The 167,862-nt window shown below is 53.1% G+C and carries 158 protein-coding genes, 12 tRNA genes, 1 other RNA gene and 3 pseudogenes (1 of these 174 cut by a window edge); 98 read left to right on the top strand and 76 right to left on the bottom strand.

Annotation, left to right across the window (positions count from 1 at the left end; all coding sequences use genetic code 11):
- From ABVN36_RS15830 to ABVN36_RS15790, 9 genes and pseudogenes are all read left to right on the top strand, one after another.
- On the top strand, positions 1–324 hold a 324-nt coding region (locus ABVN36_RS15830), incomplete at its 5' end, for a hypothetical protein (protein WP_187791546.1).
- Positions 325–989: 665 nt separating this feature from the next.
- Positions 990–1,445, top strand: a pseudogene (locus ABVN36_RS15825) (DUF551 domain-containing protein); the annotation flags it as partial.
- Between the two features lie 315 nt (positions 1,446–1,760).
- Complete coding sequence (locus ABVN36_RS15820) at positions 1,761–2,027, top strand: hypothetical protein (protein ID WP_023138681.1); 267 nt, start codon at positions 1,761–1,763, stop codon at positions 2,025–2,027.
- A 131-nt stretch (positions 2,028–2,158) separates the two neighbouring features.
- The gene (locus ABVN36_RS15815) at positions 2,159–2,284 is read left to right on the top strand and encodes a hypothetical protein (protein WP_023138682.1); all 126 of its coding nucleotides are present in this window, start codon (positions 2,159–2,161) and stop codon (positions 2,282–2,284) included.
- Entirely contained in the window at positions 2,268–2,645 is a 378-nt protein-coding gene (locus tag ABVN36_RS15810) for a hypothetical protein (protein ID WP_223163363.1), read from the top strand. Before ABVN36_RS15815 ends, ABVN36_RS15810 begins: the two co-directional genes overlap by 17 nt.
- A gap of 2 nt (positions 2,646–2,647) precedes the next feature.
- A pseudogene (locus ABVN36_RS15805) lies at positions 2,648–2,734 on the top strand (DNA-binding protein); the annotation flags it as partial.
- A gap of 20 nt (positions 2,735–2,754) precedes the next feature.
- Positions 2,755–2,973 (top strand): excisionase, encoded by a 219-nt coding sequence (locus tag ABVN36_RS15800; protein ID WP_001556007.1) that lies wholly within the window; start codon positions 2,755–2,757, stop codon positions 2,971–2,973.
- Positions 2,951–4,021: a tyrosine-type recombinase/integrase gene (locus ABVN36_RS15795; RefSeq protein WP_000533679.1), complete on the top strand. Its 1,071-nt coding sequence runs from the start codon at positions 2,951–2,953 to the stop codon at positions 4,019–4,021. The genes ABVN36_RS15800 and ABVN36_RS15795 overlap by 23 nt, the downstream gene beginning before the upstream one ends.
- Positions 4,022–4,155: 134 nt before the next feature.
- Positions 4,156–5,439 carry a putative acyl-CoA thioester hydrolase gene (locus ABVN36_RS15790; RefSeq protein WP_023138897.1) on the top strand — a complete coding sequence of 428 codons (1,284 nt, stop codon included), beginning with the start codon at positions 4,156–4,158 and terminating at the stop codon, positions 5,437–5,439.
- Between the two features lie 143 nt (positions 5,440–5,582).
- On the opposite strand, the gene pgl is transcribed toward ABVN36_RS15790, so the two are convergent.
- Positions 5,583–6,578, bottom strand: a complete 996-nt coding sequence (gene pgl / locus ABVN36_RS15785) for a 6-phosphogluconolactonase (RefSeq protein ID WP_023138898.1) — start codon at positions 6,576–6,578, stop codon at positions 5,583–5,585.
- A gap of 163 nt (positions 6,579–6,741) precedes the next feature.
- On the opposite strand from pgl, the gene ABVN36_RS15780 reads away from it, so the two are divergent.
- The gene (locus tag ABVN36_RS15780; protein WP_001682285.1) at positions 6,742–7,560 is read left to right on the top strand and encodes a pyridoxal phosphatase; all 819 of its coding nucleotides are present in this window, start codon (positions 6,742–6,744) and stop codon (positions 7,558–7,560) included.
- Here the strand turns inward: ABVN36_RS15780 and modC are convergent, their stop codons facing one another.
- From modC to ABVN36_RS15760, 4 genes are all read right to left on the bottom strand, one after another.
- Positions 7,561–8,619, bottom strand: a complete 1,059-nt coding sequence (gene modC, locus ABVN36_RS15775) for a molybdenum ABC transporter ATP-binding protein ModC (protein WP_000891711.1) — start codon at positions 8,617–8,619, stop codon at positions 7,561–7,563.
- A 2-nt stretch (positions 8,620–8,621) separates the two neighbouring features.
- On the bottom strand, positions 8,622–9,311 hold the full coding sequence (gene modB, locus ABVN36_RS15770) for a molybdate ABC transporter permease subunit (RefSeq protein WP_023138899.1): 690 nt from the start codon (positions 9,309–9,311) through the stop codon (positions 8,622–8,624).
- Positions 9,311–10,084 (bottom strand): molybdate ABC transporter substrate-binding protein, encoded by a 774-nt coding sequence (gene modA / locus ABVN36_RS15765; RefSeq protein WP_023138900.1) that lies wholly within the window; start codon positions 10,082–10,084, stop codon positions 9,311–9,313. The genes modB and modA overlap by 1 nt, the downstream gene beginning before the upstream one ends.
- A gap of 166 nt (positions 10,085–10,250) precedes the next feature.
- The gene (locus ABVN36_RS15760; RefSeq protein ID WP_000891513.1) at positions 10,251–10,400 is read right to left on the bottom strand and encodes an AcrZ family multidrug efflux pump-associated protein; all 150 of its coding nucleotides are present in this window, start codon (positions 10,398–10,400) and stop codon (positions 10,251–10,253) included.
- A gap of 128 nt (positions 10,401–10,528) precedes the next feature.
- Between ABVN36_RS15760 and modE the strand changes: the two genes are divergently transcribed.
- The 8 genes from modE to gpmA all read left to right on the top strand — a co-directional run bounded on the left by modE (position 10,529) and on the right by gpmA (position 19,396).
- Positions 10,529–11,317, top strand: a complete 789-nt coding sequence (gene modE, locus ABVN36_RS15755; protein WP_001147416.1) for a molybdenum-dependent transcriptional regulator — start codon at positions 10,529–10,531, stop codon at positions 11,315–11,317.
- A 67-nt stretch (positions 11,318–11,384) separates the two neighbouring features.
- Complete coding sequence (gene modF, locus ABVN36_RS15750; protein WP_023138901.1) at positions 11,385–12,860, top strand: molybdate ABC transporter ATP-binding protein ModF; 1,476 nt, start codon at positions 11,385–11,387, stop codon at positions 12,858–12,860.
- A gap of 170 nt (positions 12,861–13,030) precedes the next feature.
- Positions 13,031–13,939, top strand: coding sequence for a DUF2167 domain-containing protein (locus ABVN36_RS15745; RefSeq protein ID WP_000885515.1), 909 nt, complete (start codon positions 13,031–13,033; stop codon positions 13,937–13,939).
- Positions 13,940–14,161: 222 nt separating this feature from the next.
- Positions 14,162–15,178, top strand: a complete 1,017-nt coding sequence (gene galE / locus ABVN36_RS15740; RefSeq protein ID WP_001265465.1) for a UDP-glucose 4-epimerase GalE — start codon at positions 14,162–14,164, stop codon at positions 15,176–15,178.
- Between the two features lie 10 nt (positions 15,179–15,188).
- Entirely contained in the window at positions 15,189–16,235 is a 1,047-nt protein-coding gene (galT, locus tag ABVN36_RS15735) for a galactose-1-phosphate uridylyltransferase (RefSeq protein ID WP_000187473.1), read from the top strand.
- Positions 16,236–16,237: 2 nt separating this feature from the next.
- On the top strand, positions 16,238–17,386 hold the full coding sequence (gene galK / locus ABVN36_RS15730; RefSeq protein WP_001049365.1) for a galactokinase: 1,149 nt from the start codon (positions 16,238–16,240) through the stop codon (positions 17,384–17,386).
- Positions 17,380–18,420: a galactose-1-epimerase gene (galM, locus tag ABVN36_RS15725; RefSeq protein WP_000931428.1), complete on the top strand. Its 1,041-nt coding sequence runs from the start codon at positions 17,380–17,382 to the stop codon at positions 18,418–18,420. The genes galK and galM overlap by 7 nt, the downstream gene beginning before the upstream one ends.
- A gap of 223 nt (positions 18,421–18,643) precedes the next feature.
- Positions 18,644–19,396, top strand: a complete 753-nt coding sequence (gene gpmA / locus ABVN36_RS15720; protein WP_000301554.1) for a 2,3-diphosphoglycerate-dependent phosphoglycerate mutase — start codon at positions 18,644–18,646, stop codon at positions 19,394–19,396.
- A 90-nt stretch (positions 19,397–19,486) separates the two neighbouring features.
- On the opposite strand, the gene ABVN36_RS15715 is transcribed toward gpmA, so the two are convergent.
- From ABVN36_RS15715 to ABVN36_RS15685, 7 genes are all read right to left on the bottom strand, one after another.
- Positions 19,487–20,263 (bottom strand): ABC transporter ATP-binding protein, encoded by a 777-nt coding sequence (locus ABVN36_RS15715; protein ID WP_023138902.1) that lies wholly within the window; start codon positions 20,261–20,263, stop codon positions 19,487–19,489.
- Complete coding sequence (locus ABVN36_RS15710; protein ID WP_000128329.1) at positions 20,263–21,342, bottom strand: iron ABC transporter permease; 1,080 nt, start codon at positions 21,340–21,342, stop codon at positions 20,263–20,265. Before ABVN36_RS15710 ends, ABVN36_RS15715 begins: the two co-directional genes overlap by 1 nt.
- 379 nt (positions 21,343–21,721) lie before the next feature.
- The gene (locus ABVN36_RS15705) at positions 21,722–22,420 is read right to left on the bottom strand and encodes a triphosphoribosyl-dephospho-CoA synthase (RefSeq protein ID WP_017441912.1); all 699 of its coding nucleotides are present in this window, start codon (positions 22,418–22,420) and stop codon (positions 21,722–21,724) included.
- A gap of 118 nt (positions 22,421–22,538) precedes the next feature.
- A complete protein-coding gene (locus tag ABVN36_RS15700; protein ID WP_023165833.1) occupies positions 22,539–23,840 on the bottom strand; it encodes an oxalacetate decarboxylase subunit beta in 1,302 nt (433 codons plus the stop codon).
- A 15-nt stretch (positions 23,841–23,855) separates the two neighbouring features.
- Entirely contained in the window at positions 23,856–25,631 is a 1,776-nt protein-coding gene (gene oadA / locus ABVN36_RS15695) for a sodium-extruding oxaloacetate decarboxylase subunit alpha (RefSeq protein WP_023138710.1), read from the bottom strand.
- Between the two features lie 15 nt (positions 25,632–25,646).
- Complete coding sequence (locus tag ABVN36_RS15690; RefSeq protein ID WP_033903642.1) at positions 25,647–25,895, bottom strand: oxaloacetate decarboxylase subunit gamma; 249 nt, start codon at positions 25,893–25,895, stop codon at positions 25,647–25,649.
- 49 nt (positions 25,896–25,944) lie between these two features.
- Positions 25,945–27,213 carry an SLC13 family permease gene (locus ABVN36_RS15685; protein WP_000074128.1) on the bottom strand — a complete coding sequence of 423 codons (1,269 nt, stop codon included), beginning with the start codon at positions 27,211–27,213 and terminating at the stop codon, positions 25,945–25,947.
- A gap of 222 nt (positions 27,214–27,435) precedes the next feature.
- On the opposite strand from ABVN36_RS15685, the gene ABVN36_RS15680 reads away from it, so the two are divergent.
- Positions 27,436–28,419, top strand: a complete 984-nt coding sequence (locus ABVN36_RS15680; protein WP_000282119.1) for a LysR family transcriptional regulator — start codon at positions 27,436–27,438, stop codon at positions 28,417–28,419.
- On the opposite strand, the gene ABVN36_RS15675 is transcribed toward ABVN36_RS15680, so the two are convergent.
- Complete coding sequence (locus tag ABVN36_RS15675) at positions 28,420–29,310, bottom strand: LysR family transcriptional regulator (RefSeq protein WP_000405924.1); 891 nt, start codon at positions 29,308–29,310, stop codon at positions 28,420–28,422.
- A 129-nt stretch (positions 29,311–29,439) separates the two neighbouring features.
- Between ABVN36_RS15675 and ABVN36_RS15670 the strand changes: the two genes are divergently transcribed.
- Together ABVN36_RS15670 and ABVN36_RS15665 are read left to right on the top strand one after the other, a co-directional pair.
- Positions 29,440–30,285: a fumarate hydratase gene (locus ABVN36_RS15670; RefSeq protein ID WP_000086831.1), complete on the top strand. Its 846-nt coding sequence runs from the start codon at positions 29,440–29,442 to the stop codon at positions 30,283–30,285.
- A 14-nt stretch (positions 30,286–30,299) separates the two neighbouring features.
- Positions 30,300–30,848: a FumA C-terminus/TtdB family hydratase beta subunit gene (locus ABVN36_RS15665; protein ID WP_000970375.1), complete on the top strand. Its 549-nt coding sequence runs from the start codon at positions 30,300–30,302 to the stop codon at positions 30,846–30,848.
- Positions 30,849–30,938: 90 nt separating this feature from the next.
- Here the strand turns inward: ABVN36_RS15665 and aroG are convergent, their stop codons facing one another.
- Positions 30,939–31,991, bottom strand: a complete 1,053-nt coding sequence (gene aroG / locus ABVN36_RS15660; RefSeq protein ID WP_001109233.1) for a 3-deoxy-7-phosphoheptulonate synthase AroG — start codon at positions 31,989–31,991, stop codon at positions 30,939–30,941.
- A 319-nt stretch (positions 31,992–32,310) separates the two neighbouring features.
- Here aroG and ABVN36_RS15655 point away from each other — a divergent pair, with 319 nt between their 5' ends.
- Together ABVN36_RS15655 and zitB are read left to right on the top strand one after the other, a co-directional pair.
- Positions 32,311–32,697: a YbgS-like family protein gene (locus ABVN36_RS15655; RefSeq protein ID WP_000784380.1), complete on the top strand. Its 387-nt coding sequence runs from the start codon at positions 32,311–32,313 to the stop codon at positions 32,695–32,697.
- Positions 32,698–32,807: 110 nt separating this feature from the next.
- The gene (zitB, locus tag ABVN36_RS15650; RefSeq protein ID WP_023138712.1) at positions 32,808–33,746 is read left to right on the top strand and encodes a CDF family zinc transporter ZitB; all 939 of its coding nucleotides are present in this window, start codon (positions 32,808–32,810) and stop codon (positions 33,744–33,746) included.
- Here the strand turns inward: zitB and pnuC are convergent.
- From pnuC to ABVN36_RS15510, 28 genes are all read right to left on the bottom strand, one after another.
- Entirely contained in the window at positions 33,743–34,462 is a 720-nt protein-coding gene (gene pnuC / locus ABVN36_RS15645) for a nicotinamide riboside transporter PnuC (RefSeq protein WP_000345373.1), read from the bottom strand. The two genes, zitB and pnuC, sit on opposite strands and share 4 nt — an antisense overlap.
- Positions 34,463–34,486: 24 nt before the next feature.
- Positions 34,487–35,530, bottom strand: coding sequence for a quinolinate synthase NadA (gene nadA / locus ABVN36_RS15640; RefSeq protein ID WP_023138713.1), 1,044 nt, complete (start codon positions 35,528–35,530; stop codon positions 34,487–34,489).
- Between the two features lie 294 nt (positions 35,531–35,824).
- Positions 35,825–35,950: non-coding RNA, RtT sRNA (locus ABVN36_RS15635), on the bottom strand.
- A gap of 29 nt (positions 35,951–35,979) precedes the next feature.
- Positions 35,980–36,055, bottom strand: a tRNA-Lys gene (locus tag ABVN36_RS15630).
- Positions 36,056–36,189: 134 nt separating this feature from the next.
- A tRNA-Lys gene (locus tag ABVN36_RS15625) sits at positions 36,190–36,265 on the bottom strand.
- Positions 36,266–36,407: 142 nt separating this feature from the next.
- Positions 36,408–36,483: transfer RNA gene (locus ABVN36_RS15620), tRNA-Lys, on the bottom strand.
- 3 nt (positions 36,484–36,486) lie between these two features.
- Positions 36,487–36,562, bottom strand: a tRNA-Val gene (locus ABVN36_RS15615).
- Between the two features lie 136 nt (positions 36,563–36,698).
- A tRNA-Lys gene (locus ABVN36_RS15610) sits at positions 36,699–36,774 on the bottom strand.
- A 164-nt stretch (positions 36,775–36,938) separates the two neighbouring features.
- Positions 36,939–37,727 (bottom strand): cell division protein CpoB, encoded by a 789-nt coding sequence (gene cpoB, locus ABVN36_RS15605; protein ID WP_000097553.1) that lies wholly within the window; start codon positions 37,725–37,727, stop codon positions 36,939–36,941.
- Between the two features lie 9 nt (positions 37,728–37,736).
- Positions 37,737–38,261 carry a peptidoglycan-associated lipoprotein Pal gene (gene pal, locus ABVN36_RS15600; RefSeq protein WP_001176623.1) on the bottom strand — a complete coding sequence of 175 codons (525 nt, stop codon included), beginning with the start codon at positions 38,259–38,261 and terminating at the stop codon, positions 37,737–37,739.
- Positions 38,262–38,295: 34 nt separating this feature from the next.
- Positions 38,296–39,588 (bottom strand): Tol-Pal system beta propeller repeat protein TolB, encoded by a 1,293-nt coding sequence (gene tolB, locus ABVN36_RS15595; RefSeq protein WP_001562341.1) that lies wholly within the window; start codon positions 39,586–39,588, stop codon positions 38,296–38,298.
- 123 nt (positions 39,589–39,711) lie between these two features.
- On the bottom strand, positions 39,712–40,890 hold the full coding sequence (gene tolA / locus ABVN36_RS15590) for a cell envelope integrity protein TolA (RefSeq protein ID WP_050901209.1): 1,179 nt from the start codon (positions 40,888–40,890) through the stop codon (positions 39,712–39,714).
- Positions 40,891–40,954: 64 nt separating this feature from the next.
- Positions 40,955–41,383 carry a colicin uptake protein TolR gene (gene tolR, locus ABVN36_RS15585; RefSeq protein WP_000124676.1) on the bottom strand — a complete coding sequence of 143 codons (429 nt, stop codon included), beginning with the start codon at positions 41,381–41,383 and terminating at the stop codon, positions 40,955–40,957.
- 3 nt (positions 41,384–41,386) lie between these two features.
- Entirely contained in the window at positions 41,387–42,079 is a 693-nt protein-coding gene (gene tolQ / locus ABVN36_RS15580; protein WP_000131318.1) for a Tol-Pal system protein TolQ, read from the bottom strand.
- Entirely contained in the window at positions 42,076–42,480 is a 405-nt protein-coding gene (gene ybgC / locus ABVN36_RS15575) for a tol-pal system-associated acyl-CoA thioesterase (RefSeq protein ID WP_001046240.1), read from the bottom strand. The genes tolQ and ybgC overlap by 4 nt, the downstream gene beginning before the upstream one ends.
- 228 nt (positions 42,481–42,708) lie before the next feature.
- Positions 42,709–42,990 carry a cyd operon protein YbgE gene (gene ybgE, locus ABVN36_RS15570; protein ID WP_000875305.1) on the bottom strand — a complete coding sequence of 94 codons (282 nt, stop codon included), beginning with the start codon at positions 42,988–42,990 and terminating at the stop codon, positions 42,709–42,711.
- A gap of 136 nt (positions 42,991–43,126) precedes the next feature.
- Complete coding sequence (gene cydX, locus ABVN36_RS15565) at positions 43,127–43,240, bottom strand: cytochrome bd-I oxidase subunit CydX (RefSeq protein WP_000270278.1); 114 nt, start codon at positions 43,238–43,240, stop codon at positions 43,127–43,129.
- 14 nt (positions 43,241–43,254) lie between these two features.
- Positions 43,255–44,394, bottom strand: a complete 1,140-nt coding sequence (gene cydB, locus ABVN36_RS15560; RefSeq protein ID WP_023138052.1) for a cytochrome d ubiquinol oxidase subunit II — start codon at positions 44,392–44,394, stop codon at positions 43,255–43,257.
- Positions 44,395–44,409: 15 nt separating this feature from the next.
- Positions 44,410–45,978 carry a cytochrome ubiquinol oxidase subunit I gene (gene cydA / locus ABVN36_RS15555; protein WP_000884369.1) on the bottom strand — a complete coding sequence of 523 codons (1,569 nt, stop codon included), beginning with the start codon at positions 45,976–45,978 and terminating at the stop codon, positions 44,410–44,412.
- Between the two features lie 1,586 nt (positions 45,979–47,564).
- The gene (gene sucD, locus ABVN36_RS15550; protein WP_000114631.1) at positions 47,565–48,434 is read right to left on the bottom strand and encodes a succinate--CoA ligase subunit alpha; all 870 of its coding nucleotides are present in this window, start codon (positions 48,432–48,434) and stop codon (positions 47,565–47,567) included.
- Positions 48,434–49,600: an ADP-forming succinate--CoA ligase subunit beta gene (sucC, locus tag ABVN36_RS15545; protein WP_001048590.1), complete on the bottom strand. Its 1,167-nt coding sequence runs from the start codon at positions 49,598–49,600 to the stop codon at positions 48,434–48,436. Before sucC ends, sucD begins: the two co-directional genes overlap by 1 nt.
- A 141-nt stretch (positions 49,601–49,741) precedes the next feature.
- A complete protein-coding gene (gene odhB / locus ABVN36_RS15540) occupies positions 49,742–50,950 on the bottom strand; it encodes a 2-oxoglutarate dehydrogenase complex dihydrolipoyllysine-residue succinyltransferase (RefSeq protein WP_000099858.1) in 1,209 nt (402 codons plus the stop codon).
- Between the two features lie 14 nt (positions 50,951–50,964).
- The gene (gene sucA, locus ABVN36_RS15535; RefSeq protein ID WP_241371388.1) at positions 50,965–53,766 is read right to left on the bottom strand and encodes a 2-oxoglutarate dehydrogenase E1 component; all 2,802 of its coding nucleotides are present in this window, start codon (positions 53,764–53,766) and stop codon (positions 50,965–50,967) included.
- Positions 53,767–54,291: 525 nt separating this feature from the next.
- A complete protein-coding gene (sdhB, locus tag ABVN36_RS15530; RefSeq protein ID WP_001537859.1) occupies positions 54,292–55,008 on the bottom strand; it encodes a succinate dehydrogenase iron-sulfur subunit SdhB in 717 nt (238 codons plus the stop codon).
- A gap of 16 nt (positions 55,009–55,024) precedes the next feature.
- A complete protein-coding gene (sdhA, locus tag ABVN36_RS15525) occupies positions 55,025–56,791 on the bottom strand; it encodes a succinate dehydrogenase flavoprotein subunit (RefSeq protein WP_000775561.1) in 1,767 nt (588 codons plus the stop codon).
- Positions 56,791–57,138: a succinate dehydrogenase membrane anchor subunit gene (sdhD, locus tag ABVN36_RS15520; protein ID WP_000254356.1), complete on the bottom strand. Its 348-nt coding sequence runs from the start codon at positions 57,136–57,138 to the stop codon at positions 56,791–56,793. The genes sdhA and sdhD overlap by 1 nt, the downstream gene beginning before the upstream one ends.
- Positions 57,132–57,536, bottom strand: coding sequence for a succinate dehydrogenase cytochrome b556 subunit (sdhC, locus tag ABVN36_RS15515; RefSeq protein ID WP_000263340.1), 405 nt, complete (start codon positions 57,534–57,536; stop codon positions 57,132–57,134). Before sdhC ends, sdhD begins: the two co-directional genes overlap by 7 nt.
- Positions 57,537–57,929: 393 nt before the next feature.
- Positions 57,930–58,175: a hypothetical protein gene (locus tag ABVN36_RS15510; RefSeq protein ID WP_001539488.1), complete on the bottom strand. Its 246-nt coding sequence runs from the start codon at positions 58,173–58,175 to the stop codon at positions 57,930–57,932.
- A gap of 100 nt (positions 58,176–58,275) precedes the next feature.
- Between ABVN36_RS15510 and ABVN36_RS15505 the strand changes: the two genes are divergently transcribed.
- Positions 58,276–59,559, top strand: coding sequence for a citrate synthase (locus ABVN36_RS15505; protein WP_000785811.1), 1,284 nt, complete (start codon positions 58,276–58,278; stop codon positions 59,557–59,559).
- Between the two features lie 136 nt (positions 59,560–59,695).
- Positions 59,696–60,742, top strand: coding sequence for an AbrB family transcriptional regulator (locus tag ABVN36_RS15500; RefSeq protein ID WP_023138051.1), 1,047 nt, complete (start codon positions 59,696–59,698; stop codon positions 60,740–60,742).
- 54 nt (positions 60,743–60,796) lie between these two features.
- Here the strand turns inward: ABVN36_RS15500 and nei are convergent, their stop codons facing one another.
- The 5 genes from nei to ybgI form a co-directional block, all read right to left on the bottom strand.
- The gene (gene nei, locus ABVN36_RS15495; protein ID WP_001727712.1) at positions 60,797–61,588 is read right to left on the bottom strand and encodes an endonuclease VIII; all 792 of its coding nucleotides are present in this window, start codon (positions 61,586–61,588) and stop codon (positions 60,797–60,799) included.
- 121 nt (positions 61,589–61,709) lie between these two features.
- A complete protein-coding gene (pxpA, locus tag ABVN36_RS15490) occupies positions 61,710–62,444 on the bottom strand; it encodes a 5-oxoprolinase subunit PxpA (RefSeq protein ID WP_023138050.1) in 735 nt (244 codons plus the stop codon).
- A complete protein-coding gene (gene pxpC / locus ABVN36_RS15485; RefSeq protein ID WP_000932043.1) occupies positions 62,434–63,366 on the bottom strand; it encodes a 5-oxoprolinase subunit PxpC in 933 nt (310 codons plus the stop codon). The genes pxpA and pxpC overlap by 11 nt, the downstream gene beginning before the upstream one ends.
- On the bottom strand, positions 63,360–64,016 hold the full coding sequence (gene pxpB, locus ABVN36_RS15480; RefSeq protein WP_001188371.1) for a 5-oxoprolinase subunit PxpB: 657 nt from the start codon (positions 64,014–64,016) through the stop codon (positions 63,360–63,362). Before pxpB ends, pxpC begins: the two co-directional genes overlap by 7 nt.
- Before the next feature lie 15 nt (positions 64,017–64,031).
- Positions 64,032–64,775 carry a radiation resistance protein YbgI gene (gene ybgI, locus ABVN36_RS15475; protein ID WP_000798844.1) on the bottom strand — a complete coding sequence of 248 codons (744 nt, stop codon included), beginning with the start codon at positions 64,773–64,775 and terminating at the stop codon, positions 64,032–64,034.
- Positions 64,776–65,103: 328 nt separating this feature from the next.
- On the opposite strand from ybgI, the gene ABVN36_RS15470 reads away from it, so the two are divergent.
- A complete protein-coding gene (locus ABVN36_RS15470; RefSeq protein WP_001041123.1) occupies positions 65,104–66,585 on the top strand; it encodes an MFS transporter in 1,482 nt (493 codons plus the stop codon).
- A gap of 38 nt (positions 66,586–66,623) precedes the next feature.
- Here the strand turns inward: ABVN36_RS15470 and phrB are convergent, their stop codons facing one another.
- The gene (phrB, locus tag ABVN36_RS15465) at positions 66,624–68,045 is read right to left on the bottom strand and encodes a deoxyribodipyrimidine photo-lyase (protein WP_023138049.1); all 1,422 of its coding nucleotides are present in this window, start codon (positions 68,043–68,045) and stop codon (positions 66,624–66,626) included.
- A 111-nt stretch (positions 68,046–68,156) separates the two neighbouring features.
- The gene (locus ABVN36_RS15460) at positions 68,157–68,363 is read right to left on the bottom strand and encodes a YbfA family protein (protein WP_000401433.1); all 207 of its coding nucleotides are present in this window, start codon (positions 68,361–68,363) and stop codon (positions 68,157–68,159) included.
- Positions 68,364–68,699: 336 nt separating this feature from the next.
- On the opposite strand from ABVN36_RS15460, the gene kdpF reads away from it, so the two are divergent.
- The 10 genes from kdpF (at position 68,700) to ABVN36_RS15410 (ending at position 81,311) form a co-directional block, all read left to right on the top strand.
- The gene (gene kdpF, locus ABVN36_RS15455; RefSeq protein WP_001670793.1) at positions 68,700–68,789 is read left to right on the top strand and encodes a K(+)-transporting ATPase subunit F; all 90 of its coding nucleotides are present in this window, start codon (positions 68,700–68,702) and stop codon (positions 68,787–68,789) included.
- Positions 68,789–70,468, top strand: a complete 1,680-nt coding sequence (kdpA, locus tag ABVN36_RS15450; protein ID WP_000730078.1) for a potassium-transporting ATPase subunit KdpA — start codon at positions 68,789–68,791, stop codon at positions 70,466–70,468. Before kdpF ends, kdpA begins: the two co-directional genes overlap by 1 nt.
- Before the next feature lie 20 nt (positions 70,469–70,488).
- Positions 70,489–72,537 carry a potassium-transporting ATPase subunit KdpB gene (gene kdpB, locus ABVN36_RS15445; protein WP_000088034.1) on the top strand — a complete coding sequence of 683 codons (2,049 nt, stop codon included), beginning with the start codon at positions 70,489–70,491 and terminating at the stop codon, positions 72,535–72,537.
- Positions 72,538–72,545: 8 nt separating this feature from the next.
- Positions 72,546–73,130, top strand: a complete 585-nt coding sequence (gene kdpC / locus ABVN36_RS15440; RefSeq protein WP_000579804.1) for a potassium-transporting ATPase subunit KdpC — start codon at positions 72,546–72,548, stop codon at positions 73,128–73,130.
- Positions 73,127–75,811, top strand: coding sequence for a two-component system sensor histidine kinase KdpD (gene kdpD / locus ABVN36_RS15435; RefSeq protein ID WP_023138048.1), 2,685 nt, complete (start codon positions 73,127–73,129; stop codon positions 75,809–75,811). The genes kdpC and kdpD overlap by 4 nt, the downstream gene beginning before the upstream one ends.
- Complete coding sequence (gene kdpE / locus ABVN36_RS15430) at positions 75,808–76,485, top strand: two-component system response regulator KdpE (protein ID WP_000186054.1); 678 nt, start codon at positions 75,808–75,810, stop codon at positions 76,483–76,485. The genes kdpD and kdpE overlap by 4 nt, the downstream gene beginning before the upstream one ends.
- Positions 76,486–76,762: 277 nt before the next feature.
- On the top strand, positions 76,763–76,867 hold the full coding sequence (speFL, locus tag ABVN36_RS15425) for a leader peptide SpeFL (protein ID WP_015632840.1): 105 nt from the start codon (positions 76,763–76,765) through the stop codon (positions 76,865–76,867).
- 379 nt (positions 76,868–77,246) lie between these two features.
- Positions 77,247–79,445: an ornithine decarboxylase SpeF gene (gene speF / locus ABVN36_RS15420; RefSeq protein ID WP_001292402.1), complete on the top strand. Its 2,199-nt coding sequence runs from the start codon at positions 77,247–77,249 to the stop codon at positions 79,443–79,445.
- Positions 79,442–80,761 (top strand): putrescine-ornithine antiporter, encoded by a 1,320-nt coding sequence (gene potE / locus ABVN36_RS15415; protein WP_000042658.1) that lies wholly within the window; start codon positions 79,442–79,444, stop codon positions 80,759–80,761. The genes speF and potE overlap by 4 nt, the downstream gene beginning before the upstream one ends.
- Positions 80,762–80,825: 64 nt before the next feature.
- Positions 80,826–81,311, top strand: a complete 486-nt coding sequence (locus ABVN36_RS15410; protein ID WP_020898552.1) for a pyridoxamine 5'-phosphate oxidase family protein — start codon at positions 80,826–80,828, stop codon at positions 81,309–81,311.
- Positions 81,312–81,425: 114 nt separating this feature from the next.
- Here the strand turns inward: ABVN36_RS15410 and pgm are convergent, their stop codons facing one another.
- Both pgm and seqA read right to left on the bottom strand, forming a co-directional pair.
- Positions 81,426–83,066 (bottom strand): phosphoglucomutase (alpha-D-glucose-1,6-bisphosphate-dependent), encoded by a 1,641-nt coding sequence (gene pgm / locus ABVN36_RS15405; RefSeq protein WP_000974375.1) that lies wholly within the window; start codon positions 83,064–83,066, stop codon positions 81,426–81,428.
- Positions 83,067–83,090: 24 nt separating this feature from the next.
- Positions 83,091–83,633 carry a replication initiation negative regulator SeqA gene (seqA, locus tag ABVN36_RS15400; RefSeq protein WP_000848395.1) on the bottom strand — a complete coding sequence of 181 codons (543 nt, stop codon included), beginning with the start codon at positions 83,631–83,633 and terminating at the stop codon, positions 83,091–83,093.
- A gap of 184 nt (positions 83,634–83,817) precedes the next feature.
- On the opposite strand from seqA, the gene ybfF reads away from it, so the two are divergent.
- The 9 genes and pseudogenes from ybfF to tcuC all read left to right on the top strand — a co-directional run bounded on the left by ybfF (position 83,818) and on the right by tcuC (position 91,453).
- Complete coding sequence (ybfF, locus tag ABVN36_RS15395) at positions 83,818–84,588, top strand: esterase (protein ID WP_000773249.1); 771 nt, start codon at positions 83,818–83,820, stop codon at positions 84,586–84,588.
- A gap of 133 nt (positions 84,589–84,721) precedes the next feature.
- Positions 84,722–85,015: a LexA regulated protein gene (gene ybfE / locus ABVN36_RS15390; protein WP_001040939.1), complete on the top strand. Its 294-nt coding sequence runs from the start codon at positions 84,722–84,724 to the stop codon at positions 85,013–85,015.
- A 150-nt stretch (positions 85,016–85,165) separates the two neighbouring features.
- On the top strand, positions 85,166–85,696 hold the full coding sequence (gene fldA / locus ABVN36_RS15385; RefSeq protein WP_001018621.1) for a flavodoxin FldA: 531 nt from the start codon (positions 85,166–85,168) through the stop codon (positions 85,694–85,696).
- 203 nt (positions 85,697–85,899) lie between these two features.
- Positions 85,900–85,985, top strand: a pseudogene (locus tag ABVN36_RS15380) (ryhB-regulated fur leader peptide).
- Positions 85,978–86,430 carry a ferric iron uptake transcriptional regulator gene (fur, locus tag ABVN36_RS15375; RefSeq protein ID WP_000131699.1) on the top strand — a complete coding sequence of 151 codons (453 nt, stop codon included), beginning with the start codon at positions 85,978–85,980 and terminating at the stop codon, positions 86,428–86,430. The pseudogene ABVN36_RS15380 and the gene fur overlap by 8 nt, the downstream one beginning before the upstream one ends.
- 114 nt (positions 86,431–86,544) lie before the next feature.
- On the top strand, positions 86,545–87,471 hold the full coding sequence (gene tcuR / locus ABVN36_RS15370) for a tricarballylate utilization LysR family transcriptional regulator TcuR (RefSeq protein ID WP_000423365.1): 927 nt from the start codon (positions 86,545–86,547) through the stop codon (positions 87,469–87,471).
- Positions 87,472–87,568: 97 nt separating this feature from the next.
- Positions 87,569–88,972, top strand: a complete 1,404-nt coding sequence (gene tcuA, locus ABVN36_RS15365; RefSeq protein ID WP_023138589.1) for an FAD-dependent tricarballylate dehydrogenase TcuA — start codon at positions 87,569–87,571, stop codon at positions 88,970–88,972.
- Positions 88,959–90,098, top strand: a complete 1,140-nt coding sequence (gene tcuB, locus ABVN36_RS15360) for a tricarballylate utilization protein TcuB (RefSeq protein WP_000811134.1) — start codon at positions 88,959–88,961, stop codon at positions 90,096–90,098. Before tcuA ends, tcuB begins: the two co-directional genes overlap by 14 nt.
- 50 nt (positions 90,099–90,148) lie before the next feature.
- Positions 90,149–91,453, top strand: a complete 1,305-nt coding sequence (gene tcuC, locus ABVN36_RS15355) for a tricarballylate/proton symporter TcuC (protein WP_023138590.1) — start codon at positions 90,149–90,151, stop codon at positions 91,451–91,453.
- Between the two features lie 48 nt (positions 91,454–91,501).
- On the opposite strand, the gene chiQ is transcribed toward tcuC, so the two are convergent.
- The 4 genes from chiQ to nagE all read right to left on the bottom strand — a co-directional run bounded on the left by chiQ (position 91,502) and on the right by nagE (position 97,781).
- Positions 91,502–91,834 carry a ChiQ/YbfN family lipoprotein gene (gene chiQ, locus ABVN36_RS15350; RefSeq protein WP_000722260.1) on the bottom strand — a complete coding sequence of 111 codons (333 nt, stop codon included), beginning with the start codon at positions 91,832–91,834 and terminating at the stop codon, positions 91,502–91,504.
- A gap of 49 nt (positions 91,835–91,883) precedes the next feature.
- Positions 91,884–93,290 (bottom strand): chitoporin, encoded by a 1,407-nt coding sequence (gene chiP, locus ABVN36_RS15345; protein WP_001258803.1) that lies wholly within the window; start codon positions 93,288–93,290, stop codon positions 91,884–91,886.
- A 660-nt stretch (positions 93,291–93,950) separates the two neighbouring features.
- On the bottom strand, positions 93,951–95,618 hold the full coding sequence (gene glnS / locus ABVN36_RS15340; RefSeq protein ID WP_001749115.1) for a glutamine--tRNA ligase: 1,668 nt from the start codon (positions 95,616–95,618) through the stop codon (positions 93,951–93,953).
- Between the two features lie 210 nt (positions 95,619–95,828).
- On the bottom strand, positions 95,829–97,781 hold the full coding sequence (nagE, locus tag ABVN36_RS15335; protein WP_001023069.1) for a PTS N-acetyl glucosamine transporter subunit IIABC: 1,953 nt from the start codon (positions 97,779–97,781) through the stop codon (positions 95,829–95,831).
- 326 nt (positions 97,782–98,107) lie between these two features.
- On the opposite strand from nagE, the gene nagB reads away from it, so the two are divergent.
- From nagB to ABVN36_RS15270, 13 genes are all read left to right on the top strand, one after another.
- On the top strand, positions 98,108–98,908 hold the full coding sequence (gene nagB / locus ABVN36_RS15330; RefSeq protein ID WP_001237059.1) for a glucosamine-6-phosphate deaminase: 801 nt from the start codon (positions 98,108–98,110) through the stop codon (positions 98,906–98,908).
- 59 nt (positions 98,909–98,967) lie between these two features.
- Entirely contained in the window at positions 98,968–100,122 is a 1,155-nt protein-coding gene (nagA, locus tag ABVN36_RS15325) for an N-acetylglucosamine-6-phosphate deacetylase (RefSeq protein WP_000271186.1), read from the top strand.
- A gap of 4 nt (positions 100,123–100,126) precedes the next feature.
- Positions 100,127–101,347, top strand: a complete 1,221-nt coding sequence (nagC, locus tag ABVN36_RS15320) for a DNA-binding transcriptional regulator NagC (RefSeq protein ID WP_000187578.1) — start codon at positions 100,127–100,129, stop codon at positions 101,345–101,347.
- Positions 101,348–101,393: 46 nt separating this feature from the next.
- Entirely contained in the window at positions 101,394–102,146 is a 753-nt protein-coding gene (gene nagD / locus ABVN36_RS15315; RefSeq protein WP_000153143.1) for a ribonucleotide monophosphatase NagD, read from the top strand.
- Between the two features lie 289 nt (positions 102,147–102,435).
- Entirely contained in the window at positions 102,436–104,100 is a 1,665-nt protein-coding gene (asnB, locus tag ABVN36_RS15310) for an asparagine synthase B (protein ID WP_000337041.1), read from the top strand.
- Positions 104,101–104,321: 221 nt separating this feature from the next.
- A tRNA-Met gene (locus ABVN36_RS15305) sits at positions 104,322–104,398 on the top strand.
- Positions 104,399–104,406: 8 nt separating this feature from the next.
- Positions 104,407–104,491, top strand: a tRNA-Leu gene (locus tag ABVN36_RS15300).
- A 23-nt stretch (positions 104,492–104,514) separates the two neighbouring features.
- Positions 104,515–104,589 (top strand) — tRNA-Gln (locus ABVN36_RS15295).
- Between the two features lie 35 nt (positions 104,590–104,624).
- Positions 104,625–104,699, top strand: a tRNA-Gln gene (locus ABVN36_RS15290).
- 15 nt (positions 104,700–104,714) lie between these two features.
- A tRNA-Met gene (locus ABVN36_RS15285) sits at positions 104,715–104,791 on the top strand.
- Positions 104,792–104,837: 46 nt separating this feature from the next.
- Positions 104,838–104,912, top strand: a tRNA-Gln gene (locus ABVN36_RS15280).
- A gap of 43 nt (positions 104,913–104,955) precedes the next feature.
- Positions 104,956–105,030 (top strand) — tRNA-Gln (locus ABVN36_RS15275).
- A gap of 135 nt (positions 105,031–105,165) precedes the next feature.
- Complete coding sequence (locus ABVN36_RS15270; RefSeq protein ID WP_023137861.1) at positions 105,166–105,741, top strand: hypothetical protein; 576 nt, start codon at positions 105,166–105,168, stop codon at positions 105,739–105,741.
- A gap of 66 nt (positions 105,742–105,807) precedes the next feature.
- Here ABVN36_RS15270 and ubiF read toward each other — a convergent pair whose 3' ends face one another.
- Positions 105,808–106,983, bottom strand: coding sequence for a 3-demethoxyubiquinol 3-hydroxylase (ubiF, locus tag ABVN36_RS15265; protein ID WP_023137862.1), 1,176 nt, complete (start codon positions 106,981–106,983; stop codon positions 105,808–105,810).
- 143 nt (positions 106,984–107,126) lie between these two features.
- Here ubiF and miaB point away from each other — a divergent pair, with 143 nt between their 5' ends.
- The 12 genes from miaB (at position 107,127) to ABVN36_RS15205 (ending at position 120,507) form a co-directional block, all read left to right on the top strand.
- Positions 107,127–108,551, top strand: coding sequence for a tRNA (N6-isopentenyl adenosine(37)-C2)-methylthiotransferase MiaB (gene miaB / locus ABVN36_RS15260; RefSeq protein WP_001519200.1), 1,425 nt, complete (start codon positions 107,127–107,129; stop codon positions 108,549–108,551).
- A 206-nt stretch (positions 108,552–108,757) separates the two neighbouring features.
- Positions 108,758–109,804 carry a PhoH family protein gene (locus ABVN36_RS15255; RefSeq protein WP_001018045.1) on the top strand — a complete coding sequence of 349 codons (1,047 nt, stop codon included), beginning with the start codon at positions 108,758–108,760 and terminating at the stop codon, positions 109,802–109,804.
- A complete protein-coding gene (ybeY, locus tag ABVN36_RS15250; RefSeq protein WP_000084477.1) occupies positions 109,801–110,274 on the top strand; it encodes an rRNA maturation RNase YbeY in 474 nt (157 codons plus the stop codon). The genes ABVN36_RS15255 and ybeY overlap by 4 nt, the downstream gene beginning before the upstream one ends.
- 157 nt (positions 110,275–110,431) lie before the next feature.
- Entirely contained in the window at positions 110,432–111,310 is an 879-nt protein-coding gene (gene corC, locus ABVN36_RS15245) for a CNNM family magnesium/cobalt transport protein CorC (protein ID WP_001278615.1), read from the top strand.
- Positions 111,311–111,329: 19 nt separating this feature from the next.
- The gene (gene lnt, locus ABVN36_RS15240; protein WP_001749116.1) at positions 111,330–112,868 is read left to right on the top strand and encodes an apolipoprotein N-acyltransferase; all 1,539 of its coding nucleotides are present in this window, start codon (positions 111,330–111,332) and stop codon (positions 112,866–112,868) included.
- A 354-nt stretch (positions 112,869–113,222) separates the two neighbouring features.
- Positions 113,223–114,131, top strand: a complete 909-nt coding sequence (locus ABVN36_RS15235) for an amino acid ABC transporter substrate-binding protein (RefSeq protein ID WP_001518176.1) — start codon at positions 113,223–113,225, stop codon at positions 114,129–114,131.
- A gap of 159 nt (positions 114,132–114,290) precedes the next feature.
- A complete protein-coding gene (gene gltJ, locus ABVN36_RS15230; RefSeq protein ID WP_000020930.1) occupies positions 114,291–115,031 on the top strand; it encodes a glutamate/aspartate ABC transporter permease GltJ in 741 nt (246 codons plus the stop codon).
- A complete protein-coding gene (gene gltK / locus ABVN36_RS15225) occupies positions 115,031–115,705 on the top strand; it encodes a glutamate/aspartate ABC transporter permease GltK (protein ID WP_000272799.1) in 675 nt (224 codons plus the stop codon). The genes gltJ and gltK overlap by 1 nt, the downstream gene beginning before the upstream one ends.
- Positions 115,705–116,430 (top strand): glutamate/aspartate ABC transporter ATP-binding protein GltL, encoded by a 726-nt coding sequence (gene gltL / locus ABVN36_RS15220; protein WP_000631369.1) that lies wholly within the window; start codon positions 115,705–115,707, stop codon positions 116,428–116,430. The genes gltK and gltL overlap by 1 nt, the downstream gene beginning before the upstream one ends.
- 116 nt (positions 116,431–116,546) lie before the next feature.
- Positions 116,547–117,482 (top strand): pyrimidine-specific ribonucleoside hydrolase RihA, encoded by a 936-nt coding sequence (gene rihA, locus ABVN36_RS15215; RefSeq protein WP_001207434.1) that lies wholly within the window; start codon positions 116,547–116,549, stop codon positions 117,480–117,482.
- 31 nt (positions 117,483–117,513) lie between these two features.
- On the top strand, positions 117,514–118,752 hold the full coding sequence (locus tag ABVN36_RS15210) for a hypothetical protein (protein WP_023137863.1): 1,239 nt from the start codon (positions 117,514–117,516) through the stop codon (positions 118,750–118,752).
- Positions 118,753–118,827: 75 nt separating this feature from the next.
- Positions 118,828–120,507 carry a molecular chaperone HscC gene (locus ABVN36_RS15205; protein ID WP_000368029.1) on the top strand — a complete coding sequence of 560 codons (1,680 nt, stop codon included), beginning with the start codon at positions 118,828–118,830 and terminating at the stop codon, positions 120,505–120,507.
- A gap of 21 nt (positions 120,508–120,528) precedes the next feature.
- Here ABVN36_RS15205 and ABVN36_RS15200 read toward each other — a convergent pair whose 3' ends face one another.
- Genes ABVN36_RS15200 through ABVN36_RS15185 form a run of 4 tightly spaced genes read right to left on the bottom strand, consistent with a single transcriptional unit; the run spans position 120,529 to position 124,842 of the window.
- On the bottom strand, positions 120,529–121,992 hold the full coding sequence (locus ABVN36_RS15200; RefSeq protein ID WP_023137864.1) for a J domain-containing protein: 1,464 nt from the start codon (positions 121,990–121,992) through the stop codon (positions 120,529–120,531).
- Positions 121,989–122,693 carry a DUF1266 domain-containing protein gene (locus ABVN36_RS15195; RefSeq protein ID WP_023137865.1) on the bottom strand — a complete coding sequence of 235 codons (705 nt, stop codon included), beginning with the start codon at positions 122,691–122,693 and terminating at the stop codon, positions 121,989–121,991. Before ABVN36_RS15195 ends, ABVN36_RS15200 begins: the two co-directional genes overlap by 4 nt.
- 11 nt (positions 122,694–122,704) lie before the next feature.
- Positions 122,705–124,138 (bottom strand): J domain-containing protein, encoded by a 1,434-nt coding sequence (locus tag ABVN36_RS15190; RefSeq protein WP_023137866.1) that lies wholly within the window; start codon positions 124,136–124,138, stop codon positions 122,705–122,707.
- Complete coding sequence (locus ABVN36_RS15185; protein WP_023137867.1) at positions 124,135–124,842, bottom strand: DUF1266 domain-containing protein; 708 nt, start codon at positions 124,840–124,842, stop codon at positions 124,135–124,137. The genes ABVN36_RS15190 and ABVN36_RS15185 overlap by 4 nt, the downstream gene beginning before the upstream one ends.
- Positions 124,843–124,966: 124 nt before the next feature.
- On the opposite strand from ABVN36_RS15185, the gene ABVN36_RS15180 reads away from it, so the two are divergent.
- Positions 124,967–125,962 carry a tetratricopeptide repeat protein gene (locus ABVN36_RS15180; RefSeq protein ID WP_023137868.1) on the top strand — a complete coding sequence of 332 codons (996 nt, stop codon included), beginning with the start codon at positions 124,967–124,969 and terminating at the stop codon, positions 125,960–125,962.
- A gap of 38 nt (positions 125,963–126,000) precedes the next feature.
- Here the strand turns inward: ABVN36_RS15180 and ABVN36_RS15175 are convergent, their stop codons facing one another.
- From ABVN36_RS15175 to ABVN36_RS15155, 5 genes are all read right to left on the bottom strand, one after another.
- Positions 126,001–126,474: a zinc ribbon-containing protein gene (locus ABVN36_RS15175; protein ID WP_001044885.1), complete on the bottom strand. Its 474-nt coding sequence runs from the start codon at positions 126,472–126,474 to the stop codon at positions 126,001–126,003.
- A 92-nt stretch (positions 126,475–126,566) separates the two neighbouring features.
- Complete coding sequence (locus tag ABVN36_RS15170) at positions 126,567–128,495, bottom strand: sigma-54-dependent Fis family transcriptional regulator (protein ID WP_001044181.1); 1,929 nt, start codon at positions 128,493–128,495, stop codon at positions 126,567–126,569.
- Positions 128,496–128,562: 67 nt separating this feature from the next.
- The gene (locus tag ABVN36_RS15165) at positions 128,563–129,516 is read right to left on the bottom strand and encodes a 2-keto-3-deoxygluconate permease (RefSeq protein ID WP_000694480.1); all 954 of its coding nucleotides are present in this window, start codon (positions 129,514–129,516) and stop codon (positions 128,563–128,565) included.
- A gap of 49 nt (positions 129,517–129,565) precedes the next feature.
- Positions 129,566–130,738 (bottom strand): UxaA family hydrolase, encoded by a 1,173-nt coding sequence (locus ABVN36_RS15160; protein ID WP_001670689.1) that lies wholly within the window; start codon positions 130,736–130,738, stop codon positions 129,566–129,568.
- Positions 130,739–130,754: 16 nt separating this feature from the next.
- Positions 130,755–131,096: a UxaA family hydrolase gene (locus ABVN36_RS15155; protein ID WP_001574029.1), complete on the bottom strand. Its 342-nt coding sequence runs from the start codon at positions 131,094–131,096 to the stop codon at positions 130,755–130,757.
- A 236-nt stretch (positions 131,097–131,332) separates the two neighbouring features.
- Here ABVN36_RS15155 and leuS point away from each other — a divergent pair, with 236 nt between their 5' ends.
- The 4 genes from leuS to nadD are packed head-to-tail and all read left to right on the top strand — an operon-like array spanning position 131,333 to position 136,194.
- Entirely contained in the window at positions 131,333–133,915 is a 2,583-nt protein-coding gene (gene leuS / locus ABVN36_RS15150; RefSeq protein WP_001157916.1) for a leucine--tRNA ligase, read from the top strand.
- 14 nt (positions 133,916–133,929) lie between these two features.
- Positions 133,930–134,520 carry an LPS assembly lipoprotein LptE gene (lptE, locus tag ABVN36_RS15145; protein WP_001269950.1) on the top strand — a complete coding sequence of 197 codons (591 nt, stop codon included), beginning with the start codon at positions 133,930–133,932 and terminating at the stop codon, positions 134,518–134,520.
- Complete coding sequence (gene holA, locus ABVN36_RS15140; RefSeq protein WP_023137869.1) at positions 134,520–135,551, top strand: DNA polymerase III subunit delta; 1,032 nt, start codon at positions 134,520–134,522, stop codon at positions 135,549–135,551. The genes lptE and holA overlap by 1 nt, the downstream gene beginning before the upstream one ends.
- A 1-nt stretch (position 135,552) precedes the next feature.
- The gene (gene nadD / locus ABVN36_RS15135; RefSeq protein WP_001518902.1) at positions 135,553–136,194 is read left to right on the top strand and encodes a nicotinate-nucleotide adenylyltransferase; all 642 of its coding nucleotides are present in this window, start codon (positions 135,553–135,555) and stop codon (positions 136,192–136,194) included.
- On the opposite strand, the gene cobD is transcribed toward nadD, so the two are convergent.
- Positions 136,169–137,263, bottom strand: a complete 1,095-nt coding sequence (gene cobD, locus ABVN36_RS15130) for a threonine-phosphate decarboxylase CobD (protein WP_023137870.1) — start codon at positions 137,261–137,263, stop codon at positions 136,169–136,171. The genes nadD and cobD overlap by 26 nt on opposite strands.
- Before the next feature lie 95 nt (positions 137,264–137,358).
- On the opposite strand from cobD, the gene ABVN36_RS15125 reads away from it, so the two are divergent.
- From ABVN36_RS15125 to lipA, 11 genes are all read left to right on the top strand, one after another.
- Positions 137,359–137,967, top strand: coding sequence for an adenosylcobalamin/alpha-ribazole phosphatase (locus ABVN36_RS15125; protein ID WP_001241922.1), 609 nt, complete (start codon positions 137,359–137,361; stop codon positions 137,965–137,967).
- Positions 137,968–138,294: 327 nt separating this feature from the next.
- A complete protein-coding gene (rsfS, locus tag ABVN36_RS15120; protein ID WP_001161670.1) occupies positions 138,295–138,612 on the top strand; it encodes a ribosome silencing factor in 318 nt (105 codons plus the stop codon).
- Between the two features lie 3 nt (positions 138,613–138,615).
- The gene (gene rlmH, locus ABVN36_RS15115; protein ID WP_000776107.1) at positions 138,616–139,083 is read left to right on the top strand and encodes a 23S rRNA (pseudouridine(1915)-N(3))-methyltransferase RlmH; all 468 of its coding nucleotides are present in this window, start codon (positions 138,616–138,618) and stop codon (positions 139,081–139,083) included.
- 30 nt (positions 139,084–139,113) lie between these two features.
- Positions 139,114–141,015 (top strand): peptidoglycan DD-transpeptidase MrdA, encoded by a 1,902-nt coding sequence (gene mrdA, locus ABVN36_RS15110; protein ID WP_000828700.1) that lies wholly within the window; start codon positions 139,114–139,116, stop codon positions 141,013–141,015.
- A 2-nt stretch (positions 141,016–141,017) separates the two neighbouring features.
- Positions 141,018–142,130 carry a peptidoglycan glycosyltransferase MrdB gene (gene mrdB, locus ABVN36_RS15105; RefSeq protein ID WP_000131713.1) on the top strand — a complete coding sequence of 371 codons (1,113 nt, stop codon included), beginning with the start codon at positions 141,018–141,020 and terminating at the stop codon, positions 142,128–142,130.
- A 10-nt stretch (positions 142,131–142,140) separates the two neighbouring features.
- Complete coding sequence (gene rlpA, locus ABVN36_RS15100) at positions 142,141–143,274, top strand: endolytic peptidoglycan transglycosylase RlpA (RefSeq protein WP_023137871.1); 1,134 nt, start codon at positions 142,141–142,143, stop codon at positions 143,272–143,274.
- 139 nt (positions 143,275–143,413) lie between these two features.
- A complete protein-coding gene (gene dacA, locus ABVN36_RS15095; RefSeq protein ID WP_000858711.1) occupies positions 143,414–144,625 on the top strand; it encodes a D-alanyl-D-alanine carboxypeptidase DacA in 1,212 nt (403 codons plus the stop codon).
- Positions 144,626–144,733: 108 nt separating this feature from the next.
- Positions 144,734–144,997 carry a DUF493 family protein YbeD gene (gene ybeD, locus ABVN36_RS15090; protein WP_023137872.1) on the top strand — a complete coding sequence of 88 codons (264 nt, stop codon included), beginning with the start codon at positions 144,734–144,736 and terminating at the stop codon, positions 144,995–144,997.
- A gap of 99 nt (positions 144,998–145,096) precedes the next feature.
- Positions 145,097–145,738, top strand: a complete 642-nt coding sequence (gene lipB, locus ABVN36_RS15085) for a lipoyl(octanoyl) transferase LipB (RefSeq protein ID WP_000284009.1) — start codon at positions 145,097–145,099, stop codon at positions 145,736–145,738.
- 300 nt (positions 145,739–146,038) lie between these two features.
- On the top strand, positions 146,039–146,992 hold the full coding sequence (locus ABVN36_RS15080; protein WP_001282817.1) for a YbeF family transcriptional regulator: 954 nt from the start codon (positions 146,039–146,041) through the stop codon (positions 146,990–146,992).
- Positions 146,993–147,197: 205 nt separating this feature from the next.
- Positions 147,198–148,163 carry a lipoyl synthase gene (lipA, locus tag ABVN36_RS15075; protein ID WP_023137873.1) on the top strand — a complete coding sequence of 322 codons (966 nt, stop codon included), beginning with the start codon at positions 147,198–147,200 and terminating at the stop codon, positions 148,161–148,163.
- An 85-nt stretch (positions 148,164–148,248) separates the two neighbouring features.
- Here lipA and tatE read toward each other — a convergent pair whose 3' ends face one another.
- Together tatE and ABVN36_RS15065 are read right to left on the bottom strand one after the other, a co-directional pair.
- Positions 148,249–148,452, bottom strand: a complete 204-nt coding sequence (gene tatE / locus ABVN36_RS15070) for a twin-arginine translocase subunit TatE (RefSeq protein ID WP_000503938.1) — start codon at positions 148,450–148,452, stop codon at positions 148,249–148,251.
- Between the two features lie 128 nt (positions 148,453–148,580).
- Positions 148,581–149,369 carry a deaminated glutathione amidase gene (locus ABVN36_RS15065; protein WP_000495779.1) on the bottom strand — a complete coding sequence of 263 codons (789 nt, stop codon included), beginning with the start codon at positions 149,367–149,369 and terminating at the stop codon, positions 148,581–148,583.
- 90 nt (positions 149,370–149,459) lie between these two features.
- Between ABVN36_RS15065 and crcB the strand changes: the two genes are divergently transcribed.
- The gene (gene crcB, locus ABVN36_RS15060; protein ID WP_000939753.1) at positions 149,460–149,843 is read left to right on the top strand and encodes a fluoride efflux transporter CrcB; all 384 of its coding nucleotides are present in this window, start codon (positions 149,460–149,462) and stop codon (positions 149,841–149,843) included.
- Positions 149,844–149,900: 57 nt separating this feature from the next.
- Here crcB and cspE read toward each other — a convergent pair whose 3' ends face one another.
- Both cspE and pagP read right to left on the bottom strand, forming a co-directional pair.
- Positions 149,901–150,110: a transcription antiterminator/RNA stability regulator CspE gene (gene cspE, locus ABVN36_RS15055; protein ID WP_000034826.1), complete on the bottom strand. Its 210-nt coding sequence runs from the start codon at positions 150,108–150,110 to the stop codon at positions 149,901–149,903.
- A gap of 187 nt (positions 150,111–150,297) precedes the next feature.
- Entirely contained in the window at positions 150,298–150,870 is a 573-nt protein-coding gene (gene pagP, locus ABVN36_RS15050) for a lipid IV(A) palmitoyltransferase PagP (protein ID WP_001623090.1), read from the bottom strand.
- A gap of 376 nt (positions 150,871–151,246) precedes the next feature.
- Here pagP and dcuC point away from each other — a divergent pair, with 376 nt between their 5' ends.
- Positions 151,247–152,632 (top strand): anaerobic C4-dicarboxylate transporter DcuC, encoded by a 1,386-nt coding sequence (dcuC, locus tag ABVN36_RS15045; RefSeq protein WP_000958619.1) that lies wholly within the window; start codon positions 151,247–151,249, stop codon positions 152,630–152,632.
- A gap of 53 nt (positions 152,633–152,685) precedes the next feature.
- On the opposite strand, the gene dpiA is transcribed toward dcuC, so the two are convergent.
- Positions 152,686–153,366 carry a two-component response regulator DpiA gene (gene dpiA / locus ABVN36_RS15040; RefSeq protein ID WP_000138784.1) on the bottom strand — a complete coding sequence of 227 codons (681 nt, stop codon included), beginning with the start codon at positions 153,364–153,366 and terminating at the stop codon, positions 152,686–152,688.
- Positions 153,335–154,996 carry a sensor histidine kinase DpiB gene (dpiB, locus tag ABVN36_RS15035; RefSeq protein ID WP_023205726.1) on the bottom strand — a complete coding sequence of 554 codons (1,662 nt, stop codon included), beginning with the start codon at positions 154,994–154,996 and terminating at the stop codon, positions 153,335–153,337. The genes dpiA and dpiB overlap by 32 nt, the downstream gene beginning before the upstream one ends.
- 385 nt (positions 154,997–155,381) lie before the next feature.
- Here dpiB and citC point away from each other — a divergent pair, with 385 nt between their 5' ends.
- From citC to rnk, 9 genes are all read left to right on the top strand, one after another.
- Entirely contained in the window at positions 155,382–156,458 is a 1,077-nt protein-coding gene (gene citC, locus ABVN36_RS15030; protein ID WP_112324599.1) for a [citrate (pro-3S)-lyase] ligase, read from the top strand.
- Entirely contained in the window at positions 156,455–156,751 is a 297-nt protein-coding gene (gene citD / locus ABVN36_RS15025) for a citrate lyase acyl carrier protein (RefSeq protein WP_000700679.1), read from the top strand. Before citC ends, citD begins: the two co-directional genes overlap by 4 nt.
- A complete protein-coding gene (gene citE / locus ABVN36_RS15020; RefSeq protein ID WP_000622342.1) occupies positions 156,748–157,656 on the top strand; it encodes a citrate (pro-3S)-lyase subunit beta in 909 nt (302 codons plus the stop codon). The genes citD and citE overlap by 4 nt, the downstream gene beginning before the upstream one ends.
- A 9-nt stretch (positions 157,657–157,665) precedes the next feature.
- Positions 157,666–159,195 (top strand): citrate lyase subunit alpha, encoded by a 1,530-nt coding sequence (gene citF / locus ABVN36_RS15015; protein WP_023137874.1) that lies wholly within the window; start codon positions 157,666–157,668, stop codon positions 159,193–159,195.
- Positions 159,196–159,198: 3 nt separating this feature from the next.
- Positions 159,199–159,750: a citrate lyase holo-[acyl-carrier protein] synthase gene (gene citX / locus ABVN36_RS15010; protein WP_001236064.1), complete on the top strand. Its 552-nt coding sequence runs from the start codon at positions 159,199–159,201 to the stop codon at positions 159,748–159,750.
- Positions 159,722–160,618: a triphosphoribosyl-dephospho-CoA synthase CitG gene (gene citG, locus ABVN36_RS15005; protein WP_000982670.1), complete on the top strand. Its 897-nt coding sequence runs from the start codon at positions 159,722–159,724 to the stop codon at positions 160,616–160,618. Before citX ends, citG begins: the two co-directional genes overlap by 29 nt.
- A gap of 37 nt (positions 160,619–160,655) precedes the next feature.
- Positions 160,656–162,119, top strand: coding sequence for a citrate/succinate antiporter CitT (gene citT, locus ABVN36_RS15000; protein ID WP_000059029.1), 1,464 nt, complete (start codon positions 160,656–160,658; stop codon positions 162,117–162,119).
- A gap of 109 nt (positions 162,120–162,228) precedes the next feature.
- Entirely contained in the window at positions 162,229–163,035 is an 807-nt protein-coding gene (rna, locus tag ABVN36_RS14995) for a ribonuclease I (protein ID WP_001092585.1), read from the top strand.
- 234 nt (positions 163,036–163,269) lie between these two features.
- Complete coding sequence (rnk, locus tag ABVN36_RS14990; protein WP_000089748.1) at positions 163,270–163,680, top strand: nucleoside diphosphate kinase regulator; 411 nt, start codon at positions 163,270–163,272, stop codon at positions 163,678–163,680.
- 82 nt (positions 163,681–163,762) lie between these two features.
- Here rnk and ABVN36_RS14985 read toward each other — a convergent pair whose 3' ends face one another.
- Positions 163,763–165,001 carry a zinc-dependent alcohol dehydrogenase gene (locus ABVN36_RS14985; protein ID WP_023137875.1) on the bottom strand — a complete coding sequence of 413 codons (1,239 nt, stop codon included), beginning with the start codon at positions 164,999–165,001 and terminating at the stop codon, positions 163,763–163,765.
- A gap of 222 nt (positions 165,002–165,223) precedes the next feature.
- Here ABVN36_RS14985 and uspG point away from each other — a divergent pair, with 222 nt between their 5' ends.
- The gene (gene uspG / locus ABVN36_RS14980) at positions 165,224–165,652 is read left to right on the top strand and encodes a universal stress protein UspG (RefSeq protein ID WP_000278499.1); all 429 of its coding nucleotides are present in this window, start codon (positions 165,224–165,226) and stop codon (positions 165,650–165,652) included.
- Between the two features lie 67 nt (positions 165,653–165,719).
- On the opposite strand, the gene ABVN36_RS14975 is transcribed toward uspG, so the two are convergent.
- The 3 genes in view from ABVN36_RS14975 to ABVN36_RS14965 are tightly spaced (each overlapping or abutting the next) and all read right to left on the bottom strand, a layout consistent with a single transcriptional unit that may run on beyond the window.
- Positions 165,720–166,487 carry a dimethyl sulfoxide reductase anchor subunit family protein gene (locus ABVN36_RS14975; protein WP_023137876.1) on the bottom strand — a complete coding sequence of 256 codons (768 nt, stop codon included), beginning with the start codon at positions 166,485–166,487 and terminating at the stop codon, positions 165,720–165,722.
- On the bottom strand, positions 166,487–167,044 hold the full coding sequence (locus tag ABVN36_RS14970) for a 4Fe-4S dicluster domain-containing protein (protein WP_001250381.1): 558 nt from the start codon (positions 167,042–167,044) through the stop codon (positions 166,487–166,489). Before ABVN36_RS14970 ends, ABVN36_RS14975 begins: the two co-directional genes overlap by 1 nt.
- Positions 167,041–167,862: the 3' portion of a molybdopterin-dependent oxidoreductase gene (locus ABVN36_RS14965; protein ID WP_023137877.1), read on the bottom strand. It continues 1,458 nt past the right edge of the window; the window shows 822 of its 2,280 coding nt (coding positions 1,459–2,280); its start codon lies beyond the right edge, outside the window; its stop codon occupies positions 167,041–167,043. Before ABVN36_RS14965 ends, ABVN36_RS14970 begins: the two co-directional genes overlap by 4 nt.

Genomic DNA, 167,862 nt, shown 5'->3' with positions numbered 1-167,862 from the left:
ATCCCTGAAGGTTTAAATATTCGCGCTATCGCCGCGCTTCGTGCCGCCGTACGTAATCAGTGGCTGAAGTCTGATAATTTTGCAGACAAGGTTTACTGGAAGAGCATGCACTCTATTGCCAATGAGATCGTCGAGGCAATGATGAAAAATGAGCCACATCAACCTACCGAAAACCATATCCCATCCCGCGAAGCCATTATTGCTGGTGGCGTTTTGGTCCAATGCCCTCGATGCTATAACGATTCTTACCGTTTGAATGTTAATGGTCTGACTCATTATTGGTGCGACAAGTGTGCAAACTCCATTACTTCGGAGAGCAAATGACACTAATCATCCAATCCGAGGCTTATATCATTGGTATTGAGAAGGCACTAGACGATTCAGAGCGCACCGTTGGGAGCATCATCGAACCGCAGAAAGACGGATCTCTACGTGTTGTGGCTACGTTCAATGAGGCAGTAGCTTCCGTCATAGAGCAGCTGGACAACAAGGTACGCGCCGCCGAACAGCGCGTAAAAGAGATGGAAGCGAAACAGCAGCATATCAGCCTGAAACCGCAGCCGCTAACACTGGCGAACGAGACGATGGACGTTGAGCGCCTGCGTGAAATCGCTGAAGAGGACAATGGTAGCGACGTTAAGTTTGAATGCTCAGTGATGGCGCGCATGCTGCTTTCTGTGGCCCTAAACAGCGATCCAGTGGCCTATACCGACGCGGAGGAGTTGGAGAGCCTGGAAGGAGTTGATGGGCACTCTTACGCGCACCTGTGGCCAAACTCCTACGGTTTCGGCAAAGACATTGCGCTCTATACCGTTCCGCAGATGATGCCGCTGCCGGTGAACATCCTGGACGATGAAACCAATCGGGACGTCTTTGAAGCCTGGGTGGCGGACTATACCGGCCATACCAAAGGCTTTGTGCGCCAGTTCCGAGTAGACGACAAATACCGTAGCGACTCGATGTGGAATAAATACTGGAACACCTGGAACGCCTGCCGCGCCGCCATGCTTCAGGGTAGCCAACCTGTAAGCCAAACTTACAACTTGCCAGAATTAATCGAAGGCATGGAAGTTTCCATTGATGTAAGCACTTGTGATGCTGATTTAGGTAATCGCTATTTCGGTACTGTCACCGAGGTATCAGAACTGGACACAGCCAAGAACGGTTACATCCTTCTGGTTCAGGACGCAAAGCCAAATTTCGATGTGAATGGCAACTCTCCGGTAACTCAGGATGGTTGGATAAGCTGTAGTGAGCGAATGCCGGATAGCAAAACTGGCGTTCTTGTTGCCAGAGAGTTTGGCAGGAAAGGTGACTGGCGAATGAAATGGGCGACTTACATCCCGTGGCATCCTGACACTAATGATGGGTGGCTAATTCCTGGGGCGTCGTGGAAACCATCACACTGGATGCCGCTACCAGAGCCGCCGCAGGAGGAAAAGTAATGCAACCATTTGGGAAATTCTATTCGGTTGATGGTTGTACCTGTTCGTTGTGTCGCTCACGAGGCTACAGAAAAGGAAACGGATATGATGCTGAATTGAGAACCTGTAAACATCGAGCTCGTCAGCAGAGTAAGCGACTGATTGATAAGGAGTTAAGACAGTTCGAAAGCATTCGCGATTATTGATCAAACTGAACTATAGCAGAAGCCGTAAACAATTTGTTTTCAGAGTTAAGTTATTATCTAACCCTTCAAAATTGACCAACATTTGCTTTAATTTATACTGTACAAAAACACAGTATATATGGTGGCTAAAATGGGTGGCAAAGTACCTAACTACCAAATCGTTTATAGAGACGAGACACTCAATTATTTCAAGCCTGGAGGATATGTTTTCTTTCAAAGGCTTAAGGAATATGGCGGTGGTTATTGGTTAGGCAAAATTTACGAGGATGGGTTCGAGTTTGTGCTTGAAAGGCCAACCTCATTAAGTGAGGGAATTAAGCATTTACTTGTTTTAAAATACGTTGAAGATGGGTATTTGGAATTTGTAGATGATATCGACGACTTCAAGCTCCAATGATGCGATAGCTTTTAACATACCTCATGTGAAGATTATACGTTCGCATGTCATTCAGCACGTAACTATCTTATGCTGAAAGATAAAACAAGCGCTCTTCGGGGTGCTTGTTTGCTTATCGGGAGAGTCCACAGATGCTGAAGCGCAGCAGCTCGGCTCTCAGCACCGCAAAAATAACAATCCTCGCACTCGCGGGGATTTTTTTATCTGAACTCGCTACGGCGGGTTTTTTATTGGAGATAGATGATGGCAATGAATAAACGAGAAAAAGAACAACTTGAAAACGCTGTTCGCCTTATGGATATAAACCGATCGCTTAGATGGTCTGACTATGGAGCAGATCGCGATGTAGGCGTACCAGATAGCATCACCCAGTATGTTAACGGTTGGTCTATCAACACATATTCCTGCCGTGTATATAAATCATGGTCATCCACTGTATCTCATGGTGACGGATGGGTTGAAAATGAAGAAAGACCCCGCTCCGCATCACAGAAAGGGATTGCGCAATACAGCACCAAAGAAAAGGCACTTAAAGCATTAAGGCATTGCATGGAAATGAAGTTTGCAGAAGCACTATACGAGATAGACCAGCAAATTCTCGCCACCGACGCGGAGTAACCATAGAATCACACAGCCTCACACTCGATGAGGCCTGTGCATTTCTCAAGATATCCAATAACCAGCCTTGCGCTGGTTTTTTCTTGCGTGAATTTGCAGAGGTAATGAGATGTACTTAACGCTTCCAGAGTGGAACCAGCGACAGCCAAGGCCAAGAAGCCTTGAGACAGTTCGACGCTGGGTTAGAGAGTGTCGGATCTCCCCTCCTCCGCTTAAGGATGGAAGGGAGTATCTGTTTCATGAGAACGCAGTAAAAATCGACGTTAAAAATAAGCCAACAGGCAGACTTTTGAAGAGGATTAGAGATGGGAAGAAGGCGAAGCCATGAACGCCGTGATTTGCCTCCAAACTTGTATATCAGGAACAACGGTTATTATTGCTATCGAGACCCAAGGACGGGTAAGGAGTTTGGGTTAGGTCGCGACCGGAGAATCGCAGTAACAGAAGCAGTTCAGGCGAACATTGAGTTATTTTCCAGCGCTGAACGAAAAAGTCTTACGTCGCGGATCAATAATGAAGATGCAATGACCATGCACGCATGGCTGGAAAAATATGACAGTATCATATCAGTCAGAGGACTCAGGCCTAAAACACTTGCTGATTACAGAAGCAAAATAAGAGCCATAAAGGAGCGGTTTCAGGACATTCCATTGTCAGATATAACAACCAGGGATATTGCCACCATACTCAATGATTATGTTTCAGAAGGAAAGTCGGCCACATCAAAGTTAATCAGATCGACGTTGAGTGACATTTTCAGAGAAGCTATAGCTGAAGGCTTCATACACTCAAACCCAGTCACTGCCACAAGGGCCGCTAAATCTGAAGTTAAAAGGGTCAGATTAACCACCGATGAATTCATGAAAATATATGATGCTGCCGGGAAGCAGCCGCCATGGGTGAAACTGTCTATGGAGATAGCATTACTTACCGGGCAGCGTGTTAGTGATATCTGTGCAATGAAATGGGTTGACATTTCAGAAGGATTTCTACACGTACAACAACAAAAGACAGGAGCAAAACTGGCGATACCGGTAACGATTAAGCTTGATGCAGCTAACCTTTCGCTTTCAGATACGCTGAAGAGATGTAAATCACTTTCGCAAGGAGAAACAATAATTTCCTCTACACGAAGCGAAGCGCTTTCATCAGGGACGGTATCAAGGTATTTTATGCGCGCACGCAAGGAATCTGGACTTTCTTTCAGCGGAGAACCGCCAACATTTCATGAGATACGCAGCCTGTCTGCAAGGCTCTATGAGAAACAGTATGGCGAAAGATTTGCGCAGCACCTTCTAGGACATAAGTCTGATAGCATGGCTGCGCAATATAGGAACGATCGCGGGAGAGAGTGGGAGAGAATAGAAATCAGCTAGTGATTTTATTTTGACTAATAGTGACCTTCGTTGCGTAACACTTTGAACGGAAATACTTTTTTATACGTTCAACTTAGTATAAAAAAGCAGGCTTCAATGGATGTCATTTAACTTTTTCAAGCCCGGAGCAACCTGTGAATACATTATCGGTTTCCCGTCTGGCGCTGGCACTGGCTTTTGGCGTGACGCTGAGCGCCTGTAGCTCTACGCCACCCGATCAGATCCCTTCCGATCAAACCGCGCCTGGCACCGCCTCGCGCCCCATTCTGTCGGCAAATGAAGCGAAAAACTTCGTTGCGGCGCGCTATTTTGCCTCCCTGACGCCGAATACCGCCCCGTGGTCGCCGTCGCCGATTACCCTGCCCGCACAGCCTGACTTTGTGGTGGGGCCGGCAGGTACGCCAGGCGTTACGCACACCTCGATTCAGGCCGCGGTCGATGCGGCAATGGTTAAACGCACGAACAAACGCCAGTACATTGCTATTATGCCGGGCGACTATCAGGGGACCGTGTATGTTCCCGCCGCGCCGGGAAGTCTGACCCTGTACGGGACCGGTGAAAAACCGATCGATGTGAAAATTGGGATGGCGATTGATGGTGAAATGAGCGTCGCTGACTGGCGCCGCGCGGTGAATCCCGGCGGGAAATATATGCCTGGTAAACCCGCCTGGTATATGTTCGATAACTGCCAAAGCAAACACGCCGCAACGATCGGTGTGATGTGTTCTGCCGCGTTCTGGTCGCAGAATAACGGTCTGCAGCTACAAAATCTGACCATCGAGAACACGCTGGGCGACAGTGTCGATGCCGGAAACCATCCGGCGGTGGCGTTGCGTACCGATGGCGACAAAGTCCAGATTAACAAGGTCAATATCCTTGGCCGCCAGAACACCTTCTTTGTGACCAACAGCGGCGTGCAGAACCGTCTGCAGACCGATCGTCAGCCGCGTACGCTGGTGACGAACAGCTATATTGAAGGCGATGTGGATATGGTTTCCGGACGCGGCGCCGTGGTGTTCGATAACACCAACTTCCAGGTCGTCAACTCCCGCACACAGCAGGAAGCCTACATCTTCGCCCCGGCGACGCTGTCCAATATTTACTATGGCTTTTTGGCGATCAACAGCCGCTTTAACGCCTCCGGCGATGGCGTTGCGCAGCTTGGCCGCTCGCTGGATGTCGACGCCAACACCAACGGTCAGGTCGTGATCCGCGACAGCGTGATTAACGAGGGCTTCAACGTTGCCAAACCGTGGGCCGACGCGGTCATCTCGAAACGTCCGTTTGCCGGAAATACGGGAACCGTGGATGACAAAGACGAGGTGCAGCGTAATCTGAACGACACTAACTACAACCGCATGTGGGAATACAACAACCGCGGTGTAGGCAGTAAAGTGGTGGCGGAACCTAAGCAGTAATCGCCGTTCCGGTTCAGGCTTATAAACGGGCCGCCGCAGCAGATGTGGCGGCCCGTGGTTTTACTGCAAGCGATGTTTATCGAAATTAATCAGGCATCCTGCCCTGGTGAGCTCCAGCCCGCCGCCCTCCGGCACACAGCGCTTTAGTACGCGTTCACCACAACCCACATTGGCCCCTGGCCGACGGCATAACGACCTTTTTCCGTCAGCAACCCCTGAGTGCCCGTAATTTCATAGACCGCGATATGATGTGATTTTTGACCCGCAGCAATCAGGTATTTTCCGCTATTGTCGATATTAAAGCCGCGCGGTTGGGCTTCCGTCGGCTGGAAGCCTTCAACGCTCAGTACGCTGCCGTCTTCGGAGACACTAAAGACGGTAATCAGACTGGCGGTGCGGTCACAGGCATACAGATGCCGTCCATCCGGCGTAATATGAATATCCGCCGCCCAACGGGTATCGGAAAAATCGGCGGGCATCATATCCAGGGTTTGTACGCACTCTATCTCGCCATGCGGATTTTTAAGCTGCCAGACATCCACCGAACTGTTCAGTTCATTGACGCAATACGCATATTGTCGATTCGGGTGGAAGACCATATGACGCGGGCCTGCCCCTTCGACTGTATTTACTTCCGCCGGCTCCTGGGCCACCAGATGGCCGTCATCGCTTAGCGTAAACAGACAAATGCGATCCTGTTTTAGCGCAGGCACCCACAGGGTACGGTTATCAGACGTAATATTTGCCGAGTGGCAGCCGTCCAGCCCTTCCACCACATCCACCAGCTCAACCGGCAGACCATCCTGTAAGCGCGTCACGCTGACATTACCGGCGTTATACGATCCGACAAAGACAAAACGACCATGATGATCGGTAGAAATATGGGTCGGGCTACCCGGCAGGGCGGATTCGGCGGCAAACGTCAGCGCGCCATCATCCGGCGCAATACGATACGCCAGGACACGAAACTCCGGGCGCACGCCGACATAGAGGTAGCGTTTATCCGGACTGACCACCATTGGCTGAACCTGACCGGGCACATCCACGACCTGCACCAGCGTCAGCGTCCCTTCGTGGTTCAGGCTCCAGACGTGAATTTGCTGACTCTCAGGGCTGGCGGTATAGACTGTTTGTTTCATGAATACTCCTTTGCATATGGCATGTAGCTGCAATAACAGGACACAGCTTAACGTAGTCGCTTTTGACGGCGAATGCTGAATTCAGACGCAGAATTTTGTCTGCTTACCGTCCCGGTGTACCATGCCGACAGACGGAATTATTACTCTTAATCTGGAAAAAATTATGACTGCACGCGTGATTGCCCTCGATTTAGACGGAACATTATTAACCCCGCATAAAACCTTACTCCCCTCCTCGCTTGAAGCGCTATCACGCGCCAAAGAGGCGGGCTTTCAACTTATCATTGTCACTGGTCGCCATCACGTTGCTATTCATCCTTTTTATCAGGCGCTGGCGCTGGAAACACCTGCTATTTGCTGCAACGGCACCTATTTGTATGATTATCAAGCTAAAACTGTCCTGGATGCCGATCCTATGCCCGTGGATAAGGCGTTGCAGTTGATTGATTTACTGGATGAGCATCAGATTCACGGCCTGATGTATGTTGATGACGCTATGCTTTACGAACACCCAACCGGTCACGTCGTGCGTACCTCCCGGTGGGCGCAGACCTTGCCGCCGGAGCAACGTCCGACCTTTACACAGGTCTCTTCGTTGGCGCAGGCGGCGCGCGACGTGAATGCCGTGTGGAAGTTTGCGCTTACCAATGAAGATATTCCCAGGCTACAGCGGTTCGGTCAGCATGTTGAACAGGCGCTTGGCCTGGAGTGCGAATGGTCATGGCACGATCAGGTGGATATCGCGCGCAAAGGCAACAGTAAAGGCAAGCGCCTTACCCAGTGGATAGAAGCGCAGGGAGGGTCAATGAAAAATGTGATCGCTTTCGGCGATAACTACAACGACATCAGTATGCTGGAGGCGGCAGGCACCGGCGTTGCGATGGGCAACGCCGATGAGGCGGTGAAAGCGCGCGCTGACGTCGTGATCGGCGATAACACTACCGATAGCATCGCCAAATTTATTTACACCCACCTGCTATAGTCAGGCGGTGATAGAAACGCTTTTCACCTGCGCGTAAAGCCACAGGCCAGGCTTGATACTCAGCTCATCCCTGGCCCACGGGCTGATTCGCGCCCACAGAGTTCTTCCGCCTATCTCAAGCTGGACTTCCACCTGCCCGTTATCGTCATAACAATTCGCCACTTTTGCCCGCAATACGTTGCGGATACTGGTCTGCTGCGGCGGCTGTAGTACCAGCGAGACATCCGACGCCTGTATACGAATACGCAGTGTGGATTGCAGCGGCTGATTGAGTTTATTTACCCACAGGTGCTGGTCGCCAAGCGCCAAAGCGGTCATGGCATAATGTGGGTGATGCTCCAGCACGCTAACTTTCAGAATACTGCTCTGTTGCTCTTTCGGCAGCCACGGGTGCATAACGCTGCTTCCCCAGACCTCCTCCAGCGGGCCAAACGCTTTAACCTGTCCATCCTCCAGCACCATGACTTTATCCGCCAGGTGGAGAATTTCATCGAGAGAATGGCTGACATACAGCATGGGAATATTGATTTCTCGCGCCAGCCGTTGCAGGTACGGCAGTAATTCGCGTTTACGCGGGATATCCAGCGAGGCCAACGGTTCGTCCAACAGCAGCAACTCCGGGGCGGTGAGCAATGCCCGGCCTATCGCTACGCGCTGTTTTTCTCCGCCGGACAGGCTCCCCGGCAGGCGATCAAGCAACGCTTCAATTCCCAGCAGCGACACCAGCTTATCAAACTGGCCGGTCATGCTTTTCGCCATGCCGTAGCGCAAATTGCCGCGTACTTTGTAATGGGGGAACAGGCGCGCATCCTGGAAAACATAACCGATGCGGCGCTTTTCCGGCGTTAAACAGATACCGTTTTCCGCGTCATGCAACACCCGGCCATTCAGCGCGATGCGTCCTTTTTGCGGGCGAGTCAAACCGCTGATGGCATTAATCAGCGAGGTTTTTCCCGCGCCGGAGACGCCAAAGATAGCCGTGATCCCACTGGCTGGCAGCGTTTCGTTGAGGGTTAAACAGTGCGTTCCCAGCGTCTGGGAAAAATTAAGCTCCAGCATGGTTAGCGCCCCGTCCGTTCACGGCTAATCCGCGCCAGCCATTCAGAAATTAATAGCGAAATCAGCGCTAATACAATCGAAATCACGCACAGCCTCGCCGCCGCGCTCTCCCCGCCCGGCGTCTGGATCAAGGTATACATGGCGGAAGGTATGGTGCGGGTTTCGCCCGGAATATTGGAAACAAAGGTAATGGTCGCGCCAAATTCGCCAAGCGAACGGGCAAACGCCAGCACCGTACCGACAATAATGCCCGGCAGGGTAAGCGGTAAGGTGATAGTCAGAAAAACGCGCCAGCGCCCGGCACCCAGCGTTCTGGCGGCCTGTTCAAGCTTGATATCCACCCCCTCCAGCGCCAGCCGAATGGCCCGCACCATCAGCGGGAAGGACATCACCGCCGACGCCAGCACGGCGCCGCGCCAGCTAAAGGCAAACGTGAGACCGAACCAGTCATACAGCCACTGGCCAATAAACCCGCGTCGCCCCATCGACACCAGCAGCAGATAGCCGACCACCACCGGCGGCAGCACCAGCGGCAGATGCAGGACGCTATCAAGTAAGGCTTTGCCCGGAAACCGGCATCGCACCAGTAACCAGGCAAAAAAGATCCCAAACGGCAGGCTAAACAGCACGGCCAGGGAAGACACTTTCAGGCTAAGAAGGACAGCCTGCCATTCTGGATCGGTCAGTATCATTACTTCGTCGTAAATCCATAACGTTTAAAGATTGCCGAGGCCTGCGGTCCTTTCAGGTAATCATAGAACGCGCTGACGGTCGCATTTTTATGCCCCTCCACGATAGCGATGGGGTATTCCACTTTTTTATGTGAATCTTCCGGGAACGTCGCCACCACGTTGACCCCCTTGCTGGCGACCGCATCAGAACCGTATACAATGCCCAAAGGCGCTTCGTTACGTTCGACCAGCGCCAACGCGCCGCGCACATCCTCGCCCGGCGCCAGTTTCGGTTCAAGCGTTTGCCATGCGCCCAACTTTTGCAGCGCTTCTTTGGCATAAATTCCCGCCGGTACGTGTTGCGGATCGCCCACCGCCAGACGCCCGCCGTACAGCAGACGAATCCAGTCCGTTTTGTTGTCGATGGTAAACGGTTTCTGCCCGCTGGCTTTCGGCGCTACCACCACCAGGCTATTGCCAAGCAATGTTTCGCGCGTCGTGGTATCCACCGCTTTTTTATCGGCTGCGTAATCCATCCATTTCTGGTCAGCAGAGATGAACAGATCCGCCGGCGCGCCCGCTTCTATCTGGCGCGCCAGCGTTGAAGAGGAGGCGAATGAGGAAACCACATCCACATTTTTCTCTTTTTTATATTCTGCCGCAATGTCTTGCATCGCGTTCGTTAGCGACGCGGCGGCGAATACGGTGATCTTGCCTTCATCCGCCAGCGCATGACCAGCGATGACGAAAGATAATGTCGCCCCTGCGACCAGGCGTAACCAGGAATGCGCCATCTGTAACTCCTTGTGCGTTTCGTTATGTAAACGATAATATAACGATAATCTCAGGGGTTTCCCAGCGGTTATTCATACCCATTAACGATTAAACACAGAAAATATCGGCAGGAAAAGCAGGATCTTGAGTAACAAAAACGCCCGACTGAGCGGGCGTTTGGGGAAATCAGCGGTTCTGTCTGGACTGGTCTTTCTGACCGATACCGGAAAAAATGTTGAACACCTCACCCAGACCGTAAATCAGACCGAGGATGATGGCCATCACTACCGGTACCATGATGACGGCGAATACCAGACTTTTTAATAACTCTAACATGGGCAACTCCAGATATAGTCCTTTTTGTATTTTAACCGCATCACACAGAAAAGCACTCCCCTTTTGTGCGGTCGGCTTTGCGCTGACGCGCTTTTCAGTCACAATAGTCTTTTTACCAGGAGCTGGTTATGCAGGCCGAAATCCTTCTTACCCTGAAACTTCAGCAAAAGCTTTTTGCCGATCCCCGACGTATCTCTCTGCTGAAACACATTGCGCTTTCCGGCTCGATTAGTCAGGGCGCGAAAGACGCGGGAATCAGCTATAAGAGCGCCTGGGATGCGATAAACGACATGAACCAGCTTAGCGAACATATGCTGGTTGAACGCGCAACGGGCGGCAAAGGCGGCGGCGGCGCGGTATTAACCCGCTATGGCCAGCGTCTGATCCAGCTTTACGATTTGCTGGGCCAAATTCAGCAAAAAGCGTTCGATGTGTTAAGCGACGATGACGCCCTGCCGCTTGACAGTCTGCTGGCCGCTATCTCCCGCTTTTCACTGCAAACCAGCGCCCGAAATCAGTGGTTCGGCACCATTACCGCCCGCGATCGCGATCAGGTGCAACAGCATGTCGACGTGCTGCTGGCCGACGGCAAAACGCGGCTCAAAGTCGCGCTGACGGCGCAAAGCGGCGAGCGTCTCGGCCTGGAGGAAGGTAAAGAAGTGCTGATCCTGCTAAAAGCGCCGTGGGTTGGCATTACCCGGGATGCAGCCGTTGCGCGCGCCGCTGACAATCAGTTGTCGGGAACGATCAGCCATATCGAGCGCGGCGCGGAACAGTGTGAAGTGTTGATGGCGCTGCCGGACGGCCAGACGCTGTGCGCCACGATACCGACTGCGGATGCCGCCACGTTAAAGGAAGGCGATGACGTGATTGCCTGGTTTAATGCGGACAGAGTGATTATTGCAACGTTGTGCTAAGCACATTGACATCCGTTGCCGAAAGACGTATCCCTGTCATTCATCGCTGCAAAAAATGGGATGCAAAATGTCATCGTTGCAAATTTCGCAAGGCACGTTTCGTCTGAGCGATACAAAAACACTTCATCTGGATTCGCTGACGCTCAATGCGGGCGATAGCTGGGCATTCGTTGGGGCTAACGGGAGCGGGAAGTCGGCGCTCGCCCGCGCGCTGGCGGGTGAACTGCCATTATTAACAGGCGAGCGCCAGTGTCGGTTTACCCGCATTACTCGTCTGTCCTTTGAACAATTGCAAAAGCTGGTCAGCGATGAGTGGCAACGTAATAACACCGATATGCTCAGTCCTGGCGAAGACGATACCGGGCGCACTACCGCGGAAATTATTCAGGATGATGTTCACCATCCTGCCCGCTGTGCGATGCTGGCGCAGCAGTTCGGCATTTTCGCTTTACTCGACAGGCGTTTTAAATACCTTTCTACCGGCGAGACGCGAAAAGCGCTGCTGTGTCAGGCGCTGATGTCTGAGCCGGAGTTATTAATCCTTGATGAACCGTTCGACGGACTTGACGTGACCGCCCGTCAACAACTGGCGCAACGCCTGACGGCGTTGAACCAGGCGGGTATGACCCTGGCGCTGGTACTCAACCGTTTTGATGAAATCCCGGACTTCGTGCAGTTTGCCGGCGTGCTTGCCGACTGTACGCTGGCGGAGACCGGAACGACGGCAGAGTTACTGCAACGGGCGTTGGTCGCTCAACTCGCGCACAGCGAGCGTCTGACCGACGTACAATTACCCGAACCGGACGAACCTTCCGCCCGCCATGCGTTACCCGATGGCGAACCACGGATCGTACTTAACGATGGCGTAGTCTCGTATAACGATCGCCCTATCCTCCACCACCTAAGCTGGCGAGTCAATCCGGGCGAACACTGGCAGATCGTCGGTCCTAACGGAGCGGGTAAGTCTACGCTGCTTAGCCTTATTACTGGCGATCATCCGCAAGGCTACAGCAACGATCTTACGCTGTTCGGGCGGCGGCGAGGAAGCGGCGAAACAATCTGGGATATCAAAAAACATATCGGCTACGTCAGCAGCAGTTTACATCTGGATTACCGCGTCAGTACCACGGTACGCAATGTCATTCTCTCCGGCTATTTCGATTCTATCGGCATTTACCAGGCTGTTTCAGACAGGCAACGAAAACTGGCGCAACAGTGGCTGGATATTCTGGGAATCGATAAGCGTACGGCGGATGCCCCCTTCCACAGTCTCTCCTGGGGACAGCAGCGGCTGGCGCTAATCGTGCGCGCGCTGGTTAAACATCCGACAGTGTTGATTCTGGATGAGCCGCTGCAAGGGTTGGATCCGCTGAACCGCCAACTGGTACGCCGTTTTGTAGATGTATTAATTCGCCAGGGAGAGACCCAACTGCTGTTCGTTTCCCATCATGCAGAGGATGCGCCTGCCTGTATTACCCACCGGCTGGAATTTGTACCAAATGGCGAACGTTATAAGTACGTTTCCGGACGATGCAATAATTAAATGTATTATCAGAATGGCGCCGCGCGCCATTCTGGAACCACTCTCCTTTTATTAAGAATAATAATAACGGTCGATAAGCTTACTATCTCTTGAATCGCTGACCGCCTCATTGTCATAATAATCCTGAAATTTTCGACAATGATGTCGTATGTGAATATAAGGGATTCATTATGGCTTTTCGTTTTCCACAAATAATACTATTTTTACTGGCAGCCATGTTATTTTGCCCCGGCAGTTATGCTGAGCAAAAGCCGACCGCTGCGCAGGAAGCGCGTAAAACCGCCGTTGAGGTCGCTGTTGAAGGCATGAGTCGCGCCGCCGTTGCGGGTCCGACAAAAATTAGTTTAGGTGATAAAGCCACGCTTAATCTACCGGAAGGATTTACCTGGATACCCGCAAAAGAAGCGGCGGTATTTATGCGTGAAATTGGTAACTATGTTGACGATGAATATTTTTACGGCCTCGTATTTAAAAAGGAAATGAATGGATTTATTTCTATCGAATATGATGATTCTGGTTATGTAAAAGATGATGATGCAAAAAATTGGGATGCCGATGAATTAATGGATAACCTGCGCAAAGGCACAAAAGAAGCGAATAAAGATCGTATTGCAAAAGGCATTGAGCCGATAGAAATTATTGGCTGGATCGAGAAGCCTACCTACGATGCAACCAATCATCGTCTGATCTGGTCCGCCGCCATCCATGATATCGGCACCAACGAACCACTGAATGAACAAGGCGTGAACTACAACACCTATCTGCTGGGACGTGAAGGCTATTTTTCTTTAAATCTGGTGACCGACAGAGGTTCTGTTGACCACGAAATCCCTCTGGCGAAAAGAATTCTCAGTTCCGTCAAGTTCAACGCTGGACAACGCTACGCTGACTTCAACGAATCAACGGACAAAATAGCGGAGTATGGGCTCGCCGCGCTGATTGGCGGTATCGCGGCCAAAAAAGTAGGTCTGCTTGCTATGCTCGGTATCGCGCTGCTTAAGTTCTGGAAAGTGACCGCCATCGGCGTCGTCGCTGTCGGGGCGCTCGCCAGGAAGCTACTCTCGCGTAAAAAAGACTGACAGCTCCTGCCCCGTCCGTTTCATTCCCAGGCGCGTAACGCGCCTTTTTTTCGGATAAAAAGCAGAAGCATTCTCAAGCCAGATGATTTGTAATCATTTAATTGATATAAATGCGTAAAATCACCAGTGTGTAAACGATTCCACTAATTTATTACATGTCACACTTTTCGCATCTTTGTTATGCTATGGTTATTCCATACCATAGGCTTAACGGAGCGAATTATGAGAGTATTGGTTACAGGTGGTAGCGGTTACATTGGAAGTCATACCTGCGTACAATTGCTGCAAAATGGTCATGACGTCGTCATCCTCGATAACCTCTGCAACAGCAAGCGCAGCGTGCTGCCCGTTATTGAACGTCTGGGCGGTAAGCACCCGACCTTTGTCGAAGGCGATATTCGCAACGAAGCGCTTATAACCGAAATTCTGCACGATCACGCGATTGATACCGTGATTCACTTTGCCGGCCTGAAAGCCGTCGGCGAATCGGTCGCCAGGCCGCTGGAGTACTATGACAACAACGTCAACGGTACGCTGCGGTTGGTCAGCGCCATGCGTGCGGCCAACGTTAAAAACCTTATTTTTAGCTCCTCCGCCACCGTTTATGGCGATCAGCCCAAAATTCCTTACGTCGAAAGTTTTCCTACCGGCACGCCGCAAAGCCCCTACGGCAAAAGTAAATTGATGGTAGAACAGATCCTCACCGATCTGCAAAAAGCCCAGCCGGAGTGGAGTATTGCGCTGCTGCGTTATTTCAACCCGGTCGGCGCGCACCCGTCGGGCGACATGGGAGAAGATCCGCAAGGTATTCCGAATAACCTGATGCCCTATATCGCCCAGGTCGCCGTGGGTCGTCGCGAATCGCTCGCCGTTTTCGGCAATGATTACCCGACCGAGGATGGCACCGGCGTACGCGATTACATTCACGTTATGGACTTAGCCGACGGGCACGTCGTGGCGATGGAAAAACTGGCGGACAAATCCGGCGTACATATTTATAACCTCGGCGCGGGTGTCGGCAGTAGCGTCCTGGATGTGGTCAACGCCTTTAGTAAAGCCTGCGGTAAACCCATTAATTACCACTTCGCGCCGCGTCGCGACGGCGATCTCCCGGCGTATTGGGCGGATGCCAGCAAAGCCGATCGCGAGCTGAACTGGCGCGTCACCCGCACGCTTGACGAAATGGCGCAGGACACCTGGCACTGGCAGTCACGCCATCCGCAGGGATACCCAGATTAAGGACGTTGTTATGACCCCATTTAATCCCATCGATCATCCGCATCGCCGTTATAACCCGCTTACCGGCCAGTGGGTTCTGGTTTCGCCGCATCGCGCAAAACGCCCCTGGCAGGGGGCGCAGGAAACGCCGTCTCAGCAAATGCTGCCGGCCCACGATCCGGACTGCTTCCTGTGTGCGGGCAATACGCGTGTCACCGGCGATAAAAATCCCGATTACAAAGGGACTTACGTCTTTACTAACGATTTCGCGGCGCTGATGGCCGATACGCCGGATGCGCCGGACAGCCACGATCCGCTGATGCGCTGTCAGAGCGCGCGCGGCACCAGCCGCGTGATCTGCTTTTCTCCCGATCACAGTAAAACGCTGCCGGAGTTGAGCCTGCCCGCGCTGACGGAAATCGTCAGAACCTGGCAAACGCAGACCGCCGAGTTAGGCAAAACCTATCCGTGGGTGCAGGTCTTTGAAAATAAAGGCGCGGCGATGGGCTGTTCGAACCCGCATCCGCATGGACAGGTCTGGGCCAACAGCTTCCTGCCGAATGAGGCCGAACGCGAAGATCGTTTACAAAAAGCCTATTTCGCCGAACAGCGTTCGCCAATGCTGGTGGATTATGTCCAGCGGGAACTGGCGGACGGCAGCCGCACCGTGGTCGAAACCGAACACTGGCTGGCGGTGGTGCCTTACTGGGCGGCGTGGCCGTTCGAAACGCTACTGTTACCCAAAACGCATGTCCTGCGCATTACCGATTTAAGCGACGAGCAGCGCGACTCTCTGGCGCTGGCGTTGAAAAAGCTGACCAGTCGTTATGACAACCTGTTTCAGTGTTCCTTCCCCTACTCAATGGGCTGGCACGGCGCGCCGTTTAACGGTGAAGAAAACGCACACTGGCAGTTGCACGCGCACTTTTATCCGCCGCTGCTGCGCTCTGCGACCGTCCGTAAATTTATGGTCGGCTATGAAATGCTGGCGGAAACCCAGCGTGATTTAACCGCAGAACAAGCGGCTGAACGCCTGCGCGCGGTCAGCGACATCCATTTTCGCGAATCCGGAGTATAAAAATGAATCTGAAAGAGAAAACGCGCGCGCTGTTTGCTGAAATTTTCGGCTACCCTGCCACCCACACGATTCAGGCGCCAGGCCGCGTCAACCTGATCGGCGAGCACACTGATTACAATGATGGTTTCGTTCTGCCCTGCGCTATCGATTACCAGACCGTAATTAGCTGTGCGCCGCGCGACGATCGTACCGTACGGGTGATTGCCGCCGATTACGACAATCAGGTGGACGAATTTTCACTGGATGCGCCGATCGTGACCCACGATAGCCAGCAGTGGTCTAACTATGTGCGCGGCGTAGTGAAACACCTGCAACAGCGTAACAACGCGTTTGGCGGCGTGGATATGGTCATCAGCGGCAATGTGCCGCAGGGCGCCGGGTTAAGCTCCTCCGCCTCGCTGGAAGTGGCGGTGGGCACCGTCTTCCAGCAGCTTTATCACCTGCCGCTGGACGGCGCGCAAATTGCGCTCAACGGACAAGAGGCCGAGAACCAGTTTGTCGGCTGTAACTGCGGCATTATGGATCAGCTCATCTCTGCGCTCGGCAAAAAAGATCATGCGTTGCTGATTGATTGCCGTACGCTCGGCGCCAAAGCGGTTTCCATGCCGAAAGGTGTCGCCGTGGTGATCATCAACAGTAACTTTAAGCGCACGCTGGTGGGCAGCGAGTATAATACCCGCCGTGAACAGTGCGAAACCGGCGCCCGTTTCTTCCAGCAGCCGGCCCTGCGCGATGTCAGCCTTGAGGCGTTCAATGCCGTTGCCAGCGAACTGGACCCGGTAGTCGCAAAACGCGTTCGCCATGTATTGAGCGAAAATGCGCGCACCGTTGAAGCGGCAAGCGCGCTGGAGAAAGGTGATTTGCAACGTATGGGCCAACTGATGGCGGAGTCCCATGCCTCAATGCGCGATGATTTCGAAATTACCGTCCCGCAGATAGACACGCTGGTAGACATTGTCAAAGCGACCATCGGCGATCAAGGCGGCGTGCGCATGACCGGCGGCGGCTTCGGCGGCTGTGTTGTCGCGCTGATCCCGGAAGATCTGGTTCCCGCTGTTCGGCAGGCCGTTGCGCAACAGTACGAAGCGAAAACCGGAATCAAAGAAACCTTTTATGTATGCAAACCGTCACAAGGAGCAGGACAGTGCTAAATGAAACGCCCGCACTGGCCCCCGATGGTCAACCGTACCGCCTGCTAACCCTGCGCAACAGCGCAGGGATGGTGGTAACGCTGATGGACTGGGGAGCCACTCTTCTTTCCGCCCGTATTCCGCTGTCTGACGGCAGCGTTCGGGAAGCATTGCTGGGCTGCGCCAGCCCGGAACACTACCCTGAACAGACGTCATTCCTCGGCGCCTCTATTGGCCGTTACGCGAACCGTATCGCCAATAGCCGCTATACGTTTGCCGGCGAAACCGTACAGTTAAGCCCAAGCCAGGGCGAGAACCAGCTACACGGCGGACCGGAAGGCTTTGACAAGCGCCGCTGGCAAATTGTGAACCAGAACGATCGCCAGGTATTATTCGCGCTCACCTCTGATGACGGCGACCAGGGTTTTCCCGGCCATCTTTGCGCCACGGCGCAATATCGTCTGACCGATGACAATAGAATCTCCATCACCTACCGGGCAACGGTCGATAAACCCTGTCCGGTGAATTTGACCAACCACGTCTATTTTAATCTGGACGGCGATCGGACCGACGTGCGCCAACATAAGCTGCAAATTCTGGCGGATGAGTATCTGCCGGTAGATGAATCCGGTATTCCACGCCAGGGGCTAAAATCGGTAGCCAATACCTCGTTTGACTTCCGGATGCCAAAAGTCATTGCCAGCGAGTTTCTCGCCGATGACGATCAGCGCAAGGTTAAAGGCTACGATCATGCTTTCCTGCTACAGACGCAGGGTGATGGCAAAAAGCCGGCGGCCCGTCTGTGGTCACAGGATGGAAAGCTACAAATGATGGTTTACACCACCGCCCCGGCGCTACAGTTTTATTCCGGCAATTATCTGGCGGGTACACCTTCCCGCGGACCGGAACCTTATGCCGACTGGCAAGGGCTGGCGCTGGAAAGCGAACTGCTGCCGGACAGCCCGAATCATCCTGAATGGCCGCAGCCTGACTGTATCCTTCGCCCTGGCGAGGAGTACGCCAGCCTGACCGAGTATCAGTTTATTCCGTTCTAACGATATGCCGCTACATGCCCGATGACGCAAGCTTATCGGGCCTACGCGCCATTGCCCTGCTCAAACCTCCACCACTTAAAGACAAAATCGCAACTCTGAGTTCACAAGAACCTTACACTGCGCCACTATTTTCGCTATGGTTATGCGTAAGCATTGCCGCCAACACCTCGCGGCAATATAATGAGAATTATTATCATTACATATGATTTATAGGAGTGAGAGTATGGCTGTAACTAAGCTGGTTCTGGTACGTCACGGTGAAAGTCAATGGAACAAAGAGAACCGTTTCACCGGCTGGTATGATGTTGACCTGTCTGAAAAAGGCGTAAGCGAAGCAAAAGCAGCGGGTAAACTGCTAAAAGAAGAAGGTTTCAGCTTTGATTTTGCCTACACTTCCGTACTGAAACGCGCTATCCATACGCTGTGGAACGTACTGGATGAACTGGATCAGGCGTGGCTGCCGGTGGAAAAATCCTGGAAACTCAATGAACGTCACTATGGCGCGTTGCAGGGGCTGAATAAAGCGGAAACGGCCGAAAAATATGGTGACGAGCAGGTTAAACAGTGGCGCCGCGGTTTTGCCGTGACGCCGCCGGAACTGACCAAAGATGATGAGCGTTATCCGGGTCACGATCCACGTTATGCCAAACTGAGCGAGAAAGAGCTGCCGTTGACCGAAAGTCTGGCGCTGACCATCGACCGCGTTATTCCTTACTGGAACGACACCATCCTGCCGCGTATGAAGAGCGGTGAGCGCGTGATCATCGCCGCTCACGGTAACTCATTGCGTGCGCTGGTGAAATACCTGGATAACATGAGTGAAGATGAGATTCTTGAGTTAAACATCCCGACCGGCGTGCCGCTGGTGTATGAGTTCGACGAAAACTTCAAGCCGATCAAACATTACTATCTGGGCAACGCTGACGAGATCGCTGCGAAAGCGGCTGCCGTGGCGAATCAGGGTAAAGCGAAGTAATCACCTTTGCCGGATGGCGGTATAACTGCCTTATCCGGCCTACGAGCAATGGGTAGGCCGGATAAGCGCAGCGCCATCAGGCAATACGTCTTAAACAGCGATCACGCCGTCCAGCACCACCTGCAATTTACCCTGCGAACAGCGCTCCACGCGTCCTCGTACCCGGTACACTTCAGCCAGACGCTCCGCAGTAATCACCGTCTCCGGCGCGCCGCTGGCGACCAGCCTGCCGTCTTTTAGCATCAGGACATGGTCACCATGACGCAGTGCAACATTAATGTCATGCGCCACGACTATCGTTACCCTATTTTGCGCCTGGGTATCCCGACGCACGAGATCCATTACGTGAAACTGATAGTTTAAATCCAGCGCGCTGAGCGGCTCATCCAGCAACAGAAGTTCAGGGCGACGAATCAGCGATTGCGCCAGACCCACTAACTGCCGCTGACCGCCGGAAAGCTGGTCGAGATACTGCAACGCCAGATGCGTTATGCCCAATTGCTCAAGGATAGCCAGTATCTGCGCTCTGCCCTGCGCATTGTCTCTGCCGCCTGATGCCCGCAGTACCACGATAATCGACTCCAGTACATGCAGATGTACGCCCTGCGGTAATGACTGCGGCAAAAACACAACTTTCTGCGCCCGCTCGGCAAACGATAACGACATGAGATCTTCGCCATCAAGCAGCGCCTCGCCGTCGGCGTTATTCAGCCCGGCCAGCGAACGTAGTAACGTCGATTTACCACAGCCGTTCGGCCCCAGCAAAATGGTAATTTTCCCGCGCGGCAGTAAGGGAACGTTGAGATCTGCAATAACCGGCTGAGTGGAATAGCCGGCGCTAAATGAGCGGAGCATTAACCCGCGCATCAGAGACTCCCCCGATGTCGCAATACAATGCTTAAAAAGAACGGAACCCCGACCAGCGAGGTGACAATCCCCACCGGCACCATGACGCCCGGAATACTATTTTTCGCCGCAATAGAGGCCAGCGATAACACCAGCCCGCCTATCAGCACGCTGCCCGGAAGGTAGAAACGGTGATCTTCCCCCAAAAGTATTCGCGCAATGTGCGGCGCAACGAGACCAATAAAACCAATCGGCCCGACGAAAGCTACCGCCAGCGCTGATAACAAGCTGATACGCAACAATGACAGCAGGCGTAAACGGCGGACATGAACCCCAAAGCTCATCGCCCTCTCTTCGCCCAGACGTAATGCCGTGAGTTGCCAGGCGCTTCGTAACGCGCAAAAAAGCACAGCAATAAACACCACGGCCAGTACGCCCAATTTTTCCCACGACGCACGGACCAGGCTCCCCATCGTCCAGAATACCAGCCCCTGCAGCGTATCTTCATCAGCCACAAACTGCATAATGGCGACCAACGCGTTAAAGGTGAATACCAGCGCAATACCGAACAACACCACTCCGGATGCGGCGACGCCTGTCCAACGGGTAATACCGTCCAGGAGTAACGCGGATAAAAGCGCAAAGATGAACGCATTGGCCGGGATAAACCAGGCGGCAGGAATACCGGGAATACCGATCCCCAACACAATCGCCAGCGCAGCGCCAAAAGCCGCCGCGGACGATACGCCGAGGGTAAACGGCGTCGCCAGCGGATTATTTAAAATGGTTTGCATTTCGGCGCCCGCTAACCCTAACGCCATGCCTACCAGCAGCGCCATCAGGGCATAGGGTAAACGAATATCCCAGACAATAACGTGTATGCCCGCATTCACCTTTTCCGGTTGAAAAAGCGCCTGCCATAGCGCACTGAGCGGTAAACCCGAAGACCCACAGGTTACATCCACCATCAGTGAAGCCATCATCGCCAACGCAATAGCTAACATGAGCACAGCCCGTTTGCGTATGATCTGGCGATAGCGCGGAATGACGGGCGTGGAAGCGAGAGCGGGGGCTAAAAGTGATTTGTCCTGACAGGTCATGGCTCGGGCTACGTTATTAATCAGAGGAGAATTATAGCGCCGAATTATTTCGTTATATATTTATTTATATTTCGATTGATGACACGGTGGCCCATCTCACCGGTTTCCAATAAACATCCTCCGGCATAGCCCTGTCTCTTGATCAGATCTCCTGATCAAGACACAGGGCCTGGCTGGGGGTTTTCCATAGACAAAAAAAGCGTGGAGCCATCCACGCTTGAGGCTGCTGACAACGTGTAACCAGGTGGCAATGTTCCAACCACGGACCTACAAAAAGTACGTAATCTGTTGATATTCTCGTTTCGTAAGTCAGGCAAAGCGCTAACTGCCTCTCGCAGAAATACCAACACAACAGATAATTGTCAGCAGTCCTCATTTTTCAGTCAGCAAATATCGGTCCGGCAGGGAATTTCGCCAGAAACCCGGTGACGGCCAGCAGCGACCACAGCCCGGGCCACTCAATCTGGCGCTCTCGCAGTTCATCATCCAGCGTCATAAGCGCAAACTCACCTTTATCGCCCAGCACGCCGCCCTGCCAGAGCAGCCGCTGCGCCTGCTGCCGCGCCCAGGGGGAATCGCTCTTCCAGGCCAGCAGGTGCAGCAGAGCCTGCTGCAGGCAGACACCGTGAGAATGTTGATCCCGCAACAGCCGCCGGTAAACCGGCAGCGATATGCTGCGCACGGTATAAAAACCGCTGCGGGTTTCGCTGTCAACATCTGCCATGCCAGCACAGAACTGACTGGCCAGGTCACATAAACGATTGTGCGTCAGCGGCTGGCGCAGGGCATCCAGACGACCTGCTGCGGCACACAGCAGCCCGCTCCTTTGCCGTTCTTGTGGCAGCGAATCAGGCAAAACCGCTACCGTTTCAGCCGCCCCGGCCTGCGCATGCTGTACGCCCGCGTCATAACAACGGACAAAGAAATCATGGCTGCCACGGACGATTGACGGGTGCGCCAGCAGATTCAGCGCCGGGTGCAGTTGTTCAAGCTCGTCCAGCGACGCCAGCGTGTAATTGACAACCACATCTTTTATCGATGCCCGGCCTTCAGGACGAAATGCTATGGTTTCATTCATCAAAGTCTCCTTATGGGACATTCCCGGAGGCGATGCTGCGCATCTGTCCGGGCTACAGATCCATACAATCCGGTAGCCCGGACAGGCGCAACGCGCCGCCTCCGGGAAAGGAACAGATTTACATCGCCAGCACGTACTTCAGCATCACCCCGGCGGCTATCGCCGAGCCAATCACCCCCGCCACGTTCGGGCCCATCGCGTGCATCAGCAGGAAGTTCTGTGCGTCCGACTCCAGCCCCACTTTGTTCGATACGCGTGCCGCCATCGGCACCGCCGACACCCCCGCCGAACCGATAAGCGGGTTGATTTTGTTTTTACTGCACAGGTTCAGCAGCTTCGCCATCAGCACCCCGGCCGCCGTCCCGATACCGAACGCAATCACACCCAGCAGCAGAATGCCCAGCGTCTGCGGCTGCAGGAACTTGTCCGCCACCAGCTTCGCGCCCACCGACAGCCCGAGGAAAATGGTCACGATATTAATCAGCCCGTTCTGCACCGTGTCGCTCAGACGCTCCACCACGCCGCTTTCGCGCATCAGATTGCCAAAGCAGAACATCCCCAGCAGCGGCGCGGCGTCCGGCAGCAGCAGCGCCACCAGCATGAGCAGCACCACCGGAAAGAGGATTTTTTCCCGCTTACTCACCGTGCGCAGCTGCACCATGCGGATTTTGCGCTCTTTCTCGCTGGTCAGCGCGCGCATAATCGGCGGCTGGATCAGCGGCACCAGCGCCATATACGAGTACGCCGCCACCGCGATGGCCCCCAGCAGCTCCGGTGCCAGCTTGCCCGACAGGTAAATCGCCGTCGGGCCGTCCGCGCCGCCGATAATGCCGATGGCCGCCGCCTGCGGCAGGGTGAAGGAAATCAGGCCGAAGTAGTTCAGCGTCAGCGCCCCCAGCACCGTGGCGAAGATGCCGAACTGCGCCGCCGCCCCCAGCAGCAGGGTGCGCGGGTTGGCCAGCAGCGGGCCGAAGTCGGTCATCGCGCCGACGCCCATGAAGATGACCAGCGGCGCGACACCGGAGCCAATCGCCACTTTATAGAACAGCGCCAGCACCCCCGGCGTGTAGCCCATGTCCACCGCCAGGTTCTCCATCTGGCTCTGCACCGACGGCAGCGCCAGCGCTAATGCCTCTTTAATGGCGTGCACGTCCGGCGCGCAGTTAAGCTTCGCGGCAATCACCGCCAGCTGCCCGGCGTCGTGATGCGCCAGCAGGCTTTCCAGCGCGGTCAGCGCCATGCCCGCTTCCGGGATGTTGGAGAGCAGACCGCCGAAGCCAATCGGCAGCAGCAGTAACGGCTCGAACTTCTTCGCTATCGCCAGCCACAGCAGCAGCAGGCTGACCAGCAGCATGATGGCCTGGCCTGCGCCAAGGTGCATCAGCCCCATGCCCTGAAGCAGGGCGTTCAGACTTTCCATTTCCGCTCCTCGTCCTTACGCCAGCGTCATCAGGGTGTCGCCGACGGAGACCGCGTCCCCGGACTTCACCGCGATACCGCGTACCGTCCCGGCCTGCGCGGCGCGGATTTCGGTTTCCATCTTCATGGCTTCCAGAATCAGCAGCACATCGCCTTCGGCCACGCTCTGGCCTTCAGTGGCAATCACCTTCCAGATGTTGCCCGCCAGCGGCGCGGTGACCGGGGTGCCGGCGCCTGCCGGAGCGGCAGCCTGAACCGGTGCGGAAGAGGCCGCCGGAACAGCCGTAGTAAGCTGGCTGATATCGCCGCCGTCGCTGACCTTCACCACAAAGGCTTTGCCTTCCACTTCCACGGTATAGACGCCGGAGGCGGCAGGCTTCTCTGCTTTTGCCACCGGCTGAGCGGCTTCCGCCTGCGGCAGTGGCTCAAACGCCGCCGGGTTGTGGCGGTTTTCGAGGAATTTGAGGCCGATTTGCGGGAACAGCGCCACGGTGAGCACGTCGTCGATGGCGTTTCCCGCCAGAGTGATGCCCTTCTCCTGCGCCTGGCGCCTGACGTCCGCTTCCAGTTCAGCCAGCTCCGGCTTCAGCAGGTCTGCCGGGCGGCAGGTCACCGGGGCAGCCCCTTCCAGCACGCGGGCCTGCAGTGCCGCGTTCACCGGCACCGGCGTGTGGCCGTACTCGCCCTTCAGTATCCCGGCGGTTTCCTTCGCGATGGTCTTGTAGCGCTCGCCGGTCAGGACGTTGAGCACCGCCTGGGTGCCGACAATCTGTGAGGTGGGGGTCACCAGCGGGATAAAGCCGAGGTCCTCGCGCACGCGGGGGATTTCCGCCAGCACCTGGTCCAGCCTGTCCGCCGCGTTCTGCTGCTTCAGCTGGCTTTCCAGGTTGGTGAGCATTCCGCCCGGCACCTGGGCCACCAGAATACGGCTGTCGTAGCCCTTCAGCTGGCCTTCAAAGGCATGGTATTTTTTGCGCACCTCGCGGAAGTACGCGGCGATATTTTCCAGCTTCAGGATATCCAGCCCGGTGTCATGCTCAGTACCTGCCAACGTCGCCACCAGCGCTTCGGTGGCCGGGTGGCCGTAGGTGGCGCTCATGGACGAAATCGCCGTGTCGACGCCGTCAACGCCCGCCTCGATGGCCTTCAGCAGGGCCATCTCCGCCATCCCGGTGGTGGCATGACAGTGCAGGTGCAGGCGCACCTCAAAACGTTTTTTGATTTCGCTGACCAGCTCATACGCCGCCATCGGTGTAAGAATGCCGGACATATCCTTGATGGCAATCGAGTCAACGCCGGTTTCCAGCAGTTGCTCCGTTAAATCCAGCCAGATCTGCAGCGTGTGCGCCGGGCTGGTGGTATAGCTCAGTGTGCCCTGGGCGTGCGCGCCGTGGCTGCGCACCGCCTGCAGTGCGGCTTTCATATTGCGCGGGTCGTTCATGGCGTCGAAGACGCGGAACACGTCCATGCCGTTTTTCACCGCGCGTTCGACGAAGCGCTCCACCACGTCATCGGCGTAGTGGCGGTAGCCGAGCAGGTTCTGGCCGCGCAGCAGCATCTGCAGCGGGGTCTTCGGCATGGCCTTTTTCAGCTCGCGCAGGCGGACCCACGGGTCTTCGCCGAGAAAGCGGATGCAGGCGTCAAAGGTGGCGCCGCCCCAGCACTCCAGCGAGCCGTAGCCCACGTCGTCGAGCTGAGCGGCAATCGGCAGCATATCGTCAAGACGCAGGCGGGTGGCGAACAGAGACTGGTGGGCGTCGCGCAGGACAACATCGGTAATGGCAATGGTCATGGATTCCTCCGTAAATTAAGGGTTAAGGCGGCGATGGTGGTGGATAGCGGCGGCAATCACCGGCTTGAGGCGGGCAAAGTCGTCAGCGGGCGCGGCGGCGGCAGGTGCCGCCTTCGGCACCGGAGCCGGTTCAGGGAAGAAACGGTTGACGGCGGCGGACATGCCGCGGATGGCGAAAATCAGCAGGAACAGAAACGCCAGCACGAACCCCATGCCGAGGAACATCAGAGTGAAGCCTTCACCTAATAGCACCGAACTATTCATAATAAAGTCTCAAATTTAATAATCTAAAATAGAAAAGTAATATCAGGCATTAATAGAAGGGATAAAATATCGGTAGTAAAATCATACTAACGATAAAACAAACCAAACTAATCGCCAGTCCGGGTTTTAAAAAATCTTTAAATTTAACATTCCCCGGGCCAATAATCATTGAGTTTGCTGGAATAGCCATTGGGGTACAAACAGCAACACTACTCGCAATAAAAACAGCAATAACAACTGCACGAGGGTCTGCGCCAATAGACTGTGCGATAGTCCATCCTACCGGGCATAACAACGTACATGCTGCAGTGTTACTCATAACTTGAGTCAAAGCCCATGTAAGTATCCACAATGATGCCATAATAATCATAACGCCAGAATCTCCGGTTACTGAAATAACGGCATTAGCAATCATTTCTCCAGCACCAGTAGAATTAAGCGCGGCTCCTAAAGGCATCATAAACGCAAGCATGAAAACAGTTAGTGTTTCAAAAGAATTAAAAGTTTCCTTTTGTGTCAAAACGCCAGCAAATACAAGAACAATAGCCGCACAACACGCAATAATATGCATTGGAGGCAGAAACTTAATATAATCAGTTGCCACCATCCCAGCGATAGACAGAATAAAAACGGCTAAAGTTAAATTTCTATGCCAGGCCGGAATTTGGCTATAATCCATTTGAGAATCAGATTGTGTATTTCCATCACGATCTGCGATGAGTTTTGAACCGAAGAAATAGAGAAATATAGAGCATGCAATCAGCAAAGGAATACCAATTTTAGCGTATTCGAAAAATGGCACCGACAGACTTCCCTTACTAAAAGTTTCAATAGTATTTTTAGCAATCAGATTTCCTGGCGAACCGATAATAGAAATATCAGCACCGATTGTTGCCCCAAAAACCAGAGGCATAAGAAGTTTAATAGGCTTAATCTGACTACTGGCGGCAATACCTAAAACAATAGGAATTAGCACAGCAACTGTTCCGCTATTAGAAACAAAGGCAGACATAACTCCACCAATAAGAAAAATCAATACACTAAGGCTTCTTTCTGTTTTAGCATATTTTAGTAAAATTTTACTTGATTGCCATGCCAAACCTGTTTTAAAAAATGCCGCACCGAGTACACACATGGCGACGATAAGAATAACATTCGCATTTACGATTGAAGCAAAAATATCCTTAGCATCGATAACACCGGTAAAATAAAGTGCCATTGGGACCATAAATGCAACTAATCCCATAGGAAGACGATCGCTAACAAAGATAATTATTGCAACCACTAAAACCAACAAAGTAATAATCGCTGGTGACATGTATACGTCCTTATATTATTAGGGTACAAAAACAACTCATTACAGTCATGAATACAACTGCAACAAGCATAAATCACATGTTATACTAAAATTACATCTAATTAATTTCTATTGAGAAAGAATACACTCACATAAATAACAACACTTACCCGACAAAGGCATAACATATTCTTACTGCTTTTGTTTCTGTTTAATCAAATAATTTCCTCTTAAAATCTGTCTGTGTATAATGCTACTTATATAAATGAAACTCATCCAATGCTAATAAGGTTGCAGCTTATGCAATATCGGCATCACCTCGAACTAACATGGCTCGAAGACTGTCTGGCTCTAAAAGAAACGTTGAATTTCTCAAAAGCGTCTGCCTCAAGATATGTGACTCAACCCGCATTTAGTCGTCGGATACAATCTCTCGAAGAATGGGTGGGTACGCCCCTTTTTGAAAGAAGTAAACGGGGAGTCACCCTTACCAAGGCCGGAGAAGTATTTACAGACCAGCTTCCCGAACTGATCCACTCCTTGTACACATTGAAAAGTGATACCCTTGAGGCCGCAGGTAATAAACAACCTAGTCTTGTTTTTTCAGCAACGCATGCTTTGTCTTTCTCTTTTGTACCGCATTTGTTAAAACAGAGTGATAAAATTGCAAAATTTGGTTCATTTCGTCTTTTATCTGACTCATTGAATGCGTGCGAAAAAATGATGCGGCAGGGAGATTCACAATTTTTGCTGTGTCACCATCACCCACATATGCATCTAAATTTAAATAAAAATAACTTTATGAGCATTCGTCTTGGGTTTGATACATTAATTCCATTCAGTAAACCAGACTCAGAAACGTTAAAACCGTTGTGGAATATAAATAATAAGATTCAATTCCCTTACCTTTCTTTTTCATCACAATCAGGTCTGGGAAGAATAATAGCAAATACAGCTTCTATTAACAGAATTACCCATAATATAAATGTTGCCTTTGTGGCCGATCTGGCAGCAACACTATTGGCAATGGTCAGATCTGGCGATGGTGTTGCCTGGATACCTCAAAGCCTTGCCAGGCAAGATATAGAGGCTAAAACTATTGTTACTGCAGCGGAAAAAGAAAGCAATTTATGGGTACCCATAGAAATAAGACTTTATAGACCAGCCAAGAGAATGCCTCCAGATGCCGAAGAGCTATGGGAAATTTTTGTTGAAGAACAAATATAATTATTTAATTGTAAAATGTTCTTTAATATAATCCTCAATGAATTTAATTAACGCTCTGGTTGCATATGATAAATATTTATCTTTCTTCCAGGCCAAACCAATCGTAACATAAGTCGGCTCAGTCATGGCCTTGGTTATTACTTTTTCGGCTTTAAGATCGACAGCGTCCAAAATGAAAGAAATTCCTTCATTTTTAGCAACCAGATCTATGTTGGTTTGAATCCTGTTTGATGATAGAAAAATATGTGTATGAATTCCTCGCTTTGTACATTCTTCAATAATCGTTTTTCTATGCCAGGAATCTTTTTTCATTAGTATCAATGGCTCATATTGTAGATCTTCCCAATCGATACTATCCTTTTTTGCCAGAGGATGTTTATCTGACATACATACCACGTGCTGCTGAGTCATTAATGGTACCGTAACTAATTCTTTTGGACAGTCATTAATAATAACAATAGCAAGATCCAGCTCTCCAGCAGAAAGTTTATCATGTAAACCAAAAGTCCCCTCTTCAACAAGAGAGAGTTCCATCTCTGGATAAATCTCTCGGAAATGCTTGAAGAGCGGTGAAAAAAGAAACAAACTTATCATCGGTGGGATCCCCAAAGTTACTATGCCACCATTTTCATTACGATAATCTTTCATTTCCGCTACGCTATTTTTTAACGCAATAAGGATAGGTTCAATTTTTTGTAAGAAAAACATGCCCTCCTCAGTAAGGACAAGTTTATTTTTCTTTCTATCAAATAATGTCACCCCTAATTCAGTCTCTAACTTCTTAATAGCAATAGTGATATTAGGTTGAGAAACAAAATGCCGCTCAGCAACTCTGGTTAAGTTACCTAACAAAGAAGCGCTTACAAAATATTCTAATTGTCTAATTTCCATCTATTTTCCACTACTATAAATAAAATTTATCATTTAATAAAAATAACATATTTCCTTCCTACAATGAATACGAATATCATGAAAATGTGATCAATGGATAAAACAATGCAACATAGCACTGGAGGGAGTATGAGTCGTATATTAAATACAGAAATTATCATTCCGGTTATCGAAAAACTTGTAAAAAAAGCTTGTTATGAACTGGATGATAATCTCATGTGTTCTTTTCGTAAAGCATATGATAAAGAAGAGTCAAAGATCGGCAAGGAAACCATTAAGATATTAATTGATAATGGAGAGTATGCAAAAAAAGAACAACTTGCATGCTGCCATGATACCGGTACTTGTATCGTTATAATGGAAATTGGACAACATGTATGCTGGGAAGGTAAGCCGCTTAAAGATCAGGTGAACCAGGGTGTTCGCCAGGGCTATGAAAATGGATACTTAAGAAAATCCATGGTTGCAGATCCATTAGAACGTATTAATACTAATGATAATACTCCTGCAATTTTACATACTGAAATTGTTGATGGTGACCGAGTGACAATTACCGTTATGCCAAAGGGCGGCGGTAGCGAAAATATGGGAACTTTTAAAACATTGCTTCCCGGCGATGGTATTGATGGTATAAAAGATTTTGTTCTGGAAACTGTCCGTCGTGTAGGAGGCAATCCATGCCCTCCTTATATTATTGGTATCGGCGTTGGCGGTACAATGGATCACTGTTCGTGGATGGCTAAGAAAGCATTATTACGCCCTCTTGGTGAGTTCAATGCTAAACCACTTTATGCCCAGCTCGAAGCTGAATTATTAGAGGCCGTGAATAATACAGGGATCGGCCCTTTAGGTATGGGCGGGCGTATTACGGCGTTAGGCGTGCATGTCGATTACTATCCTTGCCATATCACTGCACTGCCAGTCGCAATCAATTTCCAATGTAATGCAAGCCGCCACGCTAGTGAAATCATTTAATACCTGGAGAAGCTATGATGGAATTAACATTACCATTGACTAAAGAGAAAGCGAAAACTCTTAAGGTCGGCGATATATTATTTCTCACTGGATTTGCTTACACCTGCCGTGACGCCGCGCATAAAAAAATCGAAGTAGCGCTTAGTAACGGAGAAAAATCACCAGTCGATTTTCAAAACCAAACGATTTACTATGCTGGCCCCTGCCCTGCCAGACCTGGTTTACCTATTGGCTCCAACGGTCCTACAACGGCCGCGCGTATGGACCCATTTGTAGAAATGATGTTTCAACAAGGGGCAACTGCGTTTCTTGGCAAAGGCGATCGTGCTGATTATGTCGCTGAGCTTTGTAAAAAATACGGTGGGGTTTCGCTACTCGGGATTGGAGGAGCGTCTGCAATTAATACAAAACATGTTAAATCAGTAGAAATTGTTGCCTACGAAGAATTAGGAACAGAATCCATTAAGAAGTTATATTTTGACCGCTATAGAGTCATTGTAGGAATTGATTCGGAAGGAAATACTCTCCAGAAGCAGGAAGTACCTAAGTACGCCAAAGAATAATACATTAATATTGGCAATATCGGTCCGGTAGGCTGTTACCGGACCGATATGTTTTCTATCCTGCACTTCACCACAGGATAGAAACTAAACTTAGCCGCGACGGGCTTTTACCGCTGCCGACAACTGACGAAGCAGCGCATCGGTATCTTCCCAGCCAATACAGGCGTCAGTAATGCTTTTACCGTAGGTCAGCGGCTGACCGCTTTCCAGACTCTGGTTTCCTTCCACCAGATGACTCTCTACCATCACGCCAATAATCGCTTTTTCACCGCCTGCTATCTGCTGACAGACATCGGCGCAAACCTCCATCTGCTTTTGAAATTGCTTACAGGAGTTGGCATGGCTGAAATCGATCATGACCTGCGGCGTCAGTCCCGCTTTGATGAGGCCTTCTTTCACCTCAGCAACATGTTGCGCGCTATAGTTTGGCGCTTTACCGCCGCGCAGAATGATATGGCAGTCGCCGTTGCCGCTGGTATTCACAATCGCCGAATGACCCCATTTAGTGACGGAGAGGAAGCAATGCGGCGCGCCGGCGGCGTTGATGGCGTCAATGGCGACTTTAATCGTGCCATCAGTACCATTTTTAAAACCGACCGGACAAGAGAGGCCAGACGCCAGTTCGCGATGAACCTGGGATTCAGTAGTCCGCGCGCCAATGGCGCCCCAGCTCATCAGATCGGCCAGATATTGCGGCGTGATCATATCGAGGAATTCGCCGGCGGCAGGCAGGCCGCTGTCGTTAATATCCAGCAGCAGTTTGCGCGCAATACGCAGACCGTCGTTAATCTGGAAGCTGTTATCCATATGCGGATCGTTAATCAGCCCTTTCCAGCCGACGGTGGTACGCGGTTTCTCAAAATAGACACGCATGACAATTTCAAGCTCGCCTTGAAGCTCATCACGTAGCGCCAGCAAACGGGCGGCATACTCTTTCGCCGCTGCCGGATCATGAATTGAACAAGGACCGATCACCACCAGCAGACGATCGTCATTGCCTTTGAGAATTTTATGGATGGCTTTGCGCGCGTGAGCAACGGTATTCGCTGCATTTTCCGTAGCGGGAAACTTTTCCAGCAGCGCGACCGGAGGTAATAACTCGTTGATTTCTTTAATGCGTAAATCGTCGTTCTGATAATTCATGTTTATTCCAGTGTTGCCGTACTTATCCCAATGAATGCAATCCCTCCAATCTATCTCTTCAATTAAATAGTGTAAACGGGCTTTTACACTTTGAACGGAATAATCCTGGAATTCAGGAAAAAAACGCACAAATGTAGCGAAAAATGGGATCTAACCTACACTTTTTAACTGTAACCACTCTGTTTATGAATTATTGCAAGATTCTCTGCTGCGTTAACCCGCGGCGGCGAACGTTTTTTATCCCTTATTTGAGGATTTGACTGACACGTGCACTGTTGGAAGAGGTTATCCGACATATCCACCATAACAGGAGCATCTTATGAAAATGACAAAACTGACTACGCTTTTACTCACCGCTACCCTCGGCCTTGCCAGCGGCGCAGCGTTAGCTGCTGAATCTAACGCGCAATCCAGTAATGGCCAGGCGAACTCGGCGGCAAATGCCGGTCAGGTTGCCCCGGACGCCCGCCAGAATGTAGCGCCGAATGATGTGAATAACAACGACATCAATACCAACGGCAATACTAACAGCACGATGCAGCATCCAGACGGTTCAACCATGAATCATGACGGAATGACCAAGGATGAAGAGCATAAAAATACCATGTGTAAAGACGGTCGCTGCCCGGATATTAATAAAAAAGTGGAAACCGGTAATGGCGTCAATAATGACGTGAATACCAAAACCGACGGTACCACACAGTAATGCAGAAAAAAGTCTGATAACGGGAGAGCTTTCGCTCTCCTTTTTATTTTGTCAGCGAAAAATCAGTATGATGTCTACAGTATTGATGAGAATAACAAAGGAATGACGTTATGGCGCACTCACACTCTCATGCCGATTCACACCTGCCGAAAGATAATAATGCTCGTCGCCTGCTTTTCGCCTTTATCGTCACTGCCGGATTTATGCTCCTTGAGGTGGTGGGCGGGATACTCTCCGGCTCTCTGGCGTTGTTGGCGGATGCGGGACATATGCTCACCGACGCGGCGGCCCTTCTCTTTGCGCTGCTGGCGGTTCAATTTTCCCGTCGTCCCCCGACTGTTCGCCACACTTTTGGCTGGCTAAGACTCACCACACTGGCGGCTTTTGTGAATGCCATTGCGTTGGTGGTCATTACCCTTCTCATTGTCTGGGAAGCGATAGAGCGCTTTTACACGCCACGTCCGGTGGCGGGCAATCTGATGATGGTGATTGCGGTCGCGGGTCTGCTGGCGAACCTGTTTGCGTTCTGGATTCTCCATCGGGGAAGCGATGAAAAAAACCTGAACGTGCGCGCTGCCGCGCTACATGTGATGGGCGATTTGCTGGGTTCCGTCGGCGCAATAATCGCCGCGCTGATCATTATCTGGACGGGCTGGACGCCAGCGGACCCGATTCTCTCTATTCTGGTTTCGGTACTGGTGCTACGCAGCGCCTGGCGTTTGTTAAAAGATAGCGTCAACGAATTGCTGGAAGGCGCGCCGGTTTCGCTGGATATTAATGCCTTACAGCGCCATTTAAGCCGGGAAATCCCCGAAGTCCGCAACGTACACCATGTGCATGTCTGGATGGTCGGCGAAAAACCGATCATGACATTGCACGCTCAGGTCATTCCGCCACACGACCATGATGCGCTGCTGGAACGTATCCAGGATTTCCTGATGCACGAATACCATATTGCGCACGCCACGATTCAGATGGAATATCAAGTGTGTCACGGCCCGGACTGTCATCTGAATCAGACGCCATCCGGGCATGTTCATCACCATTAACGGGAAAGCGCGCGCGATCCTCGCTCCCGCGCGCTGTTTATCCACAGGCGGCTACCGTTCACGGCGATAAATGTCAGGATCAGATATTCCAGCGACATCGCATAGACGCCCTGCAAAGCAAAAATCACCACACTGATCACGTTGATTACCACCCACAGGAGCCAGTTTTCGACATATTTGCGTGTCATCAGAATCATCGCCGCGATAGACAGCACCATCATGCAAGAGTCCCAGAACGGGAAAGCGTCCGGTTGCAGTACAGGCATTGTCACCTGTAACCCCAGCATCTGCATAATGGCGACGGCCACGCGCGTCAGGACGGCGAATACGGGATCGATATATCGCGTCATCAAACCGATAACTATCACACATATCGCCAGCCATGCCATTGCTTTTGGCAACGGCAGCCAGCGGATTTTAAGCTCGGCTTGATTATCCTTTGTTTGCCGCGACCACGCATACCAGCCATAAATATTGGCGGCAAAGAAAAAGAGTTGCAGCAACAGGCTGGCATAAAGCTGGATCTGAAAGAAAATAATCGCAAACAGGGTGACGTTAACCAGTCCAAAAAAGTAGTTGCTGATCTTCTCCAGACTGGCAAGCCAAATACAGAGCAGGCCGGCGATGGTTCCTACCGCTTCGATCCACGAGAGATCGTACCCGCCAGCGCCAATCGGAATATGAATCAGTATATTGTGCGTACTAAAAAAATCCATTCTCTCCCCCAAAGATTTCCGTCTTTACGCCCGAAGTGTAGCCGCAAAATCCAGCATCCGGTTGAGCGGCAGTAATGCGCCTTCGCGTAGCGCCGCATCAACCTGTATTTCATGCGCCGCGCCTCCCTGCTCCAGCCCTTCAGCAATGGCTTTCAGGCCATTCATCGCCATCCACGGACAGTGCGCGCAGCTACGGCAGGTCGCCCCCTCGCCAGCCGTGGGCGCTTCAAGCAGCTCTTTTTCAGGCACCGCCTGCTGCATTTTGTAGAAGATGCCGCGATCGGTCGCCACAATAAGCTGTCTGTGCGGCAGCGTTTTTGCCGCCTTAATAAGCTGACTGGTGGAGCCCACCGCATCGGCCATCTCGACAATGGACTGCGGCGATTCAGGGTGAACCAGAAGAGCGGCATCGGGATAGATTTTTTTTAAACGGGTCAACGCCTGGGTTTTAAACTCGTCATGCACGATACACGCCCCTTGCCAACACAGTACATCGGCCCCGGTCTGTTTTTGCACGTAATTCCCCAGGTGTCTGTCCGGCGCCCAGATAATTTTTTCCCCCAAACTATCCAGATGCTCAATCAGTTCTACGGCGATACTGGAGGTCACAACCCAGTCCGCACGCGCTTTAACAGCAGCCGAGGTGTTAGCATAGACCACTACGGTTCTGTCAGGATGCGCATCACAAAAAGCGCTAAATTCGTCTATTGGGCAGCCTAAATCCAGCGAACATTCCGCCACTAGGGTAGGCATAAGAATGGTTTTTTCCGGGCTGAGGATTTTGGCGGTTTCCCCCATAAACCGTACGCCCGCTACCAGTAGCGTGGATGCGGCGTGCTTCGCGCCGAAACGAGCCATTTCCAGCGAGTCGGAAATACAGCCGCCGGTTTCTTCTGCCAACTGTTGAATTTCCGGATCGGTGTAGTAGTGCGCCACCATGACGGCATTGCGCTCTTTGAGCAACCGCTTGATTTTCTCACGATAAAATTGCTTTTCATCGTCGTTCAACGGCGTTGGTTTCGGCGGGAACGGGTAGATTGCGGCTTGTGGGTCAAACATTACGCTCATCGTGGCTTCTCGTTTTACTGACTTAACGAAACAACCGAATGAAAGCGTAATAAACGCCACAATCGGTTAATTTGTTTTATATGCTAAACAAGATAGCTGATTCAATAAGGAAAGTCACAATAATTACGTAGCCCCGTATCTGATGGCGGCGTAACGTCTTATCTGGCCTACGTGAGCGGTGCCGTCTGTAGGCCTGATAAGCGCAGCGCATCAGGCAAGACCCGAACCTGCGACAGGTTCGAATCTTCCATATTGCAGATAGCAAAAAGGCGCCGCCAGCGCCCTCTTTTACATTGGTGGGTCGTGCAGGATGACTCGCTTCGCTCGCCCTTCGGGCCGTCGCCGTAAACGGCTCCGTTGTCTCACTGCGTGAGACCCGGACCTGCGGCAGGTTCGAATCTTCCATATCGCAGATAGCAAAAAAGCGCCTTTAGGGCGCTTTTTTACATTGGTGGGTCGTGCAGGATTCGAACCTGCGACCAATTGATTAAAAGTCAACTGCTCTACCAACTGAGCTAACGACCCCCTGGATAAGGGTTACTGCTTCAATCATTCAGGATGGTGGGTCGTGCAGGATGACTCGGCTTCGCCTCGCCCTTCGGGCCGTTGCTAAAGCAACATTATCCTTCACGTTCTCTACCAGTTACCACCTTGTATATTGGTGGGTCGTGCAGGATTCGAACCTGCGACCAATTGATTAAAAGTCAACTGCTCTACCAACTGAGCTAACGACCCATACGGGTGCTGCCTGAAAGATTTTACTCGGACCATCTAAAGATGGTGGGTCGTGCAGGATGACTCGGCTTCGCCCTGCCCTACGGGCCGTTGCTGACGCAACGTTATCCTTCACGTTCAACATCTGAGTTTGATGTTAAATTGGTGGGTCGTGCAGGATTCGAACCTGCGACCAATTGATTAAAAGTCAACTGCTCTACCAACTGAGCTAACGACCCAAGTGGTGGGTGATGACGGGATCGAACCGCCGACCCCCTCCTTGTAAGGGAGGTGCTCTCCCAGCTGAGCTAATCACCCGATACTACGCTGGATATTACTGACTAACCGAAGTTAGTGGTGGGTTGTGCAGGATGACTCGGCTTTGCCTCGCCCTACGGGCCGTTGCTGACGCAACGTTATCCTTCACGCTTTATTCTCGTTTCCACCGAACGATTGGTGGGTCGTGCAGGATTCGAACCTGCGACCAATTGATTAAAAGTCAACTGCTCTACCAACTGAGCTAACGACCCACTTTTACGTTGCTTTCGAGTTGTTTAATATCCCGTGGCAACGGCGGCATATATTACTGATTTCAGATTTGAGCGCAACAAAAATTTCGACGCAGAGGGCTCAACTGCTTAGGAATCGCACGACGCGACCAGAAAAAAGGCGTTTTCTGGTCGCATGGTACGCATTACATCGCGTTAAGACGCTTTTGCGCCTGTTTCGCGCCATCAGTGCCAGGATATTTGTTAATCACCTGCTGATAAACCGCTTTCGCTTTTGCCGTATCACCTTTGTCCTGCATGATAACGCCAACTTTGTACATCGCGTCCGCAGCCTTCGGCGACTTAGGATAGTTTTTTACTACCGAGGCGAAATAATAGGCGGCATCATCTTTTTTACCCTTGTTGTAATTCAACTGGCCCAGCCAGTAATTGGCGTTCGGCTGATAAGTAGAATCAGGGTATTTCTTGATGAAGTTCTGAAACGCCACAATCGCATCATCCTGGCGAGACTTATCCTGCACCAGCGCAATTGCCGCATTGTAATCGGTATTCGCATCGCCACTTTGTACCGGCGCCCCTGAGGTTGCCGTACCGGCATCCGGGGCGGGGGTCGCAGTGGTTGCCGTCCCGCTCTGGTCGCCAGCCGCTGGCTGCGCTGCGCCGCCATTATTTAAGCTCCCCAGCTGCAGCATAATTTGCTTCTGGCGCTCCATCACCTGATTCAGTTGATACTGATTTTCCTGGATTTGGCCGCGCAAAGAATCGATATCGGACTGATTATCGGAGAGCTGCTGCTGAAGTTGGGTTAAAAGCTGGCTGTGAGCGTTAGAGATACGCTCAAGTTGAGTGACGCGGTCTTCGACCGAGCCTGAGCCGACACTACTGATTGGCGCCTGAGCAAAAGCGGCCCAGGGGGCCGCTATGCCAACCAGTAACGACAGACTCAACAGGTGATGTCTGAAGTTACTGCTCATGCAATTCTCTTAGTAAACCAGTACAGCGCGACGGTTCTTAGCGTAAGCCGCTTCGTCGTGGCCCAGTACGGCAGGTTTTTCTTTACCGTAAGAAACGATGGAGATCTGGTCAGCGGAAACGCCTTTACCCTGCAGATACATCTTAACAGCGTTCGCACGACGCTCACCCAGGGAGATGTTGTACTCCGGAGTACCACGTTCGTCCGCGTGACCTTCTACGGTGACTTTGTAAGACGGGTTGCTACGCAGGAAGTTAGCGTGCGCATCCAGCATTGCCGCGAAGTCAGAACGGATATCGTACTTGTCGAGATCGAAGTAAACGATGTTGTTCTGCTGCAGCTGCTGCATCTGCAGACGCGCTTGCTCTTCAGACGACATATTGCCGCTACCGTTCGAATCCATACCCGTGCCGGCGCCGTTCAGCATGCCGCCTTCGCTACCGTCATTGCTGGCGTTCTTGTTGGAAGAACATGCCGCGATTGCCATAACAGGCAGGGCAATCATCAGGCCCTTCAGCACTTTGTTCAGTTGCATTTCTTTAATTCCTTTAGTAATCAATTAATTATTATCACAGATACGGCGACCAGGCAGGCGATTTCACCTGACCATCAGTTGCCGGAAGACGCGCTTTGAAACGCCCATCTGTAGAAACCAAATTCAGCACAGATCCCATCCCCTGAGAAGAGCTGTAGATTACCATCGTGCCGTTAGGTGCCAGACTTGGCGTTTCATCCAGGAACGTTGACGACAGAACCTGTACGCCACCCGTCACCAGATCTTGTTTGGCAATGTGCTGCTGCCCGTTATTTGAGCTTACCATTACCATAAATTTACCGTCGCTGCTGACATCCGCATCCTGGTTTTGCGAACCTTCCCAGGTAATACGCTGCGCCGCACCGCCGTTAATGTTCATTTTATACACTTGCGGACGTCCAGCCTGGTCAGAGGTAAAGGCCAGAGTCTGGCTGTCCGGGAACCAGGTCGGCTCCGTATTGTTGCTACGCCCGTCCGTTATCTGACGAATCTGGCCGGAGGCGAGATCCATGACGTACAGGTTCAGACTTCCGGTTTTCGATAACGCGAACGCCAGTTTCGTCCCATCCGGCGAGAAGGCCGGCGCGCCGTTGTGACGCGGGAAGGACGCAACCTGACGCACTGCGCCGTTTGCCAGCGTCTGGATAACCAGCGCGGAGCGACCGCTTTCAAATGTCACGTAAGCCAGTTTTGAGCCGTCCGGAGACCACGCCGGAGACATCAACGGCTGCGGAGAACGGTGCACCACAAACTGATTGTAACCATCGTAATCCGACACACGCAGTTCATACGGGAACTGACCGCCATTAGTCTGTACCACATAGGCGATACGAGTACGGAACGCGCCCTTAATGCCCGTCAGTTTTTCAAAGACTTCGTCACTGGCGGTATGACCTGCATAACGCAGCCACTGCTTGTTCACTTTATAAGAGTTTTGCGCCAGTACAGTCCCCGGCGCGCCGCCAGTGTCAACCAGCTGATAAGCAACATTGTAGGAACCGTCCGGATTCGGCGTTACCTGCCCAACGACGACGGCATCAATACCCAGCGCAGACCATGCGGTAGGCTGAACTTCCTGAGCGGTGGCCGGCTGCTGCGGCAGTCGGGACCGGTCTAGCGGATTAAATTTACCGCTATTGCGTAAATCTGCCGCCACGATGCCGCCGATATCTTCAGGCGCAGCGCCCGGCCCGGCCCATTTAAAAGGCACAACGCCAATCGGTCGCGCCGAGTCCACCCCCTGGGTGATCTCGATACGGACTTCTGCGTGCAGCACTGCCGCCCACAGCATCAGAAAACCAAATGCTACTCGTAATGCCTGCTTCATCATATCTCCCATACCTGGGCCTGCGACCCACGATAATTTAGCAGAATGTTAACAAACTCAAATACACAAAACCACCAGGACCAGTAACAACTCAACCGCTCCAACTTCCATAAAGAAAAGTATCTACAGTTTAAAGTCTAGTTTGGCATCCTTTATTTTCTCATAAACAGCCTGGCTTGGCGGTTTAGGAATTTTCGCGGTTTTTGCCGCCATTAACGCCGCCTGACAAAGCGCCGGATCGCCGCCCTCAGACGTAATGCTTTTTAATGAGCCATCCGGCGCCAGGCTAATATGCAAGACACATTGTTTGCCCTGATACAGGCTCGCATCATACAGACGGCTCTGAATGGCGACCTGAATCTGTTTCGCGTAGGCGCTGATATCAGCGCCTGTCGCCCCACCGTTAGCGCCCGATGTACCGCTATCTTTCGATGGCTGGCCATTCCCTTTCGCGCCGCCGCCGGTTTTCGGCGCATTCTTACCCGAGCTGAGATCGCCAAGCAGATCGTCGACGCCTTCTGCGGCGGCCGCTTTTTCGGCAGCCGCTTTCTTCTTAGCGTCCGCCGCTGCTTTCGCCGCCGCGGCATCCGCTTTCTTCTTCGCCTCCGCCGCTGCTTTCGCCGCCTCGGCATCCGCTTTCTTCTTCGCCTCCGCCGCTGCTTTCGCCGCCTCGGCATCCGCTTTCTTCTTAGCGTCCGCCGCTGCTTTCGCCGCTTCGGCCTCCGCTTTCTTCTTCGCCTCCGCCGCTGCTTTCGCCGCTTCGGCTTCCGCTTTCTTCTTCGCGTCCGCTGCCGCTTTTACCGCCTCGGCCTCTGCTTTCTTCTTCGCGTCCGCCGCCGCTTTCGCCGCCTCGGCCTCCGCTTTCTTCTTCGCGTCCGCCGCCGCTTTCGCCGCTTCTTCGGCCTGTTGCTGCTGCTGTTGCGCCAGTTTTGCCGCTTCTTCAGCCTGCTTTTGCTGCTCCTGAGCCGCTAAACGTTCTTTCTCAAGTTGTTTCAACCGCTCCTGTTCGGCAGCCTGCTTCTGCTGCAGCTCCTCTGCTTGCTGCTGTTGCAGCTTTTTACGCTCTTCTTCCGCGCGTCTGGCGCTGGCCTGTTGATCCTGCTGACGGTTGTACTGCTGCACAACGGCGCCAGGATCGACCATCACCGCGTCGATAGCGGAACCACCGCCGCCGCCGGCAGAAGCCTCTATATGCTCATCAAACGAACTCCAGATCAGCACTGCAAATAAGATGATATGCAGCACGGCTGAAATAATTATCGCCCGTTTGAGCTTGTCGTTTTGTTCGGTTGCCTTTGACACTCTCGGTTCCCAAAAAACTGTTCGCCTGTTACTCGCCGTCTTTCAAGCCAACGGGACGCAGACTTCAGATTGGCTGCGTCATTAAGCCAACCGATTTTACGCCCGCGCTGTGTAACAAGTTCAGCGCTTTAATTATTTCATCGTACGGCACCTCTTTCGCGCCGCCGATTAAAAAGACTGTTTTCGGATTAGCCTGCAGATGACGCTTTACTTCTGCGATCACCTGTTCAGACGGCAGTTGATCCATTCGATCTTTATCAACCACTACGCTGTATTGCCCTACTCCGGAAACCTCAATAATGACCGGTGGATCGTCGTTACTACTGACCGCCTGCGACTGATTCGCCTCCGGCAAGTCGACCTCCACGCTCTGGGTAATGATCGGCGCGGTTGCCATAAAGATCAGCAGCAACACCAACAGTACGTCGAGTAGCGGTACAATATTGATTTCGGACTTAAGTTCGCGACGACCTCGTCCACGCGTTCTGGCCATGGCTTACCCCTTGTTGCTTTCGCTTACGGTAAACGCCTGGCGGTGCAGAATCGCGGTGAACTCTTCCATAAAGTTGTCGTAATTCAGTTCCAGCTTGTTCACGCGCTGATTCAGTCGGTTGTAAGCCATAACCGCAGGGATAGCGGCAAACAGACCAATCGCCGTGGCAATCAATGCTTCGGCAATACCCGGCGCAACCATTTGCAGAGTCGCCTGTTTCACCGCGCCCAGGGCGATAAACGCATGCATAATCCCCCATACGGTGCCAAACAGGCCGATATAAGGACTGATAGAGCCTACCGTGCCAAGAAACGGGATATGCGTTTCCAGCGTTTCCAGCTCTCGGTTCATGGAGATGCGCATCGCACGCGACGCCCCCTCTACCACTGCCTCCGGCGCATGGCTGTTGGCGCGATGGAGCCGGACAAACTCTTTGAACCCGCTATAAAAAATTTGTTCCGAGCCCGACAGGCTATCGCGTCTCCCCTGGCTTTCCTGGTACAGACGCGATAGTTCGATTCCGGACCAGAATTTATCTTCAAACGCTTCCGCCTCACGCGCAGCGGCGTTCAGGATACGCGTTCGCTGGATAATGATGGCCCAGGATGCTATTGAAAAACCAATCAAAATCAACATGATAAGTTTAACCAGAAGGCTTGCCTTCAGGAACAAATCAAGGATATTCATGTCAGTCACTGCTTAAACTCCGCGACAATAGACTTAGGAAGCGCACGAGGCTTCATTTTGAGTGGATCAACGCAAACAATCAGAACCTCTGCTTCATTTAGCAGCGTGTTCTCTGCGTTGACAATGCGTTGCGTGAAAACCAAAGCGGTGCCACGCATTGACGTAATTTCTGTTTGAACTTCAAGCATATCGTCGAGCCGCGCAGGCGCATAGTATTCCAGCGTCATCTTGCGCACCACAAAGGCGACCCGCTCCGCCAGCAGCACCTGTTGGCTGAAGTGATGGTGACGCAGCATCTCCGTGCGCGCTCTTTCATAAAAAGCGACATAGCTGGCGTGATAAACCACACCGCCGGCGTCCGTGTCTTCGTAATAAACTCGAATTGGCCATCGAAACATATACTTATTCATCCCTGCAGCCTCTTTGTTGGCGTCATCCGCTTGCCGCCGTAATGCCTCAAGAATGCCGTTGTATATCGCCTTGTATTCACTTTACATCCCGGTAATGCAACAAAAGTAGAGCTTTTAAACGTTGCTACTATACGCGTGGGAATGAGGCTTGGGAATGGGGGGAAGTTAAGGGAGAGTAAAAATATATGGGCTTATGCAAGCCCCTATATTTTTAAGGAGGTTTCTTATTCACAAGAAGAAGAAAATCAGGCCGACGATAAGGACGATATCCGCAAGGAGCGGACAAAAAATCCCTTGCCAGTGTACGGATTCAGGGCGAAAACCCACACCGTGGATTATGCCTGCGCAAACCGCCCACATCAGCAATAATCCGTGCCAGATTTCAAGCGTGCTGGTCCTGGCGGCAAACCGTGACGGGTCCCAGAACATACATCCTGCCAGCACTATCGCCATCACGAAGGAAAGCGCCCTTAAGGGGCGCTTGTCCATTACCGCATAAATATACTTCATCCTCTAAGCTGCCTCTTTGTTGGCTGCGGCTGCTCACCCCAGTCACTTACTGATGTAAGCTCCTGGGGATTCGCAGCCTTGCCGCCGCGATGCAACTTAAATGATTTTGTATATTGCATAGCGACAATATGAATCATTAGCTTTCTTCTTGACCGGTTTTACCCGCTTCAACATGCTCAAGCGCCAGGGCGGTAATGATCCCGAATGCACAGGCAAGAAGCGTTCCCAGAATCCATGCGAAATACCACATTTTAAGCTCCTTACTTAGTACAGAGAGTGGGTGTTGCTTTCAATATGTTCTTTAGTGATACGACCGAACATTTTCCAGTAACACCAGCAGGTGTAGATCAGAATGATCGGTACGAACACCGCCGCAACCCAGGTCATCAGGTTCAGCGTCATCTGGCTGGATGTCGCATCCCACATGGTCAGGCTGGCATTCATCATCGTGCTGGACGGCATCACAAATGGGAACATAGCGATACCCGCCGTCAGAATAATGCAGGCCAGGGTCAGCGAAGAGAACAGGAATGCCCACGCGCCTTTCTCCATACGGGAAGTCAGGATAGTCAGCAGCGGCAGAACCACACCCAGAGCCGGAACTAACCACAGGATCGGAGCATTATTAAAGTTCACCAGCCAGGCGCCAGCTTCACGCGCCACTTCTTTAGTCAGCGGGTTAGAGGCGGCATGATGATCAATCGCGGATGTCACGACATAACCATCAATACCATACATTACCCAAACGCCCGCCAGCGCAAAGCACACTAATGTCACCAACGCCGCAATCTGCGAGGTGGCGCGCGCGCGCAGGTGCAGTTCGCCAACGGTACGCATTTGCAGGTAAGTCGCCCCCTGCGTGATGATCATCCCTACGCTTACGATACCCGCCAGCAGACCAAACGGGTTCAGCAACTGGAAGAAGTTACCGGTGTAGTACAGACGCAGATACTCATCCACGTGGAACGGTACGCCCTGCAACAGGTTGCCAAAGGCCACGCCAATCACCAGCGGCGGCACAAAGCTACCGATGAACACGCCCCAGTCCCACATGTTGCGCCAGCGCGGGTCTTCAATCTTGGAACGGTAATCAAAACCGACCGGACGGAAGAACAAAGACGCCAGCACCAGGATCATCGCTACATAGAAACCGGAGAACGCCGCGGCGTAAACCATCGGCCAGGCAGCAAACAACGCACCGCCCGCGGTGATCAACCACACCTGGTTACCGTCCCAGTGCGGGGCGATAGAGTTAATCATAATTCGACGTTCGGTGTCGTTACGACCGAGGAAACGGGTGAGCATCCCCACCCCCATGTCGAACCCATCGGTGACAGCGAAACCAATTAGCAAAATGCCAACCAGCAGCCACCAGATAAAACGTAGTACTTCATAATCGATCATTTGACGACTCCTGTCTTAGCGTGCCGGCTGAGAAGTCACGGTGGACTGCTCAAAGTGATAGCGACCGGTTTTCAGGCTGCTTGGGCCAAGGCGTGCAAATTTGAACATCAGGAACAATTCTGCCACCAGGAACAGGGTATACAGGCCGCAAATCAGGAACATGGAGAACAGCAGATCGCCCACGGTCAGCGATGAGTTCGCCACGGCTGTCGGCAACACTTCGCCGATCGCCCACGGCTGACGACCATACTCGGCGACGAACCAACCTGCTTCAACCGCAATCCACGGCAGTGGAATACCGTACAGCGCCGCGCGCAACAGCCATTTTTTCTCACCGATGCGGTTACGAATCACGCTCCAGAAGGAAAGTGCGATGATCGCCAGCAGCAGGAAGCCGCACGCCACCATGATACGGAAAGCGAAGTACAGCGGCGCAACGCGAGGAATGGAATCTTTCGTCGCTTGCTGGATCTGCGCTTCGGTCGCGTCAGTCACATTAGGCGTATAGCGTTTCAGCAGCAGGCCGTAACCGAGATCTTTCTTCATGCTGTTAAACTGGTCGCGAACGGCCTGGTCGGTAGAACCGGCGCGCAGCTGCTCCAGCAGTTCATAGGCTTTCATCCCGTTACGGATACGCTCTTCATGCTGAACCATGAGATCTTTCAGACCAATAACCGGCGTGTCCACGGAACGCGTAGCGATAATGCCGAGCGCATAAGGGATCTGAATCGCCAGATGGTTTTCCTGTTTGTCCTGGTCAGGAATGCCGAACAGGGTAAAAGAGGCCGGAGCAGGTTGCGTTTCCCATTCTGCTTCAATCGCAGCGAGCTTGGTTTTCTGCACGTCGCCCATTTCGTAACCGGATTCGTCACCGAGTACGATAACGGACAGTACGGCAGCCATACCGAAGCTGGCAGCAATAGCAAAGGAGCGTTTAGCAAAGGCGAAGTCACGACCTTTCAGCATGTAGTAAGCGCTGATACCGAGGATGAACATCGCGCCGGTGACATAGCCGGACGCCACAGTGTGAACAAATTTCACCTGTGCTACCGGGTTCAGCACCAGTTCAGAGAAGCTCACCATTTCCATACGCATGGTTTCGAAATTGAAATCCGCAGCGATTGGGTTTTGCATCCAGCCGTTCGCTACCAGAATCCACAACGCGGAGAGGTTGGACCCCAGAGCCACCAGCCAGGTGACGCACATATGCTGAACTTTACTCAGACGATCCCAGCCGAAGAAGAACAGACCTACAAAGGTGGATTCGAGGAAGAAGGCCATCAAACCTTCGATGGCCAGCGGCGCACCGAAGATGTCCCCAACATAGTGGGAGTAGTACGACCAGTTTGTCCCGAACTGGAACTCCATGGTCAAACCGGTAGCCACACCCAGAGCAAAGTTGATACCAAACAACTTGCCCCAGAACTTGGTCATATCTTTATAAATCTGTTTGCCGGAAAGGACGTATACCGTTTCCATAATGGCCAGCAGGAACGCCATACCGAGCGTTAGCGGCACAAACAGGAAGTGGTACATCGCGGTCAAGGCAAACTGTAAGCGCGACAGTTCGACTATATCTAACATCATGACTCCTTGCTCATCGCATGAAGACTCCGAGAGTGAACCCCGTTAGAAAGGGTCACACGCATGCCCCAATACAAATTTATTTGCGGCCTTCCATCGTACTATCCCCTCGGGAAGGAAACAGTAATGATGAAAAGTTACAAACATGTTAATAAAAAACCCAAATTGATCCCGCAAATATATTACGCCGTAAAACCCTTACAATAAACAGGTTTTTAGTGGGTCAGATTTGCTTTTTTCGACAGCGATCAATTTATGGCTAATCTATCGCTTTTCAGGGAATTTGATCACGGACAATTTAACCAGTTTTGATGCTCTTTTCCAACATTTAAATATTGATTAAAATCAATTTTTGAAGTTAATGTTAATAATGTTTATTCATTGAATGCATGGTGAATTTTTTGTTAACTTTTTGTTTTTGCAAAGAGTAATTTCAAACCCCCTGTAAAAAGAGGCTTATTCGATAAGGCTAAACATTTTGTGCGTTTTTTACTGCCCCGCATCCAGTAAAAAACATTCCACATTGATGTTCAATTATTGCTAAATAGCTCACAGATTTTTTCTGCAGATTATCAACACTTATTATTTTATACATTTAGTCTATTTTTATTTTACTTATAATTAACACCGCAAAGAAACTATCTCATTGCACACGCGCCATCATCCCACCGGGATTACCCTGCCCCAACTTCCCTTTCCCGACGACTAATGGCCAGGCTCATCTTGCCAGGTTATCGCCTTAATTATCGCTAATAAGCCTTCCAGATAGCCAGGATCAAACAAACATTTTATTCGCTACTTTTTCTTTATTTCAACAACACCGTATTTACCTCTCTATAATTATTATAGCGAAGATTCTGTTATCACCTTCACTGATTTACCCTCAATTTCTACGTCACTCATAGTGATAATTCTGTTTATTCGCAGCCATAAATACCCTTTAGACATGATTAATCACGAACGAATAGTGTCAATAAGTTCTTAATAATTTTTAAAGTTAACCTCTTTTAACCAGAAAAAGTTCATATGATTTATTAAACGATATCTTTAATACTTCAGGGAAATAATGCTGGTACTCTTATGATTAAAATAGCTGTTTTATTCTGCCATTAAACAAGCAGTCTGTGTAAGCGCGATACATCTGAGGAGACGTGTAGTTCGCGCTCAGGCAAACATGCGCGGCCACAGAGTCAAGCGTCAATTTACTATAGAGGTTAGCGTCAACATAGTGTAATGCTGCAATGCGTTTTTTTCATGGCGGAAAGCGCATAATCCGTCTCCGATGAGGTCGGCAGGTCTTTCACTAAGACAGCATCTGTATTTGCTGCAAAAGAGTTAACCGGCAAACTGAGTAAATTTACTGCCGCTGCCAGACGGTTATTATCAATTATTTTTAGACTCCACCATGTTTTTTTAATGAGTCATCACTTTCCTATAGTTCAATATTTACAAAGCCAATAATTTTATATCCCGGATGCTTCACCCGTACTTTGCCACAAACAATAAAGCCATAAAAAAGGCCACCGTAAAGGTGGCCAACCATGTCGAAAACGGACATTTATCTGTTCCCGCAGGAACAGCAAGTTTTATTTTATAATTGCTTTCAGCGCTTCGCCGATATCGGCCAGGCTGCGAACGGTTTTCACGCCTGCGGCTTCCAGCGCGGCGAATTTTTCATCCGCAGTACCTTTACCACCGGCAATGATGGCGCCAGCGTGGCCCATACGCTTGCCTTTCGGCGCGGTAACACCCGCGATATAGCCAACAACCGGCTTGGTCACGTGGTCTTTAATGTAAGCCGCCGCTTCTTCTTCCGCGCTGCCGCCGATCTCACCGATCATCACGATCGCTTCAGTCTGCGGATCTTCCTGGAACAGTTTCAGGATGTCGATGAAGTTAGAGCCCGGGATCGGGTCGCCGCCGATACCGACACAGGTAGACTGGCCGAAACCGTAGTCGGTGGTCTGCTTAACCGCTTCATAGGTCAGGGTACCGGAACGGGAAACGATACCCACTTTACCCGGCTTATGAATGTGACCCGGCATGATGCCGATTTTGCATTCGCCCGGGGTGATCACACCTGGGCAGTTCGGGCCGATCATGCGTACGCCTGCTTCGTCCAGCTTCACTTTCACGGTCAGCATATCCAGAGTCGGAATACCTTCGGTGATGGTGATAATCAGTTTGATGCCTGCATCGATCGCTTCCAGGATGGAGTCTTTGCAGAACGGCGCCGGGACGTAGATAACGGATGCGGTCGCACCGGTAGCTTCTACTGCTTCGCGCACGGTGTTGAACACCGGCAGACCCAGATGCGTGGTGCCGCCTTTGCCCGGCGTTACGCCGCCGACCATTTGCGTACCGTAAGCAATCGCCTGTTCGGAGTGGAAAGTCCCCTGGCTACCGGTGAAGCCCTGACAGATAACCTTGGTATCTTTATTAATTAAAACGGACATTATTTCCCCTCCACTGCGGCAACAACCTGCTGAGCTGCATCCGTCAGACTTTTCGCTGCAATAATATTCAGGCCACTGTCAGCCAGTTTCTTCGCGCCGAGTTCGGCGTTGTTGCCTTCCAGACGCACCACCACCGGAACGTTCACGCCCACTTCTTCCACCGCGCCGATGATACCGTCGGCAATCAGGTCACAACGGACGATACCGCCGAAGATGTTAACCAGAACCGCTTTCACGTTGTCATCCGAGAGGATAATTTTAAACGCTTCGGTGACGCGCTCTTTGGTTGCGCCGCCGCCCACGTCAAGGAAGTTAGCCGGTTCGCCGCCATGCAGCTTAACGATGTCCATAGTGCCCATCGCCAGGCCCGCGCCGTTCACCATGCAACCGATGTTGCCGTCCAGCGCGACGTAGTTCAGTTCCCACTGCGCCGCCTGCGCTTCACGCGGATCTTCCTGAGACTGGTCACGCATTTCGCGCAGATCCGGCTGGCGGAACAGCGCGTTGCCGTCAGCGCCCAGCTTGCCGTCGAGGCAAATCAGATCGCCCTGCTTAGTGATCACCAGCGGGTTGATTTCGATCAGCGCCAGGTCGCGCTCAAGGAAAATGGTTGCCAGGCCCATAAAGATTTTGGTGAACTGCTGCACCAGTTTACCTTCCAGACCCAATTTGAACGCTAGCTCCCGCCCCTGATACGGCATCGGGCCGGTCAGCGGATCGAGCGCGACTTTATGGATCAGATGCGGGGTTTCCTCCGCGACTTTTTCGATCTCTACGCCGCCTTCGGTAGACGCCATAAAGACCACGCGACGAGAACTACGGTCAACCACCGCGCCGAGGTACAGTTCTTTGCCGATGTCGGTCGCCGCTTCAACCAGAATCTGGTTTACCGGTTGGCCATTAGCGTCTGTTTGATAGGTCACCAGACGTTTGCCCAGCCAGTTTTCCGCGAAGGCGCGAATCTCTTCTTTGCTTTTTACTACCTTCACACCGCCCGCTTTGCCGCGGCCGCCAGCGTGAACCTGACATTTCACTACCCACGGGCCGGCACCGATTTTAGACGCGGCTTCTTCGGCTTCACGCGGAGTAGTACAGGCATAACCCACCGGCGCCGGTAAGCCATAGCGGGCAAAAAGTTGTTTTGCCTGATATTCATGTAAGTTCATGTGTTCTGTCCATCCTTCAGGTAATCGTTATCTTTAGACCTGTAGGCCTGAAAGCTGCGCGCCATCAGGCATTACACCATCGCCGGATGGCGGCGTGAACGCCTTATCCGGCCTACAGGTAGCAGGTGATGCTCTTGCTGACTACACGTCCAACAGCAGACGGGTCGGATCTTCCAGCAACTCTTTGATGGTGACCAGGAAGCCCACGGATTCACGACCATCGATCAGGCGATGATCGTAAGAGAGCGCCAGGTACATCATCGGCAGGATTTCCACCTTGCCATCCACCGCCATCGGCCTGTCTTTAATAGCATGCATTCCCAGAATCGCGCTCTGCGGCGGGTTGATGATCGGGGTAGACATCAGCGAACCGAATACGCCGCCGTTGGTAATGGTAAAGTTACCACCGGTCAGGTCTTCTACGGTCAGCTTGCCGTCGCGGCCTTTGACAGCCAGTTCTTTAATTTTTTTCTCGATGTCAGCCATGCCCAGCGTATCCACGTCACGCAGAACCGGCGTGACCAGGCCGCGCGGCGTAGACACCGCCATGCTCACATCAAAGTAGTTGTGATACACCACGTCATCGCCGTCGATAGAGGCGTTCACTTCCGGATAACGCTTCAGCGCTTCCACTACCGCTTTCACGTAGAAGGACATAAAGCCCAGGCGGATACCATGACGTTTTTCAAACACTTCGCCATACTGCTTACGCAAATCCATAATCGGCTTCATGTTGACTTCATTGAAGGTCGTCAGCATGGCGGTGGAATTTTTCGCTTCCAGCAGACGCTCGGCCACGCGCTTACGCAGGCGGGTCATTGGCACGCGTTTTTCGCCGCGCGCGCCCAGAGCGGGTTGTGCTGCAGGTTCAACAGCGGGTGCTTTAGACTCGCCTTTCGCCAGATGTTTTTCCACATCTTCACGGGTCAGACGCCCACCCACACCAGTGCCTTTAATGGCGCTGGCTTCCAGATTGTGTTCAGCCAGCAGGCGACGGATCGCCGGGCTGAGCGCATCGTTGTTTTGTTCTTCCAGCGACGCCTGCTGGCGCTGTGCCGGCGTAGACGCTTTCTCTTCAGATTTGGCGCTGGTCTCTTTACCCGCGCTGTTGCCTTCACGCAGGCGACCCAGGATCTGGCGAGAGGTGACAGTCGTCCCCTCCTCTTCCAGAACCGCATCCAGAATGCCGTCCGCTGATGCCGGTACTTCCAGTACCACTTTGTCAGTTTCGATTTCTACCAGCACTTCGTCACGAACAACCGCATCGCCCGGTTTTTTATGCCAGGTGGCGACGGTCGCGTCCGCTACGGACTCAGGCAGGTCGGGAACAAGAATATCTACGCTACTCATTATTTATCCTTTATTTAATCGACGTTCAGCGCGTCATTAACCAGATCTTGTTGCTGTTTCTGGTGAACGGACATATACCCTACCGCCGGAGAGGCGGAGGCCGGGCGACCTGCGTAACGCAGAGCGGCCCCAAACGGAATCACTTCACGGAAATGATGCTGGCTGCAGTACCATGCGCCCTGGTTGAGCGGCTCTTCCTGGCACCAGACAAAATCATGGACGTGAGCGTATGGTTGCAGCGCTTCCTGCACCGCTTTATGCGGGAACGGATAGAGCTGTTCGATGCGCACGATAGCGACATCTTTCTGGTCGTTTTTGCGACGTTGTTCCAGCAGGTCGTAATAAACCTTACCAGAACACATTACCACGCGTTTTACGGCTTTAGGGTCCAGCTCGTCAATTTCGCCAATGGCCGGCTGGAAGGAACCGTTCGCCAGTTCATCAAGCGTGGAAACCGCCAGCGGGTGACGCAGCAGCGATTTCGGCGACATCACCACCAGCGGACGACGCATCCCGCGCAGCGCCTGACGGCGCAGCATATGGTAGACCTGCGCCGGGGTGGACGGCACGCAAACCTGCATATTCTGCTCGGCGCAAAGTTGCAGATAACGTTCCAGACGCGCGGAAGAGTGCTCCGGGCCCTGCCCTTCATAGCCATGCGGCAACAGCATCACCAGACCGCACATCCGGCCCCATTTCTGCTCGCCGGAGGAGATGAACTGGTCAATCACTACCTGCGCGCCGTTGGCAAAATCGCCAAACTGCGCTTCCCAGATAGTCAGGGTACGTGGTTCCGCCGTGGCATAACCGTATTCAAAAGCCAGTACCGCTTCTTCAGACAGCACGGAGTCCCAGACTTTAAACTGTCCCTGACCGCTGTGAATATGCTGCAACGGCGTATACGTTGAGCCGTTCGTCTGGTTGTGGATCACCGCATGACGATGGAAGAAGGTGCCGCGACCGGAGTCTTCCCCGGACAGGCGCACCGGAATGCCTTCATCGACCAGCGTGGCGTAAGCCAGATTTTCCGCGCCGCCCCAGTCAAACAATTTCTCGCCTGCCGCCATTGCCTGACGGTCGCCATAAATTTTCGCCACGCGAGACTGCATTTCAATGGCTTCCGGCACGGTGCTGATACGTTTTGCCAGCTCCTGCAGACGCTTCATTTCTACCTTGTTCGGGTATGCTTCATCCCATTCGTGGTTTAGATACGGCGACCAGGTGAACGAGTGCATATTCATCGGACGCCACTCTTTCACCACGCATTCGCCTGCATCCAGCGCATCGCGATAGAGGTTGACCATTTCGGTGGCATCTTCCAGCGTTGCGACCTTATCAGCTTCCAGTTTGTCGGCGTAGATTTTACGCGGCGTCGGATGCTTTTTGATTTTCTGGTACATCAGCGGCTGGGTTGCGCTTGGCTCGTCGGCTTCGTTGTGGCCGTGACGGCGGTAGCACACCAGATCGATGAACACATCGCGTTTAAAGGTATTACGGAAGTCCAGCGCCAGACGGGTCACAAAAGCGACGGCTTCCGGATCGTCCGCATTGACGTGGAAAATCGGCGCCTGGACCATTTTACCGATATCGGTGCAGTAAGGCGTTGAACGCGCATCCAGTGGGTTAGAGGTGGTGAAGCCCACCTGGTTGTTGATAACGATACGTACCGTACCGCCCACTTCGTAACCGCGCGCTTTCGACATGTTCAGAGTTTCCTGAACCACGCCCTGGCCGGTCACCGCGGCGTCGCCGTGAATAGTGATCGGCAACACTTTGTTGCTGCTCGGTTCGTCCAGTCTGTCCAGACGGGCGCGCACGGAGCCCATCACCACCGGGCTCACAATTTCCAGATGCGATGGGTTAAACGCCAGCGCCAGGTGAACCAGACCGCCTTCGGTTTCGATATCTGACGAGAAGCCCATGTGATACTTCACGTCGCCAGTACCCAGATGTTCTTTATGCTTACCGGCAAATTCGTCGAACAGATCCTGCGGTTTTTTACCCAGTACGTTGATCAGCACGTTCAGGCGACCGCGGTGCGCCATCCCCAGCACCACTTCGCGAGTGCCACTGTTACCCGCATGGCGAACCATCTCTTTCAGCATGGGTATCAGCGCATCTCCCCCCTCGAGCGAGAAACGTTTCGCACCCGGGAATTTGGCGCCCAGATAACGTTCCAGCCCTTCAGCGGCGGTCAGTTCGTTCAGGAAGCGTTTTTTCTCGTCAGCGCTAAAGGCCGCACGACCGGATTCGATGCGCTGTTGGATCCAGCGTTTCTCTTCGGTGCTGGTGATGTGCATATACTCAGCGCCAATCGGGCCGCAGTAGGTCTGTTTGAGCGCGTCGAGCAGCTCGCCCAGCTTCATCGTCTCTTTGCCGCTGGCAAAGGAGCCGACATTGAAGGTTTCCTGGAAATCGGCCTCGGTCAAATCATGGAAAGAAGGATCGAGATCCGCCACGCGTTCTTGTTTCCACAGTCCCAGCGGATCGAGGTTTGCATGCTGATGGCCACGGAAACGATAAGCGTTGATAAGCTGCAGGACTTTAACCTGCTTCACATTGGTGTCAGGGTCGGAAATCGTAGAAGAGTGACGTAAGCCAGCCAACGCCTGCCGCCGGAAATATTCACGTGTTTTTGAATGGAGTTGATCCGGTTTGACTCCGGTACCAGGTAACTGCTGGAACGTCAAACGCCAGTTAGCGTCTACCGAGTCAGGATCGGTTAAGAAGTCTTCATAGAGCTGTTCTATCCAGCTCTGATTCGAACCAGAGAGGTAAGAAGAGTCCAACCAGGCTTTCAAAGCGCTGTTCTGCATCGTGATCCCTTAAGCATCTTTTCTGCTTATTTAATACTCTAAATAGGTCACGTTTCAGGAAGGCGGCAAGCTTGCGAATCCCTGGGAGCTTACATCCAGTAAGTGACCGGGGTGAGCAAGTGCAGCCAACGCACATGCAACGTGAACTATGACGAGTATTTCGCCGTGGATACTAACCACGCATACGCTGTATGCGTGCCGGGGTTCACTTGTTGCGGACTGTCGTGTCATCTGCGTCCGCTAAGGAACCTTTAAAAACTGTCTAATAATCTTCGCTGTTCAGGCTACGACTGCGTTGCGACCTTCGCTTACTCCGGTCACATAGTTAACTATGCTCCCGAAGATTCGTTCAGACCGCGCCTTGTCTCGCTCTGAACATCTCGATTATTACTAATCATATGGCAGTTTTTAGAGGTTTCCTGCACTTCTATTGCCCGATGGCGCCTGGCTTATCAGGCCTACAGAATACGTAACCCGTAGGCCGGATAAGACGGTACGTCGCCATCCGGCAACCACTACAACTACTTACGCGCTACGCTGCAACAGCATCGACTTAATATGGCCGATAGCGCGCGTCGGGTTTAGTCCCTTAGGACATACACTGACGCAGTTCATAATGCTGTGACAGCGGAATACGCTGAATGCATCGCTCATCCCTTCCAGACGACTATCGGTCTCGGTATCACGGCTATCGATCAGGAATCGATACGCCGCGAGCAGCCCCGCCGGACCGATAAACTTATCCGGGTTCCACCAGAATGACGGGCAGGATGTTGAGCAACAGGCGCAAAGAATACATTCATACAGCCCATCGAGTTTTTCACGCTGCTCCGGCATCTGCAGATGCTCACGAGCCGGTGGATTTTGCCCATTATTCAATAAGTAAGGCTTAATCTTCTCATATTGTGCGTAGAATTGCCCCATGTCTACCACCAAATCGCGGATCACCGGCAAACCGGGCAGCGGGCGAATCACAATCTTCTTACCCGGCTGAGTCAGCGCCGAAATAGGGGTAATACAGGCCAGACCATTCTTACCGTTCATATTCAAACCATCAGAACCACACACGCCTTCGCGGCAGGAACGGCGGAAAGAAAGGCTGGGATCTTTTTCTTTAAGCTGGATTAACGCATCCAGCAGCATCATGTCGCGCCCTTCTTCGCCTTCCAGGGTGTAATCCTGCATACGCGGAGCGTTATCGACATCCGGGTTATAACGATAAATCGAAAATTCGAGTTTCATCATCCTGTCTCCGCAATTAATAAGTACGAATCTTCGGCGGGAACGCCGGACGCAGTTTCGGTTCCATATTGACGCTTCGGCGCGTCATGGATTCCGTTTGCGGTTGATACAGGGTATGACACAACCAGTTGGCATCATCACGCTCCGGGAAATCGAAGCGGCTATGCGCGCCGCGGCTTTCCGTCCGGAAGTTGGCTGATACGGCAGTGGCGTAGGCGGTTTCCATCAGGTTATCCAGCTCCAGACACTCAACACGCTGGGTATTAAACTCGCTGGACGTGTCATCCAGACGGGCGTTTTTCAGACGCTCGCGGATCACTTTCAACTGCTCAAGCCCTTTCGCCATCGCGTCGCCTTCACGGAATACGGAGAAGTTATGCTGCATACACTCCTGCAACGCTTTGCGGATAGCCACCGGATCTTCGCCATTGCGGTTATTGTTCCAGCGATTCAGGCGCTCCAGAGAACCTTCAACGTCAGACTCGCTGGCGTCGCGCAGCACGCCCTGCTCGGCGATGGATTCCTGTAAATGCAGCCCCGCCGCACGGCCAAAGACCACCAGATCCAGCAGTGAGTTACCGCCCAGACGGTTGGCGCCGTGAACCGATACACAGGCGATTTCGCCTACCGCAAACAGCCCCGGAATGACCACGTCTTCGCCCTGCTCGTTCACGGTCAGCGCCTGACCGGTCACTTTAGTCGGAATACCGCCCATCATGTAGTGGCAGGTCGGGATAACCGGAATCGGCTCTTTCACCGGATCGACGTGAGCGAAAGTGCGGGACAGCTCCAGGATACCCGGCAGGCGAGATTCCAGCACCTCTTTACCCAGATGATCCAGTTTCAGTTTAGCGTGCGGCCCCCACGGACCATCGCAGCCGCGGCCTTCACGGATTTCGATCATGATGGAACGCGCCACCACGTCACGACCCGCCAGGTCTTTGGCGTTCGGCGCATAACGCTCCATAAAGCGCTCGCCGTGTTTGTTCAGCAGGTAACCGCCTTCGCCGCGGCAGCCTTCTGTCACCAGCACGCCCGCCCCGGCGATGCCGGTCGGGTGGAACTGCCACATTTCCATGTCCTGCACCGGGACACCGGCACGCAGCGCCATACCGACACCGTCACCGGTGTTGATGTGAGCGTTGGTGGTGGACTGGTAGATACGGCCTGCGCCGCCGGTCGCCAGCACCGTCGCGCGGGCTTTGAAGTACACCACTTCACCGGTTTCGATGCACAGTGCGGTACACCCCACCACCGCGCCATCCTGGTTTTTCACCAGATCCAGCGCATACCATTCGGAGAAAATCGTGGTGTGGTTTTTCAAATTCTGTTGATACAGCGTGTGCAGCAAGGCGTGACCGGTACGGTCAGCCGCCGCCGCGGTACGTGCCGCCTGCTCGCCGCCAAAGTTTTTCGACTGGCCGCCGAACGGGCGCTGATAGATACGTCCATCATCAAGACGGGAGAACGGTAGCCCCATGTGCTCCAGTTCCAGAATCGCTTCCGGTCCGGTCTTACACATATATTCGATGGCATCCTGGTCACCAATGTAGTCCGACCCCTTAACGGTGTCGTACATGTGCCATTCCCAGTTATCTTCATGGGTATTGCCGAGCGCCACGGTGATACCGCCCTGCGCGGAAACGGTATGGGAACGGGTCGGGAAGACTTTCGAGAGCAGCGCACAGGTTTGGCCGCTTTGGGAAATTTGCAGCGCCGCGCGCATACCTGCGCCACCGGCACCAATCACAACAGCATCAAATTCTCTGACTGGCAGTTTCATTACACACCCCACACCACAACAAATCCATAGATGACGTAAACCACCAGCGCAACAACAATAACGAGTTGCAGTATCAGACGCACTGCCAGTGGTTTAACGTAGTCGGTTAACACCTGCCACATGCCGATCCAGGCATGAATCAAGATGGAAAAAAGCGCCAGCAGGGTGAAGACTTTGGTGAAGGCCGATGAGAAGAAACCGGTCCAGGCTTCAAAGGTCAGTTCGCCGCTCGTGGCGAAAAAACCCACCATGTAGATGATGTATAACGTCAGAACGATAGCGGTAGCACGGACCAGGATGAAGTCATGTACGCCATTGCGTCCTAATGCGGAGGCGTTGCTTACCATACGAGGACTCCTGCGAGAAGTGAAAGCACGACAGTGATAACAAAAGAGATTTTGGCAGAGCGTTGACCCGCTTCGAATGTTTCTTCCAGATAGCCAAAATCCATTAACATGTGACGAATTCCCACGATGACGTGATACGCCAGCGCGGTAAGGATGCCCCACATGATAAATTTAACGATGAAGCCGTCCATGATGTCGGCGGCCTGCTGGAATCCTTCCGGAGAAGAGAGGCTGGTGCCCAGTAGCCACAGTAGTATGCCGACGGCGATGAAAGTAATCACACCGGATACGCGATGGAGAATGGACGCTATCGCTGTGATGGGGAACCGGATCGTTTGTAGATCCAGATTGACAGGTCTTTGTTTTTTCACATTTCTTATCATGAATAACGCCCACATGCTGTTCTTATTATTCCCTTAAGACTTCGGTTACAGAGGTGAATCTACCTGTAGCCAGAAAGACGACGGGATTTCCTTCCTCCGGTCTGCGTGCGGGTCAGACAGCGTCCTTTCTATAACTGCGCGTCATGTAAAACACTGCTTCCAGTAGCTAAAACGACACGTTACAACGCTGGGTGGCTCGGGATTGCAGGGTATTCCGGAGACCTGGCGGCAGTATAGGACGTTCACAAAATCATTACAATTAACCTACATATAGTTTGTCAGGTTTTATCCTGAACAGTGACACAGGTCACGATAACAACATTTTTTTAATTTTCAATCATCTGATTTGACAAACATTAAACAAAATTGTTACAAACGACACCAGAAAAAGCATATAATGCGTAAAAGTTATGGGGTCACTCTTTCACCTGTTAATAAGTTATGCAACAGTACAATGATATTGACCCATTCTTTCAGGACAGTTATTAGTGATAGACAGGTTACATTACTCGGATTGCTACGTTCCTGATTTGCTGCTAATTCGAAATTAATCAAGCCGTTACCTGCAAGCGCCCATTGCTCTGTACCCAGGTCATCCCCTCTTTCACAGAGCGGCGAGCCAAATAACAAACTGGTAACGGTTGATTGATGCATACACAGAATTTTCCCTGCACTAACGACGAGGAAGATGACGTGGAGAAGGCAAGTCTGAGTTCCGGCAGTCTTAAGCAATAAGGCGCTAAGGAGACCGTAAATGGCTGATACAAAGGCAAAAATCACCCTTACTGGTGACACTGCTATTGAACTGGATGTGCTAAAAGGTACACTCGGTCAAGATGTTATTGATATTCGTAGTCTCGGTTCAAAAGGAGTTTTTACTTTTGACCCTGGTTTCACCTCTACCGCATCCTGCGAATCTAAAATCACCTTCATCGACGGCGACGAAGGCATTTTGTTGCATCGCGGTTTCCCGATTGACCAGCTTGCTACCGATTCCAACTATCTGGAAGTCTGTTACATCCTGCTGTACGGCGAAAAACCGACGCAGGAAGAGTATGACGAGTTCAGAACGACAGTCACCCGCCATACGATGATCCATGAGCAAATCACTCGCCTGTTCCATGCTTTCCGTCGCGACTCACATCCGATGGCGGTAATGTGCGGGATCACTGGCGCGCTGGCAGCGTTCTACCACGACTCGCTGGATGTGAACAATCCGCGCCACCGTGAAATCGCGGCGTTCCGCCTGCTGTCCAAAATGCCGACCATGGCGGCGATGTGTTACAAATATTCCATCGGTCAGCCGTTTGTTTATCCGCGCAACGACCTTTCCTACGCCGGTAACTTCCTGAACATGATGTTCTCCACGCCGTGTGAAACCTATGAAGTGAATCCGGTACTGGAGCGCGCGATGGACCGTATTCTGATCCTGCACGCTGACCATGAGCAGAACGCCTCAACGTCAACGGTACGTACCGCAGGTTCAAGCGGCGCCAACCCGTTCGCCTGCATTGCCGCCGGGATCGCCTCCCTGTGGGGACCCGCGCACGGCGGCGCCAACGAAGCCGCGCTGAAAATGCTGGAAGAAATCAGCTCTGTTAAACACATTCCGGAATTTGTTCGCCGTGCGAAAGACAAGAATGATTCTTTCCGCCTGATGGGCTTCGGTCACCGTGTTTACAAAAACTACGATCCGCGCGCCACCGTGATGCGTGAAACCTGCCACGAAGTGCTGAAAGAGCTGGGCACCAAAGACGATCTGCTGGAAGTGGCGATGGAGCTTGAGCACATTGCGCTCAACGACCCGTACTTCATCGAGAAGAAACTGTACCCGAACGTAGACTTCTACTCCGGCATCATTCTGAAAGCGATGGGCATTCCGTCCTCCATGTTCACCGTGATCTTCGCCATGGCGCGTACCGTTGGCTGGATTGCACACTGGAATGAAATGCACACTGACGGCATGAAAATCGCCCGTCCTCGTCAGCTGTATACCGGCTACGATAAACGCGATTTTAAATCGGCGCTGAAGCGTTAATTGACAACCGGATGGCGACGCAACCCTCGCCATCCGGTACATTTTCCCTTTTTTCTTATCCTCATTATTTTATTCTTACCCCGTTACTCTCTATGATTAATTAAGGTTTCGCTAAATATCATTCAGGGAGCATGGAATGCCGATTCTGCAGTGGTTTTTGTTGTTCCTGTTATCGCTGCTCATTTCCCTTATTTTTCTCTATCTGCACCTTCCGGCGGCGATGCTGCTCGGTCCAATGATTGCGGGTATCGTGTTGAGTTTGCGAGGTAGTACGCTACAACTTCCGCGCGGTATTTTTCTCGCCGCGCAGGCGATTCTCGGCTGTATGATCGCCCAAAATCTAACCGGTTCGATATTGACCACCCTCGCCCTCTACTGGCCGGTCGTGCTTTTAGTGTTGCTGGTGACGCTGCTTTCCAGCGCGATAGTCGGCTGGCTGCTGGTACGTTACAGCTCGCTGCCCGGCAACACCGGCGCATGGGGGTCATCGCCGGGCGGCGCGGCGGCAATGGTAGCGATGGCGCAAGATTACGGGGCGGATATCCGCCTGGTGGCGTTTATGCAGTATCTACGGGTACTGTTTGTGGCTGGCGCGGCGGTGCTGGTGACACGCCTGATACTCGGCGACAGCGCGGCAGCGGTCAGCCAACAGGTGATCTGGTTTCCGCCGCTTAGCGGTAATTTATTGACGACGCTGTTATTAGCGATCGTGGCGGGCATTGCCGGTCGCCTGATGCGTATCCCTTCCGGCACGATGCTGCTCCCCATGTTGGCAGGCGCGCTTCTCCATTCGCAAGGCATCATTGAGATTGAATTACCCGAATGGCTGCTGGCCGTGGCGTATATGGCGATAGGCTGGCGTATTGGGCTGGGTTTTGACAGACAGGTGTTTTTTATGGCGCTGCGGCCATTGCCGCAAATCTTATTGTCAATTTTCGCGCTGATGGCGATTTGCGCCGCGATGGCGTGGGGAATGGCTTACTACATGCAGATTGATTTTATGACGGCTTATCTCGCCACCAGTCCCGGTGGTCTGGATACGGTTGCCGCGATCGCGGCAGGAAGCAGTGCCGATATGGCGCTCATCATGGCAATGCAAACCCTACGGCTGTTCAGCATTCTGTTAACTGGGCCAGCAGTGGCCCGTTTTATATCAACCTATGCGCCCAAACAACCTTTGTAGGGCTGATAAGCGTCGCGCCATCAGGCAATAGCCGCTCGCCGATGGCGGTTCCGGCTATTTCTGGCAATGCGGGCACCAGTAAAACGGGCGTGAGGACAGTGTTGTCTTTTCAATAATGCCGCCACACCGCTCGCACGCTTCGCCGTCACGGTGGAAAACCTTAAAGCGAAACAGTGCGCCATGATGCTTGTTCTCATCCGCCTGACCGCGAGTAGTGTAGGAAAGGCGCGGAATATCCAACAGCGCGTGAGAAAGCGCATTCAGTTGCGCCTCGTTGAGATCTTTCGCTTTATGCTGTCCGGTTAATCCTACCTGCCAGAGGATTTCAACGCGCAGATAATTCCCCAGTCCCGCCAGAAAGGACTGATCCAGCAACAGCCCGGAAAATTGTCGGTTGCGAAAACGCGGCGACAGCAATCGAGCTTTAACCTCTTCCGGAGTGAGACGCGCGTCCAGCACATCCGGACCGACTCGCTGTAAAAAGGGGTGCGTCGTGAGCTGCTCTGCTGTCAGCATTTCGATATCAGACGCGCTATAAAGCAGAATAGTTTTATCCGCCGTTTGTAGCCTGACGCGCAATATACGCGTGGTCTGCGGTATTTCACCAGTATCGATCACCCGCCATACGCCATAGAGTTGATTGTGGCTGTAGAGCGTCAGGCCATTTGAAAAGTGGGTCAATAACGCTTTTCCCCGCGTCTCTATCCGGGTAACAATTTGACCGGTAAGCTGCGATTCATACGGTTTTAACTGTGCAAAGGCAAACCAGACATCGGTTAAGGGTTTGCCTTTGATTGCCGCCTCCAGATTATCCGCCGCACGACGAATTTCCGGGCCTTCAGGCATGATAATATCCTTTGTTAACAGTTGATTAATGGACTACACCGCCTCTGACTGTCTGGAATGCACATCGAACGCCATAATGAACATCCACAGCCGTAATATAATAGCTTCAATCGTCGGGCTCTCAGGCAATAACGTGTATATTACGCGCATTGAACGCGGCGCGTAGCCTGCGTGCGAATGCTAGCGCATACTCGCCGTCGCCATGAATGCACACCGTTTGCGCCGTGACAGTCGTCCACACGCCAGTAACGCTTTTCACTCTCCCGGCTTGTACCATATCCAGCGTTTGCGCCAGCGCCTGCTCTTCGTCGTGAATCAGCGCGCCAGGTTGCATGCGCGGCACCAGGCTACCGTCGGCCTGATAGCCGCGATCGGCAAACACCTCCTGCCGCGTCACCAGGCGATGGCGCTCACCGGCCCGGATCAGCTCACTTCCCGCCAGTCCAACCAGTATCAGTGACGGATCATAGTCGTGTACCGCTTTCGCAATCGCCTGTGCCAGATGAGGATCTTTCGCCGCCTGGTTATAGAGCATACCGTGCGGTTTGACATGGCGCATCACGCCGCCTTGCGCCTGGACAATCGCCCCCAGCGCGCCGATTTGGTACAGCGTCTGGGCGTATACCGTTTCCGGCGGCAAAACCATCGCCGTCCGCCCAAAATTATCCCGATCCGGAAAGCTGGGATGCGCGCCGATCGCCACGCCGTTTTTCAGCGCCTCGCGCACACAGGTCAGCATGGTTTGCGCATCACCGGCGTGAAAACCACAGGCGATATTGGCGGAGGAGACCAGCGTTAATAATTCGCTGTCGCTGGCGAAACCTTCGCCCACATCCGCATTTAAATCAATGTTCATGCTGAAGCCGCCAGGTAAGCTGTTCCAGATAGCGCTGACGCTCATGGCGCGCGTTGAGCGCCTCTTCCAGCGAACATTGCACAAAATGGATCGGTTGCCCTAGCGGGATCTGCGCCAGATGGTACATATCTGCCTCGATGATGCAGGCAATGCGCGGATAGCCGCCAGTTGTCTGGGCATCATTCATTAGCACAATAGGTTGGCCGTTGTAAGGCACCTGCACGACACCGGGCAGCAAACCGTGCGACAGCAGTTCGCGATCCGTTGTCCGCGTTAACGATTGTCCCTGCAAACGATAGCCCATGCGATTACTTTGCGGACTGAGCTGCCATGGCGAACGCCAGAACGCTTCTTGCGAGGCGCGATCGAATTCACGGTATTCCGGCCCCGGCAGCGCACGGATGCGATTCCCCCACAGTAACTGCTTCACGCCCTGCGGCCCGCTAAACTGTCGCGATGGTTTACCCGTCGCCAACCGATCGCCATCTTTTAGCAGCCGTCCTTCCAGCCCACCGATACCGGACTTCAGATCGGTACTACACGATCCCATCACCTCCGGCACAGCAATACCGCCAGCCACCGCCAGATAGCTACGCATCCCGTGAAGCGGTCGATGCAGCGTAAGACGTTGACCCGCTTTTACCGGCAATCGCCAGCCTGTCCAGACCGGTTGATCATCCAACTGCGCTTCGCAGCCTGCGCCGGTAAGAGCGAACCAGGTCTCATTTTCAAATTCGACAACCAGTTGACCGAGAGTGATTTCCAGCGCTGGGGCATTCGCATCGTTCCCGACCAGGAGATTAGCGGTCTGAAAGGCGGGTTTATCCAGCGCACCGCAGTGACTCAGCCCCGACTGACGAAAGCCGTGACGCCCGCTATCCTGCACGGAGGTGTAAATCCCCGCGCGAATAATATTCAGCATATTCCCTCCTTTTGCGGCACAAAGCGTACGCTATCGCCAGGGCGTAGCAGAACCGGAGGCTCCCGCATCGGATCGAATAACTTCAACGGCGTGAGGCCGATCAGCTGCCAGCCGCCCGGCGTGGATAATGGATAAATACCCGTCTGCGCGCCGCCGATGCCGACAGAACCGGCCGGAACCTGCAGGCGCGGCTCCGCACGTCTGGGCATATGGAGCGGTTCTGGTAAATTCCCAAGATAGGGAAAGCCAGGCTGAAAGCCTAAAAACCAGACGACATACTCAACGGAGGCATGTAGCTCCACGACCTGCTTTTCACTCAAACCGCTGTGCCGTGCCACCGCCGCCAGATCCGGCCCGCCTGCGCCGCCATAGATCACCGGGATCTCAACCGAACGCGAGTCCGGCTCCAGCGCCTCGCTCTCTTCCCACCAGCGCTGCAGACGCTCAATCGCATCCAGCGCCAGGGTTTGCGGTTCCCGCAAGATCACGGTGATATTGTTCATCCCGGGAATGGCTTCCACCACGTTCGGCATATCGACCAGACGCTGCGTCAGACGCCAGATGCGTTTCTGGCTCGCCAGCGTAATCGGCGGTTCAAGTTCCAGGACGACCGCTGTTTCGCCTAACAGATAACAACGCGCTCGCTGCACTTTATTACCTCTCAGTTATGCCGGGTTAGGGATATCAATAAACGTCACATCCAACGCCGTGTTTTCGTTCAACCATTCGCTCAGGGCGCGAATACCGCCGCGTTCAGTGGCATGGTGACCGGCGGCATAAAAATGCAGTCCCTGTTCGCGCGCGGAATGAATGGTCTGTTCGGAAACCTCGCCGGTAATAAAAGCATCCACGCCGAAGCGGGCGGCGCTATCAATAAAACTTTGCCCGCCGCCGGTACACCAGGCGACACGCTGAACATTCTCTGGCCCGGTATCGCCGCACCATAGCGGTTTACGCCCCAGACGCGCTTCAATCCATGAGGCCAGTTCCAGCCCTGGCACCGGCATTGAGAGCTCTCCCCACGGCACCAGCGGCTCAATTTCTCCTTTCACGGTAATGCCCAATAGCGCCGCCAACTGCGCATTGTTGCCCAGCTCAGGGTGCGCATCCAGCGGCAGATGCCAACCGTAAAGGTTAATATCATTTGCCAGTAACGTTTTTAAGCGACGGCGTTTCATACCGCGAATAACCGGAGACTCGCCTTTCCAGAAGTAACCATGATGAACAATAACCGCATCGGCCTGCAAACGCACCGCTTCATCGAGCAGCGCCTGACTTGCGGTCACGCCGGTAACGATTTTCTGTACCGTCTCTTTTCCTTCGACCTGTAAACCATTCGGCGCATAATCGCTTATTGCCGCACTGTTCAGCTTGTCGTTAATCAGTTGTTCCAGCTCGGTGTTTTTCATCATCGCTCCCTTTAACCCACGTTCTACTTTCCCGTTACGGGTTCAGCCTCCGTTAACATAGCCTCCCGTTAGCCGTTCGTCGATAAACATTTGTTTGACACATCAAGAAACAATCACCCCCGGGTTTGGCGCAAATTACTTAGCAAAACACGATCGATTTCATGTATATTTATGCAATAAGAACGCATATTGCAGAAAAAATCAGTTCTGTATCATGTTGGTAACTTTAAGGAAACACGGCGATGCGGCAGGCTTAATAAGCCCACAAAGAAAGGCATTATCTGAGAATACCGCTTTCTTGCCGCAGCGCCTCTATCCCGGAAATACGATGAATAAACAAGCATCTCAACCCCGCGCTATTTACTACGTTGTCGCCCTGCAAATTTGGGAGTACTTCAGCTTTTATGGTATGCGCGCCCTACTGATTCTTTATCTCACCAATCAGCTAAAATACGACGATAACCACGCCTATGAGTTATTCAGCGCTTATTGTTCGCTGGTCTACGTAACGCCGATTCTTGGCGGCTATCTGGCGGATAAGGTGCTTGGCAACCGAATGGCAGTCATGCTGGGCGCATTTTTAATGGCTATAGGTCATTTAGTGCTGGGCGCCAGTGAGATCGCGCCGACATTCCTTTATCTGTCGCTGGCGATCATTGTCTGCGGCTACGGCCTGTTTAAATCGAATATTAGCTGCCTGCTGGGCGAACTGTACCAGCCGGAAGATCCGCGCCGCGACGGCGGGTTCTCGCTGCTTTACGCAGCGGGTAATATTGGTTCGATCGTGGCGCCTATCGCCTGCGGCTATGTGCAAGAGGAGTACAGTTGGGCGATGGGCTTTGCGCTCGCCGCCATTGGTATGCTGGCAGGGTTAGTGATCTTCCTGTGTGGAAATCGTCATTTCACCCACACTACCGGCGTGAATAAAGCCGTGTTGTGCGCCAGAAACTACCTGCTGCCGAACTGGGGCTGGCTGTTAATTTTGCTGGTAGCGGCGCCGTTGCTGATTACCGTTCTGTTCTGGAAAGAATGGTCTGTCTATGCCTTAATCGTGGCGACCGCGATCGGCCTGGTCGTGCTGGCAAAAATTTATCGTCAGGCGCAAACGGCCAAACAGCGCAAAGAACTGGGGCTGATTGTCACCCTGACCCTGTTCAGTATGCTGTTCTGGGCGTTTGCCCAGCAGGGCGGCAGTTCTATCAGCCTGTATATCGACCGCTTTGTGAACCGCGATATTCTGGGCTATTCCGTTCCTACCGCCATGTTCCAGTCGGTGAACGCCTTTGCCGTGATGCTGTGTGGGGTCGTCCTGGCCTGGCTGGTTAAAGAGAGCGTAAGCGGTAATCGCACCGTGCGTATCTGGGGCAAATTCGCGCTGGGTCTCGGTCTGATGAGCGCCGGATTCTGTATTCTGACCCTGAGCGCACGCTGGTCCGCCGCTTACGGACACTCTTCAATGCCGCTAATGGTGCTGGGACTGGCGGTGATGGGCTTTGCCGAGCTATTTATCGACCCGGTCGCCATGTCGCAAATTACGCGCATTGATATCCCCGGCGTCACCGGCGTATTAACCGGAATTTATATGCTGCTGTCCGGCGCGATAGCTAACTATCTGGCAGGCGTCATCGCTGACCAGACCTCGCAAAGCGCCTTCGACGCCAGCGGCGCGGTTAATTACGCCATCAACGCCTATGTGGATGTTTTTGAACAGATCACCTGGGGCGCGTTAGCCTGCGTAGGGGTTGTCCTGCTGATTTGGCTGTATCAGTCCTTCAAATTCAAAAGCCGCGCGCTGGCCGTCGAATCCTGATAGCAGAATGCCCGGTAGTTTGCGCTACCGGGCCTGTATCACGCCCCTTTTCTCGCCGCCTCATAGGCGGAAAGCGTTGCGATTCTCGCCTGTTTGTGCTCCACAATAGGCCGAGGATAATCAAGCACGACTCCCGCTTTTTCCGCCCACCGCCACGGCTCGTGAATCGCTTTTCCAGGGATATCGCGTAATGCCGGTAGCCACTGGCGGATAAATTCGCCGTCGCGATCGAACCTCTCTCCCTGAGTCGTGGGATTAAAAATACGAAAATAAGGCGCGGCATCGGTACCGGTTGAAGCGGCCCACTGCCAGCCGCCATTATTGGCGGCAAGATCGCCGTCAATAAGCTGCGACATGAAATAGCGCTCCCCCAACCGCCAGTCAATCAGCAGATCTTTTACCAGAAAGCTGGCGGTAATCATGCGTAAACGGTTATGCATCCAGCCCGTCGCGTTGAGCTGGCGCATCGCCGCATCGACAATGGGATAACCGGTTTCGCCTTTCTGCCATGCCTGAAAATAGTGCGGGTTCTCCTGCCACGCGACGCGTTTTGTCCAGCGGATAAACGGCTGGTGTTTGCATAATGCCGGATACCAGGTCATTAAATGACGGTAAAATTCCCGCCAGATGAGCTCATTCAACCAGACGCTTCCCGGTCCGCCGTCCAGCGCCTGCGGCTGCTCCGCCAGTAATCGGTGCAGGCACTGTCGCGGCGACAGGCCGCCCGTCGCCAGGCTGGCGGAAAGCCGACTGGTGCCTTCAACCGCAGGGAAATCCCGCTGTGACTCATACCCGTCTGCGCCCTGCGCGCAAAACTGACGTAGCTGCGCGATAACCGCGTTTTCTTCCACCGGGAAAAGCGCGGCGTCAAACGCCTGTTGCGGGTAGTTAAGCGAGATTGGTGTTAAGGGTGTAGAAAGCGCGCCGCTCACCCGGATCTTCGGGGCCGGAACGCACGGCGGGATATCCTCTTTTAGCCGTTTCAACCAGGCGTTTTTAAACGGCGTAAAAACTTTATACATTTCATGATTGCCGGTCATCACCGCGCCGGGCGCCAGAATCACGCTATCGTCAAAGCCTTCGCAGATGACAGAGGGCAGCGTTTTTTCCACCGCCGCATCACGCTGACGCTCGTTAAACTCATACTGATAGTTATAAAACAGATGGCTGACGTCATGCTGCCGACAAACGTTTTTAACCGTCTCAATACTGGCGTTAAAATCCGCCACTTCATGAAACAGCAGCGGAATCCCTTTCTCTGCAAGGGCCGTCTGTAGCGCATTGAGCTGCGCGCTGATGAATGCCGCCTGCCGCGGCGCCATATCATGGGCCTGCCACTGGGCGGGGGTGGAAATATAAAGCGCCAGCACCCGCGCGGATGCATCGCGGCAGGCGGCGGCCAGCGCAAGGTTATCCTGTAAACGCAGATCGCGCCTGAACCAGACTAAATGGGTGGGCATACAACTCCTGAAAGATGAAACGTCACGGCGAATAGCGTTAAACAGTGTAGACCCTGGCGCATAAAAAAACCGCCAGCGTGGCGGCTGACGGTTTTTTCAGGCTGGTCGCGATTAATAAAAGTCGCAGGTGGCTTTTTCAGCCTGCGCCATCCATACCGGCTTATCACTGGTTTTCGACCAGACACGGTGCAGATAACTATAAAAACGCGCGCGGTCTTTCCAGAAGAGCATCACCGGCAGCGCCAGCACGCCTGCGATCACCGCGAAAGCACGACGGGCAAAAATGACATGCGCCGGATAGTCTTTATAGTGTTCCATACGTTTCCCCCCTTTATACCGACGCTACCCGCCCCGGTATAGATTGAATCGGTGAATAGCACCGAAAAATTGAACCTCGTTACCTGATTAAAATAGTACCGCTTTCGGTGTAATTTTACTACTCATCCGACCACTTATTTTCACGCTTTTCCAGCAGATTTACATTCAAAGCGTAAATTAGTTACAAAAAGGTTAAATTAATACTAATCATTAGTTAAATAATGGTCTTTGCCATTTTTATACTTTTTTTACACTCCGCCCGCCAATTTTTGCGAAATCTTTGCAGCCAAAAAATTACCTTTCTCAGGAGTAAAACAATGCCACTGGAGGTGCTCTGTGAGTGCAGGCGTGATAACCGGCATCGTGCTGGTTTTCTTACTTTTAGGTTATCTGGTCTATGCCCTGATTAATGCGGAGGCGTTCTGATGGCCGCGCAAGGATTTTTACTGATCGCCAGTTTTTTACTGATTTTATTGGTACTGGCGAAACCGTTGGGTTCGGGCCTGGCAAGGCTCATCGCCGCCGTTCCGTTGCCGGGCGTGGCTGGCGTTGAGCGTATCCTCTGGCGGACTCTTGGCATTACCGACCACGAAATGAACTGGCGTCAGTATTTACTGGCGCTACTGACGCTCAATCTGCTGGGACTGGGCATCCTGTTTTGCCTGCTATTCTGGCAGGAGTGGCTGCCCTTAAATCCGCAGCGGCTACCGGGGCTGTCCTGGGATCTGGCGCTGAATACCGCCGTCAGCTTTGTCACCAATACCAACTGGCAAGCCTACAGCGGCGAAAGCACGCTGAGCTACTTTAGCCAGATGGCGGGGCTGACGGTGCAAAATTTCCTGTCGGCGGCGACCGGGATTGCGGTGGTTTTTGCACTTATCCGCGCCTTTACGCGCCAGAATGTGCACACGCTGGGTAATGCCTGGCAAGATCTGGTACGCATTACGCTATGGATATTATTTCCTGTCGCGTTAATTATCGCGCTGTTTTTTATCCAACAGGGCGTACCGCAAAACCTGTCGGCTTATCAGCCCATCACCACTCTTGAAGGCGCTAAACAACTCTTGCCGATGGGTCCGGTTGCTTCGCAGGAGGCGATCAAAATGCTTGGCACCAACGGCGGCGGTTTCTTTAACGCCAACTCTTCGCATCCGTTCGAAAACCCCACCGCGCTCACTAATCTGGCGCAGATGTTGGCGATATTTTTGATTCCAGCCGCGCTCTGTTTCGCCTTTGGCGAAGCGGCGGGCGATCGCCGTCAGGGACGCGCGCTACTGTGGGCAATGTCATTCATTTTTGTGGTCTGCGTAGCGGTAGTGATGTGGGCGGAAGTTCAGGGAAATCCACATCTGTTGGCGGCAGGCGCGGACAGTAGCGTCAACATGGAAGGTAAAGAAACACGCTTTGGCGTGCTGGCCAGCAGCCTGTTTGCCGTCGTCACGACCGCGGCGTCCTGCGGGGCGGTAAATGCCATGCACGACTCGTTTACCGCTCTGGGCGGTATGGTGCCGATGTGGCTGATGCAAATTGGCGAAGTGGTCTTTGGCGGCGTCGGTTCAGGCCTGTACGGCATGTTGCTGTTTGTCCTGCTGGCGGTGTTTATCGCGGGGCTGATGATCGGTCGCACGCCGGAGTATCTGGGGAAAAAAATCGACGTGCGCGAAATGAAAATGACCGCGCTGGCGATTCTGGTCACGCCGATGCTGGTCTTGTTGGGTTCGGCGCTGGCGATGATGACGGATGCCGGACGCAGCGCAATGCTGAACCCTGGCCCGCACGGTTTTAGCGAAGTGCTATATGCCGTCTCCTCTGCCGCCAACAACAACGGTAGCGCCTTTGCGGGTCTGAGCGCTAACTCGCCTTTCTGGAACTGTTTGTTGGCGTTCTGCATGTTCGTCGGCCGTTTCGGCGTGATTATTCCTGTCATGGCCATCGCCGGATCGCTGGTCAGTAAAAAAGTACAGCCGGCCAGTCAGGGAACGCTGGCGACCCACGGCGCGCTATTTATTGGACTGCTCATCGGCACGGTACTGCTGGTCGGCGCGCTGACGTTTATTCCTGCCCTGGCGCTTGGCCCGGTAGCGGAACATTTCTCTTTACCTTGAGCGATGTGGAGTACATTGATATGAGTCGCAAGCAACTGGCGCTGTTTGAACCTGTTTTACTCGTACAGGCGCTAACGGATGCCGTAAAAAAATTAAGCCCACGCGCCCAGTGGCGTAACCCGGTGATGTTTGTGGTCTGGGCCGGCAGCGTGCTAACCACTCTGTTAACGCTCGCTATGGTAACAGGACAAATAGCGGGAAGCGCCTTGTTTACAGGGGTGATCAGTCTGTGGTTATGGTTCACCGTACTGTTCGCCAATTTTGCCGAAGCGCTGGCGGAAGGCCGCAGCAAAGCCCAGGCAAACAGTCTGAAAGGGGTGAAAAAGACCGCGTTCGCTCGCCGCCTGCGCGCCCCGCGTCATGATGCGCAGGCCGATAACGTGCCCGCCGCTGAACTGCGGAAAGGCGACATTGTCCTGGTCAAAGCGGGCGATATTATTCCCTGCGACGGCGAGGTCATCGAAGGCGGCGCCTCGGTGGATGAAAGTGCGATTACCGGCGAATCCGCGCCCGTGATCCGCGAGTCCGGCGGCGATTTCGCCTCTGTCACCGGCGGCACGCGAATTCTTTCCGACTGGCTGGTGATTGCCTGTAGCGTCAATCCTGGCGAAACCTTTCTTGATCGGATGATCGCGATGGTGGAAGGTGCACAGCGGCGGAAAACGCCTAACGAGATTGCCCTGACGATTTTGCTCATTGCCCTGACCATTGTCTTTTTGCTGGCGACCGCCACCTTGTGGCCCTTCTCCGCCTGGGGCGGTAACGCGGTCAGCGTCACCGTGTTGGTGGCGTTGCTGGTGTGCCTGATCCCCACCACCATCGGCGGGCTACTCTCCGCCATTGGCGTAGCCGGAATGAGCCGAATGTTGGGCGCGAACGTCATCGCCACCAGCGGCCGCGCCGTAGAAGCCGCGGGCGATGTCGACGTGTTACTGCTGGATAAAACCGGCACTATCACGCTCGGCAACCGCCAGGCGTCCGATTTTATACCCGCCCGAGGGGTGGACGAACGCACGCTGGCTGACGCCGCGCAGCTCGCTTCGCTGGCCGACGAAACGCCGGAAGGTCGCAGCATTGTGATCCTCGCCAAACAGCGCTTTAACCTGCGTGAACGCGATGTGCAGTCGCTTCATGCCACCTTTGTTCCGTTTACCGCACAAAGCCGCATGAGCGGGATTAATATCGATAACCGGATGATCCGTAAAGGCTCGGTGGACGCGATTCGGCGTCATGTCGAGAGCAATGGCGGTCATTTTCCCGCCGATGTCGAGCAAAACGTCGAGAACGTGGCGCGTCTGGGCGCGACGCCGCTGGTGGTCGTGGAAGGCGCGCGCGTACTGGGTGTTATCGCCCTCAAGGATATCGTTAAAGGCGGCATTAAAGAACGTTTCGCCCAGCTACGAAAGATGGGCATTAAAACGGTGATGATCACTGGCGATAACCGCCTGACGGCGGCAGCGATTGCCGCCGAAGCCGGTGTGGACGATTTTCTTGCCGAAGCCACGCCGGAAGCCAAGCTGGCGCTGATCCGTCAATATCAGGCGGAAGGACGGCTGGTCGCCATGACCGGCGACGGCACTAACGATGCCCCGGCGCTGGCGCAGGCTGACGTCGCGGTGGCGATGAACTCCGGCACCCAGGCGGCAAAAGAAGCCGGTAATATGGTGGATCTGGACTCTAACCCGACCAAGTTGATTGAAGTGGTGCATATCGGTAAGCAGATGCTGATGACACGCGGCTCGCTCACCACTTTCAGTATCGCGAATGATGTAGCGAAATATTTCGCCATTATTCCCGCCGCGTTTGCCGCTACCTATCCGCAGCTAAACGCGCTCAACGTGATGGGGCTGCATTCGCCGAACTCCGCCATTCTGAGCGCGGTGATATTTAACGCCCTGATTATCATTTTTCTGATCCCGCTGGCATTAAAAGGTGTGAGTTATAAGCCGCTTTCCGCATCGGCCATGCTGCGCCGTAATTTATGGATCTATGGTCTGGGTGGTCTGGTGGTGCCGTTTATTGGTATCAAAGTGATTGATGTGCTGCTGACCCTGCTGGGTCTGGCGTGAGGTGTATGATGATCGGTTTACGTCCTGCTTTTTCGACAATGTTATTTCTGCTGTTATTGACCGGCGGCGTGTATCCGCTTCTGACCACGGCGCTGGGGCAGTGGTGGTTTCCCTGGCAGGCTAATGGCTCGCTGATTCATAAAGACAATGTGATACGCGGCTCAGCGCTTATCGGACAATCGTTTACCGCCGCGGGCTATTTTCATGGCCGGCCCTCCGCCACCGCCGATACGCCTTATAATCCACTGGCGTCGGGCGGAAGCAACCTGGCCGCCAGCAATCCCGAACTGGATGCGCAAATACAGGCCCGCGTCGCCGCGCTACGCGCCGCTAACCCCCAGGCGAGTTCCGCGGTTCCGGTTGAGCTGGCGACGGCGTCGGCAAGCGGGCTGGATAATAATCTGACACCCGGCGCCGCGGCATGGCAAATCCCCCGCGTGGCGGCGGCTCGCCAGCTTCCCGTTGAACAGGTCGCGCAACTGGTTGCAGAATATACGCACAGGCCGCTGGCGCGCTTTCTTGGGCAACCGGTGGTGAATATTGTTGAGCTTAATCTGGCGCTGGATGCGCTACAGGGACACAGAGCGAAATGAACGACGAACCCTTGCGTCCTGATCCGGATCGCTTGTTGGAACAAACGCCCCCGCCCCACCGGGGGAAGTTGAAAATTTTCTTCGGCGCCTGCGCAGGCGTCGGAAAAACCTGGGCGATGCTGGCGCAAGCGCAGCGGCTGCGAGCGCAGGGGCTGGATGTGGTGATCGGCGTGGTAGAGACGCACGGCCGTGAAGAGACCGCCGCGCTACTTGACGGGCTGACCATTCTGCCGCCAAAACGTCACTCGCACCGGGGGCGGCAAATTCGCGAATTTGACCTGGATGCCGCCCTCGCCCGGCGTCCGGCGCTGATTTTAATGGATGAGCTGGCGCACAGTAACGCGCCTGGCTCACGCCATCCTAAGCGCTGGCAGGATATTGAAGAGCTGCTGGAAGCGGGAATCGACGTTTTCACCACCGTGAACGTACAACATCTGGAAAGTCTGAATGATGTGGTGAGCGGCGTCACGGGGATTCAGGTGCGCGAAACCGTCCCCGATCCCTTTTTTGATGCCGCTGATGAAGTCGTACTGGTCGATCTGCCGCCCGACGATCTGCGCCAACGGCTCAACGAAGGTAAAGTGTATATCGCCGGTCAGGCGGAACGCGCTATTGAACATTTTTTCCGCAAGGGCAATCTGATCGCCCTCCGCGAGCTGGCGCTACGCCGGACAGCCGATCGCGTGGACGATCAGATGCGCGCCTGGCGCGCGCATCCGGGCGAAGAAAAAGTATGGCATACCCGCGATGCGATTTTACTGTGTATCGGGCATAACACCGGCAGCGAAAAACTGGTGCGTACCGCGGCGCGTCTGGCCTCCCGGCTCGGCAGCGTCTGGCACGCCGTCTATGTCGAAACGCCAACGTTACACCGCTTACCGGAAAAACAACGGCGGGCTATTTTAAGCGCGCTGCGCCTGGCGCAGGAGCTTGGCGCGGAAACCGCCACCCTGTCCGATCCCGCCGAAGAGAAAGCGGTCGTGCGCTATGCCCGCGAGCATAATCTGGGGAAAATCGTCATGGGCCGCCCGGCGTCGCGACGCTGGTGGCGACGTGACGCTTTCGCCGACCGTCTTGCCAGGCGCGCGCCGGATCTCGATCAGGTGATCGTCGCCCTGGAAGAGCCGCCAGCCCGCGCATTGGCGCAAACGCCTGATAACCGACCTTTTAAAGAGAAATGGCGTGGGCAGATTCAGGGCTGTCTGGTCGCCGTGGCGCTTTGCGCCATCACCACGCTTATCGCTATGCAGTGGCTTGTCACCTTCGACGCCGCCAATCTGGTGATGCTCTATTTGCTGGGCGTAGTGGTGATTGCGCTGCTTTACGGACGCTGGCCGTCGGTGGTGGCGACGGTGATTAACGTGGCGAGTTTCGATCTCTTTTTTATCGCGCCACGCGGTACGCTCGCCGTTTCGGACGTGCAGTATTTGCTGACCTTTGCTGTGATGCTGACGGTTGGTCTGGTAATTGGTAATCTTACTGCCGGGGTGCGCTATCAGGCGCGCGTCGCCCGTTATCGGGAACAACGTACCCGCCATTTATATGAAATGTCTAAAGCACTGGCCGTCGGGCGTAGCGAACATGATATCGCCGCGACCAGCGAGCGGTTTATCGCCTCGACGTTTCAGGCGCGCAGCCAAATTTTATTACCTGATGCTAACGGTAAGTTGCGGCCTCTCACCCACCAGCAAGGCATGACGCCGTGGGACGACGCAATTGCGCGCTGGAGTTTTGATAAAGGCCAGCCTGCCGGCGCAGGCACCGATACCCTCCCAGGCGTGCCTTATCAAATCCTGCCGCTGAAAAGCGCCGATAAAACGTACGGTCTGGCTATCGTCGAACCGGGTAATTTGCGTCAGTTAATGGTGCCGGAGCAGCAACGCCTGCTGGAAACATTCACTCTGCTTGTCGCCAACGCGCTGGAACGACTGACGCTGACCGCCAGCGAAGAACAGGCGCGTCTCGCCAGCGAGCGAGAAAGTATTCGCAACGCTCTGCTGGCGGCGCTGTCGCATGATTTACGCACGCCGCTGACGGTATTGTTCGGCCAGGCGGAAATTTTGACGCTGGATTTAGCCAGCGCAGGATCGCCCCACGCGCGTCAGGCCAGTGAAATCCGCCAGCATATTCTCAACACCACCCGGCTGGTGAATAATTTGCTGGATATGGCGCGTATTCAGTCCGGCGGGTTTAATCTTAAAAAAGAGTGGCTGACGCTGGAAGAGGTCGTCGGTAGCGCGTTACAGATGTTAGAGCCGGGTTTATTGCATCCGATTACATTGTCGCTGCCGCAACAGTTAACGCTTATCCATGTCGATGGCCCCTTATTTGAGCGCGTCCTGATCAACTTGCTGGAAAACGCCGTTAAGTACGCCGGGCCGCAGGCCAGTATCGGCATTGATGCTGCGGTTAAGGATGATCGTTTACAACTGGATGTCTGGGATAACGGGCCGGGTATTCCTGCGGGGCAAGAACAGAAGATTTTCGATAAGTTCGCCCGCGGCAACAAAGAGTCCGCCGTCCCTGGCGTGGGGCTGGGGCTGGCGATTTGCCATGCTATCGTAGAGGTACACGGCGGCACGCTTACCGCCTATAATCGACCGCAGGGCGGCGCCTGTTTCCGTGTGACGCTGCCGCAAGGAAAGCCACCTGAACTTGATGATTTTCATGAGGATATGTGACAAACGTTCTGATTGTTGAAGATGAACAGGCCATCCGCCGCTTTCTGCGCGCTGCGCTGGAAGGCGACGGCCTGCGCGTGTATGAAGCTGAAACATTACAACGTGGTTTACTGGAAGCCGCCACGCGAAAGCCCGATCTGATTATTCTCGATCTCGGCCTGCCGGACGGCGACGGAATCGATTTCATTCGCGACCTGCGTCAGTGGAGCGCAATACCGGTGATTGTCCTTTCCGCCCGCAGCGAAGAAAGCGATAAGATTGCCGCGCTTGACGCCGGAGCTGATGATTACCTGAGCAAGCCATTCGGCATTGGCGAGTTGCAGGCGCGTTTGCGTGTCGCGCTGCGACGGCACGCCGCCAGCCCTTGCGCCGATCCGATCGTCCGCTTTTCCGGCGTGACGGTCGATCTCGCCGCACGGTTGATCCACCGTGGCGACGAAGAAATTCATCTGACGCCGATTGAGTTCCGCCTGCTGGCGGTATTACTCAATAATACCGGCAAAGTATTAACCCAACGGCAGTTATTAAACCAGGTCTGGGGCCCTAACGCCGTGGAGCATAGCCACTATTTGCGCATCTATATGGGACATTTACGCCAGAAACTGGAACAAGATCCCACCCGCCCACGCCATTTTATTACCGAAACCGGAATTGGCTATCGCTTTATGCCGTGAATAGCTATTCATTATTTTTAAATAACTTCTAATTTTTATGTCATTTATTTTCGGCGTCGCGAATAATTATTTTCGCGGCGATATTATATTTTATGGAGAATATAAAAAACATATAATTAACATTTAAGAAACAATCCGTTATTTCACAGCACGATATGCATAATCGCCGACTAATTATTTTTCAAATGATCGTTTTTTGTTGATCTGGTTCACAGATTGCTGGCGCTTCCTGGATAAAATATCCATGCTTTCAATAAATCAATGAAAGGACCTCAAAATGGAAAATAATAATCGTTTTATGCCCCATATAAGGCGGACAACGCATATTATGATGTTTGCCCACCGTAATAGTTTCGACTTTCATTTCTTTAATGCCCGGTAGTTTTTCTGCTACGGGTACTTCAGCATACAGGTCTTTCCGACCCTTATGTCATTCAGGTCTATTGCCTAAATAACTCGAATTGTTAAAAGCGACAGTATGGTAATTCCTTTACGCCAAGCCAGCTAACTATGTGGTTTGACAGAAGAAATTCCGACTCAGCGCAATTTTAGTTATCGCGGTTTCTGCCTGTATATCGTAGTACTCAACTCCTTAAATCCTGAATTTCCTGCAACCGGACGGGTTGGGATTTATTACATCTAAAATAAAGCTAATTTACTGATTTTTTTATCAGCGGGATAGCTTTGATTTTTTCCGGAAGAATCAGTTTCTCATGCGAGAAATTGAGGGCCTGCTATTACCTGAAATAAAGAGATGAAAAATGTCAGAATTAAAAATTGCCGTTAGCCGTCATTGCCCGGATTGTTTTTCTACACACCGTAATATTGTAAATGTTGATGAGAGTCGTTTCATCGACGTGGCTGCCATCGTGTTATCCATCGACGACATTGAACACGGAAAACTCGATGAAATCGACGCAACGGGTTACGGTATTCCCGTGTTTGTCGCGACTCATGACGAAGGGCGCGTACCGCCTGAGTATTTGCCGCGTATCTCTGGTGTATTCGAATATAATGAATCCCGTACTGCCTTCTATGGTCGCCAGTTGGAAACCGCAGCAAGCCACTACGAAACGCAGTTACGTCCGCCGTTTTTCCGCGCGCTGGTGGATTATGTCAACCAGGGCAACAGCGCATTTGACTGCCCGGGGCATCAGGGCGGCGAATTCTTCCGCCGTCATCCTGCCGGTAATCAGTTCGTGGAATACTTTGGCGAAACGCTCTTCCGCTCCGACCTATGCAACGCGGACGTGGCGATGGGCGATCTGCTGATTCACGAAGGCGCGCCTTGCATTGCGCAGCAACATGCGGCGAAAGTCTTTAACGCCGATAAGACCTACTTTGTGCTGAACGGGACCTCCTCCTCTAACAAAGTCGTACTCAACGCGCTGTTAACGCCGGGCGATCTGGTTCTGTTTGACCGTAACAACCACAAATCTAACCACCACGGCGCATTATTGCAGGCGGGCGCAACGCCAGTTTATCTGGAAACCGCGCGTAACCCGTATGGTTTTATCGGCGGGATCGACGCTCACTGCTTCGAAGAAGATTACCTGCGCGAGCTGATTAGCGAAGTCGCGCCGCAGCGCGCCCGCGAAGCACGTCCATTCCGTCTGGCCGTCATCCAGTTAGGCACCTACGACGGTACCATTTATAACGCCCGTCAGGTCGTCGATAAAATTGGTCATCTGTGCGACTACATCCTGTTTGACTCCGCTTGGGTCGGCTATGAACAATTTATTCCGATGATGGCCGATTGTTCGCCGCTGCTGCTGGAACTGAACGAAAACGATCCGGGTATTCTGGTGACGCAGTCCGTTCATAAACAACAAGCCGGTTTCTCCCAGACCTCGCAGATCCATAAAAAAGATAGCCATATCAAAGGGCAATCGCGCTACGTTCCGCATAAGCGCATGAACAACGCCTTTATGATGCACGCCTCCACCAGCCCGTTCTATCCGCTGTTCGCCGCGCTGGACGTTAACGCCAAAATGCACGAAGGCGTCAGCGGTCGCAATATGTGGATGGATTGCGTGGTTAACGGCATCGATGCCCGTAAATTGATCCTCGAAAACTGTCACCACATCCGTCCGTTCGTACCGGAACTGATTGATGGTAAGCCGTGGCAGTCATACCCGACGTCAGAGATCGCCAGCGATCTGCGCTTCTTCCACTTCGTTCCGGGAGAACACTGGCATGCGTTTGAAGGCTATGCCGAACATCAGTACTTTGTCGACCCTTGCAAACTGCTGCTCACCACACCGGGCATTAATGCAGCGAGCGGCGAATATGAAGACTTTGGCGTTCCTGCCACGATCCTCGCCAACTTCCTGCGCGAGAACGGCGTTGTGCCGGAAAAATGCGACCTCAACTCCATTCTGTTCCTGCTGACGCCGGCAGAAGACATGGCGAAGTTACAACAGCTTGTCGCCCTGCTGGCTCGTTTCGAAAAACTGCTGGAAGCTGATGCGCCGTTAGCGGAAGTATTACCGTCCATCTACAAACAGCATGAAGCGCGTTATGCCGGCTATACCCTGCGTCAGCTTTGCCAGGAGATGCACGATCTCTATGCGCGGCACAACGTGAAACAGCTGCAAAAAGAGATGTTCCGTAAATCGCATTTCCCGAAAGTCAGTATGAATCCGCAAGAGGCCAACTATGCCTATCTGCGCGGCGAGGTCGAACTGGTTCGCCTGCCGGAAGCGGAAGGTCGTATCGCGGCTGAAGGCGCTCTGCCTTACCCGCCGGGAGTGCTGTGTGTAGTTCCGGGTGAAATCTGGGGCGGTTCTGTCCTGCGTTACTTCAGCGCCCTGGAAGAAGGGATCAACCTGCTGCCGGGCTTTGCGCCTGAACTGCAGGGCGTTTATATCGAAGAACACGACGGCCGTAAGCAGGTCTGGTGCTACGTCATTAAACCTCGTGACGCGCAGCGCTCCCTGCTGAAGGAGGAAAAATTATGAGTAAACCTAAATCCAATAAAATGGGTGTCGTGCAGCTCACAATTCTGACTATGGTCAACATGATGGGCTCCGGGATCATCATGCTACCGACCAAACTGTCTGAAGTCGGCACGATATCCATTATCTCCTGGTTGGTCACCGCCGTCGGCTCGATGGCGCTGGCCTGGGCGTTTGCGAAATGCGGTATGTTTAGCCGTAAATCCGGCGGTATGGGCGGTTACGCCGAATATGCCTTCGGTAAATCCGGCAACTTTATGGCGAACTATACCTACGGCGTCTCGCTGCTGATCGCCAACGTGGCTATCGCCATCTCTGCTGTCGGCTATGGCACCGAACTGTTCGGCGCCGCGCTGACGCCGCTCCAGATCGGTCTGGCGACTATCGCCGTATTGTGGGTTTGTACCATCGCAAACTTTGGCGGCGCGCGTATTACCGGACAGATCAGTAGCGTTACCGTTTGGGGCGTCATCATTCCGGTTGTCGGCCTGTGCATCATTGGCTGGTTCTGGTTTAGCCCCAGCATGTACGTAGCGTCATGGAACCCGCACCATGTTCCGTTCTTTAGCGCGGTCGGTTCTTCCATCGCCATGACGTTGTGGGCATTTCTTGGACTGGAATCCGCCTGCGCCAACGCAGACGTGGTCGAGAATCCGGAAAAGAACGTCCCCATCGCGGTACTGGGCGGTACGCTGGGCGCGGCGGTCATCTATATCGTTTCGACTAACGTGATTGCCGGGATTGTGCCGAACATGGATCTGGCGAACTCCACGGCGCCGTTTGGTCTGGCGTTTGCCCAGATGTTCACGCCTGCGGTAGGTAAAGTGATCATGGCGCTGATGGTAATGTCCTGCTGCGGCTCGCTGCTGGGCTGGCAGTTCACTATCGCTCAGGTCTTTAAATCCTCCGCTGACGAAGGCTATTTCCCGAAAGTCTTCTCTCGTGTAACGAAAGTCGACGCGCCGGTTCAGGGGATGTTGATTATTGTGATTATTCAGACTGGCCTGTCGCTGATGACCATTAGCCCGTCGCTGAATAGTCAGTTTAACGTCCTGGTTAACCTGGCGGTGGTGACGAACATTATTCCGTATATTCTGTCGATGGCCGCGCTGGTTATCATTCAGAAAATGGCGAATGTGCCGTCATCAAAAGCGAAAGTCGCTAACTTCGTGGCCTTCGTTGGCGCCATGTATAGCTTCTACGCGCTATATTCCTCCGGTGAAGAAGCCATGCTGTACGGCTCAATTGTGACCTTCCTCGGCTGGACGTTATACGGCCTGGTCTCACCGCGTTTTGAATTGAAAAATAAACACGGCTGATGGCGCGCCCGGGCTGCAGTAACGGTAGTCCGGGCATTTTCACTCTTTGAATAAGATAATAGAAATGAGTAATCCAGAACGGGAAGTCACTGATATAGCAGAAATACTGGCTATTCTCAGTAAACACGAAGTGTGTCGGATAGGGTTTAACGACAATCTCTGTCCGTATGTTGTCCCCGTAAATTTTGGCTACGAGTATCAGAACGGACGCTGGATATTTTATTTTCACGGCGCACGCACCGGGAAAAAGATGCGTCTGTTACGTAAGAACCCGGCAGTATGCATTGAAATGGACGGCGACCATGCATTACTACGTGCCGATGACCCCTGTGATTATAGCTACGCCTACACCAGCGTTTTCGCCACCGGACTGGCATCGATATTGCAAACGCGCGAGGAGATGCGCCACGGCCTGGACGTCATTATGCGCCAGACCGATCCGGGAAAAACCTTCAATTATCGGGAAGATATGATGAAAGCGGTTTGCGTGGTGCGTATCGAATGCGACGCCCTCACCTGCCGCCGACATCTGGCGACTCAGAGCGAATAAGTCAGATAGCACAAGCGCCTTATCCGGCCTGGAGGCGATTTACAGGCCTGATAAGCGCAGCGCCGTTAATACAAAAAAGGAGCCGTAAGGCTCCTTTTTCTTCCATATCGCCCATCAGGCGTTTTTCAATACTTCGCTAACGATTTCAACGGCTTCTTTCTCAATCTGCTTGCGATGTTCTTCCCCCAGGAAGCTTTCGCAATAGATCTTGTAAGCGTCTTCCGTACCGGATGGACGCGCGGCGAACCAGCCGTTATCGGTCATTACCTTCAGGCCGCCAATCGATGCGCCATTACCCGGCGCTGCGGTAAGACGCGCGGTGATCGGGTCGCCTGCCAGCGTGCTGGCGCTGACCATTTCCGGAGACAGTTTAGACAATGCCGCTTTCTGCGCGGAGGTCGCGCTCGCCTGCAGACGGTTATAGCTCGGCGCGCCAAAACGCGCTGCCAGTTCATTGTAATGCTCTTGCGGGTTTTTCCCGGTAACGGCGGTGATTTCCGCCGCCAGCAGGCACATGATGATACCGTCTTTATCGGTAGACCACGGCGTACCGTCGAAACGCAGGAACGAAGCGCCCGCGCTCTCTTCCCCGCCGAAACCAAAGCTGCCGTCGAACAAACCGTCAACAAACCATTTGAAGCCAACCGGCACTTCTACCAGCTTGCGTCCCAAGTCATTCACCACGCGGTCAATCATCGCGGAAGAGACCAGCGTTTTACCGACAGCCACGTCTTTGCCCCACAGCGGACGATGCTGGAACAGATAGTTAATGGCGACCGCCAGATAATGGTTCGGGTTCATCAGCCCTGCAGGCGTCACGATGCCATGACGGTCGTAGTCCGGGTCGTTGGCGAAGGCCAGGTCAAACTTGTCACGCAGCGCCAGCAAACCCGCCATCGCGCATTCGGAGGAGCAATCCATACGGATCGCGCCATCTTTATCAAGGTGCATAAAGCGGAAGGTTTGATCAACCTGATCGTTGACTAACGTCAGGTTAAGTTTGTAATGCTCAGCGATACGTTTCCAGTATTCAATACCGGAGCCGCCCAGCGGATCGACACCCAGCGTCAGACCGGCTTTCTGAATCGCCGCCATATCAACGATATCCGCCAGCCCTTCGACAAATGGCTGTACCAGATCTACCGCTTTAACGTGGCCCGAGGCCATTGCCGCATCCAGAGAGATGCGCTTAACGCCTTGCAGGCCATCCGCCAGCAGCGCATTGGCGCGATCTTCTACCACTTTAGTGACGTTGGTGTCCGCCGGGCCGCCATTGGGCGGATTATATTTAATACCGCCATCTTCCGGCGGGTTGTGCGACGGCGTAATGACAATACCATCAGCCAGCGGGCCGCCTTTTTTGTTATGGACCAGGATAGCATTTGACACGGCAGGCGTTGGCGTGAAGCCATTATTTTCCTGCACGATAACGTCTACGCCGTTTGCCGCCAGCACTTCCAGCACGGAAATGAAGGCCGGTTCCGAGAGCGCATGGGTGTCTTTCCCCACATAGCAGGGGCCGGTAATGCCATTTTTCGCCCGCTCTTCAGCAATCGCCTGGGCGATCGCCAGAATATGCGGTTCGTTGAAACTGTGACGACCTGCGCTGCCGCGATGGCCGGAAGTGCCAAATTTCACGGCATGTTCTGCATTCCCTGCCTCCGGTTTCAGTACATAATACTGCGCCGTCAGTTGGGCGACGTTAATCAAATCACTCTGTTGCGCGGGTTGTCCTGCGCGGTTGTGGATTGCCATTGCCTGGTCCTTCTAATGCAAGGATTAAATTGTTCCGCAAACCTTTTCAATCAATTCCGCCGGGAATTGCATTGACTGCATGATGTGTTCGATCATGCTGCATTTACGGCCGGTGTTGGTGTTGGTGATCACCCAGTACGGCGTGCCGGGAACGTGCTTAGGTTTAGTTTGATTCCCATTTTTCAGCAGCGTTTGTTCATCCGCCGCAAAATAGACGCGCGTGCGGCCATGCAACGACTCCGTCGCCTCCGCAAACGCGTGGTGATCCAGTGAATAGAGTGTAGTCAGAATCAGCATAAAGCGGTTGACCGCTTTTTTCTGCTCGGCATATTCGTCAGACAACAACAGCTCACGCATCGCGCGAACTTTGTCTTTTACCGGGTTAACCGGTTTCGCTTCGGCAACGGGTTGCGCCGCAGGCGTCCCCTTCACCGCTGAAGCCGTTGGCTGTGTCGTGGCGGAAAACTTCAACATACGCCGTAAAATGTCGGATGCGCTCTCGCCGATATGCTTGGTGTGGCTGGCAATATAGCTATAGAGTTCATCATCAACTTCAATCGTTTTCATCTTAATCCAGTGCGATGTCTTTGCTGAATACAAGTCATTGGGATTATAGGAACAAATCCCAACAGCGGATAGCGTTAAGCCCGGCTGACAAAAAAACTCGGAGTAAACCTTAGAGGTTGCAGCCCAGTGGCAGAATGGTCAACATAATACCCTAACCCGACAGAGCGAAAAAAAGAACTTTGCCATGAAATTAAACATCCGAGCGCAATCTGCACAAAACCTGCACAATAATTCCCCCATCGTTCTCGTTCATGGCCTGTTTGGCAGCCTGGACAACCTCGGCGTACTGGCGCGGGATCTGGTGACCGATCACGACATTATTCAGGTCGATATGCGCAATCATGGTTTATCGCCGCGCGATCCGGTCATGGATTATCCGGCAATGGCCCAGGATCTTCTGGATACGCTTGACGCGCAGCAGATTGAAAAAGCGACGTTTATTGGTCATTCCATGGGCGGAAAAGCGGTAATGGCGCTGACGGCGCTGGCGCCCGATCGCATCGATCGTCTGGTCGCGATTGATATCGCACCCGTGGATTATCACGTTCGCCGCCACGATCGCATTTTCGCGGCCATTAACGCCGTCAGCGAATCCGACGCGACATCCCGCCAACAGGCGGCAGGGATTATGCGCCAGCACCTCAACGAAGAAGGCGTGATCCAGTTTCTGTTAAAATCCTGGGCTGAAGGCGAATGGCGTTTTAATGTTCCGGTATTATGGGAGCAGTATCCGCATATCGTCGGCTGGGAAACCATTCCGCCCTGGGAATATCCGGCGCTGTTTATTCCAGGCGGTAACTCGCCGTACGTGACCGAAGCGTACCGCGACGCGCTGCTGGCGCAATTCCCTCTGGCGCGCGCGCATGTGATCGCCGGCGCGGGCCACTGGGTACATGCCGAAAAACCAGAGGCGGTTCTGCGCGCCATCCGCCGTTATCTGCACGATAAACGCTAACTGATTAAAAACTCATCGCCTGTGCGCGATTACGCGCGCGGGCGTTGGCGTCGCTTCCTCGCTGATGTATGATGGCGCGCTATCCATCCGGGCATAAGCCTGGCTGATTGTTTCCCCCGAAGTCACCAAAATCATGGCCAAAGAACAAACGGACCGTACGACATTAGATCTGTTCGCGCACGAGCGTCGCCCGGGACGACCTAAAACGAATCCGCTTTCGCGCGATGAACAGTTACGCATCAACAAGCGCAACCAGTTAAAACGCGACAAAGTTCGTGGCCTCAAGCGTGTCGAATTAAAACTCAACGCACAAGCGGTTGACGCGCTGAATGAGCTGGCCGAAGCGCGCAACATTAGCCGCAGCGAGCTCATTGAAGAAATATTAATGAAGCAGCTTATGGCGCTGCGCGGCCAGGGTTTAGTCTGAAAATAAGTTTTGTTTCATATTTCGTGTAGCAGAGCGTGCAGTCCCGCGTGATTGCTGTTTCCGCATATCTGCCTGTTCTGCTATGATTGCCCTTATCCGTGGGCAATTCGCCACCACCATTTCAATAAGTTTCAAGAGGTTATTTTACTCATGGCAATCACTGGCATCTTTTTCGGCAGCGACACCGGTAATACCGAAAATATCGCAAAAATGATTCAAAAACAGCTTGGTAAAGACGTTGCCGATGTGCATGACATTGCAAAAAGCAGTAAAGAAGACCTGGAAGGGTATGACATTCTGCTGCTGGGCATCCCAACCTGGTACTATGGCGAAGCGCAATGTGACTGGGATGACTTCTTCCCGACTCTCGAAGAGATTGACTTTAACGGTAAGCTGGTGGCGCTGTTTGGCTGTGGCGATCAGGAAGACTACGCGGAATACTTCTGTGATGCGCTGGGCACGATTCGCGACATTATTGAGCCGCGCGGCGCCACAATTGTGGGTCACTGGCCAACCGCAGGCTATCATTTTGAAGCCTCTAAAGGTCTGGCTGACGACGATCATTTTGTCGGTCTGGCGATTGACGAAGACCGTCAGCCTGAACTGACCGCCGAGCGTGTTGAAAAATGGGTTAAGCAAGTTTCGGCTGAATTGCACCTCGACGACATCCTCAACGCCTAATCTTATGCGGCGCAGCGTTATATCTGCGCCGCATCAATAGACAAGACCAATCAAAATAATTGCTACAAATTTGTAACTTTCGCACCCATCCCTGTACAATGTCCGGGTGTAATCAGGTGGCGCCAAAATTTGCAGGCAAAACCACAGTTTTATTAATATCTGCGAGAGACTTGCGGTTTTCATTTCGGCATGGCAGTCCTATAATGATACGCATTATCTTGAGTGCAATTTCTGTCACTTCTCTAATGAAGTGAATCGTTTAGCAACAGGACAGATTCCGCATGACTGACAACAATACCGCATTAAAGAAGGCTGGCCTGAAAGTAACGCTTCCTCGTTTAAAAATTCTGGAAGTTCTTCAGGAACCAGATAACCATCACGTCAGTGCGGAAGATTTATACAAACGCCTGATCGACATGGGTGAAGAAATCGGTCTGGCAACCGTATACCGTGTGCTGAACCAGTTTGACGATGCCGGTATCGTGACCCGCCATAATTTTGAAGGCGGTAAATCCGTTTTTGAACTGACGCAACAGCATCATCACGACCATCTTATCTGCCTTGACTGCGGAAAAGTGATTGAATTTAGTGATGACTCTATTGAAGCGCGCCAGCGTGAAATTGCGGCGAAACACGGTATTCGTTTAACTAATCACAGCCTCTATCTTTACGGCCACTGCGCTGAAGGCGACTGCCGCGAAGACGAGCACGCGCACGATGACGCGACTAAATAAGTGTAAATCTTTCGAAGAGCCAACCGCCCGGTTGGCTTTTTTATATCCTCCTCTTTCCTGCCGCTTGATGTTGATTTAATGTAAAAAACGCTATCGCATCTCAGGAGAGCAGGAATGGAGCTTCGCCAGTTACGCTATTTCGTGCGTATTATTGAAACCGGCAGTATGGGCAGCGCCGCACAGGATCTTGATATTGGCGTTTCAGCCTTAAGTCAACAGATGTCCCGTCTGGAAAACGAGCTTGCTATCCGTCTGCTGCAGCGCACCTCGCGCGGCGTAACGCCAACCAACGCCGGGCTGGCCTTTTATTCACAGGCACAACTCGCCCTGCGTCATGCCGACGACGCGATTCTCGCCGCCAGAGAAGCGCGCCTTTCCGGTCATGTGAGCGTAGGAATGGCCCCCAGTACCGCCTCCATACTGGGTATACCGTTTATCCATGCCATGCAGGAAAACTATGCCGATGTCCGACTGCATGTGGTGGAAAGCTTGTCCGGTAATCTGGAAAGAATGATCAATACCCGCCAGATTGATTTAGCCGTTGTCTTTCAAAAAGATAAAATCCTGCGCTGGAGCGCCAGACCGATCCTTGAAGAACAGCTTTTTCTGATTGGCTCCCATGCCCTGCTGGCGGCGCTTCCTGATAACCCGATCACACCTGAACACCTGGCAGGCATTCCGCTCATTATGCCAAGCCAGGGACATGGGCTGCGCGGCAGGCTGGACGCTGTCTGCCAGGAACATGCGCTTAACGTTGAAATCGTCGCGGAAATTGACGGCCTGGCGTTGTTGATGCGCGCCGTGCGCGACGGTCTTGGCGCCACGTTGCAGCCCGGCGCGGCGATTTCTCATCTGGATAACGACGCGCTACGCGTGATCGGCGTCCATAATCCGGTACTCAGCCGCCCCAATTTTTTAGTCAGCCTGTCGGATGATGAACTGACGCCCGCCGGCCTTGCCGCCAGAGTAGTCCTTACCAAAGTTATGCGTCAGTTAGTCGACGCCGGTGAATGGCCAGGCGCAACCCTTTACGCTTACTAAACCCCTGTTTAGCGCTACCTGATAGCGCGCCGCTTATTTATCCGTATACATTTCAATTACAAATTTAACAAATAGTTAAATGGTACGGGAGTATAAGATGGTTGATGTACTGGTGATAGGCGGAGGCAATGCCGCATTATGCGCCGCCCTGACCGCACGGGAAGCGGGCGCATCGGTTCTGCTGCTGGAGGCTGCCCCGCGGGAATGGCGCGGCGGAAATTCTCAGCACACACGAAACCTGCGCTGTATGCATGATGCGCCGCAGGATGTGCTGGTAGAAAGCTATCCTGAAGAGGAATTCTGGCAGGATCTGTGGCGAGTCACCGACGGCAACACCAACGAGGCGCTGGCGCGGCTGGTCATTCGCACCTCTTCGCAATGCCGCGACTGGATGCGCAAACATGGCGTTAACTTTCAACCGCCACTATCTGGGGCGCTCCACGTTGCGCGCACCAATGCGTTTTTTATGGGCGGCGGGAAAGCGCTCGTCAATGCCTATTACCGTAGCGCCGAACGGCTGGGCGTACAGATTCGCTATAACACGCCGGTTCACGCGCTTGAACTTCATGACGGCGAATTCGTGGCAGCGCTGGCAGGTAGCGAACGTATTACCGCCAAAGCCTGCGTATTAGCGGCTGGCGGTTTCGAATCAAACCGTGGATGGCTGCGGGAGGCCTGGGGAGAAAACGCCCGCGGCGAATGGCCCGCGGATAATTTCCTGATTCGCGGCACGCGTTTTAACCAGGGCGTATTACTCAAATTTATGATGGATGCCGGCGCGGATATCATTGGCGATCCGTCCCAGTCGCACTGCGTAGCGATTGATGCCAGGGCGCCGCTGTACGACGGCGGTATTTGTACTCGCGTGGATTGCGTATCGCTGGGTATTGTCGTGAATCGCGACGCCGAACGTTTTTATGATGAAGGCGAAGATTTCTGGCCGAAGCGTTACGCCATTTGGGGGCGGCTGGTGGCTCAACAGCCAGGACAAATTGGCTATTCGATTATTGACAGCAAAGCCATCGGCCACTTTATGCCGCCGGTTTTTCCTGGCGCGCAGGCCAATACGCTGGCTGAGCTGGCCTGCCAGTTGGGGCTGGACGCGGAAAAATTTACCCATACCGTCACGCAGTATAACCAGGCCTGCCAACCCGGTCATTTTGATCATACCTTGCTTGATGACTGCGCTACTAAAAACCTGACGCCGGCGAAAACCCACTGGGCGCGCCCGCTTGATGCGCCGCCCTACTACGGTTATGCGCTGCGACCCGGCATCACGTTTACCTACCTGGGTCTGAAAGTCAATGAACGTGCCGCGGTGCATTTTGCCGGTCATCCAAGCCGCAACCTGTTTGTTGCCGGCGAGATGATGGCAGGAAATGTTCTGGGCAAGGGGTATACCGCAGGCGTAGGCATGTCTATCGGCACAACCTTTGGCCGCATTGCGGGAATAGAAGCCGCCCGCGCGGCGCACAAGGAGGCGCAGCATGAAACAGCTTGAAAAATTAATCATTGAGGCCACCGTGCTTACCGAACCGGAAGCCGAGGTCGAACGCGTCATGCAAGTGTGTAACGCGTGTCGCTACTGCGAAGGTTTTTGCGCGGTATTTCCGGCGATGACCCAGCGGCTCGAATTCGGTAAAGCCGATATTCATTATCTGGCGAATTTATGTCATAACTGCGGCGCCTGCCTGCACGCGTGCCAGTACGCGCCGCCCCATGAATTTGCCATTAACGTGCCGAAAGCGATGGCGCAAGCCCGCCTGGAGACATATCAACAGTATGCCCAGCCCGCCGCTTTTGGCGCGTTATACCGTCGGGCGGGGATCACCGTCGCGCTGGCGCTGATAGTCGGTCTGACGCTCTTTTTATTACTGGCGATGGCGCTGAAAGGGTCGCTGATTCATCCGCCGCTGGCCGGTGACTTCTATCAAATTTTTCCGCATAGCCTGCTGGCATGGATGTTTGGCTCAGTTTTTGTGCTGGCAATCGGTTTGCTTATGGCGGGCGTAATCCGCTTCTGGCGTGAGATCTCGCCGGGTGTACCGCGTTCGGCGGAGATTGCGGAAGCGTCGCACAATGCGTTAACGCTGAAATATCTCGACGGCGGTCACGGCAAAGGCTGTAACGAAGCGGACGATGCATTCACGCTGCTGCGCCGTCGCTTTCATCACTTTACCTTTTACGGTTTTATGCTCTGTTTTGCCGCCACGGTCGTGGCGACGGGCTATCACTACGTCGCCGGTTGGGAAGCGCCCTACCCGTTTTTTAGCCTGCCGGTCATGCTCGGCACGCTGGGCGGTATCGGTCTGCTTATCGGCCCGGCCGGGCTACTGTGGCTCAATCTGCGGCGGTCGCCGTTACATGGCGATGCGCGCCAGAAACCCATGGATCGCGGCTTTATTCTGCTGCTGTTCTTAACCAGCCTTACCGGGCTGGCGCTGCTGGCAGGCAGAGACACCAGCGGAATGGGCATACTGCTGGCGCTCCATTTAGGCGTGGTGATGGCGCTCTTTCTCACCCTTCCCTACGGAAAATTCGCCCACGGATTTTTCCGCTGCGCGGCCTTACTCAAATGGGCAGTTGAGAAGCGACGCGGAAAACATGCGGGGGATACAGGCAACTGACCCGCAACATCTTACCCATAAAACAATAAAGACAGTGGAGAGCAAACCCTATGGCACAACACACACCTGCAACATCGCGCGCCGGCACGTTCGGCGCAATACTGCGCGTGACAAGCGGCAATTTTCTTGAACAGTTTGATTTTTTCTTGTTCGGATTTTACGCCACCTATATCGCCAGAACGTTTTTTCCGGCGGAAAGCGAATTTGCCTCATTAATGTTGACCTTTGCCGTCTTTGGCTCCGGTTTTTTAATGCGCCCCGTCGGCGCGATTGTGCTTGGCGCCTATATTGACAGAATCGGACGTCGTAAAGGGCTGATGGTGACGCTGGCGATTATGGGCTGCGGTACGTTGCTCATCGCCCTCGTCCCCGGCTACCAAACGATCGGCCTGGCAGCGCCTGCGTTGGTGCTGCTGGGCCGGTTATTACAAGGATTTTCTGCGGGCGTTGAGTTAGGCGGCGTCTCGGTCTATCTGTCCGAAATCGCAACGCCAGGCAATAAAGGGTTTTATACCAGCTGGCAATCCGCCAGTCAGCAGGTCGCGATCGTTGTCGCCGCGTTGATTGGTTATAGCCTGAATATCACGCTGGGACACGACGCGATATCGGAGTGGGGCTGGCGAATTCCGTTCTTTATCGGCTGTATGATCATTCCGCTGATTTTTGTTTTACGTCGTTCATTACAAGAAACAGAAGCGTTTTTACAACGCAAGCATCGCCCCGACACCAGGGAAATTTTTGCAACTATCGCCAAAAACTGGCGCATTATTACAGCCGGAACGCTGCTGGTGGCGATGACCACCATAACGTTTTATTTTATCACCGTTTATACGCCGACCTATGGCAGAACCGTGCTTAATCTCAGCGCGCGGGACAGTTTGATCGTCACCATGTTAGTGGGGGTGTCCAATTTTATCTGGTTACCCATTGGCGGCGCGATTTCCGACCGGATTGGCCGTCGCGCCGTGTTAATGGGCATTACGTTGCTGGCGCTGATCACCACCTGGCCCGTCATGCAGTGGCTGACCGCCGCGCCCGACTTTACCCGCATGACGCTGGTACTGCTGTGGTTCTCTTTCTTTTTTGGCATGTATAACGGCGCAATGGTCGCGGCGTTAACCGAAGTGATGCCAGTCTATGTGCGTACCGTTGGTTTCTCGCTGGCCTTTAGCCTGGCGACGGCGATTTTTGGCGGCCTGACGCCGGCCATCTCTACCGCGCTGGTAAAGTTAACCGGCGATAAAAGCTCGCCCGGCTGGTGGCTGATGTGCGCGGCGTTATGTGGACTTGCCGCGACGGCGATGCTGTTTGTACGTCTGAGTCGCGGCTATATCGCGGCAGAAAATAAAGCCTGAAAAAACCACGGGCGGAAAACATTCGCCCGTGGGTGGCAAGGCAGGGTTTTATTGCACGTTATTATGGCTGCGAATTTCCTGCCAGACCTTATCGCAGTCAGCCTTGACCGCCTGATCGTTACCCGTGCGCGTCGCCTGAATGCACTGCTGATAGTCCAGTACCCGCACGCTTTCTTCGTTAGCAAATTGCTGATGTTTGCGCTCTTTTTTAAGGACATTCAGCACGCTTTGGCAGGCCTCTATCTTCTCAGGCGAGCCCTGTGCGGTATTGATACAGGCGCTGTACGCCTCTTTCAGCCGGCTATCTTCTTCCGGCGCGGGTGATGACGCGCAAGCCGTCAAACCGGCGGTCATGCTGGCGATGAGTAAAATTTTTTTCATAGGTCGTTCCTCAACAGCGCGGCAGACCGGCAGCCTGCCGCATCTGACATCAGAAAATAGTGAATGGCGCAATAACGATAAATTTCACGTCACGTTCATCCTGGAAGATGTTGCCGTAACCACCGCCCCAGCTTGGAATATTGGAGTGGTTGTCATATTCGGTGAAGTGCAGTTTGAACATGGTGCCTTTGGCACGCCCCTCCTGCAGGGTATAGACCGCATCCAGACTGTATGAGGACTCTTCGATAGTGCGGTTTTTGTCGTAGTAAGCATCCGGGTTACTTTGCCAGGTTGCCGGTTTAGCATCCCAGGCGTAAACGTAAGACGCGCCCACAGCCCAGCCCGGCAGATTCCAGTTTTTCAGGTCATACATCGCGCCGAAGAAAACCGCCTTTTCACCGTTAGCGTTAAAGTCGGAGCGGTTATCCCACCAGATATCCAGACGACCGTTTGAAGAGGCGTAGGTTGGCGTCATACGTTGCAGAAAATAGCCCTGCTGACCGTCCGCTTTCACCCAGGTGCCTTCCAGACGCAGGTCAACCACTTCCGCGACTTTGTAGCCGAAGGTCAACGCCTGCAGCCAGGCCGTACCGTCGTAAATATCATTCACGCTGCGATCGTCTACTTTGTCGCGCGCGCCGTAGAACTGGTAACTGGTAGTGAACGGATTGCCGCCTAAATCAAATTTATAGCTGGCCTTCGCGAAATATTGATCGACATAGCCTTCGGACTGACCAAACGCCGCTTCCAGCACCAGATCATTTTTGAAGTCGTACTTCGCGCCGATGGAGTGGAGATAATCTACATTGGTTTTTTTATCCGCCTGATAAAACTTATCCATTTCGGTATGCCACGGCGCTTTATATTCGTTAGTCCACATGTAGGAAAAACTTAACGCGCCCGCATCGCCATAGTCAAAACTAGCGCCGGCTTCCGCACCCTGATAAGTACCCGGCATAAAACTCCAGTGCGGCGCTAACAGCGTCTGACCGGTAGGCTGAATATAACCGGCGCGCGCCCAGACCGGGCCATATTTAAATTTCGCTGCGGCTTTATAAAGACTGATACCGCTCTTATCGCCGGAATAGTCTTCGTCGTAGCCTTTATTCTTTTTCGAGAAAGCAATTTCGTTTGGATGACCGCTGTCGCCGTTTTCTGCCATTTCAATCGCGGTAAACGCCGCGATATCCAGACCGAACATATCCGCAGCGTAGCCAGACTGAAAATCCAGGTTAGCGTTCCAGGTCGCATGAGAAAGGTTAGTTTTATATTTGTCGCCGTCGGTCACATCTTTGCGATCGCGTTCACGCTGCCAATAATAGATGCCGCCCGTTAACGTGGAGTCGTCGAAAAAGCCGGAGGCTTGCGCCTGCGGAACAACGATCCACCCCGACATTGCTGTGATACCGGCGATAGCCAGAGCCAGCGTACTACGTTTGCCACTAAACGTACGCATAAGTTAATCCTCTTTGACGTATAAATTGCTGCCGACAAAAGCGAACAGCGAAAAAATAAAAATAAAAAGTAGCGCTGAGAAACCTCATTTACTACGTTAAATAGACTATTTTTCGCGATGCGAATTATCAATCTCTTTCTGTAACCAGTATGTAATAATATGAGCAACCGCACATATTTAATTGCTTTCTGTTACATTCGACTGCTGGTGGGGGAAGCAGACCGCCAGAAAGAAAATTGACTTGTTTTCCATAGGCATGAAAATAATTGTCTCCTGTTGACCTGACGCTTATAACATTTAGATTAATAATCATTTATCAGATCAATAATTTTCAGAAAATAATTAATTCGCCTCGCAAAAAAGAGAATCGACTTAGAGCCTATCCCACCAGGCGTTATTGGCGCAGCCAGTTTGGACACGGACAGCGCGCAAAAACCGGAGCGTACACGTAGTACGTGAGGATTGACTCGCTACGCTCGCCCTTCGGGCCGCCGCTAGCGGCGTTCAAAACGCTAACGCGTTTTGGCGAGCACTGCCCAGGTCCAAAATGGCAAGTAAAATAGCCCTAATGGGATAGGCTCTTGGAAATGCAGAGAAAAAACGCCGCAAAACGCGGCGTTGACAAGGTATTTTTACAGCATTCGCCTGTTGGCGCAGTGCTTATTCGCCCGCTTTCGCCCAGGTATCACGCAGGCCCACGGTGCGGTTAAAGACCAGCTTATCGGCCGTTGCATAGCGGCTGTCAAGGCAGAAGTAACCTTCACGTTCAAACTGGAAAGCTTTCCCTGCTACCGCCGCTTTCAGCGACGGCTCGCCATACCCCAGCTTAATCACTAATGATTCGGGGTTGATAACAGACAGGAAGTCCTCCGCGGCGCCCGGATTCGGCACGCTGAACAGACGGTCGTAGAGACGAATTTCAATCGGCAGCGCATGTGCTGCGCTAACCCAGTGGATTACGCCTTTCACTTTACGCCCGTCAGCCGGATCTTTACTCAGCGTATCGGCATCATAGGTACAGAAGATGGTGGTGATATTCCCTTCGGCATCCTTCTCTACGCGCTCCGCTTTAATGACGTAGGCATTACGCAGACGCACTTCTTTGCCCATCACCAGACGCTTGTACTGTTTGTTCGCTTCTTCGCGGAAATCTGCGCGATCGATCCAGATCTCACCGCTAAACGGCACTTCACGGCTGCCCATCTCCGGTTTATTCGGATGGTTAGGCATGGTAACCATTTCGCTCTCACCCTGCGGGTAGTTTTCGATAACCAGTTTTACCGGATCGATTACCGCCATTGCGCGCGGCGCGTTTTCGTTCAGATCTTCGCGAATGCAGGATTCCAGCGACGCCATCTCAATGGTGTTGTCCTGCTTGGTGACGCCGATGCGTTTGCAGAACTCACGAATAGAAGCTGCGGTATAGCCGCGACGGCGCAGACCGGAAATAGTCGGCATACGCGGATCATCCCAACCTTCGACGTGTTTGTCGGTCACCAGCAGGTTCAGCTTACGCTTGGACATCACGGTGTATTCCAGATTCAGGCGCGAGAATTCGTACTGGCGCGGGTGAACCGGAATGGTGATGTTGTCCAGTACCCAGTCGTACAGACGACGGTTGTCCTGGAACTCCAGCGTACACAGAGAATGAGTAATGCCTTCCAGCGCATCGCTGATGCAGTGAGTAAAGTCGTACATCGGGTAGATGCACCACTTGTTGCCGGTCTGGTGGTGTTCAGCAAATTTAATGCGATACAGCACCGGATCGCGCATCACGATAAACGGCGACGCCATGTCGATTTTAGCGCGCAGACAGGCTTTACCCTCTTCAAAACCGCCGGTACGCATTTTTTCAAATAGCGCGAGGTTTTCTTCCACGCTGCGATCGCGGAACGGGCTGTTTTTACCCGGCGCGGTCAGCGTACCGCGGTATTCGCGGATCTGCTCCGGCGTCAGCTCATCAACGTAGGCCAGGCCTTTATTGATCAGCTCGACCGCATAGGCGTGCAGTTGGTCAAAGTAATCGGAAGAGTAGCGAATATCGCCAGACCAGTGAAAGCCTAACCACTCGACGTCGTTTTTGATCGAATCAACGTACTCGATATCTTCTTTTACCGGGTTGGTGTCATCGAAACGCAGGTTGCACTGGCCCTGATAATCTTGCGCGATGCCAAAGTTCAGGCAGATAGATTTCGCGTGGCCGATGTGCAGATAGCCATTCGGCTCCGGCGGAAAACGGGTATGGACAGTGGTATGTTTACCACTCGCCAGATCTTCATCAATAATCTGACGAATAAAGTTAGTCGGGCGGGCTTCAGCCTCACTCATCGTGGATTCCTCAAAGCGTAAACAACGTATAACGGCATATGATCTTATAAGCCGGACAGACTGACAACCTTTAGTTACTTAAAAAGTGGCTTTGCAGAAAATATTGGGGCTAATTGCGGTAAAAAAAAGCGGCGAAGGTTTCCCTCTGCCGCTTATGTTTTCTGTGATATCGCCGGATGGCGTCTTACGCCTTATCCGGCCAGGAAGCGATTATTTGCTCTTAATCTCGTACAGTGGCGTTTGACCCGCTACCACGTGACCATCCGCTTTGATGACCAGAGCGCTGAAGTCATCGCTGTTGCTGCAAACAACCGGGCTTATCATGGAGCGCGCGTTGGCATTCAGGAAGTCCAGATCCAGTTCCAGAACCGGCTGACCCGCCGTGACTTCCGCACCCTCTTCTACCAGACGCTTGAAGCCCTGACCGTTCAGCGCGACGGTATCGATACCCATATGGACAACGATCTCCGCGCCTTTTTCGGTTTCCAGACAGAACGCGTGGTTAGTGTTGAAGATTTTCACGATAGTACCCGCCGCCGGAGAAACCACGGTTTTATCGGTGGGTTTCACCGCCACGCCATCGCCGACCGCTTTGCTGGCAAACGCTTCATCCGGTACCTGATCCAGCGCCACTACCTCACCGGTAATCGGAGAGACCAGTTCAGCGATAGTCACCGCATTCGGCACCGCCTGGGGTTTGGCCGCCGGAGCAGGTGTCGCAACGTGAGCCGCATCAGCAGACGCTGCCGCGACCGGTCCCCGCGCCACCACTTTCTTCATTTCATCGCCAATCGATTCCGCTTTCGCGCCGACAATAACCTGAATGGTCTGTTTGTTCAGTTTCACCACGCCGGAAGCGCCGAGGCGTTTGCAGGCCGCATCGTTAACGCGAGCAGAGTCATTCACGGTCAGGCGCAGACGGGTAATACACGCATCGATCGCTTTCAGGTTGTCCGTACCGCCAACCGCAGCAATATAGCTGGTCGCCAGTTGCGTTAACCCTTCTTCGGTGTTGCTGTTGGCTTCTTCCGTTACCATCTCATCAACTTTATCTTCGCGGCCCGGCGTTTTCAGGTTAAACATACGAATAACCGCGCTGAACAGCAGGAAGTAGATGATAAAGAATACAACGCCCATCACCAGCAACATCCAGACGTTATTGCTGGCCGCAGGCAGGTTATACATCAGAACATAGTCGATCGCGCCTGCCGAGAAAGAGAAGCCCGCATGGATACCCAGCAACGTCGCGACGAACAGGCTGATACCGGTCAAAATGGCGTGCAGGAGGTACAGCAGCGGCGCCAGGAACATAAACAGGAATTCCAGCGGCTCGGTTACGCCGGTCAGAAACGCGGTGATCGCGACAGACAGCAGCATACCGCCCACCATCGGACGACGTTCTTTCGGCGCGGCGAAATACATCGCCAGAGCGGCGCCCGGCAGACCAAACATCATGATCGGGAAGAAGCCGGACATAAACATCCCCGCCGTGCCGTCGCCAGCATAGAAGCGGTTGATATCGCCGTGGAATACAGTGCCTGCGGCATTGGTGAATTCGCCAATCTGGAACCAGGCGATGGTGTTCAGTACCTGATGCAGACCGGTGGGGATCAGCAGACGGTTGATGAAGCCAAAGATACCGGAACCCAGCGCGCCTGCGGAAACGATCCATTCACCGCCCGCATGGATGCCATGCTGTACCGGCGGCCAGACGTAACCGAAAATAGCGGCCAGCACCAGACAGAAAAAGCCCGTTGCGATCGGTACAAAACGTTTTCCACCGAAGAAACTGAGAAAATCAGGCAGTTTGATACCAGACCAGCGATTATAAACCGCGCCGCCGACCAGACCGGTAATAATCCCCGCCAGCACGCCCATGTTGATTTCCGGGTTAATCGTCACCATCGCTTTGGTCATGACGAAGTAACCCACGGCTCCCGCCAGCGCTGCCGCGCCCGCGCTATCTTTAGACCAACTGGAGGCCACGCCGATAGCGAAAACCAGCGCCAGGTTATCGAAAATAGACCCGCCCGCTTGCGCGATAAACGGCATATTCAGCAAATCTGGTTGGCCGAATCGCAGCAACAACGCTGCCACCGGCAACACGGCGATAGGGAGCTGCAACGCCCTACCCAGCCGCTGGAAAAAACCTAAAATATTCATCTTATTCCCCCTACGAGACGCCGATATGGCTTCTTTGAAGCCGTTTTTTATTGTGCTGCAAACGTTAAAAACGTGATGTTCTGTAATCGAACGGTGAGATCATCTTCTGCAGAGTGTGTGGAAAATTAATTCGCCTCGCAAATTAAACGGGTGTTTTTTGTGATTATAATCACTAAATATCGTAATTACCCCTACCATCCACTGGCTAACACGGAAAACTTATTTTATGATTCAAAAAATCAGGACGGATTGAACACGAACCCTGGATATCCAGGTTACGCTTAATACGATCCGCCAAATTTTGACATTGATTATTGAGGTGAAGAATGAGACTGATCCCCCTGAGTACCGCAGAACAGGTTGGCAAATGGGCCGCTCGCCATATCGTTAACCGTATTAATGCGTTCAAACCGACAGCCGATCGTCCGTTTGTCCTTGGACTGCCTACCGGCGGCACGCCGCTAACGGCGTACAAAGCGCTGGTTGAGATGCACAAAGCGGGCGAGGTCAGCTTTAAGCATGTGGTCACCTTTAATATGGACGAATATGTTGGCCTGCCGAAAGAGCACCCGGAAAGCTACCACAGCTTTATGCATCGTAACTTTTTCGATCACGTTGATATTCCGGCAGAAAACATCAATCTTCTCAACGGTAACGCACCGGATATCGATGCAGAATGCCGTCAATATGAAGAAAAAATTCGTTCTTACGGTAAAATCCATCTGTTTATGGGCGGCGTCGGCAACGACGGTCACATCGCCTTTAACGAACCGGCGTCTTCCCTGGCTTCCCGTACCCGTATCAAAACGTTAACCCATGATACTCGCGTAGCGAACTCCCGCTTCTTTGACGGCGACGTAAACCAGGTGCCGAAATACGCGCTGACGGTAGGCGTAGGCACGCTGCTGGATGCGGAAGAAGTGATGATTCTGGTGCTGGGCCATCAGAAAGCCCAGGCGCTGCAGGCGGCGGTTGAAGGCAACGTCAACCACATGTGGACCATTAGCTGCCTGCAACTCCATCCGAAAGCGGTTGTGGTATGCGATGAGCCTTCCACAATGGAACTTAAAGTTAAAACATTGAAATATTTCAATGAATTAGAAGCAGAAAATATTAAAGGTCTGTAATGTTGTCTCCGCCCCGCCAGTCAATGCGGGGCGGTAAATTTTTGATATCGGGGGTCAGAATGTATGCTTTAACCCAGGGCCGGATCTTTACCGGTCACGAAATTCTTGATGACCATGCGCTTGTTGTCGCTAATGGCCTGATTGACCGCGTTTGTCCGATGGCCGAACTGCCACCGGGAATAGAACAACGCTCATTGAATGGGGCCATTCTCTCCCCCGGTTTTATTGATGTGCAGTTAAACGGCTGCGGCGGCGTGCAGTTTAACGATACCGCAGAAGCCGTCAGCGTTGAAACGCTGGAAATTATGCAGAAAGCCAATGAAAAATCGGGCTGTACTAACTTTCTGCCAACGCTTATCACTACCAGCGACGAATTGATGAAACAGGGCATTCGCGTCATGCGCGAATACCTGGAAAAACATCCGCACCAGGCGCTGGGTCTTCACCTGGAAGGCCCCTGGCTTAATCTGGTAAAAAAAGGCACCCATAATCCTGATTTCGTGCGTAAACCAGACGCTGCGCTGGTCGATTTCTTGTGCGATAATGCCGACGTCATCACCAAAGTCACACTCGCGCCGGAAATGGTGCCTGCCGACGTAATCGCTAAACTGGCGAATGCGGGCATTGTGGTTTCCGCAGGTCACTCCAACGCGACGTTAAAAGAGGCAAAAGCGGGCTTCCGCGCCGGGATTACCTTTGCGACTCACCTGTTTAATGCGATGCCGTACATTACAGGGCGTGAGCCGGGCCTTGCTGGCGCTGTTCTGGACGAAGCGGATATTTATTGCGGCGTTATCGCCGATGGTCTGCATGTCGACTACGCCAACATTCGCAATGCCAAACGCCTGAAAGGCGACAAACTTTGTCTGGTGACAGACGCCACCGCACCGGCGGGGGCCAATATTGAGCAGTTCATTTTCGCAGGTAAAACAATATACTACCGCAATGGACTGTGTGTGGATGAAAACGGTACGTTGAGCGGTTCGTCCTTAACCATGATTGAAGGCGTACGCAACCTGGTCGCGCATTGCGGCATCGCGCTGGATGAAGTGCTGCGCATGGCAACGCTCTATCCGGCACGCGCTATCGGCGTTGATAAACATCTCGGTAGCATTGCGCCGGGTAAAGTCGCCAACCTGACCGCGTTCACCCACGATTTTAAAATTATCAAGACCATCGTTAATGGTGACGAGGTCGTTGACTTGAGTAAGTGAGAATATGACACCAGGCGGACAAGCTCAGATAGGTAACGTTGATCTCGTAAAACAGCTTAACAGCGCGGCCGTTTACCGCCTGATTGACCAGCATGGTCCTATCTCGCGCATACAAATTGCCGAGCAAAGCCAGCTTGCTCCCGCCAGCGTAACGAAAATTACGCGTCAACTCATTGAACGCGGGCTGATCAAAGAAGTCGATCAGCAGGCCTCTACCGGAGGCCGCCGCGCTATCTCTATCGTCACGGAAACCCGTAACTTCCATGCCATTGGCGTTCGCCTGGGCCGTCATGACACCACTTTAACGCTCTACGATCTGAGCAGTAAAGTGGTCGCTGAGGAGCATTATCCGCTACCGGAGCGCACCCAGGAGACGCTGGAACATGCGCTGCTCAACACCATCGCCGTCTTTATTGATAGCTGTCAGCGTAAAATTCGTGAATTGATCGCTATCTCGGTGATCCTGCCAGGGCTTGTCGATCCGGAAAGCGGCGTGATTCGTTACATGCCGCACATTCAGGTTGAAAACTGGGGACTGGTCGAAGCGCTGGAAAAACGGTTTCACGTTACCTGTTTCGTGGGACACGATATCCGTAGCCTGGCGCTGGCGGAACACTACTTCGGCGCCAGTCAGGATTGCGAGGACTCGATTCTGGTGCGCGTTCATCGTGGTACAGGCGCCGGGATTATCTCCAACGGACGCATCTTCATTGGCCGTAACGGCAACGTCGGCGAAATTGGGCATATTCAGGTGGAGCCGTTGGGCGAGCGCTGCCACTGCGGTAATTTCGGCTGTCTGGAAACCATTGCCGCCAATGCGGCGATTGAACAACGGGTGCTGAATTTGCTTAAACAAGGGTATCAAAGCCGTGTTCCGCTTGACGACTGCACGATTAAAACCATCTGTAAGGCGGCAAACCGGGGCGACAGCCTGGCCTCGGAAGTCATTGAGCATGTTGGTCGCCATTTGGGCAAAACGATCGCCATTGCTATCAACCTGTTTAATCCGCAAAAAATCGTCATTGCCGGCGAGATCATTGAAGCCGATAAAGTCCTGTTGCCCGCTATCGAAAGCTGTATCAATACGCAGGCGTTAAAGGCATTTCGCAAAAATTTGCCGGTGGTACGCTCCACGCTGGATCACCGTTCTGCTATCGGCGCATTTGCCTTAGTTAAACGCGCCATGCTCAACGGAACATTGCTGCAACGTTTGCTGGAAAGTTGATGCGCTCTTATAGTATCGGATTATTCACAAATTCCCTGGGTAGTTCATGACCATCAAGAATGTAATCTGCGATATCGACGGCGTGCTGATGCACGACAACGTAGCCGTACCCGGTGCGGCGGAATTTCTGACGGGGATTCTGGAAAAAGGTCTGCCGCTGGTGCTGCTGACCAATTACCCGTCGCAAACCGGCCAGGATCTGGCGAACCGTTTTGCTACCGCTGGCGTTAACGTGCCGGACAGCGTGTTTTATACGTCAGCAATGGCGACAGCCGATTTTCTGCGCCGTCAGGAAGGTAAGAAAGCGTATGTCGTGGGCGAAGGCGCGCTCATTCACGAGCTCTATAAAGCGGGGTTTACCATTACCGATGTGAACCCTGATTTTGTCATCGTTGGAGAAACCCGCTCCTACAACTGGGACATGATGCATAAAGCAGCATTTTTCGTCGCCAATGGCGCGCGCTTTATCGCCACCAACCCGGATACCCACGGTCGCGGCTTTTATCCGGCCTGCGGCGCGCTGTGCGCAGGCATTGAAAAAATTTCCGGCCGGAAGCCGTTTTATGTCGGCAAACCCAGCCCGTGGATCATCCGCGCGGCATTAAACAAAATGCAGGCGCACTCGGAAGAGACCGTTATCGTCGGCGACAACCTGCGCACCGACATTCTGGCGGGGTTCCAGGCCGGTCTGGAGACCATTCTGGTGCTTTCTGGCGTATCAACAATCAATGATATTGACAGTATGCCATTCCGCCCAAGCTGGATTTACCCTTCCGTCGCTGAGATCGACGTTATCTAAACCTGTCCCCTGCCTGATGACGCATAGCTTTCAGGCCTACGGTTCGAACAACATTGTAGGTCTGATAAGCGAAACGTCATCAGGAAAAACATAATTCAATTAATCCACGATAAAACTGAAGATCCATCAATAAATCCGCGCAATATGTAATCATTTTTCACTAATCAACAATGACGATTGCATTTTTCATTTTTCAGACCGTAATCCCCTTGCGCCTTCCACGCCTTTGCGGCATTTTTTAGTCAAGCAAACACAAAAAGTACGACGCAACAGATTAACGGAGAAGGCTATGTGTTCTATTTTCGGCGTATTCGATATCAAAACAGATGCAGCGGAACTGCGTAAAAAAGCCCTTGAACTGTCACGCCTGATGCGCCATCGCGGCCCGGACTGGTCCGGCATCTACGCTTGCGATAACGCGATTCTCGCACATGAACGTTTGTCGATTGTTGATGTTAACGCCGGCGCCCAGCCCCTGTATAACGCCAGAAAAACCCACGTGCTGGCGGTGAACGGTGAAATTTATAACCATCAAACGTTACGCGCGGAGTATGGCGATCGTTACGCGTTCCAGACAGGCTCCGACTGCGAAGTTATTCTCGCGCTATATCAGGAAAAAGGGCCGGATTTCCTTGACGATTTACAGGGGATGTTCGCCTTCGCCCTGTATGACAGCGAAAAAGACGCTTATCTGATTGGTCGTGACCATATCGGTATTATTCCGCTCTATATGGGCTATGACGAATTCGGCAACTTCTACGTAGCGTCAGAAATGAAAGCGCTGACCCCGGTCTGCCGCACCATTAAAGAGTTCCCGGCGGGCAGCTACCTGTGGAGCAAAGACGGCGAAATTCGTCAGTACTATCAGCGCGACTGGTTTGAGTTCGATGCGGTAAAAGACAACGTCACCGACAAAAACGCGCTGCGTCAGGCGCTGGAAGAATCCGTGAAAAGCCACCTGATGTCCGACGTGCCCTATGGCGTGCTGCTCTCCGGCGGTCTGGACTCGTCGGTTATTTCGGCAATCACCAAAAAATTCGCCGCCCGTCGCGTCGAAGATCAGGAGCGCTCCGAAGCCTGGTGGCCACAGTTGCACTCTTTTGCGGTCGGTCTGGAAGGTTCGCCTGACCTGAAGGCGGCCCAGGAAGTGGCTAACCACCTCGGCACCGTGCACCATGAAATTCACTTCACCGTGCAGGAAGGCCTTGATGCCATTCGTGATGTTATCTATCACATTGAAACCTATGACGTGACCACTATCCGCGCCTCAACGCCGATGTATCTGATGTCGCGTAAGATCAAAGCGATGGGCATCAAAATGGTGCTCTCCGGCGAAGGTTCCGATGAGGTGTTTGGCGGCTACCTGTACTTCCATAAAGCGCCGAACGCCAAAGAGTTACATGAAGAGACGGTCCGTAAGCTACAGGCGCTGCATATGTATGACTGCGCCCGCGCCAACAAAGCGATGTCCGCCTGGGGCGTGGAAGCGCGCGTACCGTTCCTGGATAAAAAATTCCTCGACGTGGCGATGCGTATCAACCCACAGGATAAAATGTGCGGTAACGGCAAGATGGAAAAACACGTGCTGCGCGAGTGCTTCGAGTCTTATCTGCCAGCAAGCGTCGCGTGGCGTCAGAAAGAGCAATTCTCTGACGGCGTAGGTTACAGCTGGATTGATACGCTGAAAGAGGTGGCGGCGAAACAGATTTCCGATCAACAACTGGAAACCGCCCGCTTCCGCTTTCCATACAACACGCCATCGTCTAAAGAGGCGTACTTGTACCGGGAAATTTTTGAAGAATTGTTCCCGGTGCCGAGCGCGGCGGAATGCGTACCCGGCGGCCCGTCCGTGGCCTGTTCTTCCGCCAAAGCCATTGAGTGGGATGAAGCATTCAAAACGATGGATGACCCGTCAGGCCGCGCGGTCGGCGTGCATCAGTCGGCGTACCAGTAAATTAACGATGACGAAAGAGCCCTTAGGGGCTCTTTTTTTATAGCAAACCACTTTCGGAAAAACGATTAATAACCAATAATTGCCGAATATTGCGCCACGCTGTTCGCAACCTAACCAAACAGACACTTTCCGACGTTTTTCGATGAAAAAGAGGTTGACGCTTCAAGGCTCAATACGCATAATGCGCCCCGCAACGCCGATAAGGTAACGCGAAAAAAGATGGCTACGTAGCTCAGTTGGTTAGAGCACATCACTCATAATGATGGGGTCACAGGTTCGAATCCCGTCGTAGCCACCATCTTTTTTGCGGGAGTGGCGAAATTGGTAGACGCACCAGATTTAGGTTCTGGCGCCGCAAGGTGTGCGAGTTCAAGTCTCGCCTCCCGCACCATTCACCGATAAGCGTTGTACGGATGGGGTATCGCCAAGCGGTAAGGCACCGGTTTTTGATACCGGCATTCCCTGGTTCGAATCCAGGTACCCCAGCCATATTTCTTCGAGTTTGCGGTTCACCGCGACGGTATTGGGGTATCGCCAAGCGGTAAGGCACCGGTTTTTGATACCGGCATTCCCTGGTTCGAATCCAGGTACCCCAGCCATCGAAGAAATCATCTGGCTACGTAGCTCAGTTGGTTAGAGCACATCACTCATAATGATGGGGTCACAGGTTCGAATCCCGTCGTAGCCACCATATTCAGAACGCGTCGAGGTATTCGACCGGTTCGAAAATAATTTTTTGGGGTATCGCCAAGCGGTAAGGCACCGGATTCTGATTCCGGCATTCCGAGGTTCGAATCCTCGTACCCCAGCCAGTTTTAAAGACGCTCTGCTAATGAGCGCAAGAAGTACGACAATTGGGGTATCGCCAAGCGGTAAGGCACCGGATTCTGATTCCGGCATTCCGAGGTTCGAATCCTCGTACCCCAGCCACCTTTAAAAAGCTCGCTTCGGCGAGCTTTTTGCTTTTCTGCGTTTATAAATTCCGAAAGAGGTTTCCCCCTCAATGCCCTGCTATCAGTAAAACGCTATGATAAAGCCTTACAGGGATCGTTCGGTAACCTCACAATGAATTACCAGTTTTGTTGGTATCTCTTTTTGCGGCCATTAACATTTTTTATGGTCGTCTTGCTCTGCGCTTTCACCTTCATTGATATCACGGCCAGCGCCGCCTGGTTGATTATTTTGGGTCTGGTTTACCCCGTGGCAGTGTCAATGAGGCTACATATACTGCACCAGAAAAAGGCGGTCATGCTACGCCAGAATAGTGCGGAATGGATAGTGTATCTGCCAGGGATCCCTGTGCAAGAAAAACAAAGCACGCTGATTAATGTCGCGTTTTCCTCGAAAACGGCGCTGCGTGGATTCTATATTCGCGCCCTGTCCAGCAAAGTCATTCTTCACATCATCACTTTTTATATTCTGTGGTTTGATGTCCAACATGCAACACTGACGTGGTATCGGATTCTCGCCGCATTAATCACCCTGGCGATTCTTGTAAAATCAATGAGTTCCACATTACTGATGTTACATAAAGTAGTACGTTGCCAATACAACGTATACACAATTGAAATGGCATCACCTTGGTATGAAATTGATTTCAAAGGGAAATTAGGTTTATGTGCTTTATTTGCAGTAAAGTAAGATGTCAATACGCTTACCCGACCTGCAATTGAGCGTTTTTACAAACCGGGTAAGGCATTCAACGGGTTACAACCCCAACGCATACTTCAGCGCCTGACGTTTTAGCACGCCTGCGCGCTGCGCCGCCATCAGCCCCATATTGCGTAAAATACGCAGCGGCGGCAGTTCATTGCTGAACCCTGCATAAAACAGATCCATTCCACTTTGCATCATAAAATTATCTGCCATGCGCCGCGTCTGATAGCGTTTCAACACCGAATGGCTGGCCCAGGACTCGCCATAGCTACGGGCACTCGCCAGCACATCAATCAACGCATCAACATCCCGATACCCCAGGTTGACGCCCTGACCGGCCAGCGGATGAATGGTATGCGCCGCGTCGCCTACCAGCGCCAGCCCCGGTTGCGCATACTGCAACGCGTGACGACGGGTTAGCGGAAACGCGCCCGCCGCGACAGGCATCACCGCCCCCAGACGCGCCGGAAAGTGCTGGTTAATTTCCACCTGCAATTGCGTCATCGATAAACTCTGTAGCTGGCGAATACGCGCCGGAGCGTCATACCACACCAGCGACGCCCAATCGTCGAACAGCGGCAAAAAGGCGCGCGGCCCCGTTGGCGTAAACTGCTGCCAGGTGCTGTCGCCTGGCGCATTTTCACACTTGACGGTGATAAGCATACACGACTGCGCATATTGCCAGGCATGAATGCCAATTCCCGCCATTTGCCGAACCTGCGAATTCGCGCCGTCGGCGCCAATCACTAACTTCGGCGTTACCCATTCGCCGTCGGCCAGTTCCAGCGCATAACCATCGCGGCGGCGGTGCAATGCCGCCAGTGAAGCCGGAACGCGCAGCGTCACGCCGGGGTGCGCTTCCAGCGCCTGCCACAGCGCCTGTTGCAGGACGTTGTTCTCTACCATATAGCCTAACAGCGGCAGCTTGAGTTCAGCGGCGTCGAACACCACATGGGCGTTTTCCCACTCCCAGGTCTCCAGTCGCCGATAAGGATGGCTACGCATCCCCTGCACCGCCTCCCAAACGCCCAGCCCCTTGAGCAGCGCCACGGATGCCGCGCTAATGGCCGAAATCCGCACGTCAGGCTGGCTGTCAGCCACAAACGGCGCAGGCGCGGCATGTTCTATTACCATCACCGTAAACCCTTGCTGCGCCATACCCAGCGCCAGCGCGCCGCCGACCATTCCCCCGCCGACAATGGCAATTTCCGTTGGTTGATTTGTCATGGTCATTCATCCTGTTACGTTTTAGACAAGTTTACAGGATTTTTTACCCATTAGGGCTGACGTCAGTCATACTGGTCACAACCGCGCCAAAGCATTACACTATGCGCCCTGCTTTTCAGCCACTATTTCGCAAGAGCAAGTCGATGACTAAAAAACTCCATATTAAAACCTGGGGCTGTCAGATGAACGAGTACGATTCATCGAAGATGGCCGATCTGCTGGACGCCACCCACGGCTATCAACTGACCGACGTGGCGGAAGAGGCGGATGTGCTGCTGTTGAATACCTGCTCAATCCGCGAGAAGGCTCAGGAAAAAGTCTTCCATCAATTAGGTCGCTGGAGACTGTTAAAAGAGAAAAATCCCGATCTGATTATCGGCGTCGGCGGCTGCGTGGCTTCCCAGGAAGGCGAGCACATTCGTCAACGCGCCCATTACGTCGACATTATTTTTGGCCCGCAAACCTTACACCGCCTGCCGGAGATGATTAACTCCGTGCGTGGCGACCGCAGCCCGGTGGTCGATATCAGCTTCCCGGAAATCGAAAAGTTCGACCGTTTGCCGGAACCGCGCGCAGAAGGCCCGACCGCTTTCGTTTCTATCATGGAAGGCTGCAATAAATATTGTACTTACTGCGTGGTACCGTATACCCGCGGTGAAGAAGTCAGCCGTCCCTCAGACGATATCCTGTTCGAAATCGCCCAGCTAGCGGCGCAGGGCGTGCGTGAGGTCAACCTGCTGGGCCAGAACGTTAACGCCTGGCGCGGAGAAAACTACGACGGCACCACCGGCACCTTTGCCGATCTGCTGCGTCTGGTTGCCGCCATCGACGGCATTGACCGTATTCGCTTTACCACCAGCCATCCGATTGAGTTCACCGACGATATTATCGAGGTGTACCGCGATACGCCGGAGCTGGTCAGTTTCCTGCATCTGCCGGTACAGAGCGGTTCCGATCGCGTGTTGAATCTGATGGGGCGCACCCACACTGCGCTGGAATATAAAGCAATCATCCGTAAACTGCGCGCGGCGCGGCCGGACATTCAGATAAGCTCTGACTTTATCGTCGGTTTCCCAGGCGAAACTACCGATGATTTCGAAAAAACCATGAAGCTTATCGCCGACGTCAACTTTGATATGAGCTACAGCTTTATCTTCTCTGCGCGTCCGGGAACGCCGGCTGCCGATATGGTTGATGACGTACCGGAAGAAGAGAAAAAGCAGCGTCTGTATATTCTGCAAGAGCGTATCAATCAGCAGGCGATGGCATGGAGCCGCCGTATGCTCGGCACGACACAGCGCATTCTGGTGGAAGGCACGTCACGTAAAAACATTATGGAACTGTCTGGCCGTACCGAAAACAATCGGGTGGTGAACTTTGAAGGCACGCCGGAGATGATTGGTAAGTTTGTCGATGTGGAAATTACTGACGTCTATCCGAACTCCCTGCGCGGAAAAGTGGTGCGTACCGAAGATGAAATGGGGCTGCGCGTCGCCGAAACGCCGGAGTCCGTCATTGCCCGTACCCGTAAAGAAAATGAGCTGGGCGTAGGATTCTACCAGCCTTAATCCTGCACAGGAAAGGCAATAATGCCCGATGGCGCTACGCCTGTCGGGCTTCCTGGTCATGGCCTGTCGCCCGACGGGCCTTGCAATTTTCTCTCTTCATCCCCATCTTCATTGCAATGCTTGCGCCTTTTCCCTATGGCGTGAATAATTTCCTTAGATGCCGGTAAATGTTCAGCGTCCGGCGATACAGACACAAGAGGAACAGTTTGAATATAGACACTCGCGAAATTACCCTTGAGCCCGCAGACAACGCCCGTCTGTTGAGCCTTTGCGGGCCGTTTGATGACAATATTAAACAGCTCGAACGTCGTCTCGGTATTGAAATCAACCGCCGTGACAATCACTTTAAACTGACCGGTCGTCCGATTTGCGTGACCGCGGCGACAGATATTTTGCGAAGTCTGTATGTCGATACCGCACCGATGCGCGGCCAGACTCAGGATATCGAACCGGAACAAATTCATCTGGCGATCAAAGAAGCGCGGGTGCTGGAACAGAGCGCGGAAAGCGTGCCTGACTATGGCAAAGCTATTAATATCAAAACCAAGCGCGGCGTGATTAAACCGCGTACCCCGAACCAGGCGCAGTACATCGCCAATATTCTCGATCATGATATTACCTTTGGCGTCGGCCCGGCGGGTACCGGTAAAACTTATCTTGCGGTCGCCGCTGCGGTAGACGCCCTGGAGCGCCAGGAGATTCGCCGTATTCTACTGACCCGTCCGGCGGTGGAAGCGGGCGAAAAACTCGGCTTTCTGCCAGGCGATTTAAGTCAGAAGGTGGACCCGTACCTGCGTCCGCTGTATGACGCGCTGTTCGAAATGCTCGGCTTTGAAAAAGTCGAGAAGCTGATTGAGCGCAATGTGATTGAAGTCGCGCCGCTGGCCTATATGCGCGGACGCACGTTAAACGACGCCTTTATCATTCTGGATGAAAGCCAGAACACCACTATCGAACAGATGAAGATGTTCCTGACGCGTATCGGCTTTAACTCGAAAGCGGTGATCACCGGCGACGTGACGCAGATTGACCTGCCACGCAACACCAAATCCGGCTTGCGTCATGCCATTGAAGTGCTGGCGGAAGTCGATGAAATCAGCTTTAACTTCTTCCACAGCGAAGACGTGGTGCGCCATCCGGTCGTTGCCCGCATTGTTAACGCCTATGAAGCCTGGGAAGAGGCCGAACAAAAACGCAAAGCGGCGTTGGCGGCAGAGCGTAAGCGTGAAGCCCAGGAGCAGGAACAGAAATGAGCCAGGTGATCCTCGATTTACAGTTGGCCTGTGAAAACCACGCGGGCCTGCCGGATGAAGCTCAGTTTCAACGCTGGCTGGACGGCGTTATTCCGCAGTTTCAGGAAGAGGCGGAAGTCACAATCCGTCTGGTGGATGAGGCCGAAAGCCACGACCTTAATTTGACGTACCGCGGGAAAGATAAACCCACTAATGTTCTCTCCTTCCCGTTTGAAGCGCCCCCCGGCATTGAAATGCCGCTACTGGGCGATCTGATTATTTGCCGTCAGGTCGTGGAGCAGGAAGCGCAGGAACAGAGCAAGCCGCTGGAGGCGCACTGGGCGCACATGGTCGTGCACGGTAGCCTGCATTTGCTGGGTTACGATCATATCGACGATGACGAAGCGGAAGAGATGGAGTCTCTCGAAACGGAGATTATGCTTGCTATGGGCTATGAGGATCCGTACATTGCCGAGAAGATTGCAGAATAGTAGCTTGCCGGATGGCGGCGCTTGCGCCTTATCCGGCCTACATTCATGCCTTTTGTAGGCCTGATAAGCGTAGCGCCATCAGGCAAAACATGCCGTCACAGCTGAGTATACGCATGACGAGCTTTGTATTAACTAACATGAGAACCCATACGACGCCATGAGCGACGACAATTCACACAGTAGTGACACAGTAAACAGTAAAAAGGGATTTTTTTCCCTGCTACTCAGCCAGCTTTTCCACGGTGAACCTAAAAACCGCGATGAGTTGCTGGCGCTGATCCGTGATTCCGGGCAGAACGAGCTTATCGATGAAGATACGCGCGATATGCTCGAAGGCGTAATGGACATCGCCGACCAGCGCGTTCGCGATATTATGATCCCGCGCTCCCAGATGATTACCCTGAAACGCAACCAGACGCTGGACGAATGTCTCGATGTTATCATCGAGTCCGCCCACTCGCGTTTTCCGGTGATCAGCGAAGATAAAGATCACATTGAAGGGATTCTGATGGCCAAAGATTTGCTGCCGTTTATGCGCAGCGATGCCGAAGCCTTCAGCATGGACAAAGTGTTACGCACCGCGGTTGTCGTACCGGAAAGCAAACGGGTTGACCGTATGCTCAAGGAGTTCCGCTCCCAGCGTTACCATATGGCGATCGTGATCGATGAGTTTGGCGGCGTTTCCGGCCTTGTGACTATCGAAGACATCCTCGAACTGATTGTCGGTGAAATTGAAGATGAGTATGACGAAGAAGACGATATCGACTTCCGTCAGCTTAGCCGCCATACCTGGACGATTCGCGCGCTGGCGTCGATTGAAGACTTCAACGACGCTTTCGGCACCCACTTCAGCGATGAAGAAGTCGATACCATCGGCGGGCTGGTGATGCAGGCGTTCGGCCATTTACCGGCCCGCGGCGAAACCATTGACATTGATGGTTACCAGTTCAAAGTGGCGATGGCCGATAGTCGTCGTATTATTCAGGTGCATGTCAGGATCCCGGATGACTCGCCCCAGCCAAAACTGGACGAATAACAGCAATAGTGGACTAAAAATGGCATTTGCCTCGTTAATTGAACGCCAGCGTATTCGCCTGCTGCTGGCGTTATTATTCGGCGCCTGCGGAACACTGGCTTTCTCTCCGTATGACGTCTGGCCCGCAGCGATAGTGTCGCTTATCGGGCTGCAGGCCTTAACGTTTAATCGCCGCCCGCTCCAGTCTGCCGCCATCGGCTATTGCTGGGGACTCGGACTTTTCGGTAGCGGGATTAACTGGGTTTATGTCAGTATCGCGCAGTTTGGCGGCATGCCGGGCCCGGTTAACGTTTTTCTGGTGGTGCTGCTTGCAGCTTATCTCTCGCTGTATACCGGACTGTTTGCCGGGATTTTGTCGCGCCTGTGGCCAAAAACCAACTGGCTGCGCGTCGCTATCGCCGCGCCTGCAATATGGCAAATCACCGAATTTTTACGCGGCTGGGTGCTGACCGGCTTCCCCTGGCTGCAATTTGGCTATAGTCAGGTCGACGGCCCGCTAAAAGGCCTGGCGCCGGTAATGGGCGTCGAAGCGATCAACTTCCTGCTGATGATGGTCAGCGGCCTGTTAGCGCTGGCACTGGCGACGCGGAACTGGCGTCCGCTGGCTGTCGCCGTGATTCTGTTTGCTTTGCCCTTTCCGCTACGTTATATCCAGTGGTTTACGCTGGAACCGGCCAAAGCGACCCAGGTATCGCTGGTGCAGGGCGATATTCCGCAGTCGCTGAAGTGGGACGAAAACCAGCTACTGAATACGCTAAAAATTTATCTCAACGAAACCCGCCCAGAGTTAGGCAAATCACAGATTATTATCTGGCCTGAGTCGGCGATTCCGGATCTCGAAATCAATCAGCAGCCTTTCCTTCGTTCGCTGGACGAGATGTTACGCGAAAAAAATAGCACGCTGATCACCGGTATTGTCGATGCGCGTCTCAATAAACAGAATCGATACGACACCTACAATACGATTATTACGTTGGGCAAGGATAATCCATACAGTTATGACTCGCCCAATCGCTACAATAAAAATCACCTTGTACCCTTTGGCGAGTTCGTTCCGCTGGAGTCTATCCTGCGTCCGCTGGCGCCGTTCTTCGATCTGCCCATGTCCTCCTTTAGCCGCGGCCCTTATATCCAGCCGCAGTTACATGCGCACGACTATAAGCTGACGGCGGCAATCTGTTATGAAATTATTCTTGGCGAACAGGTGCGGGATAACTTCCGCCCGGACACCGACTATCTGCTGACGATTTCTAACGACGCCTGGTTTGGTAAGTCCATTGGCCCGTGGCAACATTTCCAGATGGCGCGGATGCGTTCGCTGGAGCTGGCGCGTCCGTTGCTGCGCAGTACCAATAACGGTATTACGGCGGTGATTGGCCCGCAGGGCGAAATCCAGGCGATGATCCCGCAGTTCACACGCCAGGTACTGACCACCCACGTCACGCCAACCACGGGGTTAACTCCCTATGCCCGTACCGGCAACTGGCCGCTATGGGTACTGACCGCGCTGTTTGCTTTTGGCGCGGTAGTGATGAGTCTGCGACAACGACGGAAATAATCTCTCCCCAGGCCGGATAGCACTTCATTTATCCGGCCTGAAAATCCTCCTTTTTCCCTCATTCTGGCACGTCTATTGCTTTGTTAAACATGGCAAACCTGTTCTGGCTGCTTGTGCAACCTGGTCGCACCAAAATCGATCATCGGTAGCACCTGAACGGTGCAATGTAGGATTTTTGCCTCTGAACGGTGCGGCGCACTTCGCAAAAATAAACAATATCGCAGCAAAATATTTACAACAAGCCACACTAAATGTTAACAAACACACATAACACTGCACGCGCAAGTTGCAGGCAATAACAACATCACAATAGCTATCAATGCGTCGACGGCGCAGATGATAAAGGAGTTGGATATGCAATTACGTAAGCTAACCACAGCAATGCTGGTCATGGGACTGTCTGCGGGCCTCGCGCACGCAGAAGATGGCGCGCCTGCCGCTGGTAGCACCCTGGACAAGATCGCTAAAAATGGCGTGATCGTCGTCGGGCATCGCGAATCTTCTGTGCCCTTTTCTTATTACGACAACCAGCAGAAAGTGGTCGGCTATTCCCAGGACTACTCCAACGCCATTGTAGAAGCGGTAAAAAAGAAACTTAACAAGCCCGATCTGCAGGTGAAGCTGATCCCGATCACCTCGCAAAACCGTATTCCGCTGTTGCAAAACGGAACCTTCGATTTTGAATGTGGTTCAACGACTAACAACCTTGAGCGCCAAAAACAGGCCGCCTTCTCCGATACGATTTTCGTCGTCGGGACGCGACTGCTGACTAAAAAAGGCGGCGATATTAAAGATTTCCCGGATCTGAAAGGCAAAGCGGTCGTCGTCACCTCCGGGACGACCTCTGAAATTCTGCTGCATAAGCTTAACGAAGAGCAAAAGATGGGGATGCGTATTATTAGCGCGAAAGACCACGGTGACTCGTTCCGCACCCTGGAAAGCGGTCGCGCCGTCGCCTTTATGATGGATGACGCGCTGCTGGCCGGCGAGCGCGCCAAAGCCAAGAAACCGGATAACTGGGAGATTGTCGGTAAACCGCAGTCCCAGGAAGCCTACGGCTGTATGCTGCGTAAAAACGACCCTGAGTTTAAAAAGCTGATGGACGATACCATCGCCCAGGCGCAAACCTCCGGCGAAGCGGAAAAGTGGTTTGATAAGTGGTTTAAAAATCCGATCCCACCGAAAAACCTGAACATGAATTTCGAGTTGTCTGACGAGATGAAAGCCCTGTTCAAAGCACCGAATGATAAAGCGCTTAACTAACTAAAACTAAATGGGACGGGACTCCTGTCCTCTCGATTGTCGCTCAGCACGGACAGACTATAAGCCTGATGGTCGTTCCCCATCGGGCCTGAAGCCGCAAATCGCCGGGCAACAATCTTCGAGGGTAGCGCTGCTACCCTTTTTTTTCGGAGTAGATGTATGTCAATAGACTGGAACTGGGGTATTTTTTTACAGGAAGCCCCCTTCGGCAATACCACCTATCTCGGCTGGCTATGGAGTGGTTTTCAGGTCACCGTAGCCCTTTCGATTACCGCCTGGATTATCGCTTTCCTGGTAGGATCTATTTTCGGCATTTTACGTACCGTTCCCAACCGTTTCCTCTCCGGACTGGGCACATTGTACGTAGAACTGTTCCGTAACGTGCCGCTGATCGTGCAATTCTTCACCTGGTACCTGGTGGTGCCTGAACTGTTGCCGGAAGATCTTGGCATGTGGTTTAAGGCAGAACTCGATCCCAATATTCAGTTTTTCCTCTCCTCAATGATCTGTCTGGGACTGTTTACCGCCGCCCGCGTTTGCGAACAGGTGCGCGCCGCGATTCAGTCTCTGCCTCGCGGGCAGAAGAACGCGGCGCTGGCGATGGGGCTAACGCTGCCGCAGGCTTATCGCTATGTCCTGCTGCCGAATGCCTATCGCGTTATCGTACCGCCAATGACGTCAGAGATGATGAACCTGGTGAAAAACTCGGCTATTGCCTCAACCATCGGCCTGGTGGATATGGCGGCGCAGGCAGGCAAACTGTTGGATTACTCGGCGCACGCCTGGGAATCCTTCACCGCCATTACGCTGGCCTATGTGCTGATTAACGCCGTTATCATGCTGGTCATGAGCCTGGTTGAACGCAAAGTCCGCCTGCCGGGCAACGTGGGGAGCAAATAATGTACGAATTTGACTGGAGTTCGATTATCCCCTCACTGCCTTACCTGCTGGCCGGGTTGGTCATCACGCTGAAGATCACCGTCACCGCCGTTGTCGTGGGGATAGTCTGGGGAACCATTCTGGCCGTCATGCGCCTCTCAAGCTTTGCCCCTATCGCCTGGTTTGCTAAAGCGTATGTTAACGTTTTCCGTTCCATCCCGTTGGTGATGGTCTTGCTGTGGTTCTATCTGATTGTACCCGGCTTTCTGCAAAACGTGCTGGGACTATCGCCGAAAACCGATATCCGCCTGATCTCCGCGATGGTGGCATTCTCTATGTTTGAAGCGGCCTACTATTCCGAGATTATTCGCGCCGGTATTCAAAGTATTTCCCGCGGGCAGTCCAGCGCCGCGCTGGCGCTGGGGATGACCCACTGGCAGTCGATGAAGCTCATTATTCTGCCGCAGGCGTTTCGGGCGATGGTGCCGCTGTTGCTTACGCAGGGCATCGTGCTATTTCAGGACACCTCTTTAGTTTATGTACTCAGCCTGGCGGACTTCTTCCGCACCGCGTCGACTATCGGCGAGCGTGACGGTACTCAGGTCGAAATGATTCTGTTCGCCGGCGCCGTTTATTTTGTTATCAGCCTGAGCGCGTCGTTGCTGGTCAGCTATTTGAAGAAAAGGACAGTTTAATGATTACCCTGAAAAATGTTTCAAAATGGTATGGTCACTTTCAGGTGCTGACCGATTGTTCAACAGAAGTAAAAAAAGGTGAGGTGGTGGTAGTCTGCGGGCCATCGGGTTCCGGTAAATCCACGCTAATTAAGACCGTCAACGGTCTGGAACCGGTGCAAAAAGGCGAAATTACCGTTAACGGCATTATTGTGAACGACAAAAAAACCGATCTGGCGAAACTGCGTTCCCGCGTGGGCATGGTATTCCAGCACTTCGAGCTGTTTCCCCACCTGTCGATCATCGAAAACCTGACGCTGGCGCAGGTGAAAGTGCTGAAACGCGATAAGGCCGCCGCCCGCGATAAAGGCCTGAAGCTGCTGGAGCGCGTTGGCCTGTCTGCACATGCCAACAAGTTCCCGGCGCAGCTTTCCGGCGGTCAGCAACAACGCGTGGCGATCGCCCGCGCGCTATGTATGGACCCCATTGCCATGTTATTCGATGAACCGACTTCAGCGCTCGATCCGGAAATGATCAACGAGGTACTGGACGTAATGGTCGAGCTGGCGAACGAAGGGATGACCATGATGGTGGTGACGCACGAAATGGGCTTTGCCCGTAAAGTGGCTAACCGGGTGATCTTTATGGATGAAGGTAAAATCGTCGAAGATTCGCCAAAAGAGGAGTTCTTCGCTAACCCCAGTTCCGATCGCGCAAAAGACTTCCTTGCGAAAATCCTGCACTAATCTTCCCGGCGCGCACGTCAGAGTGCGCGCTATCTCACGCTTTACCGCTTCGCTTCTCGAAACGTATCCAGCCGGGCGTTAACCTTGTCACAAAGTACCGCTTACAAGGAGCCACAATGGCACTGCCCATTATTATTGATTGCGATCCGGGTCATGATGACGCGATCGCCCTCGTTCTCGCCCTCGCCTCCCCTGAACTGGAAGTGAAAGCGATCACCTCTTCCGCCGGTAACCAGACGCCGGAGAAGACCCTGCGCAACGTGCTGCGGATGCTGACACTGCTCAAACGCCCGGATATTCCGGTGGCGGGCGGCGCGGTGAAACCTCTCATGCGCGAACTGATTATCGCCGATAACGTTCACGGCGAAAGCGGCCTCGACGGCCCGGCGCTGCCCGAGCCGTCATTCGCCCCGCAAAGCGGCACTGCCGTTGAGCTGATGGCAAAAACACTGCGCGAGAGCTCACAGCCGGTCACCATCGTCTCTACTGGCCCACAGACCAACGTGGCGCTGCTGCTGAATAGCCATCCGGAACTGCATACGAAAATCGCCCGCATTGTGATCATGGGCGGCGCAATGGGATTGGGTAACTGGACGCCCGCTGCGGAATTTAATATTTACGTCGACCCGGAAGCGGCAGAAATTGTCTTCCAGTCAGGCATTCCGGTGGTGATGGCCGGGCTGGACGTCACCCATAAGGCGCAGATTCACGCCGCCGATATCGAGCGTTTCCGCGACATCGGCAATCCAATTTCGACGATCGTGGCTGAACTACTCGACTTCTTCTTTGAATATCACAAAGACGAAAAATGGGGATTTATCGGCGCGCCGCTGCACGACCCGTGCACCATCGCCTGGCTGCTGAAACCCGAGATTTTCACTACCGTTGAGCGTTGGGTTGGCGTGGAAACCCAGGGGAAATACACCCAGGGGATGACGGTGGTGGATTATTATTTCCTGACGGGGAATAAGCCGAATGCGACGGTGATGGTGGATGTAGACCGCCAGGGATTTGTCGATTTGCTGGCGGAGCGGCTGCAATACTACGCATAAAGCGCAAAGTAGAATCCAGGGATGAACAGCGATGTTTTGGCGTAACAATAGACCTGAAATCAGCCTGCTACAGCACGACGTAGCCCATATTACGTTTTCAGTACGTAACGGAAAAGCATTGCTTCGTCCCTGCGTTATCCACGATCCCGACTCTTACGCCGGTATTCATACGCTCTCCTGGCATGGCTCGCCGCTGATTCGTTTTTACACTGAAGCCTGGTGCCCAACCTGCGCAGAATTTGTTTATGCCGGTTTTAGCAATGATGATGAAGGCGCCGCGCAGTTTTTATCCTCACTTGCCGAGTGGAATCAGCCAGGAGTCGGGTTGAACGAAGCATTTACCGCCCTGACGCCGCTGTTTTCACTCTTTGCCGATGGCTATTACCGGCTGGAAGAACGCGAACTTTATCCCACAGATGGCAACGGGCATTTTTTCTGGGCGGTGGGTAACGAAAAACAACCGAATCCCGCGACCACAGGGCGGTGGATTGCTGACGTGGACTATCACTACCAGTCCGGCGAACCCTGTTTTTTACTGCCAGGCCAGCCCCCATCGCGATTTAACCCACAACGCGCCGGGTATTACCGCGATAAGCCAGAGAGCCACGCGCTGGCCTGGCATATGAATGACAGCTGGCTTTGCGTCCTGCTTGATGGTCACCATAAAGCTACCGCCGCGGCGCTGGAAGGCCGGCCCGTGAAGACCTGGGTCATCAGCCAGCCGGTGGCGATGACATGCTACGAGACGCGGCAGCAATACCTGCGATTTTATGACGGCGCGCGCCTGGAAGAAGCCCAGTTTCAGCGCCGCATCCCCCTGAAAATACAGTACGAAAAACTACCGCCATCCCTTTGGGAGGATTACTTTACTCGCCATGACGGACGTTATACCCGCGTCAACTGGCCGAACGCATTGGCTAACTGCGCAACGCATTATCCCGATCTTGCGGCCTGCGCAGATATTATTGCCGCAGGCGATCTGAGCGAGGCCGGCCTCAACAAAATCATGGCGCAAGGGATCACCGAAGAGGGATTTCCCGCCATACTGTTACGCGCGCTGTTTTATACCCATTCTCCCTTGTTGATTGATTTTGTCCGTTTTCTGACTCGCGCACCCGGTTATGCCTGCCACTACCCGCTGGCGTTTCGTTTACTGGCCCAGAAACGCACGCCACAGGCCGATGCTTTTTTCCTCGATTTCGCCATCAATGATGACGGCGAGCGCCCGGAGTTGACGAATATTATGGATGAATACTTTCGCCAGGCGTGACATTGATAAAGATCACCACGCCAGAGGGTGGTGTTCTTTATTCTATAAACTCTCTTTCCCGATAAATTAAACGCAATGGATAATGCAACGTTAGCGATTGGTATCGATCTCGGCACTACTAATAGTTTAATCGCCGTCTGGCAAGACGGCGCCGCACAATTAATACCTAATAAATTTGGTGAATATTTAACACCATCCATAATTAGTATGGATGAAAATAAACAAATTCTGGTGGGAAAACCTGCCGCAGCGCGTAAAACATCTCATCCAGATAAAACCGCTGCCTTATTTAAACGCGCAATGGGCAGTAATACTCACTGGCATTTGGGTGAAGAGTCGTTTAATGCGCCGGAATTATCTTCGCTGGTTTTACGCTCGCTGAAAGAAGATGCGGAAGACTACCTTCAGCAGCCAATCAAGGACGTCGTGATCTCGGTTCCGGCTTATTTCAGCGATGAGCAGCGGAAGCATACACGCCTTGCCGCTGAGCTTGCGGGGTTAAACGCCGTGCGCTTGATCAATGAACCCACGGCGGCGGCAATGGCTTATGGCCTGCATACGCAGCAAAACAGCCGTTCGCTGGTTTTCGATCTGGGGGGCGGAACCTTTGATGTGACCGTTCTGGAATACGCTACGCCGATTATCGAAGTTCACGCCTCCGCTGGCGATAACTACCTCGGCGGCGAAGATTTCACGCATTTGTTGCTTGATGAAGTGCTAAAACGCTGGAATCTCGATAAATCAGCGTTGACGGATAGCGATCTGGCTGCGCTGTATGCCTGTGTTGAAGCCGCAAAATGCGCCAGCGGCTCCCCGCTGCGCATGAGCTGGCTTTATCAGGAGCGCGTGCTGGAAAGCACGTTTTATGACGATGAGCTGGAAGCCCTGTGGCTACCGTTGCTCAACCGGCTGCGCACGCCCATTGAGCAGGCGCTGCGCGATTCCCGACTCAAACCGGAGCAAATTGACAGCCTGGTGCTGGTCGGCGGCGCGTCACAGATGCCGCTGGTGCAACGCATCGCGGTGCGCTTATTCGGTAAATTGCCCTATCAAAGTTACGATCCCAGCACCATCGTGGCGCTTGGCGCCGCGACTCAGGCCGCCTGTCGCCTGCGCCATGAAGACGTTGAAGAGGTGATCCTCACGGATATCTGCCCCTACTCACTGGGCGTGGAAGTCAACCGACAGGGCGTGCCAGGTATTTTCTCGCCCATCATTGAACGCAATACCACCGTTCCGGTGTCAAAAGTGGAAACGTACTCCACCATGCACCCTGAGCAGGACTCTATCTGCGTCAGGGTATACCAGGGCGAAAGCCACAAGGTGAAAAATAATATCCTGATCGATTCTTTTGACGTCATGCTGAAGCCGAACGGGCACATTCAGGCCATTGATATTCGTTTTAGCTACGATATTAATGGCCTGCTGGAAGTTGACGTGCTGCTGGAAGACGGCAAGAGTGAATCCAGAATCATCAGCCATAATGCCACCTCACTGACGACGCAGCAAATCGACGCCAGCCGCGAGCGCCTGCAGGCGCTGAAAATTTATCCCCGCGATATGCTGATTAACCGGACGTTTAAAGCACAGTTAGAGGAGCAGTGGTCACGCGCGTTAGGCGATGAGCGCGAAATGCTGGGGGAGATTATTACCGATTTCGACGCGGCCCTGCTGTCTAATGATATGCAGCGCGTCGATGACGTGCGCCGTCGCGCCTGCGAATATCTGGGTATTGACGAGCCGAAAGCGCCGTAACGGCGCTTTCACTGCCCCTGTTCAGAAAAAATGGAAGAATCGATTTAACGCGCAGACAATCAACGCGATCAAACCGACAATCTTCATGATTTTCATCACCCCGCCAGATTCCGCCTGACGGGGTGCTTCGGTTTTCGCTTCAGAAGACAATTTTTTCTCAGCCGCCAGCCTGAGCTCTTCCGCCAGCTCCTTTTTGTCGCGAATATCGCCTGGCTTCATGGCGATTTTAGATGACAACGCCTGGGTTATCAGCGCCTCCAGCGGACAGGCTTGCCCCTCCTCCAGCCGGATCAGCAGGCGAAAAAAGGGCTTTTCTTTGGGAAACGCTTCCAGCACCACCTGCTCCGCCGTCCGGTACAGATCCAACAGCGGCGTTTCGGGTTCCCCCTGGGTACTCAGCCGTGAATTTGCCCACGCCATCGCTTTTCGCTTATAAAACAGGGAGTCAACGAATGAACGCCCCAGCGGTGATAACCTACCGCTGTGCAAAATGTCGGCCCACAGTAAACGCGTGCGCGCACTTTCACCGGGGACATATTCGGCATCCGCCATACAGCGCGCTTCGACCGCCATCACCGCCAGCGGGAAGAAATCAGGCCGGTGCTGGCGGCACCAGCCCAGCAACAAGTCGTCCGCCTGCGTGGAGGGATAACGCTGCCAGAAATCGCAAAGATCGGCCAACAGGCTTTCCCCCTCGCCGCAGAGCAAACGCTGTTTGCAAAGGTAATAGTGCGCATCTTCGTTATCCGGCTCCACGGCCTGCCAGCGACGAGCAATATCGACCAGTTCGGCCATGCTCCACTGCTCGGCGCTAAACCAGTGTAATAGTTTACGATGCAGCTGTTTATCATCGGGAATTATCCAGGCGCCCTGAACCTGTAGAGCGTCGGCAAAATGTTCGGGATAAAAGCGCCAGATACGCTCAAGCTTAAAAAAGTAGGCGTCAGTTTGGTCTTGAACAACAAGAGGCAATTTGGCCAGACTTAGCAGATCAAACGCATCGCCCCGCTTTACGGTCTCCAGAAATGCTTCCAGCTCTTCTCCATCAGCATCATCTTCTGCTTCCTGCGGCTGCCAGTTCAGACGCTGCGCCAACAATGCCAGGCAAGACAGCGAGATCGTTTCCGTTTTCATGGCGATGTCGCACAACTGCCAGCGCAGCTTATCTATCTCATCCATTGAACACTGGTTCAATTGCTGAATAAATTTCTGCCATGCCGAGGGCTGAAAGCGATCGCGCTCTGATGCCAGCAATTCCCTGAACGCCACCAGTATTTCATGTTCGTCGCCCACCTCTTCCGTTTTTACATCTTCCGCAGGCGAGGCGGCCCAGTGCTGCGCTTCTTCATAGGCCTGGCGCAATCGCTTAAAACCCTGCGGATCGCTCTCAGGGTGGAATGAGGGCAACAGGGCAAGATAAGCCTGACGGATACATTCCAGATCGGTGGTGGGTTCAATGCCCAGGATTTCCCAACAGATATTCATAAATCGCTCACTCCTTTAAGCGTTTCCGGGCATGTCGGTTGTTCGTTGAGCGGACGCCACGGTAGCTGCGCATAATAACTCTCTGTCGTAGAGGCCAGTTCATTAAACATCCGCGCGCCTGAAGCGTCGTACTTTAGGTGGGCGAAATATGCCTGCATGGCGTCCCCTTCGGCCTGCCAGTACAGCCGCCCCAACGAATAGGCGGTAAAATATTGCGTCCAGCCGTCGTAAAAATAGTGCGCCCGCGCATAGATACGCGATTGCAGCCACAGGCTTTCCTCTTCCGTCAGCCATTGATTCAACACCCCCATCCGGCATAAAAACCCCATACGCACATAGTCCCAGGCTTTGATACCGCCGCGACCGCAGCATAGTGCGGTTTCGGCAACAAATCGCGCATAAATCTGGCCCTGCTCGCCAAACTGCGCGGTAAATTCGCGCCATTGGCGAGGAGATAGCGTAAACCAGCGGATATAAAAGGGAGCCAAATCTGCCGCATGACCATCGTCCGTCATCCGATAGATGGTTTGAATAAGATCTTCACGGTTATCAATCCCCCATGAATCGGAGAGATCAAAGTGTGTTTTCCCGGTATACATTGCCGGGGAGAAGTGCGAAGGTTTCGCGCCAATGGCACGACTGTTTAGCACCTCCATCGGCGTGGAGAGCGCAAAAAGTAAATATTGTTCTTCCTTGTCCATATTCGATATCCCTAATGCATAAACTGGCGTAATACATGGCCGACAACGCCAATAAATAAAATGATTTTAATCACCTGCCAGAGGCCAAAGCCGCCGCCAGATTCCTCCGTACTCGGCGAAGTCACCGTTGTCACCGGTTCTTCATCTGCGACTACAGCTTCACACGGTGTGTCGATAGCCGCAGCCCGCCCCAGCAACCCGCGAATAATCAGCGCTTCCAACGGGCAGATATCAGGCGCATCAAGCTTCGTTACCAGCCTCTGTAACAATGCCGCTGACGGATCCTCGGCGCACGCCAGGCTATCCGCCACCTGATACAACAGCCAGTATGGATGCTGGCTATGCGCCTCACTCATCGCTGGCGCGCCATAATTCAAACGCCGCGCAATAAAACTTTCGCTTAGCGGCGATAATGCGCCACTGTGCAGCGCCTCGGCCCACAGCAAGCAGGAACGGGCGCTGGAGCCGGGAATATACAGCAGCGGTTCGCCATCGATATCGACCTGCTCACGCCCCTCAACCTCCATCACCAGCAGCGGGAAAAAGTCCGGTCGATGCTGACGGCACCAGCGCAGCAACAGATCGTCAAGCTGGGTAGAAGGATGCGCCCACCACTGCGCGTAAAGTTCTGGCAGCAGGCTATCGCCTTCACCGCAGAATACGCGCTGGGCTAAGTAGTAATAACCCGGCGTTGCGTTATCGGGTTCGGCTTCCTGCCATGCCAGGGCGACAGGCAGCAGCTCCGCAATACCCCAGTGCAGGGTGCTGAACCAGCGTAACAGACGTCGTTGAAAGCGTAGATTGTCCGGGATAATCCAGGCGCCGTGCTGCGCCATAAGTTGGGCGAAATAGAGAGGATGCTCGAAAAAGGTGTTGTCCAGGGCATCATAAAAAGCAATGGTCTGGTTTTGTACCGCCACTGGCAAATGCAGCAATAGCGAATAATCAAACAGGTCGCCACGGCGGATTTCAAACAAAAGATCCTCCACCTCCTCGGCATCGACATCTCGATTATCACTCCCCTGTTCCCAGGCCAGGCGATCTGACAGCAGTTTCAGACACGAGTACGAAACAGGAAAGGTCTTCATCGCGATAGCGCACAGCCACCAGCGCGATTTTTCGACCTGTGAAATCGATAATTTATTGATCTGTTGGATAAACTCCTGCCATGCCTGCGGCTGAAAGCGCCGTTCGCCATCCGCCAGCAAATCACCGAATATCTCCCTGAGATAATTCACCCACGGGGTATCGGGATCCTCATCAACCACCGTAATGGCGGGCGATGTTGTCCCCTGCAATGCATTCTCATAGGCTTCTCGCAATTGCTTAAAACCCTGCGGATCGGTTTCCGGATGAAATGACGGCAGCAGCGCCAGATAAGCCTGACGAATGGCGTCGGTATCCGTGGTGGCCTCAATGCCAAGGACTTGCCAACAGGTTTTCATAGATCGCTCACCTCCTGAAGCGTGTCCGGGCATTCAGGATAATGGGGCAGGTAGCGCCACGGCAGCGTGGCGTAAAAACTGTCTTTCCCGGCGATCAGCTTATTCATCATACGTCGCCCCGCGTCGTCAAACTCCTTACGGGCGAATGTCTCGCGTAGCAGCGGTAGGTTATCACCATTCCGTAACTGCCAGTACAAACGCCCGGTGTAATAGGCGCTGAAATATTGCAACCAGCCGGAATAATAGCTGAGCGCACGAAGCTGTATCCGCGACTGCAGCCACAGGCTCTCCTCTTCCGTCAGCCATTCATTGAGCACGCCCATGCGGCAGAGAAACCCCATCCGCACATAATCCCAGCTACGAATACCACCTTCGCCGCAACACACGGCGGTATCAGCGACGAATCGGGCATAAATGCGATCTCCCTCATCCAGCGCGTCGGTATACTCCTGCCACTCCTGCGGCGCATACCTAAACCAGCGGCGATATAGCCATTCCAGTTGTGTGGCATGACCGTCATCCGTCATGCGGGAAATGGTCTGAAGCAGCTCATCACGATTTTCAATACCCCACGACGATTCAAGATCGAAACGTTTTATCCCTAAATACATTTTCGGTGACGAATGTGACGGTAAACAGTCCTCGTTCAATACTTCCATCGGCGAGGAAAGTGCAAAGAGTAAATATTGTGATTCTTTATCCATAATAAATCGCCAAAATATATTCACGCTACAAATAAAAACGCAATTGAAAACTAAAATAGAGTACAACAAAGCCAAATCGCAATATATTATTAATCTAAAAAACAATGGCGGGATAAATTAAAAAATGAATCATTCCATAACCAGTCATCCCTGCGACAACGTATCTTTAGCACAATTAACCGAACTGGCGCAGTCAGGAAATAGTGAAGCTCAATATATATTAGGCCGTTTATATAATGACGAACGTATAGATGGCAGCGAAGAGGATAAGCTCTCTTTTTATTGGCTACAGCAGGCGGCCGAGCAAGAGCATTGCGAGGCGCAATATTGGCTCGGCTTACGATACAAAGACACGCCTACCGACATGAAAGATAATACGCTGGCTTTATTCTGGTCAGAAAAAGCCGCACAGCAAGGACACCGACACGCTTTCAACACATTAGGCTGGGTTCAGGAAGGAGAAACCGGGATGGCTCCAGATTATGCCCAGGCCGTTGCCTGGTATCGCAAAGGAGCAGAACAGAGCCACAACCTTGCGCAATATAATCTCGGGAGAATGTATCATTCAGGAACTGGCGTAGAGCAAAATGATACACAGGCACTCTACTGGTTTAAACAGGCAGCATTACAAGGCCATTGCGCCAGCCAGGAAAGACTGGCGTATATGTATGGCAATGGGAAAGGATGTCGAAAAAATTTATCCCTTGCCGCCCTTTGGTACAAGAAGAGCGCGCTACAAGAGAGCAGCTACTCGCAATATCAGATGGGCTATTGTTATTACATCGGAAAAGGTATCAAACAAGATTACCAGCAGGCAATATACTGGTTTCGAAAAGCGGCAGACCAGGGTGACGATGATGCCTATAACAGTATCGGCTGGATGTACAAATGCGGTCATGGCGTCGAGCAAAATTATTCGCTAGCACTGGAATGGTTCCACAAATCAGCAGAATGTAACAATTCATCGGGCTGGTACAACCTCGGATGCATGTACAGAGATGGATACGGTACCGCACAAGACCTACAACAAGCGCTTTACTGGTTCAAAAAAGCACAGCCCACGGGCAAATGGAACGTCGACGAAGAGATCCGCAAACTGGAAGCCCAACTGCACGCTTAACATGGCGGACGGCAACCGTCCGCTCACGATAATGAACCTTACGGCTCAAACGGCCTGCGCTGGAACTGATCGTGGCCACACTTCGGACAGAGCGGCAACACATCCGGCGTGTAAACCGCCAGATGATAGTGACACTTCTCGCACACCAGATTCCCCAATCCCACCACTTCGCCACTGTGATACACGCCGTGGTGATTCAAATCCTGGAAGACTTCACGCCATTCCAGCTGGGTTTTGTCGGTAATGTCCGCCAGTTCCTGCCAGAGACTCTCTTTAATCACCCGCAAGAAGACGCTATCTTCCTGGCTCTCTTCGTAGCTCATGGCGAACTCTTCCAGATCGCGTCTGACAGCGCGCGTCAGTTCGTCCACCTCGGTTCGCGTTAACTCCCCTGTTTGCATCACGCGCTGGCGCGCCTGCTCCACCAGCGCATCAATGTCGCGCTCGCCATTGCGTAAACGCTCGCTTAATGAGGCCACCAGTTCACGGTAATATTGAGCAACCTTGTTCATCACTTCACCTCTTGGATCGTTAACTGCCTATAATAATAGACGTTATTTGCGTTACGCTTTGCAAGGCTGCCCACAGAGTCTGTAAATTCTTGTCAGGCCGACTCACGTATCCAGCGCGTCAGCGAGGTACGATCGACATTTAATCGTTTCGCCACTAACGATTTATTATCCCTTTCCGCCTCTAATAATTTTCTCAAAATACGCAGGCGAATCGTTTTATAATCGCCAGCCAGCATCTGGCAGTCGTGGCAGGTACTTGGCTCGCGTCGGCTCCCCTCTTCCAGATCGTCCAGCAAGAGGCGGCCCTCATCCAGCGTTGCCGGGGAGTGATCAATAGAGAGCACCAGCCGTTCGATAATATTGCTTAACTGCCTGACGTTTCCGGGCCAGGCGAAGCGCTGAAGCTCTTGCCACAGCGCCGGGGTTAACGTTAGTGCCGGGCGTTTATAATGCTGGCTGAAACTGGTAAGCAGCGACAGGCCGATGGCTTTGATATCCTCCGGACGTTTGCGTAGCGGGATGGTGGTCACTTTTAATACGTTAAGCCGATAGTAAAGATCTTCGCGAAATGTCCCGTCCGCAATGAGCTTCGTTAACGTCTGATTGGTCGCCGCAATCACGCGAATATCAACAGGTATCATCTGGTCTGAGCCCAGCCGCATAATCTGCCGCTCCTGCAACACCCGTAATAAGCGCGTCTGTAGCGGTTTATCCAGCTCGCTAATCTCATCCAGAAAAATGGTACCGTGGTGCGCTAATTCAAACAGGCCTATTTTGCCTTTCGGCGACGCGCCGGTAAATGCGCCAGCGACATAGCCAAAGAGTTCGCTCTCCAGAATCTGAGGGGCCATCGCGCCGCAGTTAATGGCGACAAACGGGCCGTTGACGCGTTGGCTGGCATTATGAATACTTTGCGCCAGCACCTCTTTTCCCGTCCCGCTTTCGCCATTAATTAAGATAGTCGCGTCCGTACCGGCATAATTTTTAATGATCGCCAGACGACGCAACATTTCCGGGTTTTCGGTAAGCAGATCGTCGAAATGATAGCGGGCGCTCAAGCCGCGGCGAGACAGTTCCTGGCGGCGAACATGATGTTCCGCCCCCTGTAAACTGGAGACGGTTTGCATCGTCAACACTACCCGGCTTAACTGTCTGGCCGCAAATACCGGATACAGATTAACCACCATCGCGCCTTGCGGCGTATCGACGACTTTCGCGCTGACGGTTTTTCCCTCACGTAATGTATGCCGCTCCTGGTGCAATACCTGTTTCAGGAAAGATGCGTCATAAATCTCACCGGAGGCGTTAATTTTAAAAAGTTGGCTCGCATATTTATTGTAATGCAGTAACGCGCCGGTATCATCAAGCGTGATAACAGCTTTATCAAACTGATCGAGAATCAGCTGCAGATGATGTCGCTCGAGTAATTGGCTGCGAAAAGCCAGATATAATGAGCGGGCTTCTTCCAGAGCTTCGGTTATTGAGGCGGGGCTGGAATCAAGTAAACGGAATTGCGAGCCCAGCGGTGAAAAATAATCCTGACAAACGGTATCGCCAACAATGCAATCTAATGGCGTGGACGCTAATTGCCGCTTCAGGCAAGAAATCGTTTCTTTATCATTTCCCTGTAAGGTAAAAATTTTATAGTTAATATTTAACTGTTCCGCTACGCGCGCGCATCCTTTGATCACACTGGAAAAGCCGACAATACCGACAGTGCCTTTTTGTCCTTTAAAAGGGATAAGCGCATCAAGAATGTCGTAGCCGGACATTTTAATTTCGACTACCGGTAATTTACTGTGCTTTTTTAATATTTCCGCACAGCCGCCACGACTAATCAGTACCTGGTGCCCACGGGACTCTAATAAAGGTAGCTCATCCAGGATACGATTAAGCGTCGTTTGATGAATAGTGACGGCGTAATCCAACTGCGCGACCAGCGCCTCGGCAGCCTTTGCCAGTTGAGGGTAAGGAGAGACAAAACAGAGAGGAGATGCGGCTATATCTTTCGTCTTATTCATCACTCACCATCCTGTTGGTTTATGAACGGGCGAGACCGCCCGTCGTGATTTATTTTCCGCCGAAACGCTAACCGCCTGCGGCGGCTGGGTTCAGTTTACGATCGTAGCGTTTTTTTATCCATACGGTCAGGAAGGGGGCGCACAGAGCGGTAATAATCGTCGAGGCCGCCACCTGCGCCGCCGCCGTCGACGCCAGGTCGGTAAAATGCGGATCGAGCAGCGCGATTGCCGCTGGCGTCGCGACGGCGTTGCCAGAGGTGGTGGATACCGCCGCGCCTGCCACGCCGCTGCCTCCCGTCACACGATCGGCGAAAATATTAAAAAATCCGCCAATCGCCACCGTCATGAGCCCCAGTAAAATGCCTGAAGAACCTGCCGTGATAAGTCTTGCGAAATCAATACCGTATCCTAACCCAAAGGCAAAAAAGGGAATCGTTACCACGCTGCCCTGTTTAAGAAACTTGCGCATGTCCTCATCCAGATTGCCCAAAATCATGCCAATGATAATGGGAATAATAACCGCCACCAGATTCATAAAGGGTATCGACACCATGCCTGCCGACCCTAACGCCAGCATGGTGAAAAAGGGACCATCGTTCAACGATATTACCGCAATCGCGCCGCCGTCGGTTTCATCGCCGTACTCCCCCACCAACGCGGCATATAACCCACTGTTTGAGTTGGTCATCGCCGAAATAATCGCTAAAGCCGACAGACCTAATAACCCATCCGGGCCGCAAAATTTTCCGACCAGAATGCCAATAATCACGCCGCTGGCAAATTTCGCAAAGGTGATCGCAGCGCCTTTTTTCAGCGCTTTCGGCGCGGCTTTAAACTGGATATCCGCGCCCATACAGACTAAAAACATGCCTAAAATCGCCATTGCGCCATGCGAAATAGAGGTGACAAAACCGCCTATTTCCAGCGCCTCCGGCGCAAAAGTTTTAAACAATGCGCCGATGATTAGCGGTACAACCATCATACCACCAGGAAAACGTTCCAGTGTTTTTTTAATTTTCATAGCTTATTCCCAGGAGATAACCGGACAGCTTGTGCTGCCCGATTTGGTATCAGAACGTCGGCGCGATCTTATAAATAGAGAATTCGTTATGACCTAAATCTTCTGATTTAGTCGTTTTCCCATTCGCGACGCGTAAAATTTCCTGATAAATTTCCTCGCCCATTTGCGTAATAGAAGCCTCGCCAGACATAATGGCGGACACATCAATATCAATATTGTCCTGCATCATTTCCCACGTTGCTTTATTACCCGTAATTTTTATTACCGGCGCTATTGGGTTACCGGCAGGCGTTCCGCGACCGGTAGTAAAAATAACGATCTGCGCTCCACCCGCCACCATGCCGGAAATAGATTCAATATCCTGCCCCGGGGTATCCATAATCCACAGGCCAGGATGCGTTGGGCTATCGGCATATTCCAGTACGCCCTGTAGCGGCGCATGACCCGCTTTATGCATACAGCCTAACGATTTTTCTTCAATGGTAGTCAGCCCGCCTTTAATATTGCCCGGCGTCGGCTGTCCCCCGCGAATATCCTCGCCCAGCGCTTTTGCTCGCGCCTCGCAGCCGACCACTAAATCAATGAGCTGTTGACCAACCTCCGGCGTCACCGCGCGTTTCGCCATCACATGCTCGGCGCCAATAAATTCCGTCGTTTCAGAAAGAATTGAGCTTCCGCCGCAGCGTATCAGCTTATCCGAGGCGACCCCGCAGGAAGGGTTAGACGCCAGCCCCGATGTCGTATCTGACCCGCCGCACTCCATCGCCAGCAGCAGCTCGCTAACCGGTGCTTGCTGCGGTTTTTGCATGGAGAGTTGTTGCGCATAATCGCGGGCCAGCGAAATCCCCCGAGCCTGACATTTAAGCGTGCCGCCCTCTTCCTGAATGGTAATGCAGGAGGTCGGTTTGCCAAATGCGGTAATCTCTTCTGCGATGCGCAGCGGTTCCGCGCCTTCACAGCCTAAGCCCACAACCACAATAGCGCCGACGTTGGGATTATTCGCCACATTAATCAATGTCTTTTCCGTCAGACGCGCATCGCCTGCCACCTGGCAGCAGCCAAAATCGTTATTCACCCATGTCGCGCCTTTTACCTGCCGGGCAATATCCTGGGCGACTTTATTCGCACAAACGCTGGTAGGTAAAATCAGTACATAATTACGGATGCCAAAACGGCCGTCAGGGCGGCGGAAACCCAAAAAAGTCTCATTGCTCATAATCATTTTCCCTTGTTTTATATTATTTCCAGTCACCACGTCCGCGTTCGCTTTCCACATTGTGGACGTGCACATAGTCGCCACTTTTTATTTCCTGAGTGGCGCGGCCAATGGATTCGCCATATTTATAAACTTCGCCATGAAAAGGCACATCGCAGATGGCGAATTTGTGGCCAAATGGCACATCCTGATGTAACACAACGCTTATCTCGCGTTCGCCAATGAACATTGTGGCGGTTTCGCCGGCCTTGAGCGCCGTAATAGCCGTCGCGACGCAATCCTGAGGGTGAATCACCACTGCATTTTTTTTCACGATTAACTCCTTTGCTTTAGTCCTGTCCTCCCTAATCAAAAGGCGTGCCATTTTTTAACTGCATGGTTTATATGACTTTATTTTTATGGGCCAATCTGGCGGTGACAGGAACTGCGGTAATTTGCCTCAGTCGTGTCGCATTTTGCGTCACCTCCTCACGGACGCCTGGCGCGACAAATGTTCTACCCCCTGTTTTGACGTGCGTGTTTGGGCTATGCTATGCGGATCTAAACACCACCTCTAAAGCTACATTTGTAGCTGTATCGAAAACAGGACTACTGGCTGCCATGCAAGAGCAATACCGCCCGGAAGAGATAGAATCCAAAGTACAGCTTCACTGGGATGAGAAGCGCACATTTGAAGTGACCGAAGACGAGAGCAAAGAGAAGTATTACTGCCTGTCGATGCTTCCCTATCCTTCTGGCCGACTACACATGGGCCACGTACGTAACTACACCATCGGCGACGTGGTTGCCCGCTACCAGCGTATGCTGGGCAAAAACGTGCTGCAGCCAATCGGCTGGGACGCCTTCGGCCTGCCGGCGGAAGGCGCGGCGGTGAAGAACAACACCGCGCCGGCGCCGTGGACGTACGACAACATCGCGTACATGAAAAACCAGCTCAAAACGCTGGGTTTTGGCTATGACTGGAGCCGTGAAATCGCGACCTGCACCCCGGAATACTACCGTTGGGAACAGAAATTCTTCACCGAGCTGTATAAAAAAGGCCTGGTGTACAAGAAGACTTCTGCCGTTAACTGGTGCCCGAACGATCAGACCGTTCTTGCCAACGAACAGGTGATCGACGGCTGCTGCTGGCGTTGCGACACCAAAGTTGAGCGTAAAGAGATCCCACAGTGGTTTATCAAAATCACCGCTTACGCAGACGAACTGTTGCGCGATCTGGATAAGCTGGACCACTGGCCTGATACCGTAAAAACGATGCAGCGCAACTGGATTGGCCGCTCTGAAGGCGTGGAAATCACCTTCGATGTGAAGGGTTACGATAACACCCTGACCGTCTATACCACCCGTCCGGATACCTTTATGGGCGCCACTTACCTGGCGGTGGCCGCCGGTCATCCGCTGGCGCAAAAAGCGGCGGCGAATAACGCCGAGCTGGCGGCGTTCATCGACGAATGCCGTAACACCAAAGTGGCCGAAGCCGAAATGGCGACCATGGAGAAAAAAGGCGTCGACACCGGCTATAAAGCGATTCATCCGTTAACTGGCGAAGAGATCCCGGTCTGGGCGGCAAACTTTGTCCTGATGGAGTACGGCACTGGCGCGGTGATGGCCGTTCCGGGTCACGATCAGCGCGACTACGAATTTGCCTCCAAATACGGTTTGACCATCAAGCCGGTGATTCTGGCCGCCGACGGTTCCGAGCCGGATCTTTCCGAACAGGCGCTGACCGAAAAAGGCGTGCTGTTTAACTCCGGCGAGTTCGACGGTCTGGCCTTTGAAGCGGCGTTTAACGCCATTGCCGATAAACTGGCGGAAAAAGGCGTCGGCGAACGTAAAGTGAACTACCGTCTGCGTGACTGGGGCGTTTCCCGTCAGCGTTACTGGGGCGCGCCGATCCCGATGGTCACCCTGGAAGACGGCACCGTGCTGCCGACGCCGGAAGATCAACTGCCGGTTATTTTGCCGGAAGACGTCGTCATGGACGGCATCACCAGCCCGATCAAGGCCGATCCTGAGTGGGCGAAAACCACCGTTAACGGTATGCCGGCGCTGCGTGAAACCGACACCTTCGACACCTTTATGGAATCGTCATGGTACTACGCGCGTTACACCTGCCCGCAGTATCAGGAAGGAATGCTGGATTCGAAAGCGGCAAACTACTGGCTGCCGGTCGACATCTACATCGGCGGTATTGAACATGCCATCATGCACCTGCTCTACTTCCGCTTCTTCCATAAGCTGATGCGCGATGCGGGCATGGTCACCTCTGACGAGCCGGCTAAGCAGTTGCTGTGTCAGGGCATGGTGCTGGCGGATGCGTTCTATTATGTCGGCGAGAACGGCGAACGTAACTGGGTTTCGCCAGTTGACGCTATCGTCGAGCGCGATGAAAAAGGCCGCATCGTCAAAGCAAAAGACGCAGCGGGTCATGAGCTGGTCTACACTGGCATGAGTAAAATGTCCAAGTCGAAAAATAACGGTATCGACCCGCAGGTAATGGTTGAACGTTATGGCGCGGACACGGTACGCCTGTTTATGATGTTCGCTTCTCCGGCGGATATGACTCTGGAATGGCAGGAGTCCGGCGTAGAAGGCGCAAACCGCTTTATTAAACGCGTCTGGAAGCTGGTTTACGAACACACCGCTAAAGGTCCTGTCGCGGCGCTGAACGTCGATGCGCTGAGCGAAGATCAAAAAGCGCTGCGTCGCGATGTGCATAAAACCATTGCCAAAGTGACCGATGATATCGGCCGCCGTCAGACGTTCAACACCGCCATTGCGGCGATCATGGAGTTGATGAACAAACTGGCGAAAGCCCCGCAGGAAGGCGAACAAGACCGCGCACTGCTTCAGGAAGCGCTGCAGGCCGTCGTGCGTATGCTTAACCCGTTCACCCCGCACGTCTGCTTTACCTTGTGGCAGGAACTGGGCGGCGAAGGTGATATCGACAACGCGCCGTGGCCGGTTGCCGACGAGCAGGCAATGGTGGAAAACACCACGCTGGTTGTCGTGCAGGTTAACGGTAAAGTTCGCGGTAAGATCACCGTTGCGGTGGATGCCACCGAAGAACAGGTGCGTGAACGTGCAGGCCAGGAACATCTGGTGGCAAAATATCTTGATGGCGTTACCGTGCGTAAAGTGATTTACGTTCCGGGTAAACTCCTCAATCTGGTTGTTGGCTAAGCGCGGGAGGAAGCGTGCGATATCTGGTAACACTGTTGTTATCTCTGGCGGTGCTGGTCACCGCCGGATGCGGCTGGCATCTGCGTAGCACTACGCAGGTTCCGGCTTCAATGAAAACGATGATCCTCGATTCCGGCGATCCGAACGGTCCGCTAAGTCGTGCGGTACGTAATCAGTTACGGCTGAATAACGTAAACCTGCTTGATAAAGACACAACGCGCAAAGACGTTCCGTCTCTGCGGCTTGGAACGGTGACTATTTCGCAGGATACGGCGTCAGTGTTCCAGGACGGCCAGACGGCGGAATATCAGATGGTGATGACCGTCAATGCCTCGGTATTGATTCCGGGCCATGACATCTATCCTATCAGCACGAAAGTGTACCGTTCGTTCTTCGATAACCCGCAGATGGCGTTGGCGAAGGATAACGAGCAGGCCATGATCGTTCAGGAGATGTACGACAAAGCCGCTGAACAGCTGATTCGCAAGCTGACCAGCGTCCGCGCGGCGGATATTCAGGCGACGAAAGAGGAGGCTACCGCCGACAATGAGACGGCGGCGCCCGCCTCTACGCCAGCACGCGTCTCCACTACGCTGAGTAACTAATGATCAGGTTGTATCCTGAACAACTCCGCGCGCAGCTCAACGAAGGGCTGCGTGCGGCATATCTGCTATTGGGCAACGATCCGCTGCTGCTGCAGGAAAGTCAGGACGCTATTCGTCTGGCGGCTGCGTCGCAAGGCTTCGAAGAGCACCACGCTTTTACTCTCGATCCCAGTACCGACTGGGGAGCGCTTTTCTCACTTTGCCAGGCGATGAGCCTGTTCGCCAGCCGTCAAACGCTGGTGCTGCAACTGCCGGAAAACGGGCCTAACGCGGCAATGAATGAGCAACTCGCCACGCTGAGCGAGCTGCTGCATGACGACCTGTTATTAATAGTACGCGGAAACAAGCTCACCAAAGCGCAGGAAAACGCCGCCTGGTATACCGCACTGGCAGACCGTAGCGTTCAGGTCAGTTGTCAGACGCCGGAGCAGGCGCAGCTTCCCCGCTGGGTGGCCGCCAGAGCGAAAGCACAGAATTTGCAACTGGATGACGCCGCGAACCAACTGCTGTGCTATTGCTATGAGGGCAATCTGTTGGCGCTGGCGCAGGCGCTGGAACGACTGTCGCTGCTTTGGCCTGACGGTAAGTTAACGCTTCCTCGCGTGGAGCAGGCCGTCAATGACGCCGCCCACTTTACCCCTTTCCACTGGGTGGATGCGTTACTGATGGGGAAAAGCAAACGCGCGCTGCATATCCTGCAACAGCTACGCCTTGAAGGCAGCGAACCGGTTATTCTGCTGCGCACCCTCCAGCGAGAGCTGCTGCTACTGGTAAATCTCAAACGTCAGTCCGCGCATACGCCGTTACGCGCGCTGTTTGATAAACACCGGGTCTGGCAAAACCGTCGCCCCATGATCGGCGACGCGTTGCAGCGTCTCCATCCTGCACAGCTTCGCCAGGCCGTGCAGTTACTGACGCGTACAGAAATTACGCTCAAACAGGATTATGGTCAGTCGGTATGGGCAGATCTTGAAGGGCTATCGCTCCTGCTCTGCCATAAGGCGCTGGCAGACGTATTTATTGATGGGTGATATGAAATCGTTACAGGCTTTATTCGGCGGCACCTTTGATCCGGTGCATTATGGACATCTTAAACCTGTTGAAACGCTGGCGAATCTGATCGGCTTATCGCGGGTGATTATTATGCCTAACAATGTGCCGCCGCATCGCCCCCAGCCGGAAGCCTCCAGCGCGCAGCGTAAATATATGCTGGAGCTGGCTATCGCCGATAAGCCGCTTTTTACGCTGGATGAACGCGAGCTACAGCGAAACGCGCCCTCTTACACTGCGCAAACGCTGAAAGCATGGCGCGAAGAACAGGGTCCCGAAGCGCCGCTGGCGTTTATTATCGGCCAGGACTCGCTGCTTAACTTCCCCACCTGGCATGATTACGACACCATCCTTGATAACACTCACCTGATCGTTTGTCGTCGTCCCGGCTACCCCCTTGAAATGACGCAGGCGCAACACCAGCAGTGGCTGGAACAGCATCTGACCCATACGCCGGACGATCTGCACCAGTTGCCAGCCGGTAAAATTTACCTGGCGGAAACGCCCTGGCTTAATATCTCCGCAACCCTCATCCGCGAACGGCTGGAAAAAGGCGAATCCTGCGACGATCTGTTGCCGGAAAACGTGCTGAACTACATCAATCAGCAGGGGTTATACCGGTAAGCACATTGCGCAGCGCCGACAGCAGACGCTCGTTTTGCGCAGCGCTGCGTATCGCCACACGATAATAGCGGCTGTCCAGCCCCGGGTAGTTAGCGCAGCTACGAATTAAAATCCGCTGCGTCAGCAACCGCCGCTGCAGGTCAATATCCTCTCGCTCACAGCGTAACAACAGATAGTTTGCCCGCCCGGGATAGACCGTCAGCAGGGGGAGCTGACAAAGCGCCTGATAAAACCGGGCGCCCTCCTCCCGTAACCAATGCCAGGTCGCCTGTTGCCAGGCGCTATCCTGTAACGCTACCTCACCGGCCAGCGCCGCCAGCGCGTTAACCGACCACGGCATTTGTTGGCGACGCATCCGCGCCACCGCCGCGTCATTGCTGTTGACGAGATATCCCAACCGCAGGCCGGGAATGGCATAAAATTTGGTCAGCGAACGCAGCACCCAGATATGCGGATTATCTTTAAGAGCAGGAATAAAGCCCGTCTCATGCGGAATAAAATCGATAAACGCTTCATCCAGGATCAGGTTAATGTTCAGCGATTTGCAGCGTACGGCAATGGCCTGTAATAACTGCCGCTCCGGCAGCAGGCCGGTAGGATTATTGGGCGTACACAGAAACAGGCAGTCCAGATCGGGCGTCAACGCCTCAAGAATGGCATCGGTAAGCTGCCAGCCATCCGCTTCGCGTAGAGACCAGCGACGAATTTCGCAGCCACTTTGCGCCAGCGCCCGGCCATACTCCGCGAAACCTGGCGTGACAATCATTGCACGACGCGGTTTAAGACCGCTCGCCACGGTAAAGATTGACTCCGTCTCGCCATTTCCCGCCAGTATCCACGATGCCGGCACCTGATGGTGACGCGCCAGCGCCTGGTGCAAATGAAAATAATCGGCGTCCGGGTAGCGCTCAATGCAGTCCAGATTGTCGATAAGCGCGCGTTTCACGCTGACAGGCATACCCAGCGGATTAATGTTTGCGCTAAAATCCAGTAACTGGTCAGGCGAGATGCCCAACACCGTCGCGGCTTCCCGAATATTACCGCCATGCGCGCTGTTGAATAACGCCATTATGCCTCCGGCCAAAAAACGCTATTTTAGTGAAAAAAAGTTGCGCAATCAGGGGCATTATCATGTTTTGCGCATTTAACCTCATGAGGAATACCATGCGATTGTGGCTGGTGCGTCATGGCGAAACCGAGGCCAATGTCGCCGGGTTGTATAGCGGACATGCTCCCACGCCGTTAACGGAAAAAGGGATTGGCCAGGCGAAAACGCTACATACTTTATTGCGCCACGCGCCATTTGACCGGGTGTTATGCAGCGAGCTGGAGCGTGCGCGCCATACCGCCCGGCTCGTACTGGAGGGCCGGGATGTGCCGCAACACATCTTACCTGAGCTTAATGAGATGTACTTTGGCGACTGGGAAATGCGCCATCACCGCGACCTCACCCATGAAGATGCCGAAAGCTATGCCGCCTGGTGTACGGACTGGCAGAATGCGGTTCCGACCAATGGCGAGGGTTTTCAGGCTTTTACCCGGCGCGTAGAGCGCTTTATCTCGCGACTCGACGCGTTTAGCGATTGCCAGAACCTGCTGATCGTCAGCCATCAGGGCGTACTCAGCCTGTTGATTGCCCGTCTGCTCGCAATGCCCGCCGCCTCGCTATGGCATTTCCGGGTAGAACAGGGATGCTGGAGCGCAATCGACATATGCGAAGGGTTCGCCACCCTGAAAGTATTAAATAGTCGTGCCGTCTGGCGGCCTGAGTGATGAATTTTCCGTTTTTTCTCGCCGCAGCGGTTTCGCCCATTGACAGCCCCCGACAGGCTGTTATTCTCCGCAGCCAGGCTTTTTTCACCTTGCAGAGCTTTGCAGAAATTGTTTTACAAAAATGGCGATGCTTTCTGTGACGTGGGATGGGATGATAATCTGGTTTTAAACGCCGATCCGGCGACATAAGTCCCGGTATCGCCGCTGATTCAGGTATACTACACGGCGTCCCGCCGGAAGGTTAGCGTTAACTCGCAACGCCTTACCGGTCCAGCCTGTTGGCCTTTTTCTATCGTTATAACGCAATTATTCACCCAGGGGGAAAACTTGCAGGGTAAAGCACTCCAGGATTTTGTTATCGACAAAATTGATGACCTGAAAGGTCAGGACATCATCGCCTTAGATGTTCAGGGTAAATCCAGTATCACCGACTGTATGATTATTTGTACCGGCACCTCCAGCCGTCACGTTATGTCTATTGCCGACCACGTGGTGCAGTCGTCGCGCGCGGCCGGTATGCTGCCGTTGGGCGTCGAAGGCGAGAATGCGGCTGACTGGATTGTCGTCGATCTGGGCGATGTGATTGTGCATGTCATGCAGGAAGAAAGTCGCCGCCTGTATGAACTGGAAAAACTCTGGAGTTAATGCGTGAAGCTGCAACTTGTCGCTGTCGGCACGAAGATGCCCGACTGGGTTCAAACGGGATTTACGGAATATCTGCGTCGTTTTCCGAAAGATATGCCCTTTGAGCTGATTGAAATCCCTGCGGGCAAACGCGGCAAGAACGCGGATATCAAACGCATTCTCGACAAAGAGGGCGAGCAGATGCTGGCCGCCGCCGGTAAGAATCGCATTGTTACCCTGGATATTCCAGGCAAGCCGTGGGATACGCCGCAGTTAGCCAATGAGCTGGAGCGCTGGAAACAGGACGGGCGCGACGTCAGTTTGCTGATTGGCGGCCCGGAAGGATTATCTCCCGCCTGCAAAGCGGCAGCGGAACAGAGCTGGTCGCTCTCGGCGTTAACGCTCCCTCACCCGCTGGTTCGGGTTCTGGTCGCGGAGAGTTTGTACCGGGCGTGGAGCATCACAACCAACCACCCTTATCACCGTGAGTGATCGTGAAGTCTTGAGAAGATTAAGCAGCGGATGAAACGACAAAATTCTTTTCGTGACTATACGGCTGAGTCCGCACTGTTTGTGCGTCGGGCGCTGGTCGCCTTTTTGGGTATTTTGCTGCTGACCGGCGTACTGATCGCCAATTTGTATAATCTGCAAATTCTCCGTTTTACCGATTACCAGACCCGCTCGAACGAAAACCGTATCAAGCTGGTGCCAATTGCGCCAAGCCGCGGGATAATCTACGACCGTAACGGCATTCCCCTTGCGCTGAACCGCACTATCTATCAGATTGAAATGATGCCGGAAAAGGTGGATAACGTTCAGCAAACGCTGGATGCGCTACGCAGTGTGGTCGATTTAAACGACGACGATATCGCCGCCTTTAAAAAAGAGCGCGCCCGATCCCATCGCTTTACTTCTATTCCGGTGAAAACAAACCTGACGGAAGTTCAGGTCGCGCGCTTTGCTGTCAACCAGTACCGTTTTCCGGGCGTCGAAGTCAAAGGCTATAAACGCCGCTATTATCCATACGGATCGGCGCTGACCCACGTTATCGGCTACGTATCGAAAATCAATGATAAAGACGTCGAGCGTCTCGACAGAGAAAACAAACTGGCGAACTACGCCGCCACTCATGACATCGGCAAGCTGGGCATTGAGCGCTACTATGAAGATATTCTGCATGGGCAAACCGGTTATGAAGAGGTTGAAGTCAACAACCGCGGCCGCGTTATTCGCCAGCTTAAAGAGGTGCCGCCGCAGGCCGGACACGATATCTACCTGACGCTGGATCTCAAGCTCCAGCAGTATATTGAAACGCTGCTGGCAGGCAGTCGCGCGGCGGTGATTGTCACCGATCCGCGTACCGGCGGCGTGCTATCGCTGGTCTCCATGCCAAGTTACGACCCTAACCTTTTCGTGGATGGCATCTCCAGCAAAGATTACTCCGGGCTGCTTAACGACCCGAACACGCCATTAGTGAACCGCGCGACTCAGGGTGTCTACCCACCCGCTTCTACCGTTAAGCCTTACGTCGCCGTATCGGCGTTAAGCGCTGGCGTCATCACCCGTAACACCAGTCTTTTCGACCCTGGCTGGTGGCAGTTGCCGGGGTCTGAGAAACGCTACCGTGACTGGAAAAAATGGGGCCACGGGCATCTGAATATCACCAAATCCCTTGAAGAGTCGGCAGATACCTTCTTCTATCAGGTGGCTTATGACATGGGGATCGATCGCCTGTCAGAATGGATGGGTAAGTTCGGCTATGGTCACTATACCGGAATTGATCTCGCAGAAGAGCGCTCTGGTAATATGCCGACCCGCGAGTGGAAACAGAAACGCTTTAAAAAACCGTGGTATCAGGGCGATACGATTCCGGTGGGCATCGGCCAGGGTTACTGGACGGCGACGCCGATTCAGATGAGTAAGGCACTGATGATCCTTATTAACGACGGTGTAGTTAAAGTCCCGCACCTGTTAATGAGCACCGCGGAAAACGGTAAACAGGTGCCGTGGGTACAGCCGCATGAGCCGCCGGTGGGCGATATTCACTCCGGCTACTGGGAAATTGCGAAAGATGGCATGTATGGCGTCGCCAACCGCCCTAACGGCACGGCGCATAAATATTTTGCCAGCGCGCCCTATAAAATCGCGGCGAAATCGGGCACCGCGCAGGTCTTTGGCCTGAAGGCCAACGAAACGTACAATGCGCATAAAATCGCCGAGCGCCTGCGCGACCATAAATTAATGACCGCCTTTGCGCCGTATAACAATCCCCAGGTCGCCGTCGCGATCATCCTTGAAAACGGCGGCGCAGGCCCGGCAGTAGGCACGATCATGCGCCAAATCCTTGATCACATCATGCTGGGCGACAACAACACCCATTTGCCTGCGGAAAACCCGGTGGTTGCAGCGGCGGAGGACCAATAATCATGACGGATAATCCGAACAAAAAAACCTTCTGGGATAAAATTCATATCGATCCCACGATGCTACTCATTCTGCTGGCGTTACTGGTTTATAGCGCGTTGGTCATCTGGAGCGCCAGCGGCCAGGACATCGGCATGATGGAGCGTAAAATCGGTCAGATTGCGATGGGGCTGGTGGTTATGGTGGTGATGGCGCAGATCCCGCCGCGCGTGTATGAAGGCTGGGCGCCCTATCTCTATATCATTTGTATCATTCTGCTGGTTGCCGTTGATGCCTTCGGCGCAATATCCAAGGGCGCGCAGCGCTGGCTCGATCTGGGAATCGTTCGCTTTCAGCCTTCGGAAATAGCCAAAATCGCCGTGCCGCTGATGGTCGCCCGCTTTATTAACCGCGACGTCTGCCCGCCCTCGCTGAAAAATACCGCCATCGCCCTGGTATTAATCTTTATGCCTACCCTGCTGGTCGCCGCCCAGCCGGACCTGGGGACGTCTATTCTGGTCGCCCTTTCCGGTCTCTTTGTCCTATTTTTGTCTGGTCTGAGCTGGCGCTTAATTGGGGTCGCCATTGTATTGATCGCTGCATTTATTCCTATTTTGTGGTTTTTCCTGATGCACGATTACCAACGCCAGCGCGTCATGATGCTCCTTGATCCGGAGACCGATCCGCTGGGCGCGGGCTATCATATTATTCAGTCTAAAATCGCCATTGGCTCAGGCGGCCTGCGCGGTAAAGGCTGGCTCCACGGCACCCAGTCGCAGCTGGAGTTTTTACCCGAGCGCCATACCGACTTTATCTTCGCGGTACTGGCGGAAGAGCTCGGTCTGGTGGGCATCCTGATTCTGCTCGCGCTCTATATTTTGCTAATAATGCGCGGCTTGTGGATTGCCGCCAGAGCGCAAACTACATTTGGTCGCGTGATGGCTGGCGGATTAATGTTAATATTATTCGTTTATGTCTTCGTAAATATTGGTATGGTGAGCGGTATTCTGCCTGTGGTTGGAGTACCTTTACCCCTGGTCAGCTACGGGGGCTCCGCACTGATTGTGCTGATGGCCGGGTTCGGGATTGTGATGTCGATCCACACCCACAGAAAAATGTTGTCGAAAAGCGTATAAGGGGTGCGCAATGCGTAAGCAGTTGCCTGTAATCTGCGTCGCGGCAGGGATAGTACTACTCGCGGCATGTACTAATGACGGCGGTCAGCAGCAAACCACCGTCGCGCCGCAACCTGCGGTATGTAATGGTCCGACTGTGGAAATCAGCGGAGCGGAACCGCGTTATGAACCTCTGAATCCGACCGCAAACCAGGATTATCAGCGTGACGGTAAAAGTTATAAAATCGTTCAGGACCCGTCCCGCTTTAGCCAGGCTGGCCTGGCCGCTATTTATGATGCGGAGCCCGGCAGTAATTTAACCGCCTCCGGGGAGATGTTCGATCCGATGCAGCTTACCGCCGCCCATCCGACACTGCCTATCCCCAGCTATGCGCGAATCACCAACCTGGCCAACGGTCGCATGATCGTCGTGCGTATTAACGATCGCGGCCCCTATGGCACCGATCGGGTCATCTCCCTGTCCCGCGCGGCGGCGGATCGTCTGAATACCTCGAATAATACTAAAGTACGGATTGACCCCATTATCGTGGCGCCGGATGGTTCGCTCTCCGGCCCGGGGATGGCCTGTACGACGGTGGCGAAACAGACCTACGCTCTGCCCCCTCGCCCTGATTTAAGCGGCGGAATGGGAAGCGCCTCTTCAGCGCCTGCGCAACCGCAAGGCGACGTTCTTCCGGTCAGTAATTCCACGTTGAAAAGTGACGATACCACCGGCGCGCCGGTGAGCAGCAGCGGCTTCCTCGGCGCGCCGACCACGCTGGCGCCTGGCGTGCTGGAGGGTAATGAACCGACGCCAGCACCACAGACAGCGCCGGTTTCCGCGCCGGTGACGGCTCCAGCGACTGCGACGCCGGTAAGCGCGCCTGCTGCCGCGGCCCCGGTATCTGCCCCGGTGAGTGCGTCAGCCGCCGCGGCGAGCGGTCGTTTCGTCGTCCAGGTCGGCGCCGTCAGCGATCAAACGCGTGCGCAGCAATACCAACAGCGTTTAAGCCAGCAGTTCAGCGTACCAGGGCGCGTAATACAAAACGGCGCGGTCTGGCGTATTCAACTGGGGCCTTTTGCCAGTAAAGCCGAAGCCAGCGCGTTACAGCAACGTTTGCAAACAGAAGCACAATTACAGTCCTTTATCGCCAGCGCGCAGTAACCGATCGCAGGTATCTGTACTGTCAATTTCTGTAAATGACATTAACAAAGTCACGCGGAAAGTCAGATGCCTGCCAGTTATGCTTTTGCTATAGTAGGGCTCTTTTTTTAATTTCATCACGGACGTCGTAGTTCAGACCATGAAGACCACTTTTTCCGCTCGTTTTATGCAGCGCATGGCGCTCACCACGGCGCTTTGTGCCGCGTTTATCTCAACCGCACATGCCGATGACCTGAATATCAAAACTATGATCCCGGGCGTTCCGCAGATCGATGCGGAATCCTACATCCTGATCGACTACAACTCCGGCAAAGTTCTGGCGGAACAAAACGCCGACGAACGTCGCGACCCGGCTAGTCTGACGAAGATGATGACCAGTTACGTCATCGGACAGGCAATGAAAGCGGGTAAATTTAAAGAAACCGACCTGGTTACCGTCGGTAATGACGCCTGGGCCACCGGCAATCCGGTATTTAAAGGCTCCTCGCTGATGTTCCTCAAGCCGGGAATGCAGGTACCGGTCTCTCAGTTGATACGCGGCATCAATCTGCAATCCGGCAATGACGCCTGTGTGGCGATGGCTGATTTCGCCGCCGGTAGCCAGGATGCTTTCGTCGGACTGATGAACAGCTATGTGAACGCGTTGGGGCTGAAAAATACCCACTTCCAGACCGTACACGGCCTGGACGCCGACGGACAATACAGTTCAGCTCGCGATATGGCGCTGATTGGTCAGGCGTTAATTCGCGATGTGCCTAACGAATATGCCGTTTATAAAGAAAAAGAGTTCACCTTTAACGGCATTCGCCAGTTAAACCGTAACGGTCTGCTGTGGGATAACAGCCTGAATGTGGACGGCATCAAAACCGGCCATACCAGCAAAGCGGGCTATAATCTGGTCGCTTCCGCAACCGAAGGCCAGATGCGATTGATTTCCGCCGTGATGGGCGGACGGACCTATAAAGGCCGTGAAACAGAAAGCAAAAAACTGCTGACGTGGGGCTTCCGTTTCTTTGAAACCGTTAATCCGCTGAAGGCTGGTAAAGAGTTCGCCTCTGAACCCGCCTGGTTTGGTAATACCGATCGCGCCTCGCTGGGCGTCGATAAAGACGTTTACCTGACGATCCCTCGCGGTCGCATGAAAGATTTGAAAGCGAGCTATGTACTGAATACCGCAGAACTGCACGCGCCGCTGCAGAAAAACCAGGTGGTCGGCACCATCAACTTCCAGCTGGACGGTAAAACCATCGAGCAGCGTCCGCTGGTCGTACTGCAAGAGATCCCGGAAGGGAACTTCTTCGGTAAAATCATTGATTACATTAAATTAATGTTCCATCACTGGTTTGGATAAAAATTGCACGCTTGAAAGTGTGATTTTCGTCCCCATATACTATGCATCAGTAAAACTCCCGCCCTGTGGCGGGAGTTGTTATTTTTTTTACGTAATGCCGGAGCTGACATGAAAACCAAACTTAACGAACTGCTTGAATTCCCTACGTCATTTACTTACAAAGTAATGGGGCAGGCGTTACCTGAGCTGGTTGATCAGGTGGTTGAAGTGGTACAGCGCCATGCGCCTGGTGATTACTCTCCGACGGTAAAACCGAGCAGCAAAGGCAACTACCACTCGGTCTCTATCACCATTAATGCCACCCATATTGAACAGGTTGAAACGTTGTACGAAGAACTGGGCAATATTGATATCGTGCGAATGGTATTGTAATACATCCAGACGGTTACCCGGTCTTATCCGGGTAACTCCCCGCCTCCCCCGCTGTGATATACTTTCCTCTCTTTTTTCATTCTCTACGGAGATGCCGTTTTGTATCAGGATAAAATCCTTGTCCGCCAGCTCGGCCTTCAGCCCTATGAAGCTATCTCTCAGGCCATGCATAACTTTACCGATATGCGCGATGAAAACAGCCATGATGAAATCTGGTTGGTTGAGCATTACCCGGTGTTTACCCAGGGCCAGGCCGGTAAAGCGGAACATATATTGATGCCTGGCGATATTCCCGTTGTGCAGAGCGATCGTGGAGGACAGGTGACCTATCATGGTCCGGGCCAACAGGTAATGTACGTTTTACTTAACCTGAAACGACGTAAACTGGGCGTGCGTGATTTAGTCACCCTACTTGAACAGACCGTGGTGAATACGCTGGCTGAAATTGGTATTGAGGCGCATCCGCGCGCCGATGCGCCGGGCGTCTATGTGGGTGAAAAGAAAATCTGCTCGCTGGGTTTACGTATCCGTCGCGGCTGCTCATTCCACGGTTTAGCGCTAAACGTTAACATGGATCTTTCTCCTTTCCTGCGTATCAACCCGTGTGGTTATGCCGGCATGGAAATGGCTAAAATAACGCAGTGGAAGGAAGACGCAACCACGGATAATATTGCGCCCCGCTTGCTGGCGAATATTTTAGCTCTGCTAAATAATCCACCGTATGAATATATTGCTGCTTAATGCGTAAAATATAATGGCCCAAGAAATTTATGGGTCATTAATCATATATGATTTGAATGCTTTACTTCTCCCCCCGCTTTCTATATTTTCGTTATATCCCTGCTGTAGCCGCCAGGCGGCATGGCCTCTTCAGTCCTCATGATGAGGAATTTTCCGTGAACAAAATCCCGGCCTTGCTGCTACTTATCTTATTGAAATGACTAAAATACATTCATAAAAGTAATTTTAAAACCAACTCATAAATGCAAAATATACTATTTCATCTATTATTCATAATACGAATGAATTCGGAGCCAGAGCGTGAGTGATAATAATCAGGCAGAAAGACAACCGGCCGATCAACACCTACAAGACAAACCGCAAATTTTCAGAACACTGAGAAATATTGACCTCAATCTGTTGACGATTTTCGAGGCCGTATATGTCCATAAAGGGATCGTCAATGCAGCGAAAATTCTTAACCTGACGCCGTCAGCCATCAGCCAGTCCATTCAAAAATTACGGACTATATTTCCCGATCCGCTGTTTATTCGCAAAGGCCAGGGCGTAACGCCCACGACGTATGCTACGCATCTGCACGAATACATCAGCCAGGGGCTGGAATCTATTCTTGGCGCCCTGGATCTTACGGGCAGCTATGATAAGCAACGTACCATTACAATTGGCACGACGCCTTCGGTCGGCGCGCTAGTGATGCCGATTATTTACCAGGCCATCAGGCCGCGTTATCCTCAGCTTTTGCTGCGCAACATTCCGGTAGACGATGCCGAAAGCCAGCTTAGTCAGTTTCAGACCGATCTCATTATCAATACCCATAGCTATAACAACCGGAGCATTCAGCATCACGTCCTGTTTAGCGATACGCTTGAGATTGTCTGCCGCCAGCATCACCCGTGTCTGGCGAACGCCATTACTGAAGAGAGACTGAACAGCGCGGATCACACCTTTCTGATGCTGGAGGGACAACATCTTTCCCTCCTGCGCCAGCGACTGCAGGAGACATTTCCCGATCAGCAAATCAGTTTTAGCAGCTACAATATTTTTACCATTGCCTCGCTGATCGCCAGCAGCGATCTGCTGGGACTGATGCCCACCCGCTTCTACGACTTATTTAGCCGTTGCTGGCCGCTTGAACGCCTTCCCTACGCGCCGGTGAATAGTGAACAGGTCGAGTTCTCGCTGCATTACAATAAACTGAGTCTGCGCGATCCGGTGCTGGAGAACGTCATTGATATCATCCGTGAGGCGTTCTGACAAAAATGTTGCATTCAGGTCACGGAAGATATGGGCAAACAGCACAAAACAACAACTATTTTACATTTTGCCGGGCTGTCAGGCTGCTTTATGGCCCTTATCAATGATATACTGCGTGTCACAAATTCAAAAATAGTTGATAAATACAACTTTCCCTTGAATTGAAACGCTTTCCTTCGTTATTCGCAACTGGAACACGCACGCTATGAGTAAACCCATTGTGATGGAACGCGGTGTAAAATACCGCGATGCCGATAAGATGGCTCTTATCCCGGTTAAAAATGTGGTCACAGAGCGCGACGCTCTACTACGTAAACCGGAATGGATGAAAATAAAACTTCCGGCGGATTCTACCCGTATCCAGGGCATCAAAGCCGCAATGCGCAAAAATGGCCTGCATTCTGTCTGCGAGGAAGCGTCTTGCCCAAACCTGGCTGAATGTTTCAACCACGGTACCGCTACGTTTATGATCCTTGGCGCCATTTGCACTCGCCGCTGTCCGTTCTGTGATGTCGCCCATGGCCGCCCCGTTGCGCCGGATGCGGAAGAGCCGCAGAAACTGGCGCAAACGATCGCCGACATGGCGCTACGCTATGTGGTCATCACCTCTGTCGACCGTGACGATCTGCGTGACGGCGGCGCCCAGCATTTTGCTGACTGCATCACTGCCATCCGCGCCAAAAGCCCGGAGATAAAAATAGAGACCCTGGTGCCAGACTTCCGTGGACGTATGGATCGCGCGCTGGATATCCTTAACGCGACGCCGCCGGATGTGTTTAACCACAACCTGGAAAACGTGCCGCGTATTTACCGCCAGGTTCGTCCGGGCGCCGATTACAACTGGTCGCTGAAATTACTGGAACGCTTCAAAGAAGCGCACCCGGAAATTCCGACAAAATCGGGTCTGATGGTGGGCTTAGGCGAAACCAATGCGGAAATCATTGAGGTTATGCGCGACTTACGCCGTCACGGCGTTACCATGCTGACGCTTGGTCAGTATCTACAGCCAAGCCGCCATCACCTGCCGGTACAGCGTTATGTCAGCCCGGAAGAGTTTGACGAGATGAAAGCGGAAGCTCTGGCGATGGGCTTTACCCATGCCGCCTGTGGCCCCTTTGTACGTTCTTCGTACCATGCTGATCTCCAGGTCAAAGGCATGGAAGTGAAATGATCGTGTAATAGACGCTTACATTTCAGGCAAAAAAAACCGGCAACTTGCCGGTTTTTTTACTCTGCGGAGCAAGCGCATCGCGCTATTACTCTTTGTGCGAGAGTTTTTCAGCCTGAACGCTACCGTCGACGTCTTTCTTAACGCCCGCGTCTTCATCGTTCATTGCTTTCTTGAATCCTTTAATCGCCGTGCCCAGGTCTCCGCCCAGCGTACGTAACTTCTTGGTACCAAACAGCAGAACAACCAGTGCGGCAACCACCAGCAGTTTGGTAATACTAATCTCACCCATAGATACCTTCTTCACTAAAAACAGGCTGCGTAACGCGCCGGATTAACCTGAGAATATTAACGGTCTTTCGACGCGCGCACACAATAGCAATCTGTAACAAGGTGAATCAAGCTTTGCGTAAAAAAACATCATAATAATTGCGGTGGCGCAAATCGTCGTTGCTGCAAAAGAGGAAGTTGCTCCCGCACCTGGTCTATTCGTTCTCTGAATATTTCCGCGACGATCAGCGCCGGACGATCGGCCGCCGCGGCTATCGTTACCCCCAACGGATCGATAATACGACTTTGACCAATATTACGATTACCACACTCCCCAGCCGCAATCATATAGCAGGTGGTATCCAGCGCTCTCGCCGCCAGCAGCGTCGACCACTGCTGCTCTTTCAACGGGCCGCGAACCCAGCCCGTCGGCAGCGCCAATACGTCAGCCCCCTGTAAAGCCAGCGCTAACGCCATATCCGGAAAGCGCAGGTCATAACAGGTCATAAGCCCCACCTTAACCCCCTCCACGTCCAGCACAGGCGCGATAACGGTTCCGGCATCAATACTTTGGGATTCTTGCATCGAAAACGCATCATAGAGATGCAGCTTCGCGTAACGCGCGACAATGTGACCCGCCCGTAGCGCCACCAGCATATTAACCGCCCGTCCAGGCGTTGACGGGACAAGGATAGTGAATATCGTCGTCATATTATTATGAGCGCTTTCTTCCAGAAGCCGCGTCATAAACGCGCCATCCAGCGGCTGCGCGGCGCGAATCGGCAGGTCAAGGTCGATGTCATCTCGCGCTAATATCCCCTCAGGCAACACCAGAAGCGATACGCCGCGGCCCGCCGCCTGAGCCATTAACGAAACGCAAACTTGCGCATTCTCTTCCCATACAGAACTCACCACAAACTGCCCGGCTGCAACGAACATATCCCCTCCCACACCTCTGTCAGGACTCGCCAATTATGCGTGTTCGGCGTTACACTCCTCTTGTATAGCAATTAAATAAAGGATTCGGCAGTGTTACAGCTTCTTTTAGCAGTTTTTATCGGCGGTGGAACGGGGAGCGTAGCCCGGTGGATGCTAAGTATGCGTTTTAATCCGCTTCATCAGGCGATTCCCATCGGTACGCTAACAGCAAATTTGCTTGGCGCGTTTATTATCGGCATGGGGTTCGCCTGGTTTAACCGCATGACACATATCGATCCGATGTGGAAAGTGCTCATTACGACCGGCTTTTGCGGCGGCCTGACGACCTTTTCTACTTTTTCTGCCGAAGTGGTATTCTTGCTGCAAGAGGGGCGCTTTGGCTGGGCGCTGCTGAATGTGCTGATTAACCTGTTGGGTTCGTTTGCCATGACGGCGCTGGCATTCTGGCTATTTTCCGCCGCAGCGGCGCGTTAAGCGCAAAAAAAACCCGCCGAAAGGGCGGGTTTTGAAATCTTGCTGTCGGACGTATGCTTACAGAGCAGTTACGTTTGCAGCGGAAGGGCCTTTGGCACCGTTAGTGATTTCGAACTCTACGCGCTGACCTTCAGCCAGAGTTTTAAAACCATTGGTCTGGATTGCAGAGAAGTGTACGAACACGTCTTTGCTGCCATCTTCCGGAGTAATGAAACCGAATCCTTTGGATTCATTAAACCACTTAACGTTACCTTTAATCTTAGACATCAAAATTACCTTTACATGAAAAATAGACACAAATGCTGTGTCGGATACCAGTACAACAATTGTGATGCATTTTGTCCAGTCGAACTTTGCGAAAAAGTGATAAATATCGCGTTAATTTTTAGCTAACCCTGTCTACTTGTTGTTTTTTAAGACTTTTTAATTCACAACTGAAGCATGCCCTTCCCCGTCAAAACTGGAAACGCATCCAGGCGAAATAGACGTTTCCGTTGTTATACGAGCCCGGAATGTAGGTCATCTGAAAGGTAGCGGGCCCATAGCCTATCGACGCTAAAGGCAACAGCACAGGGATGGGAATATAATTCCAGTTGTCGCGCGCGGTAACGCCTGCGGTAAAGCCCAGTCCCAGACGAAAATTATCGTCTTCCAGCGGTCGCCAGGTTTTTTCCCAGCCATAACCGCCTATGGGTTCCCATTTGTTAAATGAATCTTTAAAGGCCATCATATAGAGGCCATGCCAGTTGCCTTTATCGTCCCAGCGCGACTGACCAAAACCAACGCCCCACGGCCGCTCGTTATAGCGATCCGTTTTCTCTTTATCGTAGGCAAAGCGCGCATGCCAGGTAATAGCGGGGACATACAAATCATAATGCTCAGGCTGTCGCCACGTTTCTGCGACGTTATCGGTAAACGTGTTAAACCACCCTTTATCCGCCGCAGAGACTGAAGGAATAGCCAGCCATGGCATAACAAGGAGAGCAATAATAAGAAAATACTTTCTGATAATCATCACAACAGCCATACCGTTCAAAAATTCGACTGTGATAATAACAACATTAACCTGAATAAAATCTTAACAAACTATAAACAGAGAATAATCTGAGAGAGTATCGGGTTAACGGCGTTTGATTTAGCACTCAGAACCGTCGCGCTCCTTAATAAGCTTTCACAAAAAAAACAAAACAAAGTACAACAAATAAAACAATAAAATAACAATAAATTAATACTTATAGCGCTACAGAGAATTCGTATAAGCATATTTCATCTTTAGCGATGACATGAAAAAATAACCGCGCCGTGATTTTAATCAGTAAGGCGCCATCCTTTATTCGGTACATTTTTATACCACTTTTGTGGCTCTTATTTTTACTCTGGGTGTCGATAAGACAGGGGAAACAATGCTAACAGTTATAGAGCTCCTTATCGGAGTCGTCGTTATTGTGGGTGTAGCGCGCTACATCATTAAGGGATATTCCGCCACTGGCGTTTTATTTGTCGGCGGTCTGGTTCTACTTATTATCAGTGCGCTGATGGGGCATAAGGTATTACCTGCCAGCGAAACCAGTACCGGCTATACCGCAACAGATATTGTTGAATACATCAAAATTTTGCTTATGAGTCGCGGCGGCGATCTTGGCATGATGATCATGATGCTGTGCGGCTTTGCCGCCTATATGACGCATATCGGCGCGAATGATATGGTCGTGAAGCTGGCGTCGAAACCTTTACAGTACATAAACTCGCCCTACCTGTTGATGATTGCTGCCTATTTTGTCGCCTGCCTGATGTCGCTGGCCGTCTCTTCCGCGACGGGGCTTGGCGTACTGCTCATGGCTACTCTCTTCCCGGTGATGGTCAACGTCGGCATTAGCCGCGGCGCGGCGGCGGCTATTTGCGCCTCTCCGGCCGCCATCATCCTCTCGCCAACGTCTGGCGATGTGGTTTTAGCCGCAAAAGCGGCGGAGATGCCGTTAATCGATTTCGCGTTCAAAACCACGCTGCCGATTTCCATCGCCGCCATTATCGGTATGGCGATTGCGCACTTTTTCTGGCAACGCTATCTGGATAAAAAAGAGAACATTTCACATGAGATGCTGGACGTGGCGGAGATTACCACCACGGCCCCGGCGTTTTATGCCCTTTTGCCGTTCACGCCCATTATCGGCGTACTGATTTTTGACGGTAAATGGGGGCCGCAGTTGCACATTATTACCATTCTGGTGATCTGTATGCTGCTGGCCGCCGTGCTGGAATTCGTGCGCGGCTTCAACACGCAAAATGTGTTTTCCGGCCTGGAAGTGGCTTATCGCGGCATGGCGGATGCGTTTGCCGGCGTTGTGATGCTGCTGGTCGCGGCGGGCGTTTTCGCCCAGGGGCTGAGCACCATTGGCTTTATCCAAAGTCTGATCTCGATTGCCACTTCTTTTGGCTCCGCCAGCATTATTCTGATGCTGGTCTTAGTGATTTTAACCATGCTGGCCGCGATGACCACCGGTTCAGGCAATGCGCCTTTTTACGCCTTTGTTGAGATGATCCCTAAACTGGCGCACTCCTCCGGCATCAACCCAGCCTATTTATCTATCCCAATGCTGCAAGCCTCAAACCTGGGGCGCACGATTTCGCCAGTCTCCGGCGTCGTGGTCGCTGTCGCCGGGATGGCTAAAATATCACCGTTTGAAGTGGTGAAACGCACGTCCGTTCCGGTCATCGTCGGTCTGTTGATCGTCATTATCGCCACGGAAATTATGGTGCCAGGCGCCTCTTCCGCCGTTACTGGCGGCTGATAGCCGGTAAGCCGGGGCGAGGGAAAACATCGCCCCGGCATCTTAAACCAGGCTTAGCCGCCGTGGTAAATACGCTGCGGCCTGCCCACTTTGCCATGAATAATCTCTGCGACAATCAGATGCTGACTCGCGCAATATTCCAGGTAGCGTCGGGATGTGGTGCGGCTTATCGTTAAGGCCTGCGCGACCGTTTCAGCCGTATGGCGTACGGTTGGATCGGCAAACAGCTTCATCACCGCATTAAGGGTTAAGGCATCAATACCGGTCGGCAAATCCCCTTTCGGTTCGCCGCGCGCATAGGCGTTGAACATTTCATCTATCTGCTTCTGGCTTGCGCTATCCGCGCTCGCCAGCATACGTCTGCGCTGTTGATAGCGGGTCAGCGTCTGCCCCAAACGTTCATAAGCAATAGGTTTGACCAGATAATCAAACGCACCGCTACGTACCGCTTCCGCTACCGTCTCCATGTCACTGGCGGCGGTCGTAAACACGACGCCGCCGGGATAGCGCGACTGCATTAATTCATGCAGCAGCGTAATCCCCTTCCCATCCGGCAGATAATTATCCAACAGAATTAATCCAGGTTTGAACCGGTCAATCATCATTCTCGCCTGCGCCAGATTGCCCGCCAGCCATATCTGGTTAAAGCCAGGAATATGGCGGATATATTCTGCGTGCATCTCCGCCAGCAGCGTTTCATCCTCAACGATCAATAGGGTTAATGGTTCTGTCATCGTTTTTTTTCACTTTCGGAAGGAATAAAGAAAATAAGGTGCCACAAGGATCATTGTCTTCCAGCGTAATGACCCCGCCACAGCGCCCCACATAACTTGCAATCAGATATAACCCGATACCATGCTCACCGGGTTCGTCGGTTCGGGTACTTACGCCCTGTTCAAAAATTTTTTCCCGCAGCGCTTCAGGAACGCCGCAGCCCTGGTCGGCGACCTCTATTACCACCTCGTCGCCCTCGTCGCTCAGGAAAAGTTCGATGGTCTTGTCGCCTTCCTGTGTACGCAAACTCGCCTCAAACGCGTTATCCAGCAGATTCCCGACGATGGCGGCGAACTCCGTGCTATCCAGCCCCTCCGGCAGTTGATGTAGCTGGCTGCCGGGAACAATCACCATCTTGAGCCCCAGTTCACGCGCGCGCTGAACTTTGCCAAACAGCAAACCGGCCACCTGACGATCGGCGAAGGCGCCGCGTAAACTATCAATAAGTTGCTGCTGCGCCTGCGACTCACCCTGCACCATCTCTCTGACCCGATCATACTCTTTCATTTGCAGCAGGCCGTTCAGAGTCGACATCCAGTTCAGGTGCTCATGGCGTAGCGTGCGCAGGCTCTCAACATACTGTTTAATCTGGGTTAGCTGCGCGTTCAACGTCGCGATTTCATCTTTGCTGCGAAAACTAATAATAGCGCCCAGCAGCTCCTCGCCGGAACGGATAGCCTCACGATTGGCGATGACGCTCAGGCCATTGAAGTTGGCCATCACATCCTGACGTCTTTCTGCGATCTGGCAGGTAAAAAAGTCTGCCGGATTGACGACTTCCGCTATCAGCTTGCCCAGCCACTGACGCCCCGGCGACGGCAGCCCCAACATTTTTCTCGCATTGCGGTTAATCGCGGTGATATGTCCCTCCGGATCAACGGCGATCAGCCCTTCATAAACCGAGCTAAATAACGCCTCCTGCTGGCGTACCACACGCGCAATCTGTTTCGGCTCCATGCCCAGCATTTGTCGGCGGATATGCGCGGCGAAAAACCAGGAAAGCAGCATTAATACCACCAGCAACAGGACAAAAACCCCCGCCATCGGTAATAAGAAGTCCAGCCGCCAGGAGTCGATTTTACTGACCAGATAGCCAATTGAAACAACGCCGATCACGTTGCCTTCGTTGTCAAAGATAGGCGTTTTGGCGCGCATCGCCATCCCTATTGAGCCCTTACCGGTAATGAAATAACTTTCTCCTCTTTCCAGCGCGCCGGGTTTCGTAAACTGCATGGGATAGCCGATTTTTTCCGGATTCGGATGGTAAAGCCGGATCGAGTGGCGATCGCCTATCACCACATAGTCAAAATCCGTCCCGCGCTGCAGTTTATTCGCAATTATCGCCAGGCGTTTATAGTCCCGGTTTTTTACGGCAGCGATAATGCTGTCGTTAGAAGCAATAATTTTTGCCTGATTCATCGCCATATCACGAACATGGGACGCCAGATAATCTTCGAAACTGGCAGACAAATATTGTGCTAACGCTGCCACGATGAAAACAGAAACCACCAGAATGAGCAGAAAAATACGTAACGGAAACGCGAGTTGCCGAAAAAAAGGAAACAGCTTTTTATTTTTCTGATAGGACATTAAGGTTCCTTATGGGCATTTCTCTTCAGATTTATCGCAAATGTAATAAAAATGTTTTCAGCATCTTGAAGCATATAAAAACCAATCGTTACAGATTCCCCACATTAAATCAATTAAACAACTAAAACCCACCGCCGGAATGGCGATTAAATTAATTAAAAAACTTAAAACCATAAAACACTTAAAAACCATCTAACGCTTTGTGAAATAAATCAAAATTTACCACCAAAATACTCCTTACGATGTATACGTCAGTGAGAAAAAATAAATAACTCGTCATAAAAATACTCCCACTCTGACTGAAAAGAAAAAGTTATCAAGTTGCAACACAGCGCAACATATACAGAAAAGTGGCAACAAGCATATCACCAGGATATTTCTTACTATGTTTGGCAATAATGTATTCACTCGGGTAAAACGCTCTGAAAATAAAAAAATGGCGGAGATCGCTCACTTTCTCAAAGAGAATGATTTAAGCGTCGATACCACTGTTGAAGTGTTTATTACCGTCAGCCGTGATGACCGTCTTATTGCCTGCGGCGGTATTGCCGGAAATATCATTAAATGCGTGGCCATTAGCGAATCAGTACGCGGCGAAGGCTTAGCGTTAACGCTGGCGACGGAATTGATTAATCTCGCCTGGGAACGGCACTGCACCCATCTTTTTATTTATACCAAAACGGAATACGAAGCGCTGTTTAAACAGTGCAGCTTTTCGACGATAGCCAGCGTCCCTGGCGTAATGGTCTTAATGGAAAATAGTGCGACCCGGTTGAAACGGTATGCGGAATCGCTGGCGACATTGCGTCATGAGGGAAAGAAAATTGGCTGTATTGTGATGAACGCCAATCCTTTCACGAACGGCCATCGCTATCTGATCCAACAGGCGGCGGCACAGTGCGACTGGCTGCATCTGTTCCTGGTCAAAGAAGATACGTCACGCTTTCCCTATGAAGACCGACTCGATCTGGTCCTTAAAGGGACTACCGATATCCCGCGCTTAACCGTTCACCGCGGCTCCGAATACATTATTTCTCGTGCGACGTTCCCCTGCTATTTCATTAAAGAGCAGAGCGTCATTAATCACTGTTATACCGAAATCGACCTGAAGATTTTCCGCCAGTATCTGGCGCCCGCGCTTGGCATCACACACCGCTTTGTCGGTACGGAGCCGTTTTGCACCGTTACCGCCCAGTACAACCTTGATATGCGTTTCTGGCTGGAGACGCCAACGCTTCCCGCCCCACCCATTACGCTGGTGGAAATAGAGCGGCTTTGCTTCCAGGAGACGCCGATATCCGCCTCCTGGGTACGCAAGCTGCGGGTTAAACACGATCTCACGGCTATCGCGCCGCTGGTTCCCGACGCCACCCTGCGCTATTTGCAGGGCATGGTCGAACGCCATCCGGGCAGCGCGGCAGCCCGTCAAAAGTCCCCCGTATTAGCAACAGGTGAAAAATGAAAATAAACCAGCTAGCCGTCGCAGGCACGCTTGAGTCCGGCGATGTGATGATACGCATTGCGCCGCTCGATACGCAGGATATTGACCTGCAAATCAACAGTAGCGTTGAAAAACAGTTTGGCGAGGCCATTCGCGCCACCATCCTGGAGGTGCTTTCTCGCTACGACGTGCGCGGCGTACAACTGAACGTCGATGATAAAGGCGCTCTGGACTGCATTTTGCGCGCCCGACTGGAAACGCTACTGGCGCGCGCCAGCGGTATTGCCGCTCTGCCCTGGGAGGATCGCCAATGATTTCCGCCTCTCTGCAACAACGTAAAACCCGCACCCGCCGCAGTATGTTATTCGTACCGGGCGCCAACGCGGCGATGGTGAGCAATTCGTTTATCTATCCAGCCGACGCGCTGATGTTCGACCTGGAAGACTCCGTTGCATTACGCGAAAAAGACGCGGCGCGCCGTCTGGTATATCACGCGCTGCAACACCCGCTTTACCGTGACGTCGAAACCATCGTCCGCGTGAATGCGCTGGACTCCGAATGGGGCGTCAACGATCTGGAAGCGGTCGTGCGCGGCGGCGCGGACGTGGTGCGTTTACCGAAAACCGACACCGCGCAGGACGTCATTGATATCGAAAACGAAATTCTGCGCATTGAAAACGCCTGCGGTCGCGAACCGGGCAGTACCGGCCTGTTAGCCGCCGTGGAATCGCCGCTGGGTATTACCCGCGCGGTAGAAATCGCCCACGCCTCTGAACGGTTGATCGGGATTGCGCTGGGCGCGGAAGACTATGTTCGCAACCTGCGCACCGAACGTTCTCCGGAAGGCACCGAACTGCTGTTCGCCCGCTGCGCCATTTTGCAGGCCGCGCGTTCCGCCGGCATTCAGGCCTTTGATACCGTCTATTCCGACGCCAATAACGAAGCCGGTTTCCTGCAAGAAGCCGCCCACATTAAACAGTTGGGCTTTGACGGTAAGTCACTGATCAACCCCCGCCAGATCGAACTGCTGCACAACCTTTATGCGCCGACGCGTAAAGAGGTCGCCCATGCGCGTCTGGTCGTTGAAGCCGCAGAAGCCGCCGCCCGCGAAGGTCTCGGCGTCGTTTCCCTTAACGGCAAGATGGTCGACAGCCCGGTGATTGAACGCGCCCGTCTGGTGCTCTCCCGTGCAGAACTTTCCGGTATTCGCGAAGAATAAGGCAAAAAAATGACGCAGAAAAATGAATCTCAACGCCAGGATCGCGTAGCCGCCTGGAGCCGTCACGCTGAAAGCGAACTGAACGCTTACCAAAGTGCGGCAAAATTGGATCTACAAGCGCAAAAACCGCGCGACCACAAACTGTGCGCCAGCCTGGAAGAGGCCATCCGCCGTTCCGGTTTACGCGACGGCATGACGCTCTCTTTTCACCACGCGTTTCGCGGCGGCGATCTGACGATTAACCTGGTGATGGAAACCATCGCGAAGATGGGCTTCAAAAACCTGACCCTGGCCTCCAGTTCGCTGAGCGACTGCCATGCGCCGCTGGTTGAACACATTCGTAACGGGGTGGTCAGCCGCATCTACACGTCAGGCCTGCGCGGCCCGCTGGCGGAAGAAATTTCTCGCGGCCTGCTGGCTGAGCCGGTTCAGATTCACTCCCACGGCGGTCGTGTGCATCTGGTACAAAGCGGCGAACTCAATATTGATGTTGCGTTTCTTGGCGTGCCCTCCTGCGATGAATTCGGTAATGCTAACGGTTATACCGGCAAAGCTTGTTGCGGTTCACTGGGCTACGCGATGGTGGATGCCGATAGCGCGAAGCAGGTCGTGATGCTGACGGAGCAACTGCTGCCGTATCCGCATAACCCGGCAAGCATCGCTCAGGATCAGGTTGATCTGATCGTGCAAATCGAAGAAGTCGGTGATGCAAACAAAATCGGCGCTGGCGCGACCCGCATGACCACTAATCCGCGTGAACTGCTGATCGCCCGCAGCGCGGCGGAAGTCATTGCTCACTCCGGCTACTTCAACGAAGGTTTCTCCCTGCAAACCGGCACCGGCGGCGCATCGCTGGCGGTCACCCGCTTCCTGGAAGACAAAATGTGTAGCCGCAACATTGTGGCTAATTTCGCGCTGGGCGGTATCACCGCCACCATGGTCGACCTGCATGAAAAGGGCTTAATCCGCAAACTGCTTGACGTGCAGAGCTTCGATCGTAACGCTGCGCAATCTTTGGCCCGCAACCCGAACCATATCGAAATCAGCGCTAACCAGTACGCCAACTGGGGCTCTAAAGGCGCTTCCGTCGACCGTCTGGACGTGGTGGTGCTGAGCGCGCTGGAAGTCGACACCCACTTCAATGTTAACGTGCTGACCGGCTCCGACGGCGTTCTACGCGGCGCGTCCGGCGGCCACTGCGATACCGCCGTCGCGGCGGCGCTGTCCATCATCGTCGCGCCGCTGGTGCGCGGTCGCATCCCAACGCTGGTTGATAACGTCACCACCTGCGTCACACCGGGCTCCAGCGTTGACATTCTGGTCACCGATCACGGTATCGCCGTCAATCCGGCGCGTCCGGAGTTGGCTGAACGCCTGAAAGCAGCGGGAATGAAAGTGGTATCGATTGAGTGGCTGCGCGAACGCGCGCAACTGCTTACCGGTCAGCCCCGCCCTATCGAATTCACCGACCGCGTGATTGCTGTCGTGCGTTATCGCGACGGTTCAGTGATCGATGTGGTGCATCAGGTGAAGGAATAAGCCATGCGCCTGTTTCCTGAACTCGCCACCTGTCACGACGTTTCTATTCCTGAGCTGCTCGCCAGCCGGGATGAGAGACAAGCAAGACAGCGCGCCTGGCTAACGCGCCACGCCACTCCACTGGTCTCCTTTACCGTGGTGGCGCCAGGCCCGATAAAAGACAGCGCGTTAACCCGCCGGATCTTTAATCACGGCGTGACTGCCCTGCACACGCTGGCAGAAGAGTATGGCTGGACCATCCGGGAGCAGGCTGCACTGGCTTCCGCCAGCGGGCCGGAAGGGCTGCTGGCGATTGACGCGCCCGCTCAGGCGCTCAAACAGGCGACCATCGCGCTGGAACAGCGTTATCCACTGGGGCGCCTGTGGGATATCGATGTCCTGACGGCGGAAGGCGAAATACTCTCCCGCCGCCATTTCGCGCTTCCCGCTCGCCGCTGTCTGCTGTGCGGGCAAAGCGCGGCTGAATGCGCGCGGGGTAAAACCCACGCGCTGACTGATTTACTGACTCATATGGAGGCGCTGCTGCATGATGCCGATTCCCGTCAACCCGACTAACGCCTCCATTCAGCCTCAGTCGCTGTATGACGCCTGGGCCGATTTGGCCTGGCGCGCCATGCTGACCGAGGTAAATTTATCGCCAAAACCCGGTCTGGTAGACCGACTAAACTGCGGCGCGCACAAAGATATGGCGCTGGCGGATTTTCACCGCAGCGCGGAGGCGATTCGACACTGGCTGCCGCGCTTTATGGAATATGGCGCCAGCTGCACGCGCCTGCCGCCAGAGTCAGTTCTGGCGGGCCTGCGTCCATTGGGGATGGCCTGTGAAGCAGCGATGTTTCGCGCAACGGCGGGCGTCAATACCCATAAAGGCAGCATTTTCTCGCTGGGGTTACTGTGCGCCGCCATTGGCCGCCTGTATCAGCTACGCCAGCCGATCGCCGCAGAAACACTCTGCGCTACCGCCGCCGATTTTTGCCGCGGCCTGACCACGCGCGAACTGCGCCAGAACAACCTACAGCTCACCGCAGGCCAGCGGCTGTATCAGCAACTGGGATTAACCGGCGCGCGCGGTGAAGCGGAAGCGGGCTATCCGCTGGTCATCCGCCACGCGTTGCCGCACTACCGCGCATTGCTGGCGCAGGGGCGCGATCCGGAACTGGCGCTGCTTGATACCTTACTGCTGCTGATGTCGCTTAACGGCGATACCAACGTCGCGTCGCGCGGCGGGGCGGACGGTCTGCGCTGGTTACAGCAGCAGGCGGCGGTCTTATTACATCAGGGCGGCATACGGACGCCTGACGATCTCGTTTATCTCCACCGGTTCGATCAGCAATGCATTGAACGCAATCTCAGCCCAGGCGGTAGCGCCGATCTGCTGATCGTTACCTGGTTTTTAGCGCAAATTTCGCAAGTTAATCATTAACACAATTATAGAAAATATCCTTTCCGGAGAGTCATTTATGTCTTTATCCAAAGATAATATATGGAAGTTGTTGGCCCCATTAGTGGTGATGGGCGTCATGTTGCTAATTCCTGTTCCAGATGGTATGCCGCCGCAGGCCTGGCACTATTTTGCGGTTTTCGTCGCGATGATTGTCGGTATGATCCTGGAGCCGATCCCGGCGACAGCGATCAGTTTTATCGCCGTAACCATTTGCGTTATCGGCAGCAATTACCTGCTATTTGACGCTTCAGAACTGGCCGATCCGGCGTTTAAAGCCAGTAAACAGGCGCTGAAATGGGGGCTTGCCGGTTTCTCCAGCACCACGGTCTGGCTGGTTTTCGGCGCGTTTATTTTCGCGCTGGGCTACGAAGTGACCGGGCTGGGGCGCCGCATTGCGCTCTTTCTGGTAAAATTCATGGGTAAACGCACGCTGACGCTCGGCTATGCGATTGTCATTATCGATATTTTGCTGGCGCCGTTTACTCCCTCCAATACGGCTCGTACCGGCGGGACTGTCTTCCCGGTCATCAAGAACCTGCCGCCGCTGTTTAAATCGTTTCCAAACGATCCTTCCGCACGCCGCATCGGCGGTTATTTGATGTGGATGATGGTGATCAGTACCAGCCTGAGCTCTTCGATGTTTGTCACTGGCGCGGCGCCAAACGTGTTAGGTCTGGAGTTCGTCAGCAAGATCGCCGGCGTCCAGATTAGCTGGCTGCAGTGGTTTCTCAGCTTTCTGCCGGTAGGGATTATTTTACTGATCGTTGCGCCGTGGCTCTCCTATGTGCTTTATAAACCTGAAGTGACCCACAGTGCGGAAGTCGCGGCCTGGGCTGGCGGCGAGTTAAAAAACATGGGGCGTCTGTCCCGCAAAGAGTGGACGCTGATTGGCCTGGTGCTGCTTAGCTTAGGGTTGTGGGTTTTTGGTGGAAAAATCATCAACGCCACTGCCGTGGGTCTGCTGGCCGTCTCGCTGATGCTGGCGCTGCATGTTGTGCCGTGGAAAGACATTACGCGCTACAACAGCGCCTGGAACACCCTGGTGAACCTCGCTACGCTGGTGGTCATGGCCAATGGCTTAACCCGCTCCGGCTTTATTGACTGGTTCGCCAATACCATGAGTACGCATCTGGAAGGTTTCTCGCCGGATGCAACCGTCATTGTACTGGTACTGGTGTTCTATTTCGCGCACTACCTGTTCGCCAGCCTTTCCGCTCACACCGCGACCATGCTGCCGGTCATTCTGGCGGTGGGTAAAGGCATTCCGGGCGTTCCGATGGAACAACTGTGTATTCTGCTGGTGCTGTCTATCGGTATCATGGGCTGTCTGACGCCGTATGCCACCGGCCCTGGTGTGATTATCTACGGCTGCGGTTACGTGAAATCCAGAGACTACTGGCGGCTTGGCGCAATCTTTGGCGTTATCTATATCGCGATGCTGTTGCTGGTGGGCTGGCCGATTCTGGCAATGTGGAATTAAACATTACGCCAACGTAGGTTAAAAATGATGCCGTTCAGGTTCACCTGAGCGGCATTTTTTATGATTAAATGGGTAACATTCATAATGTGTATAATTTATCGAATTCATCATGAACACAATATGGCATTACAGTCCGCTGCTGGCTGTCCTCTTAACCCCAATTTTTGCCGCCAACGCCGACGAACTTCAGGCGCAACAGTACGGTGATTTCACTGACTATGTGCTGGCGCTTTCCTGGCAAACCGGTTTTTGTCAAAGCCAGCATGAACGCCGCCATCGGGAACCCGATGAGTGCCGTCTGCAAAAAGAGCCAGCCAACAAAGCAGACTTTCTGACCGTCCACGGCCTGTGGCCAGGATTACCCAAATCTATCGCCGCACGCGGTGTTGACCAGCGACGCTGGCAGCGCTTTGGTTGTGCGACGCGGCCAATCCCGAATCTGCCTGAAGTTAAGGCTAGCCGGAAATGCTCCGCCCCCGCCCCCGGACTTTCGCCTGACATCGCGGCAGCGCTTAAGGAAGTGATGCCCGGCGCGGGGGGGAATTCCTGTCTGGAGCGCTACGAATATGCCAAACATGGCGCCTGTTTCGGGTTTGATCCCAATGCCTATTTCGGCACCATGATACGGCTGGATAAGGCGATAAAAGACAGCGCGCTGGGGCAGTTTCTGGCGGATAATTACGGCAAAACCGTTAGCCGCGCTGAGTTTGATAGCGTCGTCGCACAAATGTGGGGCCAGGATAATGTCAAAGCCGTTAAAGTAAACTGCCATGGCAATCCCGCCTATTTAACAGAGATTCAGTTTTCATTAAAGGCGTCGATGATTAACGCGCCGCTCTCCTCTGCCTCATTCCTGCCGCAGCCGCATCCCGGCAACTGCGGGAAACAGTTTATTATCGATAAAGCCGGTTATTGACGAAGCAGAGGTTTAAAACCGTAGCCACATTTGAGAACACGCCCGAATGTAGACTAAAATTCACTCAGGGCTATGACGTTTGAGGATTTACCCGAATGTGAACTAAATCACTTCAAAGACGGGGTAAGTCTCAGTATCATCATGAGAGTTAAACCCTCGCCGCCAGACGGTGAGGGTTTTCTTTTGGGACCATTTACCTGCACTACTCGCAGTATCGATGACATGGAGTAAGAAATGTCCAGACCCACTATTATCATTAACGACCTTGACGCCGAACGTATTGATCGTCTTCTGGAACAGCCTGCGTATGCGGATCTGCCGATTGCCGACGCGCTCAACGCCGAACTGGATCGCGCGCAAATGTGTTCGCCACAAGAGATGCCGAACGATGTCGTCACCATGAACAGCCGCGTTAAATTCCGCAATTTGAGCGATGGTGAAACACGCGTGCGGACGCTGGTGTATCCCGCCAATATGACGGATAGCAGTACCCAGCTTTCGGTAATGGCGCCCGTCGGCGCGGCGTTGCTGGGACTGCGCGTCGGCGACACCATTCACTGGGAACTGCCGGGCGGCGCCTCCACCCATCTCGAAGTGCTGGAACTCGAATATCAGCCTGAAGCCGCGGGCGACTTCCTGCGTTAAACCATCTGCATAAGCGTTAATGCGTTTACACAGAGGATGCCTGCGCATCCTCTTTCCGTTAGCCCTTTCATTGCTGCCTGTTTCAGACAACGCCGCCTGGCATCGGGTTGATTACTCCCGTCGCCTGTTTCTGCGCCGCTTGTGCCGACGTCGCTCCCGGCACCAGGATAACCTTCCGGCACTCTTCTTCGCGTTTTTCGAAAATTTCGTAGCCGCGCGCCGCCTCTTCAAACGGCATATAGTGCGTGACAATCTCCTCCGGCTTCAGCAACCCTTTTTCAATAAGCGGTAATAATTCCCCCAGCCACGCGTGAACATGGGTTTGACCCATTTTAAAAGTTAGCCCCTTATCAAAGGCGTCGCCGAATAAAAAGCCGTGAATAAAACCGGCATACACGCCGGGCACGCTGACCACGCCGCCGCGTCTGACCGCCGCGATACATTGTCGCAGCGCTTTGCCGCTGCTGCCTTCCAGTTTAAGGTTCGTCAGCACCGTCTCCGTCATGCTGCCTTTCGCTTCAAAGCCTACGGCATCAATTACCGCGTCCACGCCGCGGTGGCCTGCCGTCTGCTCGATGATTTTTTCCGCCGGATCGTTCTCATCATCGAAGTTGATCGGTATCGCGCCATAACGTTCTTCGGCGAAACGCAAGCGCCAGGCGTGGTGATCAACGACGAAGATCTGCTCCGCGCCCAGCAGTCGCGCACAGGCGATAGTCAGTAATCCTACCGGCCCTGCGCCAAAAACCGCCACGCTGGAACCTTGCTGAATCTGAGCATTTTTTACCGCCTGCCAGGCGGTAGGCAAAATATCAGAAAGAAACAGCGCTTTATCGTCAGATAACAGCGGCGGCACCTTAAATGGACCGACATTACCTTTTGGCACGCGAACATATTCGGCCTGTCCGCCGGGAACGCCGCCATACAGATGGCTATACCCAAACAGCGCCGCCGGCGGCGGGATCTGTTTTTTATTCATCGCCGCGCCGTGTCCGTCGTTAGTGTTTTCACACGCTGAATATTGCTGTAGCCGACAGAAAAAGCAGTCGCCACAGGCAATGACAAACGGGATAACGACCCGATCCCCTTTCCGAATATTCTTCACATCATGTCCGGTTTCCACCACCTCGCCCATAAATTCATGGCCGAAAATATCACCATGTTTTACCTGTGGGATCTTGCCGCGATAGAGATGCAAATCGGATCCGCAAATCGCGGTGGCGGTAACACGCAAAATGATATCGTCAGGCTGCTCAATGCCGGGATCGGGTACGTTTTCAACCTTTACGTGATGTGGACCGTGATACGTCAATGCTTTCATGCAGCCTCCGGGGTAACGGTGAATGTTGCGTTCGACTATAAAAGGGTAGCTATCCCGGAGAGACTGCCGGAAAAACAGGCGGCTTTAGGATTTTTCCTGGAAAATACACGACTTTTTTAACGTCAGGTTGTCGCAATATTTAAAATTGCCAGACAAATAGCAGAAAGAAACATTATTATATGCTTGAATAAATTCAGTATTGATTAACAGGGAGTAACGGGTATGTATAAGACAATCATTATGCCGGTTGATGTTTTTGAAATGGAACTTAGCGATAAAGCCATTCGCCACGCTGAGTTTCTGGCGCAACAGGATGGCGTCATTCATCTGTTGCATGTACTGCCTGGGTCCGCGAGCATGAGTCTGCACCGCTTTGCCGCCGACGTGCGTCGCTTTGAAGAACATTTACAGCATGAGGCGGAAACGCGTCTGCAAACGATGGTGGGACACTTCAGTATCGATCCTTCACGAATTAAAACGCATGTCCGCTTTGGTAGCGTGCGCGATGTCGTCAATGAGATGGGCGAAGAACTGGATGCGGATGTCGTGGTAATCGGTTCGCGTAATCCGTCTATCACGACACACCTGTTGGGGTCTAACGCCTCAAGCGTGGTGCGCCATGCGACGCTGCCAGTATTGGTTGTGCGTTAACCCTGGTGGCTAAAAACTGACACGCCCTGCCAGGTCACGCCTGGCAGGGCTTTTTACTGCATCATCGTTAATACAAATGCCCGATATTCACAATAGTACTCACCGTGTCGCCAAAAAAGACCAGCCGGCTCAGAAATACGCCGACGAATAACAAGACGAACAGGAGTTTCGAGCGCGAATCACCGTGACGGCTGGCGACAAAAGCGAGCGCAAGGCAGACCAGGCTTGCCAGATAAAACGGGGAAGCCAGCCATGAACGCGCCGTCATCTGCATTACCGTTCCCCCGCTTAACCACACCAGCGGCGCCGCGATAAGTACCGCGATACACACCACAATTCCCTGGCGTAACGCAGGAACGGCAGACCTGAGTTTTAACAGCGGAATCGCCGCGCAACCCATGACCCATACCGTAATAAAAAATAACAGCATGGTAAATCCATTAGCGATAGCTACCATCGCTGGCGCGGCGTAGGTCATCCCCTGCACCGCCACCAGTAACACGCCGAACACGGAGGCGATAAGAGCCATCGCTTTATGTCCCTTTGCCAGGAACGTTACGCCGACCGCTGCGCCAAACAACGTGGCGCCAAGGATTTCCCGACTTAACCAGGCATGTCGCAGGTTAATCAGCGCATTATAAGCGCGATCGGGATGCGCCAGATGCAGAATCGCGGCAATAGACGCCAATGCCAGCACCAGCCCGGTGGCCAACCAATAGAAACGCTGGCCTTCCACTTCACTACGCAGCGTACGCCATGTCAGTACCAAAGCCATCCCGACAGACATCTGGCTTAATACCGTAAAAAACACCAGCGGCAATTCATATTTTTCCATTACTTGTCCTCCGGCTGCTTAGGCTGGCGCGCCAGAATAAAGCGCGTTCCTGGATTAAGCTGTGGCATATGCGGGAACCCTGGCGGATACTGCACCGCATTATCGGGCACAGGATCGGCATCCAAATCAATAATCGACAAGGCGCCCACCGGGCAGGCGTTTACGCACGCCGGATTCATACCGATATCAAGACGCTCGTAGCACATACTGCATTTTTCCGCTTTACGCGTCTCTTCATTAAAACGCGGCGCGCCATAAGGACAGTTACGAATACAGTTTTTGCAGCCAATGCAGCGCTCAGGGTTATGCACCACCACGCCATCTTCACGTTTGGTATAGGCTTCGACCGGACAGGCGGCGACGCAGGCCGGATGTTCGCAGTGGTTACAGGCCAGCGAGTAAAACGCCCGCTCTTCATGTGGATAGATGTCTTTATCCAACGGATAAACGTAGCGCCAGAAGCGATCCGGCTCCAGTTGGTTAAAGCTTTTACACGCCATAGCACAGCCGCGGCAGCCGATGCACTTATCGCTATTCACTAAAAACGCACGTCTCATGCTACGGATTCCCCTTTACCGATCAATACAACGTCAGCAAACTGACTGTGGATAGCGGCGCCCGGCGCGCCAGTTTTCATCAGCCCCATATCAGCAGGCGTATCGGCCACGACGTTTTGCACGTTGTACTGCCGTTTCGGGAACCACGCTTCATACATCACCAGAAAATCTTCCGGCACGTTGGTGGTGACTTTTGCCCGCAGCTCAACTTCACCGGTGCCATTGAAAACTTTGACCAGATCGTTCTCGCTGATGCCTTTTTTCTGTGCGGAAGAAGGATGGATATAAACGAACGGTTCCGGGTAGAACACCTGCATCCAGTCCAGGTTGATAAACTGCGAGTGCAGGCCAAACTGCACGTGCGGCGTAAACAGATGGAAAGGCAGTTTGCTCTCGGCTTCCGGTTTGTATTCCGGCAGCGCGGTGTGGCCGTTTTTCTCCGCCAGTTCAGATTTAAATTCATACTTGCCTGACGGCGTTTTGAACTTGCGATCGTACCAGGCGGCTGAACTTGGCAGAATCGCTTTTTTCGGCCCGTCCAGCAGATCGTCCCAGGAAGAGATGCCGAACATTTTCGCCATACCGTCGTTGAACTCCTGATCCAGCCAGCGCTTGTGATCGAACTCTTGCGGGAAGGTACAGGAACCCGGCGCCATCTTATTAATGGTGCGCGACAGCATGGTAGCGATTTCGAGATCGCATTTTGCTTCATACATCGGCTTAATCGCCGGCTGATTAATGGAAAGCCAGTAGTGCCAGTAAGAAGCATCCACGTTCCATTCTTCAAACGCGGTGGTAACGGGCAGCACGATATCAGC

Source organism: Salmonella sp. SJTUF15581 (genome assembly GCF_043356775.1).
Lineage (GTDB): Bacteria > Pseudomonadota > Gammaproteobacteria > Enterobacterales > Enterobacteriaceae > Salmonella > Salmonella enterica.
The sequence above is the reverse complement of the archived record's forward strand: the minus strand, read 5'-3'. Positions and strand labels throughout refer to the sequence as shown.

Excerpts from the sequence above, each read along its gene's own strand:
- sdhA (WP_000775561.1), bottom strand. The coding sequence starts at position 56,791 with ATGAAACTGCCAGTCAGAGAATTTGATGCTGTTGTGATTGGTGCCGGT.
- dcuC (WP_000958619.1), top strand. The coding sequence starts at position 151,247 with ATGCTAACAGTTATAGAGCTCCTTATCGGAGTCGTCGTTATTGTGGGT.
- ABVN36_RS15710 (WP_000128329.1), bottom strand. The coding sequence starts at position 21,342 with ATGACCTGTCAGGACAAATCACTTTTAGCCCCCGCTCTCGCTTCCACG.
- citE (WP_000622342.1), top strand. The coding sequence starts at position 156,748 with ATGATTTCCGCCTCTCTGCAACAACGTAAAACCCGCACCCGCCGCAGT.
- gltL (WP_000631369.1), top strand. The coding sequence starts at position 115,705 with ATGATTACCCTGAAAAATGTTTCAAAATGGTATGGTCACTTTCAGGTG.
- ABVN36_RS14985 (WP_023137875.1), bottom strand. The coding sequence starts at position 165,001 with ATGAAAGCATTGACGTATCACGGTCCACATCACGTAAAGGTTGAAAAC.
- pagP (WP_001623090.1), bottom strand. The coding sequence starts at position 150,870 with ATGGCTGTTGTGATGATTATCAGAAAGTATTTTCTTATTATTGCTCTC.
- phrB (WP_023138049.1), bottom strand. The coding sequence starts at position 68,045 with ATGCCCACCCATTTAGTCTGGTTCAGGCGCGATCTGCGTTTACAGGAT.
- ABVN36_RS15815 (WP_023138682.1), top strand. The coding sequence starts at position 2,159 with ATGCTGAAGCGCAGCAGCTCGGCTCTCAGCACCGCAAAAATAACAATC.
- dacA (WP_000858711.1), top strand. The coding sequence starts at position 143,414 with ATGAAGACCACTTTTTCCGCTCGTTTTATGCAGCGCATGGCGCTCACC.
- nadD (WP_001518902.1), top strand. The coding sequence starts at position 135,553 with ATGAAATCGTTACAGGCTTTATTCGGCGGCACCTTTGATCCGGTGCAT.
- speFL (WP_015632840.1), top strand. The coding sequence starts at position 76,763 with ATGGAAAATAATAATCGTTTTATGCCCCATATAAGGCGGACAACGCAT.
- ABVN36_RS15715 (WP_023138902.1), bottom strand. The coding sequence starts at position 20,263 with ATGCGCGGGTTAATGCTCCGCTCATTTAGCGCCGGCTATTCCACTCAG.
- chiQ (WP_000722260.1), bottom strand. The coding sequence starts at position 91,834 with ATGAAAAAAATTTTACTCATCGCCAGCATGACCGCCGGTTTGACGGCT.
- nagC (WP_000187578.1), top strand. The coding sequence starts at position 100,127 with ATGACACCAGGCGGACAAGCTCAGATAGGTAACGTTGATCTCGTAAAA.
- rnk (WP_000089748.1), top strand. The coding sequence starts at position 163,270 with ATGTCCAGACCCACTATTATCATTAACGACCTTGACGCCGAACGTATT.
- tatE (WP_000503938.1), bottom strand. The coding sequence starts at position 148,452 with ATGGGTGAGATTAGTATTACCAAACTGCTGGTGGTTGCCGCACTGGTT.
- nagA (WP_000271186.1), top strand. The coding sequence starts at position 98,968 with ATGTATGCTTTAACCCAGGGCCGGATCTTTACCGGTCACGAAATTCTT.
- mrdB (WP_000131713.1), top strand. The coding sequence starts at position 141,018 with ATGACGGATAATCCGAACAAAAAAACCTTCTGGGATAAAATTCATATC.
- kdpD (WP_023138048.1), top strand. The coding sequence starts at position 73,127 with ATGAACGACGAACCCTTGCGTCCTGATCCGGATCGCTTGTTGGAACAA.
- ABVN36_RS15690 (WP_033903642.1), bottom strand. The coding sequence starts at position 25,895 with ATGAATAGTTCGGTGCTATTAGGTGAAGGCTTCACTCTGATGTTCCTC.
- rlpA (WP_023137871.1), top strand. The coding sequence starts at position 142,141 with ATGCGTAAGCAGTTGCCTGTAATCTGCGTCGCGGCAGGGATAGTACTA.
- gltJ (WP_000020930.1), top strand. The coding sequence starts at position 114,291 with ATGTCAATAGACTGGAACTGGGGTATTTTTTTACAGGAAGCCCCCTTC.
- ABVN36_RS15210 (WP_023137863.1), top strand. The coding sequence starts at position 117,514 with ATGTTTTGGCGTAACAATAGACCTGAAATCAGCCTGCTACAGCACGAC.
- ABVN36_RS15655 (WP_000784380.1), top strand. The coding sequence starts at position 32,311 with ATGAAAATGACAAAACTGACTACGCTTTTACTCACCGCTACCCTCGGC.
- ABVN36_RS15065 (WP_000495779.1), bottom strand. The coding sequence starts at position 149,369 with ATGTTCGTTGCAGCCGGGCAGTTTGTGGTGAGTTCTGTATGGGAAGAG.
- ABVN36_RS15125 (WP_001241922.1), top strand. The coding sequence starts at position 137,359 with ATGCGATTGTGGCTGGTGCGTCATGGCGAAACCGAGGCCAATGTCGCC.
- rihA (WP_001207434.1), top strand. The coding sequence starts at position 116,547 with ATGGCACTGCCCATTATTATTGATTGCGATCCGGGTCATGATGACGCG.
- citG (WP_000982670.1), top strand. The coding sequence starts at position 159,722 with ATGATGCCGATTCCCGTCAACCCGACTAACGCCTCCATTCAGCCTCAG.
- ABVN36_RS15665 (WP_000970375.1), top strand. The coding sequence starts at position 30,300 with ATGATGGAATTAACATTACCATTGACTAAAGAGAAAGCGAAAACTCTT.
- pal (WP_001176623.1), bottom strand. The coding sequence starts at position 38,261 with ATGCAACTGAACAAAGTGCTGAAGGGCCTGATGATTGCCCTGCCTGTT.
- ABVN36_RS15505 (WP_000785811.1), top strand. The coding sequence starts at position 58,276 with ATGGCTGATACAAAGGCAAAAATCACCCTTACTGGTGACACTGCTATT.
- glnS (WP_001749115.1), bottom strand. The coding sequence starts at position 95,618 with ATGAGTGAGGCTGAAGCCCGCCCGACTAACTTTATTCGTCAGATTATT.
- galT (WP_000187473.1), top strand. The coding sequence starts at position 15,189 with ATGACCCCATTTAATCCCATCGATCATCCGCATCGCCGTTATAACCCG.
- modB (WP_023138899.1), bottom strand. The coding sequence starts at position 9,311 with ATGATACTGACCGATCCAGAATGGCAGGCTGTCCTTCTTAGCCTGAAA.
- lipA (WP_023137873.1), top strand. The coding sequence starts at position 147,198 with ATGAGTAAACCCATTGTGATGGAACGCGGTGTAAAATACCGCGATGCC.
- fldA (WP_001018621.1), top strand. The coding sequence starts at position 85,166 with ATGGCAATCACTGGCATCTTTTTCGGCAGCGACACCGGTAATACCGAA.
- nagB (WP_001237059.1), top strand. The coding sequence starts at position 98,108 with ATGAGACTGATCCCCCTGAGTACCGCAGAACAGGTTGGCAAATGGGCC.
- sucD (WP_000114631.1), bottom strand. The coding sequence starts at position 48,434 with ATGTCCGTTTTAATTAATAAAGATACCAAGGTTATCTGTCAGGGCTTC.
- chiP (WP_001258803.1), bottom strand. The coding sequence starts at position 93,290 with ATGCGTACGTTTAGTGGCAAACGTAGTACGCTGGCTCTGGCTATCGCC.
- odhB (WP_000099858.1), bottom strand. The coding sequence starts at position 50,950 with ATGAGTAGCGTAGATATTCTTGTTCCCGACCTGCCTGAGTCCGTAGCG.
- ABVN36_RS15795 (WP_000533679.1), top strand. The coding sequence starts at position 2,951 with ATGGGAAGAAGGCGAAGCCATGAACGCCGTGATTTGCCTCCAAACTTG.
- tcuB (WP_000811134.1), top strand. The coding sequence starts at position 88,959 with ATGAAACAGCTTGAAAAATTAATCATTGAGGCCACCGTGCTTACCGAA.
- gltK (WP_000272799.1), top strand. The coding sequence starts at position 115,031 with ATGTACGAATTTGACTGGAGTTCGATTATCCCCTCACTGCCTTACCTG.
- ABVN36_RS15460 (WP_000401433.1), bottom strand. The coding sequence starts at position 68,363 with ATGGAACACTATAAAGACTATCCGGCGCATGTCATTTTTGCCCGTCGT.
- pgl (WP_023138898.1), bottom strand. The coding sequence starts at position 6,578 with ATGAAACAAACAGTCTATACCGCCAGCCCTGAGAGTCAGCAAATTCAC.
- miaB (WP_001519200.1), top strand. The coding sequence starts at position 107,127 with ATGACTAAAAAACTCCATATTAAAACCTGGGGCTGTCAGATGAACGAG.
- ABVN36_RS15510 (WP_001539488.1), bottom strand. The coding sequence starts at position 58,175 with ATGCATCAATCAACCGTTACCAGTTTGTTATTTGGCTCGCCGCTCTGT.
- zitB (WP_023138712.1), top strand. The coding sequence starts at position 32,808 with ATGGCGCACTCACACTCTCATGCCGATTCACACCTGCCGAAAGATAAT.
- ybeD (WP_023137872.1), top strand. The coding sequence starts at position 144,734 with ATGAAAACCAAACTTAACGAACTGCTTGAATTCCCTACGTCATTTACT.
- citC (WP_112324599.1), top strand. The coding sequence starts at position 155,382 with ATGTTTGGCAATAATGTATTCACTCGGGTAAAACGCTCTGAAAATAAA.
- aroG (WP_001109233.1), bottom strand. The coding sequence starts at position 31,991 with ATGAATTATCAGAACGACGATTTACGCATTAAAGAAATCAACGAGTTA.
- ABVN36_RS15800 (WP_001556007.1), top strand. The coding sequence starts at position 2,755 with ATGTACTTAACGCTTCCAGAGTGGAACCAGCGACAGCCAAGGCCAAGA.
- rna (WP_001092585.1), top strand. The coding sequence starts at position 162,229 with ATGAACACAATATGGCATTACAGTCCGCTGCTGGCTGTCCTCTTAACC.
- kdpC (WP_000579804.1), top strand. The coding sequence starts at position 72,546 with ATGATCGGTTTACGTCCTGCTTTTTCGACAATGTTATTTCTGCTGTTA.
- ABVN36_RS15200 (WP_023137864.1), bottom strand. The coding sequence starts at position 121,992 with ATGAATATCTGTTGGGAAATCCTGGGCATTGAACCCACCACCGATCTG.
- nadA (WP_023138713.1), bottom strand. The coding sequence starts at position 35,530 with ATGAGCGTAATGTTTGACCCACAAGCCGCAATCTACCCGTTCCCGCCG.
- ABVN36_RS15205 (WP_000368029.1), top strand. The coding sequence starts at position 118,828 with ATGGATAATGCAACGTTAGCGATTGGTATCGATCTCGGCACTACTAAT.
- gpmA (WP_000301554.1), top strand. The coding sequence starts at position 18,644 with ATGGCTGTAACTAAGCTGGTTCTGGTACGTCACGGTGAAAGTCAATGG.
- kdpB (WP_000088034.1), top strand. The coding sequence starts at position 70,489 with ATGAGTCGCAAGCAACTGGCGCTGTTTGAACCTGTTTTACTCGTACAG.
- ABVN36_RS15700 (WP_023165833.1), bottom strand. The coding sequence starts at position 23,840 with ATGGAAAGTCTGAACGCCCTGCTTCAGGGCATGGGGCTGATGCACCTT.
- ABVN36_RS15160 (WP_001670689.1), bottom strand. The coding sequence starts at position 130,738 with ATGATTATGAGCAATGAGACTTTTTTGGGTTTCCGCCGCCCTGACGGC.
- sdhC (WP_000263340.1), bottom strand. The coding sequence starts at position 57,536 with ATGTGGGCGTTATTCATGATAAGAAATGTGAAAAAACAAAGACCTGTC.
- ABVN36_RS15500 (WP_023138051.1), top strand. The coding sequence starts at position 59,696 with ATGCCGATTCTGCAGTGGTTTTTGTTGTTCCTGTTATCGCTGCTCATT.
- cpoB (WP_000097553.1), bottom strand. The coding sequence starts at position 37,727 with ATGAGCAGTAACTTCAGACATCACCTGTTGAGTCTGTCGTTACTGGTT.
- ybfE (WP_001040939.1), top strand. The coding sequence starts at position 84,722 with ATGGCCAAAGAACAAACGGACCGTACGACATTAGATCTGTTCGCGCAC.
- dpiA (WP_000138784.1), bottom strand. The coding sequence starts at position 153,366 with ATGACAGAACCATTAACCCTATTGATCGTTGAGGATGAAACGCTGCTG.
- ABVN36_RS15820 (WP_023138681.1), top strand. The coding sequence starts at position 1,761 with ATGGGTGGCAAAGTACCTAACTACCAAATCGTTTATAGAGACGAGACA.
- galE (WP_001265465.1), top strand. The coding sequence starts at position 14,162 with ATGAGAGTATTGGTTACAGGTGGTAGCGGTTACATTGGAAGTCATACC.
- ABVN36_RS15780 (WP_001682285.1), top strand. The coding sequence starts at position 6,742 with ATGACTGCACGCGTGATTGCCCTCGATTTAGACGGAACATTATTAACC.
- ABVN36_RS15175 (WP_001044885.1), bottom strand. The coding sequence starts at position 126,474 with ATGAACAAGGTTGCTCAATATTACCGTGAACTGGTGGCCTCATTAAGC.
- potE (WP_000042658.1), top strand. The coding sequence starts at position 79,442 with ATGAGTAAACCTAAATCCAATAAAATGGGTGTCGTGCAGCTCACAATT.
- holA (WP_023137869.1), top strand. The coding sequence starts at position 134,520 with ATGATCAGGTTGTATCCTGAACAACTCCGCGCGCAGCTCAACGAAGGG.
- ybeY (WP_000084477.1), top strand. The coding sequence starts at position 109,801 with ATGAGCCAGGTGATCCTCGATTTACAGTTGGCCTGTGAAAACCACGCG.
- pxpC (WP_000932043.1), bottom strand. The coding sequence starts at position 63,366 with ATGCTGAATATTATTCGCGCGGGGATTTACACCTCCGTGCAGGATAGC.
- ubiF (WP_023137862.1), bottom strand. The coding sequence starts at position 106,983 with ATGACAAATCAACCAACGGAAATTGCCATTGTCGGCGGGGGAATGGTC.
- nei (WP_001727712.1), bottom strand. The coding sequence starts at position 61,588 with ATGCCTGAAGGCCCGGAAATTCGTCGTGCGGCGGATAATCTGGAGGCG.
- sucC (WP_001048590.1), bottom strand. The coding sequence starts at position 49,600 with ATGAACTTACATGAATATCAGGCAAAACAACTTTTTGCCCGCTATGGC.
- ABVN36_RS15180 (WP_023137868.1), top strand. The coding sequence starts at position 124,967 with ATGAATCATTCCATAACCAGTCATCCCTGCGACAACGTATCTTTAGCA.
- ybgE (WP_000875305.1), bottom strand. The coding sequence starts at position 42,990 with ATGAAGTATATTTATGCGGTAATGGACAAGCGCCCCTTAAGGGCGCTT.
- leuS (WP_001157916.1), top strand. The coding sequence starts at position 131,333 with ATGCAAGAGCAATACCGCCCGGAAGAGATAGAATCCAAAGTACAGCTT.
- ABVN36_RS15685 (WP_000074128.1), bottom strand. The coding sequence starts at position 27,213 with ATGTCACCAGCGATTATTACTTTGTTGGTTTTAGTGGTTGCAATAATT.
- modA (WP_023138900.1), bottom strand. The coding sequence starts at position 10,084 with ATGGCGCATTCCTGGTTACGCCTGGTCGCAGGGGCGACATTATCTTTC.
- ABVN36_RS15760 (WP_000891513.1), bottom strand. The coding sequence starts at position 10,400 with ATGTTAGAGTTATTAAAAAGTCTGGTATTCGCCGTCATCATGGTACCG.
- ABVN36_RS15745 (WP_000885515.1), top strand. The coding sequence starts at position 13,031 with ATGGCTTTTCGTTTTCCACAAATAATACTATTTTTACTGGCAGCCATG.
- ybgC (WP_001046240.1), bottom strand. The coding sequence starts at position 42,480 with ATGAATAAGTATATGTTTCGATGGCCAATTCGAGTTTATTACGAAGAC.
- sdhB (WP_001537859.1), bottom strand. The coding sequence starts at position 55,008 with ATGAAACTCGAATTTTCGATTTATCGTTATAACCCGGATGTCGATAAC.
- modE (WP_001147416.1), top strand. The coding sequence starts at position 10,529 with ATGCAGGCCGAAATCCTTCTTACCCTGAAACTTCAGCAAAAGCTTTTT.
- ABVN36_RS15170 (WP_001044181.1), bottom strand. The coding sequence starts at position 128,495 with ATGAATAAGACGAAAGATATAGCCGCATCTCCTCTCTGTTTTGTCTCT.
- citX (WP_001236064.1), top strand. The coding sequence starts at position 159,199 with ATGCGCCTGTTTCCTGAACTCGCCACCTGTCACGACGTTTCTATTCCT.
- pnuC (WP_000345373.1), bottom strand. The coding sequence starts at position 34,462 with ATGGATTTTTTTAGTACGCACAATATACTGATTCATATTCCGATTGGC.
- ybgI (WP_000798844.1), bottom strand. The coding sequence starts at position 64,775 with ATGAAAAACACCGAGCTGGAACAACTGATTAACGACAAGCTGAACAGT.
- cydA (WP_000884369.1), bottom strand. The coding sequence starts at position 45,978 with ATGTTAGATATAGTCGAACTGTCGCGCTTACAGTTTGCCTTGACCGCG.
- nagD (WP_000153143.1), top strand. The coding sequence starts at position 101,394 with ATGACCATCAAGAATGTAATCTGCGATATCGACGGCGTGCTGATGCAC.
- tcuC (WP_023138590.1), top strand. The coding sequence starts at position 90,149 with ATGGCACAACACACACCTGCAACATCGCGCGCCGGCACGTTCGGCGCA.
- ABVN36_RS15155 (WP_001574029.1), bottom strand. The coding sequence starts at position 131,096 with ATGGCACGCCTTTTGATTAGGGAGGACAGGACTAAAGCAAAGGAGTTA.
- ABVN36_RS15235 (WP_001518176.1), top strand. The coding sequence starts at position 113,223 with ATGCAATTACGTAAGCTAACCACAGCAATGCTGGTCATGGGACTGTCT.
- ybfF (WP_000773249.1), top strand. The coding sequence starts at position 83,818 with ATGAAATTAAACATCCGAGCGCAATCTGCACAAAACCTGCACAATAAT.
- citD (WP_000700679.1), top strand. The coding sequence starts at position 156,455 with ATGAAAATAAACCAGCTAGCCGTCGCAGGCACGCTTGAGTCCGGCGAT.
- oadA (WP_023138710.1), bottom strand. The coding sequence starts at position 25,631 with ATGACCATTGCCATTACCGATGTTGTCCTGCGCGACGCCCACCAGTCT.
- tcuR (WP_000423365.1), top strand. The coding sequence starts at position 86,545 with ATGGAGCTTCGCCAGTTACGCTATTTCGTGCGTATTATTGAAACCGGC.
- mrdA (WP_000828700.1), top strand. The coding sequence starts at position 139,114 with ATGAAACGACAAAATTCTTTTCGTGACTATACGGCTGAGTCCGCACTG.
- ABVN36_RS14975 (WP_023137876.1), bottom strand. The coding sequence starts at position 166,487 with ATGGAAAAATATGAATTGCCGCTGGTGTTTTTTACGGTATTAAGCCAG.
- speF (WP_001292402.1), top strand. The coding sequence starts at position 77,247 with ATGTCAGAATTAAAAATTGCCGTTAGCCGTCATTGCCCGGATTGTTTT.
- cydX (WP_000270278.1), bottom strand. The coding sequence starts at position 43,240 with ATGTGGTATTTCGCATGGATTCTGGGAACGCTTCTTGCCTGTGCATTC.
- sdhD (WP_000254356.1), bottom strand. The coding sequence starts at position 57,138 with ATGGTAAGCAACGCCTCCGCATTAGGACGCAATGGCGTACATGACTTC.
- galK (WP_001049365.1), top strand. The coding sequence starts at position 16,238 with ATGAATCTGAAAGAGAAAACGCGCGCGCTGTTTGCTGAAATTTTCGGC.
- ABVN36_RS15165 (WP_000694480.1), bottom strand. The coding sequence starts at position 129,516 with ATGAAAATTAAAAAAACACTGGAACGTTTTCCTGGTGGTATGATGGTT.
- nagE (WP_001023069.1), bottom strand. The coding sequence starts at position 97,781 with ATGAATATTTTAGGTTTTTTCCAGCGGCTGGGTAGGGCGTTGCAGCTC.
- uspG (WP_000278499.1), top strand. The coding sequence starts at position 165,224 with ATGTATAAGACAATCATTATGCCGGTTGATGTTTTTGAAATGGAACTT.
- fur (WP_000131699.1), top strand. The coding sequence starts at position 85,978 with ATGACTGACAACAATACCGCATTAAAGAAGGCTGGCCTGAAAGTAACG.
- tcuA (WP_023138589.1), top strand. The coding sequence starts at position 87,569 with ATGGTTGATGTACTGGTGATAGGCGGAGGCAATGCCGCATTATGCGCC.
- lnt (WP_001749116.1), top strand. The coding sequence starts at position 111,330 with ATGGCATTTGCCTCGTTAATTGAACGCCAGCGTATTCGCCTGCTGCTG.
- ABVN36_RS15705 (WP_017441912.1), bottom strand. The coding sequence starts at position 22,420 with ATGAATGAAACCATAGCATTTCGTCCTGAAGGCCGGGCATCGATAAAA.
- ABVN36_RS15675 (WP_000405924.1), bottom strand. The coding sequence starts at position 29,310 with ATGGAAATTAGACAATTAGAATATTTTGTAAGCGCTTCTTTGTTAGGT.
- cydB (WP_023138052.1), bottom strand. The coding sequence starts at position 44,394 with ATGATCGATTATGAAGTACTACGTTTTATCTGGTGGCTGCTGGTTGGC.
- ABVN36_RS15185 (WP_023137867.1), bottom strand. The coding sequence starts at position 124,842 with ATGGATAAAGAATCACAATATTTACTCTTTGCACTTTCCTCGCCGATG.
- tolR (WP_000124676.1), bottom strand. The coding sequence starts at position 41,383 with ATGGCCAGAACGCGTGGACGAGGTCGTCGCGAACTTAAGTCCGAAATC.
- ABVN36_RS15470 (WP_001041123.1), top strand. The coding sequence starts at position 65,104 with ATGAATAAACAAGCATCTCAACCCCGCGCTATTTACTACGTTGTCGCC.
- ABVN36_RS15195 (WP_023137865.1), bottom strand. The coding sequence starts at position 122,693 with ATGGACAAGGAAGAACAATATTTACTTTTTGCGCTCTCCACGCCGATG.
- ABVN36_RS14970 (WP_001250381.1), bottom strand. The coding sequence starts at position 167,044 with ATGAGACGTGCGTTTTTAGTGAATAGCGATAAGTGCATCGGCTGCCGC.
- ABVN36_RS15670 (WP_000086831.1), top strand. The coding sequence starts at position 29,440 with ATGAGTCGTATATTAAATACAGAAATTATCATTCCGGTTATCGAAAAA.
- asnB (WP_000337041.1), top strand. The coding sequence starts at position 102,436 with ATGTGTTCTATTTTCGGCGTATTCGATATCAAAACAGATGCAGCGGAA.
- kdpA (WP_000730078.1), top strand. The coding sequence starts at position 68,789 with ATGGCCGCGCAAGGATTTTTACTGATCGCCAGTTTTTTACTGATTTTA.
- pxpA (WP_023138050.1), bottom strand. The coding sequence starts at position 62,444 with ATGAACATTGATTTAAATGCGGATGTGGGCGAAGGTTTCGCCAGCGAC.
- cspE (WP_000034826.1), bottom strand. The coding sequence starts at position 150,110 with ATGTCTAAGATTAAAGGTAACGTTAAGTGGTTTAATGAATCCAAAGGA.
- ABVN36_RS15810 (WP_223163363.1), top strand. The coding sequence starts at position 2,268 with ATGATGGCAATGAATAAACGAGAAAAAGAACAACTTGAAAACGCTGTT.
- ABVN36_RS15270 (WP_023137861.1), top strand. The coding sequence starts at position 105,166 with ATGAATTACCAGTTTTGTTGGTATCTCTTTTTGCGGCCATTAACATTT.
- modC (WP_000891711.1), bottom strand. The coding sequence starts at position 8,619 with ATGCTGGAGCTTAATTTTTCCCAGACGCTGGGAACGCACTGTTTAACC.
- ABVN36_RS15410 (WP_020898552.1), top strand. The coding sequence starts at position 80,826 with ATGAGTAATCCAGAACGGGAAGTCACTGATATAGCAGAAATACTGGCT.
- seqA (WP_000848395.1), bottom strand. The coding sequence starts at position 83,633 with ATGAAAACGATTGAAGTTGATGATGAACTCTATAGCTATATTGCCAGC.
- dpiB (WP_023205726.1), bottom strand. The coding sequence starts at position 154,996 with ATGTCCTATCAGAAAAATAAAAAGCTGTTTCCTTTTTTTCGGCAACTC.
- corC (WP_001278615.1), top strand. The coding sequence starts at position 110,432 with ATGAGCGACGACAATTCACACAGTAGTGACACAGTAAACAGTAAAAAG.
- citF (WP_023137874.1), top strand. The coding sequence starts at position 157,666 with ATGACGCAGAAAAATGAATCTCAACGCCAGGATCGCGTAGCCGCCTGG.
- modF (WP_023138901.1), top strand. The coding sequence starts at position 11,385 with ATGTCATCGTTGCAAATTTCGCAAGGCACGTTTCGTCTGAGCGATACA.
- sucA (WP_241371388.1), bottom strand. The coding sequence starts at position 53,766 with ATGCAGAACAGCGCTTTGAAAGCCTGGTTGGACTCTTCTTACCTCTCT.
- pgm (WP_000974375.1), bottom strand. The coding sequence starts at position 83,066 with ATGGCAATCCACAACCGCGCAGGACAACCCGCGCAACAGAGTGATTTG.
- ABVN36_RS15190 (WP_023137866.1), bottom strand. The coding sequence starts at position 124,138 with ATGAAAACCTGTTGGCAAGTCCTTGGCATTGAGGCCACCACGGATACC.
- tolB (WP_001562341.1), bottom strand. The coding sequence starts at position 39,588 with ATGAAGCAGGCATTACGAGTAGCATTTGGTTTTCTGATGCTGTGGGCG.
- cobD (WP_023137870.1), bottom strand. The coding sequence starts at position 137,263 with ATGGCGTTATTCAACAGCGCGCATGGCGGTAATATTCGGGAAGCCGCG.
- citT (WP_000059029.1), top strand. The coding sequence starts at position 160,656 with ATGTCTTTATCCAAAGATAATATATGGAAGTTGTTGGCCCCATTAGTG.